General features: G+C 70.1%; 175 protein-coding genes, 2 tRNA genes and 2 pseudogenes. 68 read left to right on the top strand and 111 right to left on the bottom strand.

Annotated features, from left to right (window positions below):
- Together ABD793_RS34015 and pucL are read right to left on the bottom strand one after the other, a co-directional pair.
- A partial coding sequence (locus ABD793_RS34015) for an FAD binding domain-containing protein (RefSeq protein ID WP_344867387.1) occupies positions 1-737 on the bottom strand: 737 nt, incomplete at its 3' end.
- 12 nt (positions 738-749) lie between these two features.
- Positions 750-1,622 carry a factor-independent urate hydroxylase gene (gene pucL / locus ABD793_RS34010; RefSeq protein ID WP_344867386.1) on the bottom strand — a complete coding sequence of 291 codons (873 nt, stop codon included), beginning with the start codon at positions 1,620-1,622 and terminating at the stop codon, positions 750-752.
- Between the two features lie 181 nt (positions 1,623-1,803).
- Between pucL and ABD793_RS34005 the strand changes: the two genes are divergently transcribed.
- From ABD793_RS34005 to ABD793_RS33985, 5 genes are all read left to right on the top strand, one after another.
- The gene (locus tag ABD793_RS34005; protein WP_344867385.1) at positions 1,804-3,327 is read left to right on the top strand and encodes a helix-turn-helix domain-containing protein; all 1,524 of its coding nucleotides are present in this window, start codon (positions 1,804-1,806) and stop codon (positions 3,325-3,327) included.
- A 97-nt stretch (positions 3,328-3,424) separates the two neighbouring features.
- On the top strand, positions 3,425-5,392 hold the full coding sequence (locus ABD793_RS34000; protein ID WP_344867384.1) for a S53 family peptidase: 1,968 nt from the start codon (positions 3,425-3,427) through the stop codon (positions 5,390-5,392).
- Between the two features lie 221 nt (positions 5,393-5,613).
- Positions 5,614-5,913 carry a YciI family protein gene (locus ABD793_RS33995; RefSeq protein ID WP_344867383.1) on the top strand — a complete coding sequence of 100 codons (300 nt, stop codon included), beginning with the start codon at positions 5,614-5,616 and terminating at the stop codon, positions 5,911-5,913.
- Positions 5,914-6,075: 162 nt separating this feature from the next.
- A complete protein-coding gene (gene folP / locus ABD793_RS33990) occupies positions 6,076-6,945 on the top strand; it encodes a dihydropteroate synthase (protein WP_344867382.1) in 870 nt (289 codons plus the stop codon).
- Complete coding sequence (locus ABD793_RS33985; protein ID WP_425548811.1) at positions 6,942-7,757, top strand: dihydrofolate reductase family protein; 816 nt, start codon at positions 6,942-6,944, stop codon at positions 7,755-7,757. Before folP ends, ABD793_RS33985 begins: the two co-directional genes overlap by 4 nt.
- Positions 7,758-7,763: 6 nt before the next feature.
- Here ABD793_RS33985 and ABD793_RS33980 read toward each other — a convergent pair whose 3' ends face one another.
- Positions 7,764-8,351 carry a TetR-like C-terminal domain-containing protein gene (locus ABD793_RS33980; RefSeq protein WP_344867380.1) on the bottom strand — a complete coding sequence of 196 codons (588 nt, stop codon included), beginning with the start codon at positions 8,349-8,351 and terminating at the stop codon, positions 7,764-7,766.
- A 65-nt stretch (positions 8,352-8,416) separates the two neighbouring features.
- On the opposite strand from ABD793_RS33980, the gene ABD793_RS33975 reads away from it, so the two are divergent.
- Both ABD793_RS33975 and ABD793_RS33970 read left to right on the top strand, forming a co-directional pair.
- Entirely contained in the window at positions 8,417-9,502 is a 1,086-nt protein-coding gene (locus ABD793_RS33975; RefSeq protein ID WP_344867379.1) for an amidohydrolase family protein, read from the top strand.
- Positions 9,502-10,089 carry a nuclear transport factor 2 family protein gene (locus ABD793_RS33970; RefSeq protein WP_344867378.1) on the top strand — a complete coding sequence of 196 codons (588 nt, stop codon included), beginning with the start codon at positions 9,502-9,504 and terminating at the stop codon, positions 10,087-10,089. The genes ABD793_RS33975 and ABD793_RS33970 overlap by 1 nt, the downstream gene beginning before the upstream one ends.
- A gap of 94 nt (positions 10,090-10,183) precedes the next feature.
- On the opposite strand, the gene ABD793_RS33965 is transcribed toward ABD793_RS33970, so the two are convergent.
- On the bottom strand, positions 10,184-11,029 hold the full coding sequence (locus tag ABD793_RS33965) for a hypothetical protein (RefSeq protein WP_344867377.1): 846 nt from the start codon (positions 11,027-11,029) through the stop codon (positions 10,184-10,186).
- Between the two features lie 29 nt (positions 11,030-11,058).
- Between ABD793_RS33965 and ABD793_RS33960 the strand changes: the two genes are divergently transcribed.
- Together ABD793_RS33960 and ABD793_RS33955 are read left to right on the top strand one after the other, a co-directional pair.
- Positions 11,059-11,877, top strand: coding sequence for a helix-turn-helix transcriptional regulator (locus ABD793_RS33960; protein WP_344867398.1), 819 nt, complete (start codon positions 11,059-11,061; stop codon positions 11,875-11,877).
- 91 nt (positions 11,878-11,968) lie between these two features.
- The gene (locus ABD793_RS33955; RefSeq protein ID WP_344867376.1) at positions 11,969-13,495 is read left to right on the top strand and encodes an AMP-binding protein; all 1,527 of its coding nucleotides are present in this window, start codon (positions 11,969-11,971) and stop codon (positions 13,493-13,495) included.
- 63 nt (positions 13,496-13,558) lie between these two features.
- On the opposite strand, the gene ABD793_RS33950 is transcribed toward ABD793_RS33955, so the two are convergent.
- The 3 genes from ABD793_RS33950 to ABD793_RS33940 all read right to left on the bottom strand — a co-directional run bounded on the left by ABD793_RS33950 (position 13,559) and on the right by ABD793_RS33940 (position 15,718).
- Positions 13,559-14,599, bottom strand: a complete 1,041-nt coding sequence (locus ABD793_RS33950) for an LLM class flavin-dependent oxidoreductase (protein ID WP_344867375.1) — start codon at positions 14,597-14,599, stop codon at positions 13,559-13,561.
- Complete coding sequence (locus ABD793_RS33945; RefSeq protein WP_344867374.1) at positions 14,599-15,111, bottom strand: SRPBCC family protein; 513 nt, start codon at positions 15,109-15,111, stop codon at positions 14,599-14,601. The genes ABD793_RS33950 and ABD793_RS33945 overlap by 1 nt, the downstream gene beginning before the upstream one ends.
- Positions 15,112-15,211: 100 nt before the next feature.
- Entirely contained in the window at positions 15,212-15,718 is a 507-nt protein-coding gene (locus tag ABD793_RS33940) for a winged helix-turn-helix transcriptional regulator (protein ID WP_344867373.1), read from the bottom strand.
- Between the two features lie 323 nt (positions 15,719-16,041).
- Between ABD793_RS33940 and ABD793_RS33935 the strand changes: the two genes are divergently transcribed.
- Both ABD793_RS33935 and ABD793_RS33930 read left to right on the top strand, forming a co-directional pair.
- Entirely contained in the window at positions 16,042-17,262 is a 1,221-nt protein-coding gene (locus tag ABD793_RS33935) for a lytic transglycosylase domain-containing protein (RefSeq protein ID WP_344867372.1), read from the top strand.
- A gap of 24 nt (positions 17,263-17,286) precedes the next feature.
- A complete protein-coding gene (locus tag ABD793_RS33930) occupies positions 17,287-18,222 on the top strand; it encodes an SDR family NAD(P)-dependent oxidoreductase (RefSeq protein WP_344867371.1) in 936 nt (311 codons plus the stop codon).
- A 753-nt stretch (positions 18,223-18,975) separates the two neighbouring features.
- On the opposite strand, the gene ABD793_RS33925 is transcribed toward ABD793_RS33930, so the two are convergent.
- Complete coding sequence (locus ABD793_RS33925; protein WP_344867370.1) at positions 18,976-20,031, bottom strand: TetR/AcrR family transcriptional regulator; 1,056 nt, start codon at positions 20,029-20,031, stop codon at positions 18,976-18,978.
- A 118-nt stretch (positions 20,032-20,149) separates the two neighbouring features.
- On the opposite strand from ABD793_RS33925, the gene ABD793_RS33920 reads away from it, so the two are divergent.
- The 3 genes from ABD793_RS33920 to ABD793_RS33910 all read left to right on the top strand — a co-directional run bounded on the left by ABD793_RS33920 (position 20,150) and on the right by ABD793_RS33910 (position 22,542).
- Positions 20,150-20,557 (top strand): DnaJ family domain-containing protein, encoded by a 408-nt coding sequence (locus ABD793_RS33920; RefSeq protein ID WP_344867369.1) that lies wholly within the window; start codon positions 20,150-20,152, stop codon positions 20,555-20,557.
- Between the two features lie 195 nt (positions 20,558-20,752).
- Entirely contained in the window at positions 20,753-21,886 is a 1,134-nt protein-coding gene (locus tag ABD793_RS33915) for a metallophosphoesterase (protein WP_344867368.1), read from the top strand.
- A gap of 2 nt (positions 21,887-21,888) precedes the next feature.
- Positions 21,889-22,542 (top strand): HAD family hydrolase, encoded by a 654-nt coding sequence (locus ABD793_RS33910; protein ID WP_344867367.1) that lies wholly within the window; start codon positions 21,889-21,891, stop codon positions 22,540-22,542.
- A gap of 45 nt (positions 22,543-22,587) precedes the next feature.
- On the opposite strand, the gene ABD793_RS33905 is transcribed toward ABD793_RS33910, so the two are convergent.
- Positions 22,588-23,043 (bottom strand): NUDIX hydrolase, encoded by a 456-nt coding sequence (locus tag ABD793_RS33905; protein ID WP_344867366.1) that lies wholly within the window; start codon positions 23,041-23,043, stop codon positions 22,588-22,590.
- A 439-nt stretch (positions 23,044-23,482) separates the two neighbouring features.
- On the opposite strand from ABD793_RS33905, the gene ABD793_RS33900 reads away from it, so the two are divergent.
- Positions 23,483-23,932 (top strand): DoxX family protein, encoded by a 450-nt coding sequence (locus ABD793_RS33900; protein WP_344867365.1) that lies wholly within the window; start codon positions 23,483-23,485, stop codon positions 23,930-23,932.
- 13 nt (positions 23,933-23,945) lie between these two features.
- Here ABD793_RS33900 and ABD793_RS33895 read toward each other — a convergent pair whose 3' ends face one another.
- Positions 23,946-24,263 (bottom strand): hypothetical protein, encoded by a 318-nt coding sequence (locus ABD793_RS33895; RefSeq protein ID WP_344867364.1) that lies wholly within the window; start codon positions 24,261-24,263, stop codon positions 23,946-23,948.
- A gap of 185 nt (positions 24,264-24,448) precedes the next feature.
- Complete coding sequence (gene kynU, locus ABD793_RS33890) at positions 24,449-25,648, bottom strand: kynureninase (protein ID WP_344867363.1); 1,200 nt, start codon at positions 25,646-25,648, stop codon at positions 24,449-24,451.
- Positions 25,649-25,823: 175 nt separating this feature from the next.
- On the opposite strand from kynU, the gene ABD793_RS33885 reads away from it, so the two are divergent.
- Entirely contained in the window at positions 25,824-27,674 is a 1,851-nt protein-coding gene (locus ABD793_RS33885) for an AMP-dependent synthetase/ligase (protein ID WP_344867397.1), read from the top strand.
- A 4-nt stretch (positions 27,675-27,678) separates the two neighbouring features.
- Here the strand turns inward: ABD793_RS33885 and ABD793_RS33880 are convergent, their stop codons facing one another.
- Positions 27,679-28,575 (bottom strand): SDR family NAD(P)-dependent oxidoreductase, encoded by an 897-nt coding sequence (locus ABD793_RS33880; RefSeq protein ID WP_344867362.1) that lies wholly within the window; start codon positions 28,573-28,575, stop codon positions 27,679-27,681.
- Positions 28,576-28,961: 386 nt separating this feature from the next.
- On the opposite strand from ABD793_RS33880, the gene ABD793_RS33875 reads away from it, so the two are divergent.
- From ABD793_RS33875 to ABD793_RS33855, 5 genes are all read left to right on the top strand, one after another.
- Complete coding sequence (locus ABD793_RS33875; protein ID WP_344867396.1) at positions 28,962-30,149, top strand: MFS transporter; 1,188 nt, start codon at positions 28,962-28,964, stop codon at positions 30,147-30,149.
- Positions 30,150-30,634: 485 nt separating this feature from the next.
- On the top strand, positions 30,635-31,996 hold the full coding sequence (locus ABD793_RS33870; protein ID WP_344867361.1) for a GGDEF domain-containing protein: 1,362 nt from the start codon (positions 30,635-30,637) through the stop codon (positions 31,994-31,996).
- A 765-nt stretch (positions 31,997-32,761) separates the two neighbouring features.
- A complete protein-coding gene (locus ABD793_RS33865) occupies positions 32,762-34,930 on the top strand; it encodes a phospholipase A2 (RefSeq protein WP_344867360.1) in 2,169 nt (722 codons plus the stop codon).
- Between the two features lie 165 nt (positions 34,931-35,095).
- Positions 35,096-36,790 carry an LCP family protein gene (locus ABD793_RS33860; protein ID WP_486303693.1) on the top strand — a complete coding sequence of 565 codons (1,695 nt, stop codon included), beginning with the start codon at positions 35,096-35,098 and terminating at the stop codon, positions 36,788-36,790.
- Between the two features lie 141 nt (positions 36,791-36,931).
- Positions 36,932-37,483 carry a helix-turn-helix transcriptional regulator gene (locus ABD793_RS33855; protein ID WP_344867359.1) on the top strand — a complete coding sequence of 184 codons (552 nt, stop codon included), beginning with the start codon at positions 36,932-36,934 and terminating at the stop codon, positions 37,481-37,483.
- A gap of 611 nt (positions 37,484-38,094) precedes the next feature.
- On the opposite strand, the gene ABD793_RS33850 is transcribed toward ABD793_RS33855, so the two are convergent.
- Positions 38,095-39,555 (bottom strand): flavin-containing monooxygenase, encoded by a 1,461-nt coding sequence (locus tag ABD793_RS33850; protein ID WP_344867358.1) that lies wholly within the window; start codon positions 39,553-39,555, stop codon positions 38,095-38,097.
- A 71-nt stretch (positions 39,556-39,626) separates the two neighbouring features.
- Between ABD793_RS33850 and ABD793_RS33845 the strand changes: the two genes are divergently transcribed.
- Entirely contained in the window at positions 39,627-40,226 is a 600-nt protein-coding gene (locus ABD793_RS33845) for a TetR/AcrR family transcriptional regulator (protein ID WP_344867357.1), read from the top strand.
- A 200-nt stretch (positions 40,227-40,426) separates the two neighbouring features.
- Positions 40,427-40,756 (top strand): annotated as a pseudogene (locus ABD793_RS33840) (hypothetical protein); the annotation flags it as partial.
- 1,074 nt (positions 40,757-41,830) lie between these two features.
- On the opposite strand, the gene ABD793_RS33835 reads toward ABD793_RS33840, so the two are convergent.
- On the bottom strand, positions 41,831-42,052 hold the full coding sequence (locus ABD793_RS33835; RefSeq protein WP_344867356.1) for a DUF3618 domain-containing protein: 222 nt from the start codon (positions 42,050-42,052) through the stop codon (positions 41,831-41,833).
- Positions 42,053-42,174: 122 nt separating this feature from the next.
- On the opposite strand from ABD793_RS33835, the gene ABD793_RS33830 reads away from it, so the two are divergent.
- A tRNA-Leu gene (locus ABD793_RS33830) sits at positions 42,175-42,248 on the top strand.
- A 435-nt stretch (positions 42,249-42,683) separates the two neighbouring features.
- On the opposite strand, the gene ABD793_RS33825 is transcribed toward ABD793_RS33830, so the two are convergent.
- The 8 genes from ABD793_RS33825 to ABD793_RS33790 all read right to left on the bottom strand — a co-directional run bounded on the left by ABD793_RS33825 (position 42,684) and on the right by ABD793_RS33790 (position 50,354).
- Positions 42,684-43,445, bottom strand: coding sequence for an ESX secretion-associated protein EspG (locus tag ABD793_RS33825; protein ID WP_344867355.1), 762 nt, complete (start codon positions 43,443-43,445; stop codon positions 42,684-42,686).
- A 10-nt stretch (positions 43,446-43,455) separates the two neighbouring features.
- On the bottom strand, positions 43,456-44,853 hold the full coding sequence (locus ABD793_RS33820; protein ID WP_344867354.1) for a hypothetical protein: 1,398 nt from the start codon (positions 44,851-44,853) through the stop codon (positions 43,456-43,458).
- Positions 44,853-45,491, bottom strand: coding sequence for a DUF3558 domain-containing protein (locus ABD793_RS33815; protein WP_344867353.1), 639 nt, complete (start codon positions 45,489-45,491; stop codon positions 44,853-44,855). Before ABD793_RS33815 ends, ABD793_RS33820 begins: the two co-directional genes overlap by 1 nt.
- Positions 45,491-45,796 carry a hypothetical protein gene (locus ABD793_RS33810; RefSeq protein ID WP_344867352.1) on the bottom strand — a complete coding sequence of 102 codons (306 nt, stop codon included), beginning with the start codon at positions 45,794-45,796 and terminating at the stop codon, positions 45,491-45,493. The genes ABD793_RS33815 and ABD793_RS33810 overlap by 1 nt, the downstream gene beginning before the upstream one ends.
- Before the next feature lie 1,263 nt (positions 45,797-47,059).
- Positions 47,060-47,812: an ESX secretion-associated protein EspG gene (locus ABD793_RS33805; protein WP_344867351.1), complete on the bottom strand. Its 753-nt coding sequence runs from the start codon at positions 47,810-47,812 to the stop codon at positions 47,060-47,062.
- 9 nt (positions 47,813-47,821) lie between these two features.
- Positions 47,822-49,045, bottom strand: coding sequence for a hypothetical protein (locus ABD793_RS33800; protein WP_344867350.1), 1,224 nt, complete (start codon positions 49,043-49,045; stop codon positions 47,822-47,824).
- A gap of 173 nt (positions 49,046-49,218) precedes the next feature.
- The gene (locus ABD793_RS33795; protein WP_344867349.1) at positions 49,219-49,854 is read right to left on the bottom strand and encodes a DUF3558 domain-containing protein; all 636 of its coding nucleotides are present in this window, start codon (positions 49,852-49,854) and stop codon (positions 49,219-49,221) included.
- A complete protein-coding gene (locus ABD793_RS33790; RefSeq protein WP_344867348.1) occupies positions 49,854-50,354 on the bottom strand; it encodes a hypothetical protein in 501 nt (166 codons plus the stop codon). Before ABD793_RS33790 ends, ABD793_RS33795 begins: the two co-directional genes overlap by 1 nt.
- Before the next feature lie 394 nt (positions 50,355-50,748).
- On the opposite strand from ABD793_RS33790, the gene ABD793_RS33785 reads away from it, so the two are divergent.
- From ABD793_RS33785 to infA (ABD793_RS33780), 3 genes are all read left to right on the top strand, one after another.
- Positions 50,749-50,958: a hypothetical protein gene (locus tag ABD793_RS33785; protein WP_344867347.1), complete on the top strand. Its 210-nt coding sequence runs from the start codon at positions 50,749-50,751 to the stop codon at positions 50,956-50,958.
- On the top strand, positions 50,883-51,434 hold the full coding sequence (locus ABD793_RS42875; protein WP_425548814.1) for a tyrosine-type recombinase/integrase: 552 nt from the start codon (positions 50,883-50,885) through the stop codon (positions 51,432-51,434). The genes ABD793_RS33785 and ABD793_RS42875 overlap by 76 nt, the downstream gene beginning before the upstream one ends.
- Before the next feature lie 290 nt (positions 51,435-51,724).
- A complete protein-coding gene (gene infA, locus ABD793_RS33780; protein ID WP_344867346.1) occupies positions 51,725-51,949 on the top strand; it encodes a translation initiation factor IF-1 in 225 nt (74 codons plus the stop codon).
- 134 nt (positions 51,950-52,083) lie between these two features.
- Here the strand turns inward: infA (ABD793_RS33780) and infA (ABD793_RS33775) are convergent, their stop codons facing one another.
- The gene (infA, locus tag ABD793_RS33775; RefSeq protein ID WP_344867345.1) at positions 52,084-52,308 is read right to left on the bottom strand and encodes a translation initiation factor IF-1; all 225 of its coding nucleotides are present in this window, start codon (positions 52,306-52,308) and stop codon (positions 52,084-52,086) included.
- A 522-nt stretch (positions 52,309-52,830) separates the two neighbouring features.
- A complete protein-coding gene (locus ABD793_RS33770) occupies positions 52,831-53,619 on the bottom strand; it encodes an SDR family NAD(P)-dependent oxidoreductase (protein ID WP_344867344.1) in 789 nt (262 codons plus the stop codon).
- A 136-nt stretch (positions 53,620-53,755) separates the two neighbouring features.
- Between ABD793_RS33770 and ABD793_RS33765 the strand changes: the two genes are divergently transcribed.
- The 4 genes from ABD793_RS33765 to bcp all read left to right on the top strand — a co-directional run bounded on the left by ABD793_RS33765 (position 53,756) and on the right by bcp (position 55,850).
- Positions 53,756-54,418, top strand: coding sequence for a TetR/AcrR family transcriptional regulator (locus ABD793_RS33765; protein ID WP_344867343.1), 663 nt, complete (start codon positions 53,756-53,758; stop codon positions 54,416-54,418).
- 33 nt (positions 54,419-54,451) lie between these two features.
- On the top strand, positions 54,452-54,634 hold the full coding sequence (locus tag ABD793_RS33760) for a hypothetical protein (protein WP_344867342.1): 183 nt from the start codon (positions 54,452-54,454) through the stop codon (positions 54,632-54,634).
- 179 nt (positions 54,635-54,813) lie between these two features.
- Positions 54,814-55,359: a hypothetical protein gene (locus tag ABD793_RS33755; RefSeq protein ID WP_344867341.1), complete on the top strand. Its 546-nt coding sequence runs from the start codon at positions 54,814-54,816 to the stop codon at positions 55,357-55,359.
- A gap of 14 nt (positions 55,360-55,373) precedes the next feature.
- Positions 55,374-55,850 (top strand): thioredoxin-dependent thiol peroxidase, encoded by a 477-nt coding sequence (gene bcp, locus ABD793_RS33750; RefSeq protein WP_344867340.1) that lies wholly within the window; start codon positions 55,374-55,376, stop codon positions 55,848-55,850.
- A gap of 10 nt (positions 55,851-55,860) precedes the next feature.
- On the opposite strand, the gene ABD793_RS33745 is transcribed toward bcp, so the two are convergent.
- The 8 genes from ABD793_RS33745 to ABD793_RS33710 all read right to left on the bottom strand — a co-directional run bounded on the left by ABD793_RS33745 (position 55,861) and on the right by ABD793_RS33710 (position 63,222).
- Positions 55,861-57,612: a sensor histidine kinase gene (locus ABD793_RS33745; protein ID WP_344867339.1), complete on the bottom strand. Its 1,752-nt coding sequence runs from the start codon at positions 57,610-57,612 to the stop codon at positions 55,861-55,863.
- Complete coding sequence (locus ABD793_RS33740; RefSeq protein WP_344867338.1) at positions 57,602-58,306, bottom strand: response regulator transcription factor; 705 nt, start codon at positions 58,304-58,306, stop codon at positions 57,602-57,604. The genes ABD793_RS33745 and ABD793_RS33740 overlap by 11 nt, the downstream gene beginning before the upstream one ends.
- 97 nt (positions 58,307-58,403) lie before the next feature.
- The gene (gene rdgB / locus ABD793_RS33735) at positions 58,404-59,021 is read right to left on the bottom strand and encodes an RdgB/HAM1 family non-canonical purine NTP pyrophosphatase (RefSeq protein WP_344867337.1); all 618 of its coding nucleotides are present in this window, start codon (positions 59,019-59,021) and stop codon (positions 58,404-58,406) included.
- Positions 59,018-59,794, bottom strand: a complete 777-nt coding sequence (gene rph, locus ABD793_RS33730; RefSeq protein WP_344867336.1) for a ribonuclease PH — start codon at positions 59,792-59,794, stop codon at positions 59,018-59,020. Before rph ends, rdgB begins: the two co-directional genes overlap by 4 nt.
- A gap of 61 nt (positions 59,795-59,855) precedes the next feature.
- The gene (locus ABD793_RS33725) at positions 59,856-60,623 is read right to left on the bottom strand and encodes an MBL fold metallo-hydrolase (RefSeq protein ID WP_344867335.1); all 768 of its coding nucleotides are present in this window, start codon (positions 60,621-60,623) and stop codon (positions 59,856-59,858) included.
- 21 nt (positions 60,624-60,644) lie between these two features.
- Positions 60,645-61,445: a glutamate racemase gene (murI, locus tag ABD793_RS33720; protein WP_344867334.1), complete on the bottom strand. Its 801-nt coding sequence runs from the start codon at positions 61,443-61,445 to the stop codon at positions 60,645-60,647.
- On the bottom strand, positions 61,442-62,119 hold the full coding sequence (locus ABD793_RS33715; protein ID WP_425548810.1) for a rhomboid family intramembrane serine protease: 678 nt from the start codon (positions 62,117-62,119) through the stop codon (positions 61,442-61,444). Before ABD793_RS33715 ends, murI begins: the two co-directional genes overlap by 4 nt.
- A gap of 80 nt (positions 62,120-62,199) precedes the next feature.
- A complete protein-coding gene (locus ABD793_RS33710; protein ID WP_344867333.1) occupies positions 62,200-63,222 on the bottom strand; it encodes an aldo/keto reductase in 1,023 nt (340 codons plus the stop codon).
- Between the two features lie 115 nt (positions 63,223-63,337).
- Here ABD793_RS33710 and ABD793_RS33705 point away from each other — a divergent pair, with 115 nt between their 5' ends.
- Positions 63,338-63,919 (top strand): TetR/AcrR family transcriptional regulator, encoded by a 582-nt coding sequence (locus tag ABD793_RS33705; protein ID WP_344867332.1) that lies wholly within the window; start codon positions 63,338-63,340, stop codon positions 63,917-63,919.
- Between the two features lie 38 nt (positions 63,920-63,957).
- On the opposite strand, the gene ABD793_RS33700 is transcribed toward ABD793_RS33705, so the two are convergent.
- From ABD793_RS33700 to clpS, 6 genes are all read right to left on the bottom strand, one after another.
- Positions 63,958-64,908: a PLP-dependent cysteine synthase family protein gene (locus ABD793_RS33700; protein ID WP_344867331.1), complete on the bottom strand. Its 951-nt coding sequence runs from the start codon at positions 64,906-64,908 to the stop codon at positions 63,958-63,960.
- A 3-nt stretch (positions 64,909-64,911) separates the two neighbouring features.
- Positions 64,912-65,190: a MoaD/ThiS family protein gene (locus ABD793_RS33695; RefSeq protein ID WP_344867330.1), complete on the bottom strand. Its 279-nt coding sequence runs from the start codon at positions 65,188-65,190 to the stop codon at positions 64,912-64,914.
- Positions 65,191-65,270: 80 nt separating this feature from the next.
- Entirely contained in the window at positions 65,271-65,687 is a 417-nt protein-coding gene (locus ABD793_RS33690; protein ID WP_425548809.1) for a M67 family metallopeptidase, read from the bottom strand.
- Between the two features lie 44 nt (positions 65,688-65,731).
- Positions 65,732-66,739 carry a P1 family peptidase gene (locus ABD793_RS33685; protein WP_344867328.1) on the bottom strand — a complete coding sequence of 336 codons (1,008 nt, stop codon included), beginning with the start codon at positions 66,737-66,739 and terminating at the stop codon, positions 65,732-65,734.
- Positions 66,736-67,293, bottom strand: a complete 558-nt coding sequence (locus tag ABD793_RS33680; RefSeq protein ID WP_344867327.1) for a DUF2017 domain-containing protein — start codon at positions 67,291-67,293, stop codon at positions 66,736-66,738. Before ABD793_RS33680 ends, ABD793_RS33685 begins: the two co-directional genes overlap by 4 nt.
- A complete protein-coding gene (gene clpS, locus ABD793_RS33675; protein WP_344867326.1) occupies positions 67,290-67,589 on the bottom strand; it encodes an ATP-dependent Clp protease adapter ClpS in 300 nt (99 codons plus the stop codon). The genes ABD793_RS33680 and clpS overlap by 4 nt, the downstream gene beginning before the upstream one ends.
- A gap of 73 nt (positions 67,590-67,662) precedes the next feature.
- On the opposite strand from clpS, the gene ABD793_RS33670 reads away from it, so the two are divergent.
- Positions 67,663-68,967 (top strand): nicotinate phosphoribosyltransferase, encoded by a 1,305-nt coding sequence (locus ABD793_RS33670; RefSeq protein WP_344867325.1) that lies wholly within the window; start codon positions 67,663-67,665, stop codon positions 68,965-68,967.
- A 10-nt stretch (positions 68,968-68,977) separates the two neighbouring features.
- A complete protein-coding gene (locus tag ABD793_RS33665; protein ID WP_344867324.1) occupies positions 68,978-69,550 on the top strand; it encodes an isochorismatase family protein in 573 nt (190 codons plus the stop codon).
- Here ABD793_RS33665 and ABD793_RS33660 read toward each other — a convergent pair.
- Positions 69,520-70,563, bottom strand: coding sequence for a hypothetical protein (locus tag ABD793_RS33660; protein ID WP_344867323.1), 1,044 nt, complete (start codon positions 70,561-70,563; stop codon positions 69,520-69,522). The two genes, ABD793_RS33665 and ABD793_RS33660, sit on opposite strands and share 31 nt — an antisense overlap.
- Positions 70,564-70,737: 174 nt before the next feature.
- Between ABD793_RS33660 and ABD793_RS33655 the strand changes: the two genes are divergently transcribed.
- From ABD793_RS33655 to ABD793_RS33645, 3 genes are all read left to right on the top strand, one after another.
- Positions 70,738-71,328, top strand: a complete 591-nt coding sequence (locus ABD793_RS33655; protein WP_344867322.1) for a biotin transporter BioY — start codon at positions 70,738-70,740, stop codon at positions 71,326-71,328.
- 82 nt (positions 71,329-71,410) lie between these two features.
- Positions 71,411-73,462: an ATP-dependent DNA helicase gene (locus tag ABD793_RS33650; protein WP_344867321.1), complete on the top strand. Its 2,052-nt coding sequence runs from the start codon at positions 71,411-71,413 to the stop codon at positions 73,460-73,462.
- Between the two features lie 58 nt (positions 73,463-73,520).
- Positions 73,521-73,853, top strand: a complete 333-nt coding sequence (locus ABD793_RS33645) for a hypothetical protein (protein ID WP_344867320.1) — start codon at positions 73,521-73,523, stop codon at positions 73,851-73,853.
- A gap of 1,895 nt (positions 73,854-75,748) precedes the next feature.
- Here ABD793_RS33645 and ABD793_RS33640 read toward each other — a convergent pair.
- The 5 genes from ABD793_RS33640 to ABD793_RS33620 form a co-directional block, all read right to left on the bottom strand.
- Positions 75,749-76,153 carry an OsmC family protein gene (locus tag ABD793_RS33640; protein ID WP_344867319.1) on the bottom strand — a complete coding sequence of 135 codons (405 nt, stop codon included), beginning with the start codon at positions 76,151-76,153 and terminating at the stop codon, positions 75,749-75,751.
- Positions 76,154-76,221: 68 nt separating this feature from the next.
- Positions 76,222-76,938: a peptidyl-tRNA hydrolase gene (locus ABD793_RS33635; protein ID WP_425548813.1), complete on the bottom strand. Its 717-nt coding sequence runs from the start codon at positions 76,936-76,938 to the stop codon at positions 76,222-76,224.
- Between the two features lie 47 nt (positions 76,939-76,985).
- Positions 76,986-78,215: a phosphoserine phosphatase SerB gene (serB, locus tag ABD793_RS33630; protein ID WP_344867317.1), complete on the bottom strand. Its 1,230-nt coding sequence runs from the start codon at positions 78,213-78,215 to the stop codon at positions 76,986-76,988.
- A 179-nt stretch (positions 78,216-78,394) separates the two neighbouring features.
- Positions 78,395-80,176, bottom strand: coding sequence for an aa3-type cytochrome oxidase subunit I (gene ctaD / locus ABD793_RS33625; RefSeq protein WP_344867393.1), 1,782 nt, complete (start codon positions 80,174-80,176; stop codon positions 78,395-78,397).
- Positions 80,177-80,851: 675 nt separating this feature from the next.
- On the bottom strand, positions 80,852-81,595 hold the full coding sequence (locus ABD793_RS33620) for an alpha/beta fold hydrolase (RefSeq protein ID WP_344867316.1): 744 nt from the start codon (positions 81,593-81,595) through the stop codon (positions 80,852-80,854).
- A 38-nt stretch (positions 81,596-81,633) separates the two neighbouring features.
- Between ABD793_RS33620 and ABD793_RS33615 the strand changes: the two genes are divergently transcribed.
- A complete protein-coding gene (locus tag ABD793_RS33615; RefSeq protein ID WP_344867315.1) occupies positions 81,634-82,131 on the top strand; it encodes a GNAT family N-acetyltransferase in 498 nt (165 codons plus the stop codon).
- Positions 82,132-82,628: 497 nt separating this feature from the next.
- Here the strand turns inward: ABD793_RS33615 and ABD793_RS33610 are convergent, their stop codons facing one another.
- Together ABD793_RS33610 and ABD793_RS33605 are read right to left on the bottom strand one after the other, a co-directional pair.
- Positions 82,629-82,934, bottom strand: a complete 306-nt coding sequence (locus tag ABD793_RS33610; protein WP_344867314.1) for a hypothetical protein — start codon at positions 82,932-82,934, stop codon at positions 82,629-82,631.
- Between the two features lie 521 nt (positions 82,935-83,455).
- Positions 83,456-84,580: an alkaline phosphatase family protein gene (locus tag ABD793_RS33605; RefSeq protein WP_344867313.1), complete on the bottom strand. Its 1,125-nt coding sequence runs from the start codon at positions 84,578-84,580 to the stop codon at positions 83,456-83,458.
- Between the two features lie 44 nt (positions 84,581-84,624).
- Here ABD793_RS33605 and ABD793_RS33600 point away from each other — a divergent pair, with 44 nt between their 5' ends.
- A complete protein-coding gene (locus tag ABD793_RS33600) occupies positions 84,625-84,825 on the top strand; it encodes an FmdB family zinc ribbon protein (RefSeq protein WP_344867312.1) in 201 nt (66 codons plus the stop codon).
- Positions 84,826-84,834: 9 nt separating this feature from the next.
- Here ABD793_RS33600 and ABD793_RS33595 read toward each other — a convergent pair whose 3' ends face one another.
- Positions 84,835-85,947 (bottom strand): trans-sulfuration enzyme family protein, encoded by a 1,113-nt coding sequence (locus tag ABD793_RS33595; protein WP_344867311.1) that lies wholly within the window; start codon positions 85,945-85,947, stop codon positions 84,835-84,837.
- Positions 85,948-86,005: 58 nt separating this feature from the next.
- On the opposite strand from ABD793_RS33595, the gene ABD793_RS33590 reads away from it, so the two are divergent.
- Positions 86,006-86,488, top strand: a complete 483-nt coding sequence (locus ABD793_RS33590) for an Lrp/AsnC family transcriptional regulator (protein ID WP_344867310.1) — start codon at positions 86,006-86,008, stop codon at positions 86,486-86,488.
- Between the two features lie 108 nt (positions 86,489-86,596).
- Here ABD793_RS33590 and ABD793_RS33585 read toward each other — a convergent pair whose 3' ends face one another.
- From ABD793_RS33585 to nucS, 8 genes are all read right to left on the bottom strand, one after another.
- Complete coding sequence (locus tag ABD793_RS33585) at positions 86,597-88,363, bottom strand: 3-hydroxyacyl-CoA dehydrogenase family protein (RefSeq protein WP_344867309.1); 1,767 nt, start codon at positions 88,361-88,363, stop codon at positions 86,597-86,599.
- A gap of 113 nt (positions 88,364-88,476) precedes the next feature.
- Positions 88,477-89,157, bottom strand: coding sequence for a dihydroxyacetone kinase phosphoryl donor subunit DhaM (dhaM, locus tag ABD793_RS33580; RefSeq protein WP_344867308.1), 681 nt, complete (start codon positions 89,155-89,157; stop codon positions 88,477-88,479).
- A complete protein-coding gene (gene dhaL / locus ABD793_RS33575; protein ID WP_344867307.1) occupies positions 89,154-89,777 on the bottom strand; it encodes a dihydroxyacetone kinase subunit DhaL in 624 nt (207 codons plus the stop codon). The genes dhaM and dhaL overlap by 4 nt, the downstream gene beginning before the upstream one ends.
- Positions 89,777-90,778: a dihydroxyacetone kinase subunit DhaK gene (gene dhaK / locus ABD793_RS33570; protein ID WP_344867306.1), complete on the bottom strand. Its 1,002-nt coding sequence runs from the start codon at positions 90,776-90,778 to the stop codon at positions 89,777-89,779. Before dhaK ends, dhaL begins: the two co-directional genes overlap by 1 nt.
- A gap of 112 nt (positions 90,779-90,890) precedes the next feature.
- Positions 90,891-91,880, bottom strand: a complete 990-nt coding sequence (locus ABD793_RS33565; protein ID WP_344867305.1) for a DUF3558 domain-containing protein — start codon at positions 91,878-91,880, stop codon at positions 90,891-90,893.
- 47 nt (positions 91,881-91,927) lie between these two features.
- Entirely contained in the window at positions 91,928-92,212 is a 285-nt protein-coding gene (locus ABD793_RS33560) for a hypothetical protein (protein ID WP_344867304.1), read from the bottom strand.
- A 10-nt stretch (positions 92,213-92,222) separates the two neighbouring features.
- Positions 92,223-93,920: a sodium:solute symporter family protein gene (locus ABD793_RS33555; protein WP_344867303.1), complete on the bottom strand. Its 1,698-nt coding sequence runs from the start codon at positions 93,918-93,920 to the stop codon at positions 92,223-92,225.
- A gap of 426 nt (positions 93,921-94,346) precedes the next feature.
- Positions 94,347-95,006, bottom strand: a complete 660-nt coding sequence (gene nucS / locus ABD793_RS33550) for an endonuclease NucS (RefSeq protein ID WP_344867302.1) — start codon at positions 95,004-95,006, stop codon at positions 94,347-94,349.
- 37 nt (positions 95,007-95,043) lie between these two features.
- Between nucS and ABD793_RS33545 the strand changes: the two genes are divergently transcribed.
- Positions 95,044-95,586, top strand: coding sequence for an NUDIX domain-containing protein (locus tag ABD793_RS33545; protein ID WP_344867301.1), 543 nt, complete (start codon positions 95,044-95,046; stop codon positions 95,584-95,586).
- Positions 95,587-96,000: 414 nt separating this feature from the next.
- Here the strand turns inward: ABD793_RS33545 and ABD793_RS33540 are convergent, their stop codons facing one another.
- Together ABD793_RS33540 and ABD793_RS33535 are read right to left on the bottom strand one after the other, a co-directional pair.
- A complete protein-coding gene (locus ABD793_RS33540) occupies positions 96,001-96,774 on the bottom strand; it encodes an enoyl-CoA hydratase-related protein (protein WP_344867300.1) in 774 nt (257 codons plus the stop codon).
- Complete coding sequence (locus ABD793_RS33535) at positions 96,747-97,745, bottom strand: GlxA family transcriptional regulator (protein WP_344867299.1); 999 nt, start codon at positions 97,743-97,745, stop codon at positions 96,747-96,749. The genes ABD793_RS33540 and ABD793_RS33535 overlap by 28 nt, the downstream gene beginning before the upstream one ends.
- A gap of 72 nt (positions 97,746-97,817) precedes the next feature.
- Here ABD793_RS33535 and ABD793_RS33530 point away from each other — a divergent pair, with 72 nt between their 5' ends.
- Positions 97,818-98,363: a cysteine hydrolase family protein gene (locus ABD793_RS33530; RefSeq protein ID WP_344867298.1), complete on the top strand. Its 546-nt coding sequence runs from the start codon at positions 97,818-97,820 to the stop codon at positions 98,361-98,363.
- A gap of 9 nt (positions 98,364-98,372) precedes the next feature.
- Here ABD793_RS33530 and ABD793_RS33525 read toward each other — a convergent pair whose 3' ends face one another.
- Both ABD793_RS33525 and ABD793_RS33520 read right to left on the bottom strand, forming a co-directional pair.
- Positions 98,373-100,397 (bottom strand): protein meaA, encoded by a 2,025-nt coding sequence (locus tag ABD793_RS33525; protein ID WP_344867297.1) that lies wholly within the window; start codon positions 100,395-100,397, stop codon positions 98,373-98,375.
- Between the two features lie 89 nt (positions 100,398-100,486).
- The gene (locus ABD793_RS33520; RefSeq protein WP_344867296.1) at positions 100,487-100,789 is read right to left on the bottom strand and encodes a DUF6191 domain-containing protein; all 303 of its coding nucleotides are present in this window, start codon (positions 100,787-100,789) and stop codon (positions 100,487-100,489) included.
- A gap of 116 nt (positions 100,790-100,905) precedes the next feature.
- Here ABD793_RS33520 and ABD793_RS33515 point away from each other — a divergent pair, with 116 nt between their 5' ends.
- Together ABD793_RS33515 and ABD793_RS33510 are read left to right on the top strand one after the other, a co-directional pair.
- Positions 100,906-101,532, top strand: a complete 627-nt coding sequence (locus ABD793_RS33515) for a LysE family translocator (RefSeq protein WP_344867295.1) — start codon at positions 100,906-100,908, stop codon at positions 101,530-101,532.
- 72 nt (positions 101,533-101,604) lie between these two features.
- Positions 101,605-102,231, top strand: a complete 627-nt coding sequence (locus tag ABD793_RS33510; protein ID WP_344867294.1) for a LysE family translocator — start codon at positions 101,605-101,607, stop codon at positions 102,229-102,231.
- 4 nt (positions 102,232-102,235) lie between these two features.
- Here the strand turns inward: ABD793_RS33510 and ABD793_RS33505 are convergent, their stop codons facing one another.
- Genes ABD793_RS33505 through ABD793_RS33495 form a run of 3 tightly spaced genes read right to left on the bottom strand, consistent with a single transcriptional unit; the run spans position 102,236 to position 104,638 of the window.
- Positions 102,236-103,444, bottom strand: coding sequence for an alpha/beta hydrolase family protein (locus ABD793_RS33505; protein WP_344867293.1), 1,209 nt, complete (start codon positions 103,442-103,444; stop codon positions 102,236-102,238).
- A complete protein-coding gene (locus ABD793_RS33500; RefSeq protein WP_344867292.1) occupies positions 103,441-104,250 on the bottom strand; it encodes a Rossmann-fold NAD(P)-binding domain-containing protein in 810 nt (269 codons plus the stop codon). The genes ABD793_RS33505 and ABD793_RS33500 overlap by 4 nt, the downstream gene beginning before the upstream one ends.
- Entirely contained in the window at positions 104,243-104,638 is a 396-nt protein-coding gene (locus ABD793_RS33495; RefSeq protein ID WP_344867291.1) for a nuclear transport factor 2 family protein, read from the bottom strand. The genes ABD793_RS33500 and ABD793_RS33495 overlap by 8 nt, the downstream gene beginning before the upstream one ends.
- 90 nt (positions 104,639-104,728) lie before the next feature.
- Here ABD793_RS33495 and ABD793_RS33490 point away from each other — a divergent pair, with 90 nt between their 5' ends.
- Positions 104,729-105,331, top strand: a complete 603-nt coding sequence (locus ABD793_RS33490) for a TetR/AcrR family transcriptional regulator (RefSeq protein ID WP_344867290.1) — start codon at positions 104,729-104,731, stop codon at positions 105,329-105,331.
- Between the two features lie 54 nt (positions 105,332-105,385).
- Here ABD793_RS33490 and murA read toward each other — a convergent pair whose 3' ends face one another.
- The gene (gene murA / locus ABD793_RS33485; protein WP_344867289.1) at positions 105,386-106,660 is read right to left on the bottom strand and encodes a UDP-N-acetylglucosamine 1-carboxyvinyltransferase; all 1,275 of its coding nucleotides are present in this window, start codon (positions 106,658-106,660) and stop codon (positions 105,386-105,388) included.
- A gap of 62 nt (positions 106,661-106,722) precedes the next feature.
- Here murA and ABD793_RS33480 point away from each other — a divergent pair, with 62 nt between their 5' ends.
- Complete coding sequence (locus ABD793_RS33480) at positions 106,723-107,289, top strand: cob(I)yrinic acid a,c-diamide adenosyltransferase (RefSeq protein ID WP_344867288.1); 567 nt, start codon at positions 106,723-106,725, stop codon at positions 107,287-107,289.
- Positions 107,290-107,328: 39 nt separating this feature from the next.
- On the top strand, positions 107,329-108,387 hold the full coding sequence (locus tag ABD793_RS33475; RefSeq protein WP_344867287.1) for an alpha/beta fold hydrolase: 1,059 nt from the start codon (positions 107,329-107,331) through the stop codon (positions 108,385-108,387).
- A 167-nt stretch (positions 108,388-108,554) separates the two neighbouring features.
- Here ABD793_RS33475 and ABD793_RS33470 read toward each other — a convergent pair whose 3' ends face one another.
- From ABD793_RS33470 to prmC, 15 genes are all read right to left on the bottom strand, one after another.
- A complete protein-coding gene (locus tag ABD793_RS33470) occupies positions 108,555-108,716 on the bottom strand; it encodes a hypothetical protein (RefSeq protein ID WP_344867286.1) in 162 nt (53 codons plus the stop codon).
- A 38-nt stretch (positions 108,717-108,754) separates the two neighbouring features.
- Positions 108,755-109,189 (bottom strand): DUF2550 domain-containing protein, encoded by a 435-nt coding sequence (locus tag ABD793_RS33465; protein WP_344867285.1) that lies wholly within the window; start codon positions 109,187-109,189, stop codon positions 108,755-108,757.
- 25 nt (positions 109,190-109,214) lie between these two features.
- Positions 109,215-109,580 carry a F0F1 ATP synthase subunit epsilon gene (locus tag ABD793_RS33460; RefSeq protein ID WP_344867284.1) on the bottom strand — a complete coding sequence of 122 codons (366 nt, stop codon included), beginning with the start codon at positions 109,578-109,580 and terminating at the stop codon, positions 109,215-109,217.
- 115 nt (positions 109,581-109,695) lie between these two features.
- Positions 109,696-111,123 (bottom strand): F0F1 ATP synthase subunit beta, encoded by a 1,428-nt coding sequence (gene atpD, locus ABD793_RS33455; protein WP_344867283.1) that lies wholly within the window; start codon positions 111,121-111,123, stop codon positions 109,696-109,698.
- Positions 111,123-112,055 carry a F0F1 ATP synthase subunit gamma gene (locus ABD793_RS33450; RefSeq protein ID WP_344867282.1) on the bottom strand — a complete coding sequence of 311 codons (933 nt, stop codon included), beginning with the start codon at positions 112,053-112,055 and terminating at the stop codon, positions 111,123-111,125. Before ABD793_RS33450 ends, atpD begins: the two co-directional genes overlap by 1 nt.
- Positions 112,056-112,066: 11 nt before the next feature.
- Positions 112,067-113,704 carry a F0F1 ATP synthase subunit alpha gene (atpA, locus tag ABD793_RS33445; protein ID WP_344867281.1) on the bottom strand — a complete coding sequence of 546 codons (1,638 nt, stop codon included), beginning with the start codon at positions 113,702-113,704 and terminating at the stop codon, positions 112,067-112,069.
- A gap of 66 nt (positions 113,705-113,770) precedes the next feature.
- On the bottom strand, positions 113,771-114,595 hold the full coding sequence (locus ABD793_RS33440; RefSeq protein ID WP_344867280.1) for a F0F1 ATP synthase subunit delta: 825 nt from the start codon (positions 114,593-114,595) through the stop codon (positions 113,771-113,773).
- Positions 114,596-114,602: 7 nt separating this feature from the next.
- The gene (locus tag ABD793_RS33435; RefSeq protein WP_344867279.1) at positions 114,603-115,154 is read right to left on the bottom strand and encodes a F0F1 ATP synthase subunit B; all 552 of its coding nucleotides are present in this window, start codon (positions 115,152-115,154) and stop codon (positions 114,603-114,605) included.
- A gap of 28 nt (positions 115,155-115,182) precedes the next feature.
- The gene (locus ABD793_RS33430; protein ID WP_344867278.1) at positions 115,183-115,434 is read right to left on the bottom strand and encodes an ATP synthase subunit c family protein; all 252 of its coding nucleotides are present in this window, start codon (positions 115,432-115,434) and stop codon (positions 115,183-115,185) included.
- Between the two features lie 57 nt (positions 115,435-115,491).
- Positions 115,492-116,277 (bottom strand): F0F1 ATP synthase subunit A, encoded by a 786-nt coding sequence (atpB, locus tag ABD793_RS33425; RefSeq protein WP_344867277.1) that lies wholly within the window; start codon positions 116,275-116,277, stop codon positions 115,492-115,494.
- Between the two features lie 392 nt (positions 116,278-116,669).
- Entirely contained in the window at positions 116,670-117,110 is a 441-nt protein-coding gene (locus ABD793_RS33420; RefSeq protein ID WP_344867276.1) for a Cg1360 family ATP-synthase-associated protein, read from the bottom strand.
- Positions 117,111-117,159: 49 nt separating this feature from the next.
- Positions 117,160-118,317, bottom strand: a complete 1,158-nt coding sequence (locus ABD793_RS33415; RefSeq protein WP_344867275.1) for a glycosyltransferase family 4 protein — start codon at positions 118,315-118,317, stop codon at positions 117,160-117,162.
- A gap of 93 nt (positions 118,318-118,410) precedes the next feature.
- A complete protein-coding gene (locus ABD793_RS33410) occupies positions 118,411-119,061 on the bottom strand; it encodes an L-threonylcarbamoyladenylate synthase (protein ID WP_344867274.1) in 651 nt (216 codons plus the stop codon).
- 48 nt (positions 119,062-119,109) lie between these two features.
- Complete coding sequence (locus tag ABD793_RS33405; RefSeq protein ID WP_344867273.1) at positions 119,110-121,092, bottom strand: M6 family metalloprotease domain-containing protein; 1,983 nt, start codon at positions 121,090-121,092, stop codon at positions 119,110-119,112.
- Positions 121,093-121,377: 285 nt separating this feature from the next.
- On the bottom strand, positions 121,378-122,244 hold the full coding sequence (prmC, locus tag ABD793_RS33400) for a peptide chain release factor N(5)-glutamine methyltransferase (RefSeq protein WP_344867272.1): 867 nt from the start codon (positions 122,242-122,244) through the stop codon (positions 121,378-121,380).
- 141 nt (positions 122,245-122,385) lie between these two features.
- Here prmC and wsfD point away from each other — a divergent pair, with 141 nt between their 5' ends.
- Positions 122,386-123,831, top strand: coding sequence for a glycan biosynthesis hexose transferase WsfD (gene wsfD, locus ABD793_RS33395; protein ID WP_344867271.1), 1,446 nt, complete (start codon positions 122,386-122,388; stop codon positions 123,829-123,831).
- A gap of 9 nt (positions 123,832-123,840) precedes the next feature.
- Here the strand turns inward: wsfD and prfA are convergent, their stop codons facing one another.
- Positions 123,841-124,908, bottom strand: a complete 1,068-nt coding sequence (gene prfA / locus ABD793_RS33390) for a peptide chain release factor 1 (protein WP_344867270.1) — start codon at positions 124,906-124,908, stop codon at positions 123,841-123,843.
- Positions 124,909-124,986: 78 nt separating this feature from the next.
- The gene (rpmE, locus tag ABD793_RS33385) at positions 124,987-125,211 is read right to left on the bottom strand and encodes a 50S ribosomal protein L31 (RefSeq protein WP_344867269.1); all 225 of its coding nucleotides are present in this window, start codon (positions 125,209-125,211) and stop codon (positions 124,987-124,989) included.
- A 236-nt stretch (positions 125,212-125,447) separates the two neighbouring features.
- Here rpmE and ABD793_RS33380 point away from each other — a divergent pair, with 236 nt between their 5' ends.
- Complete coding sequence (locus ABD793_RS33380; protein WP_344867268.1) at positions 125,448-125,972, top strand: CHAP domain-containing protein; 525 nt, start codon at positions 125,448-125,450, stop codon at positions 125,970-125,972.
- 157 nt (positions 125,973-126,129) lie between these two features.
- Positions 126,130-127,668, top strand: coding sequence for a S1 family peptidase (locus tag ABD793_RS33375; protein ID WP_344867267.1), 1,539 nt, complete (start codon positions 126,130-126,132; stop codon positions 127,666-127,668).
- Between the two features lie 60 nt (positions 127,669-127,728).
- Here the strand turns inward: ABD793_RS33375 and rho are convergent, their stop codons facing one another.
- From rho to argS, 6 genes are all read right to left on the bottom strand, one after another.
- The gene (gene rho / locus ABD793_RS33370) at positions 127,729-129,741 is read right to left on the bottom strand and encodes a transcription termination factor Rho (protein ID WP_344867266.1); all 2,013 of its coding nucleotides are present in this window, start codon (positions 129,739-129,741) and stop codon (positions 127,729-127,731) included.
- Between the two features lie 418 nt (positions 129,742-130,159).
- A complete protein-coding gene (gene thrB / locus ABD793_RS33365) occupies positions 130,160-131,041 on the bottom strand; it encodes a homoserine kinase (protein WP_344867265.1) in 882 nt (293 codons plus the stop codon).
- Positions 131,038-132,093, bottom strand: a complete 1,056-nt coding sequence (gene thrC / locus ABD793_RS33360) for a threonine synthase (RefSeq protein WP_344867264.1) — start codon at positions 132,091-132,093, stop codon at positions 131,038-131,040. Before thrC ends, thrB begins: the two co-directional genes overlap by 4 nt.
- Before the next feature lie 82 nt (positions 132,094-132,175).
- Positions 132,176-133,513, bottom strand: a complete 1,338-nt coding sequence (locus ABD793_RS33355) for a homoserine dehydrogenase (protein ID WP_344867263.1) — start codon at positions 133,511-133,513, stop codon at positions 132,176-132,178.
- A gap of 3 nt (positions 133,514-133,516) precedes the next feature.
- Positions 133,517-134,947 carry a diaminopimelate decarboxylase gene (gene lysA, locus ABD793_RS33350; protein ID WP_344867262.1) on the bottom strand — a complete coding sequence of 477 codons (1,431 nt, stop codon included), beginning with the start codon at positions 134,945-134,947 and terminating at the stop codon, positions 133,517-133,519.
- A gap of 2 nt (positions 134,948-134,949) precedes the next feature.
- On the bottom strand, positions 134,950-136,614 hold the full coding sequence (gene argS / locus ABD793_RS33345) for an arginine--tRNA ligase (protein WP_344867261.1): 1,665 nt from the start codon (positions 136,612-136,614) through the stop codon (positions 134,950-134,952).
- A 199-nt stretch (positions 136,615-136,813) separates the two neighbouring features.
- On the opposite strand from argS, the gene ABD793_RS33340 reads away from it, so the two are divergent.
- Together ABD793_RS33340 and ABD793_RS33335 are read left to right on the top strand one after the other, a co-directional pair.
- Positions 136,814-137,653 (top strand): thioredoxin-like domain-containing protein, encoded by an 840-nt coding sequence (locus ABD793_RS33340; protein ID WP_344867260.1) that lies wholly within the window; start codon positions 136,814-136,816, stop codon positions 137,651-137,653.
- 4 nt (positions 137,654-137,657) lie between these two features.
- Positions 137,658-138,365, top strand: a complete 708-nt coding sequence (locus tag ABD793_RS33335) for a DUF305 domain-containing protein (RefSeq protein ID WP_344867259.1) — start codon at positions 137,658-137,660, stop codon at positions 138,363-138,365.
- A 101-nt stretch (positions 138,366-138,466) separates the two neighbouring features.
- Here the strand turns inward: ABD793_RS33335 and ABD793_RS33330 are convergent, their stop codons facing one another.
- On the bottom strand, positions 138,467-139,861 hold the full coding sequence (locus ABD793_RS33330; RefSeq protein WP_344867258.1) for a phenylacetate--CoA ligase family protein: 1,395 nt from the start codon (positions 139,859-139,861) through the stop codon (positions 138,467-138,469).
- Between the two features lie 54 nt (positions 139,862-139,915).
- On the opposite strand from ABD793_RS33330, the gene ABD793_RS33325 reads away from it, so the two are divergent.
- Positions 139,916-140,521 carry a TetR/AcrR family transcriptional regulator gene (locus ABD793_RS33325; RefSeq protein ID WP_344867257.1) on the top strand — a complete coding sequence of 202 codons (606 nt, stop codon included), beginning with the start codon at positions 139,916-139,918 and terminating at the stop codon, positions 140,519-140,521.
- Between the two features lie 26 nt (positions 140,522-140,547).
- Here the strand turns inward: ABD793_RS33325 and ABD793_RS33320 are convergent, their stop codons facing one another.
- From ABD793_RS33320 to ABD793_RS33310, 3 genes are all read right to left on the bottom strand, one after another.
- Complete coding sequence (locus ABD793_RS33320) at positions 140,548-141,147, bottom strand: flavin reductase family protein (protein WP_344867256.1); 600 nt, start codon at positions 141,145-141,147, stop codon at positions 140,548-140,550.
- Positions 141,148-141,156: 9 nt separating this feature from the next.
- On the bottom strand, positions 141,157-142,077 hold the full coding sequence (locus tag ABD793_RS33315) for a cation diffusion facilitator family transporter (protein WP_344867255.1): 921 nt from the start codon (positions 142,075-142,077) through the stop codon (positions 141,157-141,159).
- A 160-nt stretch (positions 142,078-142,237) separates the two neighbouring features.
- Positions 142,238-143,359, bottom strand: coding sequence for an epoxide hydrolase family protein (locus tag ABD793_RS33310; RefSeq protein WP_344867254.1), 1,122 nt, complete (start codon positions 143,357-143,359; stop codon positions 142,238-142,240).
- A gap of 130 nt (positions 143,360-143,489) precedes the next feature.
- On the opposite strand from ABD793_RS33310, the gene ABD793_RS33305 reads away from it, so the two are divergent.
- A tRNA-Arg gene (locus tag ABD793_RS33305) sits at positions 143,490-143,562 on the top strand.
- 361 nt (positions 143,563-143,923) lie between these two features.
- A complete protein-coding gene (locus ABD793_RS33300) occupies positions 143,924-144,382 on the top strand; it encodes a hypothetical protein (RefSeq protein WP_344867253.1) in 459 nt (152 codons plus the stop codon).
- A gap of 30 nt (positions 144,383-144,412) precedes the next feature.
- Here ABD793_RS33300 and ABD793_RS42870 read toward each other — a convergent pair.
- Positions 144,413-144,886, bottom strand: a pseudogene (locus ABD793_RS42870) (recombinase family protein); the annotation flags it as partial.
- On the opposite strand from ABD793_RS42870, the gene ABD793_RS33295 reads away from it, so the two are divergent.
- Complete coding sequence (locus tag ABD793_RS33295) at positions 144,851-145,531, top strand: hypothetical protein (RefSeq protein ID WP_344867252.1); 681 nt, start codon at positions 144,851-144,853, stop codon at positions 145,529-145,531. The pseudogene ABD793_RS42870 and the gene ABD793_RS33295 sit on opposite strands and share 36 nt — an antisense overlap.
- 107 nt (positions 145,532-145,638) lie before the next feature.
- On the opposite strand, the gene ABD793_RS33290 is transcribed toward ABD793_RS33295, so the two are convergent.
- The 7 genes from ABD793_RS33290 to ABD793_RS33260 all read right to left on the bottom strand — a co-directional run bounded on the left by ABD793_RS33290 (position 145,639) and on the right by ABD793_RS33260 (position 152,776).
- Positions 145,639-146,169, bottom strand: coding sequence for a hypothetical protein (locus tag ABD793_RS33290; RefSeq protein ID WP_344867251.1), 531 nt, complete (start codon positions 146,167-146,169; stop codon positions 145,639-145,641).
- A 185-nt stretch (positions 146,170-146,354) separates the two neighbouring features.
- Positions 146,355-147,731, bottom strand: coding sequence for a DNA-methyltransferase (locus ABD793_RS33285; RefSeq protein WP_344867250.1), 1,377 nt, complete (start codon positions 147,729-147,731; stop codon positions 146,355-146,357).
- Entirely contained in the window at positions 147,728-148,771 is a 1,044-nt protein-coding gene (locus tag ABD793_RS33280) for a DNA-methyltransferase (RefSeq protein WP_344867249.1), read from the bottom strand. The genes ABD793_RS33285 and ABD793_RS33280 overlap by 4 nt, the downstream gene beginning before the upstream one ends.
- Complete coding sequence (locus ABD793_RS33275; protein WP_344867248.1) at positions 148,768-150,018, bottom strand: DNA-methyltransferase; 1,251 nt, start codon at positions 150,016-150,018, stop codon at positions 148,768-148,770. The genes ABD793_RS33280 and ABD793_RS33275 overlap by 4 nt, the downstream gene beginning before the upstream one ends.
- Entirely contained in the window at positions 150,015-150,767 is a 753-nt protein-coding gene (locus ABD793_RS33270) for a recombinase family protein (protein ID WP_344867247.1), read from the bottom strand. Before ABD793_RS33270 ends, ABD793_RS33275 begins: the two co-directional genes overlap by 4 nt.
- A 112-nt stretch (positions 150,768-150,879) precedes the next feature.
- Positions 150,880-151,800 carry a DNA methyltransferase gene (locus ABD793_RS33265; protein ID WP_344867246.1) on the bottom strand — a complete coding sequence of 307 codons (921 nt, stop codon included), beginning with the start codon at positions 151,798-151,800 and terminating at the stop codon, positions 150,880-150,882.
- Entirely contained in the window at positions 151,793-152,776 is a 984-nt protein-coding gene (locus tag ABD793_RS33260) for a hypothetical protein (RefSeq protein WP_344867245.1), read from the bottom strand. The genes ABD793_RS33265 and ABD793_RS33260 overlap by 8 nt, the downstream gene beginning before the upstream one ends.
- A gap of 535 nt (positions 152,777-153,311) precedes the next feature.
- Between ABD793_RS33260 and ABD793_RS33255 the strand changes: the two genes are divergently transcribed.
- From ABD793_RS33255 to ABD793_RS33215, 9 genes are all read left to right on the top strand, one after another.
- Positions 153,312-154,334 (top strand): hypothetical protein, encoded by a 1,023-nt coding sequence (locus ABD793_RS33255; protein ID WP_344867244.1) that lies wholly within the window; start codon positions 153,312-153,314, stop codon positions 154,332-154,334.
- Between the two features lie 173 nt (positions 154,335-154,507).
- Positions 154,508-154,837, top strand: a complete 330-nt coding sequence (locus ABD793_RS33250) for a pilin (RefSeq protein ID WP_425548808.1) — start codon at positions 154,508-154,510, stop codon at positions 154,835-154,837.
- 4 nt (positions 154,838-154,841) lie between these two features.
- Entirely contained in the window at positions 154,842-157,019 is a 2,178-nt protein-coding gene (locus ABD793_RS33245) for a TrbL/VirB6 family protein (protein ID WP_344867243.1), read from the top strand.
- Positions 157,016-158,179: a PrgI family protein gene (locus tag ABD793_RS33240; RefSeq protein WP_344867242.1), complete on the top strand. Its 1,164-nt coding sequence runs from the start codon at positions 157,016-157,018 to the stop codon at positions 158,177-158,179. The genes ABD793_RS33245 and ABD793_RS33240 overlap by 4 nt, the downstream gene beginning before the upstream one ends.
- Positions 158,176-160,089, top strand: a complete 1,914-nt coding sequence (locus tag ABD793_RS33235; protein ID WP_344867241.1) for a VirB4 family type IV secretion system protein — start codon at positions 158,176-158,178, stop codon at positions 160,087-160,089. Before ABD793_RS33240 ends, ABD793_RS33235 begins: the two co-directional genes overlap by 4 nt.
- Positions 160,090-160,178: 89 nt before the next feature.
- Entirely contained in the window at positions 160,179-161,015 is an 837-nt protein-coding gene (locus ABD793_RS33230; protein ID WP_344867240.1) for a GP88 family protein, read from the top strand.
- Positions 161,016-161,059: 44 nt separating this feature from the next.
- Positions 161,060-163,561: a type IV secretory system conjugative DNA transfer family protein gene (locus ABD793_RS33225; protein ID WP_344867239.1), complete on the top strand. Its 2,502-nt coding sequence runs from the start codon at positions 161,060-161,062 to the stop codon at positions 163,559-163,561.
- A gap of 70 nt (positions 163,562-163,631) precedes the next feature.
- Positions 163,632-164,666 (top strand): replication-relaxation family protein, encoded by a 1,035-nt coding sequence (locus tag ABD793_RS33220; protein ID WP_344867238.1) that lies wholly within the window; start codon positions 163,632-163,634, stop codon positions 164,664-164,666.
- Between the two features lie 6 nt (positions 164,667-164,672).
- On the top strand, positions 164,673-165,626 hold the full coding sequence (locus ABD793_RS33215) for a M23 family metallopeptidase (protein ID WP_344867237.1): 954 nt from the start codon (positions 164,673-164,675) through the stop codon (positions 165,624-165,626).
- Between the two features lie 103 nt (positions 165,627-165,729).
- Here ABD793_RS33215 and ABD793_RS33210 read toward each other — a convergent pair whose 3' ends face one another.
- The 7 genes from ABD793_RS33210 to merA all read right to left on the bottom strand — a co-directional run bounded on the left by ABD793_RS33210 (position 165,730) and on the right by merA (position 171,938).
- Complete coding sequence (locus tag ABD793_RS33210; RefSeq protein WP_043837078.1) at positions 165,730-166,005, bottom strand: hypothetical protein; 276 nt, start codon at positions 166,003-166,005, stop codon at positions 165,730-165,732.
- 183 nt (positions 166,006-166,188) lie between these two features.
- Positions 166,189-167,082: a DNA-processing protein DprA gene (locus tag ABD793_RS33205; protein WP_344867236.1), complete on the bottom strand. Its 894-nt coding sequence runs from the start codon at positions 167,080-167,082 to the stop codon at positions 166,189-166,191.
- An 84-nt stretch (positions 167,083-167,166) separates the two neighbouring features.
- Complete coding sequence (locus tag ABD793_RS33200; RefSeq protein WP_344867391.1) at positions 167,167-167,529, bottom strand: phosphoadenosine phosphosulfate reductase domain-containing protein; 363 nt, start codon at positions 167,527-167,529, stop codon at positions 167,167-167,169.
- Positions 167,530-167,658: 129 nt separating this feature from the next.
- The gene (locus ABD793_RS33195) at positions 167,659-168,021 is read right to left on the bottom strand and encodes a YkvA family protein (RefSeq protein ID WP_344867235.1); all 363 of its coding nucleotides are present in this window, start codon (positions 168,019-168,021) and stop codon (positions 167,659-167,661) included.
- A gap of 452 nt (positions 168,022-168,473) precedes the next feature.
- Positions 168,474-169,829: a dihydrolipoyl dehydrogenase family protein gene (locus tag ABD793_RS33190; protein ID WP_344867234.1), complete on the bottom strand. Its 1,356-nt coding sequence runs from the start codon at positions 169,827-169,829 to the stop codon at positions 168,474-168,476.
- A 49-nt stretch (positions 169,830-169,878) separates the two neighbouring features.
- A complete protein-coding gene (merB, locus tag ABD793_RS33185; protein WP_344867233.1) occupies positions 169,879-170,520 on the bottom strand; it encodes an organomercurial lyase MerB in 642 nt (213 codons plus the stop codon).
- Positions 170,521-170,549: 29 nt separating this feature from the next.
- A complete protein-coding gene (gene merA / locus ABD793_RS33180) occupies positions 170,550-171,938 on the bottom strand; it encodes a mercury(II) reductase (RefSeq protein WP_425548812.1) in 1,389 nt (462 codons plus the stop codon).
- Positions 171,939-172,043: 105 nt separating this feature from the next.
- On the opposite strand from merA, the gene ABD793_RS33175 reads away from it, so the two are divergent.
- From ABD793_RS33175 to ABD793_RS33165, 3 genes are all read left to right on the top strand, one after another.
- Complete coding sequence (locus ABD793_RS33175; RefSeq protein ID WP_425548807.1) at positions 172,044-172,412, top strand: ArsR/SmtB family transcription factor; 369 nt, start codon at positions 172,044-172,046, stop codon at positions 172,410-172,412.
- 399 nt (positions 172,413-172,811) lie between these two features.
- Complete coding sequence (locus tag ABD793_RS33170) at positions 172,812-173,333, top strand: TlpA family protein disulfide reductase (protein ID WP_344867232.1); 522 nt, start codon at positions 172,812-172,814, stop codon at positions 173,331-173,333.
- Positions 173,330-174,322, top strand: coding sequence for a cytochrome c biogenesis CcdA family protein (locus tag ABD793_RS33165; protein ID WP_344867231.1), 993 nt, complete (start codon positions 173,330-173,332; stop codon positions 174,320-174,322). The genes ABD793_RS33170 and ABD793_RS33165 overlap by 4 nt, the downstream gene beginning before the upstream one ends.
- Before the next feature lie 194 nt (positions 174,323-174,516).
- Here ABD793_RS33165 and lspA read toward each other — a convergent pair whose 3' ends face one another.
- The 6 genes from lspA to ABD793_RS33135 form a co-directional block, all read right to left on the bottom strand.
- Positions 174,517-175,041 (bottom strand): signal peptidase II, encoded by a 525-nt coding sequence (lspA, locus tag ABD793_RS33160; RefSeq protein ID WP_344867230.1) that lies wholly within the window; start codon positions 175,039-175,041, stop codon positions 174,517-174,519.
- Positions 175,038-177,008, bottom strand: coding sequence for a heavy metal translocating P-type ATPase (locus ABD793_RS33155; protein ID WP_344867229.1), 1,971 nt, complete (start codon positions 177,006-177,008; stop codon positions 175,038-175,040). Before ABD793_RS33155 ends, lspA begins: the two co-directional genes overlap by 4 nt.
- Positions 177,005-177,400: an ArsR/SmtB family transcription factor gene (locus ABD793_RS33150; RefSeq protein ID WP_344867228.1), complete on the bottom strand. Its 396-nt coding sequence runs from the start codon at positions 177,398-177,400 to the stop codon at positions 177,005-177,007. The genes ABD793_RS33155 and ABD793_RS33150 overlap by 4 nt, the downstream gene beginning before the upstream one ends.
- 102 nt (positions 177,401-177,502) lie before the next feature.
- Positions 177,503-178,660: a hypothetical protein gene (locus tag ABD793_RS33145; protein WP_344867227.1), complete on the bottom strand. Its 1,158-nt coding sequence runs from the start codon at positions 178,658-178,660 to the stop codon at positions 177,503-177,505.
- A gap of 1,384 nt (positions 178,661-180,044) precedes the next feature.
- Positions 180,045-180,428, bottom strand: a complete 384-nt coding sequence (locus tag ABD793_RS33140; RefSeq protein ID WP_344867226.1) for a helix-turn-helix domain-containing protein — start codon at positions 180,426-180,428, stop codon at positions 180,045-180,047.
- Positions 180,428-180,739 carry a tyrosine-type recombinase/integrase gene (locus tag ABD793_RS33135; protein ID WP_344867388.1) on the bottom strand — a complete coding sequence of 104 codons (312 nt, stop codon included), beginning with the start codon at positions 180,737-180,739 and terminating at the stop codon, positions 180,428-180,430. Before ABD793_RS33135 ends, ABD793_RS33140 begins: the two co-directional genes overlap by 1 nt.
- Positions 180,740-180,822: the final 83 nt, after the last annotated feature.

The raw sequence follows: 180,822 nt of genomic DNA, 5'->3' as shown, positions 1-180,822 counted from the left end.
GCCACCAGCTCACCAAACCGCCACCGCACCGAATCAGCCAACGCAACCGGCCGATCCCACGACAACTCCCCCGACACGAACTCCTCCGCCGCCACCGCCCGCCGCGGCGTCGGAGCAGCCGAACCGATCCCGGTGCCGACCCGGCGCTGCTGTGGGTGCAGTGCAAGGGAAAACGCACACACGGCGATCACCATCGCATTACGCGTGCCGACCTTGCTGAACTGCTGCGGCCCACCGGCCGGCGCGAGGTGCACGGCGGTGATCAGCTCGTCCGGCTCCAGCGCATTCCGTTTCACGCCGAGGTAGAACTCCTCGATCGGCAGCAGCCGCGTACCGCGTACCGACGCGATTTCCACCTCGGCTCCCGCCGCGAGCAGCGCCGGATGCGTGTCCCCGGCCGGCGAGGCCGCGCCGAGGTTGCCGCCGACCGTGCCCCGGTTGCGGATCTGCGGGGAACCGACCGTGCGCGAGGCCATCGCCAACCCGGGCAAGCGGTCCCCCAGCTCGGCAATGATCCGCGCGTACGGGGTGGCGGCGGCGATCCGGATCCGGCCGTCGGCCACCTGGTGCCCGAACAGTTCCGGAACCCGGGTGAGATCGAGCAATGCGGCCGGACGGCGGTGGTCGAAGTTCAGCTCGACCATCACGTCGGTGCCACCGGCGATCGGCACCGCGTCGGGACGTTCGGCGCGTGCGGCAAGGGCTTCCGCGAGCGAAGCCGGGCGCAGGAATTCCACCGGAGCCTCCTTTCAGGACCAGGCCGGCCCGGCGGGCGGGGCGTCGTCGCGCAGCACGGTCCCCTCGATCAGCCCGTATGGCCGGTCGGCGGCATGGAACACCTCGCCGGGGTTGTCCGCTCCGAACGGAGCCAGATCGACGAGGAAGTGGTGTTTGTTCGGCAAGGACAGCCGGATCTCGGCGATCTCCGGCACCTCCGCCAGCACTCGCTGCCCCATCGCGTACAGCGTCTGCTGCAGCGAAAGGCTGTGGGTGCCACCGAATGCGTCCAGCAGCGCAGCCAGCGCGGTTTCCTGCGCAGCCGCCCAATCGACCGCCGTGCCGGAGAACCGCCAGGTCGCCGACACCGTCGTGGCGAGCACCCGGTCCTTGGTCTCGGCGAGGGTGGTGTACTCGTCACGGGGGAAGCCCCAGAACTCCGATCCGGTGGAGTTGAGCACGGTCAGCTCCCGCACCCCGCCGAGCACCCAAGCCTGATCGCCGTCGCAGGTCACCGTCGCGGTGCGCGAGCCGATGCCGGAACGGGCGAACGAATGGTGCGCGGGCTTTCCGTCGACCGTCAGGCGCTGCCACGGATGCTCCTCGATGCGGACGCGGGCGGCGTGGATGCTCTCCTGCGTGCGCACGAAGTGCCGGGCGAGCCGCAGCCCGAAGTCCTCGATCTCGCCGATGCCGTCGCGGGCGAACGCGAACACCGTGTTCTTCTGCGTGTCGGTGGCCAGCACCTTGTCGTTGGCCCCGGTGAGATGGGTGTCGCTCAGGTCCCCGGAGAGCGACACGCTCACCGTGAGATCGGTGATCCGGTGCTCGTCGCCGTCGCGGTCGACGCGCACGAGCCGGTTCTCCGCCTTCCCGTAGCGGTTGTCGCCCAGAACGATCGCCATGGTCCTCCCTTTCGTTCGCTCGCCGTCCGAGTACACCCGCCTCGGCGTGGCGCGGGCCACGGCGGATCCGCCGAAAGGGAGCGGACGCCGGAGGTGGTTTTTCGTAGGTTCCTCCAAACGACCGCGCCGTCGTGCTGTGCGGTACTGGGGGTGGTACGGGCAGAACCGGAAGGAGGAGCACGTGCGGCTGGGCGCGTTGCTGGACACCCCTGGCCTCGGCCTGCGCCTGCTCACCGGGCCCGGTGCGCGCGAAGCCGAGTTCGCCCGCGTGTTCCAGGCGACCCTGCGGGATCCGACGCGGTACCTCGACGGCGGCGAGATCGTGCTGTGCGGGCTGCGCTGGCTGCCGGGACCGGACGAGGCGGACGAGTTCGTCACCCGGCTCGCCGCGGCAGGCGTGGTTGCGCTCGGTGCGGGCACCGCGGAGACCGGCGGTCCGGTGCCCGAGCACCTGGTGCGCGCGTGCGGTCAGGCCGGACTGCCGCTGTTCGAGGTCCCGGTCTCGGTGTCGTTCGCGACCGTGGTCGAACGCGTGATCCTCGGCCTCGCCGCGGAACGCTCGGCGCCGGCACGGGATTCGCACCGCAGGCTGGTGGCCGCGGCGACCGCGGGACACGGGCTGGCCGCACTGGTCGAGGCAGGCGCGGAGGAACTGGGGGTGCCGTGCTGGGTACTGAGCGCCACCGGCAAGCAGCTCGCCGGGGTCCGCGAGCTACCGCAGGCACGGCGGGCCGCGCTGGCCGGCCGGTTCCTGCGTGCGGACCGGCTGCCGTGCCGGGACGGGACGGTCACCCTGCTGCCCGCGGCAGGCCGGTCCGGGCACCGGGTGGCGAGCTGGTTCGTGGTGGTGGACGGCGACCTGGCCGGATGGCCTGCCGCGCGCGGTGAGCTCGCGCAGGAACTGGCCGCGCTGGTGGGGCTGGAGCGTTCCCGGGTGGACGAGGCCAGGCGGATCGAAAACCGCGGGGCCGAAGCACTGCTGCGGCTCGCGCTGTCCGGCGACACCGGGGAACTGGCGTCCCGGCTGGCTGCCGCGGGTTTTCCGGCGCACGAACCGGTCGGCACGGTTTCCGCCGAGATCCGCGGCGGCGGTCCCGGCTTCGCCGCGGCACTGCTGGCGGAACTGCTCGCCGCGGACGACTCACCGGCCCTGGTGGCCACGGTCGACGGCGAGACTTTCGGCCTGTTCTCCGCACCGCAGCCGGCGGTGACGGCCGGACTGCGCGAGGCTGTGCACACCGTCGAGCCGGCACTCGGCTCGGCGCAGCTGACGCTGGGACTCAGCCGCGCGGCCGACGCCGAGGGACTGCGTTCCGGCGTGCAGGAAGCCCGGCACGCCCGCGCGCTCGCCGCACTGGCCCCTGGCCGGGCGACCGTGCTGGCCGGCGACGAAGTGGCGTCGCACCTGCTGTTGCTCGCCGCCGTGCCGGAGGAGCTGCGCCGGTCGTTCGGCGAAAAGGTGCTCGGTCCGGTGCTCGCCTACGATGCGGGTCACGGTTCCGCACTGATGACCACGCTCAAGGCGTTCCTCGAGCATTCGGGTTCGTGGACGCAGACTTCGGCGGCCCTGCACCTGCACGTGAACACCCTGCGCTACCGGATGGCCCGCGTCGGTGACCTGACCGGCCGGGATCTCGGCCGGTTCGCCGACCGGGTGGACCTCTATCTGGCCGGCTGTTTCACCCGCAACTGGGGCTGGTCGTGAACGCGATAAGGAAATTGTTAAACAGCCGCTGACAAAAATCGAAGTCCGCGCTGGTTAGTCTGCCGCCACACCAGACCAAGATCTGCGAGGAGACACTGTGCGCGGAGTCGGTTTCCGGTGGGTGCTGGCCGCGACCTGTGCGGCAACCCTCACCGTCGCCGGAACAACCATGGCAGGAGCGGCCCCCGAGCGGGTTACGCTCACCGACACCAGTCCCACCGAAGGGCTCGTCGACAACGGCGCAGTACCGGACGACACCCCGATTTCGGAAAACATCTACCTCGCGGTCAAGGACCCGGCCGCACTGGCCGGCCAGGCGAAAGCCGCCTCGGATCCGAACAGCCCCGGTTACGCGCAGTTCATCGGACGGGACCGGATTCGCGAAACCCACCAGCTCGACCGGGCACAGCTCGATCAGGTCCGCGACTGGTTGCGCACGGCCGGCCTGAAAGTGGAACAGCCCAACTGGCGGGTGCTGAAGGCCTCCGGCACGATCGGGCAGCTGAACGCCGCGTTCGACGTGCGCTTCCACGACTTCACGTATCCGCCGGAGAGCAAGATCAAGGGGCACTACCTGACCGCGACCACCGACCTGAGCGTGCCTGCCGAGCTCGGCGACATCGTGCTCGGCGTGGGAGCGGACCAGTTCATCGTGCTGGACCCGGACGAAGCCGCGTCCACACAGACTTCCACCCACCGCGCACGCGTCGCGGCCGAAGCACCCGCGGAGTGCTCGAAGTACTGGGGCGAACGCTCTGCGAAGGGCGTGCCGCAAGCCAACGGCGCGACTCCGCCGTTGGCGCTGTGCGGATACACGCCCCGGCAATTGCGGCAGGCTTACGGTCTCGACAGCACCGACCTCACCGGCGCCGGCGAGACCGTCGCACTCCTGGCGACGCCTGCGGACAGTCTGGAACAGGACATGAACACCTGGGCGGACCACGTCGGCACGCCGCGGCTTCACCCCGGGCAGCTGAGCGTGGTGCCGACGCCGGACGGATCCCCCGCGAACGATCCGGTCAACGGCGGCTTCTCCGCCAACATCGAAGCCACGATCGACGCCGAAGCGGTGCACGGCATGGCACCGGACGCGAACATCGTGACCATCGGACGTTCCAGCGCGGACGGCGCCAACCTGCTGGACAGCATGCTTTACGCAATGGACCACACGGACGCGAGCATCGTCTCGTCGTCGATCGCGACCGTCGCCCCGCCGGGGCTGCGCAAGGCATACGAACAGGCTTACCAAGAGGGCGCGCTGCAGGGCGTCGGCTTCTATTTCTGCGCCGGCGACGGCGGATTCCAGAACACCGACAAAGGCGACGACTGGCTGAGCACTTCTTCGAGCAGTGGCTGGGAAACCTCGGTCGGCGGTACGTCGATCGCCATCGGGCCGGACGGCAAGCGGCAGTGGGAAACCGGATGGGGCGATCCGACCAGCGCGCTGTCCGCGGACGGCAGCTCCTGGGAAGCGAAGCAGGGCGCCGGGGGAACCGGCGGTGGCCGCTCGCTCGACGAACCACAACCGTGGTACCAGCAAGGCGTCGTCCCGGACGACTACGCCGTCGGCAAGGACGGCAAGAAGAACCGGGTCGGCCCGGACGTCGGCATGGACGCGGACCCGCTGACCGGCATGCTGGTCGGTGGCACGCCACTGGACGGCTCGCCGACCACGGATCCCGGCACCTGGCGCTACCTCGAGCACGGTTTCGGCGGGACCAGCCTGTCCACCCCGTTGTTCGCCGGGGTGCAGGCACTCGCCCAGCAGGGCCGGGGCGGCCGGCGCTTCGGCTTCGCCAATCCGCTGCTGTACCAGCACGCAGGCAGTTCCGCGTTCGGTGATGTCACCGGCCATCGGCTGCCGGACGGGAACCCGCCGACCGCGGTGAACTATCCGTCGAACGGCAACGGGGGCAAGAACCCGGTGCTCAACCACTTCCTCGCCACCCAGCTGCCGGAACCGGAGGACGGATTGCATCCGCCCGAGGTCGGACCGGGTTTCGACACCGAGACCGGGCTCGGCGTGCCGGGCGGGGACTACCCCTCGTCCTTCGGCAGCCGATGAGCCGAGCACCTCGCGCCGCCGGCCGGACATCCCGGCCGGCGGCGCGCAGTGCGGTATCCGGAATTCCCGTGTTGTCAGGTAAAGGACACAGTTCCACCACTGCCGAGCGGGCCTCCGTAAAGGATTCTTGAGAATTCTTGACCAACCGATGAATGAATTGTGCGACAGCTGCCACTCGGCGGATGGATGCACTCCGCGCGGCCGAGTTCTACCCTGAACTCATGTACATCGCACTGCTGTCCTACACAGCGCCTCGAAACGAAGTGGACTACGCGCTCGCCGCACACGCGGACTGGTTGCGAGCGCACTTCTCGCAGGGATTGTTCCTGGTTTCCGGAAAAGGAAACGAGGATGCCGACCAGGTCATCCTCACCCGCCCGTGCCTGCGCGGCAAACTCGATGCGGTACTCGCCACCGATCCGCTCGTGCTGCAGCGGCTGGCGCACTACCGGGTGATCGAATTCTCCGCCACCCGCACCTCCGGCGAATTCCACGCCATCAACGAGGCCCTCGCCTCCTGAACAACCGGTCGAAGACCCCGAAGAACGCCCGGACGCAGGTGGCCTCCGGCCCGTCGCGCGGACACCCCGCACGGTCGGTTCGCCCGCCACCTGCCGGCCGTACTCCCCCCGTGAACTCGCCTATGATCGCTGGTGACCGAAGTTCCGGTACGGGAGAATTCCATGCAGACGCCCGACCTCGTTTTCCGAGGCCGCCGCATCACCAGTGACCGCGCCCTGGTGATGGCCATCGTGAACCGCACCCCCGATTCCTTCTACGACCACGGGGCCACCTTCGAAGAAGCCCGGGCGCAGGAGGCGGTCCACCGGGCAGTCGCCGAGGGCGCCGACCTCATCGACGTCGGCGGCGTACCGGCGAGCGAAGGCCCCGAGGTGACCGTCGCGGAGGAGCTGCGCCGCGTGGTGCCCACCGTCGCCTGGGCCCGTGAGACCTATCCCGACCTGGTGATCAGCGTCGACACCTACCGCGCCGAAGTCGCGGACGCGGTGTGCCGGGCCGGTGCGGACCTGATCAACGACAACTGGGCCGCGTTCGAATCGGAGATCCTCGACGTGGCCGCCGAACACGGCGCGGGCTACATCTGCGCGCACACCAACGGTCTCGAACCCCGTGTCGAACTGCCGCGCCCGGAGTACGACGACGTGGTGGCCGCGGTGGTCGAGGCCACCAGCACGCTGGCCGAAAAGGCCGTCGCAGCGGGAGTGCCCCGCGAGGGCGTGATGATCGACCCCTGCATCGACTTCGGGAAGAACACCTACCAGTCGCTGGAGGTGCTGCGGAACGTCGACGCGCTGGTCGCCACGGGCTGGCCGGTGCTGATGGCGATGTCGAACAAGGGCGTCGTCGGGGAAACCCTGGATCTGCCGCTGGGTGAACGGGTCACCGGCACGCTGGCCGCGACCGCGGTGGCCGCACTGCACGGTGCGGCGATGTTCCGGGCGCACCAGGTCCGCGAAACCCGGCAGGTGACCGAAATGGTGGCCAGCATCGCCGGCACCCGCCCGCCGGCGAAGGTGGTACGGCTGCTGTGATGCGCGAGGTCTTCCCGGGCAGCCGCGACCGCACCGGCGCCGATGTCGAGCAGCTCTACCGGTACCCGGACCGCGGCCGGTGGCTCACGGTGAACTTCGTGTCCAGCGCGGACGGGGGGATCACCGTGCAGGGCCGCTCGCGGGCGCTGTCCACCCCCGCCGACCGCGTGGTGTACGGCCTCGGCAGCGATCTCGCCGACGTGGTCCTGCTCGGCGCGGGCACCGCGGTGGCCGAGGAGTTCGAGGGCATGCACCCGGACGAGCAGACCGCGGACCGGCGGCGACGGCACGGCCTTGCCCCGGTCGCGCCGATCGCGGTGGTGAGCACCGGCCGTTCCCTGCCGCCGGACGCGCCCGTGCTCACCAGGACACTCGTGCCGACGATCGTGATCACCAGCGCGGCCACCGATCCGGCCCTGTGCGCGGCCTGGTCCGAGGCGGGCGCGGACGTGCTCGTCGCGGGTACCGGGGACCCCGAGCTGCACGCCATCACCGGCGACCCGGCGCGGCAAACGAGTGCCGGCGCGCCCCGGCCCCCCGCGCGAGCGGGCGACGTGGATCTGCGGGCCGCGGTCGAAACGCTCGCCGGGCGCGGTCTCCGCCGCATCGACTGCGAAGGCGGGCCGCACCTGTTCGCCTCCCTGCTTGCCGCCGGCGTGGTGGACGAGCTGCGGCTCACCGTGTCGCCGATGCTGGTGGCCGGAGACGCCCCGCGGGTCGCGATGGGCGTGCCGATCGATCCGAAGCAGCTCGAACTGCAGACGATGCTGGTCGAGGACAGCACTGTGCTGCTGCGCTATCTGGTGCGCTGAGTCCGGTCAGCGGCGCGAGATCAGCGGGAGCAAGACCTCGTCCACGACCGCCTCGACCTCCTCCGGCGGCACCGCGGCGTTCTCCCAGGCGGCGAGCATGATCAACTGCGGGCCCAGCGCGGCAGTCCGTTCGGTGACCCGCTCCGGGACGGCCGCACCGCGTGCGGCGGCATCTCGCAGGACGGCCAGCAGCACCTCCCGGTGCGGCCGGATCACCAGCTGTTTCACCTGCTCGTACAGCTGCGGATGGCGGTGCCGCTGAGCGAGCAGCGGGCGCAGCGCGTGCCCCCGTGGCTCGTCCATCGAACGGACGAAGTGGCCGAGCATGGCGAGCAGGTCCCCGCGCAGGCTGCCGGTGCGCGGCTGGTCCGGTACCGCGCCGAATCCGGTGGCGGGGTCGGTCAGCGCGGCCAGCACCAGGTCGGCCGGACCGGACCAGCGCCGGTACAGCGCGGCCTTGCCGGTGCCCGCGGCGGCCGCGATGCGATCGAAGGACAGCTCGCCGAAACTGGTCCTGGCCAGTTCGTCCAGCGCGGCGCGGTGGATCGCGCCGGTGAGTGCCTCGCCGCGGCGCCGTGCCCGTGCCTCGTTCATGGCTCCCGATCCCACCAGGTGCTACCGTCGATAGTGAACAGAATTGTTCCTTATTGGAGGGCATTGTGACCGGGCGGACCGCGCTGCGCAACGTACGGGTCTTCGACGGGGACCGGCTCACCGAACCACGCACTGTCGTGCTCGACGGAGCAGTGCTCGGCGACGATCCGGCGGGTGCGCGGGAAATCGACGGTGGCGGCGCCACGCTGCTGCCCGGCCTGATCGACGCGCACGTCCATCTGGAAAGCCCCGAACACCTCGCCGTGCTCGCTTCCTGGGGCGTGACGACCGCGCTGGACATGGCGTGCTGGCCGGCCGAACGCGTCGCCACACTGCGCACGGTGACCGGTGCCGCGGACTTCCGCACCGCAGGGCTTCCGGCGATCGGCCCTGGCGGCAACCACGCCAAAATGCCCGGGATGCCTGCGGACGCGGTCGTACTGGCCCCGGAGCAGGCCCGCCGGTTCGTCGAGGTTCGCGCGGCGGAAGGCGTCGACTACATCAAGGGCGTGGCCGAGGCTCCCGGCAAGGGCGGGCCGCCCGCCGAGGCGCTGCGTGCGCTGGCCGAGGCCGCGCGGGAACAGGGACTCGACACCGTGGTGCACGCCGCGACGCCCGGTGCCTACGAGCTGGCGGTGGCGTCCGGCGCGCGATTCGTCACGCATGTGCCGGTGCTCGGGCGGATCCGGGCCGAAGACGTCGCCGCGATGAAGGCCGCCGGTCAGGTCGCGATCCCCACGCTCACGATGATGGCGGGCGCACTCGGCGTGCAGCGGCCGGGGGAAGCCGGGTCGTTCACGCAGAACGTCGCGGATCTGCACGCGGCCGGCGTCGAGATCCTCGCCGGAACGGATGCCAACGCAGTCGTCGGCGCGCCGTTCTCCGTCCGGCACGGCGAAAGCCTGCACCGGGAATTCGAGCTGCTGGCGGAGGCAGGACTGAGCCCGGTGGAGATCCTGCGTGCCGCGACGATTGCACCGGCACGGGCCTTCGGACTGACCGACCGCGGCGAGATCCGCCCCGGATTACGCGGCGACCTCGTCCTCGTGGACGGCGATCCGACGGTGGACATATCGGCCACGCGGGCGATCCGCGCGGTGTGGTGCGCAGGCGTGGAAATCACCCCGCTGCTTTCGGAAGGACAGGACTGATGGACGACGTCACCGCGATCACCCAGCTGGTGCTGAAAGAACGGCAGGGCCGCGACCGTGGCTGGTGGGACCGGATGCGGGAGTGCTTCGCCGAGGACTCGACGGTGCGGCTGAGCTGGTTCCGCGGCAGCGGCGGCGAGTTCGTCGAGGCCTCGCAGCAGATGAGCGGCCGTGGGGACACCTCCGCGCACCGGCTGAGCCCGCCGGTGGTGCACCTGCGCGAGAACCGGGCGTTCGTGGAAGTGCCTGCGGTGATCGAAATGCGCACCACCCTCGACGAGGTCGAGGTGGACCTGGAGTCCGCGGCGAGACTGTACTTCCGGGTGGCCCGGCACGCGGACCGTTGGCTGATCACCGCACTGGACCCGGTGTACGAGCGGGACACGGTGCGGCCGGCCCATCCCGGCGTACCGCTGTCGATCGGCCCGGCCGAAGTCGCGCAGTTCCGTCCGCCGTACCGGTTCCTGAGCTACTCCCTGACCCGGCGTGGCTACTCCGTCGGCGACGACCTCTACGGCGACGACCGGCCGGAGGAAGCAGCCCGGTTCTACGCGGAAGCGTTCACCTGGCTCGACGAAACCGCTTGACGCCGGGAGCAGGCGTTCCCGGGCTCCGGGCCGGGCGGCTGGGGGCGTCGACCGTGCGGCTCCTTCTTCGCACGGGACCGCACCCGATGACCGCTCAGCCGGGGTTTTCCACCGCCTGATCGGCTTTCTCGAACGCGGAACGGGCCTTCGCCAGCTCGTCGGCGGCCCGCGCGGCCCGGTCTTCGGCTTCGGTGAGCCGTTCCCGCAGATCGGTCACGCGGGCGTCGGCCTGCTCGGCCACCCGCTGAGCACGGACCAGCTCGCGTTCGGCTTCCGCACGGGCTTTGCTCGCCTTCGCTTGCCGGCGGCGCTGTTCCTCGCGCTGCCGCTGCTCGCGCTGTCGCTGCTCTTTCGCCGCCGAGGCCGGGCGGCGATCCTTTTCGGACGATCGTGGCCGGGTGTTCTCCTTGACCGGCAAGGACAGCCACTGGTCCGCCTCCTGGTGCGCTTTCGCGGTCAACCGGCCGGCCAGTGCGATCCGGGCCAGCTCGGGGTCCGCGACGATCGCCTCCAGGGTCTGCTCCACCTCCCGTGCCACGGATTCGCTCAGCCCGGTTCCCTCCCGCCGGATCTGCCGGAGCAGGTCGGCCCTGCGGTGGGCCAGCTCGCGCAGCCGGGTTCCGGCCAGCTGCTCGTGTGCCTCGCGCAGCCGCGCACCCAGCTCCGCCAGTTCACGCAGTGCCGGCGAATCCGCACGCGCCAGCCGGTTCACGAACGCGGCCGCGGCGGTCGGCTTGCGGAGCGCGCGGATGCGGCGGGCCAGCTCGGCGTCGCCCGCGCTCTTGGCGGCACCGGCCGCTGCGGTGCGTTCGGTGACGAACTCCGCCGGGTCACCGGCGTAGAGCCGGTCGGCGACGGTGTCGAAATCCGGGGTGGCCACGTCCGCCACCGAACCACACGAGTAGTCCGAACGCGACGCAGCGCGTAACGTGCAGGTCATCGCCGGTCGAAGGAAGCGGGACGGTGCCCATGACGCCTCCGGGACGGCTCGCGCTCGCGGCCAGCCCCCTGGTCGCCGGTGCACTGCAGGCACTTCAGCATGCGACCGGACTGCCTGTCGCGATGGGCGGGCCGGTGTCCGCCGGATCGAGCACGCTCGTGATCGACCAGCTGCGCGGCACGGCAACCGGATCGCTGCAGCACCTGCGCGTGGATACCGGCGCAGGGCTCGGCGGCAAGGCAGTCGCGCTGGCGAGGCCGTCCACGGTCATCGACTACCTCAATGCACAGGGCATCACCCACAAGTACGACCGTGCGGTGGCCCCGGAGCAGCTGCGCGCGATGCTCGCGGTGCCGGTCCGCGTCGGCACCACCACGCGCGCGGTGCTGTACGCGGCGACGCGGGAATCCGTCACGTTCGGCGATCGTGTGCTGCGCGCGGCCGGTTCCGTGGTGGCCCGGCTGGAACGCGACATCGACGTGGAGGAGGAAGTCCGCCGTCGTCTCGCGGACCCGCCCGCAGTGCCGGCAGGCGAGCAGTCCGACCTGCGTGCCGAACTGCTCGCGATCGCCGGATCGATCCAGGACGATGCGGCCCGCGCCCGGCTGCTGGCGGTGTGCGAACGGCTGGGCCCTGCGCCGGCGCCACCCGGCGGCCCGCTGACCCCGCGGGAGGTCGACGTGCTCCGGCTGGCCGCCGAGGGGTGCACCAACGACGAGATCTCCGCGCGGCTCGGTCTGCTGCCGAACACCGTCAAGTCCTACCTCAAGCACGCGATGCGCAAGCTCGACGTGACCAACCGGGTCCAGGCGGTGAACCGGGCACGCGCGTCCGGCCTGCTGCGCTGAGCACCCACTTTGTGGGGTGGCAGTGGCCACGGCGGCCGGGTCATCATCGCGGAACGGGCAGCGGAGCCCGACGATGTGAAGGGAACGGCACGTGTTCTACGACCTCGGTGTCCGCGATTTCCTCGACCGCGCGGAAACGGTGTACCCGGACCGCGTGGCAGTGGTGGACGAACCCGACCAGCCCGCGTCGTCGTGGGGCTCGGTCAGCTACCGCGAGATCGCCCGGCGGGCACGGGCACAGGCGGCGAACCTGGACGCGCTGGGCGTGCCCACCGGCGGCCGCGTTGCCATCGTGTCGCACAACTCGGCGCGGCTGCTCACCTCGTTCTTCGGCGTCTCCGGCTGGGGCCGGGTGCTGGTGCCGGTGAACTTCCGCCTCGCACCGGCCGAGGTGCACTACATCGTGGAGCACTCCGGTTCCGAGGTCGTGCTGCTGGATCCGGAGCTGAAGTCGTTGCGGGACACGGTGCCTGCGAAACACGTGTTCGTGCTCGGCGAGGACGACGAGAAGATCTGGGGCGGCGAGGGCGAACCGCGTCCATGGGCAGGCGACGAATCGGCCACCGCGACGCTCAACTACACCTCGGGCACCACCGCGCGACCCAAGGGCGTGCAGCTCACGCACCGCAACCTCTGGCTCAACGCGGCCGTTTTCGGGTTGCACACCACCCTCAACGACAACGACGTGCTGCTGCACACGCTGCCGATGTTCCACGCCAACGGCTGGGGCATGCCGTACGCGGTCACCGGCCTCGGCGGACGGCATATCGTGCTGCGCAAAGTGGACGGTACGGAAATCCTTCGCCGGGTGCGGGACCACGGCGTCACGATCATGTGCGCCGCACCCGCGGTGGTCACCGCGGCGCTGGACGGTGCGGCGAACTGGGACGGTGAAATCCCCGGCCGCGACCGGGTCCGGATCGTCGTGGCAGGCGCACCGCCGCCGACCCGCACGATCGAACGCGTGCGGGCCGAACTCGGCTGGGAGTTCATCCAGATCTACGGCCTCACCGAAACCGCGCCGCTGCTGACGGTCAACCGGTTCCGCAGCGAATGGGCCGAACTGGACTCACACGAGCAGGCGAGGCTGCTCGGCCGGGCGGGCGCACCGGCACTCGGTGTGCGCGTCGCGATCGACGCCGACGGCGAAGTGCTGATGCAGTCGAACACCAACCTCGAGGGCTACTGGGAAAATCCGGAGGAAACGGCCAGGGTGCAGGAGGGCGGCTGGTTCCACACCGGGGACGGCGGCCGGTTCGAAGAGGGCTACCTCACCATCGCCGACCGCAAGAAGGACGTGATCATCACCGGCGGCGAGAACGTCTCGTCGATCGAGGTGGAGGACGCGCTGACCTCGCATCCGGCGGTCCGCGAGGTCGCGGTGATCGGCATCCCGGACGAGAAGTGGGGCGAACTGGTCACTGCGCTGGTGGTGACCGACGGTACCGACGTGACTCCCGAGCAGCTGATCACGCACTGCCGTGATTACCTGGCGGGCTACAAATGCCCGAAGCGCGTCGAGTTCCTCCCCGAACTCCCGCGCACCGCGACCGGCAAGATCCAGAAGTTCAAGCTGCGCAAGCCGTACTGGGACGACCAGGACCGCCAGGTGCACTGAGGCGACCGGGCAGTGGGCGGCTCGGCCCACTGCCCGGGGGCAAGCAGCGCGGTCCCGGCCGGCTCAGCCCACTTCGCGGACCAGTTCGAGCGCGCGGGCGAGGGTGGCGAGGCGTTCGTCCACTGTGGTGCCCGCCGGGTACAGCCGGACGGTGTCGATTCCCGCCGCGCGCCACACCCGCAGTCGTTCACCGACCATGTCCTCGGTGCCGATCAACGTGGTGGCCAGCACCATTTCGTCGGTCACCAGTGCGGCCGCGCCGGCGCGGTCGCCGGACTGCCAGCGTTCCCGCACCTGGGTGGCGACCTCGGCCCAGCCCTGGCGGCGGTAAGCGTCGTTGTAGAAGTTCGTGCCGGCGGAGCCCATTCCGCCGAGGGAGAAGGCCAGCTCCTTCTTCCGCCCGCCGACCATCACGCGCAGCTCGTCCTCGTCGGCCGCGAAGGCGACTTCGGCACCTTGGCACACGTCGAGGGCGCTGCGGGCGCGACCGGACTTCGCGAGACCGGCGTCGAGATGCCGGAAGTACGCCTCGCCGGCCCTCTCCGGCACGAAGCTGGTGCCGAGCCAGCCCTCGGCGATTTCCCCGGTGAGCTCCAGCATCGCCGGCGACAGCGCGGCGAGGTAGATCGGAATGTCCTCGTTCGGCCGAGTGGACAACCGCATCGGCCGGGCCTTTCCGGGCAGGGGGAGTTCAAAAGCCCTGCCGGAGAAGGAAATCTTCTCACCGGCAAACGCACTCCGGATGATCTCCACGGTTTCCCGCATCCGGGTGCGCGGCCGCGCGAACGGTACCCCGTGCAACCCCTCGATCACCTGCGGACCGGACGCACCGAGCCCGAGTGCGAACCGGCCTTCGGACAGTTCGGCAAGCGTGAGCGCGGCCTGCGCGGCGGCGACCGGGGTGCGCACGCCGAGCTGCAGAATGCCGGAGCCGAGCCGCAGCCGCCGGGTGCGGGCGGCGAGGAAACCGAGCACGGTCGGCGCGTCCGAGCCCCACGCCTCGGCGACCCAGCACTGGTCGAGACCGAGCTTCTCCGCCTCGACCACGAACTCCAGCGTCTCCGGCCAGCCTGCGGACGCCTCGACCGTGGTGGCCGTGCGCATCACCGCGCCGCCTCGGCCCGCTCCTTGATCGCGCCGACGGTGGCCGCCATCGCCTTCTCGAACTCCCGAAGCCGCACGAAGACGATCTTCTGCTCCTTGTCCGGCATCCGCTCGATCGCATACGACAGCCCCGACGGTCCCGGCCCCAGCTGCGCGCACTGCGTGAGCCGGGTGCCGCCGTCCTCCGGGACGAGGGTGAACCGCCACTTCGCCGCAGGCCACCCCGGATCCCCGACCGCCCAGCCGAACACCCGTGGCTCGTCGTACTCGACGATCACCGACGTCGTCTCCCACTCGCCGAACGACTCGTGCTTGCTGTGCCCCACGAACGAGCGGCCGAGCCCCGGTCCGGTGCCGCCGTCGCACCACCGCACGGACTGCAGTTCGGCACTCAGCTCCGGCATCAGCCCCACGTCCGCGGCGAACCGCCAGACCAGCTCGGGGGAACCGTCGATCCAGGTACCCGCCTCGGCCGTCGGACAGTCCGCGTACCGCGCGCCGGTCCACTCCATTCCGGTGCCTCCTCTGCCGGTGAATCGCTGTTCCCAGCATAGTTGTGTAGATAGACCCAGCATGTCAATGACGGGTCGGCGGCTGGCCGCATGATCCGGTTCAGGACTCCTGCCGCGCGAAGCGCTCCTCGACTTCCGGCCGGCGGGAGAGCCGCTCCGGGAAGCCGGGGCCGCGGCGCATCCGGGTGTCCCCGGCATCCAGCGGCTCGCCGCAGTGCGCGCAGACGACCGTTGCCCGGGTGTCGTGGCCGCAGGCCTCGTGGTGCAGGGTGATCGGCGGGCCGTCGTCGGTGGACAGCCAGCGGTCCCCCCAGGCGGTCATGGCCGCGAGCACGCCCCAGAAGTCCCGGCCCTTCTCGGTGAGCACGTAGTCGTAACGCACCGGTTCCGCCTGGTAGGCGCGCTTTTCCAGAAGTCCCTCGTCGACCAGGCGGCGCAACCGGTCGGCGAGGGTGTTGCGCGCGATGCCGAGCGCCTGCTGGAACTCGTCGAAACGGCGGACGCCGTAGAAGGCGTCCCGCAGCACGAGCGGCGTCCACCAGTCCCCGAGCAGGTCCATGGTCCGGGCGATCGAGCACGGCCACCGCGCGAAGGAAGTGCGTTTCATGGCCGTGAGGGTACGCCGTCCCAGTGTGCAACCCAGCAGCTCAGCGCGGGTAGCCCGGCAGCTCGCACCGAGCGCGGCCGTACCGGGCACCACATCGGCGGGCGGTCCCGGCTCCTTCGCGGCATCCGGCGGGCCCGAGTACTCCATTCGGCCCTTTCTTACTCGTTGTGCTCGGAAATAAAGGCAGAAGATCCGCCGAAGGTTCTATGCCGGATGGACGAAACTTGGCCGGACCGGACAGATTTGCTGCGGCAGGCCACCCGAGTGGGTACTCATCGGCTAGCTTGGCCAGTGGTGGCACCGACAAGGACGGAGTGACACGCATGGCGAAAGGCCGGCGACCCCGCGCGCACCCGCGAACGGTCCGCAGCCGGACGCTCGCCGCGCTGGCCGGCGGTGCGCTCGTGGTGCTGCCCACGGTGGCTTCGTCCGGGCTCCCGGTCCCGTTCCCGAGCGAGGATCGACAGCTCGCGCAGGCCGCACCGGCCCTGCCGCCGGGCGTCACGCTGCCACCGATCGGGGTGGACGGCAGCCTGCCGCAGCCGCCGGACCCGCAGGCGCTGACCGTACCGGGCGAGCACCCGGGCACCGGGTCGGCGACGCCGTCCGGTCCGCTCGGCATCCCCGGCAGCATGCTCCAGGCCTATCGCAACGCGGCCGACGTACTGTCCCGTGAGCAGCCCGGCTGCCATCTGGACTGGGCACTCATCGCCGCGATCGGCCGGATCGAGTCCAACCACGCCCGCGGCGGATACGTGGACAGCCACGGCAACACGCTGGAACCGATCCTCGGTCCGGTGCTCGACGGTTCCGGCGGGTTCGCCGCGATCAGCGACACCGACGGCGGCCGCTACGACGGCGACCGCACCTGGGACCGCGCGGTCGGGCCCACCCAGTTCATCCCGTCCACCTGGGCGGGCTACGCCTCCGACGGCAACGGCGACGGGGTGTCCGACCCGAACAACAGCTACGACGAAACCCTCGCCACCGGACGGTATCTGTGTTCCGGCGGGCTCGACCTGTCCAGCGGGCAGATGCAGGCCGTCGCGGTGCGCAGGTACAACAACTCGCAGTCCTATGTGGACACGGTGCTCGGGTACGCGGCCGCGTACCGCAACGGGGTCTCGAAGCTGCCCGACAGCGAGGTGCCGATCGGTGCGCCACCCGGTCCGGGCGCGGCACAGGCCGCGGCGGGCGGCCCGGCCGCGGCACCCGCTCCGCCGGCACCGCCGAGTGCCACCCCCGGCCCGCCGTCCGAGCTGCCCGGCAGCACCACGCCGACCAGTGGCACCACCAGCTCGTCCCCCACCAGCGACACCCCCACCAGCTCGAGCCCGACCAGCGACACCCCGACCAGTGACACCCCCACCTCGACGACGCCGACCTGCCCGAGCACGCCGACCAGCACCACGGCGACCTCTACCACGCCGACCAGCACCACCCCGGCAGGCAGCACACCGTCGTGCCCGACCACGCCTCCGCCGTCCACCGGCGATTCGAGCAGCAGCACGCCGGAGACCACCAGCACCACGCCGAAGAACTGACGCCGCGTTCGTATAGTGCGGGCAATGCCGAGCACCGGAGCGAACGTGACCTGGAATCCCGAAGCCCTGCCCGAGCTGTCCGGCCGCGTCTTCGCGGTCACCGGCGGCAACGCCGGGATCGGCTATTTCATCACCGAGCAGCTGGCCGCCGCCGGTGCGCACGTCGTCCTGCTCGGCCGTTCCCCGCAGCGGCTGCGCACCGCGGTCGCCACGCTGCGCACCCGGCTCGGTGCGGCCGAGCTGAGCACGATCCCGCTCGATCTGGCCGACCTCGACTCGGTCGGCAAGGCGGCCGAAGAACTCGTGCGGCTCGGCCGGGTCGACGCGCTGATCGAGAACGCGGGCATCACGGCGCCGGGCCGGGTCCGGCGCAGCACCGCGCAGGGCTTCGAACTCGCCATGGGCACCAACCACCTCGGGCACTTCGCGCTGACCGCGCTGACCATGCCGGTGCTCACCGCGTCGGCCGCACGGGTGGTCCCGATGGGCAGCCTGATCACCCGGCTGCGTCCGTTCGACCTCGACGATCTGCAGTCCACCCGTTCGTACTCGGATTTCCGCTCCTACGCCCAGTCCAAGCACGCGGTACAGTCCTTCGGCTTCGAACTGGACCGGCGGCTGCGCGACGCCGGTTCACCGGTGCGGTCGATCGTGGCGCATCCCGGGCTCAGCCTCGACCAGTCGAGCCCGGACCGCCGCGGCATCACCACCAGGGTGCCCGCGTTCCGCCTGCTCGCCCCGATCATCCAGGGCAAGGACCACGGTGCCTGGCCCGCAGTGCGGGCCGCGGCGGATCCGGCCGCGGCAACGGTCACCTGCTTCGGTCCGGCCCGGATCAGCACCGGCGCCCCGGTGCCCGGCACCGCACCGGCCGCGTCCCGCGACCCACGGCGGGCAAGCCGTCTGTGGACGATTTCCGAAGAACTGACCGGGATCCCGTTCCGGATCGGCGAACCCTGACGCCGCCACCGGAGATCGCGCTCGTTTCCCCCATCGGCGACACCCGGCGTTGCGGCCCGGTCGGTCGGTGCCCACCGGCCGGCGAGCTCGCCCGGACGCTCCGGATGAGCCACGGGGTGACGATGCCCTGCTCGATAAATGTCCACAATAGACTCGCGAACGGCCGTATCGTCCGGCCCGGTTCTCGGGGCACCTTCTCCGAACTGACGAGTCCGACCTGCCCGAAAACGACACCACGACGCGCAGCGACCGCACGCCACCAGCCGGACAGCGTGGCCGTACGCGGGGTCGAACTCGGTGACGAAGATACACCGGTTTCCGGCGGACAACGGCGAGTCCATCGCCAGCCGATGCCTGACGGCCGCGATCCGGGCCGAGCCCGGCACGGTGGCCCACGGCCTGCGCCGACGCGCCTGCCGCCGCCGAACCCACCGGCCCGGGGTGACCACGGCCAGCTCGAACCGTTGTGCGGCAGGAAGTTCCACAACGAAATCCCCCGCGACACACTCGGCGAGCGTCTTGCTCTCCGGGTCAGGCGCATTGGAGTCCACATCGGACCAATTCGATGTACGCCGTGGACCCGTCCTGCTCGGCACCGAACCCGATGAGTACGAGCGACGAGGTCAGGACCACCCGCCTCGCCGTGCCATGACCGACGCGCCGACGGTGGTCGTGCTCGTGCGGACCTCCACCGACTTCTCGCGCCTCCTGCGCATTTCCGGCCCGAGTTGTACGAGTCGGCCCAGCGGCCGGTCAGGAACTCCGGCGGGCCGCCCGGTCCCCGATGCCGTCGAGCAGCCGGTCGAGGCCGAATTCACAGGCGTCCGCGGCCTGTTCCGCGGTGGGCCGGTCGAAGCCGCCCGCCAGCCAGGTGCGGTTCATCGCCGGATGCGAGCCTGCGTCGAAATACGTTTCCCAGAACGAGTATCGCTGGCCCCACCAGGCGTCGTTGGACTGTCCGGTGCTGCTCTCCAGGTAGTGGCTCTCCGCCTCGACCGCGGCGTTCGCGTCGATGTAGCCCGCCACCGAGTTCGCCGCCGCGGCGACCTCTCGTGCCGGCAGGCCGAGACCGTCCATGATGGACAGCAGGTATTCCTGGCCGGCGAACTGGCCCGGCCCGAGCACCGGGCGCACCCACGAGGTCTCGCGCAGCCACGGATGCCTGCGGTAGGCGGCACGGGTGCGTTCGGCGTAGAGCTTCACCTGCGCCCGCCAGTCGCCGGTGCGGGGTTCACCGGGTGCGGGCAGCTGTCGTTCCACGAGCACCTCGTCCACCATCAGATCGACCAGTTCGACCTTGCCCGGCACGTAGGTGTAGAGCGTCATGGTCCCGGCGCCGAGTTCCCTGGCCACGCGGTGCATGGACGTGGCGGCCAGCCCGTCCGCGTCGGCGACCGCGACGGCCGCGGCGACGATCCGCCCGATGGTGAGCGTGGGACGACGGCCGCGGGCCGGTTCGGCCGGTTCACCGCCGGTCCGATCCCGCCACAGCAACGCCAGCGTGCGATCGAACTGCTCGCGGGTCGCACTGCCCGCGGCTTGGCTAACCGCGGCATCGCTGCCCGCGGGGTCGCTGCTCCCGAGGCGGTTGCCCGCGGCATCACTGCCCCCGAGATGGCTGCCCGCGGCTTGGTTGCCCGCGGCATCGCTGTCCCCGAGATGGCTGCCCGCGGCTTGGTTGCCCGCGGCATCACTGCCCCCGAGATGGCTGCCCGCGGCTTGGTTGCCCGCGGCATCGCTGCCCGCGGGGTGGCTGCCCGGATCGGGCGCCGTCCGGTCGTGGCCTGCGGGCCGGCGTTCAACGGTCATCGCGTCCCGCTCCCCTGCCCGGTTGGTTTCCCGGATGATACCCAGAGGATCGGGACCTTGGTCCCCTCCGCCCGCGCGGCGCGGCCGCTACCGTGAATCGGGAACGGAGGTGATGGCCGTGTCGAACCGCAAACCGCCGGGCGCGTCGTTCGGCTCCTGGGTGGAACGGCAGATCGCGGCCGCGGAGTCCCGCGGCGACTTCGCCGACCTGCCCGGTGCGGGCAAACCCCTGCCCCCGCCGACCGGCCGGGACGCCGCGACCGACTGGGCGATCCGCCGGGCCCGCGAAGGCGACCTCGACCCCAGCGCATTCCTGCCGGCGTCACTGGCGCTGCCCCGCGAAATCCAGGACCTGCCCGCGAAACTCGCGAAGGTGCGTACCGAGCAGAAAGTGCGCGAAATCGTCGAAGACCTGAACGAGCGCATCCGCGAAGCACACCGCCGTCCGCAGGACGGCCCTCCGCTGCGCGCAATGCCCTTGGACGTCGAGGAGACCGTCGAAAGCTGGCGAGCCGGGCGTTCGTGATCCCGGCCCCACCCCGACCCGAGTGGGCATTGTGGACACTCACCGGATCGGCCGTCCGCGTGTTATCGCCGCTGTCCCGCGCCTCCACTCGCCACCGCACCGGACTGCGCGGCGTCGCCTGCCCCCCGGATGGCGGCACCGGCAAGTCGTCTCCGGCTACGCTGGGTGGTCCGTGGTGAAGGGAAGACGACTGTCATGCGTGGACTACGCCGGGGTGCCCTGCTGGGTGTCGCGTTGCTGCTGCTCTTCGGGGAACCCTGGTCGGTGCTCGTGCTGCTGCCGGAGTGGCCGGTCGCCGGGACGATCGTCGGGACCGTGCTGTTCGCCGGTGCCGCGCTGGGGGCTCCGGCGCTCATGGTCCTCGGCCACGGACCCCGGCAGAGCGACCGGGCCGCTCGGCTCGGGGACGGACTGCTCGGCACGATCTGGGTGCTGTTCGCGTGGAGCGTGTTCGGCCACCTGCTGCGGCTGGTCCTGCTGCTGTCCGGTGTGGACGATCCGGCACGGCCCCGGATCGTGGCCGCGGCCACGGTCGTCGTCGCGGCCGTGCTGCTCGGCGTCGGCAACCGGATCGCGATGCGCGTGCCGCCCGTCCGGGAGGTCGAGGTCGTGCTGCCGCGGCTCGGTGCCGGGCTCGACGGGCTGCGGGTCGCAGTCGTCACCGACACCCATTTCGGGGCGATCGACCGCACCCGCTGGTCGGAGCGGCTCGTCGCCGAGCTGAACCGGCTCCGGCCGGACGTCGTGTGCCACGGCGGGGACCTTGCCGACGGACCGGTCGCCAAGCGGCGCAAGCAGGTCGACCCGCTCGGCGGCGTCGAGGCGCCGCTCGGCCGGTTCTACATCACCGGCAACCACGAGTACTTCGGCGAGGCACCGGCGTGGCTGGAGCACATGGCGGGCCTCGGCTGGGACACCCTGCACAACCGCTCGACGCTGATCGAACGGGACGGCGCGCGGCTGCTGTTCGCCGGCATCGACGACCCCACCGGCGCCTCGTCCGGGCTGCCCGGCCACGGTCCGGATCTGCCCGCCGCACTGGCCGGGGCCGATCCGGACGTCCCGGTCTTCCTGCTGGCGCACCAGCCCAAGCAGGTCGCGCAGGCGGTCGAGGCCGACGTCGACCTGCAGGTGTCCGGGCACACCCACGGCGGCCAGATCTGGCCGTTCCACCTGCTCGTCCGGCTCGACCAGCCCGCGTTGTCCGGCCTGACCCGGCACGGCCCCCGCACCCAGCTCTACACCAGCCGCGGCGCGGGATTCTGGGGTCCGCCGTTCCGCGTGTTCGCGCCGAACGAGATCGCCCTGCTCACCCTTCGCCGCGGCTGAGCATGGCGATCCGGGCCCTGATCTTCGACTTCGACGGCACGCTGGCCGACACCGAGGCCGCGGTACTGCAGTCGTGGCAGGAGACCTTCGCCGGTCACGGAGCCGAGCTCCCGCTCGACGTCTGGCGCACGGTGATCGGCACCCAGCACACCGCGGCCACGATGTTCGCCCTGCTGCGCGAACACGTCGCAGACCTCGATCCGGAGACGGTGCGGTCCGCATTCCGCGCCCGCGTGCGGGAACTGCTGGCCGCCGACGGCCCCCGTGCGGGAGTCCTCGGCTATCTCGACGAGGCCGCGACGCAGGGACTCGCGCTGGGCGTCGCGTCGAGTTCGTCCGCAACCTGGGTACGCGGCCAGCTCGACCGGCTGGGGCTCGCGGACCGGTTCACCACGGTCGAGACCGGGGACCGCCATCCGGCCAAGCCGAGCCCGGACACCTACCTCGCCGCGCTGCATGCGCTGGCCGTTGCGGCGGACGAGGCGCTCGCCTTCGAGGACTCGCCGCACGGCGTCACCGCGGCGAAAGCCGCCGGGCTCACCACGATCGCAGTGCCGAACCCGATCACCGCACCGCTCGACTTCGGCAAGGCGGACCTGGTGCTGCCGTCCTTCACCGCAACGTCACTCGGCGAACTGCTGACCCGGTTCGGCTGACCCGCCACCAGCAAGGCGCTCGGCCGAGCGCCCGGCGCGGTTCGGTCAACCGAGCTCGAGCCGGTCCAGGAACGCGCGCTGGCCCTTGACCAGCTTCTCCCGCGCGGTCTCGAGATCGAACCACCCGACCCGGTCCAGCTCGGGAAACTGCTGCACCTTCCCGGACCGGGGCGGCCATTCGAGATCGAACGTGCCGGGCACGACCGCCGCCGGATCGAGGTCCGCCTCCACCGCCCAGGCACGTACCACCTTGCCGGATTGCCGGACCTCACCCAGCTCCCGCCACGGCCCGTCCGGCGCGGGCAGCCCCAGCTCCTCGGCGAACTCGCGCCGGGCCGCGGACTCAGGCTCCTCGCCGTCGGCCAGCTCCCCTTTCGGCAACGACCATGCCGCTTCGTCCTTCTTCGCCCAGAACGGCCCGCCCATGTGCCCGAGCAGAACCTCGACCCGGTCCCCGGACCGGCGGAAGAGCAGCAACCCCGCACTGCGCCTGACAGCCATCGGCCCAGTCTGCCCGCCACCGGCCCCCGGGACGGAACCGGCCGGGAAAAGTTCCCACCCCGTGTCGATCCGACACGGGCCCGTTCGACGCAGGGGTGAAGGCAGCCGAAAAGCCCAGGAAGGACCCACCGCCATGCGTACCGACACCACCCCGACCACCAACCGGACCGCGCACCCCACCCAGGACGCTCACACCCACCGGACCGGCACCGGCCCACACCCCCACGCCAGCCAGGCCGACACCAACCCACACCCCCACACCAACCAGGCCGACACCAACCCACACCCCCACACCGGCCGGAACGGCGCTGATCAGCCAGCCGTCACCGACCAGCCCACCGCCACCGGCCAGGCCACCGTCGGCCAAACCGTTCCTCCCGCCCGGACCGGAGTCGCCCCGGGCGCCGCCGTATCCGTCGCGGGGACCCCATCCACCGCCATGTCCGCCACCGAGTCCGCCGCCACGCCGCAATCCGCACTCGCGGCGACCGGGTCGTCGGTGCTCGATCGGGTCCGTCCGGTGGTACTCGGGCTGTTCCGGATCGTGGTGTCGTTCCTGTTCCTGTGCCACGGTGCGCAGGGCTTCGGGCTGCTCGGCGGGGTCGACGGACACGGGATGGCGGTCCCGTTCGGGCTGTGGCCGGGATGGTGGGCCTGCGCGATCGAGGTCGTCGGCTCGCTGCTGGTGCTGTCCGGGCGGTACACGCGGGTCGCCGCGCTCGTGCTGTCCGGGGTGATGGCCTACGCCTACTTCACCGTGCACGCCCCGGTCGGCCTGCTCCCGCTGCAGAACACCGGTGAACCCGCAGCGCTGTACTCATGGGTCTTCCTGGCGATCGCCGTGGTCGGCCCTGGTGCGTTCGCGCTGGATCGGCTGCGCCGTCGCTAGAAACGACCGACTTTCAGCGCCGAACGCCATTCGGCTCGCGGTGCAGCACCAGCTTCGGCGGGGCGGCGGGTACGGATTCCGGGCCGGGCTCGGGCTCCGCGGCCCGCCGCCGGTGAAAGGGCACGAGCTCGCGCAGCATCTCCCGGCACGCCCAGCCCAGGACCAGCACCGAACCGACCAGCACGACGACGAGCACCGTTTCCACCGGGTACCGGGTGAACGCACCGAGTTTCGCCAGCAGGAATCCGAGCACCATCCCGATCAGCAGCGTCAGCGCGGCGGGAAACGCCACCGCACGGCCACGGGTCTCCGCCACCACGACCCCTTTCACCCGGAATCCACCGGGTCCCCGGCCGGCCCCGAAACGGCTCGGCATCCCGGCCCCGACCAGCGGAAAAAACAGGCATTGAGCATACCCGCACACCGGACGTCCCGGATCCGGCAAGTCACCCGTTGGGGCGAGTGGAAAAATGTTTCCGCCGTACCACCGCAATACTGCGTGAATTCTGTTCGGATTCAGCGGGCGGAGGCACGCACTTCGCGCAGAGTCGTCACCGCACGCAGTACTTCCGCATACCTGGTGTACAGCGGAGCCAACCCGAACCTCAGCACGTCCGGCGGGCGGAAATCGCCGAGCACGCCGCGCTCGTGCAGCGCGGTCATCGTGCGTTCGCCGCCGGGATCGTGCACCGACACCTGATGCCCGCGCGCAGGTCCCCGTGGGGTCGCCGCTTCCGTACCGGGCAGCAGACCGTCGAGACAGCGGAAGAAGAAGTCGCCGAGCGCGAGGCCTTTTTCCCGCAGCACCGCGAGATCCACGTCGTCCCACACATCGAGGGCGGCGTCGAGTGCCAGCAGCGACAGCAGGTCCGGAGTGCCCGAGCGGGCACGCCCGGCCCCGGTGGCGGCGCGGTAATCCGGCTCCATCGCGAACGGGTCGGCGTGCCCGGCCCAGCCTGCGAGCGGCTGGTCGAACGTGTCCCGCCACCGCCGCGCCAGATAGACGAACGCAGGCGAACCCGGGCCGCCGTTGAGGAATTTGTACGTGCAGCCCACCGCGAAGTCCACTTCGCACTCGTCGAGCCGCACCGGGATCGCGCCAACGCTGTGGCAGAGGTCCCAGACCACGAGCGCACCGGCCCGGTGCGCGGCCGCGGTCACCGAGGCCATGTCGTGCAGCCGTCCGCTGACGTAGTCCACGTGGTTCGCCAGCACGACCGCGGTCCGCTCGTCCACCGCAGCGGCCAGCCCGGCCACCGGCACCCGGCGCACTGTGTGCCCGGTGAGCCGCGCGACCTGACCGGCCACGTATCCGTCGGTGGGGAACGTCCCCGCGTCCAGCAGGATCTCGTCCCGGCCCGGGTTCGCGCGCACCGCGGCGACCAGCGTCTTGAACACGTCCACGCTCGTCGAGTCCGCCACCACGACCTGCCCCGGCCCGGCACCGACGAGCGGCGCGATCCGTTCCCCGACCCGCTCCGGTGCCGCCCACCAGCCCTCGGCCCACGAGCGGATCAGCCGGCGGCCCCATTGCTCGCGCACCACCGTGGTCAGCCGCTCGGCCACGTGCTTCGGCGGCGCGCCGAGGGAGTTCCCGTCGAAATAGGCGACCGCAGGGTCGAGGTCGAACTCCGCGCGTTTCGCGGCGAGCGGGTCTGCGGCGTCCAGCGCGGCTGCCTCCTCCGCCAGCTCACGAGCGGCGAGCGGGTCGGTCATCGGCACTCCTCACCGGACGGGGGCTCTCATTCAAACAGGCACTCCGGCCCGCGACGGCCGGCGGGTGAATGCCGGGGTGCCGGTGCCCGCCGGGCTGGCCGCGATTCTCTGTTCCGACCGGCCCGGAGGTCCTACAGTGACCGGCACCACGCATCGTCACCAGGAGGGGCAGGCGTTGACCACCTCGCAGACCGCAGCAGCCGAGCAGACCGCGACCGAGCAGGCCGAAGGCCAGACGATCCCGCGCCTGCTGCACCGCAACGCCGTCGAGTACGGCGATCTCCCGGCGATCACCTCGCTGGATATCGCCGGACATCCGACGCTGACCTGGCGCGAGTTCCACACCGAGATCGCCGAGGTGTCCCGTGGGCTGGCCGGACTCGGCCTTTCCCGCCGCGACCGGATGCTGATCATGGCGCCGAGCTCCCCGACCCATTTCGTCGTCGACCTGGCCGCGGTGCACCTGAACGCGATCCCGTGCACCGCGTACGCGACGCTCAGCCCGGACCAGATCCGCTACGTCGCCCGGCACAGCGCGGCCCCGGTCGTGGTGCTCGCCGGTGCGGACCAGCTGGCGCGCTGGCTGCCGGTGCTCGACGAGCTGCCCGCGCTGCGGCACGTCGTGGTCCTCGACGCGGACGCGATCCCGGCCGGGGACGACCGGTTCGTCGCGTACTCCGCGGTGCGCGAAGCGGGCCGGAAGGCCCTGGCCGCGGATCCCGGCGAGTTCGAGCGGACATGGCAGTCGATCACCCCGGACGACCCGCTCGCGATGATCTACACCTCCGGCACCACCGGTGACCCGAAGGGCGTCGTGCTGTCGCACCGCAACGCGATCCACGAGGGATACGCGGTGCGCAAACTGCACCAGGCACCGATGCACGTCACCAACGTCGCCTATCTCCCGCTCGCGCACATCGCCGAACGCGAGCTGTCGATCTACCTGCCGATCCTGTGGGCCGGTCACGTGCACACCCTCGCCGACACCTCCGGCGTGGTGGCCGCGCTCGGTCAGGTGCATCCGCAGAGCTTCTTCGGCGTTCCGCGGGTGTGGGAGAAAATGGTGGCGGGCTTGAAGAACATGCTCGCCGGCGTGCCGCAGGACCGGCGTGCGGCACTGGTGTCGGCCAATGAACTGCTGCAGCAGGGTTACAAACTGCGCAGCGCCGGCGAGGAGGTCCCCGCCGAACTGGCCGCCCGCATCGCGGAGGCCGACGAGAAGGTGCTCGCGCCGGTGCGCAGTCTGCTCGGACTGGACAAGATCCACGTCGCCTCCAGCGGCGCGGCCGCGCTGCCGGTGGAGGTGCTGTACTTCATCGCCGGGCTGGGCGTCGAGATCGAGGAGGTCTGGGGACTGTCCGAAACCACCGGCGCGGCCACCGCGAACGGCGCACGGGCCTTCCGCGCGGGCAGCGTCGGCAAGCCGGTCGACGGCGTCGAGGTGAAGGTGGCCGACGACGGTGAACTGCTCGTGCGCGGCCCCATCGTGTTCCTCGGCTACCTGCAGCCGGACGGCACGATCGCCTCGGCAACCGACGCCGAGGGCTGGTTCGCCACCGGCGACATCGGCACGATCGACGACGACGGCTTCGTCACGATCACCGACCGCAAGAAGGAACTGATCATCACCTCCAGCGGCAAGAACATCGCGCCGACCCGGATCGAGGGGCTGCTCAAGGAACACCCGCTGATCGGGCAGGCGGTCGCGATCGGCGACGACCGGCCGTACGTGACCGCGCTGATCGTGCTCGACGACGAGATCGCCCCGCCGTGGGCCGCGGCACAGGGCATCGAGGCGGCCGGCCTCGACGAACTGGCCGAACACGAGCAGGTGCGCGCCGAGATCGACCGCGCGGTCCAGGCCGCGAACGACCGGCTGGCCAGGGTCGAGCAGATCAAGCGCTACCACCTGATCACCCGCGCGTGGACGCCGGAAACCGGTGAGCTGACCCCGACCCTGAAGCTCAAGCGCCGGGTGATCGACGCGCGCTACCGCGACGAGATCACCGGGCTCTACCCGGCGTGAACGGTCAGGCGATCCGGCTCGGGGTCTCCGTCCACTTGCGCAGCCGGGGCGGGACCCGCTTCTCCAGCCCGTAGTTCTCCAGGTGCGCGGAGAACACCTCGTCGAACGCCCGCTGCACGGTCTCGGTGTCCCACACCGGCCGTTCGAGGATCGGCTGCTTCAGGTACGGCTGGCCCATCACGTGCAGCTGCGGACCGTTGCAGCGGATCATCTGGCCGGTGATGCCGTCGGCACCGGGGCCGAGCAGGAACAGCACGACCGGGGCGATCCGCTCCGGCGTGCGTTCCGGCGGACAGGCACGCAGTGCCCGTTCCGATTCCCACACCATGCGGGTGTGCGCCACCGGGCACACCGCGTTCACCCGCACGCCGGACTCCTCCAGGTCCAGCGCCCAGGAGTAGGTCAGCGACGCGACCGCGCCCTTGCTCGCCGAGTAGACACCCAGTTTGCGCTGGCCCAGCGACGCACCGGAGGAGATGTTCACGATCGAACCGCCGGTGCCGGAGCCGACCATCGCGCGGATCGCGGCCAGCCCGGTGTACATCACGCCGAGCACGTTCACCTCGACCAGCTGCCGGGCGCGCTCGGCGTCGTCGTCCCACGGCAGAGCCTCGTAGTTGAGCCCGGCGTTGTTCACCAGACCGTCGATCCGGCCGAACTCGGCCACGCAGCGGTCCACGATCGACTGGGCCTGTGCCGGATCGGCCACACTGTGCCCGCTCGAAACCGCGCGCCCGCCGTGCTCGCGGATGGCCGCCGCGGTCCGCTCGGCCAGCTCCGCGTCGACGTCGTTGCACAGCACCGCGCCGCCTGCCCGCGCCACGTGCACCGCGAACGCCTCGCCGAGTCCGCGGCCCGCACCGGTCACGACCACGGCTTTGTCCTGCATGAGCCTGTCCATACTCACTCCCCGATCGCTGCCCCGGCGGGACGAGGGCCCGCTCCGCCGGTCACTTCCAGTGTTGGGCCATTCGGCGCAGCGGGCGCGCTGATCACGACGAACGGCGGGTGCGCTGCGCCGAACGAGGGACGGCCGATCTGCCCCACGTATCCGGGGGCAGATCACCCGGTGCCGTACGCCCGATCGGCGAAAACGGCACACCGGCGGGTAATCGGCGGCATACTGGCTGTCGTCCCCTCGCGCCGGTGCCGCCCGGAATCGGCCCGAAGTGTGACGTCACGGCCGGAGTCGTCACCGGCGCGGGCAGAATGCGGAAGGCACCACGTTCACCCGGCCGGGAAGGGGGAAGTGATCATCTCGTGACGGCCGAACCGACCGCACGGCTCATGGCGCCGCTGCGGAGTGTCGAATACCGGGTCCTGTGGGCAGCCGAGGCGATCTCCAGCGCGGGCGACCAGCTGGCGAAGGTCGCGCTCTCCATCCTGGTGTACGACCGGACCGGCTCGGCGCTGTGGGCCGCCGTGGTGTACGCGCTGACCTTCCTTCCCGCGCTGGCAGGCGGGCTCGGCCTGTCCTTCCTGGCCGACCGGTACCCGCGGCGCGCGGTGCTCAGCCTGAGCGCCGCGGCGCAGGCGGTGCTGGTGGGGCTGATGAGCCTGCCGGGGATGCCGCTGGCCGCGTTGTGCCTGCTGCTCGTGGCAGTGCAGCTGGCGGCCTCGCCGGCGAACGCGGCGCAGAACGCGATCACCCGTGAGGTCTTCGACGACGACGAGCTGTACCTGGGCAGCCAGGACCTGCGCGGGATCACCACGAACACGGTGCAGCTGCTCGGTCTCGCCGGCGGCGGCCTGCTGGCGACCGCGGTCGGCACCTCGTGGGCGCTGGCGATCGACGCGGTGAGCTTCGCGGTGGCCGCGCTGATCGTGCGGATCTGGGTGCACGACCGGCCCGCCGCCGGTGGCGAGCGGAGCACCTGGTTCTCCGCCACCCGCTGGGTGTTCGGGCAGCGCAGGCTGCGCGTGCTGATCGCGCTGTCGTGGCTGGTGGGGCTCGCGGTGGTGCCGGAGGGGCTGGCCGCGCCGCTGGCGCAGCAGCTGGGCGCACCGTCCGCGGCGGTCGGCTGGCTGCTCGCCGCCGATCCGCTCGGCTTCGTCGCCGGGGCGTACCTGCTGTCGAAGTTCGCGTCCGCCCCGCTCCGCCAGCGCCTGCTCGGCGTGCTGGCGACGGCCTCGCTGGCCTTGCTCGCGCTCTTCCTGGTGCAGCCGAACCTGGCGCTCGCGCTCGTGCTGCTCGCGTTGGCAGGCGCAATGGGCGCCTACATCATCACCGTGACGGCCACCTTCTCCACCTGGGTGCCGAACGAACTGCGCGGCGGTGCCGGCGGGCTGTACCGCACCGGGCTGCGGGTCGCACAGGGAGTCGGCGTTGCACTCGGCGGGGTGGTCGCCGAGGCGACCGGGTCCGCGGTCACCGCCATCGCACTGGCCGGCCTCGCCGGGGTCGCGCTGGCGATCCCCACCGCGTTCTCCTGGACCAGGGTGCGGCACACGGCCACGGCCGGTTCGGGGCTGTGAAGCCGATGGGATCCGGAGATCGGCGGCAGTCCTGCCCCTCGGCCGGTGCACACATCAGCGGGGAAAACCGGATCGCCGAACATTTCACGCTTCGCGGTCACGCACGGAACACACCTCCACCCGCATTGTCACTCCTCGCTCTTCTCGGTCACCGAACTCACGCCTCGCGGTCACGCACGGTTCTTCACCTCCCGCTCGGGAACATTCACCGGAAAATGCACACGCATATTCACGCTTCGCGGTCGCGCATGGGAAAACACCTCACCTCGGGGGACGGAGGAGACATCGGTACCGCAATTCGCCGCACGTGGTTCACCAGCTCTCGCCGGAAGGTGCCTCCCGGTTCGGGGACACCCGGAAATTCTGCCCCAGCCGGCGGAACACCGCCGAACAGCCGACGAGTGGGATGATACCGGTAACGGATAACGATGTGGGAGCGGGAACCACCCGCGAACCGCGTGTGAGACAGCAGGAGGCAGCGCCCGATGCCGGGAACCGGACCCGCGCGCGGTGAGCCACCGGGCCAGGGGGAGGACACCCCCGGTGTCGCCACGCGGCTGCGTGAGCTGATCTCCGGCAATCCCGTGCCGTCCTGGGACCTGTGGACCAAACCCCGGCGGATGGTCGGGTTCCTGCTGGCGTGGGACGCGATCGCGATTGCCGTGCTGGCCGCGGGCATTGCCACCTCCGGCGGGCCGACCCTGCTGGACTGGGGCCGGTTCGGCGTGCTCGCGGTGTGCGCCACGCTGCACATCCAGCTGACCCGGCGGCAGGAGGAACGGCGGCGCAACCGCGTCGCGGCCGTCCACATCGACCTGTCCGGCATCTGGATCTTCCCCGGCGCGCTGCTGCTGCCGATCCACCTGACGCTGCTGCTGATCGTGATCGTGCGCGGGCAACGCTGGTTCAATTCCCGGCGGCCGCCGCACAAATTCGTGTTCACCTCGTTCACGCACGCGGTTTCCGCGCTGCTGGCGCACGAGCTGTACCAGACGTTCGCGTCCGCGGAACTGGCCCGGCTGTCCCCGGAGAACTCGCTGCGGGTGTTCGGGGTACTGATGCTGGTCGGTTTCTGCTACGCGGCGCTGCAGGCGATCGTGATCGGCGGACTGCTGGCACTCGGCGGCACCGCGACGCCCACCCTGCGCAATGTGCTGGGCACCAAGGACGACAACCTGCTCGAGCTGTCCACCATCGGACTCGGCACGATCGCCACCATCCTGCTGGTGAACATCCCGCCCGCGATCGTGATCCTCGTGCTCATCACGGTACTGGGCAACCGGCTGGCGGAAATCAACCAACTGCAGTCGGAGGCCCGTACCGACGCGAAGACCGGGATCTCCAACGTGCGCGGATGGTCCGAGGCCGCGGAGCGCGCGCTGACCCGCGCGGTACGCGGCGGGGAAAGCCTGGCGCTGCTGATGATCGACCTCGACCATTTCAAGTGGATCAACGACACCTACGGCCATCCGGCAGGCGACGACGTACTCCGCACGGTCGCGCAGACCCTCGACGAAATCACCCGCCCGAAAGACATCACCGGCCGGTTCGGCGGCGAAGAGTTCCTCGTGCTGCTCCCGGAAGCCGACGCGACCGCGGCGAAAGTGACGGCCGAACGCATCCGTACCGCAATTGCCGAACAGCGCATCGTCACCACCGACAAACGGGGCGGCTCCGCCGTGGTGAACGGCCGCACGGCCTCGATCGGCGCGGCACTGCTCGGCGCGGACGGCAGCACCCTGGAACAGCTCCTGCACGCAGCCGACGCAGCGGTCTACGCGGCCAAGGAAGGCGGCCGGAACCAGGTGCGCTTCGCCGACAGCACGACACCCCCGCGTCCGGACTGAACCAGCGCAACCCGGCGCGCTGACCGGATTCCACCCGCCACCCGGGCTCGAGCGAACGTCCCCGGCGGAATCCGGGAGAGCTTCCTCCGCCCGCGCCAGGACACGCCGAATTCCCCCATCCCCGCAACGCAAACCGAAGCGAACCCCGCCGGGCCGCGACGCCCGGCCGTGGCCGCACCACCGTGCCCGGACCATGCGGAAGCCCGGCGGCACCACCCGTCCGGCGACACCCGGGCAAGCGGGTTCCACCCGGATCGGCCACACCGAAGTGATCAATTTCCGCCCGCCCCGGCTGCAGCTGCGACACCGCAGGGATGCTCGAATTCCCGCCATCGCTGAGCACCTGCACCGACCGGATTCCCCGACCGGCGACGCGCAAAGCCACCCGATTCCGGCCACCTCGCCGGACACCTCGCAGCCGGATTCACCCGAACCACGTCGATTCGCACCGAGCCGCCGCGGCACGCCGATTCCCGGCACCCCGGGCACCCGGATTCCACCGGCCCGGCACACCCCGCCAAGCCGAATCCTCCGGACCACCGGTCCGCAGCACACCGATTCCCCTGCGCCGAGCACCCGGATCCGGACCGTGCCGATTCCCACACCCCCTTTTTTCGATTAATCCATTTCCCCTCCCGGCCACCCCGAATTCCCGGTTTCACCTCGGCCCCGGGGTTCCCGGACAGACCTGCGGGGGAATGCCCCGGGGGTTACGGGGGGACGGCCGCCTGCCGTGGCCGCGGGCAGGCTGGCACCCTGGAGTGCATGCCAGCCGACCACGACCCGGCCCCCGTCCGGGTGCGCCGCCCCTTGGCGACGTCTGCCTGGCTGCTGCTCGTGGTGCTCGTGGTGTTCGGATTCGGGCTGATCGCCTCCCGCCCGGCCGCGCCGCCCGACCAGGGCCCGCCGACCGGGGACGCGCTCGCCGCGCAGAACGCGATCGCGGATCTCACCCACCCCGGCCCGGCGGCCACCGCACTCACCCGGCTGCCTGCCGACTTCACCGCGGTCAGCGAGGTGAAACCGACCGCGATGGCTGCCCGCGACGGCACCGTGCGCGCGGTCCACCCCGACGGCGGGTGCTCGACGCCGTGGGGCGACGACAACACGAAGTGGGACTACGCCGTTCCGTGCAAGGCGCACGACCTCGGTTACGACCTGCTCCGGTACGCGGACAAGAAGGGGCACCCGCTCGGACCGGAGGTGCGGGCCTCACTCGACTCCCGGCTGTCGCAGGACATGCACCACGCGTGCGAGATCAACCCGATGGGCTCGCCGCGTACCTGCCAGCTGGTCGCGTCGCTGTACTCGGCCGGGCTGACGATGAACTCGTGGCACCAGCGCTGGGGCCCGCCGGTGGCCGACCCGATCGGTTCGATGGTCGCCGGTGTGCTGGTGATCGGCTGCCTGCTGGTGGCCAGGTTGCGCGGCTGGCACGCCGCGCGGCGCACGTCCCCGCGACCGGTCCGCGCGCGGCCCGGTCTGCCGAGGCCGTGGGTGGTGATCGGCGCGGCCGGCGCAGTACTGCTGATGGTCGGTGAATCGGTGACCGCGCTGGCCGACTGGGCAGGTGCGCCGGAAGGCGCGTGGTGGCCGCTGACCTGGCTGGCACAGCTGGTGCCGGTGCTGTTCTTCGCCTGCGGGCACGCGAACGCGGCCGGCTGGCGAGCCGAACGGGACCGCGGCTACCGGCACTACCTCGCCGAACAGGCCAGTCCGCTGCTGCGGCCCGCGCTGATCTTCGCCGTGGTCGCGCTGCTGGTGCCGCTCGCACTGGAACTGCTGGGCATCCCGTCCGGCACCAGCGCCACGGTGATGCGGATCGCGCTGCATCCGCTGTGGCTGCTCGGGGTCTACCTGCTCACCATCGTCTGCGCGCCGGTCCTGCTCGCGGTGTACCGCCGGGCGCGGCTGTGGTCGGTGGCCGGCCTGGCGGCGCTTGTGGTGGCCGGAGAGCTCGCGGCCGGCCTGACCGGCTCGTCGTGGCCGCGCTACGGCGCGACGCTCGCAGTGGCGCTGCTGGCCCAGCAGGCGGCGTTCGCGCACGCCGACGGCGTCCGGCTGCCGCGCCCGCTGCTCGCCGCCGCGGCGGTCACCGGCGTAGCCGGGCTGACCGTGGCGACGACCGGGTTCGGCAGGTCACCCGTCCTGCTCGGCAGCCCCGGCGCGCCCGCAGCGCTGTCCGCGCCGCCGTGGACGGTACTGCTGCTCGGCCTCGCTCAGCTCGGGCTGGCCGGGCTGCTGGCCGCGCCCCTGCGGCGCTGGGCGGGGCTGCGCTGGGTGGCCAGTGCGACGAGGCTGGTGCTGCGCGCGCCGATGAGCCTGTACCTGGCGTTCCTGTCCGCAATGCTGCTGCTGATCGCCGTGGTCTACCTGCCGGGCCGGATTGTGGACGGGGTGAGCTGGCTGGTCCGGCCGCGCACCGCGATGGCCGTCGCGCTGCTGCTCGTGCCCGCCGGACTGGTGTTCTGGTGGTTCGAACGGCGTACTGGCAAGCCGCACGACGGTCCGGCGCCGGTCCCGGTCCGCCCGGAGCCGCCGTCGGGCCGGGTGCCGGTGCTGCTCACGCGTGCCGCCGCGGCGCTCGGTATCGGTTACGCGACACTCGGCGTGTTCGGGCTCGCACTCGCCCGGTTCGGCGCCGTCGCCGCCGACGCGGACGTGCTGGGCACCCGGTTCGACCCGGTGCAGAGCCTCGTGCACCTGCTGCTCGGCGTGCTGCTGCTGCACACCGTGCGGACCGGCGCGGCCACCACGGCCGGGACCTGGCTGGTCTGCGCGCTGGCCTGTGTGCCCGCGCTGGTCGCGGCAGGCGGCGGGGTGTCGCCGGGTGCGGCCACCATCGTGCTGCACGTCTCCACGGCGGCGTTCGCACTGGTCGCGGCGGGCTCGTGCGTCCTGCCCTCCCGGCGGACGGCGGGTGCGGTGACCTGACCGAGCGACACGCATACCGCCGGCCGGGCGAAACCCTCGCCGATGGCGGACCATGGGTGGTGCACACCACACCCGCCGGGGGAGGTGCGCACCCGCGGCAACCCGGTCCCGGCACCATGCGTCCTCAGGACCAGAACCACCGAACGACGAGAAGGAGCCGACCGCGTGGATCACCCGCCTCGGAACGGGCAAGGCGGCCGCCGCCCCGCCCGCTCCTGGCAGGAGCCGCCCGGACGGGCCGAGGGCAGGCGGATCCCGCCGCCGTCCTCCCCACCGCCGCGCGCACGCCGGGAACCGCCGCCGGGCGCGTCCCGCCCGCGCCGTAGCCAGGGGCCGCCGCCGAAGCGTCCGGTACGGACCCGGCGCAACCCGCTGCGCGGCGCGAAGATCGCCGTCGCGGTGGTTTCGCTGCTGGTGATGAGCCTGACCGGATACGCGTGGGCGTCCCTGCAGGGCCTGGTCGACGGCCTGAACTACGCGGACGTGATCGGCAGCGGCGGGGGCGGTGACAAGCCCGCGGACGGTGCCCGCGACATCCTGCTCGTCGGCCTCGACAGCCGCACCGACGCACAGGGCAACCCGCTCTCCCCCGAACTGCTCGCCCAGCTGCGTGCCGGGGTCTCCGACGGCGAGCTGAACACCGACTCGCTGATCTTCGTGCACATCCCGAACGACGGGAGCAAGGCCGTCGCGATCTCGCTGCCGCGGGACTCGTACGTGGACATCCCCGGCGGCTACGGCAAGCACAAGATCAACTCCGCGTACGCCCGCGCGATGCTGCAGGCCCGCAAGGACCTGCAGGGCCAGGGCGTGACGGATCCGAAGGAGCTGGACGTCAAGTCCAACCAGGCCGGGGCGAAGGAACTGGTCGCCACGGTCGAGGAGCTGACCGGTTCCACGATCGACAACTACGCGGCGATCAACCTGCTCGGCTTCAGCGACATCACCAAGGCCATCGGCGGCGTCGACGTGTGCCTGAACGACAACGTCGACGACGAGTACTCCGGTGCGAAGTTCAGCAAGGGCCCGCACACCATCTCCGGGGTGCAGGCGCTCGAATTCGTCCGGCAGCGGCACGGCCTGCCGCGCGGCGACCTCGACCGGGTGGTGCGCCAGCAGGTGTTCATGGCCGGGATGGCGCGCAAGGTGCTGTCCGCGGGAACGCTGACCGACCCGTCGAAGCTCGACGCGCTGGTCGACGCGATCAAGAAGTCCGTGACGCTGAACCAGAACTGGGACATCTTCGGCTTCGCCCAGCAGATGAAGGGTCTCACCGGCGGCCAGCTGGAGTTCCGCACCGTCCCGGTGGAGGACATCGAATACCGCACGCCGAACGACGGCGTCGCGATCAAGGTCGACCCGGACCAGGTCAAGGCGTTCGTGCAGGGCCTCGCCGGGCCCCAGCAGGGCCAGCAGGCCCCGCCTCCCTCGTCGCAGGCAGGCGCGCACCAGGACGTCACCGTCGACGTGCGCAACGCCTCCGGCCGCACCGGACTGGCCGCGAGCGTGTCCAAGGATCTGGTGGGCAAGGGCTTCACCGCAGGTGACACGGCGAACGCCAGCTCACGCAAGACCACGGTGATCTGGGTGCCCAGCGGCGGACAGGACGCGGGGAAGGCGGTGGCCCAGGCACTCGGCGGGGACGCCACCGTGCAGGAGGACAAGAGCGTGTCCGAAGGGCACGTGATGGTGTTCCTCGGTTCGGATTTCCAGCCGGGCAGCGGTTCCTCGGGAAGTTCCCCGGGTGGCTCCGGCGCGGCCGCCGAACAGGCGGCGCCGCAGTCCACGCAGTCCAGCCCGCCCGCGGGCGGGAACGACGAGAAGCCGATCACCGCCGAGGGCGTGCCCTGCGTCAACTGACCCGGCCCGTTGCTCCGTTCGGGTAGTCCGCGGCCTCGATCACGAAACTCTTTGCCGGTTTCGCGTAAGGACCCTCGGCCTCGACCCTTTCACTCCGGCAAGAGGCACTCTGCGGGATGCGTGAGGGGCAGGGGACGAGCAGTGGTGATCGACGCTGAGCACTACCAGCGGGTACTCGGAGACGAGCTTCGCAAGCTCCGGCGCGGGCGAGGGTGGACGCGCAAGGAGCTGAACCAGCATCTGCAGAGCGAAATCTCCCTGCAGACACTGGCCACGTACGAACTGGGCACCCGGCAGTGTTCGGTGGTGCGCCTGGTCGAGCTGTGCGTCGCCATGGACGAGCTCCCCCAGGACCTGCTGGCGAAGGTGCACCGCCGGGTCTTCGTGGAGGAGCCGGGGCGGGTACGGGTCGACCTGCGCCGCGTGGTCGCCGAGGCAGGCCCGGAACTGACCCCGCTGCGCCGCTGGGCGGACGGCAGACTGCGGCAGAACGGCGTACCGGTGCCCGCCGTGAGCCTGCCCACCGGTCCGGCCGGCCGGCCGGACCCCACCACCCCGGCAGCAGGCACCGTTTCCGGCACCGGATCGTACGAGGTCTCGCTGGATCTCGCGGCCCTGGAACGGATGGCCGAACTGTGCGGCCTGCCGACCGCCGACCTGATCGGCCACCTGCGCCACCTCGGCCCCGCCTGACCACCCACCCGATCCGCCGACCACCACCGCACCCACACCGCGGCATCAATCGGCGGCAGTCGGCAGTCGGCGACAGGTTGCGGAACCACCGGCATTCACCTGACCACCGGCGCACCCCCGGCCAGGCCACCCGCCAACCGGAACCACCTTCGACCGAACCGACGGCGACGCCAGCCAAACGAACCGCCCACCCAACCAACCGAACCGACGGCGACACCAGCCAAACGAACCGCCCGCGCCACTCGACCGGATTGACCGCACACCACAGCCGCGACCACCACCCGCGCAAACCACCAGCAGCTCATCCGCCGCCCGCAAAGCCACCAGCCACACCAGCCACACCAGTCGCCGCCTCGCCCACCGCTGACCCGCCACCGTTCACCAGCCGCCTACCACTTTCACCAGCCACCCACCGCCTCAGCCGCCCCGCCAGCCACCCGGACCCATTCCCTCCGGCCACCACCCACACCGGCCGCCGCCTGGGCTGGGCCGTACCCGCCAGGCCAGGCGGTGGCACCGAGACCACGAAGGGGACTTTCGCGACTCCTCCCCTGCCGCGAAAGTCCCCTTCGTTCCTGTTCCCGCTCCGGCCGAGCACTCCGCCCGAGCGTTCAGCCGAGCAGTTCGTAGTCCTCCCGGCGGACCGTGCGGGTGTCGAGCCAGTAGCGCCAGGTGAAACCGGGCCAGATGGTGCGGTTCACGCCCTTCGCGTCGAGGTACCAGCTCTTGCAGCCGCCTTGGGTCCAGACGCCCTTGGCGAGTTTGCGCTGCACGTCGGTGTTGAAGCGCTCCTGCACCTCCGCTCGTGGGTCCAGTGCCCGGCCGCCGGCGAGGCGCAGTGCCTGTGCGATGTAGCCGATCTGCGCCTCGATCATGAACACGACCGAGTTGTGGCCGAGCCCGGTGTTGGGCCCGAGCAGGAAGAACAGGTTCGGGAACCCGTTCACGGTGATGCCGAGGTGAGTGCGCATCCCCTCGCTCGCCCACTCCTTGGCGAGGTTCCGGCCGTCCCGGCCGATGATCTCCAGGGTGTCGAACGCATCGGTGACGTGGAAACCGGTGCCGTAGACGATCACGTCGGCTTCGTGTTCCACACCGGCCTCGTCGACGACACTGTGCTCGCGGACCTCGGCCACGCCGTCGGTCACCACATCGACGTTGTCCCGGGCCAGCGCCGGGTAGTAGTCGTTGGAGATCAGCACGCGCTTGCAGCCCATCGTGTAGTCCGGCGTCAGCTTCGCGCGCAACTGCGGGTCGGTGACTGCCCGGTCGATGTTGCGCTTCGCGAGCCGCTGGCCCAGCTTCATCACCCACGGGTGGCCGTTGAAGCCGATTGCCCGCGCTTCCAACGTCCAGTACAGGAAATCGCGGTACAGCCGTTGCGCCGGCGGCAGCGCGCGGAACACCCCGCGCAGCCAGCCGGGGATGGCCCGGTCGCCCTTCGGCATGATCCACGGCGGCGTGCGCTGGAACAGCGTCAGCCCGGCCACCTTCGGCGCGATCTGCGGGACGAACTGGACCGCGCTCGCACCCGTCCCGACCACTGCGACGCGCCTACCGGTGAGGTCGGCGTCGTGTTCCCACTCCGCGGAATGGAACGTGCGTCCGGCGAACCGCTCGATGCCGGGCAGCTGCGGGATCTGTGGCCGGTGCAGTGCGCCGACGCCCGCGACCAGTGCGGGGGCCACGAACTCGTCGCCGCTCTCGGTGCGCACATGCCAGCGGTTCTCGTCGGGGTCCCAGCGCGCACCGGTCATTTCCTGGCCGAAGCGGATGAAGCGGTGCAGGTCGTACTTGTCGGCCACCCGGCGCATGTACCGCCAGATCTCCGGCTGCGACGAGTACGCGCGCGACCACCCCGGGTTCTGTTCGAAGGAGAAGGAGTACATGTGCGACGGGATGTCGCACGCACAGCCGGGATAGCTGTTGTCGCGCCAGGTGCCGCCCACGTCGTCGGCCTTCTCGAGGACCACGAAGTCCTCGCGCCCGTCCTTGCGCAGCCGGATCGCCATGCCGAGGCCGGAAAAGCCGGTCCCGACCACGATCACCCCGGTCTCCGTGCGGTTGCCCATACACCCTCCCGTTTCCTGTTACCCGCAGTCCATCTTACTCGGAGTAGGTTACCGTCGGTAGAGTGTGCGGCGTGACCACCGTCAAGCGCAAGCGCATGCCACGGGCCGAACGCGAACAGCAGATGATCGCGGTCGCCGAGCAGGTCTTCACCGAGCGCGGCTACGCGACCGCGTCGATGGACGAGATCGCCGAGCTCGTGGGCGTTTCGAAGCCGATGCTGTACGAGTACTTCCGTTCGAAGGAGGGCCTGCTGCTGGCGTGCATCCGGCAGTCGCGGGCGGCGTTGCGCGAGGTCACCGAGCAGGCGACAGCCGGAGCCGAGTCGGCAGAGGACGCACTGCGGCTCGGACTGCAGGCGTTCTTCGTGTTCATCCGCGAACGGCGAGAGGCGTGGTCGCTGCTCCGGCACGAGATGGCCTTGATCGGCACGCCGGCCTCGGACGAGATCGAGGAAACCCGTCGTCAGCAGACCGACCTCATCACGTCGCTGATGAGCGGCCACTTCGACAGCGAGGACACGCTGCGCGCCGAGGCTTCGGCGGAGTTCGTGGTGGGCGCGTGCGAACGGCTGGCGATCTGGTGCGAGCGCTTCCCCGAGGTGACCCCCGAGATCGCGACCGGATACGCAATGGACTTGCTCTGGACCGGATTGTCACAGCGGGCGATCTAGCGTGCGCGTGAAGATGCGCGTGCACTACGCCATTCGGTCGTCACTCAGAGCAAACCCCTTCCCGTTACTTGTGACACAGAGTTTTCTTACGGTATCGATGACACGGTAGAAAGACCCACGGAGTGTCGCGATTGCGGCGGGGGAGCAGGAATCGCGTCATGAGCCTGCGGTGGCTGGGTCCCAGCCGGTGACGCATGCTGATGACGAGAGGGGTGAGGCAAGTGGTGGAAACGATCACGGCGACGTACGAGCACGACAACGAAGACTGGACGATCACCGTCAGCGGCCAGGGCAAGGAGCTCACGGCAAGAGCGCCGGGCATCATCGCGGCCCGCGACCGTGCCGACCAGCTGGTCGAAAAGCTCGCCCCGAACGAGCGGCCCACCGTCGTGCACCTGCTGAACGGCAACGCACTCGAATTCACCAGCACGTACATGGCCGCCCGGCTGACCCTGCCGGAGCAGGCCCCGCTGGAAGTCCCGCCCGCGGGCGGGAGGAAGGACCAGGCCGGCCCGGACACCAGCGGCAAGACCGGCTCGGGTTCGGCTGCCGCCACTGGCTCGGGCTCGGCCGCCGCGGCGGGTCCCGCTACCTCCACCGGCTCAGCTTCGGCTGCGGCGGGTTCGGCTGCGACCGGCTCGGGTTCGGCTGCCGCGACCGGTTCGGGCACGGCAAGCGGCACGGGTGCCACCGCGGACACCGGCACGCGCCCGGCTGCCGGTCACGACGCCGACTCGGCCAGCCCGGACGCTGCGACGCCCGCAGCGGACTCGTCCGCGACCGCCGGCCCGGCCCCGGCGGCTTCCGGCTCGGCTGCAGCCGCCGGCGCGAACCCGGACGGTTCGGAATCCGCCACGGCAACCGCAGATTCCCCGGAGACGGAGCCGGTCACCGCCGAGGAATCCCCCGCCGAGGCCGAGAACGCGAAGCCGTCCCTGCCGCCGAGCAAACAACTGCCGAAGGAAGTCGAAGGCCACACTCCGGGGGAGGCGCCCCGCCCGGGTGTGACAACCGGCGCGTCGGCCACCTACCCGGCCGCACGCGCCTGACCGCTCGCACTCCACGAAACCCAGCGCGGCCCCGCGACGTCATCAGCAAGACTCGCCACGGGCGTCGCGCCGACACACCACGGCCGCACCCTTCACCGGCGGCCCTTTGCCACAGATCGGCGCCTCGTACGTAAGCGTCGACGCCACCGTCTGCCCCGGTGCGCCGATGACCCCCAACGGCCCGCTCGCGTTGGCTACCCCCGTGTGGGTTAGCCCAGATCACCGCGCCCACTCACTTGAGTGACCACCGAACGGGTGGCAAGTACTGGGCCACACCGGCAACCCCCAAGCAACGCTGAGTCACGGCCACCGCGCGTCAACGCCATGCCGAACGAGCCATCTCAGCGCAGCAAGCCCACCGCCACCCAGAAGCGGTGACCAGCCTCCAGCAACCAGCGCGACTGCAACTTCGTCAGCTCTCCATGGTAGCCAGCGCACCGCTGTCACCAGCTCACCGCCGACCGGCCCACCGCCAGCTCGCTGCCGTGGCGGTGGCCGAAGTCCGCAGCCGACGCGTCTCCCCTACGCGGCCGCCCGACGGGAACCGCCGGGCGGTCAGCGGAAGAGCTTGCGGACGAGCAGTGCCACCACGAGTGCGCCGACACCGATCAGCGGGTACTTGATCTTCGGGTCGTCCAGTTTCGCGCGGACGCCGTCCTTTGCCGCGGTGGCGAGCTTCTGCGGGTTGGCCTTGGTGCCCAGCTGGTCGAGCGTCGTCGCCAGAGCCGTCCTGGCCTGCTCGATCTCACGCTCGATGGTCTCGGGGTCGCGAGCCACGTGCCCTCCTCGCCGCGTCGGACTGTAGGCGCCCACGGTAGAGGACGACACCCCCGTTCCGGCCACCGGCCACGCCGAGCACCACCGATCGTGGCGCACGCTACGATCCATCGAGGTTCCCCGGGGCCGTAGCCCAATTGGCAGAGGCACACGGTTTAGGTCCGTGCCAGTGAGAGTTCGAGTCTCTCCGGCCCCACTTCGCCGCACTGACCAGCAGGACATGCCAGTGATCCACCGCGGCCGCGTACCGCACTGCTGGTGGTTACCGGGAACGGGGAGACACGCACTGCTGATCCGCCCCTCCTCGCCGCGGCCGATCCAGCTTCAGGCCGCGAAGCGCAAGCCCCCGAACAGGCGCAGGACAGCACCTCCGCCCGAGAGGCGAGCGTCCTCGCGACCACCCGACGTGACGCCGCTGGACGAACAACCGCCGAAACCACCGGTTCACACGCGATCAGGACGGCAACGAGGTTGCGGCTGCCAATGGTGGCTAGGTGCGGTGATTGGTTGGCACCGAAGTCTCGGGCGTTCCGTTGTCGCGGACCCCTCGCGACCATCCGAGCAGGACGGCCAGGCCCGTCGGGTAAGCGCGGATTCCCGCGCCTACCCGACATGGCTTACCCGCGTGAGCTCAGCCGAGCGCGTCGAGAGTGAGGTTGAGCGCGTCGACGAGGTTCCTGCGGTTTCCGGTGCACACGATGACCTGCGACGTGCCGGCCGCAGTGGCACTGACGAAGCTCAAGACCCGTCCACGGCCGGTGAGATCAATCGCCGACAACGGTGTGCTGCGCGCCCGCTCGCCGTTGTGCCGGACTGCTGCGTAGAGCTGATGCACCGCCACGCGCTCGCCCCGCATCAGGTGGCGCAACTCGTCGGCCTGTTCGGACGCTTCGGTCAACGGATCGTCGCCATAGCTGTCGGTCCCGTCCAGGTAAGCCTTCGGCACCGACAACTGCCGGACCCTGGCCGGTACATAGCCCGGAAGGGCATCCACCAGGCTCTCCGCCAGTTCACGCGGTGCGACAGGATCGAGCCGGACCGACTGGTTGTCAGTGATCAGCCGGACCGCGTCCCGCCCGGACGAGGCGACGAGGACAGCGCCGTTGTCGTCGGGATGGGCGCTGAACGCGGTCCACGAGTACAGCTCCCGCCGAGACTCCGCGAGCGTCACCAAGGTCGTCTCGAACTGACTGGTCAACGACCCGGCCGGTACCGCGAGGTCCAGTTCGGTGAACTTGGCCAGCGCACGCCTCGACCGCTCCGCGATGAACTCGTCGGTCATGTACGTATTGTCCGGGTCGACCACGACGGGAAGTGCTCCCAGCCGTGCGCGTTCCCACGCGACGAAGAACGCCGGTCGCGGTATCCGGACCGGTCTGTCGATGATCGTCATGACGTGCGCCTCAGCCACCGATGGTCGGCGGAGTGGGCGGCAACCCGGTCCGCGGATCGAGCGCCCGGTCACCCTCATCGTCGACGAGCGTGAACGCGGAATCGTCGTCCACTCCGTACTTGCGCTGGTGCTCCTTGTCGTCTTCGCCCTTTCCCTTGCCGCTGGCCGCACCCATGCCGCCCATCCCGGACGCACCACGCGCACCGACCGTTCCCCGGCCCCCGGCGGCCGTGCCCCGGGCCACGGCCTCCTCACCTGCGCCAGTACCGGCACCGGCACCCAACCGGGCACCCCCGCCGGCACGGCCACCAGAGCCCACGCTGCCACCAGAGCCCGCACCGGCACCGGATCCACTTCCTCCCGGCCCTCCGCCGGTCAAACCACCGTTCGAGCCGCCGAGTCCGCCGACGAAGCCCGGCGACCACGACGAGCCACCACCGTTGCCACCGCCACTGGTCGGCAACGACGAGGGTGGCACCCAACCGGAGCCGCGGGACGGATCGGGCAGCGACGAGGGTGGTGTCCACCCGGACGTGGTAGTCCCATCGCCCGGCCCGCTCCCGGTCACCACCGTCGAGCCTCCCGCGCCCGAACTCGGCGAAGCCGAGACAGGCGTCGTGGTGCCCGCGTATCCGGGCGACGATCCGGCTGCACCCGCCGACCGGCCGACCTCTCCGCCCTGGGCACCGTGTCCCTTGCCGACTGACTGTGCATCGGACTCGCTGCGGTGGCCCGCCCTGTCCTGTCCCGGGGAGAGTGAGACCTTCCCGCCGTCGAAATCAGCCAGCTGCCCATAGTCGATGTTCAGCCCTTGGCCGCTGGTCTGCGCTTGTTGCGCATACCCTTGGTAACGAGCGAGGTTCTGCTGACCGACCTCGTTGTAGTCATTGATCTGCTTTTCAGTGTCGGTATCCCACGGCCACGCCGTATCGACCAAGTTCTTGTGCGGCGGTACCTGCGGCATCGGCTGCAATGATGCCTTCATCTCGTCGAACCCGTGTGCCAGACCACTCACGTTCTGCGAATTACCCGTGAATGTTTGCGAGGCCGCGGCCGAGACATCCGACAATGGCCGGATCCGCGCCTGAGCCGAATCTGCACCGTCGCCAGTCCACACCGATTCCAGATTCGCACTCAACTGCTGAACACGACCGCTGATGTCGTTGTGCTTTTGCGCCAGGTTCGCAGCCTGCGTACTACCCTGGTGCCATTCCGGAGCACCCTTGCTCGCCATCACCTTCTGCACCAGATCCGATGACGGAACTGCCTGCGCACCGAGATTGCCGTGGTACAGGTCGCCAAACCAGTTACCGACATCGGACGCCCGGTCACCGACCCAGTCCGCAGCATCTTCCAGCCCATGCCCAACCGCTTTTGCCGCATCCCCGATGAAGTCGAAGAACCCCATCACGAACCCGCCTTCTGCTGCAGATTCTTGACAACCATTCCGGAAACGGTCGACGCGACCGTACAGGGATCAGTCTTCCCTTTTTTCGCAGAGCTGAGGAAGATCGTGACATCTGCTGTTTGCTGGTCGTTGACACCGATGCTGACCTGGCAGAACTCGTCCGGTTCCCCACCACTCGGAGTCACATGTGCAACCGCGGGAAACCACTGGACAGGCGACAGTTCGCGCCAGACCACGGCCTGCGGTTTGGTGCGCTCATACCAGCCGCTCAGCCCCTCTTTGTCGTCGGTGTCGTATCCGACTGCGACGTAGGAGCCCTTCTCGAGGCTCGACCAGCTGCAGGAGGGGCCCAGCCCTTCGACATGATCGGATTTCTGCTGCGTCTCCCCTGAGCCCAGGACTTCTTTCACCTGGGCGGCAGTCAGGCCAGTTTGGCACGGGTCGCCACTGAGAACAGACGACGGCAGCGGATTGGCTACTTTTGGTGCCCCGCTGTGTGGCAGTGCGCCCGCCTGAGAAGTCGGCGACGCACTGGGGGACGAGCTCGGTGCAGCCGGGGAATCCGTGGTGCTACAACCCGCGACCGCAGCCAGGAGTGTGAAGGGAACGCAGGCACTGACTATCGTCCGCGACTTCATCAGGCCAGCCCATCGTCGGCGCTCGAAGCTCCGTTGACGGCGGACGCGGCGTCTTCGTCTCCTGCGTGGGTGATGTTCAGGGCGTCTTCCAGCCTGTTGATCAGCTCGCTGATGTATCCGTGCTCGCGTTGGATGTGGCCAAGGCCGTAGCCAAATGCGCCGGCCTGTCCGCCTGATCCGGTGAGGAGCGCGTTGTAGGCGTTGCTGGCCGGTTCATCGGCAGGAGGCTTCAAGTGCGTGAGCCGTTCGGCGTCAGCGATCATGTCGCGAAGATCGTGCTGGATCCCGCGGGCCGTCTTGAGCATGCCCTGAGCCTCGTCCTGGCTGAGACTGAAGCCCGGTCCCGTGGCTGGTGGCGCTGCGCCGCCTCCGCCGGCACCACCCCCGCCAGGCTGGTCACCGAAGATATTGATCCCGAGGCCGTCAAGCCAGTTGCCCGGCGCCGGCGCAGGTTGAGACAAGGTGCACCCCTCGATTAACACACGTCAGCTCGGGACAGCCCATCCGAGGCCGTCCCGAATATCACGGTAATCGATCACTCACAGCGAGGTGATCGAATCGGGTCAACTCGACAGTCGACCTGCCGGACCACACCGACCCGACTCGACCCGGCGACGACGGCTCCGGGCCTGGCGCCCTTCTCTTCCCTCAGGTCACCGGCTGCCTGAGTGGACGGCCGAGCGCGCCGCACCGGTTGCCGCAGGTTCGGGCTCGTCAGCGCACATTCACATTGATTCGATGATCAGCAACCAAGCGGTCTGACCTGCTCGGGAGCGCAGAAGCAGACCCTGCTGACTACGTCAGATCCCACCGAATGCAAGTCCGTGCCAGTGCAAGTTCGAGTCTCTCCGGCCCTGCTTCGACGCGCTCGGCTGCGTCCGCCGGACTCCGGCGCGGGGAACATCGTTGGACCACGTGTTGTTCAGGCTGATAATCTGGCGCGGACCGTGGCCTGGCCCGAGGAGGTGAGTCCCCATGTACGCGGTATCGATGTGGGTGCTCCCCCTCGTCATGGCTGGGCGATGACGTAGGTCTCGCCGGGGGCGCCCTGACCGTGCGGCACTCCCGAGAGGGCAACCACGTATGGATTCTGTGCGCTTCGTCTCCGCATGGGCGGCCGCCGCGCCGGCGGAGTTGCCGAAGCCGTCGCCATCGCATTGTTCGAAAGTGCGGTGTGCCGGAAACCACCGGGAACGGGTGGTCCGCGCCGCGGCCGATCCAGCTTCAGGCCGCGAAGCGCAAGCCCCCGAACAGGCGCAGGACAGCACCTCCGCCCGAGAGGCGAGCGTCCTCGCGACCACCCGACGTGACGCCGCTGGACGAACAACCGCCGAAACCACCGGTTCACACGCGATCAGGACGGCAACGAGGTTGCGGAAATCGCGGACAAGCGGGTGGCCGACGACGGGGACCGTGGTCTGCGACGGCAACACCGAAACCGGCGGCGACGAGTGACCCGCCGTGAAGCTCGGTCGTTCCGTTGTCGCGACGCTTCCGAGCGGAGCGGCCGGGCCGTCCCGGCGAGCGGAGTCCGCTGCGCCCGCCGGAACCGGTTCACCGGCGCACAGTCAGCCGAGCCCGTCGAGGGTGAGGTTCAACGCGTCCACGAGATTGGCGCGGTTCCCGCTGCACACGGTGGCTTCCGTCCCGCCGTCGTCGGCGTCGCTGGTGAAGCCCAGGATACGGCCCGTGCCGGCGAGGTCGTACACCGTCAACGCGGTACTGCTGTCGCGTCCGCGCCCGTTGCGCACCGCGGCGTAGAGCTTGTGCACCGCGACCCGTTCGACCCGCATCAAGTGGCGCAACTCGTCGGCTGTCGCGGACATCTCCGACAGCGGGTCGACGTTGGTCCCGTCGAGGTAGGCCGTCGGCACCCGCATCAACGCGACGCGGGCCGGCGGATACGTCGGCAAGGTGTCCACCAGAGCCGTGGGGAGGCTGCGCGGCAGGATCGGATCCAACTGAATCGACCGGTTGTCGGTGATCAACCGGACCGCGTCCCGGCCGGCCGCGGCAGCGAACACCGCACCGTCGTCGCCCGGGTGGCCACCGAACGCGGTCCAGGAGTACACCTCACGCCCTGGCGCGGCGAGCAGCTCCAGCGTCGCCCGGAACTCCGCAGTCAACCGCCCATCCGACGTGGCCAGCCGCAACCCGGTGAACCGGGACATCGTGCGTTTGGCCCGTTCCGCCGCGAATTCCGCGGTCGCGTACTCGTCGTCCGGATCGACCACCACGGGCAGTGCACCGAGCCCGGCGTATTGCCACGCAACGAAGAACGCCGGCCGCGGAATCCGGACCGGTCTGTCGATGATCGTCATCGGCGTGCCTCAGCCACCGATGGTCGGCGGCGTCGGCGGCAACCCGGTACGCGGGTCACGCAACCGGCCGTCCTCGTCGTCGACAAGATCGAAGGCGGAATCGTCGTCCAGCCCGTACTTGCGCTGGTGTTCCTTGTCCTCCTCGCCCTTGCCGCCCTTACCGGCGCCCATGCCGCCCATTCCGGGCGCCCCGCGCGATCCGGTCGTCCCCCGGGCCGCCGCACCGGCCGACCCGCGCCCCACGGCTTCCTCCGCAGCACCCGCACCCGCACCCGGCCCGGCACCCAACCGACCGGCGGCGCCGCCACGGCCACCCGCACCCGTACCTCCGCCACGACCGCCCGCACCGGAACCACCGCTCCCGCCGCCGGACTCACTGCCACCGCCGGTCAAGCCACCACCCGAACCGAATCCGCCGACCAGCCCCGGCGACCACGTACCGCCCCCACCGCTGCCACCACCGGTCGGCAGCGACGAAGGCGGCACCCAGCTCGAACCGTTACCCGGGCCACTGACCGGATTGGCCGACGGCGGCGTCCACCCCGAGGTCGTCGTCCCGTCACCCGGACCCGTCCCGGGCTGATAGCCCGGCGGTGGCGTGACGCCACCACCCGGGGACGTGGTCGTCCCACCGGACTGCCCCGGCGAGAACGTCGGGCCACCGGCAGCAGACTCCGGGACGTCGCTCTTGCCACGCGACGAAACGCCCGGCCCCTTGCCGTGCGCCACCGCGCTCTTGTCGGATGAGCCGATGTCGACCTTGCCGTCTCCGAAGTCCGCCAGCTGCCCGTAATCAGTCTTCAAACCCTGACCGGCGGACTGCGCCTGGTCCGCGTAACTCTGGTACTTGGCGAGATTCTGCTGCCCGACCTCGTTGTAGTTCTTGATCTGCTGCTCGGTGTCGGTCGTCTTCCAGAACGCCATCTCATCAAGAAAGTTCTTGTGCGGCGGTGTTTCCGGCATCGGCTGCAGTGACGCCTTCATCTGGTCGAAACCATGCGCCACACCGCTCACCGTCTGCGAATTGGCCGTGAAGGTCTGTGACGCCGACTCCGATACATCCGCCAACGGCCGGATCCGAGCTTGCGCCGCATCCGCGCCGCCGCCGGTCCACACCGATTCCAAGCCCGCGCTCAGCTGCTGCACCCGACCGCTGACCTCGGAGTGCTGCTGGGCCAGTTTCGTGGCTTGTTCGCTGCCACCGTGCCATTCCGGCGCGCCTTTGCTCGCCATGATCGCCTTGACCAAATCCGACTGCGGAACGGACTGCTCGCCGAGATTCCCGTGATACAGGTCGCCGAACCAACCGCCAACATCCTCGGCCCGATCCCCAACCCAATCCGCAGCATCCTCAACCGCATGCCCAACCGACTTCGCCGCGTCACCAACCCAATCGAAGAACCCCATCACGAACCCGCCTTCTGCTTCAGGTTCGTCATCACCATGTTCGCGACCTGCTCCGTCACCTGGCACGGGTCCTTCGTGCCTTTCTTGGCGGAGCTGAGCCCGATGGAAACGTCGACAGTCTCCTCATCATTGACCCCGACGCTGACCTGGCAGGTCCGATCGGGTTCTCCCTGAGACGAGACATGCGCCACTGCGGGAAATCCTTGGACCGGTGACAGCACCCGCCATACGGCAGTCTGCGGCTTGGTGTTCTGATATACGCCGCTCAAGCCTTGACGGCTCTGCGTGTCGTAGGCGACCGCCACGTTTGCGCCGGTGTCGAGATTCGACCATGCACACGACTTGCCCAGCGTGCCGGCAGTTCCACTGTCCTGCCTTACCTGTCCCGACCCGAGCAACTGATTCACTTGGCTCGCGGTCAACGCTGCCTGGCAGGGATCGACGGCCAATGCGGAGGCGGACAATGGCGCCTCGACTTTCGGGGCACCGTCGTGCGGAAGGACTCCAGCCGAAGAACTGGCGGCAGGGCCCGCCGATGGAGGAGACGAAGGCATTGACGGCGTGCCGCTGCAGCCCGTTGTTACTGCGGCAAGGGAAATCAGCGTGCAAGCGCCGATGATCGTTCGAGCTTTCATCAGAGCACCCCATCGTCGTGCGCAGCCGTGCCCTCGACCGAATCAACCGCGTTTTGCTCTCCCGAACGGACGAGATGAAGCGCATCTTCGAGACGCTCGACCAGCTTGTCGACGTAGGCATACTCACGCTTGATGTGGCCGACGCCGTATCCGAACGCGCCGGCATTTCCACCACTGCCGGCCGCGAGCGCATTGAAGGCTTTGCTCGCCGGCTCTTCTGCCGGTGGCTTCATCCGGGTGAGCTGTTCGGCGGCAGGAATCATGTTGCCGAGGTCCGCACGGATGCCCTTCGCCTGGTTGAGCATGCTCGTGGCCTCATCTCGGCTGAGGCTGAAGCCCTGTCCGCTCGGTCCCAGGCCACCGCCGGACGCGGCGCCACCGCCACCGGCGCCACCGGCGCCACCGCCTCCGCCTCCGCCTCCGCCAGTCGGGTCCCAGATGTCGAAGCCCAGGCCATCCAGCCAGTTGCCGGGTTCCGGCGCAGGTTGAACCACGGTCACACCCCTCGAGTAACGCAACAGCGCGGAAACGGGGCGGCCCTCCCGAGACCACCCCAACCGCTACGGTAACCGATCACTCACTGCCGGGTGATGAAAACCGCTCATCCCACCTGGCAGCTGACAACCAGATGGCGTGACGTGCGCGGGTCCGGTGCCCTTCCCCCTGGGCAGCAGGCCCGACTCAGGCCGGAGAAGGCCTTCCTACCTAGGCAAATACCGGGCTCCGGCTCTCGTGTGCCTCGTTCAGGCTGAAGCCTCGGGACATGTCTCCCGTGTAGAGCGGGTGGCCCGAAGCCGGCGACCGCCCTGCGGTACCGGCCGGCCGCGGTGAGCACACGGCGAGCCGCGGCCAGAGGCGGATTCCCCGATGGGGTCGGCGTGCGGGCCGGTCCGCGTGAGCAGGGCTCCGAGCCAGGTCGGAGACGGCCTGCGCGATCTCGTCCGGGCTTTGGCGTCGGCGGGCATGGCCTGCACGACCGGCGCGAGTGCCGGCCTGACCACGGCGATGTCCGCTGCCGAGGCGCCCGGCTGTTTCGGGACCAGTCCGGTCAGCTACGACATCGCCGCGGTCAGGCCGGTCCTCATCGCGCGCAGCGACACGTAGTTGTTGGCGGGGTAGCTCGACGTGGATCTCGCGCAGCAGCTGGTCCTGGTCGGTGCCCAAATCGGCCGCTGTGGCGGTGGTCAGGGTCTGCCGGTGGCTGCTGGTGTACAGCTAGTCTCACGAGGGCCGCTACCGCGACGGCCATCGCATCGAACAGTCCGCCAGCATGTTCATGCAGGAGGCGCAGGCACTACACGAGGCAGAGTCTCGGAAACCCCTGGTCCCCGCATGACATGCGCCACACCTACGCCTCGTGGCTCATACTGAAGGGCGTGCCGCTGCCGGAGATCACGCGCATCATGGGGCGCTCAGACCTCGAGGGCACGCAACGGTGCGCACGTCTGGCCGACGGCTGGGGTCGACATGGTGCGTCGGCCGGACCGGGGGTGCGCGCTCCGGCGCGGGGAACATCGTTGGACCACGTGTTGTTCAGACTGATAATCTGGCGCGGACCGTGGCCTGGCCCGAGGAGGTGAGTCCCCATGTACGCGGTATCGATGTGGGTGCTCCCCCTCGTCATGGCTGGGCGATGACGTAGGTCTCGCCGGGGGCGCCCTGACCGTGCGGCACTCCCGAGAGGGCAACCACGTATGGATTCTGTGCGCTTCGTCTCCGCATGGGTGGCCGCCGCGCCGGCGGAGTTGCCGAAGCCGTCGCCATCGCATTGTTCGAAAGTGCGGTGTGCCGGAAACCACCGGGAACGGGTGGTCCGCTGACCCGGGTCACCGGACCACCGAACCGAAATCGACTGGAGAAATACAGAAACATGGCAGGAAAAGCAGGGGGCATCGAAGTCGAGGGCACCGTCACTGAGTGCATGCGCAACGCGACCTTCAAGGTCGAGCTCGAAAACGGCCACGAGGTTCTCGCGCACATCAGCGGGAAGATCCGGAAGAACTACATCAGGATCCTCCCGTTCGACCGGGTGCTGGTCGAGATCAGCCCGTACGACCTCAACCGGGGGCGGATCCTCTTCCGCTACCGGAACTAGCTCAAGCGTTCGCACACACCCGCCGGTTGCGCATCCGGACCGGCGGCAGAGATGATTTCTCGCGTATCGGCGGTCGGCTCGAGCCGGCCGCCGACATCTTTTCCGTGGCCCTTCGAGTGGTCCCGCGGTGGTAACTAGTTGCGGTACCGGAAACGGATCCGGCCGCGGCTCAGGTCGTAGGGCGTCAGCTCCACCAATACCCGGTCGAACGGCATGATCTTGATGTAGTTCTTGCGGATCTTCCCGCTGATGTGCGCGAGAACCTGGTGGCCGTTCTCCAGTTCGACCTTGAAGGTCGCATTGCGCATGCATTCGAGGACGGTGCCCTCGACCTCGATGACCCCTGCTTTTGCTGCCATACCCTCGTACTTCCCGTAACCGGCGGTGGACCGATGCGGGAAACGAATCCCATTTCACACACCGTGACCGAGACATTCGGCAGACGCCGGCCCGCTGGTTCCGCACTTCTTCGCAGATTCTGTGATTCGGCCAGGCAAGAGTCTGATTTTCACCCAGTCTAGTGCGCAGACCACGGGACGGGCCCGCCGGGGGCCACCGGGCCGACGCAGGACCCGGACGACACCGGGCGAATCAGGGGTTGCCGCCGACGACGTCGGCGCCGCATACCATCTCGCACCGACGAAGCCACGCAGCTCCTGCATCGAGCCTGCAGGCCACTTCGTCGACAGCGGCGCGGACGCTGCCCAGGGACAACAGATCGGCCGGGATCGAGGACCCGGAAGGGCCGAGATGAGCTCTCCCGCCGAATGAATCCGATGGACCGCTGCCGACGACCTGACCGGATACCGGTGCCACCGCACCGCGCCCGCGTCCGCACCATTCGACTGCGGTGAGCGATCCCGGCCGCGAGCGGAACAAGCTCACGCAGCCTTGACGGAACCGGCGTCCACGACCCAGTTCGACCCGATCGCGCTCGGCATGGTCGGGGACGAGAGCAACAGCACCGCACGGGCGATTTCGTCCGGTTCGATCAGGCTGTCGGTCAGCATGCCCACTTCCTTCGGCAGTCCGGCCACCAGGTCGGCGTGCTCGACCCCGAGCGCCCCCGCGACCTGAGACAGGTAACCGCCTTCGCCCGCCATCGCAGGGGTTCGCGTCGCGGCCGGCGACACGGTGTTCACCCGGACCCCTTCCTGCGCCACCCGCTCGGCAAGCCCTCGCGAGAATATGTTCAACGCCGCCTTCGCCGCCGAGTACGGCAGCGGCGCGTGGCCGGGACGCCGAGCGGCAGAGGAACTGATGTTGACGATCGCGCCGCGCGCTTCGGTCAGCGCCGGCAGCGCGGCCCGGGTGACCCGTACTGCCGAGCTGAAGTTCAGCGCGAAGACGTCCAGCCAGATGTCGTCCCCGCCGTCGAGGACGTTGCCGAGCGACCCTTCCGGCAGGCTCCCGCCACCGGCGTTGTTGACCAGCACGTCCAGCCGGGGGTCGGCGGCGAGGACCGCTTCGACCATGCGAGCGGGCCCGTCCGCCTCGGACAGATCGGCGGCCACGAAGGTCGCGCCGGTCGCCGCCAGCTCCGGCGTGCTGCGCCGCGACACGGCGGTGACCGACGCACCCTCCGCACGGAACGCCCGCACGATCGCTAGGCCGATGCCCTTGCTGGCGCCGGTCACCAGCACCCGCTTCCCGGCAAGCTCCAGATCCATGGTTCTTCGCTCCAGTAGTCGCTGATCAAGTCCTGACGTCATAAACGCAACACCGTTGACTCACTTTTGTCAACTAACGGGTCGCTGCTGTCTCGGTTAGTCTCGTCGTTAGGCTTGGTTCCACCATGGAGGTCCGATGAGCGCGCACACCCCGCCCCGCCCCGTTCGCGCGGACGCCGAGCGCAACATCGCCCGCATCCTGACGGCCGCTCGCACTGTCCTCGCCGACGATCCGACCGCCTCGCTGGAACGCATCGCCGACGAAGCCGGTCTCGCCCGCGCCACCGTCCACCGCCGTTTCGCCTCCCGCAAAGCCCTGCTGGAAGCCCTGCGCGCACAGCTCGACGAGCAGTATCTGCACGCACTCCACAAGGCGAAGGTCACGACCGCGCCACCGCTGGTCGCCCTGCACCGCGTCACCGAACTGGTCATCGAGTGGAAGCTCAGCCACCGCCTCGTGATGGACATCGTGGCCGCCGGAACGCACAGCGGCGAACCGTTGCTGAGCGCCGAAGTCCAGGACTGCGCCCAGGTGCTGTTCCGCCGGCTGCACGCCGCAGGCGCCATCGCCGCGAGCAGCCCCTCCTGGTGCCTGCGCGTCTACCTGGCGATCCTCGACGAGGTCCACAACATTCCCGCCGGGGCGCCAGAACTCTCCGCCGACAGCACCGACAGTGCCGACAGCGCCGCCGCCGAGACCGACCCCGACGCCGATCTGGCCGCCCGTACCCGCCTCCAGGTCACCACGGTCCTCGGTGCACTCGGCGGCGCGTCCCCGGCGAAGGGCTCGCGGCCCTAGGCTGGGGCGGCAGCCAGATCCGGGAGGTGGACCGTGCCGTCACGCAATCCGCTGCGCCTGATGCGCAAGTGGGCCGACTGGTTCGAAAACCGCGGGGTGTACATCCCGGGCGAGGAGAGCCGGGCGGTCGATCCGGTGCGGGACTTCGGCTGGCTGATGGTCGCGTGGGGTGCCGGGGTCGCGGTGTTCATCCTGTTGTTCGCGTTCGCCGTGTGAGTGGCAGTTCGGTGACAACTGTCACCCGGAGTGCCCTTTCGGTCACGGATCGGCCACGGGTCGACACCAGGTCCGCGTCTTCCTGCCCGCGCCGATGGGTGTGCAGTCAGAGTGGGTCGGGCCCGTCCGGCAGCTGAGCCGAACGGGCCAACCGCCCGGCCCCGACTGGAGTAACCGCGATGGCGCCCCCGCGCACCCCGAAGCTGCTGCTGCTCGCCTGCCTGCTGTGCCTGGTGGCGGCCTGCGGGGTCAACGGCAGGGAAGGCACCGCCGCGATGGGCGCCGGTGCGGCTCCCACGGTGCCGGCCAGGGCGGCCGCCGCGCCTGCCGCCGTCCAGCTGCAGTTCGGTACCGAACATCGGTTCGCCAGCGGGATCACCGTCTCGGTGTCCCCGCCGCAGTCGTTCCAGCCGAGTCCGGCGGCCTACCCGCGCAGTGCCCGCGCCGCGTCGTTCGGCATCGAGGTGACCAACAACGGGGCGGACACCTACCGGCTCTCCCGGCTGGCGGTCACCGCGCACATCGCAGGCACGCGGGCCAAACAGGTCGTGGACGCCACACAGGGGCTCGGCGGCATCCCGGACGCGGACAACGGCCTGCCGCCCGGCCACTCTGCCCAGCTCACCATCGCGTTCGCGGTTCCGGGGCAGGCGGCGGAGCTGACCATGCGGCTGCGGCCGAGCGCGGCCGCACCCGCCGTGGTCACCTACTGCGGCAAGGCCTGAATTACGCTGCGGTCATGACCGAGCAGCGACTTTCTCCCGGCGACCCCGCCCCCGGCTTCACCCTGCCCGACAGCACCGGCAAGGACGTCTCACTGAGCGAGTTCCGCGGCCAGTCGGTGGTCGTGTACTTCTACCCCGCCGCGGGCACCCCCGGCTGCACGAAGCAGGCCTGCGACTTCCGCGACAACCTCGCCGACCTGAACGACGCCGGCTACCAGGTGCTGGGCGTTTCCCCGGACAAGCCGGAAAAGCTCGCCAAGTTCGTGGCCGCGGAGGGGCTCACCTTCCCGCTGCTGTCCGATCCGGACAAGAAGGTGCTCACCGAATGGGGTGCCTTCGGCGAGAAGAAGAACTACGGCCGCATCGTGCAGGGCGTGATCCGCTCGACCTTCATCGTCGACGGCGAGGGCAAGATCGCCAAAGCGCTGTACAACGTCCGCGCCACCGGGCACGTCGCGAAGCTGATCCGCGACCTCGGCCTCGAGTCCTGAGCACTGCGGTTCAGTAGGCGGGGAACCGCAGCGTGAAGGTCGTTCCCCTGCCCGGTGCGCTGTCCGCGCGCACCGTTCCGCCGTGCGCTTCGGCGAGATTGCGCACGATGGCCAGTCCCAGGCCGCTGCCACCGGAGCTGCGGCTGCGGGACGGGTCCGCCCGCCAGAACCGGTCGAACACGTGCGGCAGGTCGCCGGGATCGATCCCGATTCCGGTGTCGGTCACCTCGAACACCACGTCCGCCCGGTCGCGGCTGCCGGTCACGGTGACCGAACCACCGGCGGCGGTGTGCCGCACGGCGTTGGACACGAGGTTGTCCAGCGCCTGCCGCAACCGCACCGGATCGGCGGTGATCGCCGGATCCGGCACCGGCGGCACCGACAGCCGCAACCCGGCCGTTTCGGCGCGCGCGGCGTGCGCCGCAGCGAGCTGAGCCAGCAGCGCGTTCGCGTCGATCGGCTCGGGGTGCACGCGCAGCGCGCCGGCGTCGGCGAGGGCCAGGTCCTGCAGGTCGTCCACGATGTGCTGCAGGTGCACGGCCTCCTCCAGCAACGAGGCGACCAGCTCGCCGTCCATCGTGCTCAGGCCGTCCTGCACCGCCTCCAGCCAGCCGCGGATGGTGGCCAACGGGGTGCGGAGCTCGTGCGCGACGTCGCCGACCATGGCTTTGCGCGCGCTCTCCAGCCGCTCCCGTGCCACCGCCATATCGTTGAACGCCCGTGCCAGCCGGGCGATCTCGTCCTTGCCCTTCACCCGCACCCTGGCACCAGTCTCGCCGGCGCCTATCCGCTGTGCGGCGCCGGTCAGCGCGCGCAGCGGACGGATCAGGCGGAGCGACGCCAGGCCGGTGACGATCACCGTGAGCACCAGGATCACCGCGGCCACCACGGCGAGCCGGAGCTGGTTCTCGGTCGAGAGGGTAAATCCGCTCGGCGGCGGATCACTGCCGTTTTCGGTGATGTAGAGCCAGGCCGCCGGCGCGACGTAGGGGGTCAGCTGCTCGCGACGGGCCGAGGTGACGCAGTTGACGACGGTCGGGTCGGTGGCACTCGTGGTGGGGCCGTCGAAGCTCCAGCCAAGCGGGAGCTGCACGGCGGCGCTCGCGCGGTCGTTGCGGCCGAGACAGGCGTTCACCAGATCACCCAGCCGGTGCAGCGCGGTCCGCTCGGTCTCGGTGGGTTCTTCGAGGCTCGAGGCTCGGCAACGGGCCAGCGAGGTCGGATCGGGTACCGAAACCCGCGGATGGCCGTTGGGCGAGATCTCGATGGTGCCAAGGCCGGTTTCCTGCCGGACGCAGCGGAGCACCCCCTGCGCATCGCGCAGCAGAGCGTCGCGTTCGGACGGTGGCAGTGCGTACGGGCCCACCGCGTCCGGGTCGATACGGTCCGGAGTGGACAGTACGCCCAGCCCCGGATCCACCGACAACGGATCGATCACCACGGACGGATGGTCCGGTAGCCGGCCCGGATCCGGGTCGGAACCGGCGATCAGCCTGCCCTGTGGAGTGGTCAGGGTGACCCGCCGTCCGGTCTTTTCCGCGTAGCTGCGAATGGTGGCGCCGACGTCCTGCCAGTTCGGGTGACCGGCGGCATAGGCCAGCAGGCCCTGGTAAATCGTGCCGTCGTCGGCGAAGACCTGCCCCTGTTCCTGTTCGAGCGCGCCGGAAGTGGTGCGGGCGGCCAGCCATGCGGTGGCGGCGATCGCGAAAACCGCGACCAGTGCGGAGACCGCGACCAGGCGCAGCAGGAGGCTACGGCGCATGGGGTGGTGCAGGATCACCGGCGGTCAGCTTGTAGCCGACGCCGTAGACAGTGCGCAACCGCGTGGGTTTTCGCGGCGACAGCTCGATTTTCTTGCGCAGGTTCAGCACGTGGACGTCGATCGCGCGGTGCGTGATGAACCGGTCGAAGCCGTGCAGGTGTTCCAGGAGCTGCCCTCGGGTGAACACCTGGTCCGGATGGGCCGCCATGACTTCCAGCAGACGGAATTCGCCCGGCGTGGTCTCGACGGCGTGGTCGTCGACGGTGACCTCGTGGCGGACCGGGTCGACGGTGAGCGCTCCCACCCGCAGCGGGCCGTTCGCCCGGCCGTTTCTCGTGCGGCGGAGCAGGGTGCGCACCCTGGCCATCAGCTCACGGGGACTGTAGGGCTTGGTGAGATAGTCGTCCGCACCCTGGTCGAGGCCGCGGATGAGGTCGTCCTCGGTGGATCTGGCGGTGAGCATGAGGACCGGCAGATCGGATTCCCCGCGAAGCACCCGGCAGATCTCCAGCCCGGTCATCCCCGGCAGCATCACGTCGAGGATGGCCAGGTCCGGCGGGGTGGCGCGCAGTGCGGTCAGTGCCTGCCTGCCGTCCGGGACGACGGTGACGAGGTGCTGTTCCCGTTCCAGGTAGAGACGGACGAGGTCGGCCTGTTTCCGGTCGTCTTCGGCCAGCAGGATGGCTGCGCACATGTCTGTGAGGATAAGGACGCCGGGGACGCCGGGCGAGCGGGAACCGTACGGCTCATCGGTTCCTGACAATTCACCGGGCGCGGGCGCGGCTGTCCGGTCAGCCGGCCGCGCCCTGCGCCAGCTTCGCGATCTCCGGCAGCAGCGCCTGCAGGGCCTTGCCCCGGTGCGAGTGGGCATCCTTTTCCGCCGGGCTCAGCTCCGCCGAGGTGGCCGTCCGTCCTTCCGGGACGAAGATCGGATCGTAGCCGAAGCCGTTGGTACCGCGGCGTTCCCGGGTCAGCTGCCCGCGCCATTCGGCACGGACGATGGTTTCGCGGCCGCCGGGGTGCACGAGTGCGGCGGCGCAGACGAAGGCCGCACCGCGGCGGGCGTCCGGGGTGTCGGTCAGCTGGGCGAGCACCAGATCCAGGTTCGCCTCGTCGTCGCCGTGCCGGCCGGACCAGCGGGCGGACAGCACCCCGGGCATGCCGTTCAGTGCGTCCACGGCGAGACCGGAGTCGTCGGCGATGGCCGGAACGCCGGTGGCAGCCACCGCGTCCCGGGCTTTCGCCACTGCGTTGCCCTCGAAGTCGGGTGCGGTCTCCGGCGCCTCCGGGTACTCCGGGACGTCCGCGAGACCGATCACCTCGATGCCCTCGATCCCTTCCGCGACCAGTATCCGGCGCAGCTCACCGAGTTTCTTGGCGTTGCGGGTGGCCAGCAGCAGGCGGGTCACTTCGAGCCCTTCTTCTTGCCCGGCCGCGGTTCCGGCAGCTCGCCGGGATACGGCAGGGCGAGCGCCTCGTTCTGCTTCGCGGTCAGTTCCGCGCAGCCCGCGAGTGCCACGTCCAGCATGGTGTCCAAAGTGGACCTGGCGAACGTGGCGCCCTCACCGGTGCCCTGCACCTCGATCAGGGTGCCCGCGTCGGTGGCGACCACGTTCATGTCCACCTCGGCCCGCGAATCCTCCTCGTAGGGCAGGTCGAGCCGGACCCGGCCGTCCACCACGCCGACGCTCACCGCAGCCACCGAGGACGACAGCGGCTTCGGGTCGTTGAGCCGGTTGGCTGCACCGAGCCAGGTGATCGCGTCGGCCAGCGCCAGGTATCCGCCGGTGACCGCCGCGGTGCGGGTGCCGCCGTCGGCCTGGATCACGTCGCAGTCGATCACGATGGTGTTCTCACCCAGCGCGGCCAGGTCGATGCACGCCCGCAGCGAACGGCCGATCAGCCGGGAGATCTCGTGCGTGCGCCCGCCGATGCGGCCCTTCACCGATTCCCGGTCGCTGCGGGTGTTGGTCGCCGACGGCAGCATCGCGTACTCCGCGGTGACCCAGCCGAGCCCGGAACCCGAACGCCAGCGCGGCACGCCCTCGTTGACGCTGGCCGCGCACAGCACGCGGGTGTTGCCGAACTCGATGAGCACCGATCCGGCAGGCCACTTCTGGAACCCACGGGTGATCGTGATTTCGCGGAGCTGGTCGTCGTTCCTGCCATCTTTTCTAGCCACGCCCTGAAGATACTGCGTGGCCCGCCGCTGCGTGGAAGCCGGTGGAGGCAGCGGCCCGCGCTCAGAGGTCGTAGACCGCGCCCTGGACCACCAGCTCGGCCTCCGGGAACACCACCCGCGCCTCGGCGAGCACCGCGTCCCGATCGGACCACGGTGCGACGTGGGTGAGCAGCAACCGGCCCGCACCGGCGTCCTTCGCCAGTTCTCCGGCCTGTTTGCCGGACAGGTGCACGCCCTCGGGCCGATCCGTCGCGTCCGTCCACGACGCTTCGGACAGCAGCACGTCGACGCCGTCGGCCAGCTCGCCGAGCGCACGGCACTGCCCGGTGTCGCCGGTGTACGCGAGGATGCTGCCGCCGTACGCAATACGCAGACCGAACGCCGGTGTCGGGTGATACACCTTGACCGCCGTGACATCGAACGGTCCGATCTGCACAGCCTCTTCGCGCAGCGCGTGGAACTCGTACACATCGGACAGATCCGCGGACTCGCGCTCGTCCGCGTCAGCCGCGTACGCGTGCGCGAGCCGCGAAGGCGCGTCCGGCGGTGCGTACAGCGGCAGCTGTCGCGGACGGGCCGGGTACGGCGGCGCGGGGTGGTAACGGCGCAGCACGGTAAGCGCGTTCACGTCCGCGCAGTGGTCGGAATGCAGGTGCGACAGCACGAGCGCGTCCAGGTCGAACGGATCGAGCACGGTCTGGAGCTGGGCGAACGCCCCGTTGCCGAGTTCGAGCCCGAGCCGGAACCCCTCCGCCTCCAGCAGGTAGCCGGACGCGGCCGTGTCCGGCCCGGGGATGCTGCCCGAGCACCCGAGGATCGTCAGTCGCACCCGGTCACCCTAACTCCGCACTCAGGCGCTGGCCGGGGCGAGCACACCGGGTGCGAAGCCCATGAACCGCTGCGCCAGCCTGGTGAACGGCTCGGGCGAACCGGTGGCGACGAACTCGTGCCCCGGCGGATCGCTCCGCTCTGCCAGCAGGTCGAGTTCGGTGAGCACGCGGTAGAGGTCTTTCGCGGTCTCCTCGGCACTCGACACGAGGGTGACCTCCTGCCCCATCACGATCTGCAGCACCCCGGACAGCAGCGGGTAGTGCGTGCAGCCCAGCACGAGCGTGTCCACCTCGGCCTCCAGCAGCGGCTGAAGATAGCCCTGCGCGAGTCCGAGGATCTGCCGGCCGGACGTGATACCGCGCTCCACGAAGTCGACGAAGCGCGGGCAGGCCACGCTGGTCAGCCGTACGTCCGGCGCAGCGGCGAAGGCGTCTTCGTAGGCTCGCGAACGCACCGTGCCCTCCGTGCCGATCACGCCGACACGTCCGCTGTGCGTGGCGACCGCTGCCCGGCGGGCGGCAGGCAAGACCACTTCGACCACCGGTACGTCGTAACGTTCTCGCGCGTCACGCAGGCACGCCGCGGACGCCGTGTTGCACGCGATCACCAACGCTTTCACGCCGCTCTCGACAAGATTGTCGAGCGCTTCGAGCGCGTACGCGCGGGCAGTGGCAATCGGCAGCGGACCGTACGGATTGCGAGCGGTGTCCCCGACGTAGCGCAGCTTCTCCGCAGGCAGGAGTTCGAGGATCGACCGGGCGACAGTGAGTCCGCCGACGCCGGAATCGAAAACTCCGATGGGCGCGGCCGGGGAACTCACCCCCCGAGGTTACCGGGCGGCTCGGGAACCGCCTTGTGTGCCTTGGTCCGCTCCCCGCGGGAAGTGAGCCACGCGGCGAGCACCCCGGCCAGCGCGCCGAACAGGTGGCCCTGCCAGGAAATCCCGGGGGTGCCGGGCAGCAGGCCCCACAACATCCCGCTCCACACCCCGAGCAGCACCACCGCGACCAGGATCTGCCCGAGCGAACGGTTGAACAGCCCCCGCACCAGCAGGTAGGCAAGCCAGCCGAAGGCGAGTCCGGAGGCACCGACGGTGTAGCCGTCCGGTCCCACCAGCCACACGCCGAGCCCGGACACGAGCCAGATGATCGCCGTGACCACGACCCAGCGGCCGATGCCCGCGGCCATCGCGAGGAACGAGAACACCAGCACCGGCACGGTGTTCGAGAACAAGTGCGACCACCCGGCGTGCAGCAGCGGTGCCCACAGGATCCCGTCGAGACCGCCGGCGTGGCGCGGCATGATGCCACCGTGGTCGAGATCCGCAGGCAGGATCACGTCGACGAGCTCCACCAGGTAGAGCACCAGCGTGAACCCCAGCGCGACGAACGCCGCGGCCTTCGGGTTCGGCGGCAGGATGCGCTTCGCCACGTCCGTGGGCCGGTCCGCGCTGCCGCTCGAGGCAGGCGTCGGAAGAGGAGGCAATGTGCTCACGACGACCAGGTTACGTCGTGCCCGGTCTGCCCCGCCTCGGGTGAATTCCCTGATCCGCGGATCAGGGTGCTCCTCGGCGTTCAGCCGCCGGAGCGTTCCCCGGCCGGACGGCGGCGCAGGCCCGGTTGCTGTACGGCCGGGGGCTGGTAGGCCTGGTCGAGCGGGCTGACGTCGGTGCCGGGCGGCACGATCTCGTCGATCCGGTCCAGGAGGTCGTCGTCGAGTGCGACGTCGAGTCCGGCGAGCAGGTCGTCCAGGTGGCTCATCGTGCGGGCGCCGATGAGTGCGCTGGTCACGCCGGGGTGCGCGATGGCGAAGGCCATGGCGAGGTGGGTCAGCGGCATGCCCGCTTCGGCGGCCAGCGGAACGAGCTGTTCGACGACGTCGATCCGCCGCTCGTCCCGGAGGTGCCGGAACATCGGCGCACGGCGGAGGTCGCTGTCTCGCCCCTTGCGGACCCGGCCGGTGAGCATGCCCTGTCCGAGCGGGCCCCACACCAGCGTCCCCATGCCGTAGCGCTGCGCGACCGGCAGCACCTCGCGTTCGATGCCGCGGTTGAGGATCGAGTACGGCGGCTGTTCGGTGCGGAATCGCGCCAGGCCGCGCCGCTGTGCGGTCCACTGGGCCGCCACGATCTCGGACGCGGGCGTGTTGGACGCCCCGATCGCCCTGACCTTCCCGGCGTGGATCAGATCGGACAGCGCGGACAGCGTCTCCTCGACGTCGGTCTCGGGGTCCGGCACGTGGATCTGGTACAGGTCGAGGTGGTCGGTCTGCAGGCGGCGCAGTGAATCCTCCACCGCGGTGGTGATCCAGCGCCGCGAACCGCCCTGCCGGTTGGGGTCTTCCCCCTGCGGGCGGCCGACCTTGGTCGCGAGCACGACGTCGTCGCGGCGGCCCTTGACCGCCTTGCCCACCACCACCTCGGAATCGCCGTAGGCGTCGGAGGTGTCCACGAAGTTGATCCCCGCGTCGAGTGCCTTGTGGATGACCCGGGCGGAGTCCTCGGGGTCGGGGTTGCCGACGGACGTCGCGAACATCAACGTCCCCAGCGCGTACGGACTGACCCTGATCCCGGTCCGGCCCAGCGTGCGGTACTGCATGCGGTTGCTCCTGCGATCACGGCCGGTGGGTATCCTCGACCTAAGCGGAATGCTTTTCCGGAACTATACGGAAAGCTATTCCGGTTAAGCAAGCCACTGTCGACCGAGGAGTGCCGTGCAGGAGAACCCGTCACCGGCCGCGCCGCGGCGTCGGCGTGCCGACGCACAGCGCAACATCGATGCCCTGCTCGAAGCGGCGAAGACGGTGTTCGCCGGATCCGGCGTGGACGCGCCGGCGAAGGAGATCACGGATCTGGCCGGGGTCGGCGTCGGCACGCTCTACCGGCACTTCCCGCAGCGTTCGGACCTGGTCACCGCGGTACTCCGGCGTGAGATCGACGCCTGCGCGGAAGCGGCACCGGCGCTGAGCGCAGCGCACGGACCGGACGAGGCACTCACGAAGTGGCTCGATCGGTACACCGAGTTCCTGGCGACGAAACACGGGCTCGCCAGCGCCCTGCATTCGGACGACCCGGCGTTCGAGGCACTGCGCGGCTCATTTCTGACGCAGCTCGGACCGGCTCTCGCCGCGCTGCTGGACACCGCGCAGGCGGCCGGGGAAATCCGGCCGGACGTCAGCGCGAAAGACCTGCTGTACGCGATCGCGCTGCTGTGCCAACCCGTGCCCGGCGAAGAACCTGCGTACAACCTGCGCATGGTCGCCGTTCTCATCGACGGCTTGCGCTACCGCACGTGAAGGAGCCGCTCACCATCGGTGAGCGGCTCCTTCACGGCTTACGCCCAGAGCTGACCGTCGAGACGTTCAGCTGCTTCGTCCAGCGAGCCCGCGTACGCGCCCGTGGACAAGTATTTCCACCCCGCATCTGCGACGACGAACGCGACATCGGCCGCTTCGCCGTTCGCAGCGGCCTTCTCCGCCACCGCGAGTGCCGCGTGCAGCACAGCGCCGGTGGAGATACCCGCGAAGATGCCTTCGTGCTCCAGTAGCTGACGCGTGCGGCGAAGCGCGTCGTACGCGCCGACGGAGTATCGGCCGTTGAGCACAGAAGGGTCGTACAGCTCCGGTACAAAGCCTTCGTCGAGGTTGCGCAGGCCGTACACCAGCTCGCCGTACCGCGGCTCGGCCGCGATGACCTGTACGTCCGGCTTCACCTCATGCAGGTAACGGCCGACGCCCACGAGCGTCCCGGTGGTACCGAGACCGCCGACGAAGTGGGTCAGCGTGGGCAGGTCCTTCACCAGCTCCGGCCCGGTGCCGCGGTAGTGCGCGTCCGCGTTGGCCGGGTTGCCGTACTGGTAGAGCATCACCCACTCCGGGTTCTGCTCGGCCAGCTCCTTGGCACGCCGCACCGCCTCGTTCGAGCCGCCCGCAGCCGGGGAGAACACGATCCGCGCGCCGTACGCCTGCAGCAGCTGCTTGCGTTCGGTGGAGGTGTTCTCCGGCATCACGCACACCAGGCCGTAGCCCTTGAGCTTCGCCGCCATGGCGAGCGAGATGCCGGTGTTGCCCGAGGTCGGCTCGAGGATGGTGGACCCGCGGCGCAGCCGGCCCTCCCGTTCGGCCGCCTCGATCATGGCCAGCGCGGGCCGGTCCTTGATCGAGCCGGTCGGGTTGCGGTCCTCGAGTTTCGCCCACAGCCGCACGTCGTGCGTCGGCGACAACCGCGGCAGCCCGACCAGCGGCGTGCCGCCGAGCGCGTCGAGAAGCGACTCGTAACGCGCCATGGGTCAGCGCGCGCCGCCGGCGACGGCGGGCAGGATCGTGATGGTGTCGCCGTCCTTCACCTCGGCGTCGAGGCCACCGGCGAAGCGCACGTCCTCGTCGTTGACGTAGACGTTGATGAAGCGGTGCAGCTTCTCCTCCTTGACCAGGCGCGCCTTGATCCCGGCGTGGCGCGACTCGACGTCGTCGATCACCTCGAGAACGCTCTTGCCCGCCGCCTCGACGGACTTCTCGCCGCCGGTGTGGGTGCGCAGGATGGTCGGGATGGACACGGTCACGGCCATGGGTTTTCTACCTCCGGTGGGTTTCTGCTCGCGGACGCCGTGGACTCGGACGCCGCCGGCGGCGCGGTTATTCCGGCAGTTCAGTCGACGAACTCGACCGGCTCCTCGGTGATCTCGCCGTCCACGATCCGGTACGAGCGGAACTCGTGCGAATCGGGGTCCCTGGTGGACACCAGCACGTAGTGCGCGTCCGGGTAACCGGCGATCTTCACATCGGTGCGCGACGGGTAGGCCTCGGTCGCCGTGTGCGAGTGGTAGATCACCACCCGTTCCTCGTCGTTCGCCTCCAGCTCGCGGTGCAGCTTGAAGTCCTCCGCCGGGTCGAACTCGTAGAACGTCGGCGAACGGGCGGCGTTGAGCATCGGGATGAACCGCTCGGGGCGCTCGGAACCGGCCGGGCCGGCCAGCACCCCGCACGCCTCGTCTGGATGGTCACGACGGGCGTGGGCGACGATCTGGTCGACGAGGTCGCGGCGGATCCGGAGCACACCGGACATCTTAGCTGGTGGACAGCACTTGTCCACATGGTGAGAGGTACCCCTCAGCCGAACCGTCCGCCGAACGCCTCCGGCCACACGTCCCGGTACGCGGCCACACCACCGGCCGCGGTCGCCGACAGCAGACCGTGCACCATCGCACGGGCGAAGACCCGCGCGGCGGCCGAGCACAACGCGTCGAGCCCGCCCGCGCGGTCGGCCGTCGCGAACGAACCGGGCCGCCGGGGCAGCTCACGGGCGCCGGTGGCCAAGGCGAAAACCGTGTCCCCGTCGAACATGCTGTGCGCCGGCCGCACGGCACGGGCCAGCCCGTCCTGTGCAGCCACCGCGAGCCGCCGGGCTTCGGCCTTCGACAGTGCCGCGTCGCAGGCGACCACGCCGATCGTGGTGTTCAGGTCGGTGCGCTGGCCGGGAGCCGAACCGGGCCGGTCCGGCCAGCGGACGTCGAACTCGCCCGCCACCTCGTGGTCCGCCGCGAACGCCCGCCCGGTGCGGAAATCCACTGCCTCGCCGGCGGCGTTCACCGCCGCGAGTGCGCCGACGGTCACCTCGCCGACCGGCTCACTCGCCGTGCCGATGCCGCCCTTGAGTGAGCCGGCCACCGCGCCGGTGCCCGCACCGACCGTGCCCTGCTCGACCGTGGCAGCGGCGGTTTCGCAAGCGGCGTAACCGAAACCGGCGTCCGGACGGTTGCCCCAGTCACTGCGCGGGAGGTCGAACAGCACCGCGGCGGGCACGATCGGCACGACCTCGTGCGGCTGCTGCCCGACCGGGAACCCCAGGTCGCGTTCGCCGAGCCAGCGCAGCACGCCGTCGGCCGCGGCGAGACCGTAGGCACTTCCCCCGGAAAGGCACACCGCGTTCACCTGCTGTACCAGGTTTTCCGGCTCCAGCAGGTTCGTCTCGCGCGTACCGGGTGCCCCGCCGCGCTGGTCGACCGCACCGGTCGCACCGCCCGGCACCAGTACCACCGTGGTCCCGGTGGCCCAGCCGTCGCCGAGGCGCTGGTGGTGCCCGACGAGCACCCCCGGCACGTCGGTGATCGCATTCACCCGCTGACCGCCTGGATCAGCGTCTCCTGCACCCAGGTCAGCCAGTGGTAGACGCCGAGGTGCGGGGCACGCGGATCGTCGTCCGGCAGCTCGTCGGGCATGTCCTCGCTGACGTCGAGCGCGGTGCCGAGCGCCAGCCGCACGTCGTTGAGCGCGCCGAGCCACGCGTCGGCCTGTTCGAAGGTCAGCCGCACCGAACCGCCGTCGCGGGGCAGCGTGTCGAGCACGATCCGGGCGACGCCGACCTTCGCCGCCAGCAGTTCCGGCTCGTGCAGGGACCGCATCGCGGCCGCGGAATCGAGGTCCTCGCGGCTCGGGTTGTCCGGGTCGAGCCGGTGGAAGTCCGGCAGCAGCCGGGAGAGCACCGGATCGTCCGGTGATTCCACGGGGCCGGTGCGGATCCCGGTCAGCTCGGCCAGCTCGTCCTGCGGGGTTTCCTCTTCCCGCGCCCGCAGCATGTCCTCCAGCTGCCCGACCAGACCGCGCAGCACCGCGGCCTCCTGCTGCTCGAACCCCGCGAGGATGGCATCGCCCTTGCGCCGCCAGGCCTTCACGAGGGTTGTTCCATGGTCGCCCACAGTCCCGCGGCGTGCAGTTTCGCCACGTCCGTCTCCACCTTCTCCTTGGAGCCGGACGACACGATCGCCCTGCCCTTGTGGTGCACGTCGAGCATCAGCTTCGTGGCGTGGTCCCGGCTGTAACCGAACACCTTCTGGAACACGTACGTCACGTACGACATCAGGTTGACCGGATCGTTCCACACGATGGTCCGCCACGGCTGGTCGGAGTCGGCGACCTCTACCCCGAGTGGATCAACCTGCGTCTGTTCGGATGCGACAGGCGTGGACATGCACCCCATGGTGTCACGGCGGTCACCCGGTACGCCGCGCCAGGTCCGGCCGGTGGGTGAATAGGCTGACCCCATGGGTTCACCCGAGCCGGTCACCAGCGCCAGCACGGCGCTGCTCACCGACCACTACGAGCTGACCATGCTGGCAAGCGCTCTCTCGAACGACACCGCGGACCGTCCGTGCGTCTTCGAGGTCTTCGCCCGGCGGCTGCCCGACGGGCGGCGTTACGGCGTCGTCGCCGGCACCGCGCGGGTACTCGAAGCGATCGCCGACTTCCGGTTCACCGACGCCGAACTGACCGTGCTCGAACAGACCGCGGTCGTGGACGCGGCGACGCTGTCCTGGCTCGCGGACTACGAGTTCCGCGGCGACATCGACGGTTACCCGGAAGGCGAGCTGTACTTCCCCGATTCGCCGATCCTGACCGTGAGCGGCAGTTTCGCCGAAGCCGTGGTGCTGGAGACGCTGGTGCTGTCGATCCTCAACCACGACAGCGCGGTGGCTTCGGCCGCGGCGCGCATGGCGGGCGCTGCGCACGGCCGGCCGATCATCGAGATGGGCGGACGGCGTACGCACGAGTACGCCGCGGTCGCCGCCGCGCGTTCGGCGTACCTGGCGGGCTTCGCGACCACGTCGAACCTCGAAGCAGGCCGCCGCTACGGCATCCCTACGCGGGGCACTGTCGCGCACGCCTTCATGTTGCTGCACGACAGTGAAGAAGCCGCGTTCCGCGCGCAGGTCGAACGGATGGGCGCGGACACGACGCTGCTCGTGGACACCTACGACATCACTGAGGGCATCGAAACCGCCGTACGCGTCGCCGGTCCGGAGCTGGGTGCGATCCGGATCGACTCCGGTGACGTCGGCCCGCTCGCCCGCAAGGCCCGTGACCAGCTCGACTCGCTGGGCGCCAAGGACACCCGGATCGTCGTGTCCGGCGACCTCGACGAGCACGCCATCGCGGCGCTGCGCGCGGAACCGGTCGACGCGTACGGCGTGGGCACTTCGGTGGTCACCGGCTCGGGCGCGCCGACCGCGGGCATGGTCTACAAACTGGTCGAGGTCGACGGCCGACCGGTCGCGAAGCGCAGTGCGCACAAGGAATCCCGTGGCGGGCGCAAGTACGCGCTGCGACGGCACCGCGACACCGGCACGGCGGTCGAGGAGGTCGTGTGGACCGATTCGGCCGACCGTCCGCCGGCCGGGCCGAACGATCGCGAGCTGCAGCTCCCCCTGGTGCGCGAGGGCAGGGCGGTGGATGATCTGCCCACGCTGGACGACGCACGCGCCCGGTTGCGGCAGGCGCAGATCACGCTGCCGTGGGAGGGGCTGAAGCTGTCGCATGGCGAGCCCGCGATACCGACGACGTTTCTGTAGGGAGCCTGCCATGGGGACCGCGCTGATCGTGGTGGATGTGCAGAACGACTTCTGCGAGGGCGGTTCGCTGGGACTGCCCGGCGGGGCAGCCGCCGCCGACGCCATCTCACGGCATCTGACCGCCGGTGGCTACGCGCACGTGGTGGCCACCCGGGACCACCACATCGATCCCGGCGACCACTTCAGCGAGACGCCGGACTTCGCCACCAGCTGGCCGCCGCACTGCATCGCCGGCACGGCAGGCGCGTCGTTCCATCCGTCCTTGGACGTCGTGCCGATCGAGGAGGTCTTCTCGAAGGGCGAGTACGACGCGGCGTACTCCGGTTTCGAGGGAAAGTCCCGCGACGGCGCGACCCTCGAGGACTGGCTGCGCGCGCATGCCGTGACCGAGGTCGAAGTGGTCGGTATCGCCACTGACTTCTGCGTACGCGCCACTGCGCTCGACGCGGCGCGTGCCGGCTTCGGCGTACGCGTGCTGCTCGACCTCACAGTCGGCGGTTCGCAGCCCACCGTGGACGCCACGCTGAAGGACTTCGACGAAGCAGGCGTCAGCTACTCCGGCACGCCCGCGCTGCCGGCCTGAGCGCTGCCGGTGCCCGGATCCGGTGGCTGCGGAGCACCGCCCTTGCCGAACGGGTTGCACGCCGCGGTTCCGAGGTAGATGTCGCCGCTCGCCGGACCGCCCTGTGGGTACAGCTCGATGTGCACGGCGTGCGTGACGAGACTGCCGTCCGGCGGCGCCGGGGTCACCGTCTCGTTCAACGTCACCGTGGCCAGCGCCGTGCCTGCCTCGCCGCCGGGGATGGTGATCCGGTAGTTCGACGGGACGGACGAGGGCACGGTGAACCCGCTGACCGCGCCGATCGCCATCGAGCCGGTGCTGCCGGACTCGGTGGTCACGCAGCCGGAGGAGTAGGTCCGGACCTGCAGCACCGGCCCGCCCCAGCGCTGCAGCACATCGGTCTCGAAGCGCTGGCCACCCGCCTGCACGGTGGCAACGGCACCGTTGCGGCCGCAGGTGGTCCCGCCGAACCCGAAGTCCGCGACGTCGCCTGCCACACCACCGCTGCTCCGCGCAGACGCCGGCCCGTCGGCAGCACAACGGGCGAGTTCCCCGGTGACCACGTGCTGGCCGTCGACCAGCACGTCGAGACTGCCCGCAGAACCCCAGCCGGTGGAGGTGACCGGATCGGCTTTCGCCACCGGGGCAGCTTGCGCCGGCCGACCGGCTTGCGTCCGTAGGGCGGCCTGCGTCAGCGGACCGGCGTGCACCCCCGGACCAGCCGATACTGCGGGAGCCGCCTGCGGCCGCGAGGCAACCGCCGCCACCGACCACCCTGCCTGCACCGCGGAACCGGCCTGCACCACCGGGCCCGCCTGCGCCCGCGGGACGGAATCGGCCACAGGACCGGCCTGTGTCAACCGACCGGCCTGCATCAGCGGACCGGCCTGCATCAGCGGCCCGGCGTGCATCAGCGGCCCGGCGTGCATCAGCGGCCCGGCGTGCGCCAGTGGATCCGCCTGCGCCGGCGGGGCGACCGCCCCCACCGACCCCGCCAGCAGGGCACCGGTCGCCAGCAGGGCCCGTCCGCGCATCGGCCTGTCTCCTTTCGCCTGTGCTTCGAGATCGGCAGCGCGCCGGGTAGGCCAAACGCCACCACCCCTACACCACCCGGACGTGTGGTGTGGTGAGGAACGCAACTTGTCCGGTCCGGTCCGGGTGCCGGGCGTTAACCTGCCTGGACGTCCGTTTCCGTCGTGGGAGGTCCCGTGTCGTCGCTTTCCCTCACCGGCCGCCGTCAGGTGCTGGCCGACCTCGTACCCGGCGCGCTCGTGCGCGACCTGACGCTGGTGGCCGGCGGCGCCGTGCTGACCGGCGCGGCCGCCCAGCTCGTGATCCCGATCCCCGGCACCCCGGTGCCGATGACCGGCCAGACGTTCGCCGCGCTGCTCGTGGGCGCGACGCTCGGCATGCGCCGCGGCGCCGCTTCGATGCTGCTGTACCTGCTCGTCGGTGCGGCCGGGGTGCCGTGGTTCCAGGGCGCGACGTCCGGGCTGTCCGGAGCGTCGGCCGGGTACATCGTCGGGTTCGTGCTCGCCGGAGCGCTCGTCGGCGCGCTCGCCCGGCGCGGCGGGGACCGGACGCCACTGCGCACGGCGGGGACCATGGTGCTGGGCAATGTGGTGATCTACGCGTTCGGCGTGCCCTGGCTGATGGCCGCCGCCGGCTACGACTTCACCACCGCGTTCGGCAAGGGCGTGGTGCCGTTCCTCGTCGGTGACCTGCTGAAGATCGTCGTCGCGGCCGGGGTGCTGCCGCTGGCGTGGGCCGCCGTTTCCCGGTTCGGCAAGCGGGACTGACCCAGTTCGCCGATCCGGCACGAGCGGCCCGTTCGCGCCGGATCGGCGAACCTGTCGGGCCCGGCGGCTATCGTATGTCGCTGTGCCCGCCCGAACCGATTTCCCCGGCGTCCTCGAACTGCTGACCCACGCGGTGGAGTCCGTGGGCGGCGCCGAGCGCCCCGGCCAGGTGAAGATGGCCGACGCCGTCGGTCACGCCATCCGCACCGGCGAGCACCTCGCCGTGCAGGCCGGCACGGGCACCGGCAAATCGCTGGCCTACCTGGTGCCCGCAATCCGGCACGCGGTGGAGAAGGACACCACGGTGGTCGTCTCCACGGCCACCATCGCGTTGCAGCGCCAGCTGGTCGACCGGGATCTGCCGCGGGTGGCGAAGGCGCTGAAGAAGCCGCTCGGCCGCACGCCGACCTTCGCCATCCTCAAGGGCCGCCGCAACTACCTGTGCCTGCACCGGCTCGACACCGGCCCCGCGGACGAGCCGGATGATGCGCAGCTGTTCGATCCGTTCGCGGTTTCCCGGCTGGGCAAGGAGATCACCCGGCTGCACGAATGGTCGTCGGACACCGAGACCGGTGACCGCGACGAGCTCGTGCCCGGGGTGTCCGACCAGGCGTGGCGGCAGGTTTCCGTCACCGCCAAGGAATGTCTCGGCGCGGCCCGCTGCCCGATCGGCACCGACTGCTTCGCCGAACGCGCGCGGGCCGAGGCCGGCAAGGCCGACGTGGTGGTCACCAACCACGCACTGCTGGCCATCGACGCGCTCCAGGGTTACCAGGTACTGCCCGAGCACGACCTGGTGGTCATCGACGAGGCGCACGATCTGGTCGACCGGGTCACCTCGGTGGCCACCGGCGAACTGACCACGGCGATGGTCGCCGCCGCCGCGCGCCGCTGCGGCCGGCTGATGGACGCGGCGGTCGCGGACCGGCTGCTGGAGGCGTCCGACGGGCTGGCGCTGATCCTCGACGATCTGCCTGCCGGCCGGATGGACACGCTGCCGCAGCCGTTGAAGGGCGCGATCCCGGCGGTGCGCGACGCGGCAAAGGAATGCCTCACCACGCTGGGCTCCGACCGCAAGGAGGACGTCGAGGAGGCCACCGCGCGCAAGCTGGCGCGTTCGCTGCTGGAAGAAGTACACGACACGGCAGTGCGGCTGCTCGACGCGTACACCGACGACCAGGCGCACCAGCGCGACGTCGTATGGCTCACCGGTGACCGGTACTCGGCCAACCCGCGGCCACCGGCGTTGAAGGTGGCACCGCTGGGCGTGGCGGGCCTGCTGCGCGAGCGGGTGTTCAACCTGCACACCACCGTGCTCACCTCGGCCACGCTCACCCTCGGCGGCACGTTCGACACGATGGCGCGGCAGTGGGGCCTGCCGCCGTCCGGGGCACGGGTGGAGAAATCGCCGGGCACGGCCACCGACAAGCAAGCACCCGCGGATGAGGAGACCGGGCCGAAGTGGACCGGCCTCGACGTGGGCTCGCCGTTCGACCACCGGCGCAACGGCATCCTGTACGTGGCCAAGCACCTGCCGGCACCGGGCCGGGACGGTCTCGCGGAGTCCACAATGGACGAGCTGGCCGAGCTGGTCGAGGCCGCGGGCGGACGCACGCTCGGGCTGTTTTCCTCGATGCGCGCGGCGAAGCAGGCCAGCGAGGCGATGCGGGAGCGGCTCGAGCACCCGATCCTGTGCCAGGGCGAGGACGCCACCCCGTTGCTGGTGCGGAAGTTCACCGACGATCCGCGCACCTGCCTGTTCGGCACGCTCACCCTGTGGCAGGGCGTGGACGTGCCGGGACCGTCGCTGCAGCTGGTCGTGGTGGACCGGCTCCCGTTCCCGCGGCCGGACGATCCGGTGTCCTCGGCGCGGCAGCGTGCGGTGGAAGCCCGTGGCGGCAACGGGTTCCTCACCGTCGCGGCCACGCACGCGGCACTGCTGCTCGCGCAGGGCACCGGACGGCTGCACCGTTCGGTCACCGACCGCGGGGTGGTCGCCGTGCTGGACTCCCGGCTGGCCACCGCCCGCTACGGCGGATTCCTCCGCGCGTCGCTGGCACCGTTCTGGCCCACCACGGATCCGCAGGTCGCGCGCGCCGCGCTGAAACGACTCGACGCGGCCGCGCCCGCGTGAGGGAGGGCACTGCCCAGGCGGGTACGGTAAGCGGAACGAACACGACAGGGAGCACCGGTTGACCCAGGATCCGTCCAGCGCACGATCCCGGACCGTCAGTGTCGACGACACCGGCGTGCGGCGCAGGCTCGCCGACGGCACCGAAGAGGCCGTCACATGGTCGGACCTGCAGTCCGTCATGGTGAGAGTCATCCCCGACGGCCCCTGGAACGAGGACGTCTTCTTCATGCTCGTGGGCTCCGACGGCCAAGGCACCGCCATCCCGAGCGGCGACCCGGCTGCAGACGCCCTGATCGAACGCCTGCAAACCCTGCCCGGCTTCGACAACGAGAAGTTCATCGAAGCCATGACCACCGACGCCGACCAGGCGTACGTGGTCTGGCAGAGCTGACCCTCCCCGCTCCACGCCCGGCCCCGCCCCGGACCGGCACCCGCCAGCAGCCCGAGCGCCGCCCCCGCAACCGGACGGACCCGCCGCCCCGGCAGCCCGCACCCCGGCCACGCCAGACCAGCCGCCCCGGCAGCCCACACCCCGGCGAACCGCACACCCCAGCCACGCCAGACCTGCCACCCCGGCAGACCGCACACCCCAGCCACGCCAGACCTGCCGCCACGCCAGACCGCACACTCCGGCCACGCCAGACCAGCCACCCCGACAGACCGCACACCCCAGCCACGCCAGACCTGCCGCCACGCCAGACCGCACACTCCGGCCACGCCAGACCAGCCACCCCGACAGACCGCACACCCCAGCCACGCCAGACCTGCCGCCACGCCAGACCGCACACTCCGGCCACGCCAGACCAGCCACCCCGACAGACCGCACACCGGCGGACCGCACACCCCGGCCAGCGGACCACCCCAGCGGACCGCACGCCCCGGCCCAGCGAGTCCCCGCACGCCCCGGCCGCTGGACCGCGCCCGGTCCGCCGGGTCTTCGCGCCCCACCACCGGACGACCCCCGGTCCGGCGGGTCGCCCATAGCACCCCGCCTACCGGGTCACCTCTGCCCAGCGAGCCTCCGCACCCAGCCTGGCCCGCCGCACGCACACTCCTGCGCGGCCAGCCTCCACACACCCCGTCCAGCAGACCACCAGACCCAGCAGATCTCCGCGTCCCAACCCGGCCCGCCGACCGCACACCCAAGCAGATCGAGCCCAGCAAGCAGGCGCCCGGCCGCCCCATGCAGATCCGGGCCGGCCAATCCTCGCCCATCCGGTCCGGCTCAACTCGGCCGGCACGCTCTCCGGCCGGCCCGGCTAGCGTTCGCACGCACCGGCTCGGTCCCTCCGGCCACACGCCACGCCAACCGTTCGCCGGACCGCACGTCACCTGCGGCCCCGGAGCGGTCTGGCGAGCCGTCCAACCCGGCCGATCCCTGTAGGCCAGGACTCGACCGCGCACACCCCAGCCCGCACACCGGGTCTGGGCTGCTCGACGTCACGCACTCGGGCCTGCCAAGTCGGCGCTCACATCGGGTTGCGTCCAGCGGTGGCAGCTGATCCGCCGGGCAGGGGCAGATCCCTCGCATGACCTTCACGGACGGACTGCGAGCGGATACGCCGGTCTCCCGGCAAAGCAGCCGGCACTGCTTTGCCAAGCCCCACAAGTACTTGGCGCGCAAACGTCACCTCATGCACACCCGGCAACGGTCAACCCGGACTGGCCACGACCGGCCCGCCGGCCGGGCGCGCATCGCCCGCCGACGTCGGTACCCGAACCCTCCGGCGCACGCGAGCCAGGACCGCCACACAAACCGACCGGTCACCACCCCAGCCACCCGCGCACCGAGTCAACACTCCCACACGCACGAACCGACCAGTCCCCCTAACCGCCAGCGCCCCCGAACCAGCACCGCCGCACAAGACGACCGGTCACCACCCCAGCTACCCCAGCCACCAGCACGGCCGCACCAACGCCACCGCACAAAACGACCAGTCACCGCCCCAGCCAGCCCGCCCGGCACCAGTCACCAGCCCCCGAGCCGGCGCCACCACAAGAGACGACCAGTCGCCGCCCAGGCCGGGCCGGTCGGTGTCGGTCTTCAGCGGCTTGTTCCGAGGCACGACCATTGCCCGGCTGGCGGGTAGCTGTCTGAACCCCGCCGGGCCGAGCGCATGCTGCGCCTACGAGAGCACCGTCCGGCCTTGCGTGGGGTCGGCGCGCGGTTGCTCGGTCTGCCGGAGGGTTGCTTCCGGTCCGGGTGCGGTGCCGCGGCAGTTCAGTGCGACGGCACCGCACCCGCTCGGCCTCGCCGAGCCGTTCGCCGGTGGTAAGGCGCACGGCTCACTCGGTCGGGAAGGACTCCGTCACCGGGGTTCCCTTGGTCAGGGTGCGGCGCACCGTGCACAGGCGGTCGATCGCGCGGTCCACTGCGGTCGCGAGCGCTTCTCGTTTGGCCGAGTCGAGGGTGGACAAGTCGACATCGAAGGCGACGTGCACCGCGTCCAGTTCGGAGGCTCCCTCGCGGCGGTCGGCGGACACCGAGACCCGGAACGTCGAGTCCTCCCCCACCCGGCGGGTGATCAGTTCCTCGGCGGTCACCGCGGAGCAGCCTGCCGTAGCGATCTGCAGCAGTTCCGCCGGGGTGAACGCGCTCTCCGCGCCCGCCCGGCCCAGTTTGACCTCGGCGCCACGGTCGTTGCGGCCGACGAAGCGGTGCGTGCCCTCGCGCTGTACTTCCAGACTCATCCCGAAAACCTTTCCGTAGTCCCACCAACCCCAACCCTGGGCGGTGCCACGGTGTTCCGGCGATCCGCTCAGGCGCCCGGGTACTGCGCGAGCACGGTGATCGTGCCAGGGGCGACCTCGGTGAATCCGGCGTCGCGGACGGCCACCACCCGGTGCTCCCGCCAGCCGCCTTCGGGATCGTCGACCGGGCAAAGTTCCTTCCAGCGGGCCGGCGTCGGCGTGCGCACGGCCACCCGGTAGTCCCGCGCCGCCCACTCGGCCAGTGCCGCGTCCGGCAGCAGCGACGCGAGCATCATCGTGCCGTGCCCGACCTGAGCCGAGGCCTTGCCCACGGTCATCGGCGCCTCCGGGTTCAGCAGCAGCACCGGCAGATCGTCCGCGGCCGGGCCGGGGGTGTCGAGCGGCAGCTCGCTCCCGGAAATCTGCAACCGCGAAACCTCTTTCGGCGCCTGCGAAACCAGCCCCGGCACGAGTGCTCGCGCCTGTGCACCGTCGACGTCGACGGTGATCCCCGGCAGGTCGAGCACTGCCTGCCAGTGCGCACCGCGCGCCCGGCGGGCGACCTTCCGGATCCGGTTGTCCAGCCACGCGTGCACCGGCTCGGCCCAGTCGCCGCCGGGCTCGGAACGTTCATCGAGGCACACGGCCAGCGCGGCCGCCGCGGCCGCCTCCAGCAGCGCGGTCCGACCGGGCGGTTCGGCCCGCTCGATCCGCAGGATGACCGGCATCGCGCGGACCTGGCCGGGCTCCTCGTCGGAGGTGTCGGACGTTTCCGCCGCGGACATCCCCAGCCACGAGGCGTAGCGGCTGCGCAGTGGTTCGAGGATCGGGTTCACTGCCGCGCCAGATCGAGCCCGTCGGCCGCGTCGGCCGCTTCCACCTCGGCCCGCGTGACACCGAGGACGAACAGCACCGCGTCCAGGTACGGGTGGGAAAGCGCGGTGTCCGCGACCTCCTTGAGCGCAGGCTTCGCGTTGAAGGCCACGCCCATGCCCGCCGCGGCGAGCATGTCGATGTCGTTGGCCCCATCGCCGACCGCGACGCAGGCGCCGAGCGGGATCCCGTACTCCCCGGCGAACCGGCGCAGCGCGGCCGCCTTGCCCGCGCGGTCCACCACCTCGCCGGTCACCCGCCCGGTGAGTGTGCCGTCCACGACCTCCAGGTGGTTCGCCGCCGCGAAGTCGAGCCCGAGGTCGTCGACCAGATGGTTGATGACCTGGGTGAATCCGCCGGACACGACGCCGCAGCGGAACCCCATCCGTTTGAGCGTGCGCACGGTGGTGCGGGCGCCCGGGGTGAGTTCGAGCTGGGCGGCGACCTCGTCCAGCACGGTGGCGGGCAGCCCGGCCAGCAACGCCACCCGCCGTTCGAGCGATTCGGTGAAGTTCAGCTCGCCGCGCATCGCGGCTTCGGTGATCTCCCGGACCTGCTCCTCGACGCCGGCGTGCGCACCGAGCATTTCGATCACTTCGCCCTGCACGAGCGTGGAATCGACATCGAAGACCACCAGGCGCTTCGCCCGCCGGGTGATGCCTGCCCGCTCCACGGCGACGTCGATACCGGCCGCGGACGCCGCGTCGGCCAGCTCCGAGCGCAGCTCGGAATCGGCGGCTGCGCTTTCGTCCCGCACCGAGACGTACAGTTCCAGCCCGGTCACCGGATAATCGGCGACGCTGCGGATCGAGTCGATGTTCGCGCCCACCGCGGCGAGCCGCCGGGCCACCTCGGAGAACGCGCGCGCGGTCACCGGACGGCCGAGCACCACCAGCACGTGCGACGAATCGCGCCGCCCGAGCGCGAACGGATCCGCGCCGATCGCGTCGCCGATACGGACCTCGACCTGCATCCCGACGGTCGCCATCGCCTGCTCCACGGTCTCCTGCAGCCCCTCCGGATCGCGGTAGACCCCGGCCAGCACGCCGAGCACGAGCTGCCCGCGGATCACCACCTGCTCGACGTCGAGCACGTCCACGTCGTGCCGGGTGAGCACGGCGAACAGGACGGACGAGACGCCCGGCTTGTCCGGACCGGTCGTGGTGATCAGAACGGGTGTCTGGGTCACTGGGATCTATCCCTCGTTCGTCGGGTGCTGGATCCGCCCAGTCTGGCCCGCGGAACCGGGGCGCAGAACTCCCGCGTGCCCTGCTTCACACCGCAGGAACCACGAACGGGCGACCACCAGCACGACAAAGGCGGGTGCCCGGCCGGGCACCCGCCTTTGCCACATCTGTCGACAGGCGCTTACTGCTCGTCCTGCTCGCCCGCGTTGTCCTTGTCGTGCTCGCCCGGCATCGTGGCTTCGACCAGTTTCTGCGACGGCGCGGACCCGTGCCGCGGTTTGCCGAAGAAGCCGATCTCGCCCTCCGCGTGCAGCCGTTCGACCATGTGCGGGTAGTGCAGCTCGAACGCCGGCCGCTCGGACCGGATCCGCGGCAGCTCGGTGAAGTTGTGCCGCGGCGGCGGGCAGGACGTGGCCCACTCGAGCGAGTTGCCGTAGCCCCACGGGTCGTCGACCGTGACGATCTCGCCGTAGCGGTAACTCTTGAACACGTTCCAGATGAACGGAAGCGTGGACGCGCCGAGGATGTAGGCACCGATCGTGGAGATCGTGTTCAGCGTGGTGAACCCGTCACTGGCCAGGTAGTCGGCGTAGCGGCGCGGCATGCCCTCGGCACCCAGCCAGTGCTGGACCAGGAATGTGCCGTGGAAGCCGATGAACGTGGTCCAGAAATGCCACTTCCCGAGCTTCTCGTCCATCATCCGGCCGGTGATCTTCGGGAACCAGAAGTAGATCCCGGCGAAGGTCGCGAACACGATCGTGCCGTAGAGCACGTAGTGGAAGTGCGCCACCACGAAGTAGCTGTCCGACACGTGGAAGTCGATGGCAGGTGCGGCCAGCAGGATGCCGGTCAGCCCGCCGAAGAGGAACGTGACGATGAAGCCCATCGAGAAGATCATCGGCGTCTCGAAGGACAGCTGGCCCTTCCACATCGTGCCGATCCAGTTGAAGAACTTCACCCCGGTCGGGACCGCGATGAGGAACGTCATGAAGGAGAAGAACGGCAGCAGCACCGCACCCGTGGCGTACATGTGGTGCGCCCACACCGCCACCGACAGCGCCGCGATCGCCAGTGTCGCGAAAACCAGGCCCTTGTAGCCGAACACCGGTTTTCGGCTGAACACCGGGAAGATCTCCGACACGATCCCGAAGAAGGGTAAGGCGACGATATACACCTCGGGATGGCCGAAGAACCAGAACAGGTGCTGCCACAGGATGACCCCGCCGTTGGCCGGGTCGAACACGTGCGCGCCCAGGTGCCGGTCGGCCAGCAGCCCGAACAGCGCCGCGGTCAGGATCGGGAAGGCGAGCAGGATCAGGATGCTCGTGACCAGGATGTTCCAGGTGAAGATCGGCATCCGGTACATGGTCATACCGGGCGCGCGCAGGCAGATCACCGTGGTGGTCATGTTGACCGCACCGAGGATGGTGCCCAGACCGGACACGATCAGACCGGCGATCCACAGGTCGGCACCGACGCCGGGCGAGTGGATCGCGTCCGACAGCGGCGTGTAGGCGAACCAGCCGAAGTCGGCGGCGCCACCCGGGGTGAGGAAGCCGGACAGCACGATCAGGCCGCCGAACAGGTACAGCCAGTAGGAGAACGCGTTCAGCCGCGGAAACGCCACGTCCGGCGAACCGATCTGCAGCGGCAGCACGAAGTTCGCGAACCCGAACAGGATCGGGGTGGCGTACAGCAGCAGCATGATCGTGCCGTGCATGGTGAACAGCTGGTTGTACTGCTCCTGCGAGAGGAACTGCTGCCCTGGCCGGGCCAGCTCCGTGCGGATCAGCATGGCCATCGCGCCGCCCGCCATGAAGAAGGCGAACGACGTGACCAGGTACATGATCCCGATCTGTTTGTGGTCCGTCGTGCGGAACAACCGCAGCAGGTACGAACCCTTAACCGACTCGCGCGCGGGGTATGGGCGCGTGGCGATCGGTTTGGGGGCTACGGCCGTCACTCCTGCCTCCAACACTGCAGCCTTGTGGTGGTCATCGTCCGGGTCGTCCGGGCTCAGGCGGGCCTGATCCGGGCGGTTAGGAGGATCGTAGCCCTCGTCACCGACAGTCGCTCGCACCGGCTGCTTAGATCGCCGGACGACCGCGCCTCACACCGCCGCCACGGCCGTCGCGGCGGTCCCCATCGTGCCTCGGCCCGACCTGCCGACCGGCCGCCCCGAGTGCCTCGCCGGTCCGCCGAACGTGCTGGTGAAGGCGGGTTTCGTGCCGAACGGCGCACCCGCTCCGGCCCCTCACCCGCGACCGGGCACGACGGACCAGCTCGTGTGCCGCGCGGCGGTGCCGCAGCCCCTCACGGAACGTGATGTGCGCGTCGTCTCACCGGCCGTGGATTCCCCGGCCGGACCGCATTTCGCGGAACGGTCACCAGTCACGCTCCGATACCGGCCGCGGCACTTTCCGGACCATCGGCACACCGCCGCCGAAACGACCCGCGCGCGACAGCGAACTGGCTGCGCGGGCTGACCTGACTTCGCGACGCGGGATAAGCCGGACGTACCGGTCGCGTACGTCGGCGAAGCGGGCCTCGCGGCATCGAGGGTGTTTCGTCCTCGCGCGACGGTTCCTTGTCGCGCAACGTTTCCCGTGTCCGGCCACCAAGAGCGTGCGCGCGTGATTCAGCTGATCGGGTACCAGCCGAGAATTGCCTCCGCCACGCTCGCCGGAGCTTCCAGCGGGGTCAGGTGCCCGGCGTCCGGGATGACCGCGAGTGTCGGATCGGGCAGTGCACCGACCATCACGTTCGCGGCGTCGAGCGGGGTGATCGCGTCCTGCTCGCCGACGATCACCAGCGCCGGGATGTCGTTCTGCCGCAGCACTTCCAGCGAATCGGGCCGGTTGCGCATCGCGCGGGCGGCCCAGCCGACACCGGACGGCGGCTGGGCGTCGATCAGGCCGCGCACACGTTCGACGACGTCCGGGGAAGCCGTTCCCGCCAGCAGGTTGGGCAGGTTCTGTTCGGCCAGCCAGCCGGTGACGCCGTCGGCCTCGGCCCGGTTCGCGACGTCGAGCCTGGCCTGCGCGGCTTCCGGCGCGTCGGCGGTGGCTTTGGTGTCGATCAGGATCAACCCGCCGACACGGTCCGGGGCCTGGCGGAGCACGGCCATCGCGAGGTAGCCGCCCATCGAACAGCCGCCGAGCACGACCCGGTCGATGGCGAGCTTGTCGAGAAGCGCGAGCACGTCGCGGGCGGCGTCGTCAAGGCTCGGCTCCCGCCCGGTCTCCGGCAGCGGGCTGCGGCCGAGGCCGCGCTGGTCGGGCGTGATGACCCGGAGCCGTTCCGCCAGCGGCACCCGGACCGGATCCCACATCCGGGCGTCGAGCGGGAAGGCATGCAGCAGCAGGAGAGGCAGTTCGGTCATGGCCGTATTCTGTCGGACCCGGCCGTTAGGGTCGGGACGTGCTGACCGAGATCGAAACCGGGCGGCTGGTCCTGCGCCCCTTCGTGGCGGCCGACCGTCCGTCCGCCGTGCGGCTGCAGACCGACCCGCGGACGAACCGGTTCACCCCGGACCCGCCGGACGCCGCGGCCATGCAGCAGGTGTTCGACGACTGGCTGGCGCACTGGGCGAACCACGGCTACGGGTACTGCGCCGTCCGCGAACGCGGCCAACCGGAGGTGATCGGCCTCGCCGGCGTGCGAAACCGGGAGTACCACGGCGAGACGGTGCTGAACCTGGCTTACCGCTTCAGCCCGTCGCACTGGGGCCACGGCTACGCATCGGAGGCGGCGAAGGCGGTGGTGGACTGGGCGGAACGAGAGGTCCCGTCGATCCCGGTGCTGATCAGCGTGAGCGTGCAGAACACGGCGTCGCTGCGAGTGGCGGAGAAGCTGGGGTTCACGCGGTATGTGGAGGAGGTGTACCGGGGGGAGCTTTCCCGGCATTTCCGTCGGTGAGGCGGTTTTTGCGGCGAGTTGAGCCGATCAAGCGGCGGGACAGTGCGGCCCAGCGCCACCGGCACGAGCGGCCGACAGCCGTGAGCCGCGGGCCGCGGGCCGTGAATGCAAGGGGCGCAACACGAGCAGGGAGACAGCGCGTAGGCACGTAGGCACGTAGGCACGTAGGCACGTAGGCACGTAGGCACGTAGGCACGTAGGCACGTAGGCACGGACACCAGTGGAGCGGCAGGGCGTCGGCACCAGCACCAGACACACACGCAGCGCGGGGGCACTGATGGGGTTAGCGGGGTCGCCGTGTGTCGCGGGCGGTGAGGCGAGACGTCGGTTGCCGGGGTTCTTGTCCTGCGGTGTTCCCGGCCTGCCGGTGTTCCCGGCCTGCGGGGGGGGTTCCCGCCCTGCCGGAGGTTCCCGCCCTCCCAGAGGTTCCCGCCCTCCCGAGGGTTCCCGGCCTCCCGAGGGTTCCCGGCCGGGTGTCGTTGGGGTGGCGGGCCGGGTCAGTGGCGGCGGCCGGGGCGGCGGCGGGACCTGGCGTCCCAGCATGGGCGGTGCCAGTGGCGGCGGTCGGCGACGCCGCCGGTTTCGTCGGCGGGCCAGGTGACCACGTGCGGGGTGCCGGGGCGGATCTCGTGGTCGCAGCCGGGGCAGCGGTAGGTCTTCCCGGCCTGTGCGCCCGGTACGGTGCGGACCAGCCATTCGCCGTCCGGTGCCGCTTCGGTGCGTGCCCATCCGCTCACCGCGCCGGGGTCCGGGCGCTCGACCGGTCCGGGGCGGCTCCGGCCGGGGCGGTTGCGTCGGGGCACCCGCCCACCGTAACCGGACGTCCCGGCGGGCCGGGGATCCGCCCGAACGGCAGCCCGGCCGCCTCCCCGCACTGGGACCTGCCGAACGACCACCTGTCCACACCACCACCCAGACACCCACCCGAACAGCCCTCGTCACACCACACCCGAACCGCGCCCGGTCACCACGGGCCAACCGCGTCCCCGGCATCCACCAAACGGCGGCTCAGCCACGCCCAACCGCAACCCAGCCCACACGCCCCCGGACCGGACGCCCCTCCAGATGGTGACTCAGCACCAGCCAGCTGCCCAAAGCATCGACCCAGCCCACATCACTGCACCAAGCATCCGCCCGAACGGCGCTCACTCAGATCAGCCGGCCACCCGAACCGCACCCAGCCACACCAGCCAGCCATCCCCAGCGCCGACCCCACACACCACCGCACCGAGCACCCCTCCACACGGCGGCTCAGCGCCAGCCCACGCCCAAACCGCAACCTGGCCCGCACGTCGCCGCCGCGGAGTCCCGCTTCACGTGCGGCTCAGCCCTGTGCGAGTGCCAGGGGTACCAGTTGCTCTGCTTCGGTGAGGGAGCCGTGGTGGCCCAGTAGGGCGGATTCGGCTGTTTCGGCCAGTTCGCGGGTCATGCCGAAGGTTCCGGTTGCTGCCGCGACCACGTTGCCGATGCGTGGGCGGACCCGGTCGCTCACGGTGGCGCCGAACCAGCCTAGCTCGATCGCCTCGGCTCGGGGTAGTACCCATGCCCGGTCGCCGAGCACGGTCTGCCACGCGGTGAGCACGTCGGCCTCCGCGCCCGGTTCGGTGTACACGTGCCGGGCCCGGACCTCACCGCCGAAGGCGCGGACGCCTGCCAGCAGCTCCGGGGTGGACTCCAGGTCAAGGGTTTCCCCCATCCGGACCATGCCGTGGTCGGCGACCACGGCGAGCAGCGCGCCCGCCGGCAGGCCGTCCACAAGGGACTCCACCAGCCGGTCGACCTGCCGCAGCTGCATCCGCCACGCGGCCGAACCGGGGCCGTACAGATGCCCGACGAGGTCGAGCTCACTGTGGTAGGCGTAGCAGAAAGCCCGTGACGACAGCACATCCAGCGTCCGCGCGGCCAGGTCACCGAGCGCGTGCACGCCCTCGTACCGCGCGCCGCTCTGGGTCGCTCTGGTCATCGCCGTGTCGGAGAACTGCGCCGACGACACCACGGCGGCGTCGATCCCGGCCGCAGCAGCACGTTCGAACGTCGTCGGCAGCGGCTGCACCTCGCGCGGCGGCAACGCACCGCGCAGATCACTGCCATCGTCGTGGGAACGCCAGCGCAGCGCGTTCAGCACGCCGGCGCCGGGAACCTCGAAGGTGTAACCGACCATCCCGTGTTCCCCCGACGCGAGCCCGGTACCGATGGCCGCGACACCGGCCGCGGTGGTCGACGGGAACCCGACCCGCAACGGGGTCTTCGCCAGCTCGGTCAGCACCGGTGCGTCGGCCGCGTGCTCGGACAGCAGCTGCCAGCCGAGCCCGTCGATCAGCAGCACGCACGCACTGCGCGCCTCCGGCAACGCGAGCGTGCCCGCTTCGCCGGGCACCCCCAGCGTGGCGAGCAGAGCAGGGACAACCTGGCCGAGGTGCGGAACATCCGCGTACTGGGGCACATCCACCAGGCAAGCTTCCCACTCCGCCTTACGGCCGCGATAATCACCGCATGCCGACCTACGCCTACCGCTGCCGCGACTGCACCGGGACGTTCGACCTCCAGCGTCCGATGAGCGAGTCCAGCACGCCGGCGCCGTGTCCGGAAGGACACACGGACACCGTCAAACTGCTGACCACCGTCGCGCTCACCGGATCGGCAGCCGCCCCCGCACCGGCAGGCGGCTGTTGCGGAGGCGGCTGCTGCGGCTGACCACGCAGATCAACCGGCCTTCAGCGCCTGGTCGAGGTCCTGCCACAGGTCCTCGACGTCCTCCAGCCCGACCGACAGCCGCAGCAGCCCGCCGGTGATGCCGGAACCGGCGCGGTCGTCCTCGGCCACGATCCGGTGGGTGAGCGACGCCGGATGCTGGATGAGCGTGTCGACGCTGCCGAGGCTCACCGCCGGGGTGATCAGCCGGACCGCACCGAGCACCGCATGCGGATCGCCGGTCACCTCGAAGGACACCAGCGGACCGCCCAGCTTCGGGTAGTGCACGCGGTACACCGCCGAGTGCGTACCGAGCCGCTCGACGAGCTCGGCCGCGGTCGCGGACGCGGCCTGCACCCGCAGCGGCAACGTCGAAAGCCCGCGCAGCAACAGGTATCCGGCCAGCGGATGCAGCACGCCACCGGTCGCGAACCGCAGGGCACGCAGCCGGGCCGCCTCCTCGGCACCGCAGGCCACGACCCCGCCCATCACGTCGCCGTGGCCACCGAGGAACTTCGTGGCGCTGTGCAGCACCAGCCGTGCACCGTGCCGGCCGGGCCGCTGCAGCACCGGCGTGGCGAAGGTGTTGTCCACCAGCACCGGCACCTCGCCGCAGGCCTCGGCCAGTGCAGCGATGTCGAGCTCGGACAACGTCGGATTGGCCGGCGTTTCCACGAAGACCAGACCGGTTTCCGGCCGCAGCGAGCCTGCCACGTCATCGGGCGCGGCCCAGGTGACGTCGGTGCCGAGCAGGCCGGTGGTGAGCAGGTGGTCCGTGCCGCCGTACAGCGGGCGAACCCCGACGATATGCGGTTTCCCTTGCGACACCGCGGAAAGCAGACACGCGGACACCGCGGCCATCCCGCTGGCGAACGCCACCGCGTGGCCGAACCCCTCCAGTTCGGCCAGTGCCTGCTCGAACCGCTCGACCGTCGGGTTGCCGATCCGGCCGTAGATCCCGGTGATCTCGCCGCCCGCGGCGAACTCGTCGATCCGCCGGGCCTCCGCCGCACTGTCGCGCGCGGGGTAGGTGGTGGAGAAGTCGATCGGGACGGCGTGCAGGCCGAGGTCGGCGAGATCGGCACGACCGGCGTGGACGGCGCGCGTACGCAGGGCGGAAGTCATGCGGCCACGTTCGGCCATCAGCCGGTGGTCGCGCAATATTCTCGGATAACATCCGGCGATGGGAGAATCTGTCGAACTGAGTCCGGTTGATCTCGAGATTCTGCGGGTGCTGCAGAACGATGCCCGGACCTCGAACAAGGAGCTGGCGACCGCGGTCGGCCTGGCGCCGTCGACCTGTCTCGACCGGGTGGCCCGGTTGCGCACGGCCGGGGTGATCACCGGCCAGCAAGCGCAGGTGGACGCGGCGAAACTGGGCCGCCCGCTGGAGGCGTTCCTGTTCGTGCAGGTCCGGCCGCACCGGCGGCCGCTGGTCGAGCAGTTCGTCGCGCATCTGCTCGCCCAGCCCGAAGTCCGCGCGGTCTACCACCTCACCGGCCCGGACGATTTCCTCGCGCACGTGGCCACCACCTCCGCGGCCGACCTGCAACGGCTCGTACTCGACGAGTTGACCTCGCGCGACGAGGTCGCCCGCGTGCACACGGACCTCGTCTTCCAGCAGTGGCAGGGCGGTCCGCTGCTGCCACCGGAAACCCGGCCCTGATCCGGGACAGCCGCAAACGCCCTTCGCCGCGGCACGCACGCGATCAGGGGACGTGATCGGATTTCGAGTTCGCCGGACACCACGAGCGCCGAATCGGCGGCGAGTGGCTCAGTAGTCGCGGAATCCCTTGCCGGTCTTGCGTCCGAGCCGTCCTGCGGTCACCAGGTGCTCCAGCAACGGTGCCGGCGCGAATCCTTCTTCCCGGAATTCGTCGAACAGCGTGCGCTGGATGGCCAGCGCCACGTCGAGGCCGACCACGTCGAGCAGGCCGAACGGGCCCATCGGCAGCCGGCACCCGACCTTCATCGCGGTGTCGATGTCCTCGGCCGACGCGTAATGCGCTTCGAGCATCTTCACCGCGTCGTTGAGGTAGGGGAAGAGCAACGCGTTCACGATGAAGCCGGCCCGATCGCCGCAGCGCACCGGATGCTTGCCGAGTGCCGCGCACACCGCGTTCGCGGTCGCGGCCGCCTGCGGGGCGGTCGCGATCGTGTCCACCACCTCGACCAGCTTCATCACCGGCGCCGGATTGAAGAAGTGCAGGCCGAGCACGTCCTCCGGCCGCGACGTCGCGGCCGCGCAGGCAATCACCGGCAGCGACGACGTGGTGGTCGCCAGCACCGCGCCCGGCCGGACCACCTCGTCGAGCGCCGCGAACACCTCCCGCTTCACCGAAAGGTCCTCGGCCACCGCCTCCACCACGAGATCGACGCCGGCCAGGTCGGCGAACGCGGTCACCGGCCGGATCCGGTCGAACGCCCGCTCGGCGTCCACTTCGGACAGCCGGCCCTTCGACACCGCCCGGTCCAGCGACTTGCGCACCTTCGCCACGGCCGCCGCGGCCTTCTCCCGGCTCCGCGCCCGCAGCAGCACGTCGAAACCGCTCTTCGCGAACACCTCGGCAATCCCGGTGGCCATCGTCCCGGTACCCACCACGCCGACCGTGCGCACCGCACGAGCCCCGGCCGAATCCACAGTGGACGATTCCGTGGAATCGACGACCACCGGCGAATCCGGTTCCGCGTAAGCATAAAAGCCCCGGCCGCTCTTGCGGCCAAGCTGTCCCGCGGTGATCATCTGCTTCAGCAGCGGCGCAGGCGAGTGCAGCCGGTTGCGGGACTGGTGGTACATCGTGTCCAGGATCTCGTACGCGGTGTCCAATCCGATCAGATCAAGCAACGCGAGCGGGCCCATCGGATAGCCGCATCCGTAGCGCATCGCCGCGTCGAGGTCCTCCCTGGTCGCGTACCGCTGCTCGTACATCCGCACCGCGTGGTTGAGGTAGCCGAACAGCAGTGCGTTGGCGATGAACCCGGCTCGGTCACCCATCACCACGGGTGCCTTGCCCAGCCGCCGCGCGAACGCCACCACGTCGTCGACCACCTCGGCCTCGGTGACGACGGTGCGCACCACCTCGACCAGTTCCAGCACCGGCGCCGGGTTGAAGAAGTGCATCCCGACGACCTTGCCCGGCCGGGCGGTGTGCACCCCGATCTCGGTGATCGACAGCGCCGAGGTGTTCGACGCGAACACCACGTCCGGCCGGGTCACCTCGTCCAGCTCGGCGAACACCGCCGCCTTCGCCTGCAGGCTCTCCGGGATCGCTTCGATCACCAGGTCCACTTCGGACAGTGCAGACAGCGAGGTGCCGCCGCGGATCCGGCCGAGCAGCTCCGCCCTGCCTGCCTCGTCGAGTTTCCCGCCTGTCAGCGCACGTTCGGTGGAATGCCGCAGATGCCCGAGCCCGCGTTCGAGGCCCGCGTCGTCCAGCTCCACCGCGACGACGTCGAGCCCGCTTCGCGCCAGCACCTCGGCGATACCGGCACCCATCGTGCCGAGACCGACCACACCGACCGTCGAGATTTCCCGTGCCACGAGGCCTCCCGAAGTTACTCGCTGGTAGTTTCCGCTCACTGTGCCACGCGGGCCCTCGGAGGGCACTTCGGAATCGAGTCAGTCCCGGCGAACTCACCCGGACGGCGACCGGATCATTCGCCGAAGCTCGTGTCCACCAGCTCGGTCACCTTCGCGATCGCCTCGCCCGCCTGCCTGCCGCGGGCCCTGACCACGATCCGGTCACCCTGGCGGGCACCCAGCGACATCAGCGCCAGCACACTGTGCGCGTCCGCCTCCTGCGCACCCAGGCGCACCGACACCTCCGCCTCGAACGAGCTGAGGCTGCGCACGAGCACCGCCGCCGGACGCGCATGCAGCCCGACCTCGTTGACCAGCGTGAGTTCCTGCTCTTCCACGCCTTCCTCGGGAACCTCGTGCACCGCCGCCAGGTCGGGCGCGAGACCGGCGCCGGTCGCGGCTTCGCGCACCGCCTCGCGGTCGGCGCCCGACTGCGCCGCCACGGCCGCGGCCACCGCGCCTTCCACCAGCGGCGCGTCGGCCACCACCGCGGCCGAGGGATCGGCCAGTGATTCCACCGCCAGTTCCGCGGTCATCTGCGCGCTGCCGAGGTCGTAGAGCAGCACCACGCCCGCCCCGGAATCGGCCCGCTGGGTGGCGGCGACGACCTCGTCGTAGTCGGTGCCGAGACCACCGTCGCCCGGCATCCCGCCGGCAGGCACGATCCGCACGTCCGGCGCCATCTGCGCGGCCAGCTCGGCCACTCCCTCGGCCAGCTTCGCGCTGTGCGACACGAGAACGATTCCGACCGTCACCGGGCCGCCTCCGCGAACGCACGCAGCAGCAGCGCCGTGGAACGCGCACCGGGGTCGAGGTGGCCCACCGCCCGTTCCCCGAGGTAGGACGCCCTGCCCTTGCGCGGGATGAGGTCCACTGTGGACTCCGCACCGCGGTCGGCGGCGTCCGCGGCGGCGGTGAGCACCTCGGCCACCGATCCCCCGGCGGCCGTCTCGGCTGCGGAGACCGCCGGGATCAGCGCGTCGACCATCGTCGCGTCGCCGCCCACCGCCTTTCCCCGCGCCTGCACGCCTTCCAGCGCCGCACGCAACGCATCGACCAGCAGCGCGCTGTCGACCTCGGCCGCTTCGCCGAGTTTGGCCGAAGCACGCAGGAAAGCCGTGCCGTACAACGGTCCGGCCGCCCCGCCGACCTTGGAGATCAACGTGGTGGCGGCAAGTTTCGCGACTGCGCCGGGGGTCGGCGGCAGCTGCGTCTCCAGTGCCGCGACGATCGCGGTGAAGCCCCGGTTGAGGTTTTCGCCGTGGTCCGCGTCGCCGATCGCGCGATCGAGGTCCACCAGCTCGTCGCGATGCTCGGCAATCACTTCGGCGGCAGCCCGCAACGCCGTCGCGAGCCCTTCGGAAGAACAACCCATCAGATCCCCCACCGCAGCGCGGGGGTGCGCACCGGCGCGTCCCACAGCTGCGTCAGCTCGTCGTCCAGTTTCAGCAGGGTCAGGCTGATGCCCTGCATCTCGAGGCTCGTGATGTACGGGCCGACCAGCCTGCGTTCGACCACGATCCCACGCTCGGCCAGCAGCCGCTCGGCGATGCCGTGCGCGAGGTAGAGCTCGAGCTGCGGTGTGCCGCCCATCGAGTTGGTGAACAGCAGCACCTTGTCCCCCGCGGCGAACGGCAGATCGGACACGATTGCCTCGACCATCCGCGCCACCAGGGCATCGGCAGGCTCGGCGGGGATCCGCTCCCGGCCGGGCTCGCCGTGGATGCCGATGCCGAACTCGATCTCGTCCGGCCCGAGGTCGAAACTGGGTTCCCCGACGTGCGGCACGGTCGGCGCGGCGAGCGCAACCCCGATCGAACGGACCTGCCCGATCACCTTGCGCGCCAGCGCTTCCACCGCGTCGAGCGTGTCGCCACGGGCGGCCGCGGCGCCGGTGATCTTCTCCAGCAGCACGGTGCCACCGACCCCGCGGCGGCCCGCGGTGAAGGTGGAGTCCTTCACCGCGACGTCGTCGTCGATGACCACGCTGCGCACGTCGAGTTCCTCGGCGGCGGCCAGCTCCGCGGCGGTCTCGAAGTTCAGCACGTCGCCGGTGTAGTTCTTGACGATCAGCAGTGCACCCGCCGGCCCGGTGGTCGCGGCGAGCGCGCCCTGCACCGCGTCCGGCGTCGGCGAGGTGAAGACCGCGCCGGGCACCGCGGCGTCGAGCATGCCCGGACCGACGAACCCGCCGTGCAGCGGCTCGTGCCCGGAACCGCCGCCGGAGATCACCGCGACCTTGCCCGGTACCGGGGCGTCGGCCCGCACGACCAGCGCCGGATCGTCGCGGACCCGCAGCAGGTCCGCATGCGCGACGGCAAGGCCTCTCAGTGACTCGGCGACCACTGTTGCCGGGTCGTTGATGATCTTCTTCATGCGGGGCCTCCGGCACGTCGGCGTGGTGGGTACCCCCAAACTAGTGGCCGACGGCGCGCACTGCCGCGCTTGACGGCGGAGTCGCACGACTGGGCCGGTCGAGCGCAGGCGGTCAGGGCTTCGGCAGTTTCCCGGCCAGCTGCCGGGCCAGCCCCACGGCCTTACCGCACGGATCGTCGCTCGCCGCGTCGCCTGCCGCGTTCTGGTACTCCAGCTGGGCGGTCTCGACGCGATCGTCCTGCCACGGCCGGTGCGGCCAGTGGACCTGGCAGTTCGAACCGCCTGCCGTGCCCTGCTTCCGGAACGCCTGGCTGGGGGTGCCGGCGTCGGCCTTCAGCCAGCCGCTCCCCTCCGACGGTGGACGGCCGGGCAGGAAGAGCACTTCCACGTAGACCGAAGTGCCCCATCGGCAGCTGTGCAATCCGGCGGCCTCGGGTTCGGCACCCGGGACCACCGCGGCCACTGCGCCCTTGTCGAGTACCGCGCACGGATCGGCATCCACCAGGGTTCCCTTGGCCGGCGCGTACTTCTGCGGCGAACCGTGCAGGGTCTGCGCGGCCGCGGCGGCCAGGGTGCGCCCGACCGGGCACGCGTCGCCGCCGGAATAGTCGATCTGGAACGAGACGCCCAGGTCGGGGTTCCGTGAGGTGAGCACGCTGACCGTGCACGAGCCGGTCCCGGCGGGCACCTCGACCTGGGGGAGCCCGCTGACCTGTCCGGTGGTCCGGTCGGCGGCGGACGGCACCGTCGTACCGACGTCGACCTCGATCGTGATCTGCTTGCCGCCGGGGTCGGTCACCGCCGCCCGGCACGAATCGAACCGCACGGCGGACGGCTCCGGTGCCTCCTGCGTCGTGCCCAGCTCGGCGAGCGCGGACTGGCCGACGAACTGGCACGGCTGCAGATCGCGCAACGCGGCCGGGGTGACCGCCGGATCGGTGATCGGCGCGGACGAGTCCGCACCGGCCGCCGCCGGGACGGTCGTCCGGCCGAAGTTTTCCTTGCCGAGGTCGGGGCCGCCGCATCCGGCGGCGGCCAGTGCCGCAGCCGCGATCAGCAGTACCAGCTTCGGGAACCGGCCGCGCCGGTGAACGTGCACCACGTCCGGCAACCTAGCTGGCTGCGGCGCCGGACGTGGTGGCAACCCGGCTATTCGCCCGGTTCGTTCGCCGCGGCGGCATCCGCGGTGTCGGTGCCGGCAGGCACCACGAGCGGACGCAGCACCGTCCACAGCCCGAACAGCGCCGTGATCACCAGCAGGCCGATCCCGGCCCACAGGTTGATGTTCACCCCGGCCGCCTTCGCCCGGTCTGCGTCGGAGGTGAAGGCAATCCCCATCACGGTCAGCACCACGCCGTAAACGCCGAGCAGCAGCGCGATGATCAGCCGGATGTCGAAGGCGCCCGCTTTGTGCGGCCGCGAGGACTCGGTCATGCGGGCCTCCTCAGAAGATGATGTTCAGGGCGATGGTGATCACGAGCACGATGCCGGCCAGCAGGCCCGGCTTGCGGTACCAGCCCGCGTTCTCGCCGGTGGCGTCGTGCTTGAGCGAACCACGCGGGGTCAGCGAGTAGACCAGTCCGGCCAGTTCGGCCTCCGCCTTCGGCCGGGTGGCCAGCGAGACCGCGACACTCACCACGATGTCCACCACGAACGCGCTGCCTGCGGCCACGAAGCTGATGCCCTGTCCGGTCAGCGGCAGGATCTCCGCCTGCGACAGGCCCCACACGGTGACCGCGCTCAGCGTGCCGAACACCAGCCCGCTCCAGCCTGCGTGCGGGGTCATCCGCTTCCAGAACATGCCGAGGATGAACGTGGCGAACAGCGGTGCGTTGAAGAAGGAGAACAGGTCCTGCAGATAGGTCAGGATGTTCGCCGAGTTCGACGCGATGAACGCGGTGCCGATGGCCAGCACCGTGGCGACGACGGTGGTGTTCCGGCCCATCTTCAGGTAGTAGCCGTCCGGCTTGTCCTTCTTCACGTACGTCTGCCAGATGTCGTACGTGAACACCGTGTTGAAGGAGCTGAGGTTCGCCGCCATACCGGCCATGAACGAAGCCAGCAGACCGGCGATCGCGATGCCGAGGATGCCGTTCGGCAGCAGGTCGCGCATCAGCAGCAGCAGCGCGTTGTTCGCCGTGACGCCACTCGGCGCGGTGCCGCCCTCGAGCAGGATTCCCTTGTCGCTCAGGTACTCCGGCACCACCACACCGGCGATCATGCCGGGGATGATCACGATGAACGGGACCAGCATCTTCGGGAACGCGCCGATGATCGGCGTACGCCGGGCCGCGGACATGCTCTTCGACGCCATCGCGCGCTGGACCTCGACGAAGTTCGTGGTCCAGTACCCGAAGGAGAGCACGAACCCGAGACCGAACACGATGCCGAGCACGGACAGGAAGTTGTTGCCGAAACCGGTCAGGTTGTCACCCGGCCAGGAGTGCAGCTGCGAGGTGCCGCCGGGGCTGCTGGTGATCTTGTCCACCAGGCCCTGCCAGCCGCCGACCTTGATCAGGCCGACGATGGTGAGCGGCAGCAGCGCCACGACGATCACGAAGAACTGGAGCACCTCGTTGTAGATCGCCGCGGAGAGACCGCCGAGCGCGGTGTAGCCGAGCACGATCGCCGCGGCGATCACGATGGACACCCACAGCGGCCAGCCGAGCAGCAGGTTGACGACGCTGGCCAGCAGGAACAGGTTCGCGCCCGCGATCAGGATCTGCGCTGCCGCGAAACTGATGCCGTTGACGAGGTGCGCGGGTTTGCCGAACCGGCGGCGCATGAACTCCGGCACGCTGCGGACCTTGGAGCCGTAGTAGAACGGCATCATCACCAGGCCGAGGAACAGCATCGCCGGAATGGCGCCGATCCAGAAGTAGTGCACGGTCGGCAGGCCGTAGAGCACCCCGTTGGCGGACATGCCCATGACCTCGACTGCGCCGAGGTTCGCGGAGACGAACGCGAGACCGGTCACCCATGCCGGTAGTGATCGGCCGGAGAGCAGGAAGTCCAGACTGCTGGACACCTGCCGCCGGGCGAGATAGCCGATGCCCAGCACCAGCAAGAAATAAAACGCGAGTTCGATGTAGTCGATCGGACTCGCGTTGAGCCGCAGGTTCGCGTCGGCGAGGACGAGCACCCGGCCACCTCCGAATCAAACATTCTCCCACAGGAAACACCATCGTTCCTGTCCGACGGGCACAGTACTGCATGGATTCCGAAGGGTCACGCCGACACCACAGAATTTTTCCGACCTGGTGCTGACCTGTGAGTTCACTGTGCTTCCCGGCCGGGGTGTGCGTTCGTGGTCGATCCCGTGGCAGCAGGCCATCACCGCATCCGAAGGTGCGGGGTTCTGCGGTTTTCCCGGTCCCTTCACGGCAGTTCGCACAGTGCCCGAAAGGCCCCGTTCCGGTGCCCGATCCCGCGCTCCGGCACCGCAGTGGCCGGCCTGCTGCCGGCCCGGTCACGGTGTTCCCGACGCCGTTCCACGACACGGTGCGTTCGCGGTTCGACACCAGGAGCTACCCGCCGACGGCGCCTGCCACCGGTGCCGGGTGATCGCTCAGAACAGCCGGAACTCGTCGGATTCGACGCCGCGCAGCGCGTCGTAGTCCAGGGTCAGGCAGCGGATCCCGCGGTCCTCGGCGAGCGTGCGTGCCTGCGGTTTGATGATCTGCGCGGCGAACACGCCCTGCACCGGGGCCAGCAGCGGGTCACGGTTGAGCAGCTCGAGGTAGCGGGTGAGCTGCTCGACGCCGTCGATCTCGCCGCGCCGCTTGATCTCCACCGCGACCGAAGCGCCTTCGGCGTCGCGGGCCATGATGTCCACCGGGCCGATCGCGGTCGGGAACTCGCGGCGCACCAGGGTGTAGCCGTCGCCGAGGGTCTTGATGTGCTCGGCGAGCAGCTCCTGCAGGTGCGCTTCCACGCCGTCCTTCTGCAGACCCGGTTCGGCGCCGAGTTCCTGGGCGTGGTCGTGGTAGATCTCGTCGATCGAGATGACCAGCTTCTCGCCCTGCTTGTTCTCCACGATCCAGAGCTTGCCGTCCTCGATGAGCCAGCACGGCGGGCTCATCCAGTTGAGCGGCTTGTAAGCGCGGTCGTCGGAGTGCACGGACACCGACCCGTCGGACTTCACGAGCAGCAGCCGGGTGGCCATCGGCAGGTGGGCGGTGAGGCGGCCGTCGTAGTCGACCTGGCACCGAGCGATCACGAGACGCACCCGCCGAGGGTAGGACAGGCTCGGTGATACTGGACGGGTGGACCCCATTCAGCGTGTCGCGACCCGCGAGGTGTACCGGAACAACTGGATGACGGTGCGCGAGGACGCCATCCGCCGTCCGGACGGCAGCGACGGTATCTACGGCGTGGTCGACAAACCGACGTTCGCACTGGTGATTCCCCTCGACGGCGACCGGCTGCACCTGGTCGAGCAGTTCCGCTATCCGGTCGGCGCGCGGCGCTGGGAGTTCGTGCAGGGCACCGCTCCGGATCTCGCCGAGGTCCCGCCCGCCGAACTGGCCCGCCGCGAACTGCGCGAGGAGACCGGCCTGCGCGCGGAGACGATCGTCGAACTGGGCAGGCTCGAGGTGGCCCCCGGCCTGACGAGCCAGCGCGGCCACGTGTACCTGGCCACCGGCCTCACCGAGGGCACACCCGAACGGGAGCCGGAGGAACAGGACATGCGCACCGCGTGGTTCTCCACGGCCCAGGTGCAGAAGATGATCATGACCGGGGAGATCACCGACGCGCAAAGCATTGCCGCGTATACATTCCTGCTGATGCACGAGCACCGGGCCTGAGTTCGTCGAGCGGACCGCCGATACCGGACGGCAGGTGGGCGAATCGCAGGTCGCGGACCGCAGACAGCTGGATCGCCGAGGACTGCCGGATCGCGGACGACAGATCGCGGGTGGCGCCGCTCGGTTCCCGCGTGGCGCCGCTCGGGACGCAGGTGGCGTGGCCCGGGACGCAGGTAGCGCCGCTCGGGACTCAAGTAGCCGGTCGCGGGGCGCAGGTAGCCGGTCGCGGGGCGCAGGTAGCCGGTCGCGGGGCGCGGGTGGCGTGGCTCGGGACTCAGGTGACGTGGCTCGGGACTCAAGTAGCCGGTCGCGAGACGCGGGTGGCGTGGCCCGGGACGCAGGTGACGCCGCTCGGGACTCAAGTAGCCGGTCGCGAGGCGCGGGTGGCGCGGGTGGCGCGGCTCGGGGTGCGGGTCAGTCCGGCCACTCCGGGGCACGCTTCTCCAGGAATGCGGCCATCCCCTCCTTCGCGCCGGGCAGCTGCGAAGCCGACGCCATCACCTCCACGGCAATTGCGTACGCGTCCGCTTCCGGGCGGTCCAGCTGGGCGTACAACGTCGCTTTCCCCATCGCCTTGCTCGCGCGGCTGCCACGGGTCGCGCGGGCCAGCAGTTCGGCCACGGCTTCGTCCAGTGCTTCGTCCGGCACGACCCGGTTGACCAGGCCCCAGTCCAGCGCGGTGGCGGCGTCCACCACGTCGCCGGTGAGGGCGAGTTCCATCAGGCGTTTCCGGCCGATCGCGCGGGCCACCGGGACCGCGGGGGTGTGGCAGAACCAGCCCCCTTTGCCGCCGGGCAGGGCGAACCCGGCGGATTCCGCGGCGATCGCCAGATCGCACGAGGCCACCAGCTGCGCGCCGGCGGCGGTGGCCAGCCCGTGCACCCTGGCGATCACCACCTGCGGCACGGACTGGATGGTCTGCATCAGTTCCGTGCAGAGCCCGAGCAGTTCGCGCACACCCATCAGGTCGCGGACGGCCACGTCGCCGAAATCGTGCCCCGCGGAGAACACCGGACCTGCCCCGGCCAGCACGATGCCGGTCGCGTCCGACGCACCGGCCGCGCGGAACGCCGCGAGCAGTTCGGCCAGGTGCTCGGCGGACAGCGAATTGCGCCGTGCCGCGCGGTTCATCGTGACGGTGACCGTGTCCCCGTCCCGCTTCACGAGGAGGTGTTCGTACTCGCCCATTCCCCGACCGTAACCCCGCAGTCGCGCGAACGGAACGTGCGCCGGTAGGAGTCCGGGCCGACACCGGTTTCCGCCCGCAGCCGCCGCCGCAGGTTCGCCGCGGTGCCCAGCCCGGCACGTTCGGCGACGCGGGACACCGGAAGATCGCTGGTCTCCAGCAACCGCTGCGCATGCCGCACCCGTTGCACGAGCAGCCAGCGTCCGGGGGTCACCCCGGTCGCCGCACTGAACTCGCGGTGGAAGGTGCGCGTGCTCATCCCCGCGTGCTCGACCAGGTCCGGCACGCCGATGCCGGAGTGCAGCCTGCGCACCGCCCAGTCCATCGTGGACGCAAGACCGGGCCGCGACGGCACCGCGGGCAACGGGGATTCGACGTACTGCTGCTGGCCGCCCTCCCGCGCCGGCGGCATCACGAGGCGACGCGCGAGCCGGGCCGCCACCTCTGCGCCGTGATCGCGCCGGACGAGGTGCAGGCACAGATCCAGCCCGCCGACGACGCCCGCGGAGGTCAGCACGCCGTCGTCTTCGGTGTGCAGGACATCGCGTTGCAACCGGGCAGCGGGCGCGGCGACGGCCAGCTCGTCGAGATGCCGCCAGTGGGTGGTGGCCGCACGCCCGTCGAGCAACCCCGCCGCGGCCAGCGTGAACGCACCGGTGCACAGGCCCGCCACGGTGCTGCCTGCCCGGTGCGCCCGGCGCAGTGCCGCGCGGGCGGCCGCCGGGACCTCGGCCGGCGGGTCGGCTCGGCCGGGCGCGAGCACCAGGTCGCACCCTTCGAGCCCGGCCAGCCCGTGCGTTGCGGCCACTTCGCCGAACGGGGACAGCGAGCTGCGGGCCCGGCCCGGGGCACAGAGCCGCATCGTGAACGGGCCGATCCCGCTGTCGGTGCGGTCCTGCGCCCACACCTCCGAGACCACGGCGAGGTCGAACGTCCGGCTGCCCGGCAGGAGCAGCACTCCGATCGTGCGCATGGCAGAAAAGTAGCGCATCGTGCAGGTTCTGCCACTCCCCTGCCGGCCACCGCAGCGGGCAGGCTCGAAGCCATGACCGCACTTCTGCTCATCGACGTCCAACGCGGATTCGACGACGCCGCGTTCTGGGGCCCCCGCAACAACCCGGCCGCCGAGGCCAACATCAAGGCGCTGCTCGGCGCGTGGCAGGCACGGCGCGATCCGATCGTGCTCGTGCACCACGATTCGGCCGAGCCGGATTCCCCGCTGCGCCCCGGCCAGGCAGGCAACGATTTCACCGCGGAACTCGACGGCGCCCGCGCCGACCTCGTGTTCGGCAAGCGGGTGAATTCGGCGTTCCTCGGCGATGTCGACCTCGACGCCTGGTTCAAGCGGCGCGGGATCGGCAGCTTCGTGCTCGCCGGGATCCAGACCAACTTCTGCTGTGAGACGACCGCCCGGATGGGCGGGAACCTCGGCTACGACGTCACTTTCGCCCTCGACGCGACCTTCACCTTCGAGCTGGCCGGACCGGACGGCACCGTGCTGAGCGCGGACGAACTCAGCCGGGCCACCGCGACGAACCTGCACGGCGGCGGGTTCGCCACGGTCACGTCGACCGGGCGAATCCTCGGGTAGCGGGGACGCTCACTGCGCGGCGAGCCCGTTCCGTTCGCGGACCAGGTCGACGATGCCCGCCATGATGCCGGTCAGCTCGTAGTCCTTCGGCGTGAACACCTTGGCGATCCCGCGCTCGGTGAGCAGCGCGGCGTCGTCCGGCGGGATGATCCCGCCGACGATCACCGGGATGTCCCCGCCGCCTGCCGCGCGCAGGCCGTCGACCACCAGCGGGACGACCTCCAGATGCGAGCCGGAGAGCACGGACAGCCCGACCACGTGCACGCCCTCCTGCACCGCGGCCGCCACGATCTGGTCCGGGGTGAGCCGGATGCCCTGGTAGACCACCTCGAAACCGACGTCGCGGGCGCGCACCGCAACCTGCTCGGCACCGTTGGAATGCCCGTCCAGCCCGGGTTTGCCGACCAGGATGCGCAGCCGCTGGCCCAGTTCGGCCTCGGTGCGGCGGACCTGTTCCCGCACCCGCGCCAGCTCCGGATCACCGGTACCGGCCGCGGCCGCAGCAGACACGCCGGTCGGCGCGCGGTACTCGCCGAACACCTCGCGCAGCGCACCGGACCACTCGCCGGTGGTCACCCCGGCCCTCGCACAGTCCACAGTGGCCTCGAACAGGTTGTCCGAAGTGGACGCTTTGGCCTTGAGCGCGGCGAGTGCGGTGGCCACCGCGGCGCCGTCCCGCTCCGCACGCCACTTCTCGATCGACTCCACCGCAGCTTTTTCCACCGATGCGTCCACGGTCTCGATCGCCGCGGCGCCCTCGGCCTGCAGCGGCGACGGCTCGGTGGTCTCGAACTTGTTGACCCCCACCAGTACCCGCTCGCCGTTTTCCATCCCGCGCCGGTACTGCGCGAGCGAGGCGACCAGCTGCGATTTCATGTAGCCGCTCTCCACCGCCGCGACCGCTCCGCCGAGATCCTGCACCCTGGCGATTTCCTCGCGCGCACCGGTGACGATCTCGTCCACTTTGGCCTGTACGACGTGCGAGCCGTCGAAGATGTCCTCGTACTCCAGCAAATCCGTCTCGAACGCGAGCACCTGCTGCATCCGCAGCGCCCACTGCTGGTCCCACGGCCGGGGCAGGCCGAGCGCCTCGTTCCAGGCAGGCAGCTGGATCGCCCGCGCCCGTGAGCCGCGGGACAGCGAAACGGCGAGCATTTCCAGCACGATCCGCTGCACGTTGTTCTCCGGCTGCGCCTCGGTCAGCCCGAGCGAGTTGACCTGCACGCCGTAGCGCAGCCGCCGGGCCTTCGGATTCTCGACGCCGTAACGGTCCCGCGTCAGCTCGTCCCACAGCTGCGTGAACGCGCGCATCTTGCACATCTCTTCGACGAACCGCACACCCGCGTTGACGAAGAACGAGATCCGCCCGACGACCTTGGCCATGTCCTCGGGTGCCACCTGGCCCGAATCGCGCACCGCGTCGAGCACGGAGATCGCGGTGCACAGCGCGTAGGCGACCTCCTGCGTCGGCGTCGCGCCGGCTTCCTGCAGGTGGTAGCTGCAGATGTTGATCGGGTTCCACTTCGGCACATGGTGCACGGTCCACGCGATCATGTCGGTGATCAGCCGCAGGCTGGGCCCCGGCGGGAAGATGTAGGTGCCACGGGACAGGTATTCCTTGATGATGTCGTTCTGCGTGGTGCCGGTCAGCTTGGCCAGCACTTCGTCCACGGCACGGCCTTCGGCCTCGGCCTGTTCCCGCGCCACCGACACGTACAGCGCGAGCAGCCACATCGCGGGTGCGTTGATGGTCATCGAGGTGTTCGCCTCGGCCAGCGGGATGCCGTCGAAGAGCCGGCGCATGTCGCCGATGTGCGACACCGGAACGCCGACCTTGCCGACCTCGCCGCGCGCGAGCACGTGGTCGGGGTCGTAGCCGGTCTGCGTCGGCAGGTCGAAGGCCACCGACAGGCCGGTCTGGCCCTTCGAGAGATTGCGCCGGTACAGCTCGTTGGACGCAGCGGCCGAGGAGTGCCCCGCGTAGGTACGCATCACCCAGGGCCGGTCGCGCTCGTGGTCGGTCGGGTACGGCACGGTGCACCTCGCTCACGCGGAGACAATCGCCCGATTGTACCCGTCGGTAACTTGATCCCGGGGGTGCAATGGGCCACGTACGGATGACGTCACACGGCGGGACGCTTGTCCTGGTTTCCCGGACGCACGACCAGGATCCCGCGATCGAGGTCCACCGCACCGAGCGGCGGCGCACCCTGCGCCTCCTGCTCGAGCGTCATCTCCACCGAGTCCCGATGGTCGAGCTCAGCGCGCTTCGTACCGTAGAGGAACGCGGTGACCTCGTCGAGGTACGTCGAGGACAGCCGTGCCTTCATCCGGGACGGCTTGCGCTTCGGCCGCATCTCCCACGCCCCGACGGCCACCAGCAGCAGCGTCATACCCGGCAGCCCGAGCGCGAGCCAAGTCTGCATACCCCACCCAACGACCGACGCCCACCGACCGTTCCACCCGATCACCCCCGGCACAGCCGGCACTGTGACCGAAATCCGCAAGACGCCCGCGAATCCGACCCCTACGCTGGGCAGACGTGACGTGGAGTGGCTACAGCAGCTATCTGGTGATCGTGGTCTTCATCGTGCTCGCGCCGGGGCCGGACACGATGGTGATGTTGAAGAATGCGCTGTCCGGTGGTGCGCGGGGTGGGTTGCTGGCCACCGCCGGGATTTTTGCGGGCAATGCGGTGCAGGGCACGGCCGCGGCGCTCGGGCTCGGCGTCGTCATCGCCAGGTCTCAGCCGGTGTTCGTCACGCTGAAGTGGCTCGGCGCGGCCTATCTGGTGTTCCTCGGCTTCCAGGCACTGCGCGGCGCATGGCGCGGGAGCTACGACACGGTCGCGGAAACCCGGCGCAAGCAGGCCGGCGGGTTCCGCCGGTGGCGGGAGGGCTTCCTTTCCAACATCACCAACCCGAAGGTGCTGGTGCTCTATCTGTCGGTGCTGCCGCAGTTCCTCGACCCGGTGCACACCACGACGGCGGACGCGCTGGTGCTCGCCTACACCGTCGCGGTGCTGGGCACGATCTGGTTGCTGGTACTGCTGTTCTTCGTGCACCGGGTGCGTACCTGGCTGGGCAGGCGCAAGGTCCGGCGCACGCTCGACGGGCTCACCGGCACCGCACTGCTCGGCTTCGGCGCGACCTTGGCACTGGAATCCTGAGCCGGCTCTGGCCGGCGCGGATTCGATCGCATACTTCGCACCGATGTCCTGGGCCGGGCTACTGTTCCAGCCATGACGTGGGGCGTGTACGGCGGGTTCGTCGCCATGATGATGCTGCTCGCCATCGTGCCAGGGCCGGACAGCATGGTGGTGCTGAAGAACGCGCTGTCCGGCGGGGTCCGCGGCGGTGCGTGGACGTGCGGCGGCGTCCTGGTGGCGAACGTCCTGCAGGGCACCGCGGCAGCGCTGGGCCTTGGCGCGGTCGTCACGAGTGCCCAGCCGGTGTTCGAGACCGTGAAGTGGCTGGGCGTCGCGTACCTCTGCTACCTCGGTTTCCAGGCGCTGCGTGGTGCTTGGCGCGGGGACTACGCCTCGCTGACCCAGTCCCGGCAGGCACGGCGAAGCGCGTTCCGACGGTGGCGGGAAGGGTTCCTGTCGAACGTCACGAACCCGAAGGTGCTGGTGCTGTACCTGTCGGTGCTGCCGCAGTTCCTCGTCCCCGGAGTGACCACCACCGCCGACGCGCTCCTGCTCGGCTACACGATCGCCGCGGCGGGCGCGGTGTGGCAGGTGCTGCTGCTCCTGCTGGTGCACCACGTCCGCAGCTGGCTGGAACGCCGCCGGGTCCGGCGTGCCCTCGACGGCGTTACCGGCACCGTGCTGCTCGGCTTCGGCGCCGCGCTGGCGTGGGAAGGCTGATCGGCTACAGCGTGTCGTCCAGCCAGTCGTAGATGCGGGCCGTGGCGAGGCGCTGGGCGCCGACGTGGCAGTGCGCGTCGGCTCCTTCCTCCGTGGTGAAGCTGAGCAGCGTCTTCGGACCGGTGAGCCGTTCGTAGAGCCGGCGTGGCTCCGACGGGGTTTCCGCGTCTCCGTTGAAGAACAGGTCGTCGGTGGCTTCGCAGACCAGCACCGGGCAGGTGATGCGCTCGGCCACGCCGCCGTCCAGGTGGTATTCGAAGTACTTCGCCAGGAACTCCCGGTCCGTCGCCGCGCCCATCACGTACCGGCCGTGGCCGGTCGCCCAGCGCAGGACCGGGTTCTCCGCCTTGCCACCGGCCAGCAGCGCGTCGAACTCCGGATCCTCGGCGGCGTTCGCCCGCCGGACGATCTCCTCCCGGTCCCACGGCAGCATGCCGACGACGCTGCCCGCCGCGTCGAACACCCCGTCCACCGCGACCACCGCGGCAAGCCGTGGTTCGAACGCGGCCGCGCGCGGTGCCAGCACACCACCCATGCTCACCCCGAGCAGCGCGACCTTCGCCGGATCCACCCCCGGATCGGCGAGCGCGAAGTCGAGCACCTGGCCCACGACGTGCTCCCAGTCCGTCCGGAACACCAGCCCGGAATGGTGGATGGCGCTCGGCTGGCCGGGTCCGTCGAAGGCCAGCACGTGGTAGCCGCGTTCCTGCCCGGCCGCGGCGCCGAAGAAGTGCAGCTCCTCGGAACTGCCGTCGAAACCGTTGTGCATCACCAGCAACGGCCGCGGTCCCGCGCCCGGCGCGCGGTAGAAGTACCCGTGCAGCACCTGGCCGTCGTACGGGATCTCGACCGGCTCGACGCCCGGCAGCGACTCGACGACGCGGTGGAAGCATTCCACGCTGCGGTCGTAGGCGTAGTCGATGCGCGGGTCGTCCGGGTTGCCGTGCAAGAAGAACTCGGCCGCGCGGTAGTACGTGGACGCACGCAGGTACGCGTCGCGCGCGCTGATCGGATGTGCGGTGGCGGCTTCCCCGGCAAGCCGCTCGGCGGTGCTGAGCCAGGCATCGTGCCAGCTGTCGTAGTCGCCCGGCTCGATCCGCGAGGCGGTGACCACGACCTCGCCGAACTCCGCGCCGCCGTAACTGATGTGGCCGAACATCCGCTGCGTCTCGAACCAGAACTGGGCGTCGTCCTCGAAGAGCAGTTGCTTCACCGGAGCTCCTCTTCGGCGAAAGTGCGGAAATCACGGGCAGGCCTTCCGGTGACCTGCTCGACGGTGGTGGTGACGCGGTCCTCGGCGCCGGCCCGGATGCCCTCGTCGAGCCCGGCGAGCACTTCCGCGAACGCCGTCGGGATGCCGTCGTCGGCCAGCCGCCGGATCTGCTCGGCGGTGCCGACGGACCGGTGCGTGACCGGATGTCCCAGCCGCTGCGTGACGAGCACGGCGGCCTCGGCGTAGCTGAGCGCCCGCGGACCGGTCAGCAGGTGCTCGGTGTTGTGCGGCTCCGGATCGAGCAGCGCGCGGACCGCGACCGCGGCGATGTCGTGCGCGTCGATGAACGCCACCCGGCCGTCCCCGGTCGCGGTCACGATCTCGCCTTCCCGTGCCCCACGCGCGACCAGGTGGTCACCGGTGAAGTTCTGCATGAACCAGGACGGCCGCAGGACCGCCCAGCCGGGCTGCCTCCGCACGAGGCGGTACAGCTCGCCCAGCCCCGGGGTGTGCTCGTCCACCGCGGACGAACTGAGCAGCACCACGCGTGCCTCCGGTGCGTGCGCAAGGAACGGTTCGACCAGCTGCCCCGGCGCGACCGCCCCGAGCGGCGGGACGACGTAGACCGCGGAGACGCCCTCGAGCGCCGGTCCGTAGGTGCCGGGGTCGGTCCAGTCGAAGCGGATCTGTCCCGGCTCGACCGGGTTGCGCGTCGCCGCCCGGACCGGCACCCCCTCGTCGCGCAGGCCACGCAGGACCCGGCTGCCGGTGGTGCCGGTGGACCCCAGTACCAGGACGTCAGACACCGGTGTTCCCCAGGATCTCCTGCACGGCCAGCGGGCTCCAGTAGTCGCGGTAGTGCCGGATGAGGCCGTCGCGCACGGTCAGCACCGCGATGTAGCGCAGCCGGTACGGCTGCTGCGTCGCGACCGCCACCCCGGCCACCTCGAACTCGGCGATGGTCACCTCCGGATCGGTGGTCTCGTACACGGTCTGCGAGACGATCTCGCGGATGTCGAGCTTCTCCGGGTAGTCGTGCAGGTAGCCGTCGATCGCGGTGCGGCCCTCGATCCGCTCCGGCTGCCCCGGCGCGGCGAACGGGAACTCGAACACCGCGTCCTCGGCGAACAGCTGCACGAACCCGCTCATGTCGTGCTGGAGCAGCAGGCCCAGCGCACGGTCGATGATGTTCACGCATTCTCCTCTGAAGTGAACGAGACGGTACCGTCTCGACCACAAGGTACACGAGACGGGACCGTCTCGTCCACACGCTAGACTGCGATCATGACTCCACGCCGGACGCCCACCGGGGCCGCGGTACTGCAACCCGAGGTCACCCGTGCCATCACCGAAGCGGTGCTCGACGAACTGGCCGAGGCGGGCTACGGCAGGCTTTCGATGGAGGCAGTCGCGAAACGAGCAGGCGTCGGCAAGAGCGCGCTGTACCGGCGCTGGCCGTCGAAGGAGGAGATGATCGCCGCGGTCGTCGCGGATTTCAGCGTGCACCGCGCCCCGAGCCCGGACACCGGCACCCTGCGCGGCGACGTCCTCGCGTCACTGCAGGCCGTGTACGAGTGGATCACGCACCCACGATTCTCCCGGATACTGCCCGACCTGATCAGCGAAGCCGGGCGCAACGCGGAAATAGCCGATTTCGCCCGCGTCGCGATCGGCGGTCCCCGCCGCGACCTCGCCCGGGTGGCCTTCACCCGCGCAATCGAACGCGGCGAACTCCCCGCGGACGCGAACCTGGAAATGGCCATGGACCTGATCGCGGGGCCGATCTACTGGCGGCTGATCGTGCGGCGCGCCGAGGTGGCGGAAGGCTATCTGGAGGAAGTGACCGACCTGGTGCTGCGCGCGCTGGGCGCGGCCGAACGGGGTTGACGGCCCGGCAGATCTCCTCGTCCGGCGCCCGGCCGTCGGCCGCGCTCAGGCCGGCTACGCCCGCTCGGGTTCGCCGGTCACGCGGTCGATCCGGGCGCCGAGGCGGTTCAGGTTCTCCACGAAGTGCGGATAGCCGCGGTCGATGTGGAAGACGTCCCAGACCTCGGTCACGCCGTCCGCGCACAGGCCGGCGAGCACCAGGCCCGCGCCTGCCCGGATGTCGGAGGCCCATACCGGGGCGCTGGAGAGCCGCTCGACGCCGCGGACCACCGCGTGGTGGCCGTCGGTGCGGGCGTCGCCGGAAAGCCGGATCATCTCCTCGATGAAGCGGAACCGTGCCTCGTAGACGTTTTCGGTGATCATCGACGTGCCCTCGGAGATCGCGGACAGCGCCACCGCGAACGGCTGCAGATCGGTGGCGAACCCGGGGTAGGGCAGGGTCACCCAGTCCACCGCCTTCGGCCGCTCCGGCTGCACCACGCGAAAACCCTTGTCGTCGAACGTGGTCACGTCCGCACCTGCCAGGCGCAGCTTGTCCAGGATCAGGTCGAGGTGGTGCGGGTTGACCCCGCGCACGGTGAGGTCGCCACGCGTCATCGAGGCGGCGAACGCCCACGTCGCGCCCACGATCCGGTCGCCGATCACCCGGTGTTCGGTCGGCCGCAGCTGCTCCACACCGTGCACGGTCAGCGTGGACGTGCCCGCACCCTCGATCTTCGCGCCCATCTCGGTGAGCATCGTGCAGATGTCGGCGATCTCCGGTTCGCGCGCGGCGTTGTCGATCACCGTGGTGCCCTCCGCGAGCACGGCAGCCATCAGGATGTTCTCGGTGGCGCCGACGCTCGGGAAGTCCAGCCAGATCTGCGCGCCGAGCAACGTCTCGGCCTTCGCGACCACACAGCCGTGCTCGATGGTGCTCGTGGCGCCGAGCTTGCGCAGGCCGTTCTGGTGCATGTCCAGCGGGCGCGAGCCGATCGCGTCGCCGCCGGGCAGCGCCACCACGGCCTGCTTGAGCCTGCCCACCAGCGGACCGAGCACGCAGACCGACGCGCGCAGCTTGCCCATCGCGGCCGAATCGGCCCGGTGCGACAGCTCCGCCGGGGTCGTGATGCGGGCGGTGTCGCCGTCGATCTCGACCTCGCAGCCGACGCTGCGCAGCACGTCGCCCATCAACGGGACGTCCAGGATCTGCGGGCAGTTGGTGATGGTCGTGGTGCCCTCGGCCAGCAGGGCCGCGGCCATCAGCTTCAGCACGCTGTTCTTGGCGCCGACGACGTCGACCTCGCCGACCAGCCGTGCCCCGCCGTGCACGTCGAAGTGCTCGCTCATGGCCGCCAATCATGCCCTCTCGCCCAGTTTTGCCCGACGCCGGGCCAGGTAGAGTCGCCTCCATGGTCGTTCGCATCAACCGCGTGTACACGAAGGTCGGCGACAGCGGCAGTACTGCGCTCGGCGACGGCTCCCGGGTGCCGAAGACCTCGGCGCGGCTGGCCGCGTACGCGGACACCGACGAAGCCAACTCCGTGCTCGGCCTCGCCGTCGCACTCGGCGGGCTGACCGACGAGATCGCCGGTGTGCTGCGCCGGATCCAGAACGACCTGTTCGACGTCGGCGCCGACCTGTGCCTGCCGGTGCAGGACGATCCGCCGTACCCGCCGCTGCGGATCACCGAGGACTACCTGACACGGCTCGAGGGCTGGTGCGACGACTTCAACGAGCGGCTGCCGAAGCTCACGTCGTTCATCCTGCCGGGCGGTACCGCGGGCGCGGCCTACCTGCACCAGGCACGCACGGTCACCCGTCGCGCGGAACGCTCCGCGTGGGCGCTGCGGGAAGCCGAGCCGGAAACCACGAACCCGTTCGCGGCCAAGTACCTCAACCGGCTGTCCGATCTGCTGTTCATCCTCGCCCGGCTGGCCAACCCGGACGGCGACGTGCTCTGGCAGCCGGGCGGCTGACTTCCGTCCGGCGAGTACGGAAACCGTTCGGAGGGCGGGATGATGGGCAAGACCGGTACCGGGTTGCTCGTGGGTGCTTCGGCCGTCGCCGCGGCCGGGTTCGCCGGCGGCGGATGGGCGCTGCGGAACCTGAAAACCTACGACCGGGCGCGGGCCCGGACGAGGTCCGCGGGTTTCGTGGAAAAGCAGGTGTCGATCGACGGGTCCACGATCAACTACGCCGCAGGCCCGGCGGGCGGCAAACCGCCGCTGGTGCTGATCCACGGACAGGCGGTCGACTGGCAGAACTACGCTCCGGTGCTGCCCGCGCTCGCCGAGGACTTCACCGTTTTCGCCGTCGACGTGCACGGCCACGGCAAATCCGGACGAGCGCCGGGCAAGTACTCCGCGGCGGCGATCGGGACCGACCTCGCCCGCTTCGTCGAGCGGGTGGTCGGCGCGCCAGCCGTGGTCTCCGGGCACTCCTCAGGTGGCCAGCTGGCGGCCTGGCTGGCCGGGAACCGGCCCGATCTGGTCCGGGCCGCCGTACTGGAAGACCCGCCGCTGTTCACCACGCTGCTGCCGCGTGCCGAGAAGACCTGGAACTGGGTCGACCTCGCCACGACCTGCCACGCCTTCCTGGAATCCGGCGAAACCGACTGGACCGCCTACAGTTTCGCCCATCAGAAGCTCTGGGATTTCTTCGGCGGCGGCGCGGAGCGCATCGTCCGGTCCGGACTGGCCCGGCACACCAAGCATCCGGACCGGCCGATCACGCTGTTCTTCATGCCGCCGAGCTGGAACGACCTGCAGCGCGCAACCACCGCTTACGACCCGCGCTTCGGCGAAGCGTTCTACACCGGCCGCTGGGACGAGGGCTTCGACCACGAGCGGACTCTCCGCACGATCGAAGCGCCCACCACGCTGATCCACGCGAACTGGACCTACGGGGCGGGCGGGATCCTGCAGGGAGCACTCGACGACCAGGACGCCCAGCGGATCGTCTCGCTGATCGGCGACGGGGAACTCGTGAAGGTCGACAGCGGCCACAACGTCCACGGCGAGCAACCCGCTCGCTTCACCGAGGTGGTCCGCGCGATCAAGGCCAGGCTGCGCTGATCAGCAGGCTCTTGGCGGCCGTCGCCCCGGTTGGTGCGGACGCCCTTCCCGCCACGACCACCGCACGACCCGATCCGCGATCGTGGCGTCGACCAGCACCTCGGCGCCAGTCGCTCGCCGAGACCAGCCCGGCACCCTCGATGCGCCGGCCGGGAACCCGGTCCGGCTCAGGCCCGCCGCTGGGCAGCCCAGTAACGTTCGTAATCGACGTTCCAGGTCGAATCCTGGCCCGCGTTCACGTCGTGGGTGCTGGTGGTGTCCGCAAGCCGGATGGGCTCGGGCAGTGTGGCCCACTCCCGCTGCCGCTCGCTGCGATCCTCCGCGTCCATGGCACCAGGGTAAGCGCGTTCCGGATCTGCGGCACGGATCAGGAAGCCCGGGGCAGCCGCTGCCCGGGTGGTGCGGACTCCAGCCAGGACAGGAACCCGGTGAGCGCACCCGGGCCCATCGCGATCTCGATCGCTTCCTGGGCGGACGACGCGCAGCGCAGCACGGTCGAGCCCTCCGGTACCGCGTAGGCCTCCGACCCGGACGGATCCCGCCGGTCGGCGATCTGCATGCTCTCCCGCTGGAACACCCGGTCCGGACCGCTGCGCAGGCTCCAGACGCGGTACCAGACGAACTCGTCGCCCTCGTACCGGCCGAGCCCGAGGTGCCAGCTCGATCGTGGATCATCCGGACGCCACCGCAACGCGACGCTCACGCCACCGCCCCGGCGCATCCGGATCCACCGCTGGCCGTACCAGCCCACCACGACAACGAGCACGATGACCAGCGCCAGCACCACGATGGCGATCTCCACGGCCTGGCCCCCGCTCGTCGTTCGGTCAGACCGACTGTCCGGCCGCGCGAAGCTGGGCTGTTGCCCGCGTTCGCTCCGCCTCGTCGTCGGCGTTCAATGCCGCCTTTGCCGCGGCCACGTCGATCTCGTCGGACAGCTCGGCGCTCTCCGCGAGCACACTCACCCCGGTCGCGGTGACCGACAGGAAGCCGCCGTGCACGGCCGCGGTGAGGATCTCGCCGTCGGTCGTGGTCACCTTCACCACGCCACCCTCGACGAGCTGGCCGAGCACCGGCTCGTGACCGGGCAGGATGCCGATCTCGCCCTCGGTGGTCTGCGCCACCACGTAAGTGGCGGTACCCGACCAGAGCCGGCGCTCGACGGCCACCAGCTCCACGGACATCTCAGCCACGTAGCACTCCTTCGCTCGGGGTGTCACCACCGAGTGTAATAGGTCCGGCTCCGGTTACCAGAACGGCGGGGTCATCAGTCCACAATGGACTTCTGCCCCCGCCGTCCACCGGAAGTCACTTCTTGGTGATTTCCTGGTACTTCTTCTCGAGGTCCTCCAGACCACCGATCCCCAGGAACGCCTGCTCCGGGTAGTGGTCGAAGTCGCCCTTGGTGATCCGGTCGAACGATTCGATGGTCTCCGACAGCGGCACGGTCGAACCGGGGATCTGCGTGAACGCCTCGGCGACGAGCATGTTCTGCGACAGGAACCGCTCGATCCGGCGCGCCCGCTGCACGGTGAGCTTGTCCTCTTCGGAAAGCTCGTCCATGCCGAGGATCGCGATGATGTCCTGCAGCTCCTTGTACTTCTGCAGGATCCGGATGACCTCGGAGGCGACCCGGTAGTGGTCCTCACCGACGATGGCCGGGTCGAGGATCGTCGAGGTCGAGGCCAGCGGGTCCACCGCGGGGAAGATGCCCTTCTGGAACACCGACCGGGAAAGCTCGGTGGTGGCGTCCAGGTGCGCGAACGTGGTGGCCGGCGCCGGGTCGGTGTAGTCGTCCGCGGGCACGTAGATCGCCTGCATCGAGGTGATCGAACGGCCCCGGGTCGAGGTGATCCGCTCCTGCAGCTGGCCCATCTCGTCGGCCAGCGTCGGCTGGTACCCCACTGCCGAAGGCATCCGGCCGAGCAGGGTGGAGACCTCGGAACCGGCCTGGGTGAACCGGAAGATGTTGTCGATGAACAGCAGCACGTCCTGGTTCTGCACATCGCGGAAGTACTCCGCCATGGTCAGCGCGGACAGCGCGACCCGCATCCGGGTGCCCGGCGGTTCGTCCATCTGGCCGAAGACGAGTGCGGTGTCGTTGATGACGCCGTCCTCGGACATCTCCAGGAACAGGTCGTTGCCCTCACGGGTGCGCTCACCGACCCCGGCGAACACCGAGGTACCACCGAAGTTCCTGGCGACCCGGGTGATCATTTCCTTGATCAGCACCGTCTTGCCGACCCCGGCACCGCCGAACAGGCCGATCTTGCCGCCCTGCACGTACGGGGTGAGCAGGTCGACGACCTTGAGGCCGGTCTCCAGCATCTCCGTCTTGCCCTCGAGCTGGTCGAAGGGCGGCGGGTTGCGGTGGATACCCCAGTGCTCGAGGTCCTCGCCGTAGCCGGGCTCGTCAAGGCATTCGCCCAGCGCGTTGTAGACGTGGCCCTTGACCTTGTCGCCGACCGGCACGCTGATCGGGGCACCGGTGTCGGTGACCTCGGCACCGCGGACGAGGCCGTCCTGCGGCTGCAGCGAAATGGTGCGGACGAGGTTGTCGCCGAGGTGGCTGGCGACCTCGAGGGTCACCGTCTTGCGCAGCTGCTCGAACTCGATGTCGACCTTGAGCGCGCTGAACTGGTCGGGCACGGAACCGCGCGGGAACTCGACGTCGACGACCGGCCCGGTCACCGAGACGATGCGCCCCTTGGCGCGGGGGGCTTCAGTACTGGTCATCAGTCATCACTTCCTGCTGCGGTGAGCGCGTTCGCGCCACCGACGATTTCGGAGATCTCCTGCGTGATCTGCGCCTGCCGGGCCTGGTTCGCCTCCCGCGTCAGCGTGTTCACCAGCTCGTTCGCGTTGTCCGAGGCGGCCTTCATCGCCGTGCGGCGGGCCGCCAGCTCGGAAGCCGCCGACTCCAGGAAGGCCGCGTACAGCCGGGTGTTGATGTACTTCGGCAGCAACGCGGCCAGCAGCTTGTCCGCACTCGGTTCGAACTCGTAGCTGGGCAGCAGGCCCGCGGGCTTCTCCTGCTCGCCCTCGGAGTACTCGACCTCGAGCGGCGCAACGCGCCTTGCGGTCGGGCGCTGCGTCAGCATCGACACGAACTCGGTGTAGACGACGTGCACCTCGTCCACCCCGCCGGTGCTGCCCGGCTCGCCGGCAGGCGTACCGGAGAGGAACGAGCTCACCAGCGTCTCGCCCGCCTCGACCGCGTCCACGTAGGACGGCTGGTCGGAGAACCCGGTCCAGCTGCCCGCGACCTCGCGGCCCCGGAACCGGTAGTAGCCGAGTCCCTTGCCGCCGGTCACGTAGACCTCGGGCTCCTTGCCTTCCGACCGCAGCAGCGCGAGCAGCTCCTCGGTCGCCTTCAGCACGTTGGCGTTGTAACCACCGCACTGGCCCTTGTCACTGGTGACGACGAGGACCGCGGCCCGCTTCGGGTTCGGGCGCTCGACCAGCATCGGGTGGTCGAGGTTCGCCGCCGCGCCGGCCAGCGCGGAGAGCACCTTGGTGATCTCGTCCGCGTACGGCCGGGAAGCGGCGACCTTCGCCCGCGCCTTGGTGATCCGCGCGGTGGCGATGAGCTCCATCGCCTTGGTGATCTTGCCGATCGACTTCGTCGCCTTGATCCGCGAGCGAAGTTCCCGGAGTTGTGCGGGCATGGGCTACCAGCTCACTTCTTCGGAGCGGGCTTGTTGACCTTGACGGTCTCCTGCCCGACCTTGTCGGCGTCCATCGCGTCGGCGGTCTCGGCCAGCGCCTTGCCCTCGGCGGTGGTGAACTCCTTCTTGAACTCGTTCACCGCCGCGACCAGGGCGTCGCGGGTCTCCGGGGAGAACTTGCCGGTGTCCTTGATCGCGCCGAGCACCTCGGCGTGCTTGCGCCGGGCGGAGTCGAGGAACTCGTGGTTGAACCGGCGCACGTCCTCGGTCGGGACCGAGTCGAAGTGCCCGTTCGTGCCCAGGAACACCGTGGCGACCTGCTCCTCGACCGGGATCGGCGAGTACTGCGCCTGCTTGAGCACCTCGTACAGCCGGACCCCGCGGTCGAGCTGCGCCTTCGACGCGTCGTCCAGGTCGGAGGCGAAGGCGGCGAACGCCTCCAGCTCGCGGTACTGCGACAGGTCGATCCGGAGCGAGCCGGAAACGTCCTTGAGCGCCTTGACCTGTGCGGCACCACCCACGCGGGAGACCGAGATACCCACGTCGATGGCCGGGCGCTGACCGGAGTTGAACAGGTCCGACTGGAAGAAGCACTGACCGTCGGTGATCGAGATGACGTTGGTCGGGATGTAGGCCGACACGTCGTTGGCCTTCGTCTCGATGATCGGCAGCCCGGTCAGCGAGCCTGCGCCCAGCTCGTCGGAGAGCTTGGCGCACCGCTCGAGCAGGCGGGAGTGCAAGTAGAAGACGTCGCCGGGGAACGCTTCGCGGCCCGGCGGGCGGCGCAGCAGCAGCGAGATCGCGCGGTAGGCGTCGGCCTGCTTGCTGAGGTCGTCGAACACGATCAGCACGTGTTTGCCCTCGTACATCCAGTGCTGGCCGATGGCCGAACCGGTGTAGGGGGCGATCCACTTGAAGCCGGCGGAGTCCGAAGCCGGGGCGGCGACGATGGTGGTGTACTCCATCGCGCCCGCGTCCTCGAGCGACTTCTTGACCGAGGCGATCGTGGAGCCCTTCTGGCCGACCGCGACGTAGATGCAGCGAACCTGCTTCTTCTCGTCGCCGCTTTCCCAGTTGGCCTTCTGGTTGATGATCGTGTCGATCGCGACCGCGGTCTTGCCGGTCTTGCGGTCACCGATGATCAGCTGGCGCTGGCCACGGCCGACCGGCGTCATCGCGTCGATCGCGGTGATCCCGGTCTGCAGCGGCTCGGCCACCGGCTGGCGCTCGACCACCGAGGCGGCCTTGACCTCCAGCGGGCGCCGGGTCGTGGTCTCGATCTCGCCGAGGCCGTCGATGGCCTGCCCGAGCGGGTTGACGACCCGGCCGAGGTAGCCGTCGCCGACCGGCACCGAGAGGACCTGTCCGGTCCGCTTGACCTGCTGGCCTTCCTCGATGCTCTCGAAGTCGCCGAGGATCGCGGCACCGATCGAGCGCGCGTCCAGGTTCAGCGCCACGCCGAGGATGCCGCCCGGGAACTCGAGCAGCTCGTTGGCCATGGCCGAGGGCAGCCCCTCGATGTGCGCGATACCGTCACCGGCGTCGACGACGACGCCGACCTCTTCCCGCTCCACCGAAGGGGCGTAACTCGAGACGTAGTTCTCGATCGCGTGGGCGATCTCGTCCGAGGAGATCGTCAGCTCCGCCATTTCGTTCCCGCTCTCGCTTCAAGTTCTGTCAGTGTGCAAAGTCTGTTGTGCCGACCGGTCGGCGCGTCAGGCCCGGCTCAGCCTGCGGCGCAGTGCCGCGACCTGACCGGAGGTGCTGCCGTCGATGACCTCGTCCCCGACCCGGACGACGAGTCCGCCGCCGAGTGCGGGATCGATCTCCACGTGCAGCGCGATCGGCCGCCCGTAGATTCCGTCGAGCTTGGCCGAAAGCCTGCTCCGCTGCTCTTCGCTGAGCTCGTTGGCGCTGGTCACGTACGCGACCGAGCGCTGACGTCGCTCGGCGGCGAGTGCGACCAGCTTGTCCAGCCCGTTGCCGACACCGCGGCCCTTCGACCGGCGCACGGCCTGCTCGACCAGTGTCTCGGTGACCACGTCGACCTTGTCCGCGAACAGCCCGCGCACGAGCGTCCGCTTCGCGTCGGCGGGAGCGGTCAGGTCGGACAGCGCGGCCTCGAGCTCGGGCGAGCCCGCGACGATCCGCGCGATCTGGAACAGCTGGGATTCGACGGTCTCGACGGCCCCGGACTGCTCGGCCGCGGTGAGCAATGCCGAGCGGCCGAGCGATTCGAGCCCGTCCACCAGCTGACGGGGGCTGGACCAGCGGCTGCCCGCCACGGTGTCGAGCACCTTCAGGGCCGGTTCGCTCAGCTTCGCCTCGAACAGCCGGCGGATCAGGCCCCGGCGGCTGTCCGGGTCGACCGAAGCGTCACCGAGCGCACGGCGCAGGCCGATCTCGCGGTCAAGGAGGTCGACGACCGACAGCAGCTCGTCACCGACCGCCGAGGGATCGGCTCCCGCGTCGGCCAGCACCTCGCCGAGACGCGTCCCGGCGAGGTCGAGCGCTTCCCGGCTCGCAGCATGCAGCGTCATCTCTGGTCTACTTCCCCGCTCCGTTGGTGGCCCCGGCCGGCTCCAGTTCCGCGAGGAACCGGTCGACGGTGCCGCGACGGCGCGCCTCGTCCTCGAGCGACTCGCCGACGATGCGGCTGGCCAGCTCGACCGCGTTGCGGCCGAGGTCGGCCCGCAGCTCGGCGACGATCTGCGCCTTCTGGGCCTGCAGCTGGGCCTGCCCCTGCGCGACGATCCGCTGCGCCTCGGCCTCGGCCTCGGTCCGCAGCTCCGCCTTGATCTGCTCGGCCTCGAGCCGCGCGTCGTCCCGGATCTTCGCGGCTTCGGACCGGGCATCGGCCAGCTGCGCCTTGTACTCGGCGAGCGACGCCTCTGCCTCGGCCTGGGCCTTCTCGGCCCGCTCGATGCCGCCCTCGATCTTCTGCGCCCGCTCCTCGTACGTGGCCTCGAAACGGGGCACGACGTACTTCTTGAGGATGAACAGCAGGATCAGGAACGCGACGATGCCGAGGATCAGCTCCGAGATATCCGGAATGATCGGGTTGCTGGCTTCCGCCAGTACCACTTCGGTCTTCAGCACAACGTCTCCTTAAGCGAGAGCAGACGACTCAGGCGGAGGCGATGAAGTAGATGACGATACCGATCAGGGCGAGCACCTCGGTAAGCACGAAGGTGGAGAAGCCGATGCCCTGCAGCTTGCCCTGAGCCTCCGGCTGGCGCGCGGTGCCGTTGATGACGGCGGCGAAGATCAGGCCCACACCGATGCCGGGGCCGATCGCGCCCAAGCCGTAGCCGATCGCGGCGAGGCCGGCATTGATGTTGGCGGGCTCGGCGGCCTGGGCAAGGAGGATGTTGCTCACGTGCGTTTCCCTTCACTTCGGTCCGCGCACTCACGCGGATCGGGGCTTCTGGTTTTCTCAGTGCTCCGCGGACAGCGCAGCGCCGATGTACCCCGCGGAGAGCAGGGCGAAGATGTAGGCCTGCAGGACCTGGATGAAGGCCTCGAGGAAGGTCATCAGGATGGCCATGATCCAGGCCACCAGTGACACCGGCTTGAGCGCCCAGCTCGACGTCTCGGTCAGCAGGAACGTCCCACCCAGGGTGAAGACCGCCAGGATCAGGTGCCCGGCGAACATCGCGGCAAACACCCGGATGGCGAGCGTGAGCGGGTTGAGGAAGAACTTCTCCGCGAACTCGATCAGCGCGAACAGCGGCAGGACCGGCTTCGGCACGCTCGGCGGAGCGAGTTCCTTCTTGAAGTAGCCCGCGAACCCGTGCCGCTTGAACCCGACGTAGTGGTAAACGGGGTACACGACGAGGACCGACAGCGCGATCGGGAAGCCGAACCGAGCCATGGTCGGGAACTGGAGGACGGGAATGATCCCGTACAGGTTGTTCAGTAGCACGAAGGTGAACATCGCGAAAACCAACGGCACGAACGGCTTGAAGTCCTTCGAGCCGATCTGCTGGCGCGCGATGTTGTTGCGGCTGAAGTCGTAGATCGACTCGGCGACGAACTGGCCCTTGGTCGGCACCAGCTTCAGCTTCCGCGTGGCAAGCAGGAAGTACGCCGCGATGATGATCACCGAGAGCACCACGAGCAGCATCGGCTTGGTGACAAAGCCGAACAACGGCGGCAACTCGAAACTCTCGGCACCGGGTGGCGAGAACACCGCACCTTCGGCCAGTACCAGCGCGCTCACTGCGCTCCTTCCGGTTCTCCCGGCCGGCGTTCACTCCGCCGGGGGAATCGTCACGATCTGGACTTAACGTACCCGATACGTTTCGGGACGCCGGAGGCGGCTTACCCACTGTGCGCAGAACACGGGATGACGCTCTGCACACCGGGGATGTCTCGCGTGAACACTGCCCTGCGGTCTACTTCGGACCAGCGGCCTAACGAGGAGAACCAGTCGGTCGCCACACTGCTGATCGCGGTTTCGTCGAGGGAGCGTGCGGCCGAGGCCGCCACCCATGAAGCGGACCATACCAGCAGGTCAATCGGTGCCGTACAGGCGTACTCCTAACCAGCCGAACGGCCGAGGACCTAGGTCCCGGGCCGGTCCGGGACCAGCGTCTCGAACCGGACGGAAGCTCAGCTGCCCGCCGGGATGATGGCCGGGATCTTGGTGCGGCGGAACGCGGCGAACTCGACCGCGGCGGCCACCAGGATCGCGACGATCATCGTGACGCCGAGGGAAAGCGGGTGCAGCGCGGTCACTCCCTTGAGCAGGCTTAGCGCGGCGAACAGCACGACCACCTTCACCACGTACCCGCCGAGTGCGATGACCATCACGAACATCGGGTCCTGTCCCGCGCTGAACCGCATCAGGCCCAGAGTGGACAGTGAGGCCAGCAGCGCCAGCGCCCCGCCCACGAGCGAACCGAGGAAACCGGGCTGCCCGAACACGATGCTGAACACGACGATGCAGAGCAGCACCGCGGGCGGGGTCAGCAGCAGCGAAGCCCGGGTCATCGCGCGGGCCGCCTTCTGCACCACGGCGGCGTGCGGGTTCTCGGTCTCGGTCTCGCTCACACCTGGCTCCCTGGTCGGTTCGACCGGCCAGTATAGCCGCCGGTCCGGCTCAGACTCCGGGGCGGTGCCGGGCACGCAGCCGCGGTACCAGCGACACCAGCGCGGCCAGCACCAGCACCGCGCCGATCACCCAGAAGACCACCGCGCTGTCGAACAGGGTCACCGAGACCGCGCCGAACGCCAGGATGCCTGCCCACAAGTAGATGAGCAGCACCGCGCGGCGCTGCGAATGGCCGATCTCCAGCAACCGGTGGTGCAGGTGCATCTTGTCCGCGGCGAACGGGCTCTGCCCGCGCCGGGTCCGCCGGATCACCGCGAGCACCAGGTCCAGCACCGGCACGAAGAGCACCGCGACCACGACCACCAGCGGCGAGAGCAGCGCCAGCGCGTCCGAGGCGGAGAAGCGGGTGTAGCTGACCCGTCCGCTCGCCGACGTGGTGGCACCGGCGAGCATCAGGCCGATCATCATCGACCCGGAATCGCCCATGAAGATCTTGGCGGGCTGGAAGTTGTACGGCAGGAAGCCCAGACACGCGCCGGCGAGCGTGGCCGCGATGAGCGCGGGCGGGTAGGAGCCGACGTCGCCGCCGGCGTTGTCGAGAAGGCCGAGGGAGAACGCGCAGGTGGCCGACGCCGCGATGAAACCGAGCCCGCCGGCCAGCCCGTCGAGGCCGTCGACGAAGTTCATCGCGTTGACCATCACCACGACCATCACCACGGTCACCAGTGCGCCCTGGTTCTTGTCCAGCACCAGCAGCGAACCGAAGGAATCGCCGGTACCGCCCCACGGCACCCAGAACGACACCCACTGCACGCCGAAGATCACCAGGATCCCGGCGCACATCACCTGTCCGGCGAGCTTCGTCCAGGCGTCCAGTTCGAACCGGTCGTCGAGCACCCCGATGAGGGCGATGACCCCGGCCGCGAGCAGCACGCCGACCGCGTCGAGCGAGGCGTCGAACCCGTGGCTCAGCGCGGGCAGCTGGTGCGCCAGCCCCATCGCCGCGGCCACCCCGAGGTAGATGCCGACGCCGCCCATCCGCGGGATCGGCGTGACGTGCACGTCCCTGGCCCGCGGGTTCGCGATCGCGCCGATCCGGATCGCGACCTTGCGCACGACCCCGGTCAGCAGGTACGTCACCGCGGCCGCGGTGAGTGCGACCAGGAGGTACTCCCGGATGGGCAGAAGTCCTTGCACTGCAGGCATGCCGCGTCACACCTGCCGGGGGGTCGGAGTCACCGCGTCACGCTACCGCGCCCGGATTCCGGCCCGAGCGCACGGCGGTCACCCTGCCCGCGCTCAGCCGAGCGCATCCGCGGGCACGCCGATGACCTCGGCGATCGCCGCCCTGGTCACCTCGCCCTCGCGCAGCACCACCGGATTGTCCCCGGTGAGGTCGACGATCGAGGACGCCACCGGCTCACCGCTGGACCCGCCGTCGAGATACACCGCGACCGTGTCGGCGAGCTGGTCCTGTGCCTCGGCGGCGGTCGCCGCCGGCGGGCGGCCGGACACGTTCGCACTCGACACGGCCATCGGGCCGACGTCGCGCAGCAGCTCCAGCGCGACCGGATGCAGTGGCATCCGCAGCATCACGGTGCCGCGCGAGTTCCCGAGGTTCCACTGCAGACTCGGTGCGTGCGGCAGCACGATCGACAGGTCACCCGGCCAGAACGCCTCCACGAGTGCCCGTGCCTGCGGCGGCATGCCGAGCACCAGGCCGTCCACAGTGGACCACGAACCGACGAGCACGCCGACCGGCATGTCCGGACCGCGGTTCTTGGCGCGCAGCAGAGCCTGTACCGCGCCGGCGTCGAAGGCGTCCGCACCGATGCCGTACACGGTGTCGGTGGGCAGGACCACCAGGCGGCTCGACCGCACTGCGGCGGCCGCGGCGGCCAGCCCTTCGGCTCGGGATTCCCGCTTGCTGCAGTCGTACACCGCACTCATGCCGCGAAGCCTAGCCCTCGCTCGACGGGCTGCCGCCGCCGTGGCACCTCAGAAGCCGATCGCGGTGCAGGTGGCGGTGGCCGTCTCGGCCGGGTCCGCGATCGACGTCGCAGTGAGCTGGACGCGTGCGGTGTGCGCCGCGCCGTCGGTGCGCTTGGCGTAAACGGGCACCTCGGCCGTGCCGCCGAACTTCGCCGTCGCCAGTTCGTTCGGCAGCCGGACCTGCCAGCCGGGTGTGCCGGTGCGCGCGCTCAGCCGGTAGGTGTCGGTGTCGTACGGCGCCTTCGCGCCACCGGCCGATCCGGGGTTGACCAGCGGGAAGTCGCAGGTGGCCAGTCCGCCGGCGGTGAACGCGGGCGGTGCCGGCCACAGCCGGGCGGCGCGGGTCTGCGGCCCGGAACCGTCGAGTGAGGCGACCGTGACGGAGTAGGACAGCACGCCGCGCGAATCCCGGTCGAGGTCGGTCACCAGGAAGTGCAGCCGGTTGGCCTCGTCGGTGTACTCGTAACCGCCGGAGGCGCCGGTGCCTGCCTTGAACGCGGCGTCGTTCAGCTGCCGGTAGTCGCCGATGGTGACCTTGACCGGCGTGCCGTCCGGGCGCACGTAGTCGGTCAGGCCGATGTCCTGCGGGTTGGCGTCCACGATCCATTCGAACGGGGCGTCGTCCGCCTTCTTGGTCTTGGCCAGCAGCACGCCGGAATCGGGCGTGAAGGAATCCGACCCCATCCGGTCGACGACCTCGAGGCTGTAGCCGTCGTAGCCACCGCCGTCGCAGCGCGGGTCGGTCGCCTGGTCACAGGCGGGTTGGTGGTCGCCGCCGGTGAGCGCGACGGTGAGACCGCGGTGCGCACCGGGTGCCGGCGCCGCCTCGCGGGCGGTGATCCGCGCGGTGACCGGGCCGGTCGAGGCGAGCCGGTTCCGGTCGAGCTGCAGCACCTCGTCCGGATCCACGATGCCGAGCTTCAGCTTGGTGCGCAGCATGTGCTGCGCACCCATCGAACCGCCCTCGGTGGCCGGGATCCGCCACCGGGTGTGCGGACCGCCGGGTCCGTTGAAACTGCCGCGGGACAGCATTTCCCACGGTCCGGTGTAGCTGCGCTGCGGTGGCTCGCCGAACGGGTTGTTGTAGTTGTCCCCGATGCCGAGGATGTGACTGAACTCGTGCGCGAACACGGCCTGCCCGGAGCTTTCCGCCTGGGTCGACGATCCGTCCGCCGCATTCGGCCACAGGCTCGACGCCGACGCCCAGGACGTCCACGGCACGTACCGGGTGCCGGCGGTGTTCGGCCCGCCGTCCGGCGGGCCGAACTCGTCCGGCACCTGCTCCGGCGCGGCGAACTTCATCTCGCCGAACTCCTGCCAGGTGGAACTCTCGTCCTGGCCGGCGGAGAGGAAGAAGACGAAGTCGAACCGGTCGGCCACCTCCGCCCCGACGTCGGCCCGCCACGCGGCCTCGGCGTCGAGCCGCAGGTTGCGCGCGCAGTTCGCACCGGCCGGGCACGCGTCCGGCTGGAACTCCATGCCGTATTCGAAGGACTTGCCCGGCATCCGGTACGGCCCGAACGCGGTGAGGTCGACGCCGAGCCTGCCGCCGGAGTCCTCCATCCAGTACTCGTTGATGGTGTGGCCGTGGTTGAGCGGCTGGGGTTTGTTGAGGAAATCCTGGTAGTACTGCGCGAGTTCGCCGCGGGCGAGCCCGCTCGCGGCCGGGTCCGGATTGCCGAACACGGTGGCGTGCGGTGACTTGGTGACCACGAAGTCCTGGTCCGGGTAGTCGGTGAGGACGACCGCACCGCGGAACGTGCGGTCGGTCGGCTCGCGGGCCGGATCGGCCCAGTCCGTGCCCGGGACCGCGCGGTAGTCGTCCCAGGTCATCGCCGCCTGGTCGGCCCAGCGCGCGGCGTCGAGCGGCGCGGGCCAATCCCGGGTGTGCGGATCGGCCGCTGCGGTCCCGGCCACCAGCCCGGCGCCCAGCAGCACCGCCGCGGCGAGCGAACCACCGCGGGAGAACGCCTTCCTGACCCGGCCCATCCGCACTCCTCACGATCGGAACCCGCCGACCGACGCTAGCGCCGCACACCACACACGAGACCGAACTCCACCCCGCTGCCGCACGACGAAAGTGGGACGAAGAGACCGAACAGACCCGAACCGAACCCGTCCCGCTGCAGTACCCGCCCGAGCCCAGCCGACCCACGCACCACAAACGAGTGCGGCCACACCCACACCGCACGCCGACCGGGTCCGCCCAAGTCCGAGCCACGCCGGACGCCTACCGAGCCGCCCGCGCCGGGCGGTGAGGACGGCGGTTGCGGCTCAGCCCAGGCGCCGGGCAGTGACGAAGCGGGGCCGGCCGGTCAGGTCGGGGTGGTCCTCGACCCCGGACAGCACGCGGCGGGCACGTACCAGTGCCGGAACCGCCGAGCTGTGCGTGTCGTCGTGTTCGATGGCCAGGCCGCCGCCGGGGCGGAGCAGGCGTGCGGCGGTCGCGATGGCGTGCCGGATCACCGCAAGGCCGCTTTCCGCGGCGAACACCGCGCGGGCCGGATCGTGTTCGCCGACCTCGGGGGGCACCGGGGTGCCCTCCGGGACGTACGGCGGATTGCACAGCACCAGGTCGACCAGGCCGTCCAGTTCGGCGAACATCGTCGGGTCGGAGATGTCGCCGGAATACAGCCGGATCGGGGTGTTGCCTGCGTCGGCGTGCACGTCCGCGTTGTGCCGGGCCCAGGCGAGCGCCTGCGCGTCCACATCGACCGCGTACACCACCGCATCCGGGCGTTCGTGCGCCACCGCCAGCGCCAGCGCGCCGGAACCGGTGCACAGGTCCACCACCACCGGATACTCACGGCCCTGCAGCAGCTGCACGCCCCACTCGAGCAGCAGTTCGGTCTCCGGGCGCGGCACGAACACGCCCGCGCCGACGTTCACCGTGACGTTCCCCAGCGCCGCCCATCCGGTGAGGTGCTGCAGCGGGATGCGCTTGGCCCGCTGCGCGACCAGCTGCCCGATCGCCTCGATCACCGGCGGGTCGACCAGCGGCACCATCGGCAACCGGCCGCGCTCCACCCCGAGCACGTACGCGGCGATCTCGTCCGCGTCCGCCCGTGGCGAGCCGACGCCCGCCTCCTTGAGGATCCGGGTCGCCTCCATGATGGCCAGGCGCAGCGGCTGCCGATTCACTGGTGTTCCTTCACTCGTCGGACCTGACACAGCAGGGGTGCCGCCAAGGGTATCGAGCCCGGCGCGGCATCGGGTGCCGCCTGGCCGGGACGGGCCGCGGCGACTTACCGGCCGGGACGGGCCATCTCCTAGACTCGGCCCGTGCGACACAGGGAACTGCGCTTCGGCCTCGCGGTCTTCGCCGCCTCGCTGGCTCTGCTGCTGGTGCGGTTCCTGGTCCCGCGCCCGGTCGGGATGGCGGACAACGGCGACGGCTGGCGGTTGCTGTGCAAACTCGGCGGACGGCAGCTCGACCGGCCGTCGGAGGGTTTCGTGCGGTTCAGCTACGGCCCCGCGCCGCCGTGCGACTCCGCCTACGTGTCCAGTCAGAGCTGGCTGGACTGGGCGGCGAGCAAGATCGGCAGCCTGTTCGGCGCGGCCGGGGTGCTGAATCTGGTCGTGCTGGGCGTACTGACCTGCGTGCTCGTCGCGGCCGCGGTCACCGCCACCGTGCTCGGGCTCGATCTGCGCGGGCGCAACCGCGTGCTCGCCACCGCGCTGCTGTTGCTCGTGCTGGGCGACTCGGCGTTCTTCGGCTACTTCGCCTCGGTGCTCAGCGAAGGCTCCGCGTTCCTCGGCATCCTGCTGATCTGCGGTGGCCTGCTGCTGATGCACCGCCACCGCGGCGCGCGCTGGGCAGGCGCCGCGGTGACCGTCCTCGGTGGACTGATCGGGCTCAACGCCAAATCGCAGACCCTGGTGCTCATCCCGCTTTTCGTGCTCGCGGTACTGCTGGTCCGGCCGGCCGGTGCGCGCGGCAAGGCACGGTGGCCGTTGCCGCTTGCGGTGCTCGTGATCGTCGGTGCCGGCACCTTCGCCATGCAGGCACAGGGCGATCCGGCCAACGCGGAGTACCGGCAGGCCAACATGTACAACGCGATCTTCAGCTCCATTGTGGACGGTAAGCACGATACGAAGGGTGACCTCGCCGCACTCGGGCTGCCGGAGTCGTTCGCGAAGTACATCGGCACCGGCTGGTGGAACGCGAACGCCGCCTGGCACGACCCGCGCTACCCGCAGTACGAAGACCGGATCAGCCGTCGCAATGTCGCGCACTACTACGCGACGCATCCGGGGCGGGTGACCGAAATCCTCCAGCAGGGCGGGGTGAACACGCTGACCGCGCGCCCGGACAACCTCGGCAGTTTCGGCGAACGGTCCGGTCAGCCGCGACTGTCCAAAGAGTACCGGGTGCCGGTGTTCTCCGGACTGTCCGCGCTCGCCGCGCCGCTCGGGCTGTTCGTGCTGGTACCGATCTGGGTGCTGGTCGCCTGCGCCGGGGTGCGTGCGTTCCGGGTGCGACGGCGGGAGTACGGGATCGTGCTGTTCCTGCTGTTGTTCTTCGCAGTGGGCCAGCTCGGGCTGTCCGCGCTCGGCGAGGGCGTCGAGGGCGTGAAACACCAGCTGCTCACGCTTTTCCCGACGGTGCTGTCGATCGTGTTCGGGATCCTCAGCCTGCTTCCCCGCGCCCCGCGCACTCCGGCCGAGCCGGAGCCTGCCGACGACCGGGACCCGCGGACCGAGGTGCTCGCCGCGCAGGTCCGCTGACGCCGGCGCTCAGCCTGCCTGTTCGAGCCGTTCCGCACGGTCGGCGACGGCCAGTGCGTCCAGCACGCCGTCGAGTTCGCCGTCGAGGACCTGGTCCAGGTTGTAGGCCTTGTAGTTCACCCGGTGGTCGGAGATCCGGTTCTCCGGGAAGTTGTACGTGCGGACCCGCTCCGAACGGTCCACTGTGCGCACCTGCGAGCGCCGGGCGTCCGAGGCCTTCGCGGCGGCCTCCTCCTCGGCGATCGCCTGCAGCCGCGCCTGCAGCACCTGCAGTGCGCGGGCCCGGTTCTGGATCTGCGACTTCTCGTTCTGGCAGGACACCACGATGCCGGTCGGCAGGTGCGTGATGCGCACCGCGGAGTCGGTGGTGTTCACACTCTGCCCACCGGGGCCGGACGAGCGGAACACGTCGATCCGCAGGTCGTTCGGGTCGATCTCGACCTCGACCTCCTCCGGCTCCGGGTAGATCAGCACGCCGGCCGCGGAGGTGTGGATCCGGCCCTGTGATTCGGTGGCGGGCACCCGCTGCACGCGGTGCACGCCGCCCTCGAACTTCAGCCGCGACCACACGCCGTCGACGTCCGCGCTCTTGCTCTTGACCGACAGCGTGGCGTCCTTGAACCCGCCGAGGTCGGAGTCGGTCGAGTCGAGTACCTCGGCCTTCCAGCCGTGGCGTTCCGCGTAACGCAGGTACATCCGCAGCAGGTCGCCGGCGAACAGCGCGGACTCCTCGCCGCCCTCGCCGGACTTGATCTCCATGACGACGTCCGAACCGTCGTAGGGATCGCGCGGCAGCAGCAGTTCGGTGAGTTTCTCTTCGAGCTGCGGGACCTGCGCGGCCAGCTCTTCGGCTTCCACGGCGAACGCCGGGTCCTCGGCAGCGAGTTCCCTCGCCGCGGTGAGGTCTTCGCGGGTCTGGTCCAGTTCGCGCACGGTGCGCACCACCGGGCTCAGCTCGGCGTAACGCCGGCCCAGCTTGCGGGCACGGGACTGGTCGGCGTGCACGGCCGGATCGGCCAGCTCCTGCTCCAGCCGCGCATGCTCGTCGAGCAGCCCCTTGAGCGAACTCGAATCCACTTCGCCGCCTACCTCTCGCACACCGCCCGGACAGAACAACGGCGCCCACCCCGCGTGGGGTGGGCGCCGTCGGTCGAGCTACTTGGCGTCGGTCTTCGTCCGCTTGCCGTAGCGCTTCTCGAACCGGGCGACCCGGCCACCGGTGTCCATGATCTTCTGCTTACCGGTGTAGAAGGGGTGGCAGTTGGAGCAGATCTCGACGTGGATCTGACCCGAGTCCTTGGTGCTGCGGGTGGTGAAGCTGTTCCCGCAGTTGCACGTCACCGAGGTGGTCACGTATTCGGGGTGAATACCGCTCTTCATGGTGTCCTCTCTCGTTGGCCCCGGGTCCCCGGTGATGGGGTGAACCGGTGCCGGACTTCAGCGGATCATTGTGCCAGACGCGCTGGCGAGGGCTGCAACGCACCCTGGTGACCAGGTATTCCCCCGCTCCGGCCACGGTGCGTAGCGGTCGGCGTGGCAGATTGTACGGTTCTTGTACCTTCCGGCGCGATCCTCCTGTCAGTCCGTGAATCACGCACCGACAGGAGGTCCGGACAATGCGCAAGACCGCCCTGCTCGTCCGGCTGGCGAAGCCCGTCGCGGTGGCCGCAGTGGCCGCGGCCGCGGTGCTCGCCGCCCCGGCCGCGAACGCGAGCACCACCCTCACCGCCGCCGACGTCCATCCCGCCGCGGGCACGTTCTCCGTGCTGCCCGAGGCAGCCGTCGACGGCTCCGGCGACGGCACCGCGGCCGGTGCAATCGCCTGGTACAAGGCGCACCTGGGCAACACCGGCTGGGAACACTACTGCGAGAAGGCCGCGGAGAACTCCTACGGCACCACCGGTGTGTGGGCCTCGGCCAATGCGCACTGGAACGGTGCCAGCCCGAAGCACACCAGCGGCACCCCGCCGGTGGGTTCGTTCGTGTACTGGAACATCAGCGCCTACGGGCACGTCGGCATCGCAGACGGCAACGGCGGCTTCTACGCCACGAGCGTCGGCGGCAAGATCGGCCACGGCAGCTCCACGAGCTACTTCAGCAACTACCGGGGCTGGACCCCGGCCTCGGTTCCGCACCAGTAACGCCGCACCGCCATCCCCGACGCGGCGGAAACGGGGCAGGGCTCGTCGCCGGAGCTGCTCCCGGCTGGGAGCCCTGCCCCGGAAATGCGGCCGGGCATGGTGAAACTGTCACACAGCGATGGCATTCCGCGGACATGCGCGGGCCACAGTGGCACGCATGCGCTTCCGATCTTTCGCGCTGCCGCTCGGTTTCGCCCTGACCGTCACGATGGCCGGTGCCAGTCCCGCGCCTGCCATCGTCGGCGGCTCCGAGTCTGCGCAGCCCTATTCGTTCATGGTTTCCCTGCAATACGATTCGCCCCGCCCGGACGGACACCGCTGCGGCGGAGTGCTCATCGGGCCGCAGTGGGCGCTGACTGCCGGGCACTGCGCCAACACGCCGACCGGCGTGACCACAGGTGTCCCGCGCGGCTGGCAAGTCCGCGTCGGTTCCTCGGACCCCGCCACCGGCGGCGAGCTCGTCGACGCCGACAAGTTCTACCGGCGGCACAACACCTACAACCCGCCCGGCGAAGACCTCACGCTGCTGCACCTGCGCAGCCCGGTCCGAGCCGAACCGGTGCGGCCGGCCACCGCCACTCCGGCCCCCGGCACCGCGGTCCGCCTCCTCGGCTGGGGCGCAACCTCGACCTCCTGCGGTGATTTCACCGATCCGGTCTGCTTCCCCCGCGCACTGCACGAGGCGGACACCGTGGTGCAGCCGCTGACCCAATGCTGGGACGACGACGGCACCACCCTTCCGCTGTGCATCGGCAGCCGGGAACCGCAGGTCGGGCCCGCGAACATGGATTCCGGCGGACCGGCGTTGCTCCGCGAGGACGACCACTGGCGGCTGGCCGGGACGGTGATCGGTTCCGGTATCCGCGGCGTCGCCATGCCGGACATGTACACCGACGTCAGCAAGAACGCGGACTGGATCAACGGCATCGTCAGCGGCACCGCCGTCCCTCCGGACTCCCCGATCCCGAACGTCGAAGGCACCGCCAGGATCGGCGCCTGCCTCGGCTCGGTGATCCGGCCCCGCACCGCGCGGCCGGACGACCCCGCGCTCGCATTGACCAACGGACACTGCATCCAAGGCGACCGTCCGGCACCGGGAACAGCGGTGGCCGACCAGCCGGCCGGCTTGGACCAGCCGGTCCCCATCGCCGACCGCGCGGGCTATCCGCAGACCACCGCACGCGCCACCCGGCTCGTCTACGCGACGATGACCGGGACCGACATCGCGCTGTACCGGCTGGACAAGACCTACGCCCAGTTGTCCGCCGAGGGCGCCAAGGTCTTCGGGTTGGCGACCGCCCCGATGCGCGCCGGCGATCACCTCGCCATGGCCTACGAAAGCAACCGGCCACGGTGCACAGTGGCCGCCGTCGTGCCGCATCTGCGCGAAGGCGGCTGGCAGCAGGACAACTCAGTGCGGTACGCGCCCAGCGACACCTGTGTGAGCCGCCCCGGCTACTCCGGCACCGCGCTGCTGACCCCGGACGGGAACACCGTCGCGGGCATCAACAACACCAGCAATCGCGACGGTGCACAGTGCACGGACAACAATCCGTGCGAGGTCGGGCCGGACGGCACGATCACCGCGGCAAAGGGCCGCAGCTACGGCCAGCAGGTCGCGCCGCTCGCGGACTGTCTGGTCCCGGGTTCACGGCTCGCGCTGTCCCGTCCGGACTGCACGCTGACCAAGGCCTGAACCGACGAAAACGGCCCGCCCCCGGAAATCCCGGGGGCGGGCCGTGGTGTGCGTGCGGACTCAGTCGTCCTCGCCGCCGCCGAGTGCGGTCTTGGAGACCTGCATCAGGAATTCGATGTTGGTCTTCGTCTTGCGCAGCCGCGAGATGAGCAGGTCGATCGCCTGCTGCGAGTCCAGCGCGTGCAGGACCCGGTGCAGCTTGTGCGTGACCGCGAGCTCGTCCGGCGAGAGCAGCAGCTCCTCCTTGCGGGTGCCGGACGGGTTGACATCGACCGCGGGGAACACGCGCCGTTCGGAGATCTTCCGGTCCAGCTTGAGCTCGGCGTTGCCGGTGCCCTTGAACTCCTCGAAGATCACCGTGTCCATGGTGGACCCGGTCTCCACCATCGCGGTGGCGAAGATGGTGAGCGAGCCGCCGTTCTCGATGTTGCGTGCAGCGCCGAGGAACCGCTTCGGCGGGTACAGCGCGGTCGAGTCGACACCACCGGAGAGGATCCGGCCGGACGCGGGCGCGGCCAGGTTGTAGGCCCGGCCGAGCCGGGTGATCGAGTCGAGCAGCACGACCACGTCGTGGCCCATTTCGACCAGCCGCTTGGCCCGTTCGATGGACAGCTCCGCGACCGAGGTGTGATCGGACGGCGGGCGGTCGAAGGTGGAGGCGATCACCTCGCCCTTCACCGACCGCTGCATGTCGGTGACCTCTTCCGGCCGCTCGTCGACCAGCACGACCATGAGGTGGGCCTCGGGGTTGTTCGTGGTGATCGCGTTGGCGATGTCCTGCATGATCGTGGTCTTACCGGCCTTCGGCGGGGACACGATCAGCGCGCGCTGGCCCTTGCCGACCGGCATGATCAGGTCGATCACGCGGGTGGTCAGCTTGTGCGATTCGGTCTCCAGCCGCAGCCGCTCGTTCGGGTACAGCGGCGTGAGCTTGGTGAAGTCGGGGCGGCGCTTGGCCTCCTCCGGCTCGAGACCGTTGATCGAGTCGACGCGCACCAGCGGGTTGAACTTCTGCCGCTGCTGCTCGCCGTCCCGCGGCTGGCGGACGACACCGGTGATGGCGTCGCCGCGACGCAGGCCGAACTTGCGGACCAGCGAGAGCGACACGTACACGTCGTTCGGCCCGGCGAGGTAGCCGGAGGTGCGCACGAACGCGTAGTTGTCGAGCACGTCCAGGATACCGGCGACCGGCAGCAGAACGTCGTCCTCGCGGATCTCGGTGTCCGGCGCGCCGCCTTCGCCCCTGCCGCCACCGCTGCCCCGGCGCCGCCGGTCGCGGAAGCGACGACCGCGACGGCCGCCTTCCTCGTCGTCGTCCTGCGCGCGGTTGCCGTCCTGCTGGTTGCCCCGCTGCCGGTTGTCCTGGTTGTTGCGGTTGCCGCCCTGGCGATCGCCACGCTGGTCGCGGTTGCCACCGTCCCGGTTGCCACCGTCGCGGTTGCCGCCGTCCCGGTCGCCACGCTGCTCGCGGTTGCCGCCGTCCCGGTCGCCACGCTGCTCGCGGTTCCCGCCATCGCGGTCACCACGCTGCTCGCGGTTCCCGCCGTCGCGGTTGCCGTCCGACCGGTTCGAGCCGCCGCGGCGACGGCGGCTGCGACCGCCCTCCTCCTGCTGCTGGCCCTCGGCCTGCCCCTCCTGCTGCGCGGGCTTCTCGGCGGGGGTTTCGGCCTTCGGTTCGGCCTTCGGCGCGGCCTCGGCCTGCGGGGCAGCCACCGGCGGCTGCTCGGCACGCGGCTGCTCGACCGGCGCCGACTTCGGCGCGCGGACCGGCTTCTCCTGCTTCTCCGCCTTCGGGGCCGGCTCGCCGACGCCTTCGAGCGGGAGCGTTTCCGCCGTGTTCGCCCGCTTCTTGCTGCTCTTGCCCTGCCGCTCGCGGATCGCGGCGATCAGGTCACCCTTGCGCATCCCCGTGGTCTCGCCCACACCCAGTTCACCCGCCAGCTGGCGGAGCTCGGCGATGACCATCCCGGACAGGCCCCCGGTGCGGCGCTTCGGAGCGGCCGCAGCCCCATTGCTCTCAGCGGCCGCGGCGGGGGTCTCCGCGTCGCCGCTCAACAGATCGGTGTTGCTCACACATGTCCTTCCTGACCGATCCACGCCTCCAGGTGGATCAGCGGGCTGCCGCCGTTCGCTTCCGAATCGCGAGAGACGGCTTCTGCCTCCGATGCGGGCGAGTCGCGCCTAACCGTGCGAGACACAGCGAAACGCCGCCAGCACAGGGTGTTTGTCTCCTCCGGACGGAGGAAACGGAATTCGGCACCGCCGGAACTCCGAAACCCGCCTTGCGTCCCTCCGCGTTCCGCGTGCCAGGCGGTGCGGATCGGCGGATCGACGAAGGATGCGGACTCCGGGACTCACGAGGAGGGGAGACCCGCACCGGGTGCGGAAACGCACGGTGATCGAACGCCCCCGAGGGTAGACCGCACCCGGTGCGGGTGCAACAACCACCCCCCGCGTGGCGCACGTTCCCGTCCGCCCCGTGACCGGGTCGTCACCGGGCGGCGACCCGTACACCGGCGAGGTCGACGTCCAGCCCGGCGATTTCGAACCCGGCAACACCCACCCCCGCGGGCAGGATTCCCGACTCGGTGAGAGCGAGCACAGTCGGGCCGGCGCCGGAGATGGTGGCCGGTACGCCGTGCGCACGGAGCGTGCCCACCAGCTCGGCACTCGCCGGATACGCCTTGGCCCGGTAGTCCTGGTGCAGCCGGTCCTCGGTGGCCGCCAGCAGCAGCTCCGGCCGCTCGGTCATGGCGAGCACGGTGAGTGCCGCCCGGCCCGCGCTGTGTGCCGCGTCCACGTGCGGGATGTGCTGCGGCAGCAGGCCACGCGTGGCCCCGGTGGACGAACGTTCCGCGGGGACCGCCACCACCGGCCGGATCCGCGGGCTCGGCACCACCCGTTCGGCGCGGAACCGGCCGTCCTCGCACCAGGCCACCACCAGACCGCCCAGCAGGCTCGCCGCCGCGTTGTCCGCGTGCCCCTCGAACTCCGCGGCCAGCTGCAGTGCGTCGGCGTCCAGCGGGCGTCCGGCCAGTGCGTACCCCAGCGCCACGCCGGAGACCACCGCGGCGGCCGACGAGCCGAGCCCGCGGGCGTGCGGAATGGCGTTGTGGCACCGCAGGTGCAGCCCGGCCGGGGCCACGTCCAGGTGCGCGCAGGCCCGGCGGATCGCACGGACCACCAGGTGGGAATCGTCGGTCGGCACGTCGGCGACGTCGCCTGCGCCCGCGTCGAACACCTCGACCTTGAGCCCGCCGTCGGTGACCTCCAGCTCCACCACGTCGTGGCGGGCCAGTGCGAGCCCGAGCGCGTCGAATCCCGGACCGAGATTCGCCGTGGACCCGGGAACCGTGGCGCGGAACCCGCTCATGGCAGATCCAGCGCCGCCGCCACGGCAGTCGGGTCCACCGCCAGCGGCTCGACCTCGACGTTGCCCTCCAGCGCCGTGGCGGGGTCCTTCAGGCCGTGCCCGGTGACCGTGCAGACGACCGTGGTGTCCTTCGGCAGCCGTCCGTCCGCGGCAGTGGCCAGCAGCCCGGCCACGCTGGTCGCCGACGCGGGTTCCACGAAGACTCCCTCCCGGCTGGCCAGCAGCCGGTAGGCCTCGAGGATCTTCTCGTCGGTGATGGCCTCGAACAACCCGTCCGAAGCCTCCTTCGCGGTGACCGCGCCGGCCCACGACGCGGGGCTGCCGATGCGGATCGCGGTGGCGACGGTGTCCGGGTCGGCGACCGGCGCCCCGTGCACGAGCGGGGCCGCACCGGCGGCCTGGAAACCGAACATCCGCGGCGTGTTCTTCACCACACCGTCGGTCGCGTACTCCGAATAGCCTTTCCAGTAGGCGGTGATGTTGCCCGCGTTGCCCACCGGCAGGCAGTGCACGTCCGGTGCCCTGCCGAGCACGTCGCAGATCTCGAACGCGGCGGTCTTCTGGCCCGCGATGCGCACCGGGTTCACCGAGTTGACGAGCGTGACCGGATAGTCCGCCGCGGTCTTGCGGGCCAGTTCGAGGCAATCGTCGAAGTTGCCGTCGACCTGCAGGATGCGGGCGCCGTGCAGGACCGCCTGCGCCAGCTTGCCCATGGCGATCTTGCCCTGCGGCACGAGCACCGCGCAGGTGAGCCCGGCCCGCGCGGCGTAGGCGGCGGCCGAGGCGGAGGTGTTGCCGGTGGATGCGCAGATCACCGCCTTGAGCCCGCTGGCGAGCGCGTGCGTGATGGCCACCGTCATGCCGCGGTCCTTGAACGAACCGGTCGGGTTGGCACCCTCCACCTTGAGGTAGACCGAGGTGCCGGTCAGCTCGGACAGGTGCGCGGCGGGCAGCAGCGGTGTGTTCCCCTCGCCGAGAGTGACCACGCGGGCCCCGTCCGGCACCGGCACGCGGTCGCGGTACGCCTCGATGATCCCAGGCCAGGAACTCATGCCACCGCCTCCACTCGGAGTTGCACCTTGCGCACCGGCGAAACGCCGGCCCGGACGACGACGGTTCGCCGGCAAGCTGCCCTCATTGGTCTTCGCCTTCCACCCGCATCACGCTGACGACATCGTGCACCACGTCGAGTTTCGCGATCTCGTCCACAGTGGACCGCAGCGCCGCGTCCGGCGCCAGGTGGGTGACCACGACGAGGCTCGCCGTGTCGTTCGCGTCGCGCTGGCGCACCGCCGCGATGCTCACCCCGTGCGCGGCGAACGCCTGCGCCACCTGGGCGAGCACCCCGGCGCGATCGGCGACGTCGAGGCTCACGTGATACCGCGTCGGCGTCTGGCCCATCGGCCGCACCGGCAGGCCCGCATGCGCGGACTCGCGCGGGCCGCGGCCGCCGGCGACCCGGTTGCGGGCCACCGCGACGAGGTCGCCGAGCACCGCGCTGGCGGTGGGCGCGCCGCCGGCCCCCTGGCCGTAGAACATCAGCTCGCCCGCCGCGTCCGCCTCGACGTAGACCGCGTTGAACGCGCCGCTCACGCCGGCCAGCTGGTGGCTGCGCGGGATCATCACCGGGTGCACGCGGGCGGAAACCGACTCCGTGCCGTCGTCTGCGGTCACCCGTTCGCAGATGGCCAGCAGCTTCACCGTGCGGCCGAGCACCCTGGCCGCGACCAGGTCGGACGCGGTCACCGCGGCGATGCCCTCCCGGTGCACCTGCGACGCGGTGACCCTGGTGTGGAAGGACAGCGACGCCAGGATGGCCGCCTTCGACGCGGCGTCGTAGCCGTCGACGTCGGCCGTGGGATCGGCCTCGGCGTAGCCGAGCCGGCTCGCCTCGTCGAGGGTTTCCGCGTACCCGGCGCCGGTCTCGTCCATCGCGGAGAGGATGTAGTTCGTGGTGCCGTTGACAATGCCCATCACCCGGGTGATCCGGTCGCCCGCCAGCGATTCGCGCAGCGGCCGCAGCAACGGGATGGCCCCGGCCACGGAGGCCTCGAAGTACAGGTCCGCACCGGCCGCGTCGGCGGCCTCGGACAGGTCGGCGGAGTACTCGGCCAGCAGCGCCTTGTTGGCGGTGACCACGGACTTGCCCGCCTTCAGCGCGGCGAGCAGCCAGCTGCGCACCGGCTCGATCCCGCCGACCAGCTCGACCACCACGTCCACGTCGTCGCGGACCACCAGCGCAGCCGCGTCGTCGGTGAGCAGTTCGGCGGGCAGCTCGGGGTGCTTGTCCGTACGGCGCACCGCGATCCCGGCCAGCTCCAACGGCGCACCGGCACGCGCGGCCAGCTCGGCGGCCTGTTCGGTGAGCAGACGGGCGACCTCGCCGCCGACCGTGCCGCAGCCGAGCAGGGCCACCCTGATCACGCGGTCCTCCGGTGGCGACCCGCTGTTCGTCAGGGACACAGTGGACACTTCTCAGACCTCCAGGCGCAGCATGTCGTCCGTCGTCTCCCGCCGCAGCAGCAGCCGGGCGCTGCCGTTGCGCACGGCCACCACCGCCGGGCGCGGTTGCCGGTTGTACGTGCTCGCCATCGAGTAGCAGTAGGCACCGGTCGCCGCGACGGCCAGCAGGTCGCCGGGAGCCAGCGTGTCGGGAAGCCAGCAGTCCCGGACGACGATGTCACCGGATTCACAGTGTTTTCCCACGACTCGGGACAGCAGGGCGGCAACCGGCTCGTCCCCGTCGGACGCCGACCGGGAAACCACCCGGCAGTCGTACACCGCGTCGTAGAGCGCGGTGCGGATGTTGTCGCTCATCCCGCCGTCCACGCTCACGTACCGGCGGGCGGTGTCGTCACCGAGCGCGACGTCCTTGGTGGTGCCGACCTCGTACAGGGTGAACGTGCCCGGTCCGGCGATCGCGCGGCCGGGCTCCCCGGCGATGCGCGGCACCGGCAGCTCGGCGTACGCGCATTCCTTGCGCACGATCTCGCGGATCTGGGTGATCATCTGCGCCGGCGGCGGCGGATTGTCCTTTTCGGTGTACGCAATGCCGAAGCCGCCGCCGAGGTCGATCAGGGTCAGCTGGTCCAGCAGGTCGCGGCCGTGTTCCTTGGCGAGCTCGGCGATCAGCCCGACCACCCGGCGGGCGGCGACCTCGAAACCGTCCGCGTCGAAGATCTGCGAGCCGATGTGGCTGTGCAGGCCGACCAGGCGCAGCGACGGGGCGTTGAGCACCCGGCGGACCGCCTCCGCGGCGTCGCCGGAGGCCAGCGAGAAACCGAATTTCTGGTCCTCGTGCGCGGTCGCGATGAACTCGTGGGTGTGCGCCTCGACGCCGACGGTGACCCGCACCAGCACCTTCTGCTCGACCCCGTGGTGTGCGGCGATCTCGGCGAGCCGGGCGATCTCGAAGGAGGAGTCGACCACCACCGTGCCGACCCCGGCGGCGACCGCGGCCTCCAGTTCGGCGACGGATTTGTTGTTGCCGTGCAAGGTGATCCGCTCCGGCGGGAAGTCCGCGCGCTGCGCCACGGCCAGTTCGCCGCCGCTGCACACGTCGAGGCTCAGCCCCTGCTCGGCCACCCAGCGGGCGATCTCGATGGACAGGAACGCCTTCGACGCGTAGTGCACCAGCGCCGGATCGTCGAACGCCTCGGCGTAATCGGCGCAGCGGGACTTGAAGTCCGCCTCGTCGACCACGAACAGCGGCGTGCCGTAGGCCTCGGCGAGGTCGCGCACGTCCACCCCGGCGATCCGGACCACACCGTCGGCGGCGCGATAAACGTTGCGCGGCCACACTTTTGCCGGCAGCTGGTCGAGTTCGCCCGCACTCGTGGGCGGGAACCCGGAGGCGTCGGCATGGGGGTAGACGTCGGCGTGGCGGGGTCCCGCGGGGTGCGCCATGGTTACATCCGTTCCGGAGCTGAGACACCGAGCAGCGACAGACCGTTCGCCAGCACCTGGCGGACGGCTTCGCACAGGGCGAGCCGGGCGTACGTGAGGGGGGTGGCCTCCTCGTCGCCCTGCGGAAGAACCCGGCCGACGGTGTAGAACTTGTGGTAAGCACCGGCGAGTTCTTCGAGGTAGCGGGCCACCCGATGCGGTTCGCGCATCTCCGCGGCCCGGCGCGTCACCCCGGGGAACTCCCCGATGGTGCGGACCAGTTCGCCCTCGACGGGCAGGGTGAGCAAGCCGAAGTCGACGTCCGCGCCGGAACCCGTCCTGGTGAGGCCGAGGTCGTCGGCGGAACGCTGCAGCGAGGACAGCCGGGCGTGCGCGTACTGCACGTAGTAGACCGGGTTGTCGTTGGAATGCTTGCGCAGCAGGTCGAGGTCGATGTCCAGGGTGGAGTCCACGGAGTAGCGGATCAGCTCGTAGCGCGCCGGATCCACGCCGACCGCCTCCACCAGGTCCTCCAGCGTGATCACGGTGCCCGCGCGCTTGGACATCCGCACCGGCTTGCCGTCGCTGACCAGGTTCACCATCTGGCCGATCAGCACCTCCACGGTGCCCGGATCGTCGCCGAAGGCGGCCGCGGCCGCCTTGAGCCGCGCGATGTAGCCGTGGTGGTCCGCGCCGAGCATGTAGATGCACAGGTCGAAGCCGCGGTTGCGCTTGTCCTTGAAATAGGCCAGATCGCCCGCGATGTAGGCCGGGTTGCCGTCGGTCTTGAGCACGACCCGGTCCTTGTCGTCGCCGTACTCGCTGGAACGCAGCCACCAGGCGCCGTCGGCGAGGTAGAGGTTGCCGGAGTCCTTGAGCTGCTGCACCGCGGCGTCGACCGCACCCGACTGGTGCAGCGAGTTCTCGTGGAAGTACACGTCGAAGTCGGTGCCGAACTCGTGCAGGCTCTGCCTGATCTGGGTGAACATCAGCTCGATGCCGATCCGCCGGAAGGTCTCGTGCCGCTCGTTTTCCGGCAGCGACAGCGCACCGGGCTCGGCCTTGATCACCTCGGCCGCGATGTCGCTGATGTAGCCGCCGGCGTAGCCGTCCTCCGGGGCGTGCTCCCCCTTCGCGGCGGCGATCAGCGACCGCACGAACCGGTCGATCTGCGCGCCCGCGTCGTTGAAGTAGTACTCGCGGGTGACCTCGGCGCCCTGCGCGGCGAGCACCCGGCCCAGCGCGTCACCGACCGCGGCCCAGCGGGTGCCGCCGAGGTGGATCGGGCCGGTCGGGTTGGCGGAGACGAACTCGAGGTTGATCCGGCGCCCGGCGAGCGCGTCGCCGCGGCCGAAGGCCGATCCCCCGGCGAGCACCTGGCGCACCAGCTCGCCCTGTGCGTCCGCGGCGAGCCGGAAGTTGAGGAAGCCGGGCCCGGCGACCTCGGCCGCGGACACCCCCTCCGCACCGGCGACCGCCTCGGCGAGCGCCTCGGCGAACTCACGCGGTTTGAGACCGGCTTTCTTGGCCACCTGCAGGGCGAGGTTCGTCGCGTAGTCGCCGTGCTCCGGGTTGCGCGGGCGTTCGATGGTCACCTGCTCCGGGAGCACGGCGTCGTCGACGCCCCGTGCGGCGAGAACCTGCACGGCGGAGCTGCGGACCAGATCGGCGAGAGCGGCGGGAGTCACCCGCCGGATTCTAGGTGCGCCCGCGCGCGCGGGCTCCGCCGGTCCGCCGCGGGGAGACGGCGCACACACCCTTGCCGCGGTCCCGCTCCGCTGCGCAGCTCACCGGGCGTTCACGGTGATCCGACGCCCGGTCTCTACACTGGGCTCCCGGCAGGCCCATCCGGGTCTCTCCAGCCCTCACGAGGAGATCGCGGGAACCATGGCGAACGGGACAACCGGGAAGAAGGGTGCCTCCGGCAAGGCGGCGGTGAAGGCGGCCCGCGGCCGCTCCGTCGTGGCCAAGAAGGGCACGCCGTGGGGCACCATCATCGGGGTGGTCCTGGTGGTCTGCCTGCTGGCCGGCGTCATCACCTACTACATGGTGAAGTCCGCGCCGCAGCGTGAGCAGAAGTCCCGGGACGAGGCGGCCGCCTCGTTCGCGCCGTCGGCGAGCAATCCGGACCCGTCCAAGAAGATCCCCGGCGTGATCACCGCGAAGTACGAGGGCTCGGTGCACGTGCTGCCCACCGAACGGGTGGCCTACGACCACAGTCCGCCGTTCGGCGGCCCGCACGACGGCTACTGGGCCGCGTGCAACGGCGTGGTCTACCCGAAGGCGGTGCGCACCGAGAACATGGTGCACACGCTGGAGCACGGCACGGTGTGGATCGCCTACAACCCGGACCAGGTCAACAGCGACCAGGTGGCCCAGCTGTCCGCGCGGGTCAAGGGCAAGCCGTACACGGTGATGTCGCCTTACCCCGGCCTGGACAAGCCGATCTCACTGCAGTCGTGGGGCCACCAGCTGAAACTGGACAAGGCCGACGATCCGCGCATCGACGAGTTCATCGCCGCGCTGCGGACCAATCCGAACGGGGTGTACCCGGAGATCGGCGCCTCGTGCGACGCACTCGGCCCCGGCCAGTTCGACCCCAACAACCCCCCGCCGTTCGACCCGAGCAAGCCCGGCCCGGACGCGAAGCCGATGGACTACAAGGGCACCACCGGCGCCACCGGCGAACAGGGCGGCATGCCCTCGGGCGCACCGGGCGGGCAGTGACCCGATGACCGAGCAGGAGCCCGATTCCGCCGAGGACACCGAGCGGCCGGCCTGGTCCCGCTGGGTGATCATCGGCGGGACGCTGGTGGCCGTGCTGCTGGTCGGCGCCGCGATCGGCATTTTCGCGGCGCGGATGTCCGGTGGCGACGAGGCCACCGCCACCCCCGGCGCCGGTTCGGTCGAGGTCGGCTTCGCCCAGGACATGTCGGTGCACCACCTGCAGGCGGTCACGATGGCCAACTGGGCGCGGGACCACACGAGCGATCCGGAGGTCAAGCAGCTCGCGTTCGACATCGCGAGCACGCAGACCGACCAGGTCGGCCGGATGAAGGGCTGGCTCATGCTGTGGGACCAGCCCGAGCAGTCCACCGGCCGGTACATGAGCTGGATGACCGAACCGGGCGGACATTCCGGTATGCAGATGCCGGGTACCGCACCGGCCGCCAACGGACTGATGCCCGGTATGGCCACCGACGCCGACCTGGCGAAGCTGCGCGCACTGAGCGGGCAGGCGATGGACGTGGAGTTCCTGCAGCTGATGCTCCGCCACCACCAGGGCGGCGTGCCGATGGCCGAATACGCACAGCAGCACACGAACGTGCCCGCAGTGCAGGCACTGTGCCAAAGCATCCTGACCTCGCAGGGCGCGGAGATGAACCAGATGAGGCAAATGCTCCAGGCGCGGGGCGCGCAGCCACTGCCTGCCAGCTGACCAGTCACCGAAGCACTTTTCCTTGACCGGCAAGGAAAAGTGCTTCAGCGGCGGTTTTCCGCGGCATCAACCGCTGGCCGGGGCGGGTTCCCCGGCAGTGCTCAGGTGCCCCGGCGGCGGGATTCGGCGAGCGGGACGACCGGCCGGTATTTCCCGCCGCCGGGTTGCTGCGGCGGCGGTTGCCGGGCGCGCACCACGGTCACATCCGGCAGGTCGTGGTCCGCGAGCAGCCGCTGGAGTTCACTGTGGACAGTCCGCCACACGGTGTCCGGGTCGGCGCCGCGCGTGACGGCGAGGCGAACCCGTAGCGTCGCCGGGGCGGTCTGCTCGATCTGGAACAGCTCGACCCCCGGCGTGCGGTCGAACAGCGTGCTGAACGTCAGCGGTGCGAACGCGACCGTTTTCCCGTGCCCAGAGGGGAAAGTGAGGATGTCCGCGGACCGGCCGCGGACCCGCAGCGCGGGCAGCGGATTGCCGCACGGGCACGGATCGGGCCGCAGCAGCACACTGTCACCGAGGTTGTAGCGCAGGAACGGCTGGACGCGGTTCGCGAGGTTGCTGATCAGCACCGTGTCCGACCACTCGCCCGGCGGGGTCGGCCGGAACTGCGCGTCGACCGGTTCGAGCACCGCCCAGTCGCTGTTCACGTGGTACCAGCCGTACGCGCAGCCGTTGCTGAGGTAAGTGCATTCGGTGCACGAGTAGAGGGTGGCGACCGTGGCGCGGAAGGCGGCGCCGATCCGCGTGGTGTCCGCGGTGGTCATCGTCTCCCCGGCGGGCACGACCAGCACCGGATCGATGTGCAGCCGGCCGGCCTGCTGTTCCGCGGCCAGCTGCATGATCACCGCTGCGTAGCCGATGACGACGGCCGGACGGTACTCGTCGAGTTCCGCCACCAGCTCCGGAATCGGCTTGTGCACCGAGAACGGCTTCAGGATCCGCTTGCGCCACCGGCTTTCCGCGACCGTACGGGTATATCCGGCGAATCCCGCGTAGTGCCCGCCGGTCGCGACCAGCTGGGCGAACCGCAGCCCGCGGGCGGCCGCGCGCACCGCACCACGGAAACCCAGCCACGAGCCCATCGCCTGCGAACCCAGTGCGCCCGCGACCGCGAGGTAGCGCTCGTCGAACACGAAGATGCCGCGCGAGCCCGTGGTTCCGGAGGTCGTGGCCACCAGGTACTTCCCGGCGAACCGGGTGCCGATCAGTCCCGGATCGTCCACAACGGAACGGACCCGGTGGTAGGTGATCTCGCGGTCGGTGGGCCAGTCGTCGAACCGGGCCATCAAGGTCTTCTTGTCGGTGACCGGCAACACCGCCGGATCCTCGATCCGCTCCGGCAGCCCCCGGTACAGCTCGCGGTAGTACGGCGAGCCCGCCCGCGCAGCGGCGACCGCGGCCGCGAGCCGAACCCGTTGCCGTCGCTCGATCACCGCCATCCCCTGCTTGCGGACGCGACGGATGTCCCGACCCGGCGATACCGCACTCTCATCCATACCGAGCATGAAACTACATCAAGTGTAATATAGCAACTAGTGTATTCTCGGCGCGTGGAAGAGACCCGGTACGAACAACGGAAGCGGCGGACCCGGCAGCTGCTCATCGAGACGGCACTGCGCCTGTTCGCCGAGCAGGGCTACGAGCAGACCACCGTGGCCCAGATCGCGGCAGCCGCCGACGTGGCCACGAAGACGTTCTTCAACCACTTCCCCAGCAAGGAAGACGTGGTGTTCGCCGATACCCGGCAGCGCAACACCATCCCGTTGCAAGTGATCGCCGAGCGGCAGCCCGAGGACACCGTCGCCGATCTGCTGACGCGCAGCTACCAGGCGATGCGGGCCGACTACCAGGCCCGCGGCGGGGAGCAGCACCCGACGCTGATGCGGGCCTACACCCGCCTGGTGCTGAGCGTGCCGAACCTGCAGGCCAAGGCCCTGCACCAGGTGTACGACCTGCAGCGGGAGGTGGCATCCGCACTGCACGAGGCGTTTCCGGACCAGCTGGACCCGATCAAGGCCGCGGCGGTGGTCGGCTGCCTGGTCGGCGCGACTCAGGCCGCCGCACTGACCAGCCTCGAACTCGGCCAGAGCGAGGACGAGTTCTGGGCAGCCATGCGCTGCGGACTCGACACCGGCCTGAGCGGGCTACGCACCTGAACCACCCGCGGGCGGACTCCGTCGGGTCAGCCGCGGTCGGTGTACCGCGGCCGCCGGATTTCCTTCACGGCGCCGAGCGTGGACCACTCGTCCCGGCCGAGGCGGGCCAGCGGGCGCAGCCGGTCGATCACCGGATGGTCGCCGTCGAGCACCTGCTCGGCCACCGCGAGGTGCACGACCCGGCCGAACACCACCGTGGACGCGCCGAAGCCGACCGTGCTGTGCAGCTCGCATTCGAACGCCACCGGCGATTCCGCGACGCGCGGTGGCCGCACCCGGAGGCTCGGCTCGCGGGTCAGGCCGGTCTCGTCGAACTCGCTGAGTTCCGGCGGGAAATCCGCGCCGGATTCGTTGACCTGCTCGAACAGCGCTTCGGGCGTCAGGTTCACCACGAACTGCCCGGTCGCCTCGACGTTGCGCAGCGTGTCCTTCCGCCCGACCGAGGTGAACTGCAGTACCGCGGGCGCCGCCGAAGCGACGGTGAAGAACGAATGCGGCGCGAGATTGTCCACGCCTGCCTCCGAAGTGCTGGAAACCCAGGCGATCGGCCGCGGCACCACGGTCGCGGTGAGCAGTCGGTAGAAGGCGTGCGGCGCGATCTCCGCCGGATCGAAGTCCTTGCGCATACTCCCGGTCTACCAGGACAGCTCCGTGCATCGACGGGCGCACTGCGGTGCTTCGACCTGCAGGGTGGCGTGGTTGATGGCATAGCGCGTGGCCAGCAGGTCCTGCGCCCTGGTCAGCACCGCGGACTGTTCGGCCTCCGCAGTCACCGTCAGATGCGCGGAGGCGACCTCCATCCCCGAGGTCAGCGTCCACACGTGCAGATCGTGCACGTCCGCCACCCCCGGCAGCGCGGCCAGCTCCGTGCTGATCCCGGCCACGTCAACGCCGGAAGGCGCGTGCTGGAACAGGATGCGCAACGCCCGGCGGGCGAGCGTCCAGGTGCGCGGCAGCACGAACAGCCCGATCGCGACACCGATGATCGGGTCCGCGTAGCGCCAGCCCGTCGTCAGCGTGACCGCACCGCTCACCAGTACCCCGACCGAACCGATCAGGTCGGACAGCACCTCGAGGTACGCACCCCGGACATTCAGGCTCTCCTTCGCACCGGAGCGCAGCACGAGGAACGACACGACGTTCGCCGCCAGCCCGGCAGCCGCCGCGAGCAGCACCGGCAGACCCGGCACCTCCGGCGGATCGGTGATCCGGCCGACCGCCTCCACCACCACGTACCCGGCCACCCCGAACAGCAGCACGGCATTGGCCAGCGCGGCGAGCACCTCGGCGCGGTACATGCCGAAGGTGCGGCTGTAGGTCGGGCCGCTGCGGCGCGCGAGCACGATCGCGGTGAGCGCCATGCCCACCCCGAGCACGTCGGTGAACATGTGCGCCGCGTCGGAGACCAGCGCCAGCGAGCCGGTGGCGAATCCGACCACGAACTCCAGCACCATGAAGCCGGCGCCCACCACGAGGGCGATCAGCAGGGCACGGACGTAGCGACCGGAGGCACTCGCCGGCGCGACGGCGTGCCCGTGGCCGTGCCCGTGTCCCATGATCGCCTCCCGTCGTGCACCGCTTCCGGGACGGGTGCCCCATCCGAAATATATTGTCGCATGCGCATATGTGCAATACAGGTAAGCCTTAGTTCACTTCTACCACCTGAACGGACGCACACCTATCCCCCGGCGACCGGTTCCCGCGAAGTGGGAGGGCTCAGCGCACGAGCCGGAAGAACCCGCGCACCTGGGCGATCAGCGATTCGGGCTGTTCCATGGCGGCGAAGTGCCCGCCGCGCGGCAGCTGCTCGTACCAGCGCAGGTCGGTGAACCGCTGTTCGGCCTCCCGGCGCGAGGGACGGCTGATCTCACGGGGGTAGACCGAGACCCCGGACGGCGCCGTGACCTGATCGCGGAAGGAGCCGAAGCTTTCCCAGTACAGCCGCGCAGACGACGTGGCCGAGGCGGTGAACCAGTACACCGAGATGGCGTCGAGGATCTGCCGGCGGGACAGCGCGTCCTCCGGATGCCCGTTGTTGTCCGTCCAGGCCCAGAACTTCTCGGCGATCCAGGCCGCCTGCCCGGCAGGCGAGTCGGTGAGGCCGTAGCCGAGTGTCTGCGGACGAGTGGACTGCTGCCCGGAGTAGCCGCGCCCGGTGCGGCCGAATTCCTTCGCCGCCTCCGCCGCGGCAAGCTCCTCCGGCGTCGCATCCGCGAACGTGCCGACCGGCGCGGCCGCCATGTTCACGTGCACGCCCGCGACCCGCTCCGGCGCGACTTCACCGAGTGCACCGGAAACGGCCGAACCCCAGTCCCCGCCCTGCGCGCCGTAGCGGTCGTAGCCGAGCGAGACCATCAGCCGGTCCCAGGCGCGCGCGATCCGGCCGATCCCCCAGCCGGTCCCGGTGGGTTTGTCGCTCCAGCCGTACCCGGGCAGCGAGGGCGCGACGACGTGGAACGCGTCGGCCGGGTCCCCGCCGTGCGCCCGCGGATCGGTGAGCGGCCCGAGCACGTCGAGGAACTCCAGCACCGAACCGGGCCAGCCGTGCGTGATCACCAGCGGGAACGCATCCGGCTCCGGCGAGCGGACATGCAGGAAGTGGATCCCGAGCCCGTCCACGGTGTCCCGGAACTGCGGGAAGGCGTTGACCCGCTCCGCGAACCCGAAGTCGTAGTCCTCGGCCCAGCTGCGGCACAGCTCCTGCGCGTACTCGAGCGGAATCCCCTGCGACCAGTCCCCGACCGTCTCCGCCTCCGGCCACCGAGTACGCCGCAACCGCTCCCGCAACTCCACAACATCCGCCTCGGCAACCCTGACCTGGAACGGCTCCGCAGCCACGACAGTCTCCCTCCGTCTGAGCCCCACCGACGCTAGCGCGAAACCGCCACCACAACCACGCACAGGCCCCCTCCAATGTAGCCCCGGAGACACCGTGCGCTAAGCTTCAGCACAGCCGCGCAAGCGGCGCGCCCTCGTAGCTCAGGGGATAGAGCACTGCCCTCCGGAGGCAGGTGTCGCAGGTTCGAATCCTGCCGGGGGCACTCCAAGGATGGGAACGGGAGAGGTGCTAGCCATGGCACCCTCCTTGTTCTCGTTGTTGTGTTTGCGCTGGTTGAGTCGCTGCTCTCGGTCGAACGGCAGGATGACGGCCTCGTCAGCGGCCTGACGGGTGGCTGGCAGTGTCGTTCCGGCCAGGGTGACCGTGCACTTGATCTGGTTGGTGTCCTTGTGGTAGCGGAGTTCGAGTCGGAGGGCTTCGAACAGTCGCCGCGCGGTGTCTTCGGGTAGTTCTTCGATCCGGACCTCACCCGTGGGCAAGGTGTCGAGCAGGTCGGGGTTGGGTGCCTGCTGGTTGGCCTCCTCGGCTTCGGCGAGCTGGGCTTCAAGTTGGGTCTTGCGCTGGTGAAGTTCGGCGCGTTCCTCGTTGATGTCGCGCACGAAGTCTTCGGTCGGTGTGTCGATACGGGAGAAGTTGCGGACGAGGTTCTTGATCATGCGGGTGGTGTCGTCGATCTCGCGTCGCAGGGCGGCGAGGCGTTGTTCTCGTTCCCGTTGGGCGGCGGCGCCGAGGTCTCGGACCGTGCTGTCGAGCAGGTTGCGGCGGTAGGTGCCGAAGATGTGGGTGGAGAGGAACTCGTTGAGTTTGTCGATGATCGCGTCTTCGCGTATCCAGAAGCTCCCAGCGGTGGGGTGGCCGTCGGGGACGTATCCCTTCTTCGGTTCGCACACGTAGTAGGCGTGGCCACGGCGGGTCTTGCCGTTCATGCGCCGGCCGCAGTCGCCGTGGAACAGGTAGGTGCGCAGCAGATACGAGCGTTTGGTCTGGGGATGCTTGACGTTGGTGTTGCTGGTGCTGCGTGAGCCGAAGCGGTGTCCGCTGATGTCTTGGGCTTTGAGCCAGTCCTCCAAGCTGACGAGCGGTTCGTGAACGGGTTGCGCGGACCAGATCCATTCCTCGATGGGGTTGGCGCGGTTGCCGCGGGACTTGCGGCCCTTGCGGTTCCAGACCATGTGCCCGGTGTATTTGGGGTTGGTGAGGATGTCGCGCACGTTCGAATAGGTCCAGCGGCCGACGGAGCGCTTCGGGTCGACGGGGACCGGCGGTGGATAGGTCGCAGGATCGAGGTTGAGCCGGTCCGCGATGGCCTGGTAGCCGAGGCGTTCGGTGATGCGCCAGTGGTATGCCATGCGGACGGCGGGTGCCTGCGCGGGGTCGACGTCGAGGAACGTCTTCTTGACGCCCTTGGCCCGTTTGGCGGGGACCGGGTGCGGGACGTGACGGGCGCGGTAGCCGTAGCAGGGTTTCCCGACGTTGTATCCCGCTTCGGTGTGGATCGCGAAGCCGTCCCAGGACTTCTCCAGCATGTCGACGACATAGAACTCAGAAATGCTCTGCTTGACCCGGCGGGTCAGCAACGAGGTGGCGACCTTCGGCTTTCGACCGTCCACTGTGGCCAGTTGGAAGGGCTCATCGGCCGCGAGCAAACGCACCCCGGCACGCTCCAGGCGGTGCTCGATGGTTGTGCCGTAGTACATGTGCCGGGCGGTCCGTTCGATGGACTCGCAGATGACGTAGTCGAATCGCCGATCGGGACGTTCGGCCTCGGCGAGCAGGTCTTGGATGCCGCCGTCACGCGTGATCGGAATGTCGAACTGTTCATGCGCGTGCCCACCGCCGCGGACGTCGAGGTCCATGCGCCCGGATTCGACGTCGTAGAAGTGCGCGACGATCAGTCCGTCCTCGGGCAGCGCGCGCTGCGACGAACCGAGCTGACGCGGCAAAGACAATGTGGGGTCTTGCATGTCGCGAGTGGACACTCGGCCCAACCACGCGAACCGCAGCAAAGTGGGCTGCGCGGCGGCGAGCGGCTCGCCGCCCGCTGCCGCTGCGCTGTAGGGGCTTCGCGCGCGTCCTACGCTGCGTCGTCCAGCCCACGCGCGGACCTGTTCCGGGCCTGCCATTGTGTCACCTCCCACAACACTCGTGCTTGTTCCGCGGCCAGTCGCTGAGCCTCTATTCCTTCCACAGTGCGGATTTCGGCGACCAGTTCCGGCGGTTCGTCAGGAGCCAGACGTCCGGTGGCGTCGTCGCGGCGTTCGTATTCGCCTGCCAACGCTCACACCCCTTGGCCGCTCATGTAAAGGTTTCCGATCGTGAAATAGCTGGAGCCTAGGACGCGGCGGCGGAGGAGCGCGGTGAGTGCACGCGCCTGCGGCAGCATCTCCAAGACCGGGTTCCAGGGCTCGGTCGCGTAGGCGATCGGGACGCAGTGCTGTGCGGCGAGGCGTTCGCGATCCAGAATCTCGAACGGATCGCGCGATAGCCGCTCCGCCTTCTCGGAGACGATCAGGTCGTAGCCTGGTTCCGGGGTGGTCAGAGACGCGGCCAGCTCGGGCCACCCGCCTTCGCGTCGGGGCAGTCCCGCATCGTGCAGTGTCACCGGGTCCACGTCGGCGGGCAGGTCGTAGAAGCAGTGGGTGATCAGCACGCGAGGACGGAACACCCGCTCGCAAAGCGAGTACTGCTGGCGTAGGAGGCGCAGGGCGATTGTGTCGGTCCTGTTCTTGCGTCCGTAGAACACCGCCCTGATCGGCTCGGGCGCGGCGGTGATCCCGTCGGTGGCCGTAGTCGCTGCTGGGGCGGACATGGGAATCGTGCCTCCTGGTCTCCTCGTCCCGCGCCACTTGTAAGCACCTGTCATTCAGCGCAAACCAGCTGGTCAGAGCGTCCTGCTGGGTGGTGCGGGCCTGGGATCGTAGCGTCGATCGGCGAGAAACGGAGGCCCCGAACGAGTGGGCCCCGCCTGTCGTCCGCGTCACACCGGCGCGGGTGTCACGCGGCGCGTGGAACCGGTTCCGGGGCCTGGTGGGTGCCGCGGGCTCGTGCTTGCTGGCGGGGGTCGTGGACGCGCCAGGTGGCGAGGCGGCAGTAGTCGCGGCTGGCATCCAGCGAGATGGCGCGCCGGCCGTGCACGGCGGCGGCCAAGGCGGTGGTTCCGGTGCCACCAAAGGGATCGAGCACCACACAGGGAACGCTGGCCGCGCTCGTGTCGGCGCAGTCGCAAGCGTCGGCGAACTCGGTGGCCCGCGACAACAGGAACTCGCGGGCGTAGCCGCCCAGCGCTGCGCGCGCCTCGGCGACGAGCTGTTCACCGGGATGCTCATGCCCGCCCGGACGGCCCTGGGTGTCGATGGCACGGGGCGTGTCATTCAGTCCCGCGGCTCGGAGCGCGGACAGGTGGGCCTCGGTCAGGCCGTGTTCGCGCACCAGTTCCAGCGCACGCCGCGTCTGCGGCCGGGAGGTGTCCAGGCCGAAGGCGACCGGAACCCGGCGGCGGCCATGCCCGCACGCAGTACAGACGCGTCGTGGCGACCACCCGAGGACGAGTCGCCGAGGCCATTCCACAGGAAACGACGCGAAGTGCGCGATGCCCAAGTGCGGAGGCACCCGCAGGGGTTGCGGTGCGATCTCCCATACCGATCCGGGCAGGCGGCCGTGCGGGTGCAACATCTGCCGTCGTTTCAGAGTTTGTTGTTCCGCACCCGGGTAGTACCGGCCGTCGCGTGCCGCGCGGCCAGGATCGGATCGGTGCGGTGCCACACGAGCGAGACTCGACGCGGAGTGCGGGAGCCTGATGGTGTCGAGGGCGCTGTAGTAGCGCGGGTTGAGCGTGAAGTGGAACCAGGTTTCGTGGCTGCGGCGGACCCGGTCGCGCACGGACTCGGGCAGTCCGTGGGGTTTGGACCAGATGATCTCGGCGCGCAGAATCAGCCCGAGTTCGTCGATGCAGCGCAGGGCGTAGCGCCAGGGCAGGCCGATCAGCGACTTCGCCGGCACGGCGTAACTATGCGGGTTGCCACCGTCCGGGACGCGCGTGGCGCTGCGGGTTCCGCTCGACGCGCGGCCTGTGCCGCTGCCTTTGGTGTGGCCGGAGTATTTGTCGCCGAGGTTGATGAAGATCGACCCGGACGGCTTGAGGACGCGGATCATCTCGCGGGTGCAGGCGATCAGGTTCTCGAGATAGGCACTCGGGGTGTCTTCGGCACCGAGCTGTCCGCGGTAGGCGGTGTCGCTATCGCGGTAGGTCCGCAGCCCGAAGTAGGGCGGGCTGGTGACCACCAGATCGACACTGGCGTCCGGGACCGGAAGGTCGCGGGCGTCGCCGTGGATGATCTCCGGTTCGACAAAGGTGGTGGCGTCGTCGATCATTGCGGCCCTCCTGCGTCCGGGCCGGCTGCGTTGATGCGCCGGAGTGCGAGGTCGTGGTAGGCGGCGTTGGTGTCGATGCCGGTGAAACGCCGGCCGAGCGCGCGAGCGGCGACGCCGGTGGTTCCGCCGCCGCTGAACGGGTCGAGGACGTGCCCGCCGGGCGGGCATCCGGCCGCGATGCACCGGCGCGGGATCTCCACCGGCGACGGCGCGGGATGCCCGGCACGAGTGCGGTCGGGCGGGATGGTCCACACGTTGCCGGGATTGCGACCCCGCTGTTCGTCGGCGGGTGTGCGGGGCCAGGTTCCGCGGGCAGTATTCGGCTTGGTGCCGCCGTGGTGGGCGCGGCGGGACAGGGCACGGTCGCCGGTGTAGGGCTGCCGGATCGCATCGAGGTCGAAGTAGTAGTCCGGCTGCGTGACGAACAGGAAGAGCATCTCGTGCCGAGTCGCGAGCCGATCGGAGATCGGAGTGGGCGTGGCATGGGGCTTGTGCCACACGATCGCCGACCGCAAGATCCACCCGTCATCCTGCAAAGCGAAGGCCAGCCGCCACGGCATGCCGAGCAGATTCTTGTGCGGCACGTCCGCTCGTGGCCGGTAGTGCGGCTGGCCGGCCTGACCGGGAGCGCCGCACCAGTAGCCGTCGGAGTTGGTGGAGTAGCTGTCACCCAGGTTGAGCCACATCGTGGCCCGTGGGGTGAGCACCCGCCGGGCCGCGGCGAACATCGCGCGCAGGGTCTCGATGTAGTCGTCCGCGGTCGGTTCCAGCCCGAGCTGCGGGTGCTCGCGCCGTGCCCCGCAGTCTCGGCACCGCCACCGCCCGGCACCCGCGTCGCGGAGGCTGGCCGGGCGGTGGCGGCAGCCTGGTCGGCCGCCGGTCCAGGTGTCGGGGGCGTAGTCGCGCAGCCGCCAGTAGGGCGGGCTGGTGACCAGACAGTCCACCGAAGCCTCGGCCAGGTTTCGGATTCCGGCTTCGGCGTCGGCGGTCACCAGCGTGACAGCGTCGTCCTCACGGGGACTTGCAGCGGATACGGTCATGCGGCCCTCCCAGTGTCCTGCTCGGACAAGCCGAGGCGGCGCAGGCCGATGTCGTGAAACTCCGGGTTGAGGTCGATGCCGAGGTAGGAGCGGCCGAGCTGTCGTGCGGCCAGTCCGGTTGTGGCGGCGCCGCTGAACGGGTCGAGCACCACCCCGCCGTCGGGGCATCCGGCGGCGATACAGCGCAGCGGGATGTCGACCGGGAACGCGGCGAAGTGCGCCTCCCGCAACGGGCGGGTGGTGATCGACCAGACGTCTCCGGGATTCTTGCCCCGAGCATGCGCGGCGGTGTGCCGAGCCCCGGTCGGGCGCATCGCGTCGCCGTGGGTTTTCCCGGCGAACGGATCGGCGTCCCGGTATTTGCCGTAGACGCTGTGTCCGCGGCGGCGTGCGGTCGCGTCGATCCCGCCGTGGCGGCCCTTGTTCGCGCCGCCGATCACGATGCCCTCCCCGACTGCCTCGGGACGTGCGAGTGGTTCGCGAATCGGGTCGAGGTCGAAGTAATACCGTTGCTGTTTGGTCAGCAGGAACAGCATCTCGTACCGGTTGGAGACCCGGTCGCGCACAGATTCGGGCATGGCGTTGGGTTTGTGCCACACGATCGCGTTGCGCAGAATCCAGCCGTCGGCCTGCAACGCGAACGCGACCCGCCACGGCATGCCGACCAAGTTCTTCCGCGGCAGTGACCGTGTGCGCGCCACCCCGGCCTGGCGCACCGACTCCCGCAGCGGCGCCGCCGCGCCACGGCCGGACAAGGTGCTCGCCCGCATCGCGTCCCCTGTGCGGCCGGGCGGTTCGGCGGAGTACGAATCGCCCAGGTTCAACCACACCGTGCCGGTGTCGGACAGGACACGGTGCAGCTGCGCGAAGACCTCCCGCAGCCGGTCGACGTAGTCCTGCGGGGTCGCCTCCAGGCCGTGCTGATTGTCCTCGCGGCGGGCGCCGCACCGGCGGCAGCGCTGCGGCACGCCACCGCGATGCGCTGCGGATGCGGGATAGGCGAGCCCGGGGTGTTTGGACTGGGGAATGTTGCCGCCGCGTCCGGTCGCGGCAAGGTGCGCGCAGCCGGGGTCACCGCCGACCCAGGTTCCGGTCCCGTAGTCGCGTAGCCCCCAGTACGGCGGGCTGGTGACCACGCAGTCCACCGACTTCTCCGGCAAGCCGGCGAGGGTGGCGGTGGCGTCGCCGGTGTAGAGCGTGACCGTCTCGTCGCGGTAGTGGACGGGGCTCGTCGGATGCTGGGTCATGCCGCCTCCCGGCTCTGGTCGGTGAGTCCGGTGGTGTCGGTGTCCGGGGTCGGTGAGACCCAGCGGGCTCGGCGGTTGTGGACCGTCCAGAACAGGGCGGGTTCGACCAGCGCCCGGTGGCTGCGCTGCCGCGACCACGTCCAGTTTTCCGGCGGCTGATCCACGCCGCGCAGCGTGCGATCACGCACGACGTAGCCGAGGTAGACGGGGTTGGCCAGGATGGTGCGCACCACCGCGCGGCTCCACGCGCGCGCCCGGCCGGACACGGGATCGAGCGGGCGGGGATGCTGCTGTTCGGTCAGGCGCCGGGCGACGGCGCGGTCGCTGAGGTTCTCGTGTGCCGACCAGGCGAAGATCAGCGACACGACCGGCGCGCGCAGCGCATCAACGACCAGCCGGTGCCGCCACCCCGCACGAGCGGACTCCGGCTCCACCCAGTGATGTTCCAGGGCGTAGCCGTACGGTGCGGGCCCGAGCCACCAGCCGTCGCGGGTGCGCTGCCACAGCGTCAACCGCGACCGCCGGGCCAGCTCCACCTGATACAAGTAGACGCCCAGATCGGCAGACTCGCGCCGATCATCGTCGTCATACGGAGCCAGCGGGTATCCGGTGAGGGCTTCGCGCAGCCGCCGCCATCCGGTGGGTGACTCCGGCCTGCGCGTGCGATAGCTGACGAACGGATAGAACAGAGGATTGATCCGGGGCGAGACCCGACGCGGGCGACGACCCGGTTGCGGGGTGAGGTCCATGAGATTCGCTCCTTCGGCAAGGTGGGTTTGAGGTCGCGAGCCGCGGGATGTCGGCTCCCGTCGCTGCGCCACGGGCAAGGCGCCGACGGCTGCTGGGTGAAGCGGCGCGCACTCAGGCGGCGGCCAAATCGGGCCGTGTCCCGCGCCCGGGGCGGGGTGGTCGCGGCGGTGCGGGCACCGCGGGGAGGGGCTGGTTCAGGGCCGTATCGGCGGCGTCGGGATCGGCCCGGAGCACCAGCGCGGTGTGGTGCGCGGGCAGCGCGACCGGATGCCCGAGCGCGCGTTCGGCGCGGGTGGCGGCGCGCCGCTGGGCCAACGACGCGCGGGTGTAGGTGCGGCCTCGTCGCACCGTCGCGGTCAGCGCCACACACCGCGCAACCGGTGCCAGCCCGGCCGCGGTGGCGACCGCCGCGATCCGGCTGGGAACGTCGAGCAGGTCGTGCCGCACGGGGTGGCGCTGCGGGGCACTGGTGATGACCACGTGCCCGCCCGGACGCAGCAGCGGCCGGTATTGCGCAAGCAGCCCGTGCAACCGCTCCAGCGCACCATCCAGGTCGCCGGCCGGACCGGGTCGCAAGGTTGTCAGGAGGAGATCGATCCGCCCGGTCAGTCCGGCCGTGGCCGCGGCGACGGCCGTGCCGGGGCGTCGGTCGAGGATGAGGACCATGCCGTCGACGAACACCCCGCGTGCCTTCGTGGCGGTCACGTTGGCGCGGGCCAAGCGCCACCACCGGCGCTGCCCGGTCAAGCCGATCGCGTGCCGCCCGGCCCGGAGCGCTTCGACGATCGTGGTGCCCGCTCCGCAGTCGGGATCGAGCACGACATCACCGGGCCGGGTCAGCGCCGCGATGGCGTAGTGGGCGATCGCCGGGGCCATCAGGGCAGGGTCGGCACCGGTGGCGTCGTGGTAGCCGCCCTCGTTCAGCTGGGCCGTCAGGCTGTCGGTCCCGGTCGGCCACACCGACGACACAACGGGACCTTCGGACCGCTCCCCCGCCGGGCGGGGGACCTGCGTGCCGGTGCGCTTAGACATCCGAGGTCTCCTTCTGGTCGAGGGCACCGCCGTCCGTCGCGTCCGACGCCATCCGCCCGAGCAGAACGAGGTCGTGGTGCACCGTGCGCAGCGGTGGCGCTGTGGCGTCGACCGCGCGCGGCGAGAAGTCCGGCACAGCTACTGCGGTGCCCATCCGGTCGGCGGTTGTGAGGCAGTCCGGCGTGTCCGGTACGGGCGCGGTGAGCACGGCGATGTGATCGAGACATCGCAACCCCTGACTACCCAGGGTGTTCAGCAAAGTCGCGTGCGGATCACGCAGCCAACCATCGCGGCTATCACTGTGTGTGACTGCCGCGAGGAGGCCGCGCGGGGCGAGCAGGGCGTCCCAGTCGGTGCGTGCGAGCCAGTCGGTGGCGTGCGGATCGAGCGCGGTGATGATCAGGTTGAAGCCACCGCGCGGTCCGTCTCCGTCGCGATGCCGAGGGCGTGCGGAGTCGGGGTGCGGTCCGGGAACCGGGTGCAGCCCGAGCCGACCGAGTCGGGGTCGCGACGCCGACTCGGATGCGGCGCGGCGGGATGAGTTGGTGTGCTCGGCCGGGTCGTCGGGGGCGGGTGCCGTGGTCGCGGTGTCGGCGCCACGGCCGAGCCGAGCGACGGTCCAGACTGCCTTGGCGAGACCGGCGTACGCCTCGGCGCTGCGGGCGTTGCCGGCCGCGTGCTGAAGAGCGCGCGGGGATGGCGGCGGCGTGAGCAGAAGGACGCGGTCGCCGGGGCGGGTGTAGGTCGTCACGAGGGTGACGATCGTGCGTCCGAGCCAGCCGGGAAGCAGTGCGGTACCGGGCAGCATCTCCGCGTCGGCGAACGACCAGAACGTCGCCGGACGTGGACGTCGGGCAGCTGCGGTAGCAGGTGTGGTCCGTGGCGCGCGGTGCCGGCCACGGCGGGGGCTCGCCGTGTCGCGATGTGGCAAGCGGCGGTGACGGCGTCCGGGCTCGGGATGCGGTGTTGAAGTCATCGGTGGCCTTCCTCGCGGTGTGATCGGCGTGGTCTGCCAAGTCACCCCAAGAAGCCGGTTTTGAGGCCGTTTTTCGACACCGCTCGCCCAAGTTTTTTGCGAACTCCCGAAGCCCACCGCCCCACGCATCTTGACGCGAACCCGAATACATCGACGCTTTCCCAGCGTCCGGAGGTATTCGAGCACGACACTGTGTGGATTGACTTGCTGTCGAATAACCCGCGCTCAGGTCAAGAAGAATTTCTGACCCGATTCAAAAGCGCTCGGCCGGAGTCGCCACGAGTCCACCACGGCGGACCGCCGACTGCCTACTAAGAAGCACTTAAAAGACCAGCTCACACGCTACTAAGGCGATCCTGGATGCCGCCGGGGCAGGCTGTCCCGAGCGGGGGTTTCTGAATCCTTCAAGGTGGCGGCTTTAGTAGTCGCGTCCACCTACTAAGAAGATCATCCTTGTTCTTTTCTTGTCCTTTTCTTGTCGCTGCCCTGGCGTCCTGACGGAGCTGATTCACCAACTCCAGTCAGGAGCACCTCAATGACGAACGACGAGATTGTGTCCGCACCTATCCGGCCCGATCACGAGGGGCACGAATGGTTGCCGCTAGACACCGCGCGCGACGCCTTCGGGTGGCTGGTCACCGGGCCGAAGCCGATGGCCGTGGACGGGGCCCGGTTCGCCGGATTGCCGCGGCGGCCGGTGCCGCTGGACGAGCTGCGGGACCGGGTGATGAGCAAGCAGTGCCCGCATCGCACCCAAGACGACGTGTGGGCGCATTTGGTTCTGCGTTCCCGCGCTCACGGGGGCGCGTGGACAGTCGCGTGCGTCGGGATGGCACTGCCGTCGCTGGCCTCGAGTTCCCGGTGGCTGGCGGCGCGGTATCCGCTCGATCGCGCAGATGTCCACGCGGCCGTCCTCGCCGGATTCGTCCAAGCGTTGGCGACGGTGGATCTGACCGATCCCGGGATCATCGCCAGGCTGCACTTCGCCGCTCGCCGTGCCGGGCAAGCGGCGCTGGAAGCGTCTCTGGACGCCCCGCTGCCGGCGGGCTCGGGCTATCACTCCGCGGCGCCGCGCCCGCCGTACGGGCACCCCGACTTGGTGCTCGCACGGGCGGTCGGTGAGCAGATTCTCACCCCCGCCGAAGCGGACCTGATCTCGGCGACCCGGCTCGGCGAAACATCGGTGACCGACTGGGCGCAAGCCCACGGCACCGCGCTCAAGACCGCGTTCAAGGCGCGTGATCGAGCCGAAGACCGACTCGTCACGTGGCTGCGCGATCAGCTCGCCGACACCGACTCCGAAGACCCCGTCGCCGACGCAGCGGTCGCCGCTCTGGTCGCCGACTCGCCGGACGCTCCCGCCGAGGAAAACCCGCACTTGTCACGCGCTGTGAGCGGTCGTCTGCGCAACGGCTGGCCGACCGATTCCAAAAAATCGTCACGGGCGGTGTCGAAAAACGACCCGCAATCCGGCTTCTTGGGGTGCGGGGAGATCCCACCCAGCTCTCCGCGTACCGCCGAGCACGAGCCGACTTCGGAGGTGCGCCGATGCGCGTGACACCCCATCCCCAAACCCAGCACACCACCGCGCCGCCGCGCTCCCTCGCGTCGAGCGCATCCGAGCAGAACCGGCCCCGCACGGGCGTCGCCGGCCACTCGCGACCGCCAGCACACGCGGATGCCGCACGTCCACGTCATCGGACCTCTCCGGCGCGACCGGTGCGCCGCGCGGTGACGCGCTCGGTTGCCTTCGCGGTACTCGGCGCGGTCCTGCTCAGCTCGCTCACCGCGGATGTGGCGCAGGCTTCCACACAGGTGCTCGCGATCGCGAGCAGCGTCGGGCAGGTCTTCGACAACATCAGGAATTGGTTGGTCGGGATCCTCGCCGGGCTGGCGACTGTGTTCCTCACCGTCGGCGGCGTCCGGTACCTGATGGCTGCGGGTGATCCCGGGGAAGTAGAGAAGGCCAAGCAGTCGTTCAAATCGGCGGGCTGGGGCTACGGGCTGGCGGCGCTGGCACCGCTCGTGGTGGAAATCCTGCGCGGGATTGTCGGGGCCTGAGGCCATGGCTGCGACCCGACACCCCCGCGTGCCCGAGCCCGATCGTGGCGAGCCCGGCACCGGCGCACGCCCGGCGGACCCGGCGCGCCGGGAGCGGGTCCTGCTCGCCCCGCCAACCTCGCAGCTCACCGGACGCGGTTCCCGGCGGCGGTTGGTCTGGCTGCTGGCTCTGGGGCTGACCGTGGTGCTCGGCGGTGCGCTGGCTGTCAGTGCGTGGGCCTCGCCCGGCGCACCCCGGCAGCCGGGCACGCAGCAGGCGGCGCTGGCGCAGCCCGCGGCGCAGCAACCGCCACCTCCGTTGCCGCTGCCGCCCCACCCCAGCGGCACGTGTGCCCCGAACTCGCCGAACCCGACGTGTCACTTTCCGACCGGCTCGCCGCGCCCGTCGGTCCCGGCGACGCCGCTGCCGCCGATCACTGAGCTGCCGCCGCCGACGAGTTGCTTCCCCGGCCAGATCGGGTGCACGCCCGGTGGCCCGTCCACCGCGCCGAGCACGACTGCGAACCCGCCGTGCGCGGGTGAGGACTGCATCCCGCAGCCCACCCCGCCACCGAGCACGAGTACGCAGCCGGGTGGTCCCAGTACGGGAAACGGCGATCCGGACTGCGGGCTGACCAACATCACCGGCTGCATCGCCAAGGCGATCAACGGGGTGTTCAAGGATCTGGTCAATGCCGCGCTGTCGCCGATCCTGGAGCTGCTCGGCCACACCGCGCTGACCACGCCGACGCTGGATCAGCTTCCCGGTATCGGCGAGCTGTGGAACAACTCGTGGCAGATCGTGCTGGCCTGCTACGGGATGCTGATCCTCGTCGCCGGGATCGTGGTGATGTCCCACGAGACGGTGCAGAGCCGGTACTCGATCAAGGAGATCGGCCCGCGGATTCCGATCGGATTCCTCGCCTCCGCGCTGTCGTTGTTCTTCGCGGAGAAGTTCATCCGGCTGGCCAACGCGCTGTCCGCCGCCGTGCTCGGCGACGGGGTGAATCCGCCGTCGCTCGGGTCGACCCTCAAGGACGCGGTCGAGGGCGCGGTCTCCGGCGGGTTCTTCATGATCCTGCTGGCGCTGGTGCTCGTGGTCGTCGGGATCGCCCTGCTGATCGTCTACGTCGTCCGCGTGGTCATCACGTTGATCTTGATCGTCACCGGGCCGCTGTTTCTGATGTGTCACTGCCTGCCCCACACCGACGGCATCGCCCGGTGGTGGTGGAAGGCGCTCGGGGCGACACTGGCGATCCAGGTTGCCCAGTCGCTGGTGCTGATCACCGCCGTGCGGACCTTCCTTGCCGGCGGAGTGCATCTGTTCGGCTCGACGCTGTCCGCGCTCGGCATGCTCATCGCCGCGATCGCGCTGTTCTACATCTTGTTCAAGATTCCGTTCTGGTTCCTCTCCGCCACCAAGATCGGCAACGGCCGGTCCTTCCTCGGCGGGCTCGCGAAGGCGTACATCGCGGCGAAGACGTTCGGGATGGTCGCCGGGAAGTCCGGCGGGCTGGGCAAAGCCGGAGCGGTCGCCGGTGGCGGAAAAGGCGGTAAGGGCGGTGGGGGCCGCGGCGGTGCTGCTGCCGATCCACCGTGGCCCGCTCAGCCGCGGATCGCGCCGACACCGGAGGCGGTCAACAAGCGGTTGCAGGCGGCCTACGACGCCGACCGCGCCCGTGCTGCCCAGCAGCCGCGCCCGCCCTCGCAGCGACCGGAGTTTCTGCAGCCCGGTCCGCAGGAGACCACCCACGACCCGGCCGTCACCCCGGCCACCCAAGGACCCGTCATGCCCGAATTCAGTTCCGCATCCAAGCCCGCTACTGCGGCCCCGCCGCCCGCCGGGCGGCGCCGCAAGCAGGCCCCGACAGCACCCCGGTTCCAAGCTCCCCGTGCACCGCGCCGCACCGGTGGCACCGTGCCCCCGGCTCGGCCGGTCGCAGCGGCCGCGGTTCCACCGCACTTGCGGTTCCAGCCGCCGACGCCCGACCCGCCCCACATGTCCCGGCCGGCCACGCCTGCGACCGCGCCGCCCGCCGCCCCGGCGTTCCGCACCGCGCACCCGCACCCGCAGCCGCGCCTCGGCGACGCCCGACCGCGCACGCCGTCCGTGCCGCCGGTGACGTTCCGGGCACCGACCACGCCGCCGACGCCGCCGAGGTCCGCGCCGAAAGCCCCGCCCCGTGGAGGCGAGAAGCCATGACCCAGCCCGTGCGCATCCCGTCCGACGTCGATCGCGAGGATCGCGTCCTGGCCAACCTCACCGCCCGGCAGCTGGCGATCCTCACCGTGACCGGAATCGTGCTCTACGGCGCCTGGACGCTGGCCCGCGGTGTCGTGCCGCTGCCGGTCTTCCTGATCGTCGCTATTCCGATCGGGGTCAGTGCCGCGGTCCTGGCGTTGGGGCAGCGCGATGGCATGAGCCTGGACCGGCTGCTGCTCGCCGCGGTCCGCCAGCGGCTGCAACCTCGGCACCGGGTCGCCGCTCCCGAAGGGGTGCGGGCCGCACCCGAGTGGCTGACCAGCAGCATCACCGCGACTGATGCCACCGGTGCTACGAGCACGTCGGAGGTATCTCCGGCGGCGCTGCGGCTGCCCGCGGAAGGAGTCACCGAGGCCGGTGTCGTCGACCTCGGCCCCGACGGGGTCGCGATGGTTGCGGTGGCCAGCACCGTCAACTTCGCGCTCCGCACGCCCGGTGAGCAGGAGGCGCTGGTCGCGTCCTTCGGCCGGTATCTGCACTCGATCTCCGCGCCGGTACAGGTGCTCATCCGGGCCGAACGCCTCGACCTGAGCCGTCAGATCAGCGACCTGCACGAGGCCGCCCCCGGATTGCCGCATCCGATGCTCGAAGCCGCCGCGCGAGAGCATGCGACCTACCTCGACCAGTTGCGCCGCTCCACCGATCTGCTGCGCCGCCAGGTACTGCTGGTGCTACGCGAGCCGATCCGCGCAACGGGGCCGACGGACGGGCTCGGCGGCGCGTCCCCGCTCGCCGCGCTGCGGGCACGGCGCGCCCGCGGACGGGACGGCGAGGTCACCGAGACCACGCGGCGCTCGGCGGAAACCCGGCTCGTGCGGAGGCTGGGCGAAGCCACCGAACTGCTCTCCCCGGCCGGGATCACGATCACGCCCCTGGACGCCGGGCAGGCCACCGCCGTACTGGCCACCGCATGCAATCCCGACAGCCTGATCCCGCCCTCGGCGGGTCTGGCCGGCGCGGACGAGGTGATCACCACCGCCGCTGCAGACCCCGACGACGAGCCACCAGTCCATCACCGAAGCACAGCCAGCCGGGGCGGGCGCGACAGCGCGTCGCCGGAGCCGACGGCCCTGGACGAGTGGGAGGGCGGGGACCTATGAGCAGGAAGTTCGGCCGTAGCCGAGGCCGCGGGGCACCGCACACGAACGCACCGTTGGGGAGGGCCAGTGCGTTCACTCCGGACTCGCTGTCGGTCGCGCCCCGGCACCTGGAGATCGGCGGCGAATGGGTCTCCTCCTTCGCGATCACCGGCTACCCGCGCGAGGTGCATGCGGGGTGGCTGCAACCGCTGCTGTCCTACCCCGGCCGCGTCGACGTGTCCCTGCACATCGAGCCGATCGACCCCGTCACCGCCGCCAACCGGCTCAAGCGCCAGCTGTCCAAGCTGGAGTCCGGGCGGCGCCACACCTCCGAGAAGGGCCGGTTGCTGGACCCGATGGTCGAGGCCGCCACCGAGGACGCCTACGACCTCTCGGCCCGCGTCGCCCGCGGCGAAGGGAAGTTGTACCGGCTCGGCCTGTATCTGACCGTGCACGCCACCAGCGAAGCCGATCTCAGCGAGCAGGTTGCCGCGGTGCGGGCACTCGCGGCGTCGCTGCTGATGAACGCTCAGCCGACCACCTACCGGTCGCTGCAAGGCTGGGTGTCCACCCTGCCGCTGGCGCTCGATCTCATCGGGATGCGCCGCACCTTCGACACCAGTGCGCTGGCCGCCGCGTTTCCCTTCACCAGCCCCGATCTGCCGCCCGCCGACCCGACCAGCGTCGCCGCACCGGCCGGTGTGCTGTACGGGTTCAACGTCGGATCGCAGGGTTTGGTGCATTGGGACCGTTTTTCCGCCGACAACTACAACGCGGTGGTGCTCGGGCGCTCCGGCGCGGGCAAGTCCTACCTGGTGAAGCTGGAAACCCTGCGCAGCCTCTACCGCGGGGTTGAGGTCGCGATCATCGACCCGGAGGACGAGTACCGGCGGCTGTGCGAGGCCATCGGCGGTACCTACATCCACCTCGGTAGTTCCGAGGTCAGGATCAACCCGTTCGACCTGCCGATCGCCCTCAGGCCGGACGGGCGTCGCACCGCCCCCAAGGACGCCCTGACGCGCCGGGCACTGTTCCTGCACACCGTCATCGGAGTGTTGCTCGGCACCGAACTGTCCGCGCAGCAACGCGCCGTGCTCGACCGGGCGATCATGGCCACCTACCAGCAAGCCGGGATCACCAGCGACCCACGGACCTGGGGCAGGCAGGCGCCGCTGCTGGCGGATCTCGCCGCAGTCCTCACAGCCACCGGCGATCCGATCGCCACGGACCTCGGCTCCAGGTTGCACCCGTTCGTCGAGGGCGCGTTCTCGGCGATGTTCTCCGGGCCGACCACCACGCGGCCCGAGGGCCACCTGACCGTGTTCAGCCTGCGTGACCTGCCCGACGAACTCCGGCCGATCGGCACGCTGCTCACGCTGGACACGGTGTGGCGGCGGGTGTCCAACCCGGCCATCCGACGGCCACGACTGATCACCGTCGACGAAGCGTGGCTGCTCATGCAAGACCCTGCCGGGGCGCGGTTTCTGCACCGGATGGCCAAAGCAGCCCGCAAACACTGGGCGGGCTTGACGATCGCGACCCAAGATGTCGGCGATGTCCTCGGGACAGACCTGGGCAAGGCGATCATCGCCAACGCCGCGACTCAGATTTTGCTTCGCCAAGCACCGCAGGCGATCGACGAGATCGTGGCGACCTTCAACCTGTCCGAGGGCGAGAAGCAGTTCCTGATTTCCGCGGACAAGGGACAAGGTCTGCTCTCGACCGGGACTCAGAGAGTCGCGTTCCAGTCGCTGGCTTCACCGCAGGAAAACGCGCTCATCACAACAGATCCGGCCGAGTTGGCGCAGTACGCGGAACACGAATCTAGCACGGACGACGGCGGCGCGTTTGTAGATCTCGGCGTCGACGACACCGAGCTGACGCTTGATGCGGACGCTGACGGTCACGTCGACCTCGGCAGCGCTGCGTAACCCGCCCCACCGCTGCGGATCGATCCCTTCAACCACAACGTTTCTGCTCGTTTCTTGCACCCCGACTGACTGCCTTTGCGAGGTGTCGTATGTCTTCTTCCGCCCACGTAACTACGGTTCCGGCGCGGCCAGCCCGGTTGCTGACGCAGAACCGGGAGATGCGCGCAATCGGTGTTTGGAACTGGACTCTGCCTGCGCTGGCCGCCCGGTTGCCCGACGGACGGACGCAGGTGACCTGCCCGGCGGCAAGCGCGTGTACTCGGATCTGCTACGCGCGCAACGGAACTTATCTTTTCCCTGCGGTCAAAGCCAAGCATACCGCCAATCTCGCGTACGTTCTGGACGATCTTCCCGGTTGGACAGAGGCGATGATCCGCGAACTGTCGGCTCCGCGCCTGGCCGGGAAATTTGTCAGGGTGCACGATGCGGGCGATTTTTTCAGCGATGCCTACACTTTGGCGTGGTGTCGCGTGATGCGAGCCTGCCCACAGGTGACTTTTTATTGCTATACCAAGGAAGTTCGCCGATTCAAAAGGCTGATCGAACCTGACCCGCCAGAGAACTTCCTGTGGGTGTACAGCTACGGCGGTCGCGAAGACTCCTTTATCGATCCCGACCGTGACCGGGTCGCCGACGTGTTTCCTGACGAGGACGCCATCGCCGAGGCCGGGTGGTCGTCGCAGGAAGCCTCGGATCTGCTCGCCGTGCTGGGCCCGCGATTGGTCGGGGTGCCCGCAAATCGCATCCCGCAGTTCCTCAAGCGCATGGGCGGGCGGCGGCTGTCGGAGTGGCAGGCCGAGATCGACGCCGAACGAACACGCAAGCGGCGCCGTCATCTGCGACTCGTGCCCAACGACCCGTCCGCACCTACCTCGATTCCGGAAGTCCAACCGAGCGCGGACGACGCCGAGCGACACGCGGCCTGAATCCGCGTCCTTTCGACTTTTCCTTGCGAGAGAGGAGATTTCTGATGTCATCCACTCAGTCTGTTGTCGCTTCATCGAGGACGCTTGCCTCACCGTTGCAGGACTACCTCCGCGATCCCGGTGCCGCAATGCGCGCTGTCGTCACGGCACTGCGGGAATTCGCACTGACCTGGGGGCCACTGGTCGGGCCGGCCGTTGCGCTTGCGGTGGCTGGCGTCGTGGTCGGGCGACGGTGGTGGGCGCGCCGGTGCCATGACCGAATGGCCGCCGACGCCCGGGTGGTCACCGTGCTGGCTCCGCCCACGGTCGATCCGGACGGCGCGGCGGCCTTGTACTCCAACTTGGTTGGGCTGTTGCGGTCCGGCTGGAAACGGCGGATGCACGGCCAGCCGCACATCGTGTGGGAGTACGTGTTTTCCCATGCCGGGGTCGCCTTGCGGCTGTGGCTGCCGGGCGTCGTGCCGCCCGGCATGGCCGAACGCGCCATCGAGGCTGCCTGGCCCGGCGCGCACACCCGGACCACACCGGCCAAGCCGCCGATCCCCTTGTCCAACCCGCCGGGAAAAGCGGTCGAGGCCGCGGGCGGCGAACTGCGTCTGGCCCGCAGCGAGGCACTGCCTATCCGATCGGACTTCCCCACTGATCCGGTTCGGGCCCTGCTGGGCGCTCCGGTCGGCATGGCCACGCATGAACGGGCCGTGGTGCAGATCCTTGCGCGCCCGGTCACCGGCGCTCGTGTCCGCAAAGCCCGCCGAGCCGCCCGCCGGGTCCGCACGGGCAGCTCGGTCCGGCTGGCCGGGCGCCTCCTGGACCTGATCACCCCGCACACCGGATCGCGCAGGCCTGGCACGACCGCGAAGCGGCCGGTCGTCGATCACCAGACCTCTCTGGAAACCTCGGCGCAGGACCGGGTCATCGTCGCCAAGCAGCGCAGTTCCCAGTACGAGACCCGCGTCCGGTACGCCGTGGCCACCTTGGTTGACGAGCACGCGACCGGCGCGGAGCGGGTTCCGGTGCGCGAGCACCTGCGCGGACGCGGGCATGCCATCGCCAGCGCGTTCGCGGCTTACAGCGAACATAACTACTACCGTCGCGTCCGGCTCACCAACGCCGTCCGGGCCGTGGCCGAACGACGCCTCACCTCCGGTGATCTGCTCTCGATCGCCGAGCTGGCCGCGCTCGCGCACGTCCCGACCGACGAGGCCGTACCCGGTTTGCAGCGCGCCGGAGCGAAGGCGGTGCCGCCGCCACCGGGGATCGCCACCGAGGGCGCCGGAGTGAAACCGATCGGGATCACCGACTCCGGTCACTCCCGGCCGGTGGGGCTGCGCGTCGCCGACGCGCGTCATCACCTGCACATCCTGGGTGCGACCGGGTCCGGCAAGTCCGAGCTGATGGCGCGGACGATCCTCGACGACGCCGACGCCGGCCGCGGACTGGTCGTGATCGATCCCAAGGGAGACCTGGTCGCGGACACCCTGATGCGGCTGCCCTCGCGGCTCGGGGAGAAGGTGGTGCTCTTCGACGCCGACAGCCGCGCCCGCCCGCCGGTGCTCAACCCGCTCGAAGGCGACGACACCGCCCGTACCGTGGACAACCTGGTGTCGATCTTCTCCCACGTCTACGCCTCCAGCTGGGGGCCGCGGACCGAGGACATCTTGCGTTCGGGGCTGCTGACCCTGCGCGAGCTGCCCGGCACACCCACGCTGACTGATCTGCCGAAACTGTTGACGGTGCCCGCTTTCCGGCAGCGTGCGCTCGAACAGATCTCCGACGATGTCCTGACCGGGTTCTGGCACTGGTACGACGATCTGTCCGATGCCAGCCGGGCGCAGGTCGTCGCGCCGCTGATGAACAAGCTCCGCGGTTTGTTGTTGCGCCCGTTCGTGCGGGCATCCCTCGCCGGTGGAGAGTCCACAGTGGACATGGACGCGGTGCTCGACGGCGGAATCTGCCTGGTGCGTTTGGGCAAGGACGCGCTCGGGATGGACACCGCACGGCTGATCGGCTCGATCGTCGTGGCCCGCACGTGGCAGGCCGCCACCCGGCGAGCCCGGATACCGCAGCGCGAACGCCACGATGCCTCGCTCTACATCGACGAATGCCACAACTTTTTGAATTTGGCGTACCCGATGGAGGACATGCTCGCCGAGGCCCGGGGTTACCGGATGTCGATGACGCTCGCGCACCAGTACCTACGGCAGCTGCCGCGCGAACTGGAGGAAGGCATCAGCACCAACGCCCGCTCGAAGATCATTTTCTCGGCGTCGCCCGAAGACGCCCGGGACCTGTCCCGGCATACCGCGCCTCGGCTCTCCGAGCACGACCTCGCCAATCTCGGTCGGTTTCACATCGCCGCGCGGCTGGTGCTCGACAGCGAGGAAGCTCCCCCGTTCACCGCGGTCACCGAGAAGCTTCCGCCCGCGATTCCCGGCCGCGCCAAGGAGATCCGTCGGCTCGCGCTCGTGAACACCGAGCCTCGAAACACGCCCGAACCGGCCGAGAACGTCAAGCCGGTGGCGTTCGATCCGCGCCGAGCGGCCTGACCCGCTCAGCTTTTTCCTTTTGCCCGCAGGGCGTTCTCGCGTCCTGCCGTCCTTGGAGGTGCACGTCACGATGGTGAGCAATCCCACCCAGCAGCGACAATTGCGTGCACATCGGCCGGAACGACCTGGTGCGCGGGTGCTCAACTCGGCCGAGCATCACGCGTGGCTGGCCCGGCATCTCACCGAGCGCGACCGGTGGCTGTGCCGGATGCTGTTCGAGCACCACGTGCTCACCAGCACTCAGATCATCGATATTGCCTTCACCGGTCGCCGCGGGGCGAACCTGCGCTTGCGCAACCTCTACCAGTGGGGCGTGCTGCACCGGTTCCAGCCGCACCGCGACCGCGGCTCGCACCCGATGTACTACGTCCTCGACACCGCCGGAGCGGTCGCGCTGGCTCGCGAGGACGGCATCGACCCCAAGGAACTGGGCTACAGCCGTGAACGCGAGATCGGACGCGCGTTCTCGCTACAGCTGGCGCACACCGTGGGCTGCAACGGGCTGTTCACCACCCTGATCCGCCGAGCCCGTCAGCCCGGTGCCGCCGGTGTGCTCGCGGCGTGGTGGTCGGCCGCCCGGTGCGGCCGGCACTGGGGCGACATCGTCACCCCGGACGGCTACGGCCGCTGGCGTGAGGCCGGCCGGGACGTCGAGTGGTTCATCGAGTTCGACTTCGGCACCGAGCAACTGTCCCGCCTGGCGGGCAAACTCGCCCGCTACGAGCGGCTGGCCGAGGCCACCGGCATCACCACACCCGTGCTGGTGTGGCTGCCCAGTGCCAGGCGCGAGGCCAACGCACGCAGGGTGATGGCCGAGGCGCTGCGCGGTCTCGACCGGCCCGCACGCGTACCCGTGGCGACCAGCAGCGGCGAGGCCGCGGCGGATCCGCTCGACATGGCCGCGCCGCGCTGGCGACGGCTCGACGAGTCCGGCACTGCCGGTCGGGTGGCGCTAGCTGACCTGCCCACCCTCTGGCCGAACCTGCGCGCCTCGGCCCCCAGCGGTGGGCAGCATGCGGCGGCCGCCACGGCCGCCGCCGCACGTCCAGAGGTGGCCCCGCCCTCCCCGATGCCCCCGCCCGACCCCGCGCATCCGTGGAGGTGACGGGTCATGGGCAAGGTGGCCGCCGCCGGTGCCGGGTTCGTCGTCGTGATCATGCTCTTCATCGGTGGCGGCGCCATCGCTGTGGTTCAAGCCGTGTTCGGCAGTTCCAGCAGTTCCGGCGGGGGCATGAACTGTGCCCCCGCCGGGGCGAGCGCGACCTCGGCAGCGGGGTACGGACCGCTGGAGATGAGCAACGCGGCGACGATCGTCGCTGTCGGCAAACGGATGAACGTGCCCGAGCAGGGCTGGGTCGTCGCGGTCGCCACGGCGCTCACCGAGTCGCAACTGAAGAACTTGAACTACGGCGATCGCGACAGCGTCGGCTTGTTCCAACAGAGGCCGTCCCAAGGCTGGGGAAGCGTCGCGCAGATCATGGACCCCACCTACAGCAGCGAGCAGTTCTACCGGCATCTGCTGGCGCTGCCCAACTGGCAGAACATGCCGGTCACCGTTGCCGCCCAGACCGTACAGCGATCAGGCTTTCCTGACCGCTACGCGAAATTCGAGCCAGCAGCGCGCCAGATTGTCGGGGCTGTCCAAGGTGCCACCTGTACGACCAGTGCGACGACCGGCGGCTGGACGACACCCACGAACGGCACCTGCACCTCCGCATTCGGGTACCGCGGCAGCGAATTCCACAAAGGACTTGACATCGGTGCGCCCATCGGTACTCCGATCCTGGCAGCCAACTCCGGCACGGTGATCAGCTCAGGACCGGCGTCCGGCTACGGACTGTGGGTCCGCATCCAGCACGGGGACGGAATCGTGACGATCTACGGCCACAACGACCACAATCTGGTCCGCGAAGGGCAATCCGTTCAATCCGGCCAGCCCATCGCCGCGGTCGGAAACCGGGGAGCGTCCACCGGAGCGCACCTGCACCTGCAGATCGAGACCAACGGCCAAGCCGTCGACCCGGTGGAGTTCTACCGGCAGCGAGGAGGCCAGCTCTGCCGGTAGGTGCGCATCCGCCGCGTCGCAGGGAAGAGCCTGCGTGACATTTCCGGAGCGTTCCGGCGCATGGCTCTGGTTCTCCGATGATCGCCCAGCCGCGTGAGTCCGGCTACTCGTCCGCCGGGGTGCCTTTGAGGTGGTTGTAGAGGTTCGCGCGGCTGAGGCCAACCTCCTTGGAGATTTTCGTCTTCGGCACACCGGCCTTGTCCGCTTCGCGAATATCGGTGAGCCGCTCCGTGCGTTCGACCTTCCGCTGCTGGAGCAGGATTTCCCGCATCTCCTGCAGAGAGCTTTCCACGTCTCGGATGCTCTCCAGGGCGGTTTCGATCGCTTCGATGCGCTGTCGGCGGGCGCGCAGCTGCGCGATGTGCTCGTCCTTGTCCATCTGCAGCCCTCTCTCGCGTCGCCGGGGGTTGACCGGCCTCTGGGCGTGGCTGACCATCTTGTTCGTCGCCGTGTCGCCCTAGACACCTTACCGAGACAGCCCGCGGTCAGCAGGGGTGTGTCGTGACCAGCGATTCCTGGTCGCGAGACACCCCTGCTGACCTGGTCCCACGGTTCCGGCGGGTCATCGGAGTCCACGGGTGGCGGTGACCTCGTCGGCGCAGGTGACGGCCGTGGCCATCCCGGTACGCAGCAACTCGTTGGTCCCGCCGGACGTCGCCGAGGTGACCGGTCCGGGGACCGCGTAGACGCGGCGGCCGAGCCTCGACGCCGCACGCGCTACAGCCAGGGCCGGGCTGCGTCGGCCGGCCTCGACGATCACCATGGCCTCGCTCAGCGCCGCGACCAGGCGTTGCCGTGCGTAGGCACGCGTGCGGCGAGGTTTCGTACCGAGGGGGTACTCGGTGACCAGCACTCCGCCGGAGTCGGCGATCTCCCGCAAGAGCGGACCGTGGTCGGCGGGGTACTCGACATCGATACCGCACGCCAGCACGACAAGGCACCGGCCGCGTCCGGAGGTGCTCAGGGCACCCCGCAGCGCGTGCGCTTCGATCCCGAACCCGGCACCGTTGACAACAGCGATGTCCCGATCGGCGATGCCTCGCCCGAGTTCCGCAGCGACGTACTCGCCATACGGGCTGGCCGCCAGCGAGCCGACCACGGCCACCGGGCCAGCGGTGAGGACTCCGAGCTGCGGGTCACCGTGCACCCACAGACCCAGCGGCGCTCCCGTGCCGGAGGCGGCCAGGTCGTGCGCCGCCGCGTTCGGCCAGTCGTCGTCCTCGGGGGTGAGCAGCCTGGCATGCCCCGCCTCGAGTGCGGCGAGGTCGTCGCGTAGATCGGGTTCAGGCTGTGCGACCTCGGCGAGCACCGCCGGGGGTGCACAACCGGCGCGGATGCGTTCGGCGGCCTCCACTGGGCCGTGGACTGCGGTGTAGGCGCCGACGGATTGCGTGGGTGGCTCAGTCGCGCGCATCAAGAACAGTCGAGCGCGGACGATGTCATTGGATGCAGGCATGGCAAAACCTCAATCGTTCTCAGCGTTCGTGACACGAACAGCGGACTATCGGAACTCGGGAGGACTCAGAAAGGGCACTGTCCACTAAGGATTTGCGGCCGTGATGATGATCTCCGCCATCGACATGTCGTTGCGGAACCGATGCCCGATCTCGTCCTCGATCCGGGCGTACTCGGCCGCAAGGTCTGGCCGAAGGCGTGCGGCGCGCAGGAGATCCGCGCGGCTCCCGAGAATGCACAGAGAGCACGACAATCGGGTCATTCCGGCGTCGTAAGCGGGGTGGTAGGGCACACCGCTAGTGCGAATGTGTTGCCATACCTCCGTTTCGGTCCACTCGTGGATGGGCAGCCACGTGCTGACTTCGCGTCGGCCGTTGCTCGCGGGGTGATCCGGGCTCAGCTTCGCTTGCTGGCGCCGGGCAATGCTCGTCCACGTCGAATGATTCAGCAGGCTGGTGACTCTTTGTCACCTGTGCCGGTATGCGTTCCCGTCGTGGCGGTGCGGGAACCCGCCAAGATGCCCGACGTACGCCTGGTCCACGTGCGACGGTCGCGTGGACTGATCCGGGATCGGTCGCTAGTCGGTGCGCCACGGTGGGTTGGTGCTGGCCGATTTCGCGAGTCCGGTTAGCCGACAGAGCGCGGTGAAGCCGTCGTCCGTGCCGGGCCAGTGCTTGCGCACGGCGGGCAGCCCTGCACGATGAACCACACTGCGCAGGACTGCGGTGACGACGATGGCGTCGTCTGCGTAGCCGAGTACGGGTATGACGTCAGGTATCAGGTCCAGGGGCATGGCGAGGTAGGCCAGTAGCAGGGCGAGGCGAACGCGTACTCCGGGCGGCATTGTCTTGTCCGCGGCGAGGTTGCGGAGCAGGCGTAGGAGGTCGGGCAGGATGCGCAGTGCTTCGGTGAGCAGTCCGCCGCAGGGCCGAACGATCACCAGCACGATGATCAATGCGATCCACGCGATGAGGAGCGCGCCCGCGGAATCTTCTCCAGATTTCGAATGTCTCCTGAGACATCGACGAGTGGCTGGGGGAGCTGGTCAGAGCGTCGTGTCGAGTAGAACGGCAAGGCTGTGTTCCGGTCGACCGTGAGACACCACGGTCGACCGGCCCGAATCGGCGGAGTTCACTCAATCGTTGGTCGGCCTGCCGAGGCCGAACCGGGGCCACCCCACCCGCGACAGTCACCCACGCTGAGCGCGCCCAGTGGCACATGCCCTACTCGCCTGCTCAAGCCCCTCAGTTGGTCACCCGGCCCCAAACTCGGTATGAGTCTGTTGCGCGGCTACCTCATCGTCGCCGCACTCCTGTTGATCGTCAAAGCCGTCGAACTGTCCACCGGTTGATCACCACACCGCTCTGCCCCTGCGGCGAGCGACTGGGCGGTCTACAGGTCGAGGTGTTCGAGCGCGGCGAGGTAAGACTCGCTGTAGGTGGGGAATTGGGCGATGCCGTCGAGCAGGGTGTCGATGGGGATCTGGGCGCGGATGGCGAGGGCAGCGGTGTGGATCCATTCCCCGGCGTGGGGTGCGATGGCCCAGGCCCCGACGAGCACGCGCTGGGTGCGGTCGGCGATGAGACCGAGGGTGCCGGCGGGGTTGGTTTCGTAGGTCCAGGGCCGCGCGATCGAGTCGGCCAGGTCGAGTTCGGTGGTGGCGATGTCGAGGCCGTGCTGGCGGGCTTGGCCGGTGGTCAGGCCGACGGCGGCGATTTCGGGTTGTGCGAACACGACGCGGGGGATGCCGCTGTAGGTGGCTCGGCGGGGTGTGCCGAGGATGGTGTCGGCCACGATCCGGCCCTGGTACATGGCGACGTGGGTGAACAACGCGACTCCGGTGACGTCGCCGAGCGCCCACGGGCCGTCGGCCACGCGGCAGTGCTCGTCGACCTCCAGCGCTCCGCGAGTGTTCGGTTCGATCCCGACCGTGTCGAGGCCGAGCCCGGTGGTGCGGGGTCGGCGTCCGGCGCCGAGTACGACGACGTCGGCGCGCAGGGTAGCGCCGTCGTCGAGTTCGATGACGGCCTCGTCGCCGTCGCGGTGTGCGGTGGTGGCCTGGCGGCCGAGGCGGACGTCGATGCCGTCAGCGCGCAGGTGGGTGGCGACGATGTCACCGACACGGGGGTCTTCCCGGTCGAGCAGTCGGTCGCCGCGCTGGAGCAGGGTGACCTGGGCGCCCATGCGGGCAAGAAACTGGCCGAGTTCGACCCCGACGGCGCTGCCGCCGATCATCACCACTCGCTCGGGGATCTCGCGCAGAGTGGTGGCTTCCCGGTTGGTCCACACGGTGACCTCGTCGAGGCCGTCGATGGGTGGGCGCACAGGGTCGGAGCCGGTGGCGAGCACCACGTGCTCGGCGGTGAGTTCCCGGTCACCGGCGCGCACCCGCCACGGGTCCCGGCCTACCAGGGTCGCGGTGGCTTTGATGACGGTGACGCCTTGTTTCTCGTATCCGGTGATCTGGTCGGTGTCGTCGAGGTGGCGGATCATGTAGTCGCGGTAGTCCCGCAGCGCTGCCCAGTCCAGTGCCGGGGTGGACAGTCCGGCCGCGCGTCCGGCTTCGGCGCGGGCCTCGGGCGGCCGGAGCAGTGTCTTGGACGGGATACAGGCCCAGTAGGCGCATTCCCCGCCGATCAGTTCCTGCTCGATGAGGGCGACCCGTCGCCCGCCCGCGTGCAGGCGAGCGGTGGCGGTCTCGCCGCCCGGTCCGGCGCCGATCACGATCACATCGAAGTCCGTGCTCACCGTGCTTGTTCCCTTCTCGGTCGCGACTGCCAGACAGCTGTAGGCGGTGTCAGCAGCACCCGCCGGGCTCGGCGGTGTCGTCTTGGGCGGCGTCCAGCTCGCGGCCGAGTTGGTAGGCGTCGGCGACCGGCAGCACTGATCCGCCGGGGTGCTCGGACAGCCAGGGTTGGGCGGCCGCGGTATCGGTGAAGAAGTGCACGTGGTTGCAGAACGAGGCCCGCACCGAGGCCAGGTCGTTGGGGGTGACGATGGACACGACCGCGGTCTCGGGTTCGACGTCGGTGACCCGGTCGGGCTCGACGGTGAGCCGGATCGGGTCACCGGTGGTGTGGCAGGGGGATTCGACCTGAGCGGACCGGTCGAGGATGGCGGGGAAGATCAGGGTGTCCAGGGCACACCAGGTGTAGAGCGGGGTGCCGTCGACGGTGAAGCGGTGCGGGGTCGGGCGCAGCGTGATGCCGTAGCCGACGATCCGCCCCAGATCGTCATATTCGGTGTCGCCCAAGCGATCTACCGCCTGCGCGACGTCCTCACCGGGACGGCCGGTGGCGGCGGCCACCTCAGCGATCGTGACCGGTTCACCGCGGGCGAGCAGCCGCAACAGCGGCTGCCACAACCATCCAGTGGAGCTGTCCTGATGGGAGAAGACACTGTCCATAGCGGACACGACGGTGTGCAGGTCATTCGTCATCGGGATTGTCCCTTCGCGGACGTCACGGTTTAGGAGGCGCAGCAGGAGAGTTTGCTGACGTCGCGGGTGAAGGTCTGGGCGGCGAGTTTGAGGCCCTCGGCCATCGTCAGATACGGGCACCACAGCTCAGCCATCTCGTGCACGGTCATCCGGTTGGCCAGGGCATAGACGGCGGTGGCGATGACGTCCCCGGCGCCGGCGGCCAGCACGTGCGCGCCGAGCAGCCGCCCGGTGCCCTGTTCGGCGACGAGTTTGATCGCGCCGCGGGTGTCGCGGTTGACCAGCGCCCTCGGCACGTACTCCAACGGCAGCACCCGACACTCACAGGCGTAGCCCTGTTCAACAGCGTGGGTGTCGGTTAGTCCGGCGGAGGCCAGGCTCGGGGTGGTGAACGTGACCGCCGGCAGGTGGTGGTAGTCCAGGGTGCGCCCGGCGTCGTCGAAGGCGTTGTCGACCACGAGCGTGCCGTGGGCGCCGGCGACGTAGACGTACTGCGGGTGCCCGGTGACGTCCCCGGCCGCCCAGACGCGGGGGTTGTTGGTGCGCAGGTGCTCGTCGACCACGACCTCGCCGCGGACTCCGGTCTTCACCCCCACGGCGTCGAGGTTGAGCCCGGTGGTGACCGGGGTCCGCCCGGTCGCGAGCAGCAGCCGCTGCCCAGTGACCCGCCTCCCGCTGGCGGTGGTGACCACGACACCCGCGCAGTCGGTGTCGACCTCAGTGGCGCGCTCGGTGATCACGGTGATGCCGTCGTCCCCGAACACCCCGGCCAACAGCCCCGCGAGTTCCGGCTCGGTGTGCGGGGCGAACCGGCCCACGATGCTCACCTCGACACCGAGGTGAGCGAACAACTGTGCTTGCTCCAGCCCGACATAGCCGCCGCCCACGACCACCAGTGATTCGGGTAGTTCGGTCTGTTCCATCGCGGTGGTCGAGGTGAGGTAGTCCACCCGGTCGATCCCGTCGAGGCCGTCGGTGCGCGGGGTGGAGCCGGTGGCGATGAGGTAGTGCTCGGCGTCAATCCGGGTTCGGCCGCCGTGGTGCAGGGCCACCTCCAGCACCGGCCCCTCAGCGAAACGGGCCTGGCCGTGCAGGATCTGCCAGCCGTACTCGGCGGCCAGGTCGACGTACTTCTCCGCCCGCAACCCCGCCACCAGCGCGTCCTTTCCGCCGATCAGCGCGGCGGCATCCACCGGGCCCGCGTTGGTGGCGATGCCGGGAAAGCGCTGGTCCAGCGCCACGTGGCGGGCTTCGGCAGCGGCCAGCAGGGTTTTTGACGGCACACAGCCGACGTTGACACACGTCCCACCGATGACGCCGCGCTCGATCATCACCACGCTCTTGCCCTTGCCACGGGCCGCGATCGCCGCCGCGAACGCGCCCCCACCCGAACCGATCACCGCCAGGTCGTAGCGCACCATCAGCCTCCTCCACTCACGCATTCGTCTTCCCGGATACATCGATGCTAACCTAAGATTCGTCCATCCGGATACGACAGACACTCGATGTGAGGACGGCATCCCGTGGCCGACGCTTCCCCACGCAGCACCACGCTGCTGCCCACCGAACCGAACGGGGTGGAGATGATGGCGAAAGTCTTCCGCGCCCTCGGCGACCCGGCCCGGCTGCGACTGCTGGAGTTCCTGCTGAACGAGGAACACACCGTCACCGAGTGCGTCGCGCACATCGGCCTGTCCCAAGGCCGGGTCTCCAGCCACCTGGCGTGCCTGTCCGACTGCGGCTACGTGCAGCTGCGCCGTCAAGGCCGCTTCGCCTACTACCGGGTCACCGACCCCCGCGTCGCCGAACTCGTGCTGCTGGCCCGCTCGCTGGCCGCGGACAACGCCGCCGCCCTCGCCGCCTGTATGCGCATCACCGCCCCGAACACATGACCACCGGAGGAGAACACAGCCATGCCGACCACTCCCGGCTCGGAGGGCACACGCACCGCGCTCGCCGCAGCTGGTTTCCTGCTACTCCCGCTGCTGTGCTGCGGATTGCCGCTGCTGATCGCCGCCGGGGCCCTCGGCGCGGTCGGGTCAGTTTTGGGCAACCCCTGGGTGATCGGCGCCGCCGCCGTGGTCGTCCTGGCCACAGGGGTGTGGTTCGCGCGGCGTCGCACCAGAGCGGCCCGAGATGACTCGTGCTGCCCTCCGCCGAGCCTCAGCCATTCCGATCGGACCCACGAGCCCGCCGACCGCACTCAGGAGTTCTGACCCATGCCGCACGCGCCCGTCCCGACTGGTCGTCCTACTGCGCCGCGATCCCGTCGACGTCTGGTCTCCATTGCTTTGGCCGCTGTCGCGGTCGTCGGGATCGCCTTCGTGCTGTATTCGGCCTTCTCACCATCGAGCACACAGGCCGCATCCCCGGCCGCCGCCGACAGCGGCGCGAAGGCCGGGACCACAGCCGCTGCGGGAGCGTTCACCGCCCGCACCCTGCTGGGCGAGCAGGTCGCGGTGCCCGGTTCGCGGCCCAGCGTGCTGTTCTTCTTCTCCGTCGGCTGCGGCGGCTGCGGCCCGGCCACCCACGCCCTCGCGCAAGCCCAACAAGCGGTCGGCACCAAGGCGAACTTCGTCGCCGTCGACATCGGCCCAGGGGAAACCGAGCAGGACATCACGGACTTCCTCACCGCCAACCAGGCCACGACCCTCGCCTACGCCAGCGACACCAACACCTCGCTGATCAGCGCCTACCAGGTCACCCAACTGTCCACCGCCGTCGTGCTGGACGCCTTTGGCAAGCCCGTGTTCCGCGCCGTGGAACCCGCCGCCGAGCAGATCCGCGCCGAACTGGCCAAGGTCGGCGCATGATCGGCCCGCTGCTGGCGCTCGCCTTCGGCGCCGGGATGCTCGCCCCGGTCAATCCCTGCGGCTTCGCCGTGCTGCCCGCCTTCCTCGCCTACGCCGTGGGCACCGGAGGTGACCAGCAGGACACGCGGCCGGGTGCGCTGTCCCGGCTGGCCGGTGGCCTGCGCGCCGGCCTGGCGCTGACCGCCGGGTTCGCCAGCACCTTCACCGTCATCGGCCTGCTGCTCGCCCTCGGCCTGCGCTCCCTGACCGGTGCCATCCCGTGGCTGGCCGCCGCACTCGGCGCGATCCTCGCCGTCGGGGGCCTGGTCATGGTCGCCGGCTGGCGCCTGCCCCTGCGGCTGCCCGCCCGCCGCTCCGGCGCCCCGCGTCAGGGACCGATGGGCATGGTGGCCTTCGGCGCCGGGTACGCCCTGGCCTCGGCCTCCTGCACACTCGCGATACTGCTCGCGGTGGTCACCCAAGCCCTCGCCAGCACCAACATCTCCGGGGTCCTGGTCACCTTCGGCGCCTACGCCGCCGGCTCGGCCACTCTGCTGCTGTCCCTCGCGCTGTTCGCGGCCTTCGCCAGCGGCGTGATCAACCGCTTCCTGCGGCGGTTGCTGCCGCACATGCACCGCATCACCGGCGCCGTGCTCGCCCTCTCCGGCGGCTACCTGTTGCTGTACTGGCTGCCGCAACTGCTCGGCGGGCAACCCGGCACCGGCGCACTCACCGGCGTCGTGGGCGACCTATCGGCCTGGATCACCGGACACCAACTCGCCATCGCCGTCACCGCGCTCGGCCTCATCCTCGCCACCGTGATCGCTGTCCTCGCCGAACGCCGAGGCACCACCGACACCGCCGAAGACTGCTGCGCACCCGGTACACAGCCTGAAGAAGAACGGACCAGACACGGGGACACCATCACGCGGGCGACGCCCGGACAACGCTCGGCACGTCAAGATCGTCAGCCGCTCCGGAACGACATCACACTCTCCGGTAAGGATTGATCGATCGAGGTGGCCGACGTTGGTGCCGCCCCCTCACCTCACCCGTAGTCGGGCTGGCGCCAGCGGCTCGGGCCTCAAAGCCCACCACAAGCCAGTCATGAGCGGGTCCCCGTGGCCACGATTGCGGCCGATCGACTGGGCCAATCGGCACGGTCGACCGTGCTGGAGGCGGGGCGCGGCGAGGACGTCGGGGCTCAGCCGATCGCACGGTCGTCGCCAGTGTTCTGTTCGGTGGTTGTGTTGGGGGCGTTGGGTTGTCGCAGGGTGGTAAGGATGAGCAGGGCGGCTCCGATGGTGATGAGGGTGTCGGCGAGGTTGAAGGTCGGGAACCAGCCGGTGTGCAGGTAGTCGGTGACCACGCCGTTGAAAGCGCGGTCGAGCAGGTTGGACAGAGCCCCGGCGAGCACGGCGGCCAGCCCGATACGGCCAGGCACCGGGGTGCCCGGGGCGCTGCGCCAGGCGTAGAAGCCGACACCAGCGGTGATGAGCGCGGTGGCGGCGAGCACCACCCAGGTCGGCAGTCCCGCGCCGAGACTGAACGCGACGCCGGGGTTGAAGGTCAGTCGCAGTTGCAGCAACCCAAGGTCAACACTGCGCCCGTCAGCCAGGGCCGTGCCGGCCACGTGAGTCATGGCCACGACGATCGCAACTAGCGACACCGCGGTCACGGCGAAGCCGATCCGGGCGCGGGTGGGCTGGTGGCGTGCCGGGGTGGTCACGCCGACACCCCGGCGGCGGTCGCGGTCGTGTCGACTGTTCTACGCCTGTCGGGTGCGGTGATCAGTGGCCGGGCGCGGCCGGCGCGGACGCCGTTGGCGATGACGAAGACCTCGGCGACTTCGTGCACCAGGACGACCGCGGCCAGGCCGAGGACACCGAACAACGCCAGTGGCATCAGAACGGTGATGATGGCCAGGGACAGCCCGACGTTCTGCAGCATGATCCGGCGCGATCGGCGAGCGTGGGCCAGCGCTTGGGGCAGGTGGCGCAGGTCTTCGCCCATGAGGGCGACGTCGGCGGTTTCGATGGCGACATCGGCGCCCATCGCGCCCATCGCGATGCCCAGGTCGGCGGTGGCCAGGGCGGGGGCGTCGTTGACGCCGTCGCCGACCATCGCGGTCGGTCGCTGGGCGCGCAGGTGCTCGACCAGGCGGGCCTTGTCCTCGGGGCGCAGTTCGGCGTGCACGGCGTCGATGCCGACCTCGGCGGCCAGGGCGGTGGCGGTGCGGGTGTTGTCGCCGGTGAGCATGGCGACGTGGTAGCCGTCCCGGCGCAGGCCGGCGACGACCTCAGCGGCTTCGGGACGCAGCTCGTCGCGGACGGCGATGGCGCCGATGACCTCGCTGTCGCGTTCGACCAGCACCGCGGTCGCTCCCGCCTGCTGCATCCGCTCCACCTGATCGGCCAGGGCTCCCGCGTCGAGCCAGCCGGGCCGGCCCAGCCGCAGGGTGTGGCCGTCGAGGCGGCCGGTGAGCCCGGCGCCGGTGACAGCCTCCACCTCGGCGGCTGGGGTGATGTCATTCACGGCGGTGAGGATCGCGCGGGCCAGCGGGTGTTCGGAGCGGGCTTCCAGCGCGGCGGCCAGCGACAGCACCTCGTCGCGGGTGACACCGGCAGTGGTGGCGACGTCGATGACGGTGGGCTTGTTCGCGGTGAGGGTGCCGGTCTTGTCCAGCGCGATCCCGCGGATACCGCCGAGGGCTTCCAGCGCGGCACCGCCCTTGACCAGCACGCCGAGTTTGCTGGCCGCACCGATCGCCGCGACCACGGTGACCGGCACGGCGATGGCCAGCGCGCAGGGCGATGCGGCCACCAGGACGACGAGTGCGCGTTCGATCCAGGTGACCGGGTCGCCGAGCAGGCTGCCGAGCACCGCGATCAGCGTGGCGGCGATCATGATGCCGGGCACCAGTGGTTTGGCGATGCGGTCGGCCAGACGTTGGGAGGCGCCCTTGCGGGCTTGTTCGGCCTCCACGATCCGCACGATCCGCGCAAGGGAGTTGTCCTCGGCGCTGGCGGTGACCTCGACCTCCAGCACGCCGGTGCCGTTGATGGCACCGGCGAACACCTCGCTGCCGGGTCCGGCCTCGACTGGCACGGATTCGCCGGTGATCGCCGAGAGGTCCAGGGCGGTGCGGCCGGCGCGGATGACGCCGTCGGTGGCGATCCGCTCGCCGGGCTTGACCACCATCGTGTCGCCGACCCGCAACTCGGCTGGCGCCACCACGGTTTCGGTGCCGTCGCGCAGCACGGTCGCCTCGTCCGGGACCAGCGACAGCAGGGCGCGCAACCCGCGGCGGGTGCGCGCGAGGGAGTATTCCTCCAAGCCCTCGCTGATGGAGAACAGGAAGGCCAGCATCGCGGCTTCGCCGACCTCGCCGAGGATCACCGCGCCGACCGCGGCGATGGTCATCAGGGTGCCGACGCCGATCTTGCCCTTGGCCAGGCGTGTGAGGGTGGAGGGCACGAACGTCCAGGCGCCGACGGCCAGCGCCACGGCGTCGAAGGCGAGTTCGAGCGGGCGGGGCGCGGCGAGCCATCCGGAGATCAGCGCGGCGGCCAGGAAGATCCCGGAGACGGCGGCGAACCGGATCTCGGAGACCTGCCACAGCCGCTCCGGCTCGTGCTCCTCGCCTTCCTCGCCGATGGCAGGTTCGTCGTGGTCGCAGCCGCACGCGTCGCTCACCGCGGCACCTCCTTTTCCGTGTTGGTGGTGGCGTCGGTGCCGTAGTTCGGGCACAGCGCCACCGCGGCGCCGGTCGCGGCGAGCAGGGTCTCGGCCGCCGCGAGCAGGTCCAGCAGCTCCGGACGAGCCAGCGAGTAGAACACCTGACGGCCCTGCGGGCGGCCCACGACCAGGCCGCAGTCGCGCAGGCAGGCCACGTGCGCTGACACCGTGGACTGCGCCAGCCCCAGCTCACCCACCAGGTCCGCGACCCTGGCCTCGCCGCCGGCCAGGCGGCGCGCGATCGCCAACCGGGTTCCGTCGGACAGGCTATGGAACAACGCCACCGCCGCGTCCAGGCTCGATCCCGTCCCGCTCGCAGCGAGGCACCGCTCCACGCTATTCATCGTCACAACACGATGATAACCGGATTCCGACGATGAATCGAGGTCGGGGCGTCCGCCTCCGTCGGACCCTCCGGTGAGGACAAGCGCGGCAGAGGCGGATGCGTGGGGTTACTCGGGGCCTGTGTGGGTGTGCCCGTGGCGCAGGCGGCTGGCGACGTAGCTGGCGCGGTCACCGCCGTTCTCCTTGTGCCAGGCGCTCGCGGTGGTGTCGGCGACGCCGAGCAGATCGGCCAGCATCTTCCAGTGCACGGACCCGACCAGCGACAGCCAGGCACCGTTGCGCGCGGTGCGGGCGCTGGGGATGCCCAGTCTGCGCAGGCGGGCCTGCAACGTGGCCGAGGCCATCGGCCGGTCGGCCCGCAGCCCAGGAAACAGGTACGGGGTGGCGCGGTGCCGCAGCGGTGCGGCGAGCGGGCGGCGGTTCTCGACCAGCCGCTGGAGCAGCGCCGACAGGCGGGGCCGAAGCCACAGCGGGTCACGGCCAAGCCGCAGGCCGAGGATGCCAGGTTCGTCGGGATGCGCGAGCACGTCGTCGGCGGTCAGGTTGACCAACCGCCAGCAGCTTTGCCCGTATTGCAGCACCAGGCAGCCCGCGACCCGATCGGATAGCGCCAGCGTGTCGTCGGTCTCCAGCGTGACGGCGAGCAGGACGCGGTCGGTGTCGCTCATGATCTCCCGATCGCCGGTGCGGGCCGAGGTGCCGATTGCGACGTGGGCCGGGGCGAGGCCGCTGGTCGCGGCCCACAACAGGAACGGGCGCGCGTACGCCTGGCGCGGCCGGTTGCGGATCAGCCAGCGGTCCACCACGGATTGGGTGAGGACGTCCAAGCTGATGCCGCGGCTGCGGAGGTGGCCCAGGAGCAGGCGGGCGGCCTCCAGCTTCCTCCGGAGGTGTTCGCGCTGGTACTGCGTGAAGCCGGAATCCTGCTCGGCGCGCTGGTGGGCCAGCGGCATCAAGTGCCACCGGACATAGCGGGCCAGGACGGTCTTGTCCTGCGGCTCGGTCACACGCCCCAGCAGGGATTGGACGTCGCGGGTGAGCTGGGCGAGTTCTTCCTCACGGGGTTCGAGGATCTCGGCCAGCACCAGCAGGCCGCGCAGATGCTGGACCGCTGCGGTCTGCCGCAGTTCGTCCAGAGCCTGATGTGAACACGCGAGCTCGCCGGTGACCATGCGGCGGATGAGTTGACCTCCGGGCCTGCGCAGATACAGACACAGCGAGTACGGGTTGTCGTAGTTCTCCAGCAGCTCGGCCAGCGGCGCCATCCAGGACGCCGGTTGGCCATCGGGTTGGGTGAACACTTCGACCAGGTCGCGGCGCGCGGTGCACGACAGACACTGCCCGCGCAGGAGACGGCCCATGGCACCGCAGGTGGGGCAGCGGTAGGAGAAGGTGACACCCGCGCACTGCGGGCACAGCGGCCCGGCCGGCTCGCGGCGGAACACCCCGGCCAACTGACCGCACCGATGGCAAGGCTCGTGCGTGAGCCGAACCGCGTCCACACAGGACAGACAGACCGGCCCCTCCGGCCAATGGCGTTCGGCGCGGGCCGTGATCCCACACCGCGCACACGGGACCTGGGCAGCCAGGTAGCACGGTACGCACCTGGCCACATCGTCCGCTCCCCGCGCCGACATCGAGGGCCGTTGCCCGCAGTCGCTGCACGGTGGGCCGGGCCGTACCAGTTCCCAACATCCTTTGCACCAGGGTCCATTGTGGTCACGAGCGCAGACCACCATGCGGGTGCCGCAGCCCGAGCACAGTTCGGCCTGGGCTCGTCGGCGGCAGCCATCGCACCACGGCTCGCCATCCTCGTCGCGGTAGGCCACCAACGAGATCCGGCGGCAGTTGCGGCACCGCTGGCGCGGAGTCGCTTGCTGGGCGCAGGCCCGGCAGACCCCAGTGCTCACGATCCCGACCTTGCGGGTCTTGCCGCAGCGCGGGCAGAGCACCTCCGGTGCCCTCCGGTCGTCGCACTTCTCGCACAGTGGCCCGTCGTCGGTGAGTCGAGCCACAGGCTTATCCTCACCGCAGTCCCGACACCGACGCAGCGGGCGTTGGTGCACGCGTTGGTAGCAGGCCGAGCAGACCGGCCGCCCGTCTGTCCGGGTGGCGACCGGCGCGGTCCTGCCGCAGCGCGAGCAGGGTTCTGCGAGGTGAGCGCGGCGGCACCGCCCGCACCACGGCCCTTCCTCGGTGTGGGCGTAGGGCAGCACCACCTTGCCGCAGCGCCAGCACGGCATACGCGGGAGGGTTTTGCGGTGGCAGGTGTAGCAGACCCGTCCCTGCGGGGTGTTCTTCGTGGCCTTCAGCGTCCGCCCGCATGTCGCGCAGGGCTGCGGAATTCGCCGCTCGCGCTGCCAGCATCGTCCACACACCGGCAGTCCATCGCGCCGAGCCGCCACCCGGCCTGACCGGTCGCAGAGCGAGCATGGTTCGGCGCGGCGCTTTCCGTTGCAGTTCTGGCACCACGCACCCTCGTCTGTGCGTCCAATGGGGACGGTCAGTCGCCCGTAACCGCAACACGGTTCCTTGTCCCGGCGGGCGTGGTAGCAGGTGTGGCACAGCCCGCTGGTGACCAGAGCTCGATCTCGTCCGCATCCAGCGCAGACGCCTCGGCCTTTCACAGTTGGCGTATCCCGTGTCCGGTCAGCGCTCGGCGTCGAAGAAGTCCGAGGACAACAAGGGCATGTCCGGCACGGCCGGCCGCGGGCCACGGCGCGTGGGCTCCTCGGCGGCCGAGTCCGGCTCGGTCTCCACCACGAGGTCCTCGAAGCGGCAGTCGAGGATCTTGCACAAGGCCAGGATCAACTCGATCGGCATCTTCGGTGGATGATCAGCCTTGACGAGTCGATAGATCGAGCTGCGGTCGAACTCGAACCCGTACTTGAGCAGCTCCGGTATCAGCTTCGTGGTGGTGTACCAGTTCTTGCGGACCGCCATCAGCTCGCGCAACCGCCACTCGAAGCGCGGCTGCCGAGCCTGCAACTCCTCGTTCTGCTCGTTGGGCCCCTGCCGGGATACCGCGTCCATCACACCCTCCTTCGGCGGCCAGCAGGCTCGCATGGCGGTTGCTCGCTGAAGTCGTCGTCCATCTCCGCTTCCGTCTCAGCCAGCGCGAAGGCACGTTGCAGCGCGGCTTCCTCGGCCGCGTCCAAGTGTTCGCGGACTTTCAGGTTCTTGAAGTCGCTGCTGACCGCCAGGTAGATCGCTGTGGTCGCCGCGTGGGAATGGCCAACCTGGTCGGTGACGAACTGGCCGTCGTAGCCGGATTCGATCAACCTGGTCACGTACGTGTGCCTTGTCTCTGCAGTCGCCGTGTGCGGTCGTACTCGCGTTGCCATTGACGTGGTCCGATCGCGGCAAGTTCTCACGACACCGTCGTCTGGCTTCGTGTTGCGTTTTCGGCTATGCGACGTGGTGGACG

Origin of the sequence: Amycolatopsis ultiminotia (assembly GCF_039536925.1) — a bacterium.
Taxonomy (GTDB): domain Bacteria; phylum Actinomycetota; class Actinomycetes; order Mycobacteriales; family Pseudonocardiaceae; genus Amycolatopsis; species Amycolatopsis ultiminotia.
This window is presented reverse-complemented; position numbering and strand designations above follow the sequence as displayed.

Coding starts and splice junctions, on each gene's coding strand:
- pucL (WP_344867386.1), bottom strand. CDS start 1,622: ATGGCGATCGTTCTGGGCGACAACCGCTACGGGAAGGCGGAGAACCGG.
- ABD793_RS33995 (WP_344867383.1), top strand. CDS start 5,614: ATGTACATCGCACTGCTGTCCTACACAGCGCCTCGAAACGAAGTGGAC.
- folP (WP_344867382.1), top strand. CDS start 6,076: ATGCAGACGCCCGACCTCGTTTTCCGAGGCCGCCGCATCACCAGTGAC.
- ABD793_RS33980 (WP_344867380.1), bottom strand. CDS start 8,351: ATGAACGAGGCACGGGCACGGCGCCGCGGCGAGGCACTCACCGGCGCG.
- ABD793_RS33970 (WP_344867378.1), top strand. CDS start 9,502: ATGGACGACGTCACCGCGATCACCCAGCTGGTGCTGAAAGAACGGCAG.
- ABD793_RS33965 (WP_344867377.1), bottom strand. CDS start 11,029: ATGACCTGCACGTTACGCGCTGCGTCGCGTTCGGACTACTCGTGTGGT.
- ABD793_RS33960 (WP_344867398.1), top strand. CDS start 11,059: ATGACGCCTCCGGGACGGCTCGCGCTCGCGGCCAGCCCCCTGGTCGCC.
- ABD793_RS33950 (WP_344867375.1), bottom strand. CDS start 14,599: ATGCGCACGGCCACCACGGTCGAGGCGTCCGCAGGCTGGCCGGAGACG.
- ABD793_RS33945 (WP_344867374.1), bottom strand. CDS start 15,111: ATGGAGTGGACCGGCGCGCGGTACGCGGACTGTCCGACGGCCGAGGCG.
- ABD793_RS33940 (WP_344867373.1), bottom strand. CDS start 15,718: ATGAAACGCACTTCCTTCGCGCGGTGGCCGTGCTCGATCGCCCGGACC.
- ABD793_RS33935 (WP_344867372.1), top strand. CDS start 16,042: ATGGCGAAAGGCCGGCGACCCCGCGCGCACCCGCGAACGGTCCGCAGC.
- ABD793_RS33930 (WP_344867371.1), top strand. CDS start 17,287: ATGCCGAGCACCGGAGCGAACGTGACCTGGAATCCCGAAGCCCTGCCC.
- ABD793_RS33925 (WP_344867370.1), bottom strand. CDS start 20,031: ATGACCGTTGAACGCCGGCCCGCAGGCCACGACCGGACGGCGCCCGAT.
- ABD793_RS33915 (WP_344867368.1), top strand. CDS start 20,753: ATGCGTGGACTACGCCGGGGTGCCCTGCTGGGTGTCGCGTTGCTGCTG.
- ABD793_RS33910 (WP_344867367.1), top strand. CDS start 21,889: ATGGCGATCCGGGCCCTGATCTTCGACTTCGACGGCACGCTGGCCGAC.
- ABD793_RS33905 (WP_344867366.1), bottom strand. CDS start 23,043: ATGGCTGTCAGGCGCAGTGCGGGGTTGCTGCTCTTCCGCCGGTCCGGG.
- ABD793_RS33900 (WP_344867365.1), top strand. CDS start 23,483: ATGTCCGCCACCGAGTCCGCCGCCACGCCGCAATCCGCACTCGCGGCG.
- kynU (WP_344867363.1), bottom strand. CDS start 25,648: ATGACCGACCCGCTCGCCGCTCGTGAGCTGGCGGAGGAGGCAGCCGCG.
- ABD793_RS33880 (WP_344867362.1), bottom strand. CDS start 28,575: ATGGACAGGCTCATGCAGGACAAAGCCGTGGTCGTGACCGGTGCGGGC.
- ABD793_RS33875 (WP_344867396.1), top strand. CDS start 28,962: ATGGCGCCGCTGCGGAGTGTCGAATACCGGGTCCTGTGGGCAGCCGAG.
- ABD793_RS33870 (WP_344867361.1), top strand. CDS start 30,635: ATGCCGGGAACCGGACCCGCGCGCGGTGAGCCACCGGGCCAGGGGGAG.
- ABD793_RS33865 (WP_344867360.1), top strand. CDS start 32,762: ATGCCAGCCGACCACGACCCGGCCCCCGTCCGGGTGCGCCGCCCCTTG.
- ABD793_RS33850 (WP_344867358.1), bottom strand. CDS start 39,555: ATGGGCAACCGCACGGAGACCGGGGTGATCGTGGTCGGGACCGGCTTT.
- ABD793_RS33825 (WP_344867355.1), bottom strand. CDS start 43,445: ATGACGATCATCGACAGACCGGTCCGGATACCGCGACCGGCGTTCTTC.
- ABD793_RS33820 (WP_344867354.1), bottom strand. CDS start 44,853: ATGGGGTTCTTCGACTTCATCGGGGATGCGGCAAAAGCGGTTGGGCAT.
- ABD793_RS33815 (WP_344867353.1), bottom strand. CDS start 45,491: ATGAAGTCGCGGACGATAGTCAGTGCCTGCGTTCCCTTCACACTCCTG.
- ABD793_RS33810 (WP_344867352.1), bottom strand. CDS start 45,796: ATGCTCAAGACGGCCCGCGGGATCCAGCACGATCTTCGCGACATGATC.
- ABD793_RS33805 (WP_344867351.1), bottom strand. CDS start 47,812: ATGACGATCATCGACAGACCGGTCCGGATTCCGCGGCCGGCGTTCTTC.
- ABD793_RS33800 (WP_344867350.1), bottom strand. CDS start 49,045: ATGGCGAGCAAAGGCGCGCCGGAATGGCACGGTGGCAGCGAACAAGCC.
- ABD793_RS33795 (WP_344867349.1), bottom strand. CDS start 49,854: ATGAAAGCTCGAACGATCATCGGCGCTTGCACGCTGATTTCCCTTGCC.
- infA (WP_344867346.1), top strand. CDS start 51,725: ATGGCAGGAAAAGCAGGGGGCATCGAAGTCGAGGGCACCGTCACTGAG.
- infA (WP_344867345.1), bottom strand. CDS start 52,308: ATGGCAGCAAAAGCAGGGGTCATCGAGGTCGAGGGCACCGTCCTCGAA.
- ABD793_RS33770 (WP_344867344.1), bottom strand. CDS start 53,619: ATGGATCTGGAGCTTGCCGGGAAGCGGGTGCTGGTGACCGGCGCCAGC.
- ABD793_RS33765 (WP_344867343.1), top strand. CDS start 53,756: ATGAGCGCGCACACCCCGCCCCGCCCCGTTCGCGCGGACGCCGAGCGC.
- ABD793_RS33755 (WP_344867341.1), top strand. CDS start 54,814: ATGGCGCCCCCGCGCACCCCGAAGCTGCTGCTGCTCGCCTGCCTGCTG.
- bcp (WP_344867340.1), top strand. CDS start 55,374: ATGACCGAGCAGCGACTTTCTCCCGGCGACCCCGCCCCCGGCTTCACC.
- ABD793_RS33745 (WP_344867339.1), bottom strand. CDS start 57,612: ATGCGCCGTAGCCTCCTGCTGCGCCTGGTCGCGGTCTCCGCACTGGTC.
- ABD793_RS33740 (WP_344867338.1), bottom strand. CDS start 58,306: ATGTGCGCAGCCATCCTGCTGGCCGAAGACGACCGGAAACAGGCCGAC.
- ABD793_RS33710 (WP_344867333.1), bottom strand. CDS start 63,222: ATGCAGTACCGCACGCTGGGCCGGACCGGGATCAGGGTCAGTCCGTAC.
- ABD793_RS33700 (WP_344867331.1), bottom strand. CDS start 64,908: ATGGCGCGTTACGAGTCGCTTCTCGACGCGCTCGGCGGCACGCCGCTG.
- ABD793_RS33695 (WP_344867330.1), bottom strand. CDS start 65,190: ATGGCCGTGACCGTGTCCATCCCGACCATCCTGCGCACCCACACCGGC.
- ABD793_RS33690 (WP_425548809.1), bottom strand. CDS start 65,687: ATGTCCGGTGTGCTCCGGATCCGCCGCGACCTCGTCGACCAGATCGTC.
- clpS (WP_344867326.1), bottom strand. CDS start 67,589: ATGTCCACGCCTGTCGCATCCGAACAGACGCAGGTTGATCCACTCGGG.
- ABD793_RS33670 (WP_344867325.1), top strand. CDS start 67,663: ATGGGTTCACCCGAGCCGGTCACCAGCGCCAGCACGGCGCTGCTCACC.
- ABD793_RS33665 (WP_344867324.1), top strand. CDS start 68,978: ATGGGGACCGCGCTGATCGTGGTGGATGTGCAGAACGACTTCTGCGAG.
- ABD793_RS33660 (WP_344867323.1), bottom strand. CDS start 70,563: ATGCGCGGACGGGCCCTGCTGGCGACCGGTGCCCTGCTGGCGGGGTCG.
- ABD793_RS33640 (WP_344867319.1), bottom strand. CDS start 76,153: ATGAGTCTGGAAGTACAGCGCGAGGGCACGCACCGCTTCGTCGGCCGC.
- ABD793_RS33635 (WP_425548813.1), bottom strand. CDS start 76,938: ATGTCCGCGGCGGAAACGTCCGACACCTCCGACGAGGAGCCCGGCCAG.
- ABD793_RS33620 (WP_344867316.1), bottom strand. CDS start 81,595: ATGACCGAACTGCCTCTCCTGCTGCTGCATGCCTTCCCGCTCGACGCC.
- ABD793_RS33600 (WP_344867312.1), top strand. CDS start 84,625: ATGCCGACCTACGCCTACCGCTGCCGCGACTGCACCGGGACGTTCGAC.
- ABD793_RS33595 (WP_344867311.1), bottom strand. CDS start 85,947: ATGACTTCCGCCCTGCGTACGCGCGCCGTCCACGCCGGTCGTGCCGAT.
- ABD793_RS33590 (WP_344867310.1), top strand. CDS start 86,006: ATGGGAGAATCTGTCGAACTGAGTCCGGTTGATCTCGAGATTCTGCGG.
- dhaL (WP_344867307.1), bottom strand. CDS start 89,777: ATGGGTTGTTCTTCCGAAGGGCTCGCGACGGCGTTGCGGGCTGCCGCC.
- dhaK (WP_344867306.1), bottom strand. CDS start 90,778: ATGAAGAAGATCATCAACGACCCGGCAACAGTGGTCGCCGAGTCACTG.
- ABD793_RS33560 (WP_344867304.1), bottom strand. CDS start 92,212: ATGACCGAGTCCTCGCGGCCGCACAAAGCGGGCGCCTTCGACATCCGG.
- ABD793_RS33540 (WP_344867300.1), bottom strand. CDS start 96,774: ATGGGCGAGTACGAACACCTCCTCGTGAAGCGGGACGGGGACACGGTC.
- ABD793_RS33535 (WP_344867299.1), bottom strand. CDS start 97,745: ATGCGCACGATCGGAGTGCTGCTCCTGCCGGGCAGCCGGACGTTCGAC.
- ABD793_RS33530 (WP_344867298.1), top strand. CDS start 97,818: ATGACCGCACTTCTGCTCATCGACGTCCAACGCGGATTCGACGACGCC.
- ABD793_RS33520 (WP_344867296.1), bottom strand. CDS start 100,789: ATGCAGACTTGGCTCGCGCTCGGGCTGCCGGGTATGACGCTGCTGCTG.
- ABD793_RS33510 (WP_344867294.1), top strand. CDS start 101,605: ATGACGTGGGGCGTGTACGGCGGGTTCGTCGCCATGATGATGCTGCTC.
- ABD793_RS33490 (WP_344867290.1), top strand. CDS start 104,729: ATGACTCCACGCCGGACGCCCACCGGGGCCGCGGTACTGCAACCCGAG.
- murA (WP_344867289.1), bottom strand. CDS start 106,660: ATGAGCGAGCACTTCGACGTGCACGGCGGGGCACGGCTGGTCGGCGAG.
- ABD793_RS33480 (WP_344867288.1), top strand. CDS start 106,723: ATGGTCGTTCGCATCAACCGCGTGTACACGAAGGTCGGCGACAGCGGC.
- ABD793_RS33475 (WP_344867287.1), top strand. CDS start 107,329: ATGATGGGCAAGACCGGTACCGGGTTGCTCGTGGGTGCTTCGGCCGTC.
- ABD793_RS33470 (WP_344867286.1), bottom strand. CDS start 108,716: ATGGACGCGGAGGATCGCAGCGAGCGGCAGCGGGAGTGGGCCACACTG.
- atpD (WP_344867283.1), bottom strand. CDS start 111,123: ATGACCAGTACTGAAGCCCCCCGCGCCAAGGGGCGCATCGTCTCGGTG.
- ABD793_RS33450 (WP_344867282.1), bottom strand. CDS start 112,055: ATGCCCGCACAACTCCGGGAACTTCGCTCGCGGATCAAGGCGACGAAG.
- atpA (WP_344867281.1), bottom strand. CDS start 113,704: ATGGCGGAGCTGACGATCTCCTCGGACGAGATCGCCCACGCGATCGAG.
- ABD793_RS33440 (WP_344867280.1), bottom strand. CDS start 114,595: ATGACGCTGCATGCTGCGAGCCGGGAAGCGCTCGACCTCGCCGGGACG.
- ABD793_RS33415 (WP_344867275.1), bottom strand. CDS start 118,317: ATGCCTGCAGTGCAAGGACTTCTGCCCATCCGGGAGTACCTCCTGGTC.
- ABD793_RS33410 (WP_344867274.1), bottom strand. CDS start 119,061: ATGAGTGCGGTGTACGACTGCAGCAAGCGGGAATCCCGAGCCGAAGGG.
- ABD793_RS33405 (WP_344867273.1), bottom strand. CDS start 121,092: ATGGGCCGGGTCAGGAAGGCGTTCTCCCGCGGTGGTTCGCTCGCCGCG.
- rpmE (WP_344867269.1), bottom strand. CDS start 125,211: ATGAAGAGCGGTATTCACCCCGAATACGTGACCACCTCGGTGACGTGC.
- ABD793_RS33380 (WP_344867268.1), top strand. CDS start 125,448: ATGCGCAAGACCGCCCTGCTCGTCCGGCTGGCGAAGCCCGTCGCGGTG.
- ABD793_RS33375 (WP_344867267.1), top strand. CDS start 126,130: ATGCGCTTCCGATCTTTCGCGCTGCCGCTCGGTTTCGCCCTGACCGTC.
- thrB (WP_344867265.1), bottom strand. CDS start 131,041: ATGAGCGGGTTCCGCGCCACGGTTCCCGGGTCCACGGCGAATCTCGGT.
- thrC (WP_344867264.1), bottom strand. CDS start 132,093: ATGAGTTCCTGGCCTGGGATCATCGAGGCGTACCGCGACCGCGTGCCG.
- lysA (WP_344867262.1), bottom strand. CDS start 134,947: ATGGCGCACCCCGCGGGACCCCGCCACGCCGACGTCTACCCCCATGCC.
- ABD793_RS33340 (WP_344867260.1), top strand. CDS start 136,814: ATGGCGAACGGGACAACCGGGAAGAAGGGTGCCTCCGGCAAGGCGGCG.
- ABD793_RS33335 (WP_344867259.1), top strand. CDS start 137,658: ATGACCGAGCAGGAGCCCGATTCCGCCGAGGACACCGAGCGGCCGGCC.
- ABD793_RS33330 (WP_344867258.1), bottom strand. CDS start 139,861: ATGGATGAGAGTGCGGTATCGCCGGGTCGGGACATCCGTCGCGTCCGC.
- ABD793_RS33320 (WP_344867256.1), bottom strand. CDS start 141,147: ATGCGCAAGGACTTCGATCCGGCGGAGATCGCGCCGCACGCCTTCTAC.
- ABD793_RS33315 (WP_344867255.1), bottom strand. CDS start 142,077: ATGGGACACGGGCACGGCCACGGGCACGCCGTCGCGCCGGCGAGTGCC.
- ABD793_RS33290 (WP_344867251.1), bottom strand. CDS start 146,169: ATGTCCGCCCCAGCAGCGACTACGGCCACCGACGGGATCACCGCCGCG.
- ABD793_RS33285 (WP_344867250.1), bottom strand. CDS start 147,731: ATGATCGACGACGCCACCACCTTTGTCGAACCGGAGATCATCCACGGC.
- ABD793_RS33280 (WP_344867249.1), bottom strand. CDS start 148,771: ATGACCGTATCCGCTGCAAGTCCCCGTGAGGACGACGCTGTCACGCTG.
- ABD793_RS33275 (WP_344867248.1), bottom strand. CDS start 150,018: ATGACCCAGCATCCGACGAGCCCCGTCCACTACCGCGACGAGACGGTC.
- ABD793_RS33270 (WP_344867247.1), bottom strand. CDS start 150,767: ATGGACCTCACCCCGCAACCGGGTCGTCGCCCGCGTCGGGTCTCGCCC.
- ABD793_RS33265 (WP_344867246.1), bottom strand. CDS start 151,800: ATGTCTAAGCGCACCGGCACGCAGGTCCCCCGCCCGGCGGGGGAGCGG.
- ABD793_RS33260 (WP_344867245.1), bottom strand. CDS start 152,776: ATGACTTCAACACCGCATCCCGAGCCCGGACGCCGTCACCGCCGCTTG.
- ABD793_RS33255 (WP_344867244.1), top strand. CDS start 153,312: ATGACGAACGACGAGATTGTGTCCGCACCTATCCGGCCCGATCACGAG.
- ABD793_RS33245 (WP_344867243.1), top strand. CDS start 154,842: ATGGCTGCGACCCGACACCCCCGCGTGCCCGAGCCCGATCGTGGCGAG.
- ABD793_RS33240 (WP_344867242.1), top strand. CDS start 157,016: ATGACCCAGCCCGTGCGCATCCCGTCCGACGTCGATCGCGAGGATCGC.
- ABD793_RS33235 (WP_344867241.1), top strand. CDS start 158,176: ATGAGCAGGAAGTTCGGCCGTAGCCGAGGCCGCGGGGCACCGCACACG.
- ABD793_RS33230 (WP_344867240.1), top strand. CDS start 160,179: ATGTCTTCTTCCGCCCACGTAACTACGGTTCCGGCGCGGCCAGCCCGG.
- ABD793_RS33225 (WP_344867239.1), top strand. CDS start 161,060: ATGTCATCCACTCAGTCTGTTGTCGCTTCATCGAGGACGCTTGCCTCA.
- ABD793_RS33220 (WP_344867238.1), top strand. CDS start 163,632: ATGGTGAGCAATCCCACCCAGCAGCGACAATTGCGTGCACATCGGCCG.
- ABD793_RS33215 (WP_344867237.1), top strand. CDS start 164,673: ATGGGCAAGGTGGCCGCCGCCGGTGCCGGGTTCGTCGTCGTGATCATG.
- ABD793_RS33210 (WP_043837078.1), bottom strand. CDS start 166,005: ATGGACAAGGACGAGCACATCGCGCAGCTGCGCGCCCGCCGACAGCGC.
- ABD793_RS33205 (WP_344867236.1), bottom strand. CDS start 167,082: ATGCCTGCATCCAATGACATCGTCCGCGCTCGACTGTTCTTGATGCGC.
- merB (WP_344867233.1), bottom strand. CDS start 170,520: ATGACGAATGACCTGCACACCGTCGTGTCCGCTATGGACAGTGTCTTC.
- ABD793_RS33165 (WP_344867231.1), top strand. CDS start 173,330: ATGATCGGCCCGCTGCTGGCGCTCGCCTTCGGCGCCGGGATGCTCGCC.
- ABD793_RS33145 (WP_344867227.1), bottom strand. CDS start 178,660: ATGGCGCCGCTGGCCGAGCTGCTGGAGAACTACGACAACCCGTACTCG.
- ABD793_RS33140 (WP_344867226.1), bottom strand. CDS start 180,428: ATGGACGCGGTATCCCGGCAGGGGCCCAACGAGCAGAACGAGGAGTTG.
- ABD793_RS33135 (WP_344867388.1), bottom strand. CDS start 180,739: ATGGCAACGCGAGTACGACCGCACACGGCGACTGCAGAGACAAGGCAC.